This is a genomic window from Sphingomonas hankookensis, assembly GCF_028551275.1.
Taxonomy (GTDB): domain Bacteria; phylum Pseudomonadota; class Alphaproteobacteria; order Sphingomonadales; family Sphingomonadaceae; genus Sphingomonas; species Sphingomonas hankookensis_A.
Genome location: NZ_CP117025.1, coordinates 1,644,212 through 1,870,729 on the forward strand (window position 1 = coordinate 1,644,212; position 226,518 = coordinate 1,870,729).

Annotated in this window: 216 protein-coding genes, 3 tRNA genes, 8 pseudogenes, 2 riboswitches and 1 other annotated feature (2 of these 230 only partly in view); of the genes and pseudogenes, 148 read left to right on the forward strand and 79 right to left on the reverse strand. The window is 65.8% G+C overall.

What is annotated here, in order from left to right; genetic code table 11:
* The 5 genes from PPZ50_RS07740 to PPZ50_RS07760 form a co-directional block, all read right to left on the reverse strand.
* Positions 1–2,096: the 5' portion of a patatin-like protein gene (locus tag PPZ50_RS07740; protein ID WP_066686729.1), read on the reverse strand. The gene continues 202 nt to the left of window position 1, outside the view; 2,096 of the gene's 2,298 nt are visible here — the first part of the coding sequence; it begins with the start codon at positions 2,094–2,096; the stop codon falls past the left edge of the window.
* Positions 2,093–2,788, reverse strand: coding sequence for an endonuclease/exonuclease/phosphatase family protein (locus tag PPZ50_RS07745; RefSeq protein WP_066686731.1), 696 nt, complete (start codon positions 2,786–2,788; stop codon positions 2,093–2,095). Before PPZ50_RS07745 ends, PPZ50_RS07740 begins: the two co-directional genes overlap by 4 nt.
* A 60-nt stretch (positions 2,789–2,848) precedes the next feature.
* Positions 2,849–3,766 carry a serine O-acetyltransferase EpsC gene (gene epsC, locus PPZ50_RS07750; protein ID WP_066686732.1) on the reverse strand — a complete coding sequence of 306 codons (918 nt, stop codon included), beginning with the start codon at positions 3,764–3,766 and terminating at the stop codon, positions 2,849–2,851.
* A 110-nt stretch (positions 3,767–3,876) separates the two neighbouring features.
* The gene (locus PPZ50_RS07755; protein WP_066686734.1) at positions 3,877–4,125 is read right to left on the reverse strand and encodes a hypothetical protein; all 249 of its coding nucleotides are present in this window, start codon (positions 4,123–4,125) and stop codon (positions 3,877–3,879) included.
* A 193-nt stretch (positions 4,126–4,318) separates the two neighbouring features.
* A tRNA-Ala gene (locus PPZ50_RS07760) sits at positions 4,319–4,394 on the reverse strand.
* 220 nt (positions 4,395–4,614) lie between these two features.
* Here PPZ50_RS07760 and PPZ50_RS07765 point away from each other — a divergent pair.
* Positions 4,615–5,859, forward strand: a complete 1,245-nt coding sequence (locus PPZ50_RS07765) for a DUF2171 domain-containing protein (protein ID WP_066686736.1) — start codon at positions 4,615–4,617, stop codon at positions 5,857–5,859.
* 106 nt (positions 5,860–5,965) lie between these two features.
* Positions 5,966–6,955: an NADP-dependent oxidoreductase gene (locus PPZ50_RS07770; protein WP_084401164.1), complete on the forward strand. Its 990-nt coding sequence runs from the start codon at positions 5,966–5,968 to the stop codon at positions 6,953–6,955.
* 145 nt (positions 6,956–7,100) lie between these two features.
* On the opposite strand, the gene PPZ50_RS07775 is transcribed toward PPZ50_RS07770, so the two are convergent.
* From PPZ50_RS07775 to ypfJ, 4 genes are read right to left on the reverse strand one after another with little or no spacing between them, the layout of a single operon-like run.
* Positions 7,101–7,280, reverse strand: coding sequence for a hypothetical protein (locus tag PPZ50_RS07775; protein WP_055763497.1), 180 nt, complete (start codon positions 7,278–7,280; stop codon positions 7,101–7,103).
* A 9-nt stretch (positions 7,281–7,289) separates the two neighbouring features.
* A complete protein-coding gene (locus tag PPZ50_RS07780) occupies positions 7,290–7,742 on the reverse strand; it encodes a YaiI/YqxD family protein (RefSeq protein ID WP_066686753.1) in 453 nt (150 codons plus the stop codon).
* Positions 7,739–8,206 (reverse strand): GreA/GreB family elongation factor, encoded by a 468-nt coding sequence (locus PPZ50_RS07785; protein WP_066686755.1) that lies wholly within the window; start codon positions 8,204–8,206, stop codon positions 7,739–7,741. Before PPZ50_RS07785 ends, PPZ50_RS07780 begins: the two co-directional genes overlap by 4 nt.
* Entirely contained in the window at positions 8,206–9,084 is an 879-nt protein-coding gene (gene ypfJ / locus PPZ50_RS07790) for a KPN_02809 family neutral zinc metallopeptidase (protein WP_066686756.1), read from the reverse strand. The genes PPZ50_RS07785 and ypfJ overlap by 1 nt, the downstream gene beginning before the upstream one ends.
* 128 nt (positions 9,085–9,212) lie before the next feature.
* Between ypfJ and PPZ50_RS07795 the strand changes: the two genes are divergently transcribed.
* From PPZ50_RS07795 to PPZ50_RS07805, 3 genes are read left to right on the forward strand one after another with little or no spacing between them, the layout of a single operon-like run.
* Positions 9,213–10,373 carry a patatin-like phospholipase family protein gene (locus PPZ50_RS07795; RefSeq protein ID WP_066687983.1) on the forward strand — a complete coding sequence of 387 codons (1,161 nt, stop codon included), beginning with the start codon at positions 9,213–9,215 and terminating at the stop codon, positions 10,371–10,373.
* Positions 10,374–10,376: 3 nt separating this feature from the next.
* Complete coding sequence (locus PPZ50_RS07800; protein WP_066686758.1) at positions 10,377–11,162, forward strand: 3-hydroxybutyrate dehydrogenase; 786 nt, start codon at positions 10,377–10,379, stop codon at positions 11,160–11,162.
* A 7-nt stretch (positions 11,163–11,169) separates the two neighbouring features.
* Complete coding sequence (locus tag PPZ50_RS07805; RefSeq protein WP_066687991.1) at positions 11,170–11,823, forward strand: DUF4893 domain-containing protein; 654 nt, start codon at positions 11,170–11,172, stop codon at positions 11,821–11,823.
* A gap of 125 nt (positions 11,824–11,948) precedes the next feature.
* Here the strand turns inward: PPZ50_RS07805 and PPZ50_RS07810 are convergent, their stop codons facing one another.
* On the reverse strand, positions 11,949–12,410 hold the full coding sequence (locus PPZ50_RS07810) for a hypothetical protein (RefSeq protein WP_066686760.1): 462 nt from the start codon (positions 12,408–12,410) through the stop codon (positions 11,949–11,951).
* A 101-nt stretch (positions 12,411–12,511) separates the two neighbouring features.
* Between PPZ50_RS07810 and PPZ50_RS07815 the strand changes: the two genes are divergently transcribed.
* Entirely contained in the window at positions 12,512–14,644 is a 2,133-nt protein-coding gene (locus PPZ50_RS07815) for a M3 family metallopeptidase (protein WP_066686762.1), read from the forward strand.
* Positions 14,645–14,734: 90 nt separating this feature from the next.
* Here the strand turns inward: PPZ50_RS07815 and PPZ50_RS07820 are convergent, their stop codons facing one another.
* Complete coding sequence (locus tag PPZ50_RS07820) at positions 14,735–15,304, reverse strand: photosystem reaction center subunit H (protein WP_066686765.1); 570 nt, start codon at positions 15,302–15,304, stop codon at positions 14,735–14,737.
* Positions 15,305–15,460: 156 nt separating this feature from the next.
* Between PPZ50_RS07820 and PPZ50_RS07825 the strand changes: the two genes are divergently transcribed.
* Genes PPZ50_RS07825 through PPZ50_RS07840 form a run of 4 tightly spaced genes read left to right on the forward strand, consistent with a single transcriptional unit; the run spans position 15,461 to position 19,904 of the window.
* Positions 15,461–16,753, forward strand: a complete 1,293-nt coding sequence (locus PPZ50_RS07825) for a 3-methyl-2-oxobutanoate dehydrogenase (2-methylpropanoyl-transferring) subunit alpha (RefSeq protein WP_066686768.1) — start codon at positions 15,461–15,463, stop codon at positions 16,751–16,753.
* Between the two features lie 10 nt (positions 16,754–16,763).
* Positions 16,764–17,768 (forward strand): alpha-ketoacid dehydrogenase subunit beta, encoded by a 1,005-nt coding sequence (locus tag PPZ50_RS07830; protein WP_272815829.1) that lies wholly within the window; start codon positions 16,764–16,766, stop codon positions 17,766–17,768.
* Positions 17,769–17,773: 5 nt separating this feature from the next.
* Entirely contained in the window at positions 17,774–19,129 is a 1,356-nt protein-coding gene (locus tag PPZ50_RS07835; protein WP_272815790.1) for a dihydrolipoamide acetyltransferase family protein, read from the forward strand.
* Between the two features lie 55 nt (positions 19,130–19,184).
* Positions 19,185–19,904 (forward strand): DUF4163 domain-containing protein, encoded by a 720-nt coding sequence (locus tag PPZ50_RS07840; protein WP_232307813.1) that lies wholly within the window; start codon positions 19,185–19,187, stop codon positions 19,902–19,904.
* Positions 19,905–19,929: 25 nt separating this feature from the next.
* Here the strand turns inward: PPZ50_RS07840 and PPZ50_RS07845 are convergent, their stop codons facing one another.
* The gene (locus tag PPZ50_RS07845; RefSeq protein ID WP_066686774.1) at positions 19,930–21,699 is read right to left on the reverse strand and encodes a DUF885 domain-containing protein; all 1,770 of its coding nucleotides are present in this window, start codon (positions 21,697–21,699) and stop codon (positions 19,930–19,932) included.
* A gap of 61 nt (positions 21,700–21,760) precedes the next feature.
* A complete protein-coding gene (locus tag PPZ50_RS07850; RefSeq protein ID WP_066686777.1) occupies positions 21,761–22,423 on the reverse strand; it encodes a uracil-DNA glycosylase in 663 nt (220 codons plus the stop codon).
* A gap of 22 nt (positions 22,424–22,445) precedes the next feature.
* Between PPZ50_RS07850 and folK the strand changes: the two genes are divergently transcribed.
* Together folK and PPZ50_RS07860 are read left to right on the forward strand one after the other, a co-directional pair.
* Positions 22,446–22,922 carry a 2-amino-4-hydroxy-6-hydroxymethyldihydropteridine diphosphokinase gene (gene folK, locus PPZ50_RS07855; protein ID WP_066686780.1) on the forward strand — a complete coding sequence of 159 codons (477 nt, stop codon included), beginning with the start codon at positions 22,446–22,448 and terminating at the stop codon, positions 22,920–22,922.
* Between the two features lie 15 nt (positions 22,923–22,937).
* Positions 22,938–23,013, forward strand: a tRNA-Lys gene (locus tag PPZ50_RS07860).
* A gap of 121 nt (positions 23,014–23,134) precedes the next feature.
* On the opposite strand, the gene PPZ50_RS07865 is transcribed toward PPZ50_RS07860, so the two are convergent.
* The 7 genes and pseudogenes from PPZ50_RS07865 to PPZ50_RS07895 form a co-directional block, all read right to left on the reverse strand.
* A complete protein-coding gene (locus PPZ50_RS07865; protein ID WP_232307814.1) occupies positions 23,135–23,749 on the reverse strand; it encodes a hypothetical protein in 615 nt (204 codons plus the stop codon).
* A gap of 182 nt (positions 23,750–23,931) precedes the next feature.
* Positions 23,932–24,321, reverse strand: a pseudogene (locus tag PPZ50_RS18880) (DUF6791 domain-containing protein); the annotation flags it as partial.
* Positions 24,296–24,964, reverse strand: coding sequence for a multiubiquitin domain-containing protein (locus tag PPZ50_RS07875; RefSeq protein ID WP_164523810.1), 669 nt, complete (start codon positions 24,962–24,964; stop codon positions 24,296–24,298). The gene PPZ50_RS07875 and the pseudogene PPZ50_RS18880, both read right to left, overlap by 26 nt.
* 14 nt (positions 24,965–24,978) lie before the next feature.
* Complete coding sequence (locus PPZ50_RS07880; RefSeq protein ID WP_066686790.1) at positions 24,979–25,869, reverse strand: ATP-binding protein; 891 nt, start codon at positions 25,867–25,869, stop codon at positions 24,979–24,981.
* A complete protein-coding gene (locus PPZ50_RS07885; RefSeq protein ID WP_066686792.1) occupies positions 25,866–26,558 on the reverse strand; it encodes a hypothetical protein in 693 nt (230 codons plus the stop codon). Before PPZ50_RS07885 ends, PPZ50_RS07880 begins: the two co-directional genes overlap by 4 nt.
* Complete coding sequence (locus PPZ50_RS07890; RefSeq protein ID WP_084401166.1) at positions 26,555–27,436, reverse strand: 3'-5' exonuclease; 882 nt, start codon at positions 27,434–27,436, stop codon at positions 26,555–26,557. Before PPZ50_RS07890 ends, PPZ50_RS07885 begins: the two co-directional genes overlap by 4 nt.
* A gap of 66 nt (positions 27,437–27,502) precedes the next feature.
* Positions 27,503–28,240, reverse strand: a complete 738-nt coding sequence (locus tag PPZ50_RS07895) for a hypothetical protein (RefSeq protein WP_198158464.1) — start codon at positions 28,238–28,240, stop codon at positions 27,503–27,505.
* Positions 28,241–28,456: 216 nt separating this feature from the next.
* On the opposite strand from PPZ50_RS07895, the gene PPZ50_RS07900 reads away from it, so the two are divergent.
* Positions 28,457–28,777: an ArsR/SmtB family transcription factor gene (locus PPZ50_RS07900; RefSeq protein WP_232307842.1), complete on the forward strand. Its 321-nt coding sequence runs from the start codon at positions 28,457–28,459 to the stop codon at positions 28,775–28,777.
* Between the two features lie 265 nt (positions 28,778–29,042).
* On the opposite strand, the gene PPZ50_RS07905 is transcribed toward PPZ50_RS07900, so the two are convergent.
* The 4 genes from PPZ50_RS07905 to PPZ50_RS07920 all read right to left on the reverse strand — a co-directional run bounded on the left by PPZ50_RS07905 (position 29,043) and on the right by PPZ50_RS07920 (position 32,862).
* Entirely contained in the window at positions 29,043–30,878 is a 1,836-nt protein-coding gene (locus tag PPZ50_RS07905) for a hypothetical protein (protein ID WP_066686802.1), read from the reverse strand.
* Positions 30,878–31,384, reverse strand: coding sequence for an ABC-three component system middle component 2 (locus PPZ50_RS07910; RefSeq protein WP_206432935.1), 507 nt, complete (start codon positions 31,382–31,384; stop codon positions 30,878–30,880). The genes PPZ50_RS07905 and PPZ50_RS07910 overlap by 1 nt, the downstream gene beginning before the upstream one ends.
* Positions 31,372–32,367: an ABC-three component system protein gene (locus PPZ50_RS07915; protein WP_126012584.1), complete on the reverse strand. Its 996-nt coding sequence runs from the start codon at positions 32,365–32,367 to the stop codon at positions 31,372–31,374. The genes PPZ50_RS07910 and PPZ50_RS07915 overlap by 13 nt, the downstream gene beginning before the upstream one ends.
* A gap of 75 nt (positions 32,368–32,442) precedes the next feature.
* Positions 32,443–32,862, reverse strand: a complete 420-nt coding sequence (locus PPZ50_RS07920) for a MerR family transcriptional regulator (RefSeq protein WP_425475056.1) — start codon at positions 32,860–32,862, stop codon at positions 32,443–32,445.
* Between the two features lie 69 nt (positions 32,863–32,931).
* Here PPZ50_RS07920 and PPZ50_RS07925 point away from each other — a divergent pair, with 69 nt between their 5' ends.
* From PPZ50_RS07925 to PPZ50_RS07955, 7 genes are read left to right on the forward strand one after another with little or no spacing between them, the layout of a single operon-like run.
* A complete protein-coding gene (locus PPZ50_RS07925; protein ID WP_066686809.1) occupies positions 32,932–33,579 on the forward strand; it encodes a cation transporter in 648 nt (215 codons plus the stop codon).
* Positions 33,576–33,944 (forward strand): DUF3703 domain-containing protein, encoded by a 369-nt coding sequence (locus PPZ50_RS07930; RefSeq protein WP_272815791.1) that lies wholly within the window; start codon positions 33,576–33,578, stop codon positions 33,942–33,944. Before PPZ50_RS07925 ends, PPZ50_RS07930 begins: the two co-directional genes overlap by 4 nt.
* A gap of 56 nt (positions 33,945–34,000) precedes the next feature.
* Entirely contained in the window at positions 34,001–34,327 is a 327-nt protein-coding gene (locus PPZ50_RS07935; RefSeq protein WP_126012581.1) for a hypothetical protein, read from the forward strand.
* Positions 34,328–34,381: 54 nt separating this feature from the next.
* Positions 34,382–35,647 (forward strand): TolC family protein, encoded by a 1,266-nt coding sequence (locus PPZ50_RS07940; RefSeq protein WP_066686815.1) that lies wholly within the window; start codon positions 34,382–34,384, stop codon positions 35,645–35,647.
* On the forward strand, positions 35,644–36,795 hold the full coding sequence (locus tag PPZ50_RS07945) for an efflux RND transporter periplasmic adaptor subunit (protein WP_066686818.1): 1,152 nt from the start codon (positions 35,644–35,646) through the stop codon (positions 36,793–36,795). Before PPZ50_RS07940 ends, PPZ50_RS07945 begins: the two co-directional genes overlap by 4 nt.
* Before the next feature lie 3 nt (positions 36,796–36,798).
* A complete protein-coding gene (locus tag PPZ50_RS07950) occupies positions 36,799–40,029 on the forward strand; it encodes an efflux RND transporter permease subunit (RefSeq protein WP_126012578.1) in 3,231 nt (1,076 codons plus the stop codon).
* Positions 40,019–40,936: a cation diffusion facilitator family transporter gene (locus tag PPZ50_RS07955; protein WP_272815792.1), complete on the forward strand. Its 918-nt coding sequence runs from the start codon at positions 40,019–40,021 to the stop codon at positions 40,934–40,936. The genes PPZ50_RS07950 and PPZ50_RS07955 overlap by 11 nt, the downstream gene beginning before the upstream one ends.
* Before the next feature lie 217 nt (positions 40,937–41,153).
* On the opposite strand, the gene PPZ50_RS07960 is transcribed toward PPZ50_RS07955, so the two are convergent.
* Positions 41,154–41,546 carry a MerR family transcriptional regulator gene (locus tag PPZ50_RS07960; protein ID WP_066686826.1) on the reverse strand — a complete coding sequence of 131 codons (393 nt, stop codon included), beginning with the start codon at positions 41,544–41,546 and terminating at the stop codon, positions 41,154–41,156.
* Between the two features lie 35 nt (positions 41,547–41,581).
* On the opposite strand from PPZ50_RS07960, the gene PPZ50_RS07965 reads away from it, so the two are divergent.
* Positions 41,582–42,370 carry a glutaredoxin family protein gene (locus PPZ50_RS07965; protein WP_126012576.1) on the forward strand — a complete coding sequence of 263 codons (789 nt, stop codon included), beginning with the start codon at positions 41,582–41,584 and terminating at the stop codon, positions 42,368–42,370.
* Positions 42,371–42,407: 37 nt separating this feature from the next.
* On the opposite strand, the gene copD is transcribed toward PPZ50_RS07965, so the two are convergent.
* Positions 42,408–43,334: a copper homeostasis membrane protein CopD gene (gene copD / locus PPZ50_RS07970; protein WP_066686830.1), complete on the reverse strand. Its 927-nt coding sequence runs from the start codon at positions 43,332–43,334 to the stop codon at positions 42,408–42,410.
* A gap of 2 nt (positions 43,335–43,336) precedes the next feature.
* On the reverse strand, positions 43,337–43,741 hold the full coding sequence (gene copC / locus PPZ50_RS07975) for a copper homeostasis periplasmic binding protein CopC (protein WP_420038481.1): 405 nt from the start codon (positions 43,739–43,741) through the stop codon (positions 43,337–43,339).
* A 115-nt stretch (positions 43,742–43,856) separates the two neighbouring features.
* Between copC and PPZ50_RS07980 the strand changes: the two genes are divergently transcribed.
* From PPZ50_RS07980 to PPZ50_RS08000, 5 genes are all read left to right on the forward strand, one after another.
* The gene (locus tag PPZ50_RS07980; RefSeq protein ID WP_066686833.1) at positions 43,857–44,132 is read left to right on the forward strand and encodes a hypothetical protein; all 276 of its coding nucleotides are present in this window, start codon (positions 43,857–43,859) and stop codon (positions 44,130–44,132) included.
* Positions 44,129–44,569, forward strand: coding sequence for a periplasmic heavy metal sensor (locus tag PPZ50_RS07985; RefSeq protein WP_066686836.1), 441 nt, complete (start codon positions 44,129–44,131; stop codon positions 44,567–44,569). Before PPZ50_RS07980 ends, PPZ50_RS07985 begins: the two co-directional genes overlap by 4 nt.
* The gene (locus tag PPZ50_RS07990) at positions 44,566–45,135 is read left to right on the forward strand and encodes an RNA polymerase sigma factor (protein WP_066686839.1); all 570 of its coding nucleotides are present in this window, start codon (positions 44,566–44,568) and stop codon (positions 45,133–45,135) included. The genes PPZ50_RS07985 and PPZ50_RS07990 overlap by 4 nt, the downstream gene beginning before the upstream one ends.
* Before the next feature lie 79 nt (positions 45,136–45,214).
* Positions 45,215–46,396, forward strand: a complete 1,182-nt coding sequence (locus PPZ50_RS07995; RefSeq protein WP_084401167.1) for an acyltransferase family protein — start codon at positions 45,215–45,217, stop codon at positions 46,394–46,396.
* Between the two features lie 459 nt (positions 46,397–46,855).
* On the forward strand, positions 46,856–47,071 hold the full coding sequence (locus PPZ50_RS08000; RefSeq protein ID WP_066686847.1) for a hypothetical protein: 216 nt from the start codon (positions 46,856–46,858) through the stop codon (positions 47,069–47,071).
* A 33-nt stretch (positions 47,072–47,104) separates the two neighbouring features.
* On the opposite strand, the gene dmeF is transcribed toward PPZ50_RS08000, so the two are convergent.
* From dmeF to PPZ50_RS08030, 6 genes are all read right to left on the reverse strand, one after another.
* Complete coding sequence (gene dmeF, locus PPZ50_RS08005) at positions 47,105–48,076, reverse strand: CDF family Co(II)/Ni(II) efflux transporter DmeF (protein WP_066686850.1); 972 nt, start codon at positions 48,074–48,076, stop codon at positions 47,105–47,107.
* Between the two features lie 120 nt (positions 48,077–48,196).
* Positions 48,197–48,574 carry a DUF305 domain-containing protein gene (locus tag PPZ50_RS08010; protein WP_232307816.1) on the reverse strand — a complete coding sequence of 126 codons (378 nt, stop codon included), beginning with the start codon at positions 48,572–48,574 and terminating at the stop codon, positions 48,197–48,199.
* A gap of 48 nt (positions 48,575–48,622) precedes the next feature.
* Entirely contained in the window at positions 48,623–49,324 is a 702-nt protein-coding gene (locus PPZ50_RS08015) for a PepSY domain-containing protein (protein ID WP_126012676.1), read from the reverse strand.
* A 41-nt stretch (positions 49,325–49,365) separates the two neighbouring features.
* The gene (locus tag PPZ50_RS08020) at positions 49,366–49,809 is read right to left on the reverse strand and encodes a DUF305 domain-containing protein (protein WP_066686856.1); all 444 of its coding nucleotides are present in this window, start codon (positions 49,807–49,809) and stop codon (positions 49,366–49,368) included.
* A gap of 37 nt (positions 49,810–49,846) precedes the next feature.
* Entirely contained in the window at positions 49,847–51,055 is a 1,209-nt protein-coding gene (locus tag PPZ50_RS08025; RefSeq protein WP_084401169.1) for a copper resistance protein B, read from the reverse strand.
* Positions 51,052–52,917 carry a copper resistance system multicopper oxidase gene (locus PPZ50_RS08030; protein WP_066686861.1) on the reverse strand — a complete coding sequence of 622 codons (1,866 nt, stop codon included), beginning with the start codon at positions 52,915–52,917 and terminating at the stop codon, positions 51,052–51,054. Before PPZ50_RS08030 ends, PPZ50_RS08025 begins: the two co-directional genes overlap by 4 nt.
* A 318-nt stretch (positions 52,918–53,235) precedes the next feature.
* Here PPZ50_RS08030 and PPZ50_RS08035 point away from each other — a divergent pair, with 318 nt between their 5' ends.
* Positions 53,236–54,180, forward strand: coding sequence for a hypothetical protein (locus tag PPZ50_RS08035; RefSeq protein ID WP_066686863.1), 945 nt, complete (start codon positions 53,236–53,238; stop codon positions 54,178–54,180).
* Here PPZ50_RS08035 and PPZ50_RS08040 read toward each other — a convergent pair.
* Entirely contained in the window at positions 54,177–55,274 is a 1,098-nt protein-coding gene (locus tag PPZ50_RS08040) for a hypothetical protein (RefSeq protein ID WP_066686865.1), read from the reverse strand. The two genes, PPZ50_RS08035 and PPZ50_RS08040, sit on opposite strands and share 4 nt — an antisense overlap.
* A gap of 349 nt (positions 55,275–55,623) precedes the next feature.
* On the opposite strand from PPZ50_RS08040, the gene PPZ50_RS08045 reads away from it, so the two are divergent.
* Genes PPZ50_RS08045 through PPZ50_RS08060 form a run of 4 tightly spaced genes read left to right on the forward strand, consistent with a single transcriptional unit; the run spans position 55,624 to position 61,572 of the window.
* Positions 55,624–56,421: a hypothetical protein gene (locus tag PPZ50_RS08045; protein ID WP_066686868.1), complete on the forward strand. Its 798-nt coding sequence runs from the start codon at positions 55,624–55,626 to the stop codon at positions 56,419–56,421.
* On the forward strand, positions 56,421–58,649 hold the full coding sequence (locus PPZ50_RS08050) for a hypothetical protein (RefSeq protein ID WP_066686869.1): 2,229 nt from the start codon (positions 56,421–56,423) through the stop codon (positions 58,647–58,649). Before PPZ50_RS08045 ends, PPZ50_RS08050 begins: the two co-directional genes overlap by 1 nt.
* A complete protein-coding gene (locus tag PPZ50_RS08055; protein ID WP_066686872.1) occupies positions 58,646–59,647 on the forward strand; it encodes a TniB family NTP-binding protein in 1,002 nt (333 codons plus the stop codon). Before PPZ50_RS08050 ends, PPZ50_RS08055 begins: the two co-directional genes overlap by 4 nt.
* Positions 59,644–61,572: a hypothetical protein gene (locus tag PPZ50_RS08060; RefSeq protein ID WP_272815793.1), complete on the forward strand. Its 1,929-nt coding sequence runs from the start codon at positions 59,644–59,646 to the stop codon at positions 61,570–61,572. Before PPZ50_RS08055 ends, PPZ50_RS08060 begins: the two co-directional genes overlap by 4 nt.
* A 117-nt stretch (positions 61,573–61,689) precedes the next feature.
* Here PPZ50_RS08060 and PPZ50_RS08065 read toward each other — a convergent pair whose 3' ends face one another.
* Positions 61,690–62,223 carry a DUF3617 domain-containing protein gene (locus PPZ50_RS08065; RefSeq protein WP_066686878.1) on the reverse strand — a complete coding sequence of 178 codons (534 nt, stop codon included), beginning with the start codon at positions 62,221–62,223 and terminating at the stop codon, positions 61,690–61,692.
* 63 nt (positions 62,224–62,286) lie between these two features.
* On the opposite strand from PPZ50_RS08065, the gene PPZ50_RS08070 reads away from it, so the two are divergent.
* Entirely contained in the window at positions 62,287–62,970 is a 684-nt protein-coding gene (locus PPZ50_RS08070; RefSeq protein WP_066686881.1) for a phosphatase PAP2 family protein, read from the forward strand.
* Between the two features lie 71 nt (positions 62,971–63,041).
* Entirely contained in the window at positions 63,042–63,488 is a 447-nt protein-coding gene (locus PPZ50_RS08075; RefSeq protein ID WP_126012564.1) for a hypothetical protein, read from the forward strand.
* Between the two features lie 187 nt (positions 63,489–63,675).
* Here PPZ50_RS08075 and PPZ50_RS08080 read toward each other — a convergent pair whose 3' ends face one another.
* The 4 genes from PPZ50_RS08080 to PPZ50_RS08095 all read right to left on the reverse strand — a co-directional run bounded on the left by PPZ50_RS08080 (position 63,676) and on the right by PPZ50_RS08095 (position 66,505).
* Positions 63,676–64,230 (reverse strand): DUF922 domain-containing protein, encoded by a 555-nt coding sequence (locus PPZ50_RS08080; RefSeq protein WP_066686885.1) that lies wholly within the window; start codon positions 64,228–64,230, stop codon positions 63,676–63,678.
* A 319-nt stretch (positions 64,231–64,549) separates the two neighbouring features.
* Positions 64,550–65,278 carry a ribonuclease III gene (gene rnc, locus PPZ50_RS08085; RefSeq protein WP_198158466.1) on the reverse strand — a complete coding sequence of 243 codons (729 nt, stop codon included), beginning with the start codon at positions 65,276–65,278 and terminating at the stop codon, positions 64,550–64,552.
* Positions 65,215–66,054: a signal peptidase I gene (gene lepB / locus PPZ50_RS08090; protein ID WP_126012558.1), complete on the reverse strand. Its 840-nt coding sequence runs from the start codon at positions 66,052–66,054 to the stop codon at positions 65,215–65,217. The genes rnc and lepB overlap by 64 nt, the downstream gene beginning before the upstream one ends.
* A 163-nt stretch (positions 66,055–66,217) precedes the next feature.
* Entirely contained in the window at positions 66,218–66,505 is a 288-nt protein-coding gene (locus tag PPZ50_RS08095; protein WP_066686898.1) for a GIY-YIG nuclease family protein, read from the reverse strand.
* Between the two features lie 115 nt (positions 66,506–66,620).
* On the opposite strand from PPZ50_RS08095, the gene pgi reads away from it, so the two are divergent.
* Together pgi and gorA are read left to right on the forward strand one after the other, a co-directional pair.
* Complete coding sequence (pgi, locus tag PPZ50_RS08100; protein ID WP_420038482.1) at positions 66,621–68,132, forward strand: glucose-6-phosphate isomerase; 1,512 nt, start codon at positions 66,621–66,623, stop codon at positions 68,130–68,132.
* On the forward strand, positions 68,129–69,478 hold the full coding sequence (gene gorA, locus PPZ50_RS08105) for a glutathione-disulfide reductase (RefSeq protein WP_066686911.1): 1,350 nt from the start codon (positions 68,129–68,131) through the stop codon (positions 69,476–69,478). The genes pgi and gorA overlap by 4 nt, the downstream gene beginning before the upstream one ends.
* A gap of 113 nt (positions 69,479–69,591) precedes the next feature.
* On the opposite strand, the gene PPZ50_RS08110 is transcribed toward gorA, so the two are convergent.
* Positions 69,592–70,857 carry a dicarboxylate/amino acid:cation symporter gene (locus PPZ50_RS08110; protein WP_066686913.1) on the reverse strand — a complete coding sequence of 422 codons (1,266 nt, stop codon included), beginning with the start codon at positions 70,855–70,857 and terminating at the stop codon, positions 69,592–69,594.
* A 71-nt stretch (positions 70,858–70,928) separates the two neighbouring features.
* On the opposite strand from PPZ50_RS08110, the gene glmM reads away from it, so the two are divergent.
* From glmM to PPZ50_RS08160, 10 genes are all read left to right on the forward strand, one after another.
* Complete coding sequence (gene glmM / locus PPZ50_RS08115; RefSeq protein ID WP_066686914.1) at positions 70,929–72,269, forward strand: phosphoglucosamine mutase; 1,341 nt, start codon at positions 70,929–70,931, stop codon at positions 72,267–72,269.
* Complete coding sequence (locus PPZ50_RS08120; protein ID WP_084401176.1) at positions 72,269–72,445, forward strand: DUF1272 domain-containing protein; 177 nt, start codon at positions 72,269–72,271, stop codon at positions 72,443–72,445. The genes glmM and PPZ50_RS08120 overlap by 1 nt, the downstream gene beginning before the upstream one ends.
* A gap of 170 nt (positions 72,446–72,615) precedes the next feature.
* Positions 72,616–73,770 (forward strand): bifunctional hydroxymethylpyrimidine kinase/phosphomethylpyrimidine kinase, encoded by a 1,155-nt coding sequence (gene thiD, locus PPZ50_RS08125; protein ID WP_066686915.1) that lies wholly within the window; start codon positions 72,616–72,618, stop codon positions 73,768–73,770.
* Positions 73,763–74,359: a ribonuclease HII gene (locus tag PPZ50_RS08130; RefSeq protein ID WP_066686916.1), complete on the forward strand. Its 597-nt coding sequence runs from the start codon at positions 73,763–73,765 to the stop codon at positions 74,357–74,359. Before thiD ends, PPZ50_RS08130 begins: the two co-directional genes overlap by 8 nt.
* Positions 74,360–74,544: 185 nt before the next feature.
* A complete protein-coding gene (locus tag PPZ50_RS08135; RefSeq protein WP_066686917.1) occupies positions 74,545–75,672 on the forward strand; it encodes a site-specific DNA-methyltransferase in 1,128 nt (375 codons plus the stop codon).
* Positions 75,672–76,748: a dihydropteroate synthase gene (folP, locus tag PPZ50_RS08140; RefSeq protein ID WP_066686924.1), complete on the forward strand. Its 1,077-nt coding sequence runs from the start codon at positions 75,672–75,674 to the stop codon at positions 76,746–76,748. The genes PPZ50_RS08135 and folP overlap by 1 nt, the downstream gene beginning before the upstream one ends.
* A gap of 69 nt (positions 76,749–76,817) precedes the next feature.
* Complete coding sequence (locus PPZ50_RS08145; protein WP_066686927.1) at positions 76,818–79,157, forward strand: hypothetical protein; 2,340 nt, start codon at positions 76,818–76,820, stop codon at positions 79,155–79,157.
* Between the two features lie 48 nt (positions 79,158–79,205).
* Positions 79,206–79,817, forward strand: a complete 612-nt coding sequence (locus PPZ50_RS08150; protein WP_066686930.1) for a TetR/AcrR family transcriptional regulator — start codon at positions 79,206–79,208, stop codon at positions 79,815–79,817.
* Positions 79,818–80,212: 395 nt separating this feature from the next.
* A complete protein-coding gene (locus tag PPZ50_RS08155; protein WP_066686933.1) occupies positions 80,213–80,644 on the forward strand; it encodes a hypothetical protein in 432 nt (143 codons plus the stop codon).
* A 60-nt stretch (positions 80,645–80,704) separates the two neighbouring features.
* Entirely contained in the window at positions 80,705–81,409 is a 705-nt protein-coding gene (locus tag PPZ50_RS08160; protein ID WP_066688027.1) for an NAD-dependent deacylase, read from the forward strand.
* Here PPZ50_RS08160 and PPZ50_RS08165 read toward each other — a convergent pair.
* The 6 genes from PPZ50_RS08165 to PPZ50_RS08190 all read right to left on the reverse strand — a co-directional run bounded on the left by PPZ50_RS08165 (position 81,401) and on the right by PPZ50_RS08190 (position 87,783).
* On the reverse strand, positions 81,401–83,743 hold the full coding sequence (locus tag PPZ50_RS08165) for a xanthine dehydrogenase family protein molybdopterin-binding subunit (RefSeq protein ID WP_066686935.1): 2,343 nt from the start codon (positions 83,741–83,743) through the stop codon (positions 81,401–81,403). The genes PPZ50_RS08160 and PPZ50_RS08165 overlap by 9 nt on opposite strands.
* Entirely contained in the window at positions 83,740–84,729 is a 990-nt protein-coding gene (locus PPZ50_RS08170) for an FAD binding domain-containing protein (protein ID WP_066686937.1), read from the reverse strand. Before PPZ50_RS08170 ends, PPZ50_RS08165 begins: the two co-directional genes overlap by 4 nt.
* Complete coding sequence (locus PPZ50_RS08175; protein ID WP_066686939.1) at positions 84,726–85,232, reverse strand: 2Fe-2S iron-sulfur cluster-binding protein; 507 nt, start codon at positions 85,230–85,232, stop codon at positions 84,726–84,728. The genes PPZ50_RS08170 and PPZ50_RS08175 overlap by 4 nt, the downstream gene beginning before the upstream one ends.
* 144 nt (positions 85,233–85,376) lie before the next feature.
* Entirely contained in the window at positions 85,377–86,243 is an 867-nt protein-coding gene (locus tag PPZ50_RS08180) for an SDR family oxidoreductase (RefSeq protein WP_066686941.1), read from the reverse strand.
* A gap of 27 nt (positions 86,244–86,270) precedes the next feature.
* Positions 86,271–86,732 carry a MarR family winged helix-turn-helix transcriptional regulator gene (locus PPZ50_RS08185; RefSeq protein WP_272815794.1) on the reverse strand — a complete coding sequence of 154 codons (462 nt, stop codon included), beginning with the start codon at positions 86,730–86,732 and terminating at the stop codon, positions 86,271–86,273.
* 124 nt (positions 86,733–86,856) lie between these two features.
* Positions 86,857–87,783: a cation diffusion facilitator family transporter gene (locus PPZ50_RS08190; protein ID WP_066686946.1), complete on the reverse strand. Its 927-nt coding sequence runs from the start codon at positions 87,781–87,783 to the stop codon at positions 86,857–86,859.
* A 615-nt stretch (positions 87,784–88,398) separates the two neighbouring features.
* Between PPZ50_RS08190 and PPZ50_RS08195 the strand changes: the two genes are divergently transcribed.
* Both PPZ50_RS08195 and PPZ50_RS08200 read left to right on the forward strand, forming a co-directional pair.
* Positions 88,399–89,007 (forward strand): hypothetical protein, encoded by a 609-nt coding sequence (locus PPZ50_RS08195; protein WP_272815795.1) that lies wholly within the window; start codon positions 88,399–88,401, stop codon positions 89,005–89,007.
* 70 nt (positions 89,008–89,077) lie between these two features.
* Positions 89,078–89,641, forward strand: a complete 564-nt coding sequence (locus PPZ50_RS08200; RefSeq protein ID WP_272815796.1) for a hypothetical protein — start codon at positions 89,078–89,080, stop codon at positions 89,639–89,641.
* Here PPZ50_RS08200 and PPZ50_RS08205 read toward each other — a convergent pair.
* Positions 89,633–91,018 (reverse strand): hypothetical protein, encoded by a 1,386-nt coding sequence (locus tag PPZ50_RS08205; RefSeq protein WP_272815797.1) that lies wholly within the window; start codon positions 91,016–91,018, stop codon positions 89,633–89,635. The two genes, PPZ50_RS08200 and PPZ50_RS08205, sit on opposite strands and share 9 nt — an antisense overlap.
* 520 nt (positions 91,019–91,538) lie before the next feature.
* Between PPZ50_RS08205 and PPZ50_RS08210 the strand changes: the two genes are divergently transcribed.
* From PPZ50_RS08210 to pcaD, 14 genes are all read left to right on the forward strand, one after another.
* Entirely contained in the window at positions 91,539–92,045 is a 507-nt protein-coding gene (locus PPZ50_RS08210) for a hypothetical protein (protein WP_272815798.1), read from the forward strand.
* Entirely contained in the window at positions 92,042–92,668 is a 627-nt protein-coding gene (locus PPZ50_RS08215) for a hypothetical protein (RefSeq protein WP_272815799.1), read from the forward strand. The genes PPZ50_RS08210 and PPZ50_RS08215 overlap by 4 nt, the downstream gene beginning before the upstream one ends.
* 167 nt (positions 92,669–92,835) lie before the next feature.
* The gene (locus PPZ50_RS08220) at positions 92,836–93,021 is read left to right on the forward strand and encodes a hypothetical protein (RefSeq protein ID WP_272815800.1); all 186 of its coding nucleotides are present in this window, start codon (positions 92,836–92,838) and stop codon (positions 93,019–93,021) included.
* Positions 93,022–93,084: 63 nt separating this feature from the next.
* Positions 93,085–93,603 (forward strand): hypothetical protein, encoded by a 519-nt coding sequence (locus PPZ50_RS08225; RefSeq protein ID WP_272815801.1) that lies wholly within the window; start codon positions 93,085–93,087, stop codon positions 93,601–93,603.
* A gap of 59 nt (positions 93,604–93,662) precedes the next feature.
* Positions 93,663–94,151 (forward strand): hypothetical protein, encoded by a 489-nt coding sequence (locus PPZ50_RS08230; protein WP_272815802.1) that lies wholly within the window; start codon positions 93,663–93,665, stop codon positions 94,149–94,151.
* 183 nt (positions 94,152–94,334) lie between these two features.
* The gene (locus tag PPZ50_RS08235; protein WP_272815803.1) at positions 94,335–95,240 is read left to right on the forward strand and encodes a tyrosine-type recombinase/integrase; all 906 of its coding nucleotides are present in this window, start codon (positions 94,335–94,337) and stop codon (positions 95,238–95,240) included.
* 4 nt (positions 95,241–95,244) lie between these two features.
* Positions 95,245–96,441: an IS91 family transposase gene (locus PPZ50_RS08240; RefSeq protein ID WP_272815804.1), complete on the forward strand. Its 1,197-nt coding sequence runs from the start codon at positions 95,245–95,247 to the stop codon at positions 96,439–96,441.
* 838 nt (positions 96,442–97,279) lie between these two features.
* Entirely contained in the window at positions 97,280–98,443 is a 1,164-nt protein-coding gene (locus PPZ50_RS08245; RefSeq protein ID WP_272815805.1) for a muconate/chloromuconate family cycloisomerase, read from the forward strand.
* Between the two features lie 4 nt (positions 98,444–98,447).
* The gene (gene catC, locus PPZ50_RS08250; protein WP_272815806.1) at positions 98,448–98,738 is read left to right on the forward strand and encodes a muconolactone Delta-isomerase; all 291 of its coding nucleotides are present in this window, start codon (positions 98,448–98,450) and stop codon (positions 98,736–98,738) included.
* Positions 98,739–98,772: 34 nt separating this feature from the next.
* Entirely contained in the window at positions 98,773–99,663 is an 891-nt protein-coding gene (locus tag PPZ50_RS08255; protein ID WP_272815807.1) for a dioxygenase family protein, read from the forward strand.
* Positions 99,664–99,681: 18 nt separating this feature from the next.
* Entirely contained in the window at positions 99,682–100,389 is a 708-nt protein-coding gene (locus tag PPZ50_RS08260) for a CoA transferase subunit A (protein ID WP_272815808.1), read from the forward strand.
* Positions 100,389–101,042, forward strand: a complete 654-nt coding sequence (locus PPZ50_RS08265; protein ID WP_062126707.1) for a 3-oxoacid CoA-transferase subunit B — start codon at positions 100,389–100,391, stop codon at positions 101,040–101,042. The genes PPZ50_RS08260 and PPZ50_RS08265 overlap by 1 nt, the downstream gene beginning before the upstream one ends.
* Entirely contained in the window at positions 101,039–102,241 is a 1,203-nt protein-coding gene (pcaF, locus tag PPZ50_RS08270) for a 3-oxoadipyl-CoA thiolase (RefSeq protein ID WP_066549303.1), read from the forward strand. The genes PPZ50_RS08265 and pcaF overlap by 4 nt, the downstream gene beginning before the upstream one ends.
* An 8-nt stretch (positions 102,242–102,249) precedes the next feature.
* On the forward strand, positions 102,250–103,023 hold the full coding sequence (pcaD, locus tag PPZ50_RS08275) for a 3-oxoadipate enol-lactonase (protein ID WP_272815809.1): 774 nt from the start codon (positions 102,250–102,252) through the stop codon (positions 103,021–103,023).
* Here the strand turns inward: pcaD and PPZ50_RS08280 are convergent, their stop codons facing one another.
* Complete coding sequence (locus PPZ50_RS08280; protein WP_272815810.1) at positions 103,024–103,959, reverse strand: LysR family transcriptional regulator; 936 nt, start codon at positions 103,957–103,959, stop codon at positions 103,024–103,026.
* A 147-nt stretch (positions 103,960–104,106) separates the two neighbouring features.
* Between PPZ50_RS08280 and PPZ50_RS08285 the strand changes: the two genes are divergently transcribed.
* From PPZ50_RS08285 to PPZ50_RS08335, 11 genes and pseudogenes are all read left to right on the forward strand, one after another.
* Positions 104,107–104,385 (forward strand): phenol hydroxylase subunit, encoded by a 279-nt coding sequence (locus PPZ50_RS08285; RefSeq protein ID WP_062126698.1) that lies wholly within the window; start codon positions 104,107–104,109, stop codon positions 104,383–104,385.
* A complete protein-coding gene (locus PPZ50_RS08290; RefSeq protein ID WP_272815811.1) occupies positions 104,382–105,398 on the forward strand; it encodes an aromatic/alkene monooxygenase hydroxylase subunit beta in 1,017 nt (338 codons plus the stop codon). The genes PPZ50_RS08285 and PPZ50_RS08290 overlap by 4 nt, the downstream gene beginning before the upstream one ends.
* Positions 105,395–105,673, forward strand: coding sequence for an MmoB/DmpM family protein (locus PPZ50_RS08295; protein WP_062126692.1), 279 nt, complete (start codon positions 105,395–105,397; stop codon positions 105,671–105,673). Before PPZ50_RS08290 ends, PPZ50_RS08295 begins: the two co-directional genes overlap by 4 nt.
* On the forward strand, positions 105,673–107,205 hold the full coding sequence (locus PPZ50_RS08300; protein WP_272815812.1) for an aromatic/alkene/methane monooxygenase hydroxylase/oxygenase subunit alpha: 1,533 nt from the start codon (positions 105,673–105,675) through the stop codon (positions 107,203–107,205). The genes PPZ50_RS08295 and PPZ50_RS08300 overlap by 1 nt, the downstream gene beginning before the upstream one ends.
* A 14-nt stretch (positions 107,206–107,219) precedes the next feature.
* Positions 107,220–107,567, forward strand: coding sequence for a phenol hydroxylase subunit P4 (locus PPZ50_RS08305; RefSeq protein WP_062126686.1), 348 nt, complete (start codon positions 107,220–107,222; stop codon positions 107,565–107,567).
* Between the two features lie 4 nt (positions 107,568–107,571).
* Complete coding sequence (locus PPZ50_RS08310; protein WP_272815813.1) at positions 107,572–108,630, forward strand: NADH:ubiquinone reductase (Na(+)-transporting) subunit F; 1,059 nt, start codon at positions 107,572–107,574, stop codon at positions 108,628–108,630.
* 80 nt (positions 108,631–108,710) lie between these two features.
* Complete coding sequence (locus PPZ50_RS08315; RefSeq protein WP_272815814.1) at positions 108,711–109,607, forward strand: SphA family protein; 897 nt, start codon at positions 108,711–108,713, stop codon at positions 109,605–109,607.
* 299 nt (positions 109,608–109,906) lie between these two features.
* Positions 109,907–110,400: pseudogene (locus PPZ50_RS08320) on the forward strand (IS3 family transposase); the annotation flags it as partial.
* Positions 110,047–110,163 (forward strand) — a sequence feature (AL1L pseudoknot). (Overlaps the previous pseudogene by 117 nt.)
* Before the next feature lie 88 nt (positions 110,401–110,488).
* Complete coding sequence (gene istA / locus PPZ50_RS08325; RefSeq protein WP_272815363.1) at positions 110,489–112,000, forward strand: IS21 family transposase; 1,512 nt, start codon at positions 110,489–110,491, stop codon at positions 111,998–112,000.
* Positions 111,987–112,715, forward strand: a complete 729-nt coding sequence (gene istB, locus PPZ50_RS08330; protein WP_066691143.1) for an IS21-like element helper ATPase IstB — start codon at positions 111,987–111,989, stop codon at positions 112,713–112,715. The genes istA and istB overlap by 14 nt, the downstream gene beginning before the upstream one ends.
* A gap of 178 nt (positions 112,716–112,893) precedes the next feature.
* Positions 112,894–113,522: pseudogene (locus tag PPZ50_RS08335) on the forward strand (IS3 family transposase); the annotation flags it as partial.
* Positions 113,523–113,649: 127 nt separating this feature from the next.
* Here the strand turns inward: PPZ50_RS08335 and PPZ50_RS08340 are convergent.
* Both PPZ50_RS08340 and PPZ50_RS08345 read right to left on the reverse strand, forming a co-directional pair.
* Positions 113,650–114,036, reverse strand: coding sequence for a type II toxin-antitoxin system VapC family toxin (locus PPZ50_RS08340; RefSeq protein ID WP_272815815.1), 387 nt, complete (start codon positions 114,034–114,036; stop codon positions 113,650–113,652).
* A complete protein-coding gene (locus PPZ50_RS08345; protein WP_272815816.1) occupies positions 114,036–114,326 on the reverse strand; it encodes an AbrB/MazE/SpoVT family DNA-binding domain-containing protein in 291 nt (96 codons plus the stop codon). The genes PPZ50_RS08340 and PPZ50_RS08345 overlap by 1 nt, the downstream gene beginning before the upstream one ends.
* 233 nt (positions 114,327–114,559) lie before the next feature.
* Between PPZ50_RS08345 and PPZ50_RS08350 the strand changes: the two genes are divergently transcribed.
* Complete coding sequence (locus PPZ50_RS08350) at positions 114,560–115,180, forward strand: recombinase family protein (protein ID WP_272815817.1); 621 nt, start codon at positions 114,560–114,562, stop codon at positions 115,178–115,180.
* A gap of 562 nt (positions 115,181–115,742) precedes the next feature.
* Here the strand turns inward: PPZ50_RS08350 and PPZ50_RS08355 are convergent.
* Positions 115,743–116,183, reverse strand: a complete 441-nt coding sequence (locus tag PPZ50_RS08355) for a hypothetical protein (protein ID WP_272815818.1) — start codon at positions 116,181–116,183, stop codon at positions 115,743–115,745.
* Positions 116,184–116,484: 301 nt separating this feature from the next.
* Between PPZ50_RS08355 and PPZ50_RS08360 the strand changes: the two genes are divergently transcribed.
* Positions 116,485–117,456, forward strand: coding sequence for a lactate/malate family dehydrogenase (locus PPZ50_RS08360; RefSeq protein ID WP_272815819.1), 972 nt, complete (start codon positions 116,485–116,487; stop codon positions 117,454–117,456).
* A gap of 507 nt (positions 117,457–117,963) precedes the next feature.
* On the opposite strand, the gene tnpC (PPZ50_RS08365) is transcribed toward PPZ50_RS08360, so the two are convergent.
* From tnpC (PPZ50_RS08365) to PPZ50_RS08380, 4 genes are all read right to left on the reverse strand, one after another.
* Positions 117,964–119,523, reverse strand: a complete 1,560-nt coding sequence (gene tnpC / locus PPZ50_RS08365) for an IS66 family transposase (protein WP_272815669.1) — start codon at positions 119,521–119,523, stop codon at positions 117,964–117,966.
* 55 nt (positions 119,524–119,578) lie between these two features.
* Positions 119,579–119,872, reverse strand: coding sequence for an IS66 family insertion sequence element accessory protein TnpB (gene tnpB / locus PPZ50_RS08370; protein ID WP_119184635.1), 294 nt, complete (start codon positions 119,870–119,872; stop codon positions 119,579–119,581).
* Positions 119,873–119,922: 50 nt separating this feature from the next.
* Positions 119,923–120,279, reverse strand: a complete 357-nt coding sequence (gene tnpA, locus PPZ50_RS08375) for an IS66-like element accessory protein TnpA (RefSeq protein ID WP_272815668.1) — start codon at positions 120,277–120,279, stop codon at positions 119,923–119,925.
* Positions 120,280–120,864: 585 nt separating this feature from the next.
* A complete protein-coding gene (locus PPZ50_RS08380) occupies positions 120,865–121,590 on the reverse strand; it encodes a hypothetical protein (RefSeq protein WP_272815820.1) in 726 nt (241 codons plus the stop codon).
* A 112-nt stretch (positions 121,591–121,702) separates the two neighbouring features.
* On the opposite strand from PPZ50_RS08380, the gene PPZ50_RS08385 reads away from it, so the two are divergent.
* The 6 genes from PPZ50_RS08385 to PPZ50_RS08410 all read left to right on the forward strand — a co-directional run bounded on the left by PPZ50_RS08385 (position 121,703) and on the right by PPZ50_RS08410 (position 129,760).
* A complete protein-coding gene (locus PPZ50_RS08385) occupies positions 121,703–123,214 on the forward strand; it encodes an ATP-binding protein (RefSeq protein ID WP_272815821.1) in 1,512 nt (503 codons plus the stop codon).
* Positions 123,207–124,217, forward strand: coding sequence for a PD-(D/E)XK motif protein (locus PPZ50_RS08390; protein WP_272815822.1), 1,011 nt, complete (start codon positions 123,207–123,209; stop codon positions 124,215–124,217). The genes PPZ50_RS08385 and PPZ50_RS08390 overlap by 8 nt, the downstream gene beginning before the upstream one ends.
* Complete coding sequence (locus PPZ50_RS08395; protein ID WP_272815823.1) at positions 124,217–127,096, forward strand: Z1 domain-containing protein; 2,880 nt, start codon at positions 124,217–124,219, stop codon at positions 127,094–127,096. The genes PPZ50_RS08390 and PPZ50_RS08395 overlap by 1 nt, the downstream gene beginning before the upstream one ends.
* 165 nt (positions 127,097–127,261) lie before the next feature.
* Positions 127,262–128,326 carry a DNA cytosine methyltransferase gene (locus PPZ50_RS08400; RefSeq protein ID WP_272815824.1) on the forward strand — a complete coding sequence of 355 codons (1,065 nt, stop codon included), beginning with the start codon at positions 127,262–127,264 and terminating at the stop codon, positions 128,324–128,326.
* Positions 128,327–128,331: 5 nt separating this feature from the next.
* Positions 128,332–129,324 (forward strand): HNH endonuclease, encoded by a 993-nt coding sequence (locus tag PPZ50_RS08405; RefSeq protein WP_272815825.1) that lies wholly within the window; start codon positions 128,332–128,334, stop codon positions 129,322–129,324.
* 64 nt (positions 129,325–129,388) lie between these two features.
* Positions 129,389–129,760: a very short patch repair endonuclease gene (locus PPZ50_RS08410; protein ID WP_272815830.1), complete on the forward strand. Its 372-nt coding sequence runs from the start codon at positions 129,389–129,391 to the stop codon at positions 129,758–129,760.
* A 120-nt stretch (positions 129,761–129,880) separates the two neighbouring features.
* On the opposite strand, the pseudogene tnpC (PPZ50_RS08415) reads toward PPZ50_RS08410, so the two are convergent.
* The 3 genes and pseudogenes from tnpC (PPZ50_RS08415) to tnpA (PPZ50_RS08425) form a co-directional block, all read right to left on the reverse strand.
* Positions 129,881–131,439: pseudogene (gene tnpC / locus PPZ50_RS08415) on the reverse strand (IS66 family transposase).
* Positions 131,440–131,494: 55 nt separating this feature from the next.
* On the reverse strand, positions 131,495–131,788 hold the full coding sequence (tnpB, locus tag PPZ50_RS08420; RefSeq protein ID WP_119184635.1) for an IS66 family insertion sequence element accessory protein TnpB: 294 nt from the start codon (positions 131,786–131,788) through the stop codon (positions 131,495–131,497).
* 50 nt (positions 131,789–131,838) lie between these two features.
* On the reverse strand, positions 131,839–132,195 hold the full coding sequence (gene tnpA / locus PPZ50_RS08425) for an IS66-like element accessory protein TnpA (protein WP_272815668.1): 357 nt from the start codon (positions 132,193–132,195) through the stop codon (positions 131,839–131,841).
* A gap of 450 nt (positions 132,196–132,645) precedes the next feature.
* On the opposite strand from tnpA (PPZ50_RS08425), the gene PPZ50_RS08430 reads away from it, so the two are divergent.
* The 5 genes from PPZ50_RS08430 (at position 132,646) to PPZ50_RS08450 (ending at position 139,802) form a co-directional block, all read left to right on the forward strand.
* The gene (locus PPZ50_RS08430) at positions 132,646–133,743 is read left to right on the forward strand and encodes an ROK family transcriptional regulator (protein ID WP_272815826.1); all 1,098 of its coding nucleotides are present in this window, start codon (positions 132,646–132,648) and stop codon (positions 133,741–133,743) included.
* A gap of 205 nt (positions 133,744–133,948) precedes the next feature.
* Complete coding sequence (locus PPZ50_RS08435) at positions 133,949–136,642, forward strand: TonB-dependent receptor (RefSeq protein ID WP_196490294.1); 2,694 nt, start codon at positions 133,949–133,951, stop codon at positions 136,640–136,642.
* 14 nt (positions 136,643–136,656) lie between these two features.
* Positions 136,657–137,517, forward strand: a complete 861-nt coding sequence (locus PPZ50_RS08440) for a glycerophosphodiester phosphodiesterase family protein (RefSeq protein WP_073977048.1) — start codon at positions 136,657–136,659, stop codon at positions 137,515–137,517.
* Position 137,518: 1 nt separating this feature from the next.
* A complete protein-coding gene (locus tag PPZ50_RS08445; RefSeq protein ID WP_081096414.1) occupies positions 137,519–138,478 on the forward strand; it encodes a glycerophosphodiester phosphodiesterase family protein in 960 nt (319 codons plus the stop codon).
* 25 nt (positions 138,479–138,503) lie between these two features.
* Entirely contained in the window at positions 138,504–139,802 is a 1,299-nt protein-coding gene (locus PPZ50_RS08450; protein ID WP_081096413.1) for an MFS transporter, read from the forward strand.
* 447 nt (positions 139,803–140,249) lie between these two features.
* On the opposite strand, the gene PPZ50_RS08455 is transcribed toward PPZ50_RS08450, so the two are convergent.
* Positions 140,250–140,882 carry a tyrosine-type recombinase/integrase gene (locus tag PPZ50_RS08455; protein ID WP_150426410.1) on the reverse strand — a complete coding sequence of 211 codons (633 nt, stop codon included), beginning with the start codon at positions 140,880–140,882 and terminating at the stop codon, positions 140,250–140,252.
* 294 nt (positions 140,883–141,176) lie between these two features.
* Positions 141,177–141,412, forward strand: a riboswitch (cobalamin riboswitch).
* Between the two features lie 134 nt (positions 141,413–141,546).
* On the opposite strand from PPZ50_RS08455, the gene PPZ50_RS08460 reads away from it, so the two are divergent.
* From PPZ50_RS08460 to cobJ, 9 genes are all read left to right on the forward strand, one after another.
* On the forward strand, positions 141,547–143,622 hold the full coding sequence (locus PPZ50_RS08460; RefSeq protein ID WP_420794411.1) for a TonB-dependent receptor: 2,076 nt from the start codon (positions 141,547–141,549) through the stop codon (positions 143,620–143,622).
* Between the two features lie 81 nt (positions 143,623–143,703).
* Positions 143,704–144,750 (forward strand): HoxN/HupN/NixA family nickel/cobalt transporter, encoded by a 1,047-nt coding sequence (locus PPZ50_RS08465; RefSeq protein ID WP_073977028.1) that lies wholly within the window; start codon positions 143,704–143,706, stop codon positions 144,748–144,750.
* A complete protein-coding gene (locus tag PPZ50_RS08470) occupies positions 144,743–145,261 on the forward strand; it encodes a hypothetical protein (protein WP_194917572.1) in 519 nt (172 codons plus the stop codon). The genes PPZ50_RS08465 and PPZ50_RS08470 overlap by 8 nt, the downstream gene beginning before the upstream one ends.
* Before the next feature lie 29 nt (positions 145,262–145,290).
* Positions 145,291–145,518: riboswitch (cobalamin riboswitch) on the forward strand.
* A 182-nt stretch (positions 145,519–145,700) separates the two neighbouring features.
* A complete protein-coding gene (gene cobW, locus PPZ50_RS08475; RefSeq protein ID WP_073977035.1) occupies positions 145,701–146,738 on the forward strand; it encodes a cobalamin biosynthesis protein CobW in 1,038 nt (345 codons plus the stop codon).
* Between the two features lie 10 nt (positions 146,739–146,748).
* On the forward strand, positions 146,749–150,033 hold the full coding sequence (gene cobN / locus PPZ50_RS08480; protein WP_073977029.1) for a cobaltochelatase subunit CobN: 3,285 nt from the start codon (positions 146,749–146,751) through the stop codon (positions 150,031–150,033).
* Positions 150,030–151,175, forward strand: coding sequence for a cobalamin biosynthesis protein CobG (locus PPZ50_RS08485; protein WP_073977030.1), 1,146 nt, complete (start codon positions 150,030–150,032; stop codon positions 151,173–151,175). Before cobN ends, PPZ50_RS08485 begins: the two co-directional genes overlap by 4 nt.
* Positions 151,175–151,804 (forward strand): precorrin-8X methylmutase, encoded by a 630-nt coding sequence (locus tag PPZ50_RS08490; RefSeq protein ID WP_066653804.1) that lies wholly within the window; start codon positions 151,175–151,177, stop codon positions 151,802–151,804. The genes PPZ50_RS08485 and PPZ50_RS08490 overlap by 1 nt, the downstream gene beginning before the upstream one ends.
* Positions 151,801–152,538 (forward strand): precorrin-2 C(20)-methyltransferase, encoded by a 738-nt coding sequence (gene cobI / locus PPZ50_RS08495; protein WP_053556447.1) that lies wholly within the window; start codon positions 151,801–151,803, stop codon positions 152,536–152,538. Before PPZ50_RS08490 ends, cobI begins: the two co-directional genes overlap by 4 nt.
* Before the next feature lie 11 nt (positions 152,539–152,549).
* A complete protein-coding gene (gene cobJ, locus PPZ50_RS08500; protein WP_124810533.1) occupies positions 152,550–153,323 on the forward strand; it encodes a precorrin-3B C(17)-methyltransferase in 774 nt (257 codons plus the stop codon).
* Here the strand turns inward: cobJ and PPZ50_RS08505 are convergent.
* Positions 153,287–154,048: a cobalt-precorrin-6A reductase gene (locus PPZ50_RS08505; protein ID WP_066653801.1), complete on the reverse strand. Its 762-nt coding sequence runs from the start codon at positions 154,046–154,048 to the stop codon at positions 153,287–153,289. The two genes, cobJ and PPZ50_RS08505, sit on opposite strands and share 37 nt — an antisense overlap.
* On the opposite strand from PPZ50_RS08505, the gene PPZ50_RS08510 reads away from it, so the two are divergent.
* From PPZ50_RS08510 to cobU, 15 genes are read left to right on the forward strand one after another with little or no spacing between them, the layout of a single operon-like run.
* Positions 154,047–155,255, forward strand: coding sequence for a bifunctional cobalt-precorrin-7 (C(5))-methyltransferase/cobalt-precorrin-6B (C(15))-methyltransferase (locus tag PPZ50_RS08510; RefSeq protein ID WP_066673515.1), 1,209 nt, complete (start codon positions 154,047–154,049; stop codon positions 155,253–155,255). The genes PPZ50_RS08505 and PPZ50_RS08510 overlap by 2 nt on opposite strands.
* The gene (locus tag PPZ50_RS08515) at positions 155,252–155,632 is read left to right on the forward strand and encodes a cobalamin biosynthesis protein (protein ID WP_066653889.1); all 381 of its coding nucleotides are present in this window, start codon (positions 155,252–155,254) and stop codon (positions 155,630–155,632) included. The genes PPZ50_RS08510 and PPZ50_RS08515 overlap by 4 nt, the downstream gene beginning before the upstream one ends.
* Positions 155,629–156,414 (forward strand): precorrin-4 C(11)-methyltransferase, encoded by a 786-nt coding sequence (gene cobM, locus PPZ50_RS08520; protein ID WP_073977031.1) that lies wholly within the window; start codon positions 155,629–155,631, stop codon positions 156,412–156,414. The genes PPZ50_RS08515 and cobM overlap by 4 nt, the downstream gene beginning before the upstream one ends.
* A complete protein-coding gene (locus tag PPZ50_RS08525) occupies positions 156,411–157,745 on the forward strand; it encodes a cobyrinate a,c-diamide synthase (protein ID WP_272815257.1) in 1,335 nt (444 codons plus the stop codon). The genes cobM and PPZ50_RS08525 overlap by 4 nt, the downstream gene beginning before the upstream one ends.
* Positions 157,742–158,521: a precorrin-6A synthase (deacetylating) gene (cobF, locus tag PPZ50_RS08530; RefSeq protein WP_066653792.1), complete on the forward strand. Its 780-nt coding sequence runs from the start codon at positions 157,742–157,744 to the stop codon at positions 158,519–158,521. Before PPZ50_RS08525 ends, cobF begins: the two co-directional genes overlap by 4 nt.
* Positions 158,511–159,137 (forward strand): cob(I)yrinic acid a,c-diamide adenosyltransferase, encoded by a 627-nt coding sequence (gene cobO, locus PPZ50_RS08535; protein WP_066653789.1) that lies wholly within the window; start codon positions 158,511–158,513, stop codon positions 159,135–159,137. The genes cobF and cobO overlap by 11 nt, the downstream gene beginning before the upstream one ends.
* A gap of 50 nt (positions 159,138–159,187) precedes the next feature.
* Positions 159,188–159,781, forward strand: a complete 594-nt coding sequence (gene bluB / locus PPZ50_RS08540) for a 5,6-dimethylbenzimidazole synthase (protein ID WP_230960766.1) — start codon at positions 159,188–159,190, stop codon at positions 159,779–159,781.
* Between the two features lie 25 nt (positions 159,782–159,806).
* Positions 159,807–160,214, forward strand: a complete 408-nt coding sequence (locus PPZ50_RS08545; protein WP_066653785.1) for a DUF1636 domain-containing protein — start codon at positions 159,807–159,809, stop codon at positions 160,212–160,214.
* Positions 160,211–161,227: a nicotinate-nucleotide--dimethylbenzimidazole phosphoribosyltransferase gene (cobT, locus tag PPZ50_RS08550; RefSeq protein ID WP_066653783.1), complete on the forward strand. Its 1,017-nt coding sequence runs from the start codon at positions 160,211–160,213 to the stop codon at positions 161,225–161,227. Before PPZ50_RS08545 ends, cobT begins: the two co-directional genes overlap by 4 nt.
* The gene (locus PPZ50_RS08555) at positions 161,224–161,793 is read left to right on the forward strand and encodes a histidine phosphatase family protein (protein WP_066653780.1); all 570 of its coding nucleotides are present in this window, start codon (positions 161,224–161,226) and stop codon (positions 161,791–161,793) included. The genes cobT and PPZ50_RS08555 overlap by 4 nt, the downstream gene beginning before the upstream one ends.
* Positions 161,790–162,530 (forward strand): adenosylcobinamide-GDP ribazoletransferase, encoded by a 741-nt coding sequence (locus PPZ50_RS08560; protein ID WP_066653778.1) that lies wholly within the window; start codon positions 161,790–161,792, stop codon positions 162,528–162,530. Before PPZ50_RS08555 ends, PPZ50_RS08560 begins: the two co-directional genes overlap by 4 nt.
* Positions 162,527–163,510: a threonine-phosphate decarboxylase CobD gene (gene cobD, locus PPZ50_RS08565; protein WP_073977036.1), complete on the forward strand. Its 984-nt coding sequence runs from the start codon at positions 162,527–162,529 to the stop codon at positions 163,508–163,510. The genes PPZ50_RS08560 and cobD overlap by 4 nt, the downstream gene beginning before the upstream one ends.
* Positions 163,503–164,453: an adenosylcobinamide-phosphate synthase CbiB gene (gene cbiB / locus PPZ50_RS08570; RefSeq protein ID WP_066653886.1), complete on the forward strand. Its 951-nt coding sequence runs from the start codon at positions 163,503–163,505 to the stop codon at positions 164,451–164,453. The genes cobD and cbiB overlap by 8 nt, the downstream gene beginning before the upstream one ends.
* Positions 164,441–165,928, forward strand: coding sequence for a cobyric acid synthase (locus tag PPZ50_RS08575; protein WP_066653776.1), 1,488 nt, complete (start codon positions 164,441–164,443; stop codon positions 165,926–165,928). The genes cbiB and PPZ50_RS08575 overlap by 13 nt, the downstream gene beginning before the upstream one ends.
* Positions 165,925–166,452: a bifunctional adenosylcobinamide kinase/adenosylcobinamide-phosphate guanylyltransferase gene (cobU, locus tag PPZ50_RS08580; protein WP_073977033.1), complete on the forward strand. Its 528-nt coding sequence runs from the start codon at positions 165,925–165,927 to the stop codon at positions 166,450–166,452. The genes PPZ50_RS08575 and cobU overlap by 4 nt, the downstream gene beginning before the upstream one ends.
* Before the next feature lie 506 nt (positions 166,453–166,958).
* Here the strand turns inward: cobU and PPZ50_RS08585 are convergent.
* The 8 genes and pseudogenes from PPZ50_RS08585 to PPZ50_RS08620 all read right to left on the reverse strand — a co-directional run bounded on the left by PPZ50_RS08585 (position 166,959) and on the right by PPZ50_RS08620 (position 178,171).
* Positions 166,959–167,369: a response regulator gene (locus tag PPZ50_RS08585; protein WP_272815258.1), complete on the reverse strand. Its 411-nt coding sequence runs from the start codon at positions 167,367–167,369 to the stop codon at positions 166,959–166,961.
* A 16-nt stretch (positions 167,370–167,385) separates the two neighbouring features.
* The gene (locus PPZ50_RS08590; RefSeq protein ID WP_272815259.1) at positions 167,386–169,728 is read right to left on the reverse strand and encodes a PAS domain-containing protein; all 2,343 of its coding nucleotides are present in this window, start codon (positions 169,726–169,728) and stop codon (positions 167,386–167,388) included.
* A 137-nt stretch (positions 169,729–169,865) separates the two neighbouring features.
* A complete protein-coding gene (locus PPZ50_RS08595) occupies positions 169,866–171,926 on the reverse strand; it encodes a hybrid sensor histidine kinase/response regulator (protein ID WP_272815260.1) in 2,061 nt (686 codons plus the stop codon).
* Positions 171,927–172,240: 314 nt separating this feature from the next.
* Positions 172,241–175,018, reverse strand: coding sequence for a bifunctional diguanylate cyclase/phosphodiesterase (locus PPZ50_RS08600; RefSeq protein ID WP_272815261.1), 2,778 nt, complete (start codon positions 175,016–175,018; stop codon positions 172,241–172,243).
* A gap of 172 nt (positions 175,019–175,190) precedes the next feature.
* Positions 175,191–175,283, reverse strand: a pseudogene (locus PPZ50_RS08605) (IS5/IS1182 family transposase); the annotation flags it as partial.
* Between the two features lie 325 nt (positions 175,284–175,608).
* Positions 175,609–176,400 carry an SDR family NAD(P)-dependent oxidoreductase gene (locus PPZ50_RS08610; protein WP_272815262.1) on the reverse strand — a complete coding sequence of 264 codons (792 nt, stop codon included), beginning with the start codon at positions 176,398–176,400 and terminating at the stop codon, positions 175,609–175,611.
* A 47-nt stretch (positions 176,401–176,447) separates the two neighbouring features.
* The gene (locus PPZ50_RS08615) at positions 176,448–177,302 is read right to left on the reverse strand and encodes an SDR family oxidoreductase (RefSeq protein ID WP_272815263.1); all 855 of its coding nucleotides are present in this window, start codon (positions 177,300–177,302) and stop codon (positions 176,448–176,450) included.
* 29 nt (positions 177,303–177,331) lie between these two features.
* Positions 177,332–178,171, reverse strand: a complete 840-nt coding sequence (locus PPZ50_RS08620; protein ID WP_272815264.1) for a DODA-type extradiol aromatic ring-opening family dioxygenase — start codon at positions 178,169–178,171, stop codon at positions 177,332–177,334.
* Between the two features lie 112 nt (positions 178,172–178,283).
* Here PPZ50_RS08620 and PPZ50_RS08625 point away from each other — a divergent pair, with 112 nt between their 5' ends.
* A complete protein-coding gene (locus tag PPZ50_RS08625) occupies positions 178,284–179,027 on the forward strand; it encodes a LysR family transcriptional regulator (protein WP_272815265.1) in 744 nt (247 codons plus the stop codon).
* Positions 179,028–179,386: 359 nt separating this feature from the next.
* Here PPZ50_RS08625 and PPZ50_RS08630 read toward each other — a convergent pair whose 3' ends face one another.
* Both PPZ50_RS08630 and PPZ50_RS08635 read right to left on the reverse strand, forming a co-directional pair.
* Positions 179,387–180,403: a zinc-binding alcohol dehydrogenase family protein gene (locus tag PPZ50_RS08630; protein ID WP_272815266.1), complete on the reverse strand. Its 1,017-nt coding sequence runs from the start codon at positions 180,401–180,403 to the stop codon at positions 179,387–179,389.
* A gap of 84 nt (positions 180,404–180,487) precedes the next feature.
* Positions 180,488–181,423: a LysR substrate-binding domain-containing protein gene (locus PPZ50_RS08635; protein ID WP_272815267.1), complete on the reverse strand. Its 936-nt coding sequence runs from the start codon at positions 181,421–181,423 to the stop codon at positions 180,488–180,490.
* Positions 181,424–181,536: 113 nt separating this feature from the next.
* Here PPZ50_RS08635 and PPZ50_RS08640 point away from each other — a divergent pair, with 113 nt between their 5' ends.
* From PPZ50_RS08640 to PPZ50_RS08660, 5 genes are all read left to right on the forward strand, one after another.
* Positions 181,537–182,331 (forward strand): type 1 glutamine amidotransferase domain-containing protein, encoded by a 795-nt coding sequence (locus PPZ50_RS08640; RefSeq protein WP_198355636.1) that lies wholly within the window; start codon positions 181,537–181,539, stop codon positions 182,329–182,331.
* Between the two features lie 71 nt (positions 182,332–182,402).
* Complete coding sequence (locus PPZ50_RS08645) at positions 182,403–182,699, forward strand: putative quinol monooxygenase (protein WP_062126405.1); 297 nt, start codon at positions 182,403–182,405, stop codon at positions 182,697–182,699.
* Positions 182,700–182,709: 10 nt separating this feature from the next.
* Positions 182,710–182,886: a hypothetical protein gene (locus PPZ50_RS08650; protein ID WP_272815268.1), complete on the forward strand. Its 177-nt coding sequence runs from the start codon at positions 182,710–182,712 to the stop codon at positions 182,884–182,886.
* An 18-nt stretch (positions 182,887–182,904) separates the two neighbouring features.
* The gene (locus PPZ50_RS08655; protein WP_272815269.1) at positions 182,905–183,645 is read left to right on the forward strand and encodes an SDR family oxidoreductase; all 741 of its coding nucleotides are present in this window, start codon (positions 182,905–182,907) and stop codon (positions 183,643–183,645) included.
* A 111-nt stretch (positions 183,646–183,756) separates the two neighbouring features.
* Positions 183,757–184,050, forward strand: a complete 294-nt coding sequence (locus PPZ50_RS08660) for a putative quinol monooxygenase (protein WP_272815270.1) — start codon at positions 183,757–183,759, stop codon at positions 184,048–184,050.
* Positions 184,051–184,267: 217 nt separating this feature from the next.
* Here PPZ50_RS08660 and PPZ50_RS08665 read toward each other — a convergent pair.
* From PPZ50_RS08665 to PPZ50_RS08675, 3 genes and pseudogenes are all read right to left on the reverse strand, one after another.
* Positions 184,268–184,447: pseudogene (locus tag PPZ50_RS08665) on the reverse strand (hypothetical protein); the annotation flags it as partial.
* A gap of 409 nt (positions 184,448–184,856) precedes the next feature.
* Positions 184,857–185,966: an S-(hydroxymethyl)glutathione dehydrogenase/class III alcohol dehydrogenase gene (locus PPZ50_RS08670; RefSeq protein WP_272815271.1), complete on the reverse strand. Its 1,110-nt coding sequence runs from the start codon at positions 185,964–185,966 to the stop codon at positions 184,857–184,859.
* Positions 185,967–186,066: 100 nt separating this feature from the next.
* Entirely contained in the window at positions 186,067–187,056 is a 990-nt protein-coding gene (locus PPZ50_RS08675) for a zinc-dependent alcohol dehydrogenase family protein (protein ID WP_272815272.1), read from the reverse strand.
* A gap of 138 nt (positions 187,057–187,194) precedes the next feature.
* Between PPZ50_RS08675 and PPZ50_RS08680 the strand changes: the two genes are divergently transcribed.
* Entirely contained in the window at positions 187,195–187,773 is a 579-nt protein-coding gene (locus tag PPZ50_RS08680; protein WP_272815273.1) for a TetR/AcrR family transcriptional regulator, read from the forward strand.
* Between the two features lie 58 nt (positions 187,774–187,831).
* Here PPZ50_RS08680 and PPZ50_RS08685 read toward each other — a convergent pair whose 3' ends face one another.
* The 3 genes from PPZ50_RS08685 to PPZ50_RS18945 all read right to left on the reverse strand — a co-directional run bounded on the left by PPZ50_RS08685 (position 187,832) and on the right by PPZ50_RS18945 (position 189,344).
* Entirely contained in the window at positions 187,832–188,611 is a 780-nt protein-coding gene (locus PPZ50_RS08685; RefSeq protein ID WP_272815274.1) for an ATP-binding protein, read from the reverse strand.
* Positions 188,563–188,895: a PAS domain-containing protein gene (locus PPZ50_RS08690; RefSeq protein ID WP_272815275.1), complete on the reverse strand. Its 333-nt coding sequence runs from the start codon at positions 188,893–188,895 to the stop codon at positions 188,563–188,565. The genes PPZ50_RS08685 and PPZ50_RS08690 overlap by 49 nt, the downstream gene beginning before the upstream one ends.
* A gap of 77 nt (positions 188,896–188,972) precedes the next feature.
* A complete protein-coding gene (locus PPZ50_RS18945; RefSeq protein ID WP_420794426.1) occupies positions 188,973–189,344 on the reverse strand; it encodes a GGDEF domain-containing protein in 372 nt (123 codons plus the stop codon).
* Positions 189,345–189,380: 36 nt separating this feature from the next.
* On the opposite strand from PPZ50_RS18945, the pseudogene PPZ50_RS08695 reads away from it, so the two are divergent.
* Both PPZ50_RS08695 and PPZ50_RS08700 read left to right on the forward strand, forming a co-directional pair.
* A pseudogene (locus PPZ50_RS08695) lies at positions 189,381–189,716 on the forward strand (IS66 family transposase); the annotation flags it as partial.
* 27 nt (positions 189,717–189,743) lie between these two features.
* Positions 189,744–190,304, forward strand: a pseudogene (locus tag PPZ50_RS08700) (integrase core domain-containing protein); the annotation flags it as partial.
* A 31-nt stretch (positions 190,305–190,335) separates the two neighbouring features.
* On the opposite strand, the gene PPZ50_RS08705 reads toward PPZ50_RS08700, so the two are convergent.
* The 3 genes from PPZ50_RS08705 to recJ all read right to left on the reverse strand — a co-directional run bounded on the left by PPZ50_RS08705 (position 190,336) and on the right by recJ (position 194,253).
* Entirely contained in the window at positions 190,336–192,204 is a 1,869-nt protein-coding gene (locus tag PPZ50_RS08705; protein WP_272815277.1) for a site-specific integrase, read from the reverse strand.
* Positions 192,205–192,350: 146 nt separating this feature from the next.
* Positions 192,351–192,425 (reverse strand) — tRNA-Glu (locus PPZ50_RS08710).
* A 64-nt stretch (positions 192,426–192,489) separates the two neighbouring features.
* On the reverse strand, positions 192,490–194,253 hold the full coding sequence (recJ, locus tag PPZ50_RS08715; RefSeq protein WP_066686948.1) for a single-stranded-DNA-specific exonuclease RecJ: 1,764 nt from the start codon (positions 194,251–194,253) through the stop codon (positions 192,490–192,492).
* Positions 194,254–194,342: 89 nt separating this feature from the next.
* On the opposite strand from recJ, the gene PPZ50_RS08720 reads away from it, so the two are divergent.
* The 30 genes from PPZ50_RS08720 to nagZ form a co-directional block, all read left to right on the forward strand.
* The gene (locus tag PPZ50_RS08720; RefSeq protein WP_066686951.1) at positions 194,343–195,551 is read left to right on the forward strand and encodes a trans-sulfuration enzyme family protein; all 1,209 of its coding nucleotides are present in this window, start codon (positions 194,343–194,345) and stop codon (positions 195,549–195,551) included.
* The gene (apaG, locus tag PPZ50_RS08725) at positions 195,548–195,946 is read left to right on the forward strand and encodes a Co2+/Mg2+ efflux protein ApaG (protein WP_066686954.1); all 399 of its coding nucleotides are present in this window, start codon (positions 195,548–195,550) and stop codon (positions 195,944–195,946) included. Before PPZ50_RS08720 ends, apaG begins: the two co-directional genes overlap by 4 nt.
* The gene (locus PPZ50_RS08730; protein ID WP_066686957.1) at positions 195,943–196,734 is read left to right on the forward strand and encodes a LysR family transcriptional regulator; all 792 of its coding nucleotides are present in this window, start codon (positions 195,943–195,945) and stop codon (positions 196,732–196,734) included. Before apaG ends, PPZ50_RS08730 begins: the two co-directional genes overlap by 4 nt.
* A gap of 84 nt (positions 196,735–196,818) precedes the next feature.
* A complete protein-coding gene (locus tag PPZ50_RS08735) occupies positions 196,819–197,811 on the forward strand; it encodes a cysteine synthase A (protein WP_066686960.1) in 993 nt (330 codons plus the stop codon).
* Positions 197,812–197,823: 12 nt separating this feature from the next.
* Positions 197,824–198,105 (forward strand): hypothetical protein, encoded by a 282-nt coding sequence (locus tag PPZ50_RS08740; RefSeq protein ID WP_232307818.1) that lies wholly within the window; start codon positions 197,824–197,826, stop codon positions 198,103–198,105.
* 352 nt (positions 198,106–198,457) lie between these two features.
* The gene (locus tag PPZ50_RS08745) at positions 198,458–198,970 is read left to right on the forward strand and encodes a division/cell wall cluster transcriptional repressor MraZ (protein ID WP_198158467.1); all 513 of its coding nucleotides are present in this window, start codon (positions 198,458–198,460) and stop codon (positions 198,968–198,970) included.
* 26 nt (positions 198,971–198,996) lie between these two features.
* Entirely contained in the window at positions 198,997–199,920 is a 924-nt protein-coding gene (gene rsmH, locus PPZ50_RS08750) for a 16S rRNA (cytosine(1402)-N(4))-methyltransferase RsmH (RefSeq protein WP_420038490.1), read from the forward strand.
* A gap of 20 nt (positions 199,921–199,940) precedes the next feature.
* Entirely contained in the window at positions 199,941–200,489 is a 549-nt protein-coding gene (locus PPZ50_RS08755; RefSeq protein WP_157092654.1) for a hypothetical protein, read from the forward strand.
* Positions 200,486–202,201 (forward strand): peptidoglycan D,D-transpeptidase FtsI family protein, encoded by a 1,716-nt coding sequence (locus tag PPZ50_RS08760; RefSeq protein WP_066686975.1) that lies wholly within the window; start codon positions 200,486–200,488, stop codon positions 202,199–202,201. Before PPZ50_RS08755 ends, PPZ50_RS08760 begins: the two co-directional genes overlap by 4 nt.
* Positions 202,198–203,613 (forward strand): UDP-N-acetylmuramoyl-L-alanyl-D-glutamate--2,6-diaminopimelate ligase, encoded by a 1,416-nt coding sequence (locus PPZ50_RS08765; RefSeq protein ID WP_066686979.1) that lies wholly within the window; start codon positions 202,198–202,200, stop codon positions 203,611–203,613. The genes PPZ50_RS08760 and PPZ50_RS08765 overlap by 4 nt, the downstream gene beginning before the upstream one ends.
* A 1-nt stretch (position 203,614) precedes the next feature.
* Entirely contained in the window at positions 203,615–204,985 is a 1,371-nt protein-coding gene (locus tag PPZ50_RS08770; protein ID WP_420794427.1) for a UDP-N-acetylmuramoyl-tripeptide--D-alanyl-D-alanine ligase, read from the forward strand.
* A complete protein-coding gene (gene mraY, locus PPZ50_RS08775) occupies positions 204,985–206,055 on the forward strand; it encodes a phospho-N-acetylmuramoyl-pentapeptide-transferase (RefSeq protein ID WP_066688029.1) in 1,071 nt (356 codons plus the stop codon). Before PPZ50_RS08770 ends, mraY begins: the two co-directional genes overlap by 1 nt.
* Positions 206,052–207,413, forward strand: coding sequence for a UDP-N-acetylmuramoyl-L-alanine--D-glutamate ligase (gene murD / locus PPZ50_RS08780; protein WP_241215398.1), 1,362 nt, complete (start codon positions 206,052–206,054; stop codon positions 207,411–207,413). Before mraY ends, murD begins: the two co-directional genes overlap by 4 nt.
* A 5-nt stretch (positions 207,414–207,418) precedes the next feature.
* Positions 207,419–208,642 (forward strand): FtsW/RodA/SpoVE family cell cycle protein, encoded by a 1,224-nt coding sequence (locus PPZ50_RS08785; RefSeq protein ID WP_198158476.1) that lies wholly within the window; start codon positions 207,419–207,421, stop codon positions 208,640–208,642.
* Complete coding sequence (murG, locus tag PPZ50_RS08790; RefSeq protein WP_066686988.1) at positions 208,639–209,784, forward strand: undecaprenyldiphospho-muramoylpentapeptide beta-N-acetylglucosaminyltransferase; 1,146 nt, start codon at positions 208,639–208,641, stop codon at positions 209,782–209,784. The genes PPZ50_RS08785 and murG overlap by 4 nt, the downstream gene beginning before the upstream one ends.
* The gene (murC, locus tag PPZ50_RS08795) at positions 209,781–211,187 is read left to right on the forward strand and encodes a UDP-N-acetylmuramate--L-alanine ligase (protein ID WP_066686990.1); all 1,407 of its coding nucleotides are present in this window, start codon (positions 209,781–209,783) and stop codon (positions 211,185–211,187) included. The genes murG and murC overlap by 4 nt, the downstream gene beginning before the upstream one ends.
* On the forward strand, positions 211,184–211,378 hold the full coding sequence (locus PPZ50_RS08800) for a hypothetical protein (RefSeq protein ID WP_066686993.1): 195 nt from the start codon (positions 211,184–211,186) through the stop codon (positions 211,376–211,378). Before murC ends, PPZ50_RS08800 begins: the two co-directional genes overlap by 4 nt.
* A complete protein-coding gene (murB, locus tag PPZ50_RS08805) occupies positions 211,375–212,256 on the forward strand; it encodes a UDP-N-acetylmuramate dehydrogenase (protein ID WP_126012323.1) in 882 nt (293 codons plus the stop codon). The genes PPZ50_RS08800 and murB overlap by 4 nt, the downstream gene beginning before the upstream one ends.
* A gap of 202 nt (positions 212,257–212,458) precedes the next feature.
* A complete protein-coding gene (locus tag PPZ50_RS08810) occupies positions 212,459–213,352 on the forward strand; it encodes a D-alanine--D-alanine ligase (protein ID WP_066688031.1) in 894 nt (297 codons plus the stop codon).
* Positions 213,349–214,281 carry a cell division protein FtsQ/DivIB gene (locus tag PPZ50_RS08815; RefSeq protein WP_066686997.1) on the forward strand — a complete coding sequence of 311 codons (933 nt, stop codon included), beginning with the start codon at positions 213,349–213,351 and terminating at the stop codon, positions 214,279–214,281. Before PPZ50_RS08810 ends, PPZ50_RS08815 begins: the two co-directional genes overlap by 4 nt.
* Positions 214,282–214,295: 14 nt before the next feature.
* Positions 214,296–215,555, forward strand: coding sequence for a cell division protein FtsA (ftsA, locus tag PPZ50_RS08820; protein WP_066686999.1), 1,260 nt, complete (start codon positions 214,296–214,298; stop codon positions 215,553–215,555).
* A gap of 110 nt (positions 215,556–215,665) precedes the next feature.
* Positions 215,666–217,174 (forward strand): cell division protein FtsZ, encoded by a 1,509-nt coding sequence (gene ftsZ, locus PPZ50_RS08825; protein WP_066687005.1) that lies wholly within the window; start codon positions 215,666–215,668, stop codon positions 217,172–217,174.
* Positions 217,175–217,209: 35 nt separating this feature from the next.
* Entirely contained in the window at positions 217,210–217,587 is a 378-nt protein-coding gene (locus tag PPZ50_RS08830; RefSeq protein ID WP_066687007.1) for a hypothetical protein, read from the forward strand.
* 313 nt (positions 217,588–217,900) lie between these two features.
* A complete protein-coding gene (locus PPZ50_RS08835; RefSeq protein ID WP_066687010.1) occupies positions 217,901–219,835 on the forward strand; it encodes an SPOR domain-containing protein in 1,935 nt (644 codons plus the stop codon).
* Positions 219,832–220,992 carry a deoxyguanosinetriphosphate triphosphohydrolase gene (locus PPZ50_RS08840; RefSeq protein ID WP_066687013.1) on the forward strand — a complete coding sequence of 387 codons (1,161 nt, stop codon included), beginning with the start codon at positions 219,832–219,834 and terminating at the stop codon, positions 220,990–220,992. The genes PPZ50_RS08835 and PPZ50_RS08840 overlap by 4 nt, the downstream gene beginning before the upstream one ends.
* A gap of 72 nt (positions 220,993–221,064) precedes the next feature.
* Positions 221,065–222,483 (forward strand): DUF1800 domain-containing protein, encoded by a 1,419-nt coding sequence (locus PPZ50_RS08845; RefSeq protein ID WP_066687016.1) that lies wholly within the window; start codon positions 221,065–221,067, stop codon positions 222,481–222,483.
* Between the two features lie 3 nt (positions 222,484–222,486).
* A complete protein-coding gene (locus PPZ50_RS08850; protein WP_066687018.1) occupies positions 222,487–223,632 on the forward strand; it encodes a DUF1501 domain-containing protein in 1,146 nt (381 codons plus the stop codon).
* Positions 223,633–223,694: 62 nt separating this feature from the next.
* The gene (gene argS / locus PPZ50_RS08855) at positions 223,695–225,422 is read left to right on the forward strand and encodes an arginine--tRNA ligase (RefSeq protein WP_066687020.1); all 1,728 of its coding nucleotides are present in this window, start codon (positions 223,695–223,697) and stop codon (positions 225,420–225,422) included.
* An 8-nt stretch (positions 225,423–225,430) separates the two neighbouring features.
* A complete protein-coding gene (locus PPZ50_RS08860; protein WP_126012353.1) occupies positions 225,431–226,153 on the forward strand; it encodes an SPOR domain-containing protein in 723 nt (240 codons plus the stop codon).
* A 46-nt stretch (positions 226,154–226,199) separates the two neighbouring features.
* Positions 226,200–226,518, forward strand: partial view of a beta-N-acetylhexosaminidase gene (gene nagZ, locus PPZ50_RS08865; protein ID WP_066687023.1) — the 5' portion only. The gene runs 686 nt beyond the window's last position; the window shows 319 of its 1,005 coding nt (coding positions 1–319); the start codon lies at positions 226,200–226,202; the stop codon falls past the right edge of the window.

The window sequence follows — 226,518 nt, forward strand, 5'->3', positions numbered from 1 at the left end:
TTCTCGCGATAGGGCCGGCTGAAGAACGCCCCGAAATTGTTGAAGCGTATGCCCTTCAACGTCGCCTCCGCGCCGCCCGCCCGGATCGACGGCGCATCGTCGGGCGCGATCCGGTCGACCCGCACCGGATCGAACTCGTCCAGCCCTTCGCCGCCCAGGAGCGGCAGCGTCGCGATGTCGAAGAACGGGAAGCCCAGATAGGCGAGCAGCACCGGCCGGCGAATGTCGCGCGGCGCGGCGGAGAGGGCCGCCGACAGCAGTTCCTCCGCCTGCGCGTCGAGCGTGGCAAGGTCCATCGCCGTCGCCATCGCCGCCAGCAGATCGGCCGGATCGACCCGCTTGTCGGCAGCCAGCGGCCGGACGGCGTCGAAATGATCGGCATGTTCGCAGGCGAGGTAGGGCGTCAAACTGGCGAAGATCGCCTCGCGCACCGGCGCCAGCGCCGCCGCATCCTGGTCCGGCTCCATCGCGGAAACCGTCCGCACCAGCAGCCGCAGCCGTCGGATGCGAAAGGCGAGATCATGGGCGCGCAGGAAGTCGATCGTCGCCGCCGACGCGCCATCGCCATCGAACCGGTCCGCCTCCCGCTCCACGACGATGCGGTGAAACGCCTCGCGCAACCGCCGCCGCCGGTCGGGGGAGGGGTCGTCCGCCAGCGTCACGACCCGGTCGGCCAGCCGGTCGAGCACCTGGTCGACCTTCAGCAGCCCATAGGCGGCATGGCCATAGCCGGCGCGCTTCGCCGCCTGCACCTGCGCCCGCTGCCGCCACCCGGCGAGGCGCGAGGGGGTGGGCCAGTCGAGGAACAAGGTATAGCCGAACAGCTGCTCGACCTCCGCCTCCACCCCGGCGCGCAGCTTCTCGACGATCGCCAGCATCCGCTCGATCCGCTCCGACCGGCGCTGGATCGCGTCCAGATTGTCGCGGATCGGCTGCTTGCGCGGCAGTTCGGACAGCGCGCCGAGGATCGTCTGGAAGAAGGTCGGCGGCCCCTTGGATTCGGTGCCGAAGCCGAATTTGTGGTTGGGCGCGGGGTCGAGATAGACGAAGCGCCGGTCGACCTGCCGCCGCGCCGGGCGTTCGCGAAGGGCGTCGATCGCCGGGCGGAACGGGGCGTTGGCGAGCACCGATCCGTCGATCAGCGCCGCCTGTTCGACCATGTTCACCGCCGATTGCCGTGGCAGCACCCGGCGCAGGAACGCCTCGCGCCCCGGCCACGCGGTCCCCCGATCCGCCAGCGCGGCATCCAGTTCGCCCACCCGGAACGGCGGAAACGCGCCCGGGAAGCTCGACGTCGCCCGCGCCGCGAACACCAGTTCGGCCGGATCGGCCAGCGGCCCGTCGCCATGGTCGGAAAAGCCGATGACGATGCGATGCTCGGTCTCCACCACCTCCTTGGGCGAATTGAGCCGCAGCAATTCGGGGTGGCCGGCAAAGTCGGTGACGGTAACGAACAGGTCGAGCGGCTGGCCCGGCGGCAGCAGGCGCGGGCCGACCGGCCCCGCCGCCATCGCCTCGAACGCGTTCAGCAGCATGTCGACCATCGCCCGCCCGCCAAAGGGCGGTTCGAACCACCGGGCGCGGACGAACCGGTCGAGCTTGGCGCGCAGTTCGTCGCGCGCGGCGATGTCTACGCTCGACACGTCCTCGCCCTCGCGGCCCAGCGCCATCCACGCAATCGGCCGGGCCCAGGGGCGCGACAGCGCGCTGGCCGGCGCCTGTGCCGGATCGATCAGCGCTTCGATATCGGCGCCCTCCAGCCACAATTCGGTCAGCGGGTCGAGCGACTGGCCCGTCGCGACCGCATGGGCCAGGAACACCCCGTTGATCCCGCCCGCGCTGGCGCCGGCGACGATATCGACCAGCACCCGCAACCGGATGCCGCTGAGTGTCGCCAATTCGTGCAGCATCGTCTGATAGACGCCGGCGCTGCCGCTGAGCGGCTCGCTCTCGTCCTGCATCGCCCGGCTGGCGCGGGCGATATGCCACACTTCCTTGACCAGCCCGTGCATATACACCGCCAGGCTGATCCCCCCGTAACAGACCAGCGCCAGCCGCAGCTCGCGGTCACGCAGCGGGGGCGGGGCGTCGTTCATGCCGGCTCGATCGTCGCCCAGATCGGCAGATGATCCGACGCCTTGCGCGCCGCCGCACTGTGATGGGTGCCGGACTCCACGACGCGTAACTCGCTCGACACCATGATCCGGTCGAGCCGCCCGACCGGGTGCTTCGCATGGAAGCTCGGACCGGTTTCGGCGAAGCGATGATTGCGCCCGAAATCGCGCAGGCATCCCGATTGCGGCGTCCATTCGTTCAGGTCGCCCATCAACACGCTCGGCAGCGCCGGTTCGCAGCCATCGACCTCGTGCAGGATCGCCGACGCCTGTTTGCGCCGCCACAACCCCGACAGGTCGAGATGCATGCCCACCACCCGCAATGTCATGCCGTTCAGCGTCACATCCGCCCGCACCGCACCGCGCGGCTCCAGCGCCGGTATCTCGATCCGGCGGGGCGCGCTGACCGTCGCGTCCTTGCGCACCAGCAGCGCGTTGCCGTGCCATCCCATCGACTGCGCCCGGATCGCGATCGGCACCGCCTTCCACGGGCTGTGCTCGTCCAGCATGTGCAGCGGGATCACCCCGGCGCGCTCGCCCAGTCGGCGGTCGCATTCCTGCAGCGCGATGATGTCGGCATCGACCTCGCGCAGCACTTCCAGCGTGCGTTCGGGCATGCGGCGGCGATCGGTCCCGATCGCCTTGCGCATGTTATAGCTGGCTACCTTTATCATCGTTCATCGCTCAACGTCGCGATGCCCGGTTTCGTTTCGCTGGCGTGATCGATTGTCCCGTCAGGACGCGACGACCGCCTCCGGCTGCACGATGACGGTGCGCGGCGCGACGTCCTTCAGCAGCCAGACATTGCCGCCGATCACCGCCCGGTCGCCGATCCGCACCCGCCCCAAAATGGTCGCCCCGGCATAGATCACCACATCGTCACCGACGATCGGATGGCGCGGCACCCGTTCGGCAAACGGTCCGGTCGCCTCGCGCAGCTCCGACCGGCGCGGTGTCCGCGCGCCCAGCGTCACATGCTGGTACAGCCGCACCCGCGCGCCGATCACCGCCGTCTCGCCGATGACGACGCCGGTGCCATGGTCGATGAAGAAGCCCGGCCCGATCGTCGCACCGGGATGGATGTCGATCCCGGTGCGTTCGTTAGCGATTTCCGACATGATCCGCGCGACGATCGGCGCGCCCAGCGAATCCAGCTCGTGCGCAAGGCGATGGTGCAGGATCGCGGTCGCGCCCGGATAGCAGATCAGGATTTCGTCGACGCTCCGCGCGGCCGGGTCACCGCGAAAGATCGCCGCGACGTCGGTGTCGAGCAGCGCCCGCACCCGCGACAGCGTCCCCGCGAACAGCCGCACGATCTCTGCGGGCCGCTCCGCCGCCGCCCCGATCCCCGTCGCATCGCGCCAATAAGCGAACTCGGCGACGATCGCCGTATCGAGCAGCGCGAACGCTTCGGTCAGTCGTTCGGCAACGAACGCATCCTCCGCGTCAGCCGCGCCATCAAAGCCGCCGATCCGCGCCGGGAACAGCGCCGCCGCCAGCAGCTCGACCGCGCGTGCCAGCTCGGCACGGCGCGGAAAGGCCGCGGGCTGCCGCCGGTTCGGCTGCGCCTGCCGCCACGCCATGCGCGCGCTCGACAGGGCACGGGTGGCATGGTCGATCGCGCGGCGGCGGTCGTCGTCGGGCTGGGTCATCGCATCTGCTCGCAAAGAAAGGGGCCGGGCGGCGGCTGCCGTCCGGCCCGAGTTGCGCTTAGGGAGCTATCCAAAGCGTTGCGGAGGCGGCGCCCGGAGCGCCGCGAAACTCAAAGGCCGGTGCCGTTGGTTACCGGATCGGCTACGTTCGCCGCGGCGTCGTTCAGCACGACATTGTCGCCGGGCAGGGCGACGTCGTTGCCGAGCGCCACATCGTTCGCCAGCGGTTCGTCGAGTGAGGTCAGGTTCGTCTCGATCACGGCGTTTTCCGCGGCGGCATTGTCGGCGGCGGTCTTGTCGCCGCATGCGGCGAGCCCGAGCAACGCGACGGCCGCGAGCGGTGCGAAATTCTGTTTCAAACCTGATCTCCCCATGTTCAGGACCGCCGCGGATCGGCGGTGTCGAGGGTCGTTGTAACCGCTCGACGGGAGCTGGGAATAATCCCATTGCTTTAGTGGGGTATTGCTCCGCTATCAACGCAAGCAGCCATGCCGCGACCGATCCGGCGGTGGTCGCGCTATCAGATCAGCGATGTGGAGGTAGAAGGCGGGGTGGTGGAGCTGAGGGGAATCGAACCCCTGACCTCTGCAGTGCGATTGCAGCGCTCTCCCATCTGAGCTACAGCCCCGCCCCGTTCCCGGACGTCGCCGGGGCCGTTCCCTTAGCGGCCCGAAAAAGCGGATGCAACGGGTCTTGCACATTTCCCGATCAAAAACGTCCGGCCGCCATCGGTCGCTGCGACGAACCCCTTCGTCGCGCCCGTTTCAGACGGGTCGGAACCATCGGCCTGTTGGGTGCTTCTCTGGCATACGACATGGCAGCGACCATGCTGCTGCGCCGCCAACAACATGAACCATCTGCAGGAGATTTTCATGGGCTATGATCGCTATTCGCGCGACGACGACTGGTCGCGGAACAGCCGCAACGGCGAAGACAACCGCTGGCGGGACCGCGACGATCGTGGACGGGGCGGCTATGGCTATGGTTCGCAAAGCTATGGCAGCGGATCGCAGCGCGACGACCGCGGCAATCGCGACTATTATGGCGGCCGTTCGTCCTACGGCTCCAGCTACGGTGCGGACCGCGACCGCGGCTATGGCAGCCGGGACTATGGCAACCGTGAATATGGCAGCCGCGATTACGGCAGCCGCGATTACGGCAGCCGGGACTTCGATTATTCGGATCGCGGGTCGCGGGGCTACGGTGCGCAGGGCGACCGCTATCGCGGCAGCTATGCCCATGACGGCCACCGTTTCGCCGATCAGGGCGAACGCGACTCGCGCTACGGAAACGACCGCTTCCGGAACGACCGCAGCAACCGGCGCGACGACCTCGAATATGATGCCGACGAGCGCGGTTTCCTGGCGCGCGCCGGCGACGAAGTCCGCTCCTGGTTCGGCGATGAAGAAGCGGAACGCCGCCGCGAACGCGACCAGCGCTACGACGAGCAGATGGCGCGCTATGACGACCGTCACGGCGACCACGCCTACCGGTCATGGCGTGACACGCAGGTCAGCGCGTTCGACCGCGATTACGACGAATATCGCCAGGAAAATTCGCAGCGCTTCCAGAGCGAGTTCAACGCCTTCCGCACCGAGCGGCAGACGCAGCGCGACAGCCTGACCCGCGTGACCGAGCATATGGAAGTCGTCGGGTCCGACGACGAACATGTCGGCACTGTCGACAAGGTGCGCGGCGACCGCATCATCCTGACGAAGAGCGACCCGGACGCCGGTGGTCATCATCACTCGATCCCGTCGCGCTGGGTGTCGTCGGTCGACGGCAAGGTGAAGCTGCGCAAGACCGCCTCGGAAGCCAAGCAGGCATGGCGCGACGAGGAAGAGAAGCAGGCGATGTTCGGCAACCAGTCGCAGCAGCGCTATGGCAGCGATCGCTTCGGCACGCAGAACAATGACGACGACCGGACGCGCGAAGCGAACCGCTATGGCGCGTCGACCACGACCGGCAACACGTCGACCACGACCGGTCAGGCGCTGGGTGCCGGCACCTCGACCACGGCCGGAACCGGCGTGGGCGGGACGACGACCGACAGCAATACGAACCTCAATCGTAGCTCCCCCGGAACCTACTAAACCGTTCGCAGTGGCGACAGGCGGAGGGGCGCGGGAAACCGCGCCCCTTTGCTTTTGCGGGACAGGCGCTTAAGTTGCGGACCGAAACTGATATGGAGCATCCAACATGGCGAAGGCGTGGCATCTGGTAAAGCGACCGCAGGGAATGCCGGTGATGACCGATTTCGACCTGCGCGACCTGCCGCAGCGCGAACTGGCGGACGGGGAAGTCCGCATCGCGAATCGCTGGCTGTCGGTCGACCCCTATATGCGCGGCCGGATGAACGACGTGAAAAGCTATGTCCCGCCGTTCCAGCTCGACGCCCCGATGGATGGCGGCGCGGTCGGCGAAGTGATCGAAAGCAAGGCCGCCGACCTGCCGGTCGGAACCCGCGTGCAGCACATGGCCGGCTGGCGCGACGAAGCGATCGTGCCTGCCAAGGGCGTGAACAAGCTGCCCGATATCGATCTCCCCGAACAGGCGTTCCTAGGTGCGCTGGGCCTGACCGGCATGACCGCGTGGTTCGGCCTGCTTGCCGTCGCCGAGGCGAAGGCCGGCGACACCGTGTTCGTCTCGGCCGCCGCCGGCGCGGTCGGGTCGGTCGTGGTGCAGATCGCCAAGGCGAAGGGCATGACCGTCATCGGATCGGCCGGCGGAGCGGAAAAGGTCGAATGGGTCCGCTCTCTCGGTGCCGACCATGTCATCGACTATAAGGGTGACGTGCCGCTGGTGAAGGCGCTCGGCGCCGCCGCGCTGGACGGGATCGATGTCTATTTCGACAATGTCGGCGGCGACCATCTCGACGCGGCGCTGGCCCATGCGAACCAGGGCGCCCGCTTTGCGATCTGCGGCATGATCGACGGCTATAACGCGTCGCAGCCGACCAGCCTGCGCTACCTGATGCGGGTCATCGCCGCGCGCATCCGCATCCAGGGCTTCATCGTCAGCGACTTCATGGGTCGCATCGCCGAATTCCAGCAGGGCATGGGCGAAATCGTCGCCGGCGGCAACTTCCAGCGCGAGGAAACCGTGGTCGAAGGGCTGGAGAACATGCCCGACGCGTTCCTCGGTCTGTTCAGCGGCCAGAACAAGGGCAAGATGCTGGTGAAGCTGTAACCAAGATCCTCCCCGCTCCGCGGGGAGGGGGACCGTCCGAAGGACGGTGGAGGGGGTTGTCGGCATACGGAACCGCAGCGTCAGCGGCTCGCCCCTTCCACCAACTCTGCTGGTTCCCCTCCCCGTGCTGGGGAGGAGCCTGCGGTTACCGCAACTTCGCGATCTTCAACCCGTCTTCCTTTGCCCGATCCTTGATCGACTCCTCGCTACGCGTCAGCGCCTTGGCCAGCGCCTTCAACGCCATGCCCTTGCCCGCCAACTGGTGCAGCTTCTGGATTTCATCGGGCCGCCACGGCTGGCGGTGACGTTCGAACTTCTCGGCCATGCGCGTCTCCTATCGTTGGCGGGCCGGCCGCACCAGCGCGGCGTCGAGCGATTGCAGGAAGTTCGACCGGTCCGCCTTGCCGAACGGCGGCGGCCCGCCCAACTGCTCGCCGCCCGCGCGCAGGTCGGCCATGATCGCGCGAGTGGCGATCGCGCCGCCGATCGACGCGCCGGTAAACGGCTTGCCGTTGGGCGCCAGCACCACCGCACCGGCCTTCAGGCAACGATCCGCCAGCAGGATATCGGCGGTGACCACCACGCAATCCGCGCCCGCGGCGTCCGCGATCCAGTCGTCTGCGGCATCGAACCCGTCCGACACCACCACCCGCTCGACCCAGGGCAGGAGCGGCACGCGAAAATGGCTGTTGCTGACGATCGATACCCGCGCGCCGTGCCGTTCGGCGACGCGATACACCTCGTCCTTCACCGGACAGGCATCGGCATCGACCAGGATGCGGGTCATGGTTCGATCGGACCGGTCTCGATCACCTCGATCGCGTCGCTGCGCCCGCCGAAATCAGCGGTCTCGCCCGCCATCAGCCCAGTCATCGCCAGCGCCAGCGGCGCGGTGAACGGGATACGTCCTGCCGCCGGATCGGCCTCGTCGCTGCCAACCAGTTCGATCGTCTTGCGCTGGCCGTTCAGCGTATAGGTGACGCGCGATCCGAACGCGACCTCGTCGGTCGGGACAGGGGCGATCTCCGCCGTCGAATGGCGCGTGCGCCAATAGCGCAGGTCGCGCCTGATCGCCGTCGTCCGCTCGGCGTCACCTTCCGCCGCCTCCAGCTCGCCTTCCAGCCGCGCGACCTGCGCCGCCATCGCCGCCAGCCCGCGCTTCGTTACCAGATTGGGGCCGGGCGGCAGCGGCAGTTCGAACCGGGGTTCCTTATGCTCGTCGTCATCCTCTCGCCGAAACGCAACGCTCATCAAATCGTCCCTGAAAACGTATCGCACCGGGCGGGATCGCCCGTGTCATACCCGCGCTTGAGCCAATAGGCCCGCTGCGCCGACGTGCCATGGGTAAAGCTCTCGGGTGCAGCGTTGCTGCCCTGCAACCGGTCGTCCCCGATCGCCTCGGCCGCGCGCAGCCCTTCCTCCAGGTCGCCCGGCTCCATCCGGCCGCTGCGCTTCGCCCACACGCCGGCATAGCAATCGGCCTGCAGTTCCAGCCGCACCGACTGTTCGTTGCCCTGCGCGGTCGGCAGCGTCCGTTGCGCGCGGCTGACCGCTTCGGCCTGTCCGGTCAGGTTCTGGATGTGGTGGCCGACCTCATGCGCCACGACATAGGCCTGCGCGAAGTCGCCGCTGGCGCCGAAACGCTGCGACAATTCGCGGAAGAAGCTGGTGTCGAGATACACGCCACGATCGGTCGGGCAATAGAAGGGCCCCATCGCCGCCTGCGCCGCGCCGCAGCCCGACTGGTTGTTGTCCTGATAGAAGCGCAGCCGGGGCGGCGTGTAGCGCGCGCCCTGTTCGGCGTAGATCTGGCCCCAGACCTGTTCGGTCGATTTGAGTACCCGGCAGGCGAAGAGTTCCTCGGCCGTATCGCACGGCACATTCTCCTGCGCCGAACCCTGTTGCGCGGTCGGAGCCTGCGACCCGCCGCCGATCAGGCCGCCGCCGCCCGAAAACAGCAGGAAGGCGACACCGACGATCGCCAGGATGCCGATGGTGCCACAACCCAGCCCGCGCCCGAGCAACAGCGGCAGCAGGCCCAGCAGGTTGAACCCGCCGCCCCCGAACCCGCCACTTCCGCGACCGAGATCGTCGACATTGCTGGATGGATCGAGATCGTCGAGGCGCATGGGCGGCGGTCCAATCGTTGTAGCTGCGTACTGAAATGCGCGAAACGCCCATGATGTTGCAACCAGCCGCCATGAAATCGGTTGAAGGGGCGTTGTACCCCGTACGCATAATGCGCAAAGTGTCGTCGATGGCAGAAGCTGATCCCCGTTTGCGCCGACAATCCCCCGCCGGTCTGCCCTTGCCCGATTGCGTGGCGCTGGTGCTGCAGGGGGGCGGGGCGCTGGGCAGCTATCAGGCGGGCGTGATCGAACGCCTGGGGGAATCACAGATCGAGATCGACTGGGTCGCCGGTATCTCGATCGGGGCGATCAACGCCGCCATCTTCGCCGGCAACCCGCCGGAGCGCCGGATCGAGCGGTTGCGCCAATTCTGGGAGACGGCGGCCGGCGTGCTCCCCTGGTTCCCGATCCTGCCGGACGACCGCGTGCGCGAATGGGTACATGAATGGTCGGCGGGCGTCGTGCTGGCGACCGGCGTACCCGGCTTCTTCCGCCCGCGCGGGATCGCGCCGCAATTCGCCGCGCCCGGCACGGCGGGGGCTCTCAGCTACTACGATACCGGGCCGCTGCGCGAGACGCTCGATACGCTGGTCGACTGGGACCTCGTCAATGACGGCCCGGTACGGCTGTCGGTCGGGGCGGTCGACATCGCAAGCGGCAACTTCGTGTACTTCGACAGCGCCCGCGAACGGCTGGACGCGCGGCACGTCATGGCGTCGGGCGCGCTGCCGCCGGGCCTCCCCCCGGTCGAGATCGACGGCCGCTGGTACTGGGACGGTGGCCTCGTCAGCAACACGCCGCTGACCCATATCCTCGACCATCAGCGCGATCCGATGCTGGTGTTTCAAGTCGACCTGTTCTCCGCCGAGGCCGAACTCCCGCGCACCATCGGCGACGTGGCGGCGCGGGAAAAGGAAATCCGCTTCTCCAGCCGCACCCGGCAAGTCACCGCCGAACGCCTGCGTCTGCGACAGGAGCGCGAGCTGATCCGCCGGCTGGTCTGCAAATTGCCGGTCGAGCTGCGCGACGATGCCGATGTCCGCGCGCTCGAGGCGATGGCGGACGAACATCCGCTGAGTCTCGTCCACCTGATCTACCGCGCGAACCGCTGGGAAGGCGGCGCGCGCGACTTCGAATTTTCGGCGCGCGCGATGCAGGAGCATTGGGCCGCCGGTCGCGCCGCCATCGCCGAGACGATGGCCAATGCCCGCGTCGTCGCCGAAAACATCCTCGACGGACGCACCGCCGCGTTCGACCTCACCCATTCTCTTCACCAACGCCAAGGATAACGCATGTTCCTGAAGGGCAAGACTGCGATCGTCACCGGTTCGACGTCGGGCATCGGCCTCGCCTATGCCAAGGCATTCGCGGCCGAAGGTGCGACGGTCGTCATCAACGGCTTCGGCGACGAAGCCGCGATCGAACAGGAACGCGCCGCGCTGGCGCAGGCAAGCGGCGCGGAGGCCCGCTACGACGCGGCCGACATGACCAAGCCGGAGCAGATCGCGGCCATGGTCGACAAGGCGGCGGCCGAGTTCGGGTCGGTCGACATCGTCGTCAACAATGCCGGTATCCAGCATGTCGCCAAGATCGAGGAGTTCCCGGTCGACAAATGGGACGCGATCCTAGCGATCAACCTGTCGTCGGCCTTCCACATGATCCGCGCCGCCGTGCCGCACATGAAGAAGGCCGGTTGGGGCCGCATCATCAACACCGCATCGGCGCATAGCCTGGTCGCCAGCCCCAACAAATCGGCCTATGTCACCGCCAAGCACGGTCTGGCCGGCCTGACCAAGACGGTCGCATTGGAAGTCGCGACCTGCGGCATCACCGCCAACTGCATCTCGCCCGGCTATGTCTGGACCCCGCTGGTCGAAAAGCAGATTCCGGACACGATGGCCTCGCGTGGCCTGACGCGCGAGCAGGTGATGAACGACGTGCTGCTGGCCGCACAACCGACCAAGGAATTCGTCACCGCCGAACAGGTCGCCAGCCTGGCACTGTACTTGTGCCGTGACGAGGCGAAGGCGATTACGGGCGCGAACCTGTCGATCGATGGCGGATGGACCGCCGCGTGATCGTGGCATGATCCGCCTCGCATCGCTCGCGACGATCCTGGCCGGCTGCGCGACCACCGCGTGCGGTGGCGGTGGGGCGGCTGTCGCTTCGTCCGGGACCGGCGCGCCTCCGACGGCGCCGTCGGCCGGATCGGACGACTGGCGGCGGGTGGCGACCCCGGCGGATCGCGACCGGCTGCGGCGGTGGCGCGATGCGTGGATGACCGCGCTGCCCCGCGCACGCGCGGCAGATGCGGCGGCGATCGCGGCGCAGGGGGCGCTGTTCAACCCCGATGGTGCGCTGGCCGGCGGATCGGCCCCGGCCGGGCGCTATCGCTGTCGCGTGTTCAAGCTGGGCGGCGCGGGCAGCGCGATGCGCGACTTCACTGCCTATCCCGCGTTCGATTGCCACATCACCGACGAAGGCCGCGTCCGCAGCTTCTACAAGGAAAGCGGGTCGCAGCGCCCGGTCGGCCTGCTGTTCGCAGATGGCGACCGCACCGTCTTTCTCGGCACGCTGCTGCTCGGTGACGAACGGGCGGCGCTGCAATATGGCCAGGACCGCGACCGCGACATGGCCGGGTTGCTGGAGCGGGTAGGGGAGCGTCGCTGGCGGCTGGTCCTGCCCTATCCGCGGTTCGAATCGCTGCTGGACGTGATCGAACTGGTGCCGGCGGAGTAGCGAGCAACCCTATCCAAACCGTCACCCCGGACTTGATCCGGGGTCCCGCTTTCTAACGACATCAGAAGAAGAAGCGGGACCCCGGATCAAGTCCGGGGTGACGATTGGAATAGGTGTTGGGCGTTCTAAGCCAGCGTGCGCCGCACCGTCTCGTAACAATCGTCGATATGCGAATTGCCGACCAGCTTCATCGCCCCGAAGCTGATGCCTGCCGCCGCGATCTGCCCGGCGAACGGCACGAAGCGCAGCAGCGACTTGCTGGCATAGCGCGCGCCGACGCGGCGGATCAGCATGGTGACGATCCGTTTGGTGATCGACCGGCCGATCACGCCATTGCCCAGGTTGGCGGCGATCAGCAGCACCTGCTTGGCCCGGTCCGGCTCCAGCGCCTTGACCTGTTTTTCGTCCAGCCCGAACCGGTTGCTGATTTCGGGCAGCAGCTTGGTCAGGATGTTGGCATCGACGATCAGGTCGGCACCCGGCACCGGCACTGCCGACGCGCCGGCCGATACCAGCGCACGCTTGGTCACCAGCGTGCGCGCTTCGTCGCGCACGTGGTCGAGTTCGGTCAGCGAAGTGATTTGCATGGAGGCCCCGTATCGTTTCGTTGCCGCATCAACGCCGATCTTGCCAAGCGGCTCCCGATCGTTACCCTCGATACGAATTTGCCTGTAAAACGGATAGTTGCATGATCCTGCGTATCGGCGCGCTGCTCGCCACGACCATTTTCATACCCTCGGCCTTTGCCGCTGCCATGCCGCAGGCGCCCGCCGCGACCGTCGACGCGACCCCGCTCACCGCGAAATGGACCGGCCCGTATCAGGGGGTGCCGCCCTGGGACAAGGTGACGCCGGCGATGTTCCCGGTCGCCTTCCCGGTGGCGATGGCGGAGATGCGCCGCGAAATTCACGCAATCCGCGACGACAAGCGACCCGCGACGTTCAAGACGGTTATCGAACCGATGGAACTGGCCGGCGACATGATGGAGCGTGTCGGGTCGATGTGGGGCGTCTATACCAGCAACCTTGCGACCAAGGACGTGCAGGCGATCGACCGCGAATGGTCGCCCAAGCTGTCGGCCTTTTATGACGAACTGTTCCTCGACCCGAAGCTGTTCGCCCGGATCAAGGCGGCGTATGATAGCCGTGCGAGCCAGAAGCTGAACCCGCAGCAGCTGCGCTTGCTGGAGCGGACCTATCGCAGCTTCGTGCGACGCGGCAGCCTGTTGACCGATGCGCAGCGCCAGCAGGTCAGCGGCCTGAACCAGCAATTGTCGGTCGCCTATAACGACTTTAGCCAGAAGGTGCTGGCGGACGAGGAAACCTGGATCGTCGTCGACGACGCGAAGCAACTTGCCGGCTTGCCCGACAGCTTTATCGCCTCGTTGAAGGCGGCAGCGGACGAGCGGGGCCTTGCGGGCAAATGGGCGATCGTCAACACCCGCTCGTCGGTCGCGCCGGTGCTGACCTATGCCACCGACCGTGCCTTGCGCGAAAAGGTCTGGCGCGCCTTCGTCATGCGCGGTGACAACGGCAACGCCAACGATACCAAGGCGACGATCGCGACCATCCTGAAGCTGCGGCAGGAGCGGGCCAAGCTGCTCGGCTTCCGCAACCACGCCTATCTGCGCATGGACGACACGATGGCCGGTACGCCCGCCAATGCCAAGGCGCTGATGATGCGCGTCTGGCCCGCCGCGGTGGCGCGCGTGCGCGAGGAAGTCGCCGACATGCAGGCATTGGCGCGCAAGGACGGCGCGAACATCACCATCGAACCATGGGACTATCGCTTCTACGCCGAAAAGGTGCGCAAGGCGAAATACGACCTCGATGAAAGCGAGGTGAAGCCGTATCTCCAGCTCGACAATATCGTGCAGGCCGCCTTCTACGCCGCCGGTCGCCTCTACGACCTGAAGTTTACCGAGAATACCGGGCAGATTCCGGTGTTCGAAAAGAATGTGCGGACCTTCGTCGTCACCGATGCGAAGACCGGGCGCAATGTCGGCGTCTTCTATCTCGACAACTTCGCCCGCTCGGGCAAACGGTCGGGGGCATGGGCGACGCGCTATCGCGGACAGCAGAAGCTGGGCGGCGAGACCAACGTACTGGCGTCGAACAACAACAATTTCGTCAAGGGCGCCGCCGGGCAGCCGACGCTGATCAGCCTCGACGACGCCACGACGCTGTTCCACGAATTCGGCCACGCGATCCATTCGTTCCTGCAGAACGTGACCTATCCGGGCCTCGCCGGCACGCCGCGCGACTTCGTGGAATATCCCAGCCAGGTGAACGAGAACTGGTTGCTGACGCGCGACGTGCTCGACCGCTATGCCAAGCATTACCAAACCGGGCAGCCGATGCCGCAGGCGCTGGTCGACAAGATCGAGAAGTCGTCGACCTTCAACCAGGGCTTCGACACCGTCGAGTATCTGTCCTCGGCGATCGTCGACATGGAGTTGCACGACCGCGAGACGCCGGTGACCGATGTCGCGGCGTTCGAGCGGGAAACGCTGGGCAGGCTCGGCATGCCCAGGGAGATGGTGATGCGGCACCGCCTGCCGCAGTTCAATCACCTCTTCTCCTCCGACGCCTATTCCGCCGGCTATTATTCCTACCTCTGGTCGGAAACGATGGACGCCGACACCTGGGCGGCGTTCGAGGCGACCGGCAATGTGTGGGACAAGGCGACGGCGGATCGCTTCCGCCAGACGTTGCTGTCGACCGGCAACGAAACCGACCGCAAGGACGCCTATCGCGCGTTCCGCGGTCGCGACCCGGACGTGACCGCATTGTTCAAGCGCCGCGGCTTCCCGGTCCGCTAAAGATCCTCCCCGTTACGCGGGGAGGGGGACCGTCCGCAGGACGGTGGAGGGGGGCGCCCGCATACGGAACTGCCGGAATGCGGCGGCCCCCTACACCGCCTCGGGCCAGTGGTTCGCCTGCACCACCGGCTTCCCGCGAACCGCATCGGCGGTCAGCGTTGTCCGAACCCCATCCTTCCCGAACAGCAACTCCCCCGGCGTCAGCGCATGCAGCGTCTCGCCGACCCCACCGACACCCCCGGTACTGACCACGACATAGGCGATGGCATTGTCGCCGCAGCCGAGCATCGCGTCGACGATCGTCCCGACCGCCTCGCCACGCGGTCCCGTCAGCGTCGCCCCGATCACGCCGCCCGCCGCATATAGCGAGGGCACCGGATGCCGCGCGCTTGCGTCCGCCGCCGCGCTGCTGCCCTTGTCGTAGCTCGCCTGCCGCCCCAGCCAGCGCCATACGCCCACGATGTTCACGAGTGTCAGGAACGCGTTCGACAGCACCAGATTGGTCTGTCCGCTGGTCAGTCCGACCGTCGTCCACGCGACCGATCCGACGCAGAATATGACGAAGCCCCATCCGGTGATCCGCGCGCCCAGATTGGCGGCGGTCATCATCGCGGCGATCATGGTAGCGGTCGGTGCGATCCACCCGGCAAGGTCGCCCATGATTTTCTCCGTTTCGGTTCAATGCGATACGGATAATTGCGCCAACGGTTCCTGTCGGGCGCAACGACCCCCTCGCCAAGTGCGTTGAAATTATATAACAAGCGTTTGTAACGAGTCTGCGCGCCCTGACGGACGACGCAGAGACATGGAGAGTGCATGACCGGCGACAGCCGCACGAACCTGCCGCGCCTCGCGCTGCACGTGCCCGAACCCAAATTCCGTCCCGGCGATGCCGTGGACTTCGCCGATGTCGCCGTGCCGCCCGCCGGCGCGCAACCCCGCCCCGACACCGCCGCCGCGCCCGACAGCTTCCACGACTTGAGCTACACGCTGGTCCGGGTGCTCGACGAACAGGGGCAGGCGGTCGGCCCTTGGAACCCCCGGCTCGACCCCGACATGCTACGGCGGATGCTGCTGAAGATGGCGACGGTGCGCGCGTTCGACGAACGCATGTTCCGCGCGCAGCGGCAGGGCAAGACCAGCTTCTACATGAAATGTACCGGCGAAGAGGCGATCGCGGTTGCCGGAACCATGGCACTCGACCGCGACGACATGACCTTCCCCAGCTATCGCCAGCAGGGCATCCTGATTACGCGCGACTATCCGCTGATCGAAATGATGAACCAGATCTATTCGAATAGCGGCGACAAGTTGCAGGGCAAGCAGTTGCCGATCATGTATTCGTCGAAGGATTTCGGCTTCTTCTCGATTTCTGGCAACCTGACCACGCAATATCCGCAGGCGGTCGGCTGGGCGATGGCGTCGGCGTCGAAGGGCGATACCCGGATCGCGGCGACGTGGTGCGGGGAGGGGAGCACGGCGGAAGGCGACTTCCACTCCGCGCTGACCTTCGCCACCGTCTACCGCGCGCCGGTGATCTTCAACGTCGTCAACAACCAATGGGCGATCAGCAGCTTTTCCGGCTTTGCGGGCGCGGAGGCGACGACCTTCGCCGCGCGGGCGATCGGCTACGGCATCGCCGGCCTGCGGGTCGACGGCAACGACGCGCTGGCGGTCTATGCCGCCACCGCCTGGGCCGCCGAACGCGCACGGACCAATCAGGGACCGACACTGATCGAACATTTCACCTATCGCGCCGAAGGACACTCGACTTCGGACGATCCGTCGCAATATCGCTCCGCCGGTGAGCCGACCGCATGGCCGCTGGGCGATCCGATCGCCCGGTTGAAGGCGCACCTTGTCAACATCGGCGAGTGGGATGACGAACGTCACGCGGCGATGGACCGCGAGGTCGCCGAAGCCGTCCGCACCGCACAGAAGGCGGCAGAGGCCAACGGCATCCTCGGCCACGGCCTGCACCAGCCGCTCGACACGTTGTTCGACGGCGTGTTCGAGCACATGCCGTGGCACCTTCGTGAACAACAGGCGCAGATGATGGCCGAGGAGGAGGCCTCCGGTCGCCCCTGGGCGCGCAAGGAGGGCCACTGACATGGCGCGGATGAACATGATCCAGGCGATCAACTCCGCGATGGACGTGGTAATGGACCGCGACCCGAGCGTGATCGTCATGGGCGAAGATGTCGGCTATTTCGGCGGCGTGTTCCGCGCGACCGCCGGGCTACAGTCGAAATACGGCAAGACCCGCGTGTTCGATACGCCGATCACCGAATGCGGCATCATCGGCGTCGCGGTCGGGATGGGCGCGTACGGCCTGCGTCCGGTGCCCGAAATCCAGTTCGCCGATTACATCTACCCCGCGCTCGACCAGCTGGTCAGCGAGGCGGCGCGGCTGCGCTATCGCTCGGCCGGTGACTTCACCGCGCCGATCACGGTGCGCTCGCCGTTCGGCGGCGGTATCTTCGGTGGGCAGACACACAGCCAGTCGCCCGAGGGCATTTGCACCCACGTATCGGGCATCAAGACGGTAATCCCGTCGACGCCCTATGACGCCAAGGGGCTGCTGATCGCCGCGATCGAGGACAACGACCCGGTCCTCTTCTTCGAACCCAAGCGCATCTATAACGGCCCGTTCGACGGCAATTGGGACAAGCCGGCGCAAAACTGGTCGAAACATCCCGGCGGGGAAGTGCCCGAGGACTATTACCGCATAGAACTAGGCAAGGCGAAGGTCGTGCGCGAAGGCGCCGACCTGACGATCCTCGCCTATGGCACGATGGTCCATGTCGCACAGGCGACCGTGGAAGCGGCCGGTGTCGATGCCGAAATCCTCGACCTGCGCACGCTGGTGCCGCTCGACATCGACGCGATCGAGGCGTCGGTGAAGAAGACCGGTCGTTGCATGATCGTGCACGAAGCGACCCGGACGGGCGGCTTCGGTGCCGAATTGTCGGCGCTGGTGCAGGAACGCTGCTTCCACCATCTCGAAGCGCCGATCGAGCGCGTGACCGGCTTCGACACGCCGTATCCGCACAGCCTCGAATGGGCGTATTTCCCGGGGCCGGTCCGTATCGGACAGGCGCTCAAGAAGATCATGCAGGACTGACCGCCATGGCACGTTTCTCTTTCCGCCTGCCCGACATCGGCGAAGGCATTTCCGAAGCCGAGATCGTCGCATGGCACGTCGCCGTAGGCGACCGCGTCGAGGAAGACGGGCGCCTCGCCGACATGATGACCGACAAGGCGACGGTCGAAATGGAAAGCCCGGTCGCGGGCACGGTGGTCGAACTGGCCGGCGAGCCGGGCGATCAGGTGGCGATCGGCGCAACGCTGGTGGTGATCGAGACCGAAGGCGAGGTCGTGCAGCCGGCCGAACCCGAGCGGGTCGGGGCGGAAAACCCGGGCGTTGAAGAGGTCGCAACCTCCCCAGTAGCCGAACGGCAAGATCCTCCCCGGGGAGGGGAGGGGGACCATGCGCAGCATGGTGAAGGGGGGGCGCCACTGGACGCTACACCCAACCATGTTTCGCAGGAGGCCGCCCCCCTCCACCATCCGGCTGCGCCGGACGGTCCCCCTCCCCGTGCCGGGGAGGATAAGGTGCTCGCCTCGCCTGCGGTGCGCGCTCGTGCCAAGGACCTCGGCATCGACCTGTTCACCGTCCGCCACGACGGCCCGCACATCCGCCACGCCGACCTCGACGCCTTCCTCCGCTACGGCAGCGCGCAGGGCTACCGTGCCCCGAACGCCAGCCGCGCGCGCGCGGACGAAACCGTCAAGGTCATCGGCATGCGCCGCCGCATCGCCGAGAACATGGCGGCCGCGAAGCGCCACATCCCGCACTTCACCTATGTCGAGGAGATCGACGTCACCGCGCTGGAGGCGATGCGTGCCGATCTGAATGCCGCACGGGGCCAGCGACCCAAGCTGACCATGTTGCCGCTGCTGATCGTCGCGATCTGCCTGACGCTGCCCGACTTCCCTATGCTCAACGCGCGCTATGACGACGAAGCGGGTGTCGTTACGCGCTTCGGCAGCGTCCATCTGGGGATGGCGGCGCAGACCGATGCCGGGCTGATGGTGCCGGTGATCCGCGACGCGCAGGACATGAATCCTTGGCAGCTGGCCAGCGAGATTATCCGCCTCGCCGAAGCGGCCCGCACCGGTAAGGCCAAATCCGAGGAATTGTCCGGCGGCACGATCACCGTCACCTCGCTGGGGCCGCTGGGCGGGATCGCGACGACGCCGGTCATCAACCGCCCCGAAGTCGCGATCATCGGCCCGAACCGCATCGTCGAGCGCCCGGTATTCCGCGCACGGCCCGGCGGCGGCGAGGAGATCGTCAAGGCCAAGCTGATAAACCTGTCGATCAGCTGCGACCACCGCGTCGTCGACGGGCATGACGCCGCCAGCTATGTTCAGGCATTGAAGCGGCTGATCGAAACGCCGGTGCTGTTGTTCGCCGACTGACCCGTCGGCCTGCGGCAGCCGCGTTCGGGTAGCGTGGGATGCGGAGGGTTGTGGAATGCGGGCAGGATCGATGATCGGCGTGGCGATGCTGGCGGCGGCGGTGGCACCGTCGGCCATCGCGCAGAAGCCGGCAGCGACGGCGGATTACGAGTTCGATTATAGCTACCCGGTACAGGCTGCCCGCATCGCGCCGCTCAAGGCGTGGCTGGAAGCCGACAAGGCGAAACGGCGCGCATGGGTCGTCCGCGCGTCCGCCGAGGCGCGCCGGGAGGCGAAGGCCGCCCGCGCTCCGTTCCGGGCGTACGAGTTGCAGCAGAGCTGGGACGTCGTCACCGAAACGCCGCGCTTTCTCAGCCTGTCGTCGGCCAGTTACAGCGATACCGGCGGGGCGCATGGCAACGGGTCGTCGGGCGGATTGATCTGGGACAAGCGGGCCGGGCGGCGGATGAACGCCGTGTCGCTGTTCGTCTCTCCCGCGGCGTTTCAGTCGGCGGTGATGACGCCGTGGTGCCGCTGGATGCGCGCCGAACGGACGCGGCGCGTGGGTGCCGATGCGGGCAACGATACGACGTTCGGCCAATGCCCGCCGGCGAAGGACGTGACAGTTCTGCTGGGGTCATCGAACGGGCGCGCGTTGAACCGGATCGGCGTGATCGCCGACCAATATGTCGTCGGCTCCTATGTCGAGGGGCCGTATGAACATACGCTGCCGGTGACGCAGGCGGTGCTGCGCGCCGTAAAACCCGAGTATCGCGCGGCGTTTGCAGTTCGCTAGTTCCTTCCCGCAAGCGGGGAGGATCTTACGCGATCGCCTCGCCGAACATCAGCGCCCGCACGAACCGCACCGGCGGCGATCCGTACGAGATGGCGGCGTCGTTGTAGCGCATCAGGTCGAACTTGCTGCCCGCGCGGCGCTCCGCCTCGCGGCGCATGTCCATATGCTCGCTATAGCCGACGAAATAGCTGAGCAGCTGCGTCGACCCCAGCCGGGCGCGGGTCCATTTGCCGGCAGCCTCGCGCTCCTGCTGGAAGGCACCTTCCATCATTAGCTTCATCGCCTGCGCCTCGGTCAGCCCCTCGGTATGGATGCCGATGTCGAGCAGCGTGTTGGTGATCGAGCGCATCCGCATCTTGAGCACGGTCAGCTTGAACAGGGGATCGCCGTCCAGGTAATCGGCATCCGCCATCATCCGTTCGGCATAGACCGCCCAGCCTTCGACGAACGGTCCCGACGACAGCACCGCGCGCAAAACCGACTTGTTTTCATTGCTGTGCGCAATCTGGAGGTAATGGCCCGGCATCGCCTCATGGATCGACAGGTCGTGGATCATGTAGTCGTTATATTCGCGCAGGAACGAGGTCGTCTGCGCTTCGGTCCAGTCGGCTGGGATCGGCGACACGGCGTAGAAGGTGCCGAGATGCTTTTCGAGCGGACCGGGGCTGTCGCAATAGGCGACGGCGACGCCCTGCTGGAACTTCGGCATCTCGATGATCTGCACCGGGGTGGTCGGCACGCGAACGAGCCTTTTCTCGCGGACGAAAGCGGTCGCCTGTTCGAGCGTCGAGCGCGCCTTCGCCATCACGCCCGACCGGTTGGGACGCCGGGCGTAGCTCATTTCCAGCGCGGCCTCGATCGCCTTTTGCTGTTGCGCCGGGGTCGGGCGGGCGGGCGTCACCGGTGCCTTGGGCCGGCCGCGCAGGACGAGCCGGGCAAGGCCATACATTTCCGCGCGGGTTTCGGCGGCGGCCTTCACCGCGCGCGCCTTGATCTCGGTCCGCGACAGCGGGGAGAGCAGCGCGAACTTTACCTTCTGGTCGTACAGCTCGGGGCTGAGGCGGAACTCTCCTTTGGCGGCGGGGACCAGGACCGTGTCGAGCCAGCGCTGCTGCTCGGCGGTCGCGGTCTTCAGCGTGGCGACGGCGCGGTCGAACCGCGCGCGATCGGCACGGCTGAGCGTTGCGCGGTGCGGGGCCAGCATCGTGTCGACGATCTGGAGCACGCCGGCATTCTGCTTCGCGACGGTGGTCGCATAGATCGCCGGCACGCGCGCCGGCACGATGCTCTCGCGCATCTGGGCGAACATCACCGGCACCTGCTCCATCCGCTTCGTCGCGGAGCGCAGCCGCTGCGGCCATGGGGCGAAGTCGCGGGCTGCCAGCGCGTAGAGCCCGCCGGAAATGGTGCCGGCGGCACCCTGCGGGTCCCACGCGAAGGGTTGCAGCACCTCCAGCGTCCACAACTGATAGCGCAGGTCGTTGTCGAGCAGCGCGGCATCGACCTGGTCGTCACGCGACAGCGACGCGCGGGGAATCGCCGCCAGTTCGGCCAGCGTCGCACGCAGGAAGGCGGCATCGCGCGCGCGACCGACGGCGGACAGATCCTCAACCTGATCGTCATAGTCGTGGTTGCCGAGCGCCGTGGCATAGCCCGGATGCAGCCGCGCCATACCGTCGAGATACCGCTTCGACAGACGCGCGAAGTCGCCCGCCGGCCCGCTTTGCGCCAGTGCCGGAAAACTGCCGGCAAGCGGCGCGAGCGCCATCAGCGCAACGAAATGGCGACGGTACATTTGATATTCCCCCAAGGTCGTTGGCGCAGGCTATCGCGCTTCCGGCACGGTACAAGCGGATTCAGTCGGCACCGCGCAGTTCGATCGCGCGGGCAAAGACCTCAGCGAACATTTCCGGTGTCAGCCGCCCGGTATTCTGGTTGTAGCGCGAGCAGTGATAGCTATCGATCAGCGTGACGCCGCTCGGCATCGTGTGTTCGGCCAGGTGCGCGAACCGTGCCTTTGGCAGGCGGCCGCCCAGTACCTTCACCGCCGACTGGTGAGCGATCGCACCCAACGCGATGACGACGCGGAGTGAGGGCATCGCCGCCAGATCGGCGTCGAGGAACGGCCGGCAGGTGCGGATTTCCTCCGGCGTTGGCTTGTTCTCAGGCGGCAGGCAGCGGACGGCGTTGACGATGGCGATCCCCTTGGGCGCAGGCGTGTCGTCGACCTTGCCGGTATAGCTTCCTTCGGCGAGGCCAGTGGCGATCAGCGTGTCCCAGAACAGCGGCCCGGATCGGTCGCCGGTGAAGGGGCGTCCGGTACGGTTGGCGCCTTGCATGCCGGGCGCAAGGCCGATGATCGCCAGCCATGGGTCGGCATCCGCCAGCGGTGCGACCGGGGCGTTCCACCAAGCCGGATGCTCGATCCGGAGACTTTCGCGCAGTTGGACGAGGCGGGGGCAGAACGGGCAGTCGCGCGAGGGTTCGGTCGCGGCGAGGGCGGGGGTAGCGATTTCCATCGCCAGCCGATAGGCGCAGCCGATGGCGACCTCAACCTATGCGATTGCGATCGGTTCGAACCGGCCGGGGCGGCATGGCGGCCCGGTCGCCGAAGTGCGCGCCGCCGTCGCTGCGCTCGACGGGGTCCGCGCGGTCGCGCCGATCATGGCCAGCGCGCCTATCGGCCCGTCGCTGCGCCGCTATGCCAATACCGTGCTGTTGTTGGATACGTCGCTGTCGCCGCCCGATATGCTCGCGCAGTTGAAGGGGATCGAGCGCAGCTTCGGGCGGCGGCGTGGGCGACGCTGGGGATCGCGGGTCATCGACCTTGACATCGTCCTGTGGTCGGGCGGCCGATGGCATAGCCGGGGCCTGTGCGTGCCGCATATCGCGTTTCGAGAGCGCCTGTTCGTCCTGCGCCCGCTGCGCGACGTGGCGCCGGACTGGCGCGATCCGGTCAGCGGTCGCACGATCCGACAGCTGCACCAACTGGTTGACCGCGCTCGTCCGCGGGACTAGGGGCGGGGGCTTCGTGGGCCCGTAGCTCAGTTGGTAGAGCAACGGACTTTTAATCTGTAGGTCTCGGGTTCGAATCCCGACGGGCTCACCACCTCCGCGCCGCCGGGCGCTGCGGCGCGATAACACTGTCACAACGGCGCTTTTAGTGACACGGCTGGATCAGAGTGAGCGAAACCGTGCTCGAGATCAAGGCGCGGCATTCGGCCGGACGCCTATGCCTGATCGCCGTTCGTGATGTGATTGCCGTCGATGGCGTAGGTCGAGAAGTGCTCGGCCTCGGTGTCGACGTAGAAGCCCGACAGCCGCTTCCACCGAATGATCGCCAGCGCAGCGTTTAGGGCGTTCAACTCGACCACCTGGATGTTGGTGGCATAAGGATCGACTCCGTCGTCGGCAGCCATGGGGATCCTCGACCGGTCCCAGACATGGTCCCGCATGGCCGGCGTGCTGGCCGTCGTCCGAACGATCCCGGTCAGGCCGTGTTCTCCAGCCTGCAGCCCCATGCCGACGTCGATGAAGCTGATCCCGCGATCCTCAAGCCGCTCGACGAGTTGGCGCTTGCCCGTCGGATCGTCCGAGCACAGGAACACGAAGTCGAGATTGTCCAGCAGCCGCATCGTCGCCGGACCCATCCTGACCCGGTGGGGCACGACGCCGCGATGAAGGGCAGAATAGATCCTGTCGAAGTGATCGACCTTCGCGCGCCTTTCCGCGAGGGCCGCAAGCGGGACGGCGCCGGGAGCCCTGAACGCGTTGTGCTGCAGGAACAGGTCGTCGTCGAACAGATGGATGCGGGCGACCGGCGTCTTGCTGAGGAAGTCGAGCACATACCCGCCGGTGCCGCCCAGTCCCACGATGCCGATGACCTGGCCGGCCAGTCGGTCTGAAAGATTGCCGATGCCGCTTCGAGAAGTTGCCGTGTCGACGTAGTGGAAGGGGATTCCGATCCATCCGCGGCGACGATGCGGCCGGTGCGGGCGGTGGCGGACGGATCGAGCGCGACCGCATGGCTCGAGATCTGATGGACGAAGGTCACCATCTTCTCGTAATAGTCGACGAACTCGCGCCCGATCGGCTTGCTGCAGAGCCAGTGATCGACCAGGAGCCCGCCGCCCAGATCGCGCCGCTGCTCGCGGGCATGGACCATGTTGACGAGCGGCCTTCCTTCGCGGTCGCAGGGCAGCGCCCCGGTGAACCAGGCCTGATGGTCGCGGGGCGCAATAGTCCGATCGCCGGCGAGATCCAGCGTCGACACGAGCTGGCCCCGCCGAACCCGCCGATACCGATCCACGTAAGGCACGTCGCGCACGACCAGATACCCGGCGACGATGGCCAGTTCGTAGCCATCGTCGACTAGGCGCTGCAGATCGGGGCTACGACTTGTTCGTGGCGCTGACATTGAAGACCTCACCCCGACGCGCGGTGATCGCCTCCTGCGAGAGCAGCGAGCCCTCCGGCCTGTCGGGCGGGCCGCGGCGATAGGTGACGGTCAACGCCCTGCTCGACGCCGTCGTCAGGTCGGTGCCCGGAAAGGCCAACCCGACGAGGTCCTCGAACGTGACGTCGGGACGATCGAGCAATACGGTCCTGCCGTTGATAACCACGGGCACGGAAGCGCGGTCCGGCAGCGCGTCGCGAGCCTCGACCTGCGGCGGCCACGGTGTCGTCAGGTCGATGACCGAGCCCCGACGCAGCGAGGTTTCGCCGCCGTCGAGGTAGAGTTCGACGTCCTCGCCGATGCCCCCGATCCGCCGAACGTCCGTCTCGGTGATCGCCGGATCGCCCCAGTCCCACCCCAACCCGGCGACGCGCAGGTGACGGAGCGTTCCATCGCGGAAGGTGCGGAAGGCGGGACGCACGTCCGCCTGGATCAGCACCGGCTGATCGGGTGCGACATGGGCGGCGCGCCCACCGTCAACCCTGATCACGATCCCGTCCCCCACGCCAGACAGGGCCAGCAGCTGCGCGGCGGTCACTTCCGCCGAGCTCACCGACTGCGCCCTGCCGTCCACATCGATCTCGAAACCATCATTGTCGTCCATGTCGATCTCCTTCCTCATTGTTGGAATTGGGCATCGAGCCACTGGCATGCGTCGGCGTAGATCCTCGCGACGGACCGCTCGCCGCGAAGGCGCGCGAGGTAAGCCAGTCCGTCCTCGGCGAGCCCGCCGACGCGATCGACAACGCCATGATCGACGGCCGCTTCGGCCAAGATCTCGACGAGGTGAAGCGGGACGTCCTGATCTTCCGGGAAGCGGAGGGGAACCGGCTCAAGCAGGCGCAGCAGCGTCGGCGTTAGCGCCGCCGGTTCCTGCACCTGGATCATCCAGTTCACGTGACGCAGGTCGACGGTCGCACCGCAGGCATAATCCACCCACCGTTCCGCCGTCGCGGGATCGATCATACGCGCCAGATCGGTCTGCCCGGCCGCATCGAGATCGTCGATACCGCAGACGCTGACGATGGGGTTGGCGCAGCGCGACACGGCCATGGCGAGAACAGGCGCCGACGGCAGTATCAGGTCCGGCCCGCATGCGGTCGGCCGCAGCTGCTCGATACCGAACGCTCCGCCGACCGTCACGCCGACATGCGGCAACTCGGCCTGGCTCGCGATCCGGCGCGCGACGTGCGTGCGTCCGACCCCCGCAGGACCGCTCAGCATCAGCGGGGGAAGCGTCAGCCAGTCGGCCCCGGTCGCCTCCTGCCGCAATACCGCGCGGTCGATCACGCCGCGCAGAGACGACTGCCAGCCGAAGCCCAGGTCCGCGGTCAGCCGCCTGCGGATTCTGTCCCCGCCGCCACACAGCGGAAGCGCCGCGTCCAGGCCCAGCAGCATCGCGTCGGGCGTGAAGCCCTGCGCCACGAGGACCGACGCCGGCCCTTCGAAGGGGCGTTGCGCAGGCAGGCCGACGGCCAACGGGCCGCCGTCGGGAGCGGCCGCGTTCATTCGCCCCTCCAGAACCTGAGCGGGCGGCGGCCGCCTGAGCCCAGGCCGCGGCGCTTCACGTCCGCCTCCGTCTGTCGCATGCCGGCGATGACCACGCGTTCGAGCGCGACCGCCCCCTCGGCCGCGACCAGGGTGCGAAACTCGGCGAAGCGCGGCCTCTGCCAGCGCATCCAGTCCAGCACGCGCTCGCGCTCCCACTTCTCGGAAAAGCGCATGACAAAGAACGGCTTGTCCTCGTCCCCGCTTTCCAGCGACAGGCCGGGGCGCTGGTTCTTGGGATCGAGGATGAAGAGCTCGATGCGCTCGTGCAGCCGGCGGCGCTCCTCGGCCTCGAGCCGCGCGGTCTCCTCCTGCACCGCGGCCTCATCCGCATCGCGGCGAGCGCCCTCGACCACGATGGCGGAGACGGCCTGGTCGCCGAACAGGAACGCCAGGCGCGCCCACAACGACCACTGATCGGGTCGCCTCGTCATCCAGTCGAAGACCTCGCGGGCCGACCGGGGATCGAGATGGGCGTCCCAGATGGCGTCGCGCCGCCCGGCATCCGGCGCAACGCGTCGGACGAGCAGCACCGATCCCGCTTCCGCGTCGACGGCGGGCCAGCAGCCCGCGCCGACGTCGGGCGCTTCGACGAGCAGCGCCGTGCGGTCCGCGGCGCGGCGGTCGCGGCGGTGGCCGGCGGCGGTCACAGGAACCTCGTCGTGGCCGAGATCTCCTCGAACGTCGGCCCGAGCGCCCTCGCCGAAGTCGAATAGACGTTGGCCGCCAGCCAGAACTCCTCGCGCCCGCGCTCGTCGTCGGTGACCTCGGTCCACCAGGTCTTGCGGGCGGGGTCCCAACGGTATCCGCGCGACCGGAGCAGATCCTTGACCGAGAAGTCCGCACCCACGGCGCGCACCACCCAGCTCGGGCTTGCGGAACGCTCGAGCAGATCGGCGAGCGCGGTCCGGCCGTCCTCGAACGGGTGACGAAGGAGCTGGATCACCGCATCCACGTCGGCGCCCGCCCGGTGGCCGTCGTGGAACCATCCTGCCTGACAGAGCAGGAAGCCGAGGCTCCGACCATCGAAGCCACGGCTGCGCCAGTCGACCTGCTCCATGGTGCAGGCCCAGGCGAGACCCTGTGCCCCCTCGAGCCGACGCTCGACCCAGCGACGGTCGAACCTACTGTGGTGGGCGATCACGATGGTGGCCGATCGCAGCAGGCGAACCGCAGCCTCGTCGTCGATGATCTGACCGGCGACGTCCTCGTCGCGAAGGCCGGTCAGCATCGCGATCTCCGGCGGGATCGGCTTTCCCGGGTCCTCGGTCCATTCGTAGGCGCGGTCGATGTGGGTGATGACGCCCTGATCGTCATACCTGAACCGGCGCATCGCAAGTTCGATGATGGCGTCGCGTTCGACGTCGAGGCCCGTGGTCTCCACGTCGAGCACCAGTCCGACATGCGGACCCTTGGCGATGCCGTCGCCGGTCGGCCCCTCCTGCACGTCGAGCCTGTGCAGGAGGCGAACGGACGAATCGCCGTCTTCCGCGGGCGCGAGTTCGCGCCCGACGTTCGAGAACGTCATGGTCTGTCTCCATTTCGGTTGGGATAGGTTGCTGAGCGGTCGGCGCTGGGGGCGCCGTGGCGAGGATCAGGAGGGGAGGCGCTGCTCGACCGTGATGTCCAGGCCCTCGAAGCTCGCGCGCCGCCGCCGCCGGCCCACCGCGATCAGGGTGTCGACCACCGCAGGCGGCACCATTCCGATCGTCGCCGGGCATTCCGGATCGAACCCGACGCGGATCTCGGCCTGCGCAGCAGCCGCGGACCCGAACCGCGCGCGGATGCGCTCGCGAACCACGGCGGCCGACGGCGCCAGCGAAGCGTGGAAGGCGTGGAGCAGCTCCCCACCGCGAGCGATCACGACGACCGCGCTATAGAGACGCAGCCGCGGAGCGCCCGGCGCGCCGCCCGAAACGTCGCCGCGGGCGCCGCCGGACCAAGGGCCGCCGAAGTCATCCTCGCCGAGGCCGTCGGCGAGGATGGCGTCGATACGCGCCGGCGCCGCATCGAGGCCGATCGACAGGCCGTGCAGCAGAACGGCGCGCAGGCAGTTGTCCCGGTCGAGGCAAGCCTCCAGCGCTGCCGATCCGCGGAAGAGGCGGCGGGGCGCCAACATCCACGCCATCGGATCGTGGCCGATACCTTCGCGCTGGAACCGCGCGCCCGCCTCGGCGGCGACCAGCGCCACGCGGGTCAGGGCCCGGCGGGAGGTCGTCACCACGGCGTCGGAGCTTTCGTCCGCATCCAGGGGGTCCAGATACTCGACCGAGGTGCCTGCGGTCGATGCGGGGACGGTCTGGTATTTCGCATTCAGAGTCATGGCGTTCATGGCCTTGCTCCCGTCGCCGATGGACCTGACGCAGACCCGCCCGATCACGGCGACCAATGATCGGACCGGATCAATGTAGAACCAATCCCAATCATTTCAATCCTTCTAGGAATGCCGAAATGTATTTTGGTGGTTAACGGCGTGGAAATCACCGCCGGCCGGATCATGAGCGCTTGCAGCGGCTGACGCTTCGACTATTCTAGTGGAGTGGAAAAGATGAAAGCGATCGAGGTGATGAGCGCGCTGGCGCAGCCGACCCGTCTGGAGGTCTTCACCCACCTGTCGCGCGCGATGCCGGACGGTCTCTCCGCCGGCGGGCTTGCGGAGCGGATTGGGACGCCCGCCAGCACCATGTCCGTCCATCTGACCATTCTCTCGCGCGCAGGGCTAGTCTCATCGACCAAGGCCGGCCGCAACGTAATCTACAAAGCGGAGCCAGGACCTGTGCGCGACCTTGCGACGTTCCTCGTGAGCGACTGCTGCGTTCAGCGTGGTGCGCCATCGATCACCTACGACGGCGGCAAGCCCAAGGCCTGAGCCGGCGACTTCACCTACATGCGATCAGTAGAAGCGCGCGGCACAGCGCATCGATGGCACCCGATTCCCAAGCGGCGAACGTGACAAGGCCGGCAGCCACCAAGCCTGCGACCCAGTTGGCGCTCGTCTCGACCCGATCGTAAATCCGGCGCGACTCAGCCAGTGGCGTTCGTGCGAGCGCGTCGAACTCGGCATCGGATAGATAGGCGTAGCCCTTGTGCTGCGCGCAGCTTCTAGGCCTGCATAATGACCTAATCACGCTCTGCTAGAGCAGGCCCGCGCGTCCGCTCGACCCCCCTCGAAACACGATGACCTTAGCGCCTGCTTCTAGGCCAGCGGGCGGGTCCACGTTCTCGACGACGATGAACTGACCCATTTCCTTCAACGATGCGAGATGGCTGAAGAAGTGCTGCTTGAGCGATGAGGCGACCAGAGCACGCTCGTCCTCCGTCAACGCATCGTCACCGATCGGATCGCGGTAGGTGAGCAGCGGCGTATCGAGCACCAGGAAGCCAGGATGCGGCAGCCCGCGCTCCTTGCAGAATACCAGCAGCGCCACCTTGAACGCGGCGTGCGTGATGGCACGCACGCCCTTTCCGTTATGACCTCGCAACTTCCCGTCGATACGCAGATCGTAGCTCGCCTCGTCGAACGACACGTGGCGGTCGCCGGGAAAATTCCAGGCGCTCAGGACCTGGCTGACGACTTGGGCGAACTCGTGCACCGTCGGACCATCGACCCCTATCCGGGGGCGATCCGCCTTGCCTGCAGGCTTGCGCGCCGCAATCTCGGCGCGGCGTTCCAGAAGCGACTTCCGCTGATCGAGCAGCGCCAGGCCACGCCTGACCTGGTCACGCACCTCCATGATCTCGGACATGGCGCGACGAGCCTCGGTGGCGCCCGGCGTCAGGCGCTCCAGCTGTGCCTCAGTATCCTGAAGGCTTTCTCGAACGGTAGGCAGATGGTCGACCAGCCTCAGCCGATCCGTAACCAGCTGAGCCATCGTGCTCGCCAGATCAGCGCGCTGCCTGACGATCTTCGCGGCTTCGGCAGCTGCCGCGGCGCGCACCCGCTCGACGTCACCGACCTCCTCATGATGATGCTGGCTGTCGGGCGCAGCCCCGCAGAGGGGACAGTCCCGCCCGCCGCCAAGCGTCAGCAGGAACCCCGCCTCGTCCAGCGCCTCAAGGCGCTGGATGTCGGACACATAAACCGAATCGAGCTGCGCAAACCGCTCAAGGCTCAGGTCGATGTCGTCGAGGCGGGCCGTGGCCATCGAGACCTCCAACCCCAGTCGCCGCTTGCGTTCGAGCAGGTCCCGGATGGAACCCTGAGCCGCATCGAGATCGGCCTGAGCAGCGACGAACGTCGCCTCGAGGCGGTCGTTCTGCTCCTTCAGCTCGTCCGCATCGGCGAACCCGTTCTCGATCTCCGCGTCGACGGCCGCGAGCATGTCGTCCAGCATCTCGATCTGTGCCGAGGTCGATGACTTGAACGTGCGGCTGTCCACCACTTCGACGATCGCGCTGTCGTCGATCCCGGTCAGCAGCAGCTTGAAGGCGCTGCGCTCCGCCGTCTGGGTGACCGGGCTTCCGGTCTGAATGGGCGAACCCTCGCTCTGGATCGTCGTCTCGTCGACGATGCAAAAGCGCGAGATATCGCGGAAGCTGAGCGACCGCTTCTTCCCGTTCGCGTCGACCGCGATCCGCTTCCCGCGCAGACCGACCTGACCCAACAGGAACTGCGATAGGTTCGCGTCGTCAGTGTGATCGTGCTTGGCGCCGAGGACGCGGACATCGTCCGCACCATCCTGCGGAACGGCCAGGCCTGGGCGGACGGCGAAGTTCCCGCCAGCCAGTGCGCGCGACAGCATCTCGTCGCCGTCTGGTGTCGACAGGCCTAGCCAGACCCGCTCATACGGGCGTCGCTCGCTGATGTCCGGCAGCAGCCGCGAGCCGCCCAGCATGTAGTCAATCGCCTTGGTGGCGAAGGACTTGCCCGTGTTCGAAGCGCCGTAGACGAGGTTGAGCCCATCGGCGAAGTCGAGTTCGGAGACGATGCCCGGACCCGAGAAGGCGATCTTGCGGATCACGATCGTCATCAGGATCCACCGCCAGGTTGGGCGCCGTCCGAGCTGAACTCGACCGACCACCTGTCCAGCCGATGCTCCACCTGCCGCGCCAATTCCTCGGCGGACAGATCGGCGAAGTGGTCGACGAGCCACTTCGCGCAAGTCTTCAAGGCTTGGGCGTATTCGGTGCGCATCAGGCTGACGAACGGCGCCGCCTCGTCGCTCGCGCGGAACGAGACGCCATGTTCGTCTGCGACAGCGTCGACGAGGTGGACGCGCCGCATGAGCGTGAGACTGTCCTCGACAAGCCTTCGGCGGACGAGCAGCTCCCCGGTCCGCTCAGGCAACGGAGGGTGCAGGCTCGGCGGCCCGCCCGCGTCTCCCGTGTGAACGACCAGGTGGTCGAACCAGGTCAGCCGGGCGAGGTCGAGCGTCCGTGGATAGGCCGCATCCAGCACGATGACCGCACGGGTGCCCGTCTCGAGCTTGCTGTTGAAAAGCCCGATCACCTCGGACCGGTCGATCACCTCTTCCACACGAACTTCCCGTCGTTGGCGAAGTGATGGCAGAAGCCCTGCTTCACCGGGACCCGCGCGTGCCGCGCGAGCAGTCCGCCGGGCGTCACGGCGGCCGCCTGCGACATCACGGCGTCGATCCGCCCGAGCGTGTCGCCATGATTGCCGCGATAATGGCCGCTGACGCCGTGATAGACATCGTCGTGAAGGGCCTCGAGATCCTCCTCCAGCGTGTTGTCCCTGTAGAACCGGTTGAAGGCGTCGGCTTCGAAGAACCGCTTGCGCTGATCCTGCAAGTGCTCGCCGAATTCGGGATGATCCCCCACGGCGACGTGATCGTCGAACGGCGATCCGGCGCGCTCGCCATACGCGTCGATGAGCTGGCCGAGATACAGCTGTTCGCGGACGTCCACGTCCAACGGCACGATACCGCGGGGCGCGGGGCCGGGGTCTGCGCCGAACCACTTCGCCAGCACGGGCGCCGCAGTCTCGTCGCCCAGGATGTCGTCGACCGTCAGCCGCTTGACCTGGCCGAAGTCGAACGCGTTGACGAGCGCCAGCAGCGACCCCTCCAGCGCGATGGTCTGCCCGGTCACGATCTTCTTGGCGCAAACCGCGTTCCAGCGGTCGATCAGCGCCGTGCGCAACTCGGATGGATTGAAGACCAGTTTCTCCAGATCCCGGCCCATCCCGCGTGGGGCGACGAAGAAGTAGGCGGTCGGCGGCGTGAATTCGCCGCTATCGCTATGATACAGGATCTTGCCCAGCTCGAGCAGCGCTGACGACGTCGCCAAGGTCCGCCCATACTGCTTGCACTGATAGTTGTGCCATGGCCCCTCGTGACGTCGATCGGTCAGGAAGCCGACGATGTCGCGACCCAGGTCGCCCGCGCCGGAGAATCGCTGGACCTCGACATAGTCCGACGTCTTCCGCGCGATCCAGTCGCGGACGAACCGTTCCAAGTCCTCGTCTTCGAGCGCCAGAATCTCGCGGTGGAATCCCATCGACATGGCATAGCGGCGGCGTCGCGCACCCGGCAAGGATGTCGTGCCGGTGCATCTGATCCGACGAACGATGAGCTAGCTTGCGTTGTCGCGAAGTCTCTCGTCGCCGAACGCCTCCAGGATGCGGCAGTCGCCCACCGTGCCACCCGCGCAGTTCGAGATGATGGCGGAGAGCTCGCGTCGCAGGCCGCGCAGGTCGGCGATCTTGCGATCCACGTCGGCCAGGTGCTTCGACGCGATGGCATCGATTGTGTCGCACGAACGGTCCCGTTGGCGCGCCAGGTCCAGCATCGCCCTGATCTCCTCGAGCGTGAAGCCTAGGTCCCGCGTCTTCCGGATGAAGCGCAGCCTGTCGAGATCGCCCGTTGAGTACGAGCGGTAGTTGCCGCCCGTCCTGGCCGGCGGCGCGATCAGGCCCGCCCGCTCGTAGTAGCGAATCGTCTCCACCTTCACACCGGTCGCGGCGGCCAGTCGTCCGATCGTCAGGTCGGCCACGAAACCCCTTGAGTCTATAGTTGCTACAGGGTCCATATACCCATCCACGTCGAGTCGCACGAGGTGGAAATGGCCTGCAGCAGCTGCGCGTCGGGGAAGCCCGACCCCAACAACAGCCCGTCGTGGCGCCGCGCGCTCTGGATCGCGCTCGCCGTGAACGCGACCATGTTCGTCGCCGAGATGGCGGCGGGCGTCGCGGGCGGCTCGAAGGCGCTGCAGGCGGACGCGCTCGACTTCCTGGGCGACGCCGCGAACTATGCGATCAGCCTCGGGGTCGCGGGCATGGCGCTCGCCTGGCGAGCCCGCGCGGCCCTGCTGAAGGGCGGCACACTGGCGCTGCTCGGCATGTACGTGTTCGCCACGACGGCCTGGGCGGTCGGGCACGGCGGCACGCCCGAGGCCGAGGTGATGGGCGTGGTCGGCGTGGCCGCCCTAGTCGCCAACGCCGCCGTCGCGATGATGCTCTACCGCTACCGGACGGGCGACGCGAACATGCGCTCCGTCTGGATCTGCTCGCGCAACGACGCCATCGGCAACGTCGCCGTCGTCCTCGCCGCCGCCGGCGTGTTCGGCACCGGCACTGCCTGGCCGGACCTGCTCGTCGCCGGGACCATGGCCACGCTCGGCATCTCGGGCGGCGTCCAGATCATCCGGCAGGCGCGCGCCGAGCTGAGCCGCGAGCGTCGCGCCCAGATCCTACAGAGGGGAGCAGCATGATGACGGACCTCGTCAAGTCGAGACTGCGCGAACTCGTCGGGCTTGAACTCGAGCGACACGACGCCTCGGCCGCCATCGGCGACATCGGCGCCGCCTGGTGGGCGCTGGAACGTGCCCACATCCTTTCGCAACCCGATCTTCCGCTGCACCTGCGGGTGCACTGGACCTTGCTCGGCTATGCCGTTCGCCAGCGCGACCTGCGCGAAGTCGCGGGCCAGACGCTGCGGCTGGCCCTGGCGCCGATCGGCTCGCTGACGGGTCGGATACCGGTCGGCAACACGGGCCGCTCCAACGTCAGCGCGTTCCAGCCCATGCCGATCCCCGCAGACCTGCGTGCCACGATCGAAGCGGAGCCGAAACCGTGACCGCTCCGTCGCTGACACGCCGGTCAGACGATGCTATGCGGTCCCTCGTGTCACGCATGCTGCGCTTCCTGATCGGCCTCGCGCTCCTAGCCTCCATGGGGCTGGGCGTGGCCGCGCACGCGAACGAGCAGATGTGCATCCCGGGTGTCGAAGCGGCCGCGGTCGCCGGTCACGTCGATGGCGATGCCGACCAGGTGCCCGCCGATTCCGAGAAGGGCTACCCGCATCACCACGGTGGCTGCCACGGCCACCACGTCGCCGCCCCGCTCGACCGGGTGGCGCACGCCGCCCCGCGAGCGAGCGCGGGCGAGCACATGGCCGGCGACAGCGCCGAACTCGCGATGGTCCAGGCCGACTCCACGCTGAGACCGCCGATCGCCTGACGTGCGCCGCGCCGCCGGAACCCGGCGGCCGTCATCCCACGTCAGGAGCAACACATGCATCGCATCATCGCGGCCGCGCTGGCCGCATCCGTCTGCGCATCGTCCGCGCAGGCGCAGACCAGTCCACCGGCAGCCGCGCAGGATGGGCTCACGCTTGAACAGGCGCTCGACCTCGCAGGCGCCAATGCGCCGGGGATCGGGGCAGCGGACGCCGGGGTCAGGGCCGCCGAGGCCCAGCGCCGCGTCGCCGGGCAGCGGCCCAACCCCTCGGTCAACGTGGAGGTCGAGAACGTCGTCGGCACGGGCGCATACAGCGGCATCCGCGGCGCCGAGACGACCGTCGGCATGTCGCTGCCGCTGGAGCTCGGCGGCAAGCGCTCCGCGCGGATCGCAGTGGCGGACACGCAGACCGCCCGTGCCCGACTGGCGGTGGTGACGGCCCGTGCCGATCTCAGGCTCCGCGTCACCCAGGCCTACAACGAGGCGGTGGCGTCCGAACGCCGGCTGCTGATCGCGCGCGACCAGCGGCGCATCGCCACCGAGGGACTGAGGGCGGCGAACGTGCGCGTCCGCGCCGGCCGGGCCTCCCCACTGGAGGAGCAGCGCGCCGACGTCGCTCGCATCAACGCGGACACCGCGCTCGCCCAGGCCGAGCGGGCGGTGACACTCGCGCGCGCCAACCTGGCACGGCTGATCGTGCGCGACCCCGGCGCCCTCGATCTCGGCTGGTTCGACAGGGTCGCCGCCGGCCTCGGCCCGCGGCTTCCCATCAGTCCGGAAGGGACGCTTGCCCTGGCCGCGGCGGAGGCGGAGGTCGCGACCGCCAATGCGCAGGTGCGGTTGGCGCGCAGCCAGCGGGTCCCGGACCTCACGCTGAGCGCAGGTGCCCGCCGGCTGGAGGCCACCAACGACGTGGCGGCGGTATTCGGCGTCAGCGTGCCGATCCCGTTGTTCAACAACGGCCGCGCCGGCGTCGACGCCGCCCGCGCAGAACGGGACCAGGCCGAGGCGCTGCGGCGGGTCGCGCTGTTCGACGCGCAGCGGGCGATCGCCACGGCGGAGACCGACCTCGCCAACGCGGAGGCGAACGCGCGAGCGGCAAACGGCCCGGCGCTCGCGGCGGCTCAGGAGGCCGCCCGCATCGCCCGCATCGGTTACCGCGAGGGCAAGTTCGGCCAGCTCGACCTGCTCGAGGCGGAGCGCACGCTCGCCCAGACCCGCTCGGCCGCCATCGACGCGCTCGCCGCCTATCACGACGCCGAGGCGCGCCTGGAGCGGCTCACCGCCCGCGCGCCAGCCAACACGGAAGTCCAGCCATGAAGAAGACCATCCTGCGGGCGCTCGTCCCCGCGACCCTAGCACTGACGCTCGCCGGCTGCGGCGGCGGCACCGAAGCGCCGGCGGAGAACGCCGCCGGCGAGCACGCGGCCGAGGAAGGCCACGCCGAGGAGGGCGTGGTCACGCTCACCCAGCAGCAGATCACCGACGCGGGCATCGAGGTCGTCCGGCCGACGGTCGGCGGCGTCGCCGGCGCCATCGAGGTGAGCGCCACGATCGAGGGCGATCCGCAGGGCGTGCAGGTCGCGTCCGCCGCGATCGGCGGGCGGCTCGTATCGCTGACCAGGAACCTTGGGCAATCCGTCGGACGCGGCGACGTGCTCGCCGTGATCGAGAGCCGCGAGGCGGCATCGCTGAAGGGCGAGATCGAGGCGGCGCGCGCCCGGGCGGCACTGGCACAGTCCAACCTCCGGCGCGAGCAGCGTCTGTTCGCCGAGCGCGTCTCGCCCGAGCAGGACCTGATTGCCGCCCGCACGGCGGCGACCGAGGCCAACATCGCGCTCCGCCTCGCGCAGCAGCAGCTCGCCGCAACCGGCGGCGGCGGAGGGGCGCTCAACCGCGTCACCGTGCGCTCGCCCATCTCCGGGCAGGTCATCGCCCGGTCGGCCACCCTCGGCCAGACCGTGGCGGCGGACGCGGAGCTGTTCCGCATCGCCAACCTGTCGAAGGTATCGGTCGCGATGTCGCTGCTGCCGGCGGATGCCGGGCGCGTGCAGCCCGGCGCGCAGGTCGAGGTCACAGGTCCCGGGCGTCGGCAGGCCGCACGGGTCACGTTCGTGTCGCCGGTCCTCGACGAGACCACCCGGCTGGTGCCGGTCATCGCCACGCTCGACAACGGCGGCAACACCTGGCGCGTGGGCGAGACCGTCAACGCGTCCGTCATCGTGCCGGCAGGCGGCGACCGGACCGTCGCCGTGCCGTCGGCCGCCGTCCAGATGATCGAGGACAAGCCGCACGTCTTCGTGCGCACCGCGACCGGCTTCAAGGCGGTGCCGGTGACGCTCGGCCGTCGCAACGGCGGCCAGGTCATAGTCACGGCCGGTCTCAACGGTGACGAACGCATCGCGTCCACCAACTCCTTCACCCTCAAGGCCGAGCTCGGAAAGGGCGAGGCGAGCCATGAGGACTGAGCCATGATCGCCCGCATCGTCACCTTCTCGGTGGAGCGGCGCTGGTTCGTCCTGCTGCTCACCGCCGTCGCCGCCATCGCCGGCATGCTCGCGCTCCAGCGGCTGCCGATCGATGCCGTCCCCGACATCACCAACAACCAGGTCCAGATCAACGTCGTCGCACCAGCGCTCTCACCCGACCAGGTCGAGAAGCAGGTCGCCTTCACGGTAGAGACCGCGCTCGCGGGCATCCCCGGCCTCGAATACACCCGCTCGCTCAGCCGCAACGGGTTCGCCCAGATCACGGCGGTGTTCGACGAGGGCACCGACATCTACTTCGCGCGCCAGCAGGTGTCCGAGCGCCTGCGCACGGCCGAGGAGGACCTGCCAGAGGGCGTGAACCCCGAGATGGGCCCGATCGCCACCGGCCTCGGCGACATCTTCATGTGGACCGTCGAATACCGCGAGCTCGACAAGGTCAACCACAAGAGCGGCGAGCCCGGGCTGCAGCCCGACGGCAGCTACATCAGCCCCGAGGGCGACCATCTCGTCAGCGAGGCTGACAAGGCGACCTACCTCCGCACCGTGCAGGACTGGATCGTCGCGCCGCAGCTGAAGGGCACCGCCGGCCTGGCCGGCATCGACTCACTGGGCGGCTACACCAAGGAATATCTGGTCGTCCCCGACGTGCAGCGCATGGCGGCGATGAAGATCACGCTGCAGGACCTCGCCACCGCACTCGAGCGCAACAACACCAGCGCCGGCGCGGGCGTCGTCAACCGCAACGGCGAGGGCCTGTCGGTGCGCGCCGACGGCCGCGTCCGCACGGCCGACGAACTGGCTCGGACGGTGATCGCCACGCGCGAAGGCGTGGCCATCGTGCTGAGCCAGGTGGCGGAGGTCAGGACCGGTCAGGGCCTGCGCATGGGCTCCGCGTCCGAGAACGGCCGCGAGGTGGTCGTCGGCACCGCCGTCATGCGGATCGGCGAGAACAGCCGCACCGTCTCGACGGGCGTGTCGGAGCGCCTGGAGGAGATCGGGCCGTCGCTGCCCGTCGACGTGGTGGTCAAGCCGGTGCTCAACCGCACCGACCTCGTCAACTCGACCATATCGACCGTGGCGCGCAACCTCGCCGAGGGCGCGCTGCTCGTCATCGTCGTGCTGTTCGCGCTGCTGGGCAACTTCCGCGCGGCGCTCATCGCCGCGATGGTGATCCCCATCACCATGCTGCTGACCAGCATCGGCATGCTGCAGGCGGGCGTGTCCGCCAACCTGATGAGCCTCGGCGCGCTCGACTTCGGCCTGATCGTCGACGGGGCGGTGATCATCGTGGAGAACTCGCTGCGGCGGCTGGGCGAGGCGCAGCATGGACGCGGCGACGCGTTGCCGCTGAAGGAACGGCTCGCCATCGTCGCGGCGTCGGCGCGCGAGATGATCCGCCCGTCCGTCTACGGCCAGGCGATCATCATCCTCGTCTACGCGCCGCTGCTCACCTTCACGGGCGTCGAGGGCAAGATGTTCGAACCCATGGCGCTGACAGTGATCATCGCGCTGGTCTTCGCGTTCGTCCTGTCGCTGACCTTCGTGCCCGCGGCGATCGCGATTTGGCTGAGCAAGCGGGTGGAGGAAAAGGAGGGGCGGATCATATCCGCGCTCCGCCGGCGCTACGAGCCGGGCCTCGACACCGCGCTGCGCCGCCCGAACGCCACGCTCGGCATCGCCCTCGGCGCGCTCGCGCTGTCGGCCGTCGCCTTCACGACGCTCGGACAGGAGTTCCTGCCGCAGCTCGACGAGGGCAACGTGCTGGTCCAGGCGATCCGGATCCCCGGCACGTCGGTCGACCAGAGCCAGGCGATGCAGGCGCAGGTCGAGAAGGCGATCGCCAAGGAGCCCGAGGTCCAGTTCGCGTTTTCGCGGACCGGCACGTCGGAGATCGCCTCCGACCCGATGCCTGCGAACATCACCGACACCTTCGTGATCCTGAAGCCGAGGGAACAATGGCCCGACCCGAACCTCGGCAAGGCCGAGTTCGTCGAGCGGCTGGAAAGGCGACTCTCGACCCTCCCGGGCAACAACTACGAGATCACCCAGCCCATCCAGATGCGCTTCAACGAGCTGATCGCGGGCGTGCGCGGGGACGTCGCGGTGAAGGTGTTCGGCGACGACTTCGCCCAGATGAACGCGACGGCGGAGGCGATCGCCGGCGTGCTGCGCCGGACGCAGGGCGCGACCGACGTGCGGGTCGAGCAGACCGAGGGGCTGCCGATGCTGGACATCCGGCCGAACCGCACCGCGATGTCGCGGGTCGGGGTGACCGCGGGCGACGTGCAGGACACGGTCGCCGCCGCGATCGGCGGGCGCGAGGCCGGCATGATCTTCGAGGGCGACCGGCGGTTCCCGGTCGTGATCCGCCTGCCGGAGTCGGCACGCTCCGATCTCACCGCCATCGCGCAGGTACCCGTGCCAACGGCCGAGGGCGGGTTCGTCCCGCTCTCGACCGTCGCGAACATCGAGATCATCGACGGCCCGAACCAGATCAGCCGCGAGAACGGCAAGCGCCGCGTCGTCGTGCAGGCGAACGTGCGCGGCCGCGATGTCGCGGGCGTCGTGGCGGACGCGCAGGCGGCGATCGGCGCCCGGGTGAAGATGCCGCCAGGCACCTACCTCGAATGGGGCGGCCAGTTCGAGAACCTGGCCTCGGCGCGTGACCGGCTGATGGTCGTGGTGCCGATCTGCTTCGCGGTCATTATGCTGCTGCTCTACGGGGCGCTTGGCTCGGTCCGCGACGCGCTGATCGTCTTCACCGGCGTGCCGCTGGCCCTGGTCGGGGGCATCCTCGCGCTGCTGCTAAGGGGCATGCCATTCTCGATCTCGGCCGCCGTCGGGTTCATCGCGCTGTCCGGGGTCGCGGTGCTCAACGGACTGGTGATGCTGTCCGCGATCCAGGACCTGCTGGCGCGAGGCCTCGACCGCGCGGCAGCCGCCCGCGAGGGCGCGCTGGCAAGGCTGCGGCCGGTCGCGATGACGGCGCTCGTCGCCTCGCTCGGCTTCGTGCCGATGGCGCTCGGGCACGGGGCCGGTGCCGAGGTGCAGAAGCCGCTGGCGACGGTGGTCATCGGCGGACTGATCTCGGCCACGCTGCTGACGCTGTTCGTCCTGCCGACGCTCTACGCCCGCTTCGGCCAGCGGCGGATCGAGGCGAGCGCGACGGACGCAACCACCGACATCGAAGGAGTGCAGACGCATGGCGCATGATCACGGATCAGGCGGTCATTCCCACGACCACACCGCGGGCGCGAACGCGAAGATGCTCGGCTGGGCGCTCGCGCTCACGTCCACCTACCTAGTGGCCGAGGTCGTCGGCGGCTTCGTGTTCAACAGCCTCGCACTGCTGTCGGACGCCGCCCACATGCTCACCGACGTCGCCGCGCTGGTGATCGCGCTGATGGCCATCCGGATCGGGCAGCGCCCGCCGGACGACCGCCGCACCTTCGGCTACCGGCGCTTCGAGATCCTGGCCGCCGCGTTCAACGCGATCCTGCTGTTCGGCATCGCGATCTACGTCTTCGTCGAGGCAATCCAGCGGTTCACCGATCCCGAGCCGGTGCAATCTTGGAGCATGCTGATCGTCGCGGCGATCGGCCTCGTCGTGAACCTGGTCTCGATGCGCCTGCTCACCGCGGGCAAGGAAGGCAGCTTCAACGTCAAGGGCGCCTATCTCGAGGTGTGGGCGGACATGATCGGGTCGGTCAGCGTCATCATCGGCGCGCTCGCCATCAAGTTCACCGGCTGGACCTGGATCGACCCGATCGTCGCCGTGGCGATCGGCCTGTGGGTGCTGCCACGGACCTGGGTCCTGCTGCGCGACACGACGAACGTCCTGCTCGAGGGCGTGCCTTCGGGCCTGCGGCTGGTCGAGGTGCGGGCGGCGGTCTCTGCCGTCCCCGGCGTCGCCGGCCTCCACGACCTCCACGTCTGGTCGATGTCGAACGACGACGTCAGCTGCACCATGCATGTCACCTTGGCGCCGGGCGCCGATGCCGACACCGTCCGCAAGGCCGTCACCGAGCTGATCGACGAGCGGTTCGGCATCGAGCACGCGACGATCCAGACCGAGGGACCGGGCGAGGCGTGCGAGGAGAGCGAGCATCTCCACGACTGATGACGAGAAGCCGCCGGCGGCGCGGCGGGCGCCGCGCCGATGGACGGACGAGGACGACGCCGAACTCCGCGTCCGACTCGAGGCGCGCCAGCAGACGGCGCAGATCGCCCGGGAGATGGGAAGGACGATCGACGGGCTTCGTGGCCGGGCGCAGGTGCTGGGACTGACCCTCACGCCGTCGCAGCGGCCGTGGCGGTCGTTTCCGCGGCGCGGGTGATCAGGGCTCGAAGGCGGTGATGATGGGGCAGGCCCCTGCCGACCCGCTGCCACACGCGTCGGCCAGCCGAACGAGCGCCGACCGCGCGTCCTGCAGCTCTGCGATCCTCGCATCCAGCGCCGCCACGCGCGACCTCGCCAGCTCGCGCGCCCGCACGCGGTCATCGACGGCGTCCAGCTCGAGCAGTTCGCCGATCTCGTCCAGCGTGAACCCAGCACCCTGCGCCGACCGGATGAAGCGCAGACGACGGACGTCGGGCTCGCCGTAGCTGCGGAACCCGCTGCCGCCCGGCCGCTTGGGTTCGCTGAGCAAACCCCGGCGCTGATAGTAACGCACCGTCTCGACGCCCACCCCGCCAGCCTCCGCCAATCGTGCGATCGTCATCCTCGACATGGGCTATTGACTCCGGACCATACTACGGACCCTATATGGGCCGGGTGCAGTTGAACAGCAAACCGGAGCGCCCCGTGTCCCAACGTCCCACCGCCGTCCTTCACCGCATGGTGATGCCGACCCATACCTGCCCCTATGGCCTCAAGGCCCTGGACCTGCTTCGGCGCAGGGGCTTCGAGGTCGAGGACCATCATCTCACGACGCGCGCCGAGACGGACGCGTTCAAGGATAAGCACGGCGTGAAGACGACGCCGCAGGTGTTCATCGATGGTCGGCGCATCGGTGGATACGACGACCTGCGGCGGCACTTCGGCATGCAGGTCGCCGAGCCCGGCGCCACCAGCTACCGCCCGGTGATCGCGCTCTTCGCCATGACCGCGCTGCTCGCGCTGGCGGCAAGCCATGCGGCGTTCGGATCCCCGTTCACGCTCCACGCGCTGCAGTGGTTCGGCGGGTTCAGCATGGCCGTCCTGGCGCTGCTCAAGCTGCAGGACGTCGAGAAGTTCTCGACCATGTTCCTCAACTATGACCTGCTCGCCAAGCGCTGGGTCCGCTACGGCTACGTCTACCCCTTCGCCGAGGGCTTGGCCGGCGTCCTCATGGTGGCCGGCGCGCTGAACTGGCTCTCCATCCCGATCGCGCTGTTCATCGGCACGGTCGGCGCCGTCTCGGTCTTCAAGGCGGTCTACATCGACAAACGCGAGCTCAAGTGCGCGTGCGTCGGCGGCAGCTCGAACGTGCCGCTCGGCTTCGTCAGCCTGACCGAGAATCTCGGCATGATCGCGATGGCGGTCTGGATGCTGACCGGCATGGGCGGAATGTGAGGCCGTGCGGGCAGCCGTCGCGCAGCTGCCCGCACCGTCATCCGGCCGCCGAGACCGGCTCCAGCGTGCCCAGCCACGCGACGAGCGCCAGCACCGCGATACCCAGCGCGGCCTCGAACGCCAGGCTCAGCCGCAACGCGCCGATCTCACGTCGCGCCGCCCCCGATGACGCGACGGATCCAAGGGCCGGGGTCAGCCGAAACCTGTTCAAGGATGCCAGCCCCACCATCGCGGCGAACGCGCCCAGCTTGGCAAGCAGCAGCTGGCCGTAAAGCGTGAAGGGCAGGCTGGGCATACCGTCGGGCCCTATGATCAGCCAGCCGTTCACGACCCCCGTGACGACGATGATCGCCACCGCCGCCGTGCCCGCGCGCGAGAAGCCGTGAAGCGCGCGCCAGGACAGATCGAGATGCCCGGCGTCGATCCTTGCCGCCGGTCTGGCGACGAGCAGGACGAGGCCGAGAAGGGATCCCATCCAGATGGCCGCCCCGAGCAGGTGGAGTATGTCCGCGCCCAGGTGAAGAAGGCCGAGCGCGCCCTCGCTCATCGCGCCGTGTCCGCCCCAGGCAAGCGTGGCGACCGCCAGCCCGAAGGCGATCGCCGACGCCGCGATGCGCGTCGGTGGGGGCTCCGCGCCGCGGATGGTCGATGCCGATCCGACCGCCAGGACGAGCGCGACCATCCGAATCGTCCAGGCGGCGCCATAGGGCGTCTCGTCGACGATCATCGTCAGAGTCTCGCGGTCGACCTGCGCCAGGGTCGTGCCCGCCATCGCCGCCGTCATGACGAGCAGGCCGCCTGCGGAAAGCACGAGACCAAGGCACCCGCACGCGACAAGCACCGCGCGCAGCGGCATGACCCTGGCGGTGCCAGCCGGCGCGGTCAGCGCGAAAGCTGCCAGGCCGCAGGCTAGCATCAGGTCGAGGTAGAGCGCGAACCGGATGGCGATTCCCGCCCAGTCCATCGTCAGGCGACCTTGAAGGCGTAGCTGCCCTTCACCCGGTGGGTATCGGCCGATACGCCGTGCCAGTCGAGGCGGTAGGTGCCCTTGGGCAGCGGCTTCGCCAGCGTGAGGATCATCGTCTTGCGATCAGGGCTGACGGCCATCTTGGCAGGCATCTTCATCGGCGGGTGCGAGTCCATCCCGGGCATGCCCGTCATCACGATGTCCGCGCCCGAGAGCTTGGGCAGCAGCGCCTCGGTGAAGGTCACCTGGACCCGCGCCGTCGGTGCGACCGTGGCGTTCGGCGCCGGATTGGCCGAGACCAGCTTGGGGTGGGCCATGGCAGGTGCCGCGATCACCGCGAGGGCGGCAGCGGCGACGACAGCTTGGAAACGCATCTTCGACTCCATCGTGAGATCAGGGATCATCGAGGAATACGCGCCGCGCCGCTCGGACCCTCGCGGACGTCGGTGCACTTCTCGACTGCGCGCACCGGCGAGGGCTGCTAGCAACTAACCCGTATTAGGGGGAATGGAGAACCACATGGACTTCGATCTCGATGCCGCACTCCGTCGGGTCGCCGACGACGAGCATCCCGGGCTGAGCACGATCGACGCGGCCGTGTTCAATCGCGTGCGGGCCAACCGGACGAGCGCGCGGACCGGCATCGGCGCCGTCGCCTTCGCCGCCGTCGGTGCGATCGTGCTGGGCACGATGACTGCCGGCCCCGCGGCTTCGCCCGCGAGCGCCGCCCCCATCGATCCCTTCGGCGTGGCGGGTCCACTCGCACCGTCGACGCTGCTGCTCACCGAGCGATGACGCGCGGACGCTGGACCGCGCTGGTCGCGGTCGTCGCCTTCCTCGCCGCGATCGGCGGCGTGTTCGTCGGCCGCGTGCTCATCCCGGCGCGGCATGCGCAGACGTCGGAACTGCACGCCCTGCTGCACCATGACCTCAAGCTCGATGCCAGTCAGGAAGCCAGCATCGAGCAGCTCGAGCGCGAGTTCGCGGGCAAGCGCAAGTCGCTGGAGGCGGAGCTGCGCGCCGACAACGCGCGGCTCGCCGCCGCCATCGAGGCCGAGCACGGGAATGGCCCCAAGGTAGCCGCGGCCGTGGACGCGTCGCACCGCGCCATGGGCGAGCTGCAGAAGGCGACGCTCACGCACGTGTTCGCCATGCGCGAAGTGCTGCGCCCCGAGCAGAGGGCGGCATTCGACCGCGCGGTCACCAAGTCGCTGACCACCGGCGACCGGTGAGGGCCGATCTGGCGGCACTCGCCGATGGCGACCTCGCAAGCCGTTCGGCTGCCGGGGACGACGAGGCGTTCGCCGAGATCATGCGAAGGCACCGCCAGCGGGTCTACCGCCTTATCCTCGCCAACGTCGCCGACGCGGACGAGGCGCTGGACCTCGTGCAGGAGACGTTCGTATCGGCCCACGGCGCGCTCCGCCGGTTCGATCCGAACCGGCCCATGTCGGCGTGGCTCGCGCGCATCGCGCTCAACAAGTCGCGCGACTGGGCCCGCCGGCGCGCGGTCAGGCGTATGCTCGGCCTGGCCACGCCCGTCGAGGAGATCGCCGAGCTGCATGCCGACGACCAGCCCCTGCAGGACGTGCAGGCGTCCGACCGAGCCGAGCTCAACCGGCTGGCCCGAGCCGTGGCGCAGCTGCCGTCGTCACAGCGAGAGCCGCTCGTGCTCTGCGCGGTCGATGGGCTCAGCCAGGCCGAGGCGAGCGAGGTGCTCGCGATCAGCGAGAAGGCCGTCGAGACGCGCATCCGGCGGGCCCGGCTGACCCTGGCGCAGCTGCTCGGCCGGAACTGACGCCTGCACGTCCACCCGAACCGGATGGTCGCCAATTCCGGCGGCGAGGGCTGACACCGCACGAGCCGTATGCGCTCCCATGGGGGATGCGCAGCGACCGAAAGACGAAGGACGGGAAGGCCGGCGGGACGGCTGCCTTCACGGTGAAGCCGGTGCCGGTGCCTTCGGTTGGATGGACGCGATGCGATGCGTGCTCGCCACCGCGGTCGCGTTCGCCCACGCGTGGTATCTGCTCATCGAGGACTATCGGCAGCCCGCGTCCCTGCCTGCGAGGGCCGGGTATTTCCTCGCCGGCTATGCGCACGCATGCGTCATCCTCTTCTTCGTCCTGAGCGGCTTCTGGATCACGCGCAGCGTGAGCCGGCGGCTGGATGGCGGCTGGCGCTGGCAACCCTATCTGATCGACCGCCTCTCGCGCCTCGGCATCGTGCTGGTGCCCGCGCTGGCGCTCGGCGGTATGCTCGACTGGATAGGGCTCGACCTTCTCGGCTCGACCACCCACCGCGGCCTAACCGACACATACGTCATGCGGCCGGACCTCGCCGACACGCTGAGCTGGCGGACGCTGCTCGGCAACCTCCTCTTCCTGCAGACCATCCTGGTGGCGCCGTTCGGCAGCAACGGGCCGCTCTGGAGCCTGGCGTTCGAGTTCTGGTTCTACATCTGGTTTCCCGCGCTGGCGGTCAGCCTGCGCTCGCGCCGGCCCTCGCCACTGCTGATCACCGCCGGCCTGATCGCGTTCAACCCACATCTGGCGATCAGCTTCGGCTGCTGGCTCTGCGGCACGCTGCTCCATTGGGCGAACGGTGAGCGCGATGCGAAGGCGCCCCCGCCGCGCGGCTGGCTGGTCCTTTCCGCGCTGATGTTCGCCGTGATGCTCGTCGTCGTGCGGCTACGCGGGCTGGACGGCCTGGAGCTGCCGCTCGCCGCGGCGTTCGCGGTCCTTCTCCACACGCTGATGCGCGTCGATCCGGCCCTGCCTGCATGGGCCCGGCCGTTGGCGTCCTACGGTTCGAAGGCGAGCTTCTCGCTCTACGCGGTCCACTTCCCGCTGCTCGCGCTGATGGCCGGCATCGTCATAAACGAGCAGCGCCTGCCACCAACGACCGTCGGTATGGCCATGGTGGCTGCCGCCGTCTCGATCACCGTCGCGTTCTGCTGGGCGTTCGCCTGGTGCACCGAGCGCCACACCGGCCGTCTCCGCGATGCGCTGTCGCGCATGCCCCGGCAGCCAGCCCATCCCAGATCCGCTAGCGAATGAGCAAGCGCCCGCCTTTGCTGGATCGAGTGTTGTGGCTGCCACGCCGCTGCATTAAAACGGTCGCCATGTCCGGATCACACCCGTTCCGCATGCTTGCCTTGGCGCTCATCGGCGTCATGCTCGTTGTGCGCGCGGGCCCCGCGTGTGCGGGGATGCTCCAGCCAGTCCCGCTAGTCGCGCAAGCACGCGCCGATGCTAACATGGATTGCCATGGCATGGCTGGGTCCCATGAACGCAGCAAGGACGGCGATCGCAAGAACGTCCAGGCGACCTGTGGCGCCGCCTGCGTGGCCGTGCCCCCGATGTCACCTTCACCTCAGGCCTCGGCGCCTAAGCCTCCGGCAGCGTTGGAAACCGGTGGGCTGGTGATGGCCGGCATGAGCCTAGCGCTGATCCCGCCCCCTCCTCGAGCGTGACCCGCCGACTTCGCACACGAACATCGAGTTTGAGGAATATCACATGAACACGTTGAAGATCATGGGCGCAGCGTTGGCGCTGACCATCTCCGGCGCTGCGGCTGCAGCCACCGCCGACTGCTGCAAGGACATGGCCTGCTGCAAGGAAGGCGCGGACTGCTGCAAGGAGAAGGGCGGCAAGAAGTCGGACTGCTGCCATGACATGAAGAAGGGCGGCGATCACGCCGGCCATGACATGTCGGGCACTCCGAAGAAGTGATCGGGGCGGGGGCGGCCATGCCGCCCCCGCAAATCAAGCCGCCCGGAATTGCGGGTGTCCGCCGGTGCAGCGGTGCGGCTCCACCGTGACGTGGACCAGTTCCTCGTGGATCGTCACCCGCGCGGCGTATTCGGCCGGTGACAGTGGCTGGTCGGCGACGAGCGAGACGATCGCTGCGAACTTGCCGGGGCCGACCTGCCAGACATGCAGGTCGGTGATGACCGCATCGCCGTCCTCTATGCCTTCGCGGATCTCCTGCTCGAGCCCTGGATTCGCGCTTGCGTCGACCAGCACCCGGCCGGTGTCGCGCAGCAGGCCCCATGACCAGCGGGCGATGACGATGGCGCCGACGACGCCCATCGCGGCGTCGGCCCAGGCCCACCCGAGATAGCGCCCCGCGAGCAGCGCGACGATGGCCAGGACCGACGTCAGCGCGTCGGCCAGGACGTGGAAGTAGGCGGAACGCAGGTTGTTGTCGTGATGGCCGTGCCCGTGGGCATGGTGATCGTGACCATGGTGGTCATGTCCGTGCGAATGCCCGTGGTGGTGATCGGCACCGAGCAGCCAGGCGCTGACGAGGTTCACGGCGAGGCCGAGAACCGCGATCCAGAGCGCTTCGCCATAGGCGATGGTCGACACCGCGAAGAGGCGCATGATCGACTCCGCCCCGATCCCAAGCGCTATGAGGGCCAGCACGAGCGCGCTTGCAAACCCGGCGAGCTCGCCGACCTTGCCGGTCCCGAAGGTGAAGCGCGCATCGGAAGCGTGGCGGCGGGCATAGCCGTAGGCGAGCGCCGCGACGCCGAGCGCCCCTGCATGGGTCGCCATGTGGAACCCGTCGGCAAGCAGCGCCATCGAGCCGGTGAGCCAGCCGGCGACGATCTCGACGACCATCATGGCGGCGGTGAGGACGACGACGTAGCGCGTGCGCCGGGCGTGATGGTCATGTGCGTCGCCCAGGAACACGTGTTCGTGCACATGCGCGCTGGTCTGAGCGTGGTGCATGGGCTGCCCCGGGTGAAGGTAAATTGACCGGCGCCTATACAGGCTCAGTCCGATCCCGAACAGTCGGGCGCCTCGATTGGGAAGCGGCCGGTGGCCCCCGCCGCAGCGGGGGCCGGGGGGTCACTGGGTGCGCTTGCCGCGCGCGCGCAGCCACGCGTTGAGCTGCCCGACTTCCCGCGTCTGGTCCGCGATGGTCTTCGTCGCCATCTGGCGGACCCGGGCGTCGCGGGTCTCGCGCAGCACGATGCGCGACATCTCGATGCCGCCGCGATGGTGCTCGATCATCTTGCGGACCCAGGTCTCCGTCGCGTCGGCGCCGACGGCGGCCATCATCTTCTCGTGCATCCGCATCTCGGCCGGCGGATATGGATTGGCAGGCGTCGCCTGCATCGTCATTCCGCCCGGTTGGCGGTGACCGGCATGGCCGCTCTGCTGCGCAACGGCGGTGCCGCCCGCGATGGCGGCGAGGGCGATGGCGCTCAGGACTGCTTTTTTCACACGAACTCTCCAGTTGCCCCGCTCATCCACCATACGGGGGAGCGCCGGCTACCCCTCCGCCCTGCGGCGCCTTTTTCTCGGCCAGCGCAGATAGAGCAGGATCGTCCCGGCGATCGCGAGCAGAAGCCCCCCGGCGGCGAAGGCCTTGAGCCATGGCGTGTTGAAGTTCTCGTGCTCGCTCCAGTCCATGATGTGGAGCGCCCAGAAGAAGTCGTAGAAGCGCCAAGTTTCGGTGCGCACGGCGGCGATCCGCCCGGCCTCGTCGACATAGACGCGCGTCGCATCCGGATCGGCGAACGCGACCTGCCAGGCGGGCAGCCGTCCCTTATACTCGGCGGTGTTGGCAGTGACTCGGGTCACCTCGAACAGGGGTTTCGGTCGGCCCGTGTAGGCGGCCGATGCGATCTCGCCCGCGGCCGGGGCACCGACCGCGGGAAGCAGCGCCCCGGTCAAGGCATCGTGAATCCGAAACGTGCCCGGCGCGGTCTCGATCTCGACGATCGGCCGATCGAGAAGCAGGCGATAGCGCGCGCTGCGTATTTGCGATCCCGCCGCGATCCGCTCCAGCGGGGCATAGGACCGCGTCGGAAGCACCCCGGCGGGTTCGCGCTGCACGAGATGCTCGCCACGCACGCGCTCGATCGGCAGCAGGCTCATCACCAGACCACTGGTGAACCAGAGCAGGAGCTGAACCCCCACGACGAGCGCCAGCCAGCGGTGAAGCCGGCTCGCGCCTATGTGCAGCTGCATCCTCGTGCTTCGCATTCGCCCCCCTTGACGTCAGGCGCGCCTCACTGGCGCGCAAGCATGCCCTTCATCTGATCGATTTCCTGCTGCTGCGAGCGGATGATGTCCTGGCACAGCGTCTTCAGCTCGGGGTCACGCAGCGACGCCTCGCGGCACATCAGGATCGCGCCCGAGTGGTGGGGGATCATCGACCGCAGGAACGCCGTGTCGCCGATCGTCGTCTGCGTGCGGATGAGCGCAAAGCTCGCGACGAACACGACGATCGATCCGACCAGCAGCAAGCCGTTGGCGCGCTTCGACGGGAACATGTGCGGCATGGCGACGATCATCAGCACGATCATCGGCGTGACCATCATCAGCGCCATGTAGAACATGTTGAGGTTGTTGTAGAAGCTCGACAGGCGGTCGATCATCACGAACATGACGAAATACATGATGATGCCGCCGACCAGCGACTGCACCGCGAGGTTCACATAGGGGTTCTTCATCCGGCTACTCCCTGCTGCCCGCTCGCCCCCCGGCCAATCAGAACCAGGCGCGAACGCCCGCCACCACGCTGAAGCCGCCGGTGCCCTCGCCCGCGGCGCGGGCATAGCGCGCCGTGTCGCCGAGCCTGCGCTCCCACGACACGCCGACATAGGGCGCGAACTCGCGTTTGATCTCGTAGCGCAGCCGCAGCCCGGCTTCCGCGTCCGTCAGTCCGGACCCCAGGCCGCTGGACGGCACGTCCTGCGCCGACAGGTTCAACTCGACGCGAGGCTGCAGCACGAGCCGCTGGGTGATGCGCTGGTCGTAATAGCCTTCCAGGCGCCCGAACACGTCGCCCTTGTCGGACAGGAACAGCGCGCCTTCGACGTCGAACCAGTAAGGTGCGAGCCCTTCGAAGCCGACCGTGGCGTAGGTGCGGTCCGGGCCGGGCCCGAAGTCCTGGCGGACGCCGGCCTGCAGGTTGAAATAGGGCCCGACGGCCCGGCTGTAGAGCGCCTGCACCTCGCCCTCGGTATTCTCGCGGAACGTCCCTTCGCCCTCGCTCTTGATCGTCAGGCGGTTGATGTCGCCGCCATACCAGAACTCGCCGTCCCACCTGTAGCCGTCACGGCCGTCGCGGAACTGCACCTCGGCAAGGTTCAGCATCAGCTGCGAATACGACATGCCGCCATGCTCGCGGCGCAGTGCCGTCCGCGCGGGTGCCATCGCGTCGCGGCCCCACACGCGATCGGCGTAGTTCGCCTCCGGCGCAGCGGGCGCGGGTGCGTTCCCGGCCGGCAGCGCGGTGCCGCCCTTGCCCATGGGGGCCGAAGAGACGGCAGGCGCGGTCGCCTTGGGGGTGCAGTGACCCTTCGCGGCATGCTCGGGCGGACAATCGGGATCGGTCGCGGCCGCAGGTGCAGGTGCAGCAGCCGCAGCGGGTGCCGACTGTTGCGCCGCCGACGTCTTGGGCGTGCAGTGGCCCATCGCCGCATGCTCGGGCGGGCACGAGGGATCGATCGGTGCCGCACCTGGGGCCGCCGCGGCGGATGATGGCGACGTTGAGGCACGCGGTGCCGGACGCGCAGGCGCCTTGACCGCCGGCTTCGGCTTAGCCTTCGGCTTCGGCCTCGCCTTCGGCGCGGGCTTGGCCGCCGCAGCCTTCGGCTTGGCGGGCACGGGCATCTTGCAATGGCCCATCGCCGCGTGTTCGGGCGTGCACTGGGCGGCCGAAGCCAGCAGCATGGCGCTGAGGACGAGGCTCATTTCGTATCTCCGTCGCGCGGCCGGACGGAGACGACCTGCATCATCCCGGCGTGCATGTGGTAGAGCATGTGGCAGTGGAACGCCCAGTCGCCGACGGCATCGGTGGTGACGTCGAACGTGGCGGTGCCGCCCGGCTGGACCTGGATCGTGTGCTTGCGCGGCGCGAACTCGCCATGACCCGTGACGAGCTCGAAGAAGTGCCCGTGCAGATGGATCGGGTGACCCATCATCGTGTCGTTGACCAGCGTGACGCGCACCCGCTCGTCCTTCAGGAACGGTATCGGCTTCCTGACCTCGCTGAGCTTCTCGCCGTCGAACGCCCACATGTAGCGTTCCATGTTGCCGGTGAGGTGGATGCGCATCGACCGGTCGGGCGCGCGCACGTCCGGGTTGCGGTCGACCGCCATCAGGTCGGTGTAGACCAGAACCTTGTGGCCGACGTCCTCGAGGCCCTGACCCGGCTCGCCCATCCGGTCGACCGGCATCGGCGAAATGGTCTGCACGGTCGGCGTCTTCTTGACCTCCGGCGCGACCGAGAAGTCGCGCATCGAGTGATCCATGCCGCCCGACGCGTGGTCCATCGCGCCCTGCTGACCACCGCCGGTCGCAGCGTCGCCGGTCGGCTTGCAATGGCCCATGGCGGCGTGTTCCGGCGGACATGCCGGTGCCGCCGCGCCTGCCGGCTTGGCGTGGCCCATGGCGGAATGGTCCATGCCCGCCATCGATCCGCCGGAGCCGTGGTCCATGCCGCCCATGCCCATGTCCTTCATGTCGGCGAGCGGTCGGCGGCGCAGCGGCGGGACGGCAGCGGCCATGCCCTCACGCGGCGCGAGGGTGGCGCGCGCCATGCCGGACCGGTCGACGCTTTCGCCGACGATCGTGTAGGCGCGCTCATCGGCGGGCTGGACGATGACGTCGTATGTCTCGGCGACCGCGATCTGCATCTCGTCGACGGCGACGGGGCGGACCGGCAGGCCGTCGGCCTGGACGACCGTCATCTTGAGGCCGGGGATGCGGAAGTTGAAGGTGGTCATAGCCGAAGCGTTGATGATCCGCAGCCGCACCTGCTCGCCGGGGCGGAAGAGGCCGGTCCAGTTGTCGCGCGGGCCGTGGCCGTTGACGAGATAGGTGTAGGTGCTGCCGGTCACGTCGGCGACGTCGGTGGGGTCCATGCGCATGGCGCCCCATTCCAGCCGTTCCTTGGCCGACTGGTCCTTGCCCGCGAGCAGGCCGGCCAGCGTCTGCTTCTGGAAGTTGAAGTAGCCGCCCTGCTGCTTGAGCTTCTTGAAGATGATGTGCGGGTGCATCTGGCTGTGGTCGGACAGCACGATCACGTGCTCGCGGTCCGACTGGATCGGGTCGACGCCCTTGGGGTCGATGACGATCGGGCCGTAGTGGCCGAGCTGCTCCTGCAGGCCCGAATGGCTGTGATACCAGTAGGTGCCCGACTGCACGATCGGGAATTCGTAGGTGAAGGTCGAGCGCGGCTTGATGCCGGGGAAGCTGACGCCGGGCACGCCGTCCATGTGGAACGGCAGGATGAGCCCGTGCCAGTGGATCGAGCTGTCCTCGTCGAGCGCGTTCTCGACGTGCAGCCGCACGTTCTGGCCTTCGCGCAGGCGGATGAGCGGGGCCGGCACCGTGCCGTTGATGCCGATGGCGTGGCTCTCGCGACCGTCGATCATCATCATCTGGTGCGCGATGCGCAGGGTGATGTCCTCGCCCGACACCGTCGGCAGCGGCTTGACGATCCCTGCGGATACCGACTGCGCCCAGGCGGGCATGTAGGCCGCGAGAGCGAGGCCGCCGCCGGTCAGCGTGGCACCGCGCAGAAGCTGGCGGCGATCGATGGTGCGCGTCATGGATGTTCCGGTGTCTGCCATAGGTGGATCTGCCTTCTGATACGCGCCGGACGCCCTTAGCCCTCGATCGTTCCAGCGCCCGTTCGGGCATGCCTCGCCGAAGCGGGGGCGCTCGTCGCACGCCCGGCTGGCGACGGCTGGCGCGGCGCGCTTCAGATCGGTCCGCGACGAGTGGCCGCGCTTCGGCCAGCGCCGCCGCGTCGATGCGAGGCGGATCGGGAGCGCCGTCCCGAGCGCGATCGCGCCGTCAAGCTGACGGCACCTGACTGCCAGTCCGGGGGGAGGGGCGGGGAAGAGCCTTACGAGAAGGAAAAGAGCATGAGCGAACTCGACCTGTCGGGTATCGACCCGCTGCGTCGCGGCGAGGTCAGGCGCCGGATCGGCGTGCTGGACCGCTATCTCGCCATCGAGCGCCCGACGCGCGCCGATGCGGAACGGCATGCCGGCGAGATCGGCATCGGCGTCGCCCAGTTCTACCGGCTGGCCAAGGCCTGGCGCCTCCACCGCAAGCCGCAGATGGTCGGGGCGGGAGAGCGCGGGCGGCCCAGGACGCGGCGCGACGGCGTGCCCGAGAAATCGCGGTCAATCGTGGTCGAGGTCATCGGCGAACTCGGCGCGGATGCGAAGCTGGCCGACCTGCTCCGCGAGGTGGCACGACGATGCGAGGCAGCGGGCACCGTCACGCCCTCGCGCGGCGCCCTGTGGACCTATGTCATGGACGCGCGCGCCACCAGCCCCATCCGGACCAACGAGCCGCGCCGCATCGTGGTTGGACGCGTATGGGCCGAACTGCCCACGTTGCACGGCGACGGCAACATGTTTCCCGAAGTCGCGATCGCGATGCTCCTGCCCGAACGGACGATCATCGGCAGCGACGTCTCACTGGACCCCGGCAAGCGCGGCAGTGCGGCACTGGCGCTCGCCCGAGCGTTCGCGACCATGGGCGACGTCCCCGCCGACCTGCAGGTCGAGGTCTCCGCCGCCGACCGCGAAGAAGTGCTGCCGGTGCACCTCGCGCGTCTCGGCCGCGAACCGCTCCTTGGCGGAAGGTCCACAGGGACGACGATCGCCAGCAACCTGGGCCGCATGGTCGGCGGGCTGCGTATCCTGCACCGGCCGCACACCGCCAACCCGGATCGCCTGCTGGCTGCCCGATCCGTCAAACCGCTGGACGGTGACGCCGCGGCGACCGAGGTGGAACGCGCCATCCGCCGCCACAACGAGGTGATCAGCGGCGATACGGTAGCCGCCGAACCGACCTAGTCGTGCTTGCCGCCCAGCGTCGCCAACGCCTTGTAAAGGTGCGGCGGCGGTTCAGGCGCTCCCGCGCGAGACAGGTCCAGCGCGTCGTTGTGCGCGTCGGCGGCGCGGCGTAGCGCGTCGTATGCGTCAGCCTCGGTCCAGGCGGTCATGTCGCTATTCGCGGCGAGCGCATCGCCCGCCAGGGTGCGCGTGGGCGTGAAGGTCACCTTGCCGAGGCGAGGACCGAGCGTCCTGGCGATCATCCGACCATAGCGTCGCTCGCCGCGCTCAAGGATGAAGTGGGTATCCCTGAACCGGGAATTCAGCTCGTGCATGACGCTCGAGATCCGGTCGATGTCCTCGCCGGCCGTGATGCGCATCACCGAGAACACGTTCGACCAGCGCCACCGCCCGCCCTCGCGTTCGATCGTCCGCAGCGCGTCGTTGGCGGCGCCGTTGTGGCCGCGAATCACCGCCTCGATCGCGCCGACGCCGACGCCCAGCACCGCGCCGGTTCCCGCATCCATGCAGAGGAAGGCGATGTGGGGCCGCCCATCGACACGAGGCAGCGATGTCGCGACGCAATCGGACAGAAGCACCTGACCGAGCGGCATCGAGGAAGCGATCCGCCGCTGCTCCGCCTGCACGATTTCGCGCAGCTTCGTCATGCCGGGGACCTTCGCGCCCTCCGGCAGGCGCGCGAAGCGAACCATCCTGTCGACCAAGGCGCTGGTCGACATGTCGCCGAACAGCAGGACCACCTGGCGAGCGGCATCGCTCAACGCTTCCAGAACGTCGCTGTCGACCTTGGACTTGCGCGCGCCCGCGCGCGCGAAGACGCCGAGCGACGCGAGCGACGGAGTGTCGCGCCATTCGGCGGCGATGCGGTAGAAGCGACTGACGCTCATGTCGCCCGCGAGAGCGGCGGCGGACACGACGTCCAACTCGCCGCGGCCGCCATCCCATTGCCGCAGCGCCGCGAAGCGCGCCAAAGCCCGCGCCCTCTGCGCCGGCGTAAGGCGCCGCCAGACATCCGCCTCGCCGGCCGCACGATCCTGAAAGGCCGCGACCAGCTCCGACGGCAGCGAAACCTCGCGATCGCGGTCCGTTTCCATCCGCGCTCATTAACCATCGAAGGCGCCATTGTCGAATAAAAACGCGAGTTTTTCATTGCCGCATCGTTCAAGTCATATATATGCAACTTCCGAATAAGAATGCGACTGGTTGAGTCGTTGCGGCGTCGGCGACGCTGCCGCTCCGCCACGCAGGTTGTGAAAGGCGTCGCGGATGTTGCGAGACGAACAGCGGAACGGGGATGTAGAAACCGAACAGTCGATGGCTGCCGCGGGTGGCTCGCCAGCCGCGGGTGCACCGAGTGTCCCGACCTCGCGGCTCCCCGTCTTCACCCACGCGCATCCGCTCGCGGGCTGGAGCCCGTCGCGGCGTCCCCCTCGGCATCGGGTGATGCGCGTGCCGCACCGGCACGTCGTCGCCGACCATCTCAACGGGGTGAAGGACCCGGCTCGCTGGGTGCTGATCGGCATCGAGGCCGCGGATGATCTCGGCATGGTGCGCACGGGCATGACCTACGACAAGGACTATGGGACGAGCGCCGGCTTTTTCGAGAAGCCGCAGCGCCTCCAATTCTTTGAGGGGCCGAACGAGCCGGCGGTCGCCGACCATCTGGAAATGTCGCCGCGCTACCTGGACTTCCAGTTCCAGCCGCTCCGGCTGACGTTCCGCCGCGCGGACGGCCGCGTGATCCACAAGTATCCCGACGTCGGGATCGAATACGACGACCACAGCGTCCGGTTCGGCGAGATCAAGTCGGACGACGCGTGGTTCCAAGCGGCAGGCATCCGACGTCCGCTCGAGCGGATCGACATGGCGATGTCGGCCTCGGGCATGGACACGCTGCTCAGAATTAAGGGGACAGTCTTTCGCAGGGACGAGGTGCAGAAGGCGCACGGCATCGCGATGGAGGCCCGCCTGACGACCTTCGATCCGTCGACCGACGGCGGCCGGGCCCGCGCGGCCGTCATGGCCGCCGGCGGCCGGGCCCGCTACGCCGACGTCGTCGCCGCCCTCGGCGGCCACCGCGCGCACGCGGTCGACAAGCTCTACGCGATGCTCATGCGGCGCGTGGTCGACTTCGACCTTTCGTCCGAGCCGACCGCCGACACGCTCGTCACGGCGCCGCGACCCGCGAGCGCGTTCGCGCTCCGCGAGCTGCTCGCGCGCTTCCAGCGGAAGGTCGCCTGATGCCGAGTCCGCTGCGCATCCCCGCCGGCACCGTCTTCGCGCACGACGGCACGCGGATCTCCTTCGTCGAGGAGGTGGACGACTTCGTCCTGCGCTTCGTCATCGAAGGGACCGACGACGAGTTCTTCGTCGAGGCGGCCCCGGGCGTGATGGTGCGACCGACCGTCCAGTGGCTGCTGGACGAGTTCGCGGCGGGGCGTCTGCGCGAGTTCACCGCAAGCGAGGCGACGCTCACCGAATGGCGCGGACGCTATCTCGGCTGGGACCGGACGGCCTGCCTCGCCAAGCAGCCCAAGGCCGTCCGCAAATACGAGCTCGCGCTGGCGGCGCTCGTCCAGGGCAAGCCCAAATCCGCGACGGCGCTCGAGGACTTCGCCAAGGAGATGTATCCGGACGACGAGGTCGCATCGGGCCGCTCGATCATCCGCTGGATGAACAATCTCGAAGCCTTCGGCGAGAAGGTCGGCGTCATGATGAACCGCAGCGGCCGTGAGAAGGGCCGCTCGCCGCTGCCGCGGATCGTCGACCGGCTCGTCCATCAGGCCATGGCGCTGCACTGGTCCGTCGACGCCATCAAGAAGATGGACGCCTATTCGCTGACCGTCGCCGCTTGGCACCGGCTGAAGGACGCGGGTGCCACCGGCATCGGCGACGCTCCGCCGCACAAGAGCACGGTCGTGAACCGCATCAACAAGTGCGAGGACATGGAGGCCTGGACGTCCAAGCACGGGCCGCATGAAGCCAATCGTTATTTCCTCGCCTCGGGCGAGAGCATGCCCATCACCCGTCCGTTCCAGCTCGCCTACATCGACGGCACCGAGTTCGAGCAGGTGTGTCTGTTCTCGGCCGACGCCGAGATCCCCAGCAACAAGATGAAGATCGTGCAGGTCATCGATGCCTGCGCGCTCTTCGCATATCCAACCACGCCCTTCAGCGGACCCTATCGGTCCGAAATGGGGATGTACGCGCTCATGGGTGCGCTCACGCCCCCCGTGCTTACCAAGGAGCAGATGGCGGCCGATCCCATGCGCGTGCTGTTCTTCGGCCGTCAGGGCCTGCTGCGCGGCGACAACGACAAGGCCATCATACCGCCGTCCGCGATCGGAAACCTGGCGAGCGTCATCGGACGCGTCGAACTGGCGAAGAGATACGGGTCGGACGAGAAGTCCAACGTCGAGAACTATTTCGGATGGCTGAAGCACAGGTTGGAAGGCGAACCCGGCACTGTTCTGTCCGCCCGTAGCCGCCGGCGCTCGATCCGCCGCGATCCGATGAAGGAGGCGGCAATGACCCGCGCCAGCTTCGCGCAGAAGCTGGAGGCGCTACGGCTCGAGTGGAACGACACAGCGCACGAGGCCATCGGCTGGCGGAAGCCCAACGACGTCATGCTCGAGTTCATCTCGGCCCAGCGGACCCGCTTCAGCGACCCCAAGGACGTCCGGCGCAACCTCGCGCGAACGGTCCCCGGGGTTCTCACCACCGATGGCGTCGTCCACGACAACATCACCTACAGGTGGAACCGCGAGGGCGTGACGCAGACGCTGTCGAGCAACCTCGCCGCCCAGGCGTTCTCCAAACGGCTGGAAGGCACCGCGCGGTGCGACGTGTGGCTGCGCGTCTTCGACTGGAACCTCGACATCATCGAGATCGTGGACGAGGCCGGCAACGACTTCGTCGAGCTCTGGTCCGACGATCCCGACTACACCCAGTTCCTCACCCGGTTCGAGCACAAGTTCCACCAGTCCTGCGTGATCGCGGGCAGCACCGGCGCGCAGACGGCCGAGCAGAAAGCCCTGCGCCGGGCGGAATCCCTTCAGCAGCAGTGGGAGGATCTGCACAATCTGCCCTATGCCATCGCCAAGAAGGCAGGGGCGGTCCTCGAGCGTGCTGAGGTGCGCGCGAAGGCGCGCAACGTCGCCGACGATCCCGATCTCACCGACTTCTCCGCCTTCATGATCCCGACGGACATAGGCGGCTCGAAGCGAGCGGACGTTCCGCTCGGTCCCACGCAGTCGCGCTCCGCAGACGCACCGGACGACGGCACGGACGCGCGCGCGGACACCAACCGTGGCCCGGCAGGCGACTGGGGCGGACTCGATCCCGCACCCCGATCCAACCTCGACATGCTCGCCGCCGACCAGGAGCAGGAGGACCTGGACGGCGGCATCGACTGGGACGCGGACGATGACCGCCGCTCCGAGAATTCCTCTTCGGGAGATGATGCGTGACCAACGCGAAAAAGGATCCGCTCGGCGTCCAGCCGCCGCCCGTCCGCGGCGATCCCAAGCCGGTGTTCACCGACCCGGCCCGCAACGCGCGGGTCGAGGCGGTCGTGCCGTTCTTCAAGACGAACTACATCGAGCACGAGCCCCAGACCATCGTGGTAGAGCAGCTGCTCAGCTACCTCAAATCCATGCAGTCGCTTCTTGGTGGGCCGATCGACGGCCGCTGCCTGTCCGAGCACAGCAATGCCGGAAAGTCGCGCATGATCGAACATCTCGTTCGCATGGCGGCATTGAGGCGGGCCGAGGCGGGGCTGCCACCCAATCCACACCAGATCCTGTGCATCGAGCTGGACAAGACGACATCGGTCGCCACCTGGCTCCGCCGCATCCTATACGAGATGGGCGACGACCACTGGAACGACCGCAACGCGAAGATCGAGGACCTCGAGGATCGCATCCTCACCATGTCTCGCAGGCTCGGCGTGGAGGGGATCGTCGGTGACGAGGTCCAGCACCTCGATCGCAAGACGACCGACGCCCGACAGGTCACCGACCGCTTCAAGACGTTCCTGAACCGCGGCATCCTGCCGCTCATCCTAGTCGGTGACGAGGACGCGGAGAAGTTCTTCGAGAAGAACGGCAAGTTCGCCTCCCGCCTCGGCACGCCGCTCGAGCTGAGGCCGCTCAATCCCCGTGGCGACGCTCACGACAAGGAACTCTTCCTCACCTTCTGCGAACGCCTCGACCAGTCGATGGTCGAGGGCGGGATCATCGACGAGCTGAGCGGCCTGAACAAGATTGGCTTCCGGACCCAACTCGTGACGGTCAGCAGCGGGCACGTCGGTCGCGTGTGCCGTGTGGTGTGCGAGGCGGCGCAGCACGCGCTGCGTCGCGGATCGCCCGCGATCGAACGGCACGACATGAGCGTCGCGACCCGGGGCTTCGCCATGAAGCTGAAGTGGGTGCTCCACGATCCGTTCTCGAATCGCGGCGGCTCGTGAAGGTCGCCGAGGCCCCGTTCAAGCGCCTGCGGTTCGAATACGATCCCGGGCCCCGCGAAAGCGTGATCGGTGCACTCGCCGCCGCCTGCCGGGAGCACCGACTCCCCAGGATCGCCACCGCGCTCGAAGGCGGCGGCGTCCATGTCGCCAGGATCGGCTTGATACAGTGCGTCCCAACCGACATGCTCGATCGCATCGCGCGCGTCATCCGCACCGAGCCGGCGAACCTTCACACGATCGCCTTCACATGGTCCGACCGACGAGATCGCATCGTTCTGGGCGATCTCGTTGCGCCCAGGTCCGCGTTCGACCTGGAGAGACGCCGCATAAGCCCGGTGTCATTGCGCAAGGGGCCATACCATCGCAGCGACTGGCTCAACCTGCTGCTGCCCTACTGCCCGGAATCCCTCGAACTGCTCGTCGACGCCTGCCCGGATTGCGGACCCCTGGGGTGGCGCTGGACCCGGGGGCTCGACGCCTGCGAAGGCTGCGGCAAGCAGATCGCACCGTCGAAGGCCCCGCCGCTGCCGCTCTATGCGGCCGACGACTACCGCCTCTTCGCCGATCTGATGTCGCGGGATCCGGACGCCGGCGCGAAAGCGGTCGAACAATTGCCCTCGGTCATCCAGTCCTTCTCGCGCACGGCGCTGGTGGGTGTGGCACTGCGCGCGGGGATCGTCGCGACGTCCGGTCGACGAGGAGGGGGCGTCGAGAAGTTGGCGGAGGCAGGGCCGGACGTGGTGGTGAAGGTGGTTGCGACGGGGGCGGCGCTGCTGCGGCGGTGGCCCGCCTCCATGCAGGCGTTCGCCGACAGGCGGCTTGACGCGATCGCCGGCGACGTGGCCGCCTATGAGACCATGCGTCGCGATATCCGATGGATCGCGCAACGTCAGCACATGGAGGAAGGGCGCCTCGTCGCCCTCGCGTTCCCCGACATCGATGGTCGCAAGGTCCAGACCTTCGCGAAGGACACGCGCTACTACACGGCGACGGAGACGAACATCCAACTCTGGACCTCGTCGCAGCAGCTGAAACAGCTTCGCGACGCCAAGGCAGTCCGCTTCGAGGAGTTGCCGGGCGGACAACGCAAGCGCGTGCGGTATGACGCAGACGACGTGGATGCGCTGCGGAACCTGCTTCGCACTTCCACGACCGCGGAATCCGTCGCCGCCCGGTTCGAGATCCCCGTCTACGCCATCAGCCAGATCGCATTCCCCCAGCCGGTCCCGACCGCGAGCGACGGCCCCGACAGCTCGGACACTGCTCTGCTCACGGCCTTGAATCATCCGGGCGTCGTGATCCTCCAGGGTCAGAAGCTGGACGCCACGTCCGTCGAGAATTTCGCTCGCGAACTCGATTCCATCGCCATCCGTCACCAACCGCCCCCGGGGATCATCACGCTGCGGAGCGCGATGATCAGGTATCCGGGTGAAAAGCCCTGGGGTCGCGTGCTGGCGGCATTGCTTGGGAGGCGAATCCCATACTACGTGGCCGGGACCCAGCCGGCGACCGCACGCAGCATTCATGTCGATCCAGCCAGACTGCCCAAGCTCCCGCTCTGCCAGCGCGAGCGGGACGAGGGTTTCCTGAGGTTCACGCACGTGTCCATGCGCGACGCCGGCGAGATCCTCGGCGCCGGCTTCGAGGAAACCGCCGAGGCGATCGCATCGCGCGGCATCGAAATCTCACGCTACGGCAAGGGGAACGGGGTCTCGCGCGAGGCAGTTGACGCGCTGGCCCGCATCATCGCCTTCACCGGCGAGGCCGCCGTCTTCTCCAACCGCAATGCGGTCGGCCTCTACCACGAGCTGAAGCGAGCCGGCGTCGCCCGCCTGCATGGCGGATGGTCTCGCCGTGAACTCGTTGAGCGCGGGCTGGTCAGCCATGCTCGAGCGGGCTGCGGACAGTCGTTGCGAACCAAATGACGAGCTTGCCTCGACGCGCTAGCGCCGGCATTATCTGCAAGGTGCTCGGCGGTTCAGGTCAAGAAACCTGTGACAAAGTTAAAGCGCCGCAGCGCCGGGATTTGTTAGCGTTCGCCGTTACTTAGTTTCGCATTCGCCGATGCGCTTGCCCTCGATGCGGACCTTCTGCGACATCGCCGTCCGGCCGGTCATTTCCATCTGCTGATCGGTCGTGAAGCTTGTCGGGGTGAACGTGCCCGTCGTCTTGCCGGTCATCTGCGTGTCGCCGGGCAATTTGCAGCTGACGTCGCTTTCCATCCTGCCGCCGGCAAAGCTGTTGCTGGCAACGGTGCAGTCCGCGCCCGACTGCTTCAGCATTTCCTCCGGTCCCTTCGCCGCCTGCTCCGGCGTGATGCAGATGGTGTTGGTCTGCGCCGGCGGGTTGGCGGGCATGCCGGCGGGCATGTTCGCCATCTTCAGGTCGCTGACCTGCGTGCGGATCTCCCACTTGCCCGGTTGCAGCTTGGGCGTTTCCGCGCCCGCCCCGGTTTCGGACGACACCACTTGACCGGTCGCCGAATTGCTGGTCAGCGTGGTCGATCCGGTCTTCTGGTCGCCGCAGGCCGTCAGGGCCAGCGCACCCAGCGCTGCCAGGGGGATCAGCTTTTTCATGCAACGCTCTCCTGTTTTCGTTTCGGGGGTAACACTTTAGCCCCCTTCTGCGTTGCGCCCTGCATGAACGAAACCCTTCGTCCCGAACCCCGCCCGTCCCGCCGTACGCCGTGGAGCATCATCGGCATCGCCGCCGCCGGCTTCGTCCTGCTGCTACTGTTCTTCCTCGCCGATCAGGTAGTGCGGGGAAGCAGCTTCGCGTTCGACCGGCAGCTGCTGCTGGCGCTGCGGGGGACCGATGGCGCGCCGGTCGCGTCGGAGAAATTCACGTCGATGGTCCGCGACGTCACCGCGCTCGGCAGTACGACGGTGCTGACCATCGTCGTCGCCTTCGTCGCGCTGCTGCTGGCCAGTACCGGACGGTGGCGGACCGGGCTGCTGATCGCGGCGGCGTGCGCCAGTGGCAGCTGGGCCAATATGCTGTTCAAGCAGGCGGTGTCCCGCGCGCGTCCCGATCTGGTCCCGCACCTGATGGCGGAGACGTCGAACAGTTTCCCCAGCGGCCATGCCGCCAATTCGGCGATCGTGTACCTGACACTGGCGACGCTCGCCTGGCCGCTGTTGCGCCAGCGCGCCGCACGGGCGTTCGCGATGGCGGCCGCGGCATCGCTGGTCGTCGCGATCGGGGTCAGCCGGGTTTATCTGGGCGTGCACTGGCCGAGCGACGTGCTGGCCGGATGGCTGTTCGGGGCGCTGTGGGCGATCGGATGGTGGCGGATCGAACTGCGCGTGCTGGGCGGACGGTAACGACGGAAACCTTTGCGGCGGCGCGAGCGGCGGCGTAACGTTAGCGCAAACAATCAGCGATGGAGGGATGGATGAGCGCGAAATTCCGGGGCGTGGCGGCAACGTTGCTGCTGGTGGCGGGGGCGGCGCAGGCGCAGATCGCGCCGGTCGGCGGGGCGCCGAGCAGCTCGCCCAATTCCGAGGACACGACGCGCAGCGTCACCAGCGACCGCGACCAGCAATTCGCGCTCGACCGTATCCGCGACGAGGCAGGCACGACCGTCGACGCACGCGCGTCGCGGCGCAGCGCCAAGCGGATCGTCGCGGCCAAACCGTCCGACCTGGTCATCGGCGCATCGGTGTTCGACAAGACCGGCGTGCCGCTGGGCACGATCGAGGCGGTGAAGCCGGAGGGCGTGCAGCTGTTGTCGGGCAGCTCGCGGGCGATGGTCCCGGCGGATGTGTTCGGCACGATCCGGGGGCAGCTGGTGCTGAACGTGACCAAGGCCGAGTTCGCGCAGCAGACCGGGGCACGGTAATCGCAGCGGCAGGAGGCGATCGACAAGCGACCGATCATCTCGTCACCCCGGACTTGATCCGGCGTCCTGCTTTTGCGTCGGGCGACTAAGAAGCGGGACCCCGGGTCAAGCCCGGGGTGACGATGAGACGTTATCCTGTGAACCGCGAACCTTGCTTGAGCGGCTGAACGCGGATCTGCTGCGAGCCTCAGTGAAACGGAGTGATGATGTCCGCGCCGTGGCGGGTCGCCTTGTCATAGGCGACGTCGTGCTCGGCGATCGTGCGCACCGCCGCCATGCCGGCGTCCTTGATCCCGTCGCAGCCGGCGGCGTTGATCGCGTCGGCCACCTCGCCGCGATGGTCCCACGCATAGCGGACATGGCCTTCCTCATGCTTCAGCAGCGTGGCGAGGTAGCGGTCGAACTGCGCGCGGACCCTGGCCGGGACGTCGGAGTCGGCGAGGCGGGGAACGGTGACGACCGCTTCGAACCCGATATTGTCGAGCGTCGTGCTGCACGTGCCCGCCGCATCGCGCCGCCAGCGCCAGTTGATGTTCCAGCGGCTGAGCCCGTCGACGCGCTTGCCGTCGTTCGGATCGGTCGGGCGGGCAGCGTCGATCGATCGACGGATCGCGGCCACGCTGCGGCCGGTGACGGCATATTCCTCGACCCGGACATTGGCGATGCCGTCGAACGGGGTGGCGGAGCCTTGCAGCGTCAGCAGCGCGGCGAACAGGGCGGTGGCGGCGGGGGCGGTCGGCATGGGGCGGAGCGTAGCCGGGGCGCGGCGGAAGGCAATGGCGGAGTTAAGGGTGGGCAATGCGCAGTCGGTCCTGGGCATGGCCTCTGCGAACGTCGCTCGCCCAACTGCCACCGCTTCGTACCCCGGCCTTCGCCCGGGTACGGAACAGGCATTTGGGCAGAGGTCTTATCTGAGCCAAGTGAGCTTGGTCATGCCGCGGCAGAGAGCGTGGTCCCATCGGGTAGCCCATTCGGCACGTCGCGGTTCAACAGTTCGGGGCAGCCGTTGCAGTCCACCGCGCTACGGGGCGGGCGGCGAAGGCAAAACCATTGGAGTGGGCTCAGTCGCCCAGTTGCGCGAGCAACGTCTTCGCCGCCAGCGTCTCGGCCTCCTGCTTCGACGTGCCGGTGGCTTCGGCCGCCGCCAGCTTGCCGATGGTTACGCGCACGGTGAAGCGCGGCGCGTGGCCGGGGCCGCTCTTGTCGACGATCGCATATTCGGGCGGACGGCGATTGTTCGCGGCGGCCCATTCCTGCAGCGCCGATTTCGGGTGGCGCGGCACGCGCAGTTGCGCGTCGATCCGCGATCCCCATAGCGTGCGGACCAACGCGCGCGCGGCGTCATGGCCATGGTCGAGATAATAGGCGCCGATCAGCGCCTCCATCACATCGCCCAGCACATTGTCGCTGTCGCCGGCGCCGTCGTCGCGCGCCTGCTTGCCGAGCTTCAGATGCGGGACCACGCCGATGCCGCGCGCGATTTCCGCACAGACGGCACCGGTCACCAACGCGTTGAACCGCTTCGACAGCGCGCCTTCGCTCTCCGAGGGAAAGCGTTCGTAGAGCCATTCGGCGACGGCGAGCCCCAGCACGCGGTCGCCGAGAAATTCGAGCCGCTCATAGGTCGCGCGTGCCGTGCTGCCATGGGTCAGCGCGCGGGCGTAATCGTCGATGCGGGTCGGCGCACGGCCCAGCGCCTGGCCGACCCAGTCGTGCAGGGCGTCGCTCAGAAGCCTTCCCCGATCCGGTGCCACCGCGCGGCCGAGAACCACGTCCACGGCAGCAGCCATTCGGCCGAGCCATCGGTCGAGAAGAAGTTCACGACGGCCTTGCCCTCGATATTCTCCAGCGGGACGATGCCGATGCCGCCGCCTTCGCGTGCCGGGAAGCGGCTGTCGGCGCTGTCGTCGCGATTGTCGCCCATCAGGAACGCATGGCCGGCCGGCACGGTGAACACGCCGGTATCGTCCGCCTCGGTCGTGCCGAGGTCGAGGACGTTGTAGCTCTTGCCGTTCGGCAACGTCTCGCGGAACTGCGGATAGGCGCAGACCGGCTGTTCGGCGACGATCCGCTGGAAGGCATAGTCGCAATTGGTGTTGGGCGATACCGGCGCGACCCAGTCGGCGACGCGCTGCTTCGGGATCGCCTTGCCGTTCAGGAACAGCTGTCCGCCGCGCATCTGTACCGTGTCGCCGGGGATGCCGATCACGCGCTTGATATAGTCCTGCTTCGCGCTCGGCGGCGCCTTGAACACCACCACGTCGCCGCGCGCGGGCGTGCGCGGCAGGATGCGGCCGGGGATCAGCGGGATGCCCCAAGGCAGCGAATAGCGCGAATAGCCGTAGTTCCATTTGGTGATGAACAGATAGTCGCCGATCATCAATCGCGGCTGCATCGATCCCGACGGGATCGAGAAGGGCGAGAACAGGAACGAGCGGATGATGAACACCACGATGGCGAGCTTCAGCAGGAAGACCATCAGGTCCGCCCCTTCCGAACGCTTCGGCTTGGTGGCGGGCGCGGGCGGAGTCGGCGTGGGGGTAGCCGGGGCGGGGTCGAGAGCCATGGACCGTGCCATGCGTGGGGCGGGGCGGGGCGTCAAGTGGGTGGGGGTTTGTCGGGTGATCGGGCAGGAGCCGAGGGAGACCCCAGCTTTCGCTGGGGTGAGGTTTGGGGCAGGGCCGTTTCCCATTTACGTCACCCCAGCGCAGGCTGGGGTCTTTCTCGGCTCAAACGATGTCGTCGAACAAATCCCGCCATTCCGGGTTGGCGTCTGCGATCAACTGGTGCTTCCATTCGGCCCGCCACGCCTTGAGCGCCTTCTCCCGCCGGATAGCGCTTTCGATATCATCATGCTTTTCCGCGAGAACCAGCGTCCTGATACCGTACTTCCGGCAATAGGCAGACCCACTATCCCGCCTGTGCTGCCACACCCGCGCGGCAAGGTCGGCCGTCACCCCGACATAGGTCATGCCGAACCGGCGGTTCGCCATGATGTAGGTCCAGCCCCCGCGCATCGGGCAGGCGTATCGAGATGCTCAGGGAGATGCCAGCCTGCGCCGGCATGACGATAGAAGGGAGTGGACCTGCCCCCTTGGTCCGCTCTAGGGCGACGGCATCCTAACCGACGACATGACGAGGGACGATATGGCGATGCAGGACTGGTCCGCGATCGAGGGGCTTGGCAGCACGAAGCTCACCGAATTGTTCGCAAAGGATCCCGACCGGCTGGCCAAGCTGACCGTCGATGTCGGCGGGCTGCATTTCGATTTCGCCAAGACCCATCTGGACGATGCGGCGATCGACGCGTTCACCGGGCTGGCCGCGACGATGGAGCTGGCGGCGAAGCGCGACGCGCTGTTCGCCGGGCAGGTGGTGAATGTCACCGAAGGGCGCGCTGCGACCCATACCGCCGAGCGCGGCGAGGGTAACCCGGACGATGTCGCACAGGCGCGCGCGTTCCAGTCGCGGATGCGGCAGGTGATCGACGCGATCGAGGCGGATGCGTTCGGGCCGGTACGCCACATCCTGCATGTCGGCATCGGCGGGTCGGCGCTCGGCCCCGACCTGATCTTCGACGCGCTGGGGCGTGACGAGGACAAGTATGACGTGGCGATCGTGTCGAACGTCGACGGCGTGGCGATGGAAGAGGCGGTCAAGGGCTTCGACCCCGCCGCCACGCTGCTGGTCGTCGCGTCCAAGACCTTCACCACGACCGAGACGATGCTGAACGCGGAATCGGCGATGGCGTGGATGCGCGAGGGCGGGGTCGAGGACCCTTATGGCCGCGTGATCGCGCTGACCGCCTCGCCCGACCGCGCGGTGGAATGGGGCGTCGACGAAACCCGCGTGCTGCCGTTCGCCGAGTCGGTCGGCGGGCGCTATTCGCTGTGGTCGACGCTGGGGTTCCCGTTCGCGCTGGCGCTGGGGTTCCAGGCCTATGAGGAACTTCTGGAAGGCGCGGCCGAGATGGATCGGCATTTCCGCTTGAGCGAACCGGCGAAGAATGCGCCGGTGCTGGCGGCCTTTGCCGACCTTTATTATTCGCAGGTGAAGGGTTGCGAGACGCGGGCGACGTTTGCCTATGACGAGCGGTTGCGGTTGCTGCCGTCCTATCTCCAGCAGCTTGAGATGGAATCGAACGGCAAGTCGGTGACGGCGGCCGGCGAGCCGCTGGGGCGCAATTCGGCGGCGATCACCTGGGGCGGGGTCGGCACCGATGCCCAGCATGCGGTGTTCCAGCTGCTGCATCAGGGTACGCGCATCGTGCCGCTGGAATTCGTCGCGGTGGTCGAGGCGGGCGACACCCTCGACCCGGCGCATCACCGGCAGCTGCTGCTTAACGCCTTTGCGCAGGGGGCGGCGCTGATGGCGGGGAAGGCCAATGCCGATCCGGCGCGCGCCTATGCCGGCGACCGGCCGTCGTCGACGATCCTGCTGAAGGATTTGGACCCGCGCACGCTGGGGGCGCTGATCGCGTTCTATGAGGCGCGGACGTTCGTGAATGCCGCGTTGCTGGGCATCAACCCGTTCGACCAGTTCGGTGTCGAGCTGGGCAAGGAAATGGCGAAGGCAGCCGATCAGGGTGGTCAGACGTTCGATGCGTCGACCAACGACCTTCTGGCACGGGCAGGACTTGCATGAGCGATTACGACTACGACCTCTTCGTCATCGGCGCGGGATCGGGCGGCACCCGCGCCGCCCGCGTGTCGGCGGCGCATGGCGCGAAGGTGGCGGTGGCGGAGGAGTATCGCGTCGGCGGCACCTGCGTCATCCGCGGCTGCGTGCCGAAGAAGCTGCTGGTGTACGGCGCTCATTTCGCCGAGGATCTGCGCGATGCGAAGGCGTTCGGCTGGGACGTGCCGCCGCAATGCGACTTTTCCTGGCCGCGGCTGCGCGACAATGTGCTGAGCGAGGTCGACCGGATCAACGGCGCGTACACCAGCACGCTGGAGAATCACGGCGTCGACATCATTCACGAACGCGCGACCGTGACCGGTCCGCATTCGGTCAAGCTGGCGGGCGGGCGCGAGGTGACGGCCGAGCGCATCCTGATCGCGGTCGGGGCCAAGCCGGCGGTGCCGTCCTGTCCGGGGGCGGAGCATGGCATCACTTCGAACGAGGCGTTCCATCTGGATGCGATCCCGAAGCGGGTGCTGATCGCCGGCGCGGGCTATATCGCCAACGAGTTCGCGGGCGTGTTCCACCAGTTCGGCGCGCATGTCATCCTGATCAACCGCACCGACGTCATCCTGCGCGGCTATGACGAATCGATCCGCGACCGGCTGCTGCAGATTTCGATGACCAAGGGCATCGAGTTCCGCTTCCACGCCGAGTTCGAGGGGATCGAGAAGGGCGACGATGGCTGCCTGACCGTCAAGATGTCGGGGCATGAGCCGGTGACGGTCGACATGGTGATGTTCGCGACTGGGCGCGTGCCGAACACCGAGGGGCTGGGGCTGGAGAGCGCGGGCGTCGAGCTGGACGACAAGGGCGCGGTGAAGGTCGATGACAAGGCGCAATCGACCTGCCCGTCCATCTATGCGGTCGGCGACGTCACCAACCGGGTGCAGCTGACCCCGGTCGCGATCCGCGAAGGCCAGGCGTTCGCCGACCGCACCTATGGCGGCAAGGACGTGACGGTCGATTACGACTGTATCCCGAGCGCGGTGTTCAGCCATCCGCCGATGGCGGGCGTCGGCATGACCGAGGGCGAGGCGAAGACCACGCTGGGCTCGGTCAAGGTGTACCTGTCCGACTTCCGCCCGATGAAGAACGTGCTGGCCGGCCGCAACGAACGCGCGCTGTACAAGATGATCTGCGAGGAGACGACCGGGCGGATCGTGGGCCTGCACATGATCGGGCCGGACGCGCCGGAGATTTTGCAGGCGGCAGCGATCGCGGTGAAGGCCGGGCTGACCAAGGATCAGTTCGACCAGACGGTCGCGCTGCATCCGACCATGGCGGAAGAGCTGGTGCTGATGAAGTAGGGTGCTGGCCGCAAACGTCACCCCGGCGCAGGCTGGGTCTCCCGCGACGATACGCGCGCTCCCTTACCGGGAGATCCCAGCCTTCGCTGGGATGACGTTTCCCTTCTGGCCTCTTAGCCTTCCGCGAGAATCACATCCGCCTCGCTGGTCGCCGAACCCCCAACGCGCTCGCCGATGGTCGCGGTCACCGCGACGTTCATCGTCACATTGCCCAGCGTCCGCACGATATCCGGCATCGTCTCCACCGCGACCAGCAGCGCCAGCGGTTCGACCGGCACCCCCATCGCCACCGCGATCGGCGCGATCGAGGACACGAAGCTGATCTGCCCCGGCAGGCTGGCCGCGCCCATCGTCGTGATCGCGCCCGCCGCGATCCCCGCCGCGATCTGCCCCGCCCCCAGCGGCACGCCGAACACATGCGCGACATAGAGCGCGACGCCGAGGTTCATCGCCGGTCCCGTCGCACGGAACAGCGCCACCGCCATCGGCAGCACCACGCCCGACGTCGCCACCGGCACGCCGACATCGCCCGCCCCCTTCAGCATCGCCGGCAGCGAGGCGAGCGAGCTTTGCGTCGAGATCGCGACCGCCTGTGCCGGTGCCGTCGCCTTCAGGAAACGGCCGATCGGCACGCGTCCGCCGATCCGCGCCAGCGGGTAGGCGAGCAGCCAGACGCCCATCCCGACGCTCATCAGTACCAGCACATAATGGACCAGCGCGCCGAACGCCGCCGTGCCCGCCCGCGCGCCGACGACATAGCCTAGGGCGAACACGCCGATCGGCCCCAGCCACAGCACCCAGTTGATGACGATCAGCATCGTGTCGGCAATCGCCTGGAACAGCCGCACCAGCACCGAGCGATTGTCCTGCGGCAGGCGCGTCAGCGCAAAGCCGAAGACGAGCGTGAACAGGATCAGCGGCAGGAACTGGTCGTTCGCCGCCGCCGATACCGGATTGGTCGGCACGATCGCGACGAGGAAGTCGGTGAACGGCGGCACCTTCGCGGCCGGCGCAGCCGTGCCGAAGGTCGAGCGCAACGCTTCGGCGGCGGTTTGCCCCAGCGGGAACAGGTCGAGCAGCGTCAGCGTGAACAGCGCGCCCAGCGCCGACGACGTCCACAGGATGACGATGAACAGCAGCAGCGACCGGGTGGCGATCCGCCCGGCGCGCGCCGCCTCCGCCGTCTGGGCGATGCCGGTGATGAGCAGCGCGACGACCAGCGGCACGATGGTCATGCGCAGCGCGTTCAGCCACGCCGTACCGATCGGTTCGGCGATGGCGATGCCCGACAGGGCGGTGTCCGGCGACTGTCCCGCCAGGAAAACGCCCAGCGCCAGCCCCGCACCCAGTCCCGCCAATATTCGTGTCGCCTGCGACATGCTCGCCCTTTTGCAAAAGTGGCGGTAATACCCCGCCCAACCGAACGCTCAACCTGAAGGCGTATGTGACGATGGCAAGGAAATATTTCGGCACCGACGGGATTCGCGGGCTGACCAACACCAAGCCGATGACCGCCGAGATGGCGATGCGCATCGGCATGGCGGCAGGCGCGCACTTCCGCCGGGGCGATCACCGGCACCGCGTGGTGATCGGCAAGGACACGCGCCTGTCGGGCTATATGCTCGAAAATGCGATGGTCGCGGGGTTCACTTCGGTCGGCATGGACGTGGTGCTGGTCGGCCCGCTGCCGACCCCGGCGGTGGCGATGCTGACCCATTCGATGCGCGCCGATATGGGCGTGATGATCTCCGCCAGCCACAACCCGTATCAGGACAATGGCATCAAGCTGTTCGGCCCGGACGGCTACAAGCTGTCCGATGCCGACGAACTGGCGATCGAGGAACTGATCGACAGCGAGATCGAGCTGTCGGCGCCGGGTGATATCGGACGCGCCAACCGGATCGAGGACGCGCGCGGACGCTATATCCACTTCGCCAAGTCGACCTTTCCCGAAAACCTGCGATTGGACGGCATGAAGCTGGTCGTCGATTGCGCCAATGGCGCGGCGTACAATGTCGCCCCCTCGGCGCTATGGGAACTGGGCGCGGAGGTCATCGCGATCGGCGTGACCCCCAATGGCAAGAACATCAACGACCGCGTCGGATCGACCGCGCCGCAGACGCTGTCGGAAACGGTCGTCGCATCGGGCGCGCAGGTCGGCATCGCGCTGGACGGTGACGCCGACCGGCTGATCGTGGTCGACGAAGCGGGCAAGGTGATCGACGGCGATCAGCTGATGGCGACCATCGCCGCCAGCTGGGCGCGCGCCGGAAGGTTGAAGGGCGGCGGCCTCGTCGCCACCGTCATGTCGAACCTGGGGCTGGAGCGGCATCTGGCGGCGCAGGGGCTGGGACTGGTGCGCACCGCCGTCGGCGATCGCCACGTCCTCGAAAAGATGCGGACGTCGGGCTATAATGTCGGGGGGGAACAGTCGGGGCATATCATCCTGTCCGACTATGCGACGACCGGCGACGGGCTGGTCGCGGCATTGCAGGTGCTGGCGGAAATCCAGCGATCGGGCGCACCGGCCAGCGAAGTGCTGCACCGCTTCGACCCGCTGCCGCAGCTGCTCAAGAATGTGCGCTTCGCCGGGGGCAAGCCGCTCGACGATCCGCGGGTGAAGGATGTCGTTGCCGGCGTCGAGGCGGAACTGGCCGGGCGCGGACGGCTGGTGCTGCGCGCGTCGGGCACCGAACCGGTGATCCGGGTGATGGCGGAGGGCGAGGACGCCGCCCATGTCGAACAGGTGGTCGACCGCATCTGCGACGCGGTGCGGCAGGCGGCGGCCTGATGCTGGCAATGAAGCCGGCATGCGAGCGATGCGACGCGCCGCTGCCGGCGGCAGCGCATGGCGCGTTCATCTGCTCGCACGAATGCACCTTCTGCGCGGATTGTGCGGATGACCTCGATGAGGTGTGTCCGAACTGTCGCGGCGAGTTGGTGGATCGGCCGACGCGGCGCAAATAGATCCTCCCCGCTGCGCGGGGAGGGGGAGCGTCCGAAGGACGGTGGAGGGGGTTGGCCGCGCAACGCAACCGTTCCGTATGCCGACATCCCCCTCCACCAGCTTCGCTGGTCCCCCTCCCCGTACCGGGGAGGAGCTTGTCGCGTCCGCATCGCAAGGCTAACCCCACCCCATGACCACACCCCGTATCCTGATCGTCGCCGGTTCCGATTCCGGCGGGGGCGCCGGTATCCAGGCGGATATCAAGACCGCGACGATGCTGGGCGCGCACGCCATGACCGCGATCACCGCGATCACCGCGCAGAACACGCTGGGCGTCGATGCAGTGCATCCCATCCCGACCGACATGGTGATGGCGCAGATCGATGCGGTAGTGCGCGATATCGGCGTCGATGCGGTGAAGATCGGCATGATCGGATCGGCGCGCACGGCGCACGCGCTGGCCGACCGGCTGCGCGACCTGCCCGGCGTCCCGGTGGTGTTCGACCCGGTGATGATCTCGACCAGCGGTGCGCGGCTCGCCGACGAAGCGACGGTCGCCGCGTTCGAGCGGCTGATGGCGGTCGCGACGGTCGCGACGCCGAACCTGCCCGAACTGGAAGCCCTGGGCGGCGTGGACGACATGCTGTCGCATGGCTGTGCCGTCCTGCAAAAGGGCGGGCACGGCGAGGGCGAGGTACTGGTCGACCGGCTGCATCAACGCGGCAGCGGTGCCGCGCCGTTGGTCGAATGGTCGTCCCCGCGCATCGACGGGATGGCGACGCATGGCACCGGCTGTACCCTGTCGACCGCGATCGCGTGCGAGCTGGCGAAGGAATGGACGCTGGTCGAGGCGATCGGCCGCGCGCGCAGTTTCGTGCGGATCGCGATGCTGGGTGCCGACGAACTGGGGCGCGGCGCGGGACCGATGGCGCAGCAGGGGGTGCGACTCGACCTCAACCAGTCGCGCTGGTCGCCGATGCTGAACCAGGTGACGGTGCCGGCCAGCGACGTGCCGGCGAGCGAGCATTTCTACCGCCTGCTCGGCCTCAAGGCGATCGTGCGGTCCAGCCGCCGCTATGCCCGGTTCGAGACCGAGGGCGGGGCGACCTTCTCGATCGAGATGACCGAGGAGCGCAAGGTGCCGGCGGTGTATTTCGAAGTCGGCGACCTGAACGTCGTGGTCCACTATCTGAAAGGGCAGGGGTTGTCGTTCGCGCAGGAGCCGATCGACCGGCCCTGGGGCTGGCGCGAGGCGCGGCTGTTCGATCCGGCGGGCAACGAGGTTTGCCTGTACCAGGCGGGCGAGATGCGGCGGTTTCCGCCATGGCGCATCGCCGATGCCTGACTGGACGCACGAGGCGCGCCATGTCGGGCCGGTGGCGGGGGTGGACGAAGCGGGGCGCGGGCCGCTGGCCGGGCCGGTGGTCGCCGCCGCCGTCATCCTCGACCGCGATTGCGTGCCGGACGGGCTGAACGATTCCAAACAGTTGAGCGCGAAGCGGCGGGCGGACCTCCACGCCCGGCTGCTGGAATGCGCGACGGTCGGCGTCGGGATCGCCAGCGTCGAGGAGATCGACCGGCTCAACATCCTGTGGGCGACGATGCTGGCGATGGAACGCGCGGTCGACGCATTGGGGATGGCGTGCGGTATGGTGCTGGTCGACGGCAATCGCTGTCCGAACTGGGGCCATCCGAGCATCGCGGTGGTCGGCGGCGACGCGATCAGCCTGTCGATCGCCGCCGCCTCGATCGTCGCGAAACAGACCCGCGACGCGATGATGGTCGAAGCGGATGCCCGGCATCCCGGCTATGGCTGGGCATCGAACAAGGGATACGGCGCGAAGGTGCATCTGGAGGCGCTTCGGACGCTGGGTCCGACGCCGCTGCACCGCAGAAGTTTCGCACCGGTCGCGCAGGCGTGTCTGACGCTTTGACCTGCGCGGTTTTGCGACGAACCGAGTGATACCAGATATGGAGTCTGATCCGCGTCCTCAGCCTCAAGATATGCCCCGCAGCGACTCGATTCGTCGCCGCAACGAATCTCCATCAACGCAAGAGTCAAGCATTACCTCTTGACCGCGACTCGTGGATTCCGCGAGATGGCGGCAATGCAAGGGGAATGACGACGATGGTGGCAGTGAAAACCCGGAAGAAGAAGGTCGCGACGACGGTCGCGCTGCCGCTCGACCGGATCCTGATGGACGATTGCATCGAGGCGATGCGCTCGCTGCCCGCCAAGTCGATCGACTGCATCTTCGCCGATCCGCCCTACAACCTGCAGCTGGGCGGCGACCTCCTGCGCCCCGATGGCAGTCAGGTCGATGCGGTCGATGACGATTGGGACAAGTTCGACAGCTTCGCCGCGTACGACAAGTTCACTCGCGACTGGTTGGCCGAGGCACGCCGCATCCTGAAACCCGACGGCACGATCTGGGTCATCGGCAGCTACCACAATATCTATCGGGTCGGGTCGATCGTGCAGGACCAGGGCTTCTGGATCCTGAACGACATCGTGTGGCGCAAGTCGAACCCGATGCCCAATTTCAAGGGCACGCGCTTCACCAACGCGCACGAGACGATGATCTGGGCATCGATGGGCGAGAAGGCGCGCTACACCTTCAACTATCGCCAGATGAAGACGCTGAACGACGAATTGCAGATGCGTTCGGACTGGGAATTCCCGATCTGCGGCGGGCCGGAGCGGCTGCGCAAGGACGGGACCAAGGTCCATCCGACTCAGAAGCCCGAGGCGCTGCTGTACCGCGTGCTGCTGGCGTCGACCAAGCCGGGCGATGTGGTACTCGACCCGTTCTTCGGCACCGGAACCACCGGCGCGGTCGCCAAGCGGCTGGGGCGGCACTTCATCGGGATCGAACGCGACGCGACCTATGTCGAGGCGGCGACCGCGCGGATCGAGGCGGCGCTGCCGCTCGATGAATCGGCGATCCGCGCGATGCGTGCGCCCTCCAAACCGCCGCGCGTGGCGTTCGGCGTGTTGGTCGAAAACGGCCTGTTGCCGCCAGGGTCGGTGGTGGTCGACAGCAAGCGCCGCTTCCGCGCGACCGTGCTGGCCGACGGGTCGCTGCTGTCCGACTGCGGGGCGGCCGGATCGATCCACAAGCTCGGCTCGACGTTGCAGAACGCGCCGTCGTGCAATGGCTGGACCTTCTGGCACACCGAAGGGTCGAAGGGGCTGGTCGCGGTCGATGCACTGCGCCAGCAATGGCTGCTCGCGACGCAACCCTGATGTATCTGCGCCCGGTCCGCTTCGTCGACACGCCGGTCGGGCTGCCCGATGGCGGCGCGTTGCGGCTGGCCGGGGGGATGCTGTGGTTCGCGGCCTATGAGGTGACCGACCGGGCGGGATTGCGGATGACCGTGCCGGTCGAGCGGTTTGACGATTGGGTCGCGACGTCGCCGCCGGACCGGGCGGATCGTGCGCGCCAGCTGCATCGCCGGATCACCGCGCCGCGTCCGTCGTTGACGGTCGGCGAGCGGGTGCTGCGGTTCGACCAGCCGCAGGTCATGGCGATCCTGAATGTCACGCCGGACAGCTTTTCGGACGGCGGGGCGCATGTCGGCGATCCGGCAGGCGCGGCGGCGGCCGGGGTCGCTATGGCGGCGGCGGGCGCGGCTCTGATCGATCTGGGCGGGGAATCCACGAGGCCGGGTGCCGCGACCGTGTGGGAAGGCGACGAGATCGCCCGCGTCGTGCCGGTCGCCGAGCGGCTGGCGGCGGCGGGGGTCGCGGTCTCGGTCGACACGCGCAAGGCGGCGGTGATGGAGGCGGCGCTGGCGGCGGGGGCGCATGTCGTCAACGATGTGGCTGCGCTGGCCTATGATCCCCGCGCGCTGGGCGTCGTCGCCGCGAGCGGGTGTCCGGTGGTGCTGATGCACTCGCCCGCCCCGGCGCAGGGGCCGCATGCCGGGGACGGCTATGGCGACCCGCTGCTCGATGTGTTCGACTGGCTGGAGGCGCGGGTCGAGACAGTGGTTGCCGGCGGGGTCGACCGGGCGAAGATCGTCGTCGATCCTGGCATCGGGTTTGGGAAGGCGCTGTCGGACAATCTGGCGCTAGTGAACGGGCTGGCGCTGTTCCACGGCTTAGGCTGCCCGGTGTCGCTGGGGGCCAGCCGCAAGCGGATCATCGGCGCGCTGTCGAACGAGGCGCCGGCGGACCAGCGACTGGGCGGGTCGGTCGCGCTGGCGCTGGCCGGCGTCGATCGCGGGGCGCAGATCGTGCGGGTGCATGACGTCGCGGAGACGGTGCAGGCGATCCGGGTGTGGCGCGGCCTGCGCGATGCGGCGCTGGTGGCGCGGTAGCCTTCCCGGTCGTTGCACAACGGCCAAGCCGGTGGATCAACTGTCCCTCCGTCCGCTATAGCCGGCCCCATGGTTCGCGTACTCCTGTTGCTCGCCGCGCTGTCGGCATTGTTTGCCGATCCGGCCCGTGCCCAGCAGAACGGGTTCGACCTCGACGGGCCGGAGGTCGCGGTCAGCGTCACGCGGGGGGCGGTCGAACTGCCGGTCGCGGCGGTGCCGGCGCTCAGGGGCGGGGACAGGCTGACCGCGCGGGCGCTGCTGCCGGCGGACCAGTCGGCACGCTATCTGCTGGTCGTCGCGTTCCTGCGCGGCGCGACCAATCCGCCGCCCAAGGACTGGTTCTTTTCGGTCGAGACGTGGAAACCGAAAAAGGATGTGCTGACCGTCACCGTGCCGGAGGGCGCGGAGCAGGCGATGCTGTTCCTGGCACCCGAAGCAGGCGGCGGGTTTTCAGCGGTGCGCGGCGCGGTGCGGGGGCGGCCCGGCGTCTTCGTGCGCGCGGCGCAGGACCTGTATCAGGCATCGCTCGACCGGCAGCGGCTGGACGCATTCGTCGGTGCCATCGGACGGATCGGCGATGCCGCGCCCGAACGGCTGGCGAGCGCCGCCCCGGTACTGGCCGATGCGCTGCGCATCAAGCTGAACGCCGATTGCCTGCTGAAACAGCGGGCGTTGCAGGCGGCGTGCCTGACTCAGCAGCGCGACGCGCTGGTGTTGCAGGCGCAGCGCGGCGCGACACTGACCGAGACGCTGACCGGAGCACCGGTCGACCTGGCCTATCGCGTGGCCGCGACGCGCGAGGGCGGGGCGGGCTATTACAGCCCCTATATCGGCCTAGCGCGCGATCTGGCCCGGCTGTTCGGGGCGTTTCGCAGCGCGCAATATCAATATCTGCCGGCATTGGCGCTGGGGCAGGGCGATGCGATCCACCTGCAGCTGAACAGCGCCCCGTCGTTCCAGAATCCGCGATCGGTGCTGGTCGCGCCGCTGCCCCCGATCGGCGACGCGCCACCGCCCTTGTGGCGATCGGGAGCGCAAGGGGCGCTGTGCCTTGCCCGGCCGGACCTCGTGCTGCCGCTGGACGATGCCGCGCTGCTGTTCGCGACCGATTACGCCCGCGACCTGACGCTGAAGGTGACGGCGGCGGACGGCAAGGTGTCGCTGCTGAAGCTGACGCCCGATGCCGAGCGCGGCGGGCTGGTGCTGGCGGGCGGGGCGTCGGTCGCCGGGCCGATCACCGATGCGGTGGTACAGGGCAGCTGGGGCTTCGACCGGTTCAGCGGGCCCCGCGTGCCGGCGCAGATCGACGGGCCGGGCGCATGGACGCCGCAACCCGATGCCAATGTGATCGTCGGGCGCGATCATCCGCTGGTGTTGCGCGGCGGTGCCTCGGCCTGCGTGTCCGGGCTGACGCTGCGCGATGCCGGGGGGCTCAGCCGATCGCTGACGTGGAAGGCGGCGGCGCCGGATGCGATCGAGACGACGTTGCCGCTCAGCAAGACCCGGCCGGGGCCGTTGACGCTCACTGTCGTGCGGCACGGGGCGGTCGCGCCGGACCAGATTGCACTGACCGGTCGGGCGGAGCCGAGCCGGCTGGACCGGTTCACCCTCCATCGCGGCGACAAGGAAGGGGTGTTGGAGGGTGCGCGGCTGGATCAGGTGGCAGGCCTGACGCTGGGCGGCGTGTGCTTCACGGCCGGCGCGTTGACCCGGGTCGGTGAGGGGGACCGGTTGGTGCTGGTGGCCGAACAACCGCTGGGCGATGCGACCGATACGAGTGCCAGCGTGCAGCTGCGCGACGGGCGCAGCGCCACGGTCGCCGCGACCGTGGCGCCGTCGCGTCCCGCCGTGCAACTGCTCGACCGGCGAGTGGCGTTCGATTCGCCCGCGGGCGCACGGCCGATCGACTTGCCGGCCGGGCTGGTCCCGACGACCGCGACTCTTACCTTTTCGGCAAGGATCGCTGGAGGTCTGGGCGGACCGGACGACGGCATCGAGATCGCGGCGGGCGACGTGAGCCGGCGGCTGACGATCGCGTCGGGCGCCGTGCAGCGGATCGGCGATGACGTGGTGGTCGCGACCATCGCCCCGCAGGCGGCGTTCGGCCCGGCGGTGTCGGGTCCGATCCGGGTCCGGGTATGGCGCGGCGGTACGGCGGGCGATTGGCAGGCGGTGGCGACACTGGTCCGGCTGCCGGTGGTGACCGGTATCGAGTGCCGCGAGAGCTGCACGGTGAGCGGGCGCGACCTGTTCCTGGTCGCTGCGATCGGGACGACCCCCGACATGGCCGGGGCGGTGACGCTGCCCGGTGGGTTCGTCGGAACGAGCGTTACCGTACCGCGTGGCGGCGATGGTGCTATCTATCTGAAACTCCACGACGCCGCCGACGCGGTGTTGCGGGTGCGCTAGTCCGCCGGGGCTTGTGAAAACGGCCAAAAGCAATATGTACCGGTCGTTATGGAAAATGTGATCACCGCTGCACCCAAGGGGCGGCCACGCGAATTCTGTGTCGATCAGGCATTGGCGGCGGCGCTCGGCGTCTTCTGGTCCAAGGGCTATGAAGGCGCGTCGATGGCCGACCTGACCGAGGCGATGGGAATCACCAAGCCCAGCCTCTATGCCGCGTTCGGCAACAAGGAGGCGTTGTTCCACAAGGCGCTCGACCTCTACGAGGCCGAGAAGTTGGAATATATGCGCAAGGCGCTGGAACAGCCGACCGCGCGCGCGGTGGTCGAGCATCTGCTGCGCGGCGCGATCGATGCGCAGATGAGCAGCTGCGATCCCAAGGGGTGCCTGGGCGTCATCAGCATGAGCGCGTGCGGGGCCGAGGCCGAATCGATCAAGGCCGATGTAATGCAGCGTCGCGCGTCGTCGCAGGCGGCGCTGGTCGAACGGTTCGAACAGGCGAAGCGTGAGGGCGACCTGCCCGAGGATGTCGATATCGCCGGGCTGACCGGGTATCTCTTCGCCATCTTTCAGGGGATGGCGGTGCAGGCCGGTTCGGGCGCGACGCGTGCCGATCTGGAACGGGTCGTGGCGACCAGTCTGATGATGTGGCCGGGGCGTTAGCGTTCGATCCGGCATAGCTGGATCGACGCGGCGCCGTGCCTTTACGCGACCGGATCAGGACCTAAATATTATACTACCGAGCGGTACAGAAAGTCGTTGACGAGTCGGCCGGCCGTTAATATACCAGTCAGTATAGAAGGGGCGGCCGACTCGGCATTGCCCGGCTTTCGCAAGGATGCCGCTATGACCGAACCTGTTTTCCGCGCGCCGTCCCCGTAACCGGACGGCACGCCCAACCGCTTAGCTTCATCGACAGACCGTTTTCCGTCCTGACCATCGTGTCCGGGCGATCGATGGTCGGCGTCATCATCACAGCGCCACGGACCCAACGGGGGCGGGCGGCGGCATCATCGTGCCGCCGGTCGGAGGGCGCTAGCCATTTCGGGAGGATATCCATGGCCTATCTGCATTTTTCCGGCGATCCGGTTCTCGCGCCCTATACCGATGCCACGGTCGTGGCACCGGCGCGGGAGCGCAAGGCGTCGGCGACCGGGCTGACCGCGCTCGAATGGTCGGTCGTGGCGCTGGCGCAGCATGATCGCCTTTCCTCGCTGCGCGAGCCGTCGGCGCTGTCGATCGCGCTGGGCAAGGTGTTCGGGCGGGGCGGGCGGTCGCCGACGCTGGCCGATCCGAAGCTGGAGGCATTGCGGCGCATGGCGGTGCTCAGCTGGCATCGCGGCTTCGCGGTCCCGGCCGAGGAGCTGACGGCGTTCCTGCGCGCAGGGTTCACCACCGATCAGTATGAAACCATGCTCGCCAGCATCGGTGCGGCGCGCAGCCGCGACGAACGCGCCGCGCGCGACAAATGGGCGGTGTCGGGGCTGTAATCGTCAGTGGCGGCGTCCGACACCCTTCCGGACGCCGCTTCGGTCGCCTATGCCACGACCATGCGTGCGATCCGTAATATCGTGGTCCTGACCGGAGCCGGCGTATCGGCGGAATCGGGCATCGCCACCTTTCGCGGCCCCGGCGGGTTGTGGGAAGGGCACCGGGTCGAGGATGTGTGCACGCCACCGGCGCTGCGGGCCGATCCGGCGCTGGTCCATCGCTTCTACGACCTCAGGCGCGCGGCGCTGGCGACGGTGGAGCCCAATGCGGCGCATCATGCGCTGGCGGCGCTCGACCGTGCATGGGCCGACGAGCTGCTGATCGTCACGCAGAATGTCGACGATCTGCACGAACGGGCGGGGACGGAGCGGCTGCTGCACATGCACGGCGCGCTCAGGTCCGCATTGTGCGCGCAGTGCGGCGCGCGCCAGGAATGGAGCGGGCCGCTGCCGCCGGGCAGCCGCTGCGGCACGTGCGATGCACCGGCGCTGCGGCCCGACATCGTGTTCTTCGGCGAAATCCCCTATGCGATGGACCGGATCGTCGAGGCGATCGGCGCGTGCGACCTGTTCGTGTCGATCGGCACGTCGGGCGCGGTCTATCCCGCCGCCGGCTTCGTCGAATGGGCGAACGATCGCGGCGCGGCGACGCTCGAACTCAATCTGGAGCGATCGGCCGGGTCGGACCGGTTCGACGACAGCCGGCTCGGCCCGGCGGGCGAGCTGGTGCCCGCCTGGGTCGCCGAACTGCTATCGTCACAATAGCCGGTCGAGCGTGATCGGCAGGTCGCGGACGCGGGTGCCGGTCGCGTTGTAGACCGCGTTGGCGACCGCCGCCGCGACGCCGGTAATGCCGATCTCGCCGATGCCATGCGCACCCATCGGTGCGTGCGGATCGGGAATGTCGGTCCAGATCACGTCGATCTCCGGCACGTCGAGATGCACGGGGACGTGATATTCGGCCAAGCTGGGGTTCATGATCCGGCCGTTGCGTTCGTCGAAGTGCGTTTCCTCCATCAACGCCATGCCCAGCCCCATGACGATGCCGCCCCTGAACTGGCTGGCGGCGGTGCGGGGGTTGAGGATGCGGCCGCAGTCGAACGAGCCGAGGAAGCGGCGGATACGGATCTCGCCGGTGACGCGGTTGACGCCGACTTCGCAGAACAGGGCGCTGTGCGAATGCATCGACCAGTGCATGAATTCGAACGGCATCGATCCGGCCTTGGTCACGCTGACGCTATCACGCTGCGCTCGGGCGAGGATCGAGGCGTAGCGTTCGCGCCGGGTCGGGTCATCCAGCTTCGCAAGCGCGCCGCCGTCGCTGCCGACCTCGTCCGCCGACAGGCCGGCCAGCGGGGAGTCGTTGCCGGCCAGCTTCAGCAGGGTCGTCACCAGTTCGGCATGCGCCGACATGACCGCCGCGCCGATCGCGGCGGTCTGTTGCGAACCGCCGGCCATGATCGCGCCGGGAATGTCGCTGTCGCCATAGCCAACCTCGACATGATCCAGCGGAAGGCCGAGGCGTTCGGCGGCGACGATCGCGGTTGTGGTCGCGGTGCCCATGCCCATTTCGGCGGCGGCGACCTCTACCTTCGCATAGATCTCATCGCCTGCGCGGCGCAGCGTGATGCGCGCCTTGGCCCCGGGCATGCGGTAATAGGGATAGGTGCCGGTCGCGCAACCCATGCCGATCTGCCATTCGCCCTCGCTCCGGGCGCCGGGGGCGGCGGGGCGGGCGTCCCAGCCGAAGCGCTGCGCCCCGTCACGCCAGGCCTGTACGATATGGCGCGAGGAGAAGGGCAGGCCGCTGGTCGGGTCCTTGTCCGGCTCGTTGCGGATGCGCAGTTCGACCGGATCGATGCCCAGGTCGACCGCCAGCTCGTCGATCGCCGATTCCAGCGCGAACGTGCCGACCGCCTCGCCCGGCGCGCGCATGAAGGTGTTGGCGATCATGTTCATCCGCGCCACGTCGACCTGCAGCAGCAGGTTCGGCACGGCATAGGCGCTGCGGGTGCCGAGGATGAACGGTTCGGGCATGGCGTTGTGCGGCGTCATCACCGACAGGCCGGTATGGACCAGCGCCTCGAACCGGCCGTCCGCGCTCGCGCCGATCGCCACCCGTTGTTCGGTCAGCGTGCGTCCGCCGACGGTGCGGTACATCCCCTCGCGCGACAGGGCGATGCGGACCGGCCGACCGGACAGGCGTGCGGCGGCGGCGGCGATCACCTGATGATCCCACAGCCCCTTGCAGCCGAAACCGCCCCCGACATAGGGCGAGGTCAGGCGGACCTGGTCGGGCTTCAATCCGAAGACGTCGGCCATGGTCTGCGCCTGCTGCGTCACCATCTGGCTGGCGTCGCGAATGATCAGACGGTCGCCGTCCCATTTCAGCGTCGCGGCATGGGGTTCGATCGGGTTGTGGTTGTGGCGCGGCGTGCGATAGCGCTGGTCGACCCGGTGCGCCGCCTTTGCCAGCGCCCCCTCCGCATCGCCGATCGCGTTGCGCAGCGGCTGGCCCATGAACAGCGCCTGTTCGGTGCCGTTCGCCTTTGCCGTGGCAAGGTCGGTGGTCGACGGCGCTGCGGCATAGGTCACGTCGAGCAGCGCGACGGCGTGATCCGCCTGTTGCTGCGTTTCGGCCAGGACGCAGGCGACCGGCTGCCCGTTCCAGTGGATGCGGTCGTCCTGGAAGATGGCGAGGTCGTGGGGACCGACGGCGCTCGGCGAACTGCCGAACATCGGCGCCTTGGCCATGTGCGGGGCGTTGCGATGGGTCATCACCAGCAAGACGCCCGGCGCCGCCTCCGCCGCCTGCGTATCGATCGCCGCGATCCGTCCGCGCGCGATCGTCGAATAGGCAAGCGCGGCATAGACCATGCCATCGAAGCGGTGCTCCGCCGCGAAGGCCGCGCCGCCGGTCACCTTCAGATTGCCGTCGAGGCGCGAGACGGGCTTGCCGATCAAACCGTGCTTGCGCGCGATCAGCGGGTCGGGGGTGCCACCGGGCATCCAGCGGTCGGGGGCGAGCGGCACGACCTTTTGCAGCGTACCCATCACCAGCCCCTGCATCTTCTGCTTGGCGGAATCGACAATGCTCATGCCGCTTCTCCCTTGGTCAGCGCGCCCAGCACGGCGGCCATCGTCCGGCCGGCCAGTGCCGGTTTGAAGCCGTTGTCCCGCAGCGGCTGTGCATCGGCAAATTCGGCGGCGGCGGCGTCGAGGAACGCCTGATGACCGGCCGGGCGCCCGCGCAGCATCGTCTCAGCGGTCGAGGCGCGCCACGGTTTGTGCGCGACGCCGCCGAACGCGATGCGCAGGTCGGCGATGCGGTCGCCGTCCATCTCGACTGCCGCCGCGACCGAGACGAGCGCGAAGGCATAGCTCGAACGGTCGCGGACCTTGCGATAGGTCGAATTCGCACCGAAGCGCAGCGGCGGCAGCTCGATCGCGGTGACGAGGTCGCCGGGCTCCAGCACCGTATCCCGATCCGGCCGGTCGCCGGGCAGGCGGTGCAACTCGGCAAGTGGCAACGTCCGCGATCCCGTCGCGCCGTCGACATGGACGATGGCGTCCAGCGCGGTCAGCGCGACGCACATGTCGGACGGGTGCGTCGCGACACAGGCGTCGGACGCCCCCAGCACGGCATGGATGCGGTTGAACCCGCCCAGCGCGTCGCAACCGGTGCCGGGCGCACGCTTGTTACAGCGCGACCCTTCGGCATCGTAGAAATAGGTGCAGCGCGTCCGCTGGAGCAGGTTGCCGCCGACCGTCGCCATGTTGCGGATCTGCGCCGACGCCCCGGCCAAGATCGCGCGGGTCAGCATCGGGTAGCGGCGGCGCACCAGCCGATGTTCGGCGAGCGCGGTGTTGCGCGTGGCGGCTCCGATCATCAACCCGCCCTCGGCGGTTTCGTCGATCGCGGCGGGCAGGGCGCTGACATCGACCAGCATCGACGGTTCGGCCAGCCGCTCGCGCATCAGGTCGACGAGATTGGTGCCGCCGCCGAGATAGGCGGCACCGTTCGCGCCGCCCATCCGCTGCGCCTCGGCACGATCGGTGGCGCGGGCATAGGTGAACGGGGTCATGCCGCGACCTCCGCCGCGACGGTCGCGCGAATGGCATCGATGATCCCGTTATGCGCGCCGCAGCGGCAGAGATTGCCGCTCATCCGCTCGCGGATCTCCTCGCCGGTAAGCGTGACCGTCGCCGACAGGTCGTCGGTCACCACGCTCGGCACCCCGCGCCGTGCCTCCGCCGCCATGCCGATCGCCGAACAGATCTGCCCCGGCGTGCAATAGCCGCACTGGAAGCCGTCATGGTCGATGAACGCCTGTTGCAGCGGGTGGAGCGCGTCGCCGTCCGCGACCCCTTCGATCGTTGTGATCTGCCGCCCGGCATATTGCACCGCCAGCGCGAGGCACGACAGGATGCGTTCGCCATCGACCAGCACGGTGCAGGCTCCGCATGCGCCCTGGTTGCAGCCCATCTTGGTGCCGGTCAGGTGCAGCCCCTCGCGCAGATGTTCCAGCAGCGAGACGCGGGGATCGGCGGGGAGCGCCACTTCCTTTCCATTGACGATCAACGACATGGCAAGTCTCCGATTCCGAAGCTGACGCGCAGGAGCAGAACAGGTTGCGGGCCTGCCGTCGAGCAGTTTCGGTCGAACGGTACGGACGCTGCGGTAGCCGGCGGGCCTGCGCGAAACTCGCTCGCGCAGACCGGCTGTCCGCAATCAGCTACCCGGTCGCGCAAAGCTATCACGATGATCGCGAACGAAGTCCGCGAAGCTGTGTGGTGCCTGTCCGGTAAGGCGTTCGATCTCGAACGTCGGGTCGATGTCGTGATGCCCGGCGACGACGTCGGCGAACTGCACCACCAGTCCCTTCGCCATCCAGCGCGAATTGCCGGTCAGGCGGAGGAGCGCGCGAAATAGCGGGGTCGGCAGGTCGAGATAACGGACCTTGTGGCCGACCGCCGCCGACAGGCGCTTCGCGGCCTCCTTCATGTCGAGCGTTTCCGGCCCGGTCAGAAAATAGGTCGCGCTGTCATGGCCATCCTGCATCAGGACCGTCGCGGCGACGCGGGCGACGTCGCGCGTATCGATCCAGGAAACCGATCCCGTGCCGGTCACCTGCGGCAGGAAGCCCCGGGCGATCGGGTCCTTGAACCACAGGAAATTCTGCATGAAGGCGGTGGGCTTCAGGATCGTCCAGCCGATGCCTGCCGCGCGCAGATGATGATCAATCAGCGCATGCGTCCGCGCCCACGGCACCGGCGATCGCACATTCCCGTCCGATGCGGAAATCTTGACGATCCGGCCGATCCCCGCGCGTTTGGCCGCGTCGATCGCTGCGGTTTCCTGCGCGAACTGGTTCGGGGTGGGCGGCGTAATCAGGAACATCGTGTCGCAACCCTGCATCGCGCCCGCCAGCGTCTCCGGCCGATCGAAGTCGCCGAGGACGCCGTCGATGCCCTGCCTGGCGAACGCGTCGACCTGTTCCTGCTTGCGCGCCATGGCGCGGAACGGCGTTCCTGCGGCCTTGAGCAGCCGGCACACTTCGCCACCGATGCCGCCGGTGGCTCCGGAGATCAGAATCATGGGGGAGGGTCCTTCGACGTTGAGGAACTAGAGAGCGTCGGACGGGTCGAGCCGCTCCGAAATCACCGCGATCATGGCGTGGAGCGTCGCGATCGCCTCGCGGATGCGCGGCACGCCGATCCGATCGACGATCGCTTCGTCCAGCGGTGCGACGGCCTGCTCGGCGCTGATCAGCGTCGTCGATCCGGCGGGCGTCAGCACGACCAGCTTGGCCCGGCGGTGATGCGGGTTGGGATAGAAGGCGACCAGCCCCCGTTCGGCCAGCAGATCGGCGATGCGCTGCACCGCCTGCCGGGTCAGCCCCATGGCGCGGGCGATCGACGCCACGGTATGCGGGGCGGGCGAATAGTGCAGGGCGGCCAGCACCTGCCACCACGCGCTGGTCAACCCGAGCGCGGCGACCAGATCGTTACCCGCACTGACCAGCCGCCCATTGGCGCCGAAGACCGACAGCGCGAGTTCGCGGACATCGGGGTGAAGATCGGACATAGCCGCTGTACTCAAGTTGACAATATGTTGTCATAATCAGGATGGGCCGGGTTGGTTCCATAGCCAAGTGGCTACCCTGCAGTCCTTTGGGTTCAGAAGGGCGAGGCGACGGTGCCGGCCCCGGTCAATAGGCCCATTCGGGATCGGTGGTGAACACGATCGTCAGCCACCGGTCGGGGCTATCCTTGCCCAACGCATCGCCAATGGCGTCGCGCAGCAGGTCCCATTCCTCCAGCCGGCGGGCCGGCCAATGTTCGGGAACGATGAAGGCAAGCTCGATCTGGATGCCCCGGCCGACCCGGGCGACGAACGCGCGGTGGCCGACGAAACCGTGCTGCTCGACCACCTTGCCGGCAACTTCCTCAACCTGAGTCCACAGGTCGCGGGGCGTCACCAGCAGGATTTCGGACAGCGCCTTGCGCACGGTCGCGAACGGCCCGGGGATGATGACGACGCAGACGAGGATCAACGCGATCGGATCGACATAGGGCGCGATCCAGCCATATGGCCCGCCCTGTACGGCAAAGCCGATGATGAATGACAGGAACAGCGCACCGCTCAGCGCCGATGTCATCGCCCATGCCCGCGCATCGAGCGCGACGAAGGCCGATCCGATCGAACGGTTGGCGCGCCGGACGAGTACGGCCATGCCCATATCGACCAGCAGGCTGGCGCCGGTAAAGGCCATTACCGGCCCGAAGGCGAGCGCATGGCCGCCGGAAAGGATCGCGCCGACGGCGTTGATGATCGCATAGACGCTCGCACCGATCAGCAGGGTGCCGTTGACCCCCAGCACGAGCGGTTCGAGGTGCCAGAACCCCATGGTGAAGCGCCGGCTGTAGATGCCGCCCGCCGCGTCGGCGGTATTGGAGGCGGCGATCAACCGGGCGACGAGCAATGCCATCCCGGTCATCGCCGCGTCGATCAAGCCATAGACCCCGTCGAACACGATAGCCGACGACCCGACCACGATGCCAATACCGGCGCCGGCCATCGCCAACACGATGGTAACGACGACGGACAGGCGCAGTATACCTTGTTCGGTCTTCATGCCGCACCTGTGCCTCATTTCGAGGGCCGCTGTCATCGCCATTCCCGCAAAACCCGGGACTAGCGGTTTCGCTAGTGGAACGCCCGGCGACGAGGCGGAGCAGCAATGGCGTCCGAAGCAGGATCGGCGCCTTTGCGGATCGTTGGAGGCGGTGTCGTCACGCGATGGCCGGAGGTAGCCGGTCGGACGCATTCAAATCCGGGCAAATGTCCTAAAGCAACCCGCTCATGCACCGGGGGTAGCGTTCGCAGCGACGCGCAAATCATAAGGGAAAAGGTTGCCGCACCTTCCGCGAAATATCGCTGGAATGGTGACCCCTACGGGAGGTGCAGGCAACTGCATACACCCAGTGAAATCAGTACTTTAGAAGATGCGCTTTAGCGTAATCGTAGCCGTTTCGTAGCACTTTCACGAATGTTATAAAAGGCCGAACGCGTCTCGTTGGGATCGGGTCCGCAACGAGGGTGAAGGTACGTCGAAACCTGATCGCTTCTTCTTCTTCCATCGACGCCTTGCGTGCTTCAGGCATACCTTTTGGCCTGAACCGGGTAGATCTTATTAAGGTATAGAACGGTATTTGACGGAATAGGGTAAGGTATCGAAGGAAATGAAAAAATGGCTGTCGATCTACTTTTTGAGAAATTAGATAAAATCTCTGACATGCTGCTGCGGCAGGTTTCAAGCCGTTGGGAAGATCTGTCCTTTCCGGAGGCAGCGGGGTTTGCGGTCACAAGGGTGACTCATGACCCGCAAAACGGTTCATCCTACTTTTGTTCGACGCTGGTGGAGTCTACAAGCGGTATAAAAATTCCGCTCGTCCATAGGCTTCATGACAGTGATATTTCGTCCTTGAATGCAGCCGACTTTGTGGAGGCCGCACTTGTGACGATCGCAAATCTCCAGGCGACTCGGGTTGGCGACGTTTATTGTGAATTGCTGAATACGATCGTGGATCTTCTGGGATCGAACTGCTCAGCTGAAGCTCCACTGCGTCTCATATCGCTTGATGCGCTTCCGGTCGGGGTCGGAGGCATTCACGCCGCCCCCGGTTTCGAGGCCAATCTTCAAATGCTAAGTGCCGATCTTGCGGCGAAAATCTATGTGATGAAAATTAAGGACGCTCGAGATTTCCGTGACTGCTTCTTTGCGGAAATCCTGCCTGAACAACGGGCCCGGGCAGCCGGCATGGCGGGGTATGATGTACCCGAGGCGGTCAACGATTAAGGCGTCGGCGCGCCCCGGCCTCTATAATATCAATCGGGCCGCACTGCCTCTTTGAGACGGAACCGCGAAGATGAATCAAACTGGCGATGAACCTGCAGCTCAACCTGATACGCCGATGAGCCTGGTCGGGTTGGTGCAGGCTGAGCTGGTAGAATATACTGAACGACGCGAGCATCTCCTTGCCGCCATCAAAGGGCTGGCTGCTGGTCGTCGGGTTGAAATTTACCGTCGTCACCTTGAAGGCATGACGCTGAAAACTACGTACAATTATCATCGTGTACGGACACTGCGGGCTGAGGCGGCGAAGATTCGTGAAGAGTTGAAGCCTCTTATCGAGCAAGTTTTGGTCAAGGAACTCGCTTTGCATTTCGCGGAGATGGAGCTTAAAGCCTATGAGGCTGCGGAAAGCGACAAGCATCGTGAGCGGGAGGTTAAAAAGGCCACGGGCCTCTATGCCGATGCGGCTGATTTCATCGACAAGCTTTACGATGAGCATGAAATCGGTCGCGATGACCTTGCCGGCCTCACGCAAGAAGATGTGGCGGAAATCGCAGCGGTGATCGGCAAACGCGTGGAGGCAAATGTCGAATCAGGCGTTTATGATCAAGCGATCGACTATGCCCGGTCATTCTGAAAGGTCCATATTGGGCATCGCTTTGAAATTTGTCAGATTGGTCTGACGGTTTAGCCATTCCCAGAGTCGCGCGGCGGCCTTCCTGCCTTGTTCCGACGGCGGCCCAGGGCAGAGACCGGCAAACTCCCAATCATCTCGCGCTGGCCAGTTGTCTTCCATGGACCAGAAACAGGCGCTTGCCTCGAACAGGGTAAGGTGCGCGATCGGAGTGCCGACCGGCGGCAAACCGATATAGCCCACATGATCTTGGATACTCTGGGCAAGGTCGCCCAGCCGTTCGTTGATTCGTGAACTCTCCGTCATAACCAAGGGCCTTGGAAAGCCGATCGATGCCATCGCAGCTCGCCCAATGATCTGCTCCCGCGTGCTCGGGCCGGCGGCGACCGGCATCAAAGCCTGGAGCATCGCGCAAAAGGCAGGGCGATCGTCCGGTTGCATGATGCGCGTGTCGTCGAGGTAGACTTGTGCGCCGTGTCCGTGCGGCCGTTCCTTCAACCAAGAGATGGCGGGATCGTTCGCGAATGCTTCGATTGCGCGATTCATTGTTGCATCATCCGGGTGAGTTTGGCCGGAAAGCAGGGTCGTCCCGAATTCAATGAACGCCTGCGTGCGGCGTTTGTCGATCTCTGTTTCGGCGGCAAAGTGCCGTAGGATTTTCGCTTCAGGCGCTTGCGTATCGACGGCCTTGTTCGTGGGCTTGGGGGGGCACGGATGTCGCATCTCCCAGGCATCGACAGAATGCTTGATGTCTTCTCGAAGTTGATCGCAAAATTTGCGATCATCGCCATGTGCTGCGAGCTTCCTACGAAGCTCGGCGTGAGGCCGACCGGAGACAGCCGCGACAAGAGGCCATGCACTGCCGAGCGCCGCCCGCGCGTTCGTCGCATTGCGCAGTTCTTTCAGCAGCGTTGTAGCAATCAGGATACCGAGCGCGGTCCGCAGATCGGCAATCTCCTTCGAGTTGGGTCTGCGATTGCCCACGGCTTTTTCGTAACGCTGCAACAGCCGTGGCAGATAATTTCCCGGAGTGCCGATCTTCGTCAATTTACCCTGCACCGGCTCTGGGCGCTTGGCGTAGGCCTTGTAGCCGGTGAGGTCGAACGTGCCCACAGCGATGGCCTCGATCCACGCTTGCGGATCAGGATCTGGCCCAACGAGGGCATGAATTAGCTCCGTGACGATCGAGCCTCGCCCAGTGCCCGTCGGTTCATCGGCATGGCGACCACCGCTGGTAACCAGTAGGGCCAGCATTGCCGAGACGGCCTCCTGGGCTGCTTTCGCTTGCTCGCTGGATCCATCCTCGAACGCTCCGCCAGCAAGGTGGCGACGATAGGCCGCGAATTCAGCTGGGGTCAGAAGTGCGTTGAGGTCGATCATTGGCGCTCCGTCAGCGCAGATGACCAGCTCCCGTCCGGCGTCCACGACATGACGCGGGCATAACCTTACAGACCCTCACATCCGGTAAACGCCGCCATAAGGGCGGCGTGCACAGCCTCACAAAAGGTGGAGGAAAGCTCACAGAAAGAAGTGGGCGCCCTCACAGAAGAAGGCAGAGCGGCCCCATGCAGGGCCGCACAGAAACTGCGGCGCAATACCGCTAAAATGCCGCATTTCATTTTTGTGTCATTTTAGCTGCGTCGGCGCATGCGCGCCGGGAGCGCAAGCGCTCCTGGTGGAGGCGTCGCCTCCAGGTCCGCCGGCACCGCGATGACGGTGCCTCCGGAAGGCGGGACCGGTCGCATGGCCAAGGGCATACTCCGCCAAGACCACCCAAGCGCCGCATGGCGGCGAGGTCGGCGATGAAAGGCCGGAAAGCGGATCGGCTGAGCCGAGAGGTGAAATGACCAGGGAGCATCGCCGCGAACAGCCCGCGGCCCCCCATGGATAGAAGTCGAACATGCACATCAAGACACTGGAGGCGGTCGCGATCGCCGCTGCCCTTACCCCTGCGCGTCTCGCCGGGCTGCGCTTTCCCGTCGATCCGGATGCGGGTTCGATGCCCGCCACCCGGCTGCGGCACTATCTCCACGCAGCCGCAGCGCGATTGGTGATCGTCCCTGCAATCGTGCCGCCCGCCCGCCGAGACGTCGCGGAACTCGGCCGGGCATATGACACCGATGTGCTGATCGCGCTCGCATCGCGTGGTGACGTTGACGGCATTACCTTCGCGGTCATGCTCGCCGGCAACGATCCGGTTTACTCATCCGGACTGAACCTCTTCCTCGGTGCCGGGGCATCATGTCATTTCGTGCCCCCGGAGCCGGGAAGCACGTGCTTCGCCCTGCTGCCTGTGGGACTCCGCAGTTGCGAATGCGCGCCATGGGATAGCGAAGTCGACCGGCGAGCGGGACTGGCCGACGGTCGCGTGCTTCTGTCCGGCATCTTCGCGGGAGGGACGAAGTGATCACGCTTCCCGAATGGCTGGCGCCTGGCGCCGTCGCCGACCGGCTTTTCGATGTCCGTGCCGAGGCCGGTCGCGCGATCGGCTTCGGCCTCGTCCGGCCGCGGCGCAGCGGACTGGATAATACGATGAGCCAGATTGCCTTCGCCAAGCTCAATCCCGTCAAGCCTGTCGGGGATACGCCGAGAACGGCGTGCGGCTGGCCGGTGACGGCCCGTGATCACCGGATCATCCCGGCACCCGGCGTGCCAGATGTCGGGTCGTTGGAACGGCTGTTCAGCGAATACGACGCGGCGGTCCAGCCGCATCAGAAGCTTCTGGGCGCGGTCTTTACCTTCCCGTTCGTTTCCGATGTGCCCGTGCATGACGGGTTCGGAGCGGTGCTGTCCTACGCGGCATTGCGGTTCGGTCGGGAACGCCGCCTGACCAGTCTCGTGGTCGCTCACGCGCCGTGCGATCAGCTGGCGGAGGAAGCCCCGCACGCCCACGCCATCGTGCTTGGTCGCACCCACCGGGCGTCGGGTTGGGGGCCGACGCATCCCGATCTTGCCGAAAGCGAGCATGCCATGTGGGCGGAGGATTGGGCGGATTTCTCCGCACGCTGGGCCCTGACGTTGGGGCAATGAACAGTGTGATATTGTGGTGTGGCTCCATGCAGCGTGCCGCATCGATCCATGGCGATGGACGGAGCGATCAGCGCCCCGTCCATCGAATTGACCGCTGGGAGGTACGGCTCGTCAGAACGATGATTTCGCAGCCTTACCTCCGCCTACAGCATGGCTGGGTGCCAGCCATGGCCGAGGTGTATTGCCCGGCTGCCGCGATCCATCGCTCCGGCACCATCTCGGACAGCGCCCGCACGCACGACGACTGGAGATATGCCGTCATCGGCAACGCCGTCTTTTGCGATGGCCGCGACCGCTGCCGCGTGAGGAAGGGAAGATCGGCCGGGGCCGAGCGAAGCCCTGAAGAGAAATGAAAATCGAAGGGGCCTGATCCGGACCAGCCGGTCCGGGGATCATGCTGTTGCGCAGGTACCCCCATGCATTCGACTCTCCATGACACGCTACCGACTACCTCGGTCGCGCTCCTCAATTATGTTCTGACCGCACTGGCTCCCGACGAGCCGTACCCCTACGCGGGCAACACCGGCCTGCCGGGCGGCGTGGAGTCGCTCGAGAACAACCTGATCGTCCTCGCGACCCCGATCGCCGAGCGTCTCTATGACGACGCGGTGATGCGCTGTGCAGCGACCCGCAAACGCGACGTCGTGCTGGTGCGGCATGGATTCCACCCCGAAATCCTCGAGCCGGTGCGGGCTGATGTCGCGCTGCACTCGGTCACCGGACCGATCCTGGTGCCGGATTTGAGTTTCTACCGCGATGCCGATGGCGGCCTGCACCTCGTGCCGGCGCGTCCAGACCTCTTCGTCGGGATTACCCGGCACGGGTTGGAGGTGTCGATGCCCGCTCCCTGGAACAGCGGGTGGGAGCGGGTGACCGGGCTCGAGCGCGCCGCCGCCGAGATCGTCCGCGCCTGCCGGCGGACGGAACAGGGTTGAGATCAGCGAACACGAGAATGTGCCCCCGGGAATGGGGGATAAAACAAGGAGAAATCGAGATGAACACCCCGACCTTCGAAGCCGCTGTCACCCGCGCCGTCGTGAAGCTGCTGCTCGGTACCCGCAAGCTCAAGCCCGGCGTCGCCATCACCGGCGGCGATCCGCTCGAGATCGAGGACCAGATCAAGATGGGCCGTCACGCGGTCGAGACCGACGCCGACGTCCTGCACCTCGAATATCGCACCGGATCAAACTCGGCGCTGACCGGGATCACGATGTTCCTGCCGCGCGATGGCCGCTGCCATATCCAGAGCGGCTGCCGCCTGTGGGTGTCGAAGGCGGGCAACCGTGGGCTGATCCTGCCGCAGGACCATGTGCGCGGGCATTTCCGGCTAGCTCCGCGGGAGATCGTGCACATCGATGGCAAGCCCGCCGAGGATCTGAGCAACGGCATCGAACGTACCAGCGCGTGGCTCACCCGGCAGGTTGTGCGGCCGGACGCCCAGTACTATGATGCGCTATCTATTATCTGGGCAAATGCGGCATAACAAAGACGCTGACCGTTTGCGTCGGATTTGCTTGGTGCGGACAGTCTGCACTGGTGGTGGCACGAACCCGCTGCGCGGGAGGGCGTGCGGGGCACGGTTGAGGTGATGTAACGAGCGTTGCGCACCGGTTGAGCGTTTCGGGAGGCAGGCAGAGCATTGGGTTTCCACGAAAGGACCCCTGCCATGACCACCCTCGTTCCTGTTGCCGTCAGCCCGCTACGCCAGCGTCTCATTGACGAGATGGAGATACGGCGCTTCGGCCGCGAGACGCAACGCAACTACATCCGCGATGTCGGCCGGTTCGCGACGTTCTTGGGGCGCTCACCGGACACCGCAACGGCGGAGGACGTCCGGCGCTTCCAGATCGAGCAAGGCGAGCTGGATGTCCCGGCGCCGACCATGAACGCCATCGTGTCGGCGCTGCGGTTCTTCTTCACGCAGACGCTCGACCGGCCGGACCTGGCGCGCAAGCTGGTCCGGATGCGGCACGAGCGCAAGCTGCCGGTGGTGCTGAGCCGGGACGAGGTGGCGCGGCTGCTCGACTCGACCACGTGCCTCAAGCATCAGGCGGCGCTGTCGGTCGCCTATGGTGCGGGACTGCGCGCGGCCGAGGTCGCCGCCCTCAAGGTCCGTGACATCGACAGCGAGCGCATGCTGCTCCGGGTCGAGCGCGGCAAGGGCGGGCGGTATCGCAACACCATGCTACCGACCGGACTGCTGGCGTTGCTGCGAGAGTGGTGGCGGGTCGGTCGGCGGGAGCGCGTGTTGCACGTCGACGGCTGGTTGTTCCCCGGCCAGCACTACCTCAAGCCGCTCAGCACCCGGCAGCTGCACCGCATCGTCGTGGAGGCAAGTGTGGCGGCGGGTATCGGCAAGTGCGTCGGGCCGCACACGTTGCGGCACTGCTTCGCGACCCACCTCCTCGAGGACGGGATCGACGTTCGCATCATCCAGACGCTGCTGGGGCACGCCAAGCTGGAAACCACCGCTTATTACACCCAGGTCGCCACGCGGGTGCTGCGCAACGTGACCAGCCCGTTCGACCGGCTGGCGACGACCGCGGCGGAAAGGGGGGCACCCAAGGGCTGAGCGGGTGTTGCGCACCTCGATCGAGGTTGCCGACATCTTCCGCGCTGCCGGTCCTGCGTACCGGGCCACTCGCACTGGCCATCTGAGCCTCGACCAGCTCAAGGTCATGTCGGCCATCGAACATTGCCGCACCGCTGTGATGGGCGGACACGTCGAGGCCTGCACCGACTGCGGGCACTGGCGGGTCGCCTATTACTCCTGCCGCAACCGGCATTGCCCGCGATGTCAGGGAGCAGCGGCACGAACGTGGCTCGCCGAGCGTGAGGCCGACCTGTTGCCGGTCGGCTACTTCCACGTGGTGTTCACGTTGCCAGCGGAGATCGCCGACATCGCGCTCCAGAACAAGGCGGCGGTCTACGGCCTGCTGTTCCAGGCAGCGTCCGAGACGATGACGACCATCGCTGCCGACCCGAAGCATCTCGGCGCCCGCATCGGCATCACCGCCGTGCTGCACACGTGGGGCTCGGCCATGACCCACCATCCGCACATCCACATGATCGTGCCGGGTGGTGGCCTTTCGCCGGACGGCAAACGCTGGGTGTCGTCGCGTCCGGCGTTCTTGCTACCGGTCAGGGTACTGGGCAAGCTGTTCCGCCGCTTGTTCCTCACCCGGCTGATGGCGCTGCACGATGCCGGGGGGCTCGCGTTCTACGGCAGCCTCGCCCACCTCGGCGCCCGGCGCGCCTTCCTGCGGCATCTGGCGCCGGTCAGGAAGAAGCGCTGGGTTGTCTACGCCAAGCCGCCGTTCGCCGGGGCGGAGACGGTGCTCGCCTACCTGTCGCGTTACACCCACCGCGTTGCCATCTCGAACAGCCGGCTGCTGCGCTTCGACCAAACCGGCGTCACCTTCCGCTACAAGGACTACCGTCGGGGTGGCGCCGACCGGCAGCAGGTCATGACCCTTGCCGCCGACGAGTTCATCCGCCGCTTCCTGCTCCACGTCCTGCCCAAAGGCTTCCACCGCATCCGCCACTACGGTCTGCTGGCTGGAGCCACCCGCAAGGTCGTGCTCAGCCACGTCCGCCAGCTGCTCGGGGTGGCACCGCCGGCTACGGCTGATGCGCCGGCCGAGCCGGACGACACTCGTCCGGCATCCCCGTGCTGCGGCGGGTGCATGGTCGTCGTCGAAACCTTCGAACGTCAGCGCCAACCCCGCGCGCCGCCATCTCCTGCGCTGTCACCCGAGAGACTGGCGTCGTGACCCGGCACGGCTTGGCAGCACCCCACTCCGCGGCTTCCATGCTTGCGGTGCTGATGCCACCTGCACAGATCGCCATCAGCGGGGTCGCCACCTTGACCCAAGCCGAACTTCCCGCGCTGGTGAGCCCGTCGTGGCGACCTAAATACAGACCGTCCGCATCCAGGATCCTGCCTGCAACCGCCGTGCCGACCAACACCCGAGCAGGCCAAAACCCGAATTCCCCATAGGTCAGCGCTTGTGGCCCGCGGGTTCGGGCTTCCAAGACTTTCTTACGCCTGCCGGCATCCGAAACCCTTCAAGATGGCGGCCTGCCTGCTTTACGGCGTCAACCGCGGTGAGCGGGCGTTCGTTCAGGCGGCGGGGCGGGGCCGAGAGGTGGTCAACTCAGTTCACTCTACCGGATTGTTTACGTCATGGCAGATCCATTCTCCCGTACCAATTCTCATCAGCTTGTCGTGGTGGGTGACAGTGGCAATCGTCGGTGGCGGGGCAACGGGTGTACAGTTCTGCCGTGACGGAAGGCGGCGCACAAGGGTTCGAGCTGCTGTCCAAGCCTTATACGTTGGAGGAGCTGACGATGATGCTGGCGAAAGCATTGCGCGGTGCGGTGTAATCCGATTCTAACGTGAAACGGCCAAGAAAGATGGCTTTGGCGTTCTTCCTGGCATCGTGTCTGCTATAGCTGGCTGCGGGACATAAAACCGGGCCGCCGCAACTCCGTCGACCGCATTCAGCGCCTAAGCCCGATGCCGGAAAGGTATCATGGCCAACCAAATCGGCATTTTTCACGATCAACTTATTTTCCTAGCCTCACATAGCTGAGGAGAGGAACGGGGCGATGACACGCGTTACCATCAACGCCATCGAGACAATCATTCTAGATGTGCCGACGATCCGGCCACACGTGCTGTCTGTCGCAACGATGCAGTCACAGACGATGGTAATCGTCCGACTGCTCTGTTCCGATGGAATCGTTGGCTTTGGCGAGGGAACAACGATTGGCGGCCTCAGCTACGGAGCTGAAAGCCCTGAGAGCATCAAGTTGACGATCGATCGCTACGTCGCGCCGGTGCTGATTGGCAGCGACGCGCGTCCTGCGTCGGCGATGGCGATGCTGCGTCGGCATATCGTGGCGAACCATTTCGCCAAGAACGCGATCGAAACCGCTTTGCTCGATGCGCAGGGAAAGCGCCTCGGCGTGCCCGTCAGTGAACTATTGGGCGGGCGACTGCACGATCGGCTGCCCGTGCTGTGGACGCTGGCAAGCGGCGATACGGATCGTGACATCGCAGAGGCAGAGGATATGCTGGCGCGGGATCGACACCATGCCTTCAAGCTCAAGATCGGCAAACGCCCATTCGAGCAAGATGTCGCGCATGTCGCCGCGATCAAACGGGCGCTGGGCGATCGCGCCAGCGTGCGGGTCGACGTCAACCAGGCATGGAGTGAAGCGACGGCAAAGCGCGCGCTTCCGATGCTTGCTGATGCAGGGGTCGACCTGGTCGAGCAGCCGATCCCCGCGACCCAGAATTTAGGCATGGCCCGGCTGACCCAGATGGGCTGCGTCGCTGTCATGGCGGATGAGGCGCTGCACGGACCGGAAAGCGGCTATTCGCTCGCCTGCGGACATGCCGCAGACGTCTTCGCCATCAAGATTGCACAGGCGGGTGGACTGTCAGCGGCTAAGAAGCTGGCCGGCATCGCGGAGGCTGCTGGAATTGCGCTCTACGGCGGCACCATGTTGGAGGGCGGCATCGGAACAATCGCTTCCGCCCACGTGTTTTCCACCGTTGGCGCGCTTGAATACGGCACCGAGCTGTTCGGCCCGCTGCTCCTGACCGAGGAACTGCTCGCCGAACCTTTACGATACGAAGCGGGCTCGCTCGTGCTGCCGACCGCGTCAGGTCTCGGTATTGAGCCGCGAGCGGAGGCAATCGCCGCGCTGCGTCGTGATCGGCCGTTACGTACCACGGTAGTGATGCCACTTCAGGCGGTGGGTTGAGACGATGTTATTCCACGTAACTATGGACGTGCGCATCCCGCACGATGCCGATGCCGGGATGATCGAGGCTCTCAAAGCCGAGGAGAAGGCGCGCGCACAGGATCTCCAGCGACAAGGCATATGGCGTCATCTTTGGCGCGTCGCTGGGCGCTACAGCAACGTCAGCATCTTCGACGTGCCCGGCAATGCAGAACTTCACGATCTGCTCAGCACGCTACCGCTGTTTCCGTACATGGAAGTGAAGGTCACCGCTTTGTGCAGGCATCCATCGTCGATCCATGACGACGATCGCTGACCAATCATTAAATAAGACGCCAAGGAGAGGAACGATGAACGAGAATTTCGTGCAGACACCGGAGGTACAGAACCTCCTCCATCGCGCCAGCGGCGGAACCGTCGAAGGCGGTGATCCGCGCATCAAGGCGATCACGCGCGATCTCGTCGAGGCGGTGATGATTGCCATCGTCAAGTACGACATCACGGAGAGTGAGTTCTGGTCGGCGATCAAGTTCTTCCAGGACGGCGTGAAGGAATTCGGGCTCATCGTTCCAGGGCTCGGCCTCGAGCACTTCATGGACCTCTACATGGACGCCAAGGATAAGGAGGCCGGCCAGAGCGGTGGCACGCCACGGACCATCGAGGGGCCGCTTTATGTCGAGGGTGCGCCGCTCGTCGAAGGCGACGTGAATCTCAGCGATGACCCGGACGAAACCGGTACCCTCTACATGACCGGTGAAATCAAGGGGCCGAAGGGCGAGACGCCTGATGGCGCAATCCTCCACGTCTGGCACGCCAACTCGCACGGCTTCTACTCGCACTTCGATCCCACCGGAGCTCAGACGCCGTTCAACAATCGCCGTCGGATCAAAATCGGACCGGACGGCCGCTATTCCTTCCACTCGAAGATGCCGAACGGCTATTCGGTTCCGCCCGATGGCACGACGGAGCGGCTACTGAAGTCGATCGGCCGCCACGGCAATCGTCCGGCGCACGTCCACTTCTTCGTCGAAGCACCCGGATACCGTGCACTGACGACGCAGATCAACTTCGGCGACGATCCCTTCGCCAATGATGACTTCGCCTTCGCTACGCGGGAAGGGCTGCTGCCTGTGCCGCAACGCCAGGGAGACAGTGCTTACGTCGCGTTCGATTTCGAGCTTCAGCATTCCGCCTCCCACGAGGACGGCGTTTTCTCCGCCCGCACTCGTGCGGCAGCCTGAGACCGGAGCGGCGGTCAGATGAACAAGGTGTACGACACGCCAGCCGCCGCGCTGGATGGACTACTCTTCAATGGCATGACGATCATGTCGGGCGGGTTTGGGCTCTCGGGTAATCCCGAGAGCCTTATACCGGAGATACGCGCCAGCGGCGTTCGCGATCTCATCGTCGTCTCCAACAACGCCGGCGCCGATGGCTTCGGATTGTGGATGCTGCTGGAGACGCGGCAGATCGGAAAGATGATCTCGAGCTACGTCGGCGAGAACAAGCTGTTCGAGCAGCAGTATCTCTCGGGCGAGCTGGTGCTGGAGCTGACGCCGCAGGGTACGCTTGCCGAGCGGATACGCGCGGGCGGAGCGGGTATCCCGGCTTTTTTCACGAAGACCGGGGTGGGCACCGTCGTTGCAGAAGGTAAACCCGTCGAAAGCTTCGACGGCGAGGAATATGTCCGCGAAACTTGGCTGCGCGCGGATCTGTCGATCGTGAAGGCCTGGCGTGCCGACACGGCCGGAAACCTCATGTTCCGCAAGACGGCGCGCAACTTCAATCCGGTGATGGCCACCGCAGGCAGGGTTACCGTGGCGGAGGTCGAAGAGATCGTGCCGCCGGGCACCTTTGACGCGGACTGTATTCACACACCCGGCATCTACGTGGACCGGATCGTGAAGAGCACCATCAACGAGAAGCGGATCGAGAAGCTGACCATTCGCGAGCGGGAGGCCGTCTGATGCCGTGGAGTCGTGACGAAATGGCCGCGCGGGCCGCGCGTGAATTGCGCGACGGATACTATGTCAATCTCGGTATTGGTATTCCGACACTGGTCGCCAACCATATCCCGCATGGCATCGACGTGACGCTGCAATCGGAGAACGGCATGTTGGGCATGGGACCGTTTCCCTTCGCAGGTGAAGCCGATCCTGACCTCATCAACGCGGGCAAGCAAACGATCACTGCGCTACCGACCTCATCGTTCTTCTCTTCCGCTGACAGTTTCGCGATGATCCGCGGCGGCCACATCGATCTGACGGTACTTGGAGCAATGGAAGTCAGCGAGGGAGGCGACATCGCCAACTGGACCATCCCCGGCAAGATGGTGAAGGGGATGGGCGGTGCGATGGATCTCGTCGCCGGCGTCAAGCGCGTGGTTGTCGTGATGGACCACGCGAACAAGGCCGGCGAGCCGAAGATCTTGCCGACGTGTAGTCTGCCGCTGACTGGCAAGGCGTGCGTCGATCTGATCGTCACCGACCTTGGTGTGATCGCCTGTGACAAGCCTGGACTGCGCCTTGTCGAACTGGCGCCTGGGGTCACAATAGAGGAGATTGGCGCGAAGACCGGTGCTGCGCTTGACGTGTCGGCAGCGCAGGCGCGCGCCGCATGACCGAAGCGTTCGTATGCGACGCCGTGCGCACGCCGATCGGGCGTCTGAACGGCAGCCTTTCGACCATTCGCGCCGACGATCTGGCGGCCGTCCCGCTTGCGGCTTTGGCGGCGCGCAATCCTTCGATCGACTGGGCGCAAGGCGACGATGTTATCCTCGGTTGCGCCAACCAGGCGGGCGAGGATAATCGCAACGTCGCGCGAATGGCGCTGCTGTTGGCCGGACTGCCGGATGCTCTACCCGGAGCGACGGTCAACCGGCTTTGCGGGTCCGGGCTGAACGCAGTCGGCATTGCCGCGCAGGCGATCAGGTCGGGGGACGCCGAACTGATCGTCGCCGGTGGCGTCGAGAGCATGACGCGGGCTCCCTATGTTCTGGGCAAAGCGGCAGAGGCGTTCGATCGCGGGCAGCGTATCGAAGACACCACGATGGGCTGGCGTTTCGTCAATCCGGCGATGCGCGAGGCTTATGGTGTCGACACGATGCCGCAGACCGCCGAAAATGTAGCGGCGCAGTGGCAGGTTACGCGCGAACAGCAGGACGCATTCGCGCTTGCCAGCCAGCACAAGGCGGCAGCAGCCCAGGCCAACGGCCGCTTGGCAGCAGAAATCGTGCCGGTCACGATCCCGCGTCGTGGAACTGAGCCGATCGTTTTCTCCGCCGACGAACATCCGCGCGCGAGTAATCTCGAGGGGTTGGCCAAGCTGAGGCCGGTCGTTCGAGCCGACGGGACGGTGACCGCAGGGAATGCCTCAGGTCTGAATGATGGCGCCGCAGCGATGCTCATCAGTTCGAAGGCCGCCGCAAAGCGACACGGCCTCACGCCGCGCGCGCGCATTCTCGCAATGGCCTCGGCAGGTGTTGCGCCGCGGATCATGGGCGTCGGGCCGATCGAAGCGGCGAACAAGCTGCTCGCGCGCACCGGATTGTCGATGGCCGATCTCGACGTGATCGAACTGAACGAGGCTTTTGCGGCCCAAGCCATCGCCGTGCTTCGCGATCTCGGCGTCGCGTCCGACGATCCGCGCGTAAACCCGAATGGCGGCGCGATCGCTTTGGGTCATCCCCTCGGCATGTCGGGTGCCCGGATCGTGATGACAGCGGTCGAGGAATTGCACCGCACGAGAGGCCGCTATGCTCTGGCCTTCATGTGTATCGGCGTGGGGCAGGGCATCGGCCTTTTGCTGGAACGCGTGTGATGGAGCGCATGAGCCTGGGTGACGGCTGCACGCTCGCCTATCGTCTCGAGGGGGCGGTGGATGCTCCCGTCCTCGTTCTGTCCAACTCACTTGGCACCGACATGGGTATGTGGGCGCCCCAGCTTGATGCCCTCAGGGCAAAGTTTCTCGTGTTGCGCTATGACCAACGCGGGCATGGTGCGTCCGATGCGCCGAAAGGTGGCTACAGCATCGACCGGCTCGGTCGTGACGTGGTGGAACTGACTGAAGCGCTCGGCATCCAGCAGTTCCACTTCTGCGGCCTCTCGCTCGGGGGCATGGTCGGTCAATGGCTCGGCGTGCGTGAGAGCACACGGTTGGACCGATTGATTCTGGCAAATACCACTGCTTACATGGGACCACCCAGCGGGTGGGATGCCCGGATCGAAGCAGTGCTTAGGGATGGCATGGCACCGCTCGCCGATGCCTCGATCATGCGCTGGTTCACCCCTGACTTTGTCGCCTCGTCGCCTGAGGCGATCTCGCCGATTGTTACTATGCTGCGGCAGACAAGTCCTGTCGGCTATGCTGGATGCTGCGCTGCGATCCGCGACATGGATCAGCGGCGGACAGCGGCACTGGTAGAAGTACCGACGCTCGTCATTGGCGGCAGCGCGGATCCGGCAACTCCCCCTGAACATGCGCGCGCGCTGGCTACGACGATTTCGGGCGCAGCCTTGCGCATAGTCGATGCGGCTCATCTCTCGAATGTCGAGCAGCCGAGTGAATTCACAGCCGCGGTGCTCGATCACCTCACAGGCTGATTACCGGGCGCGCCGATCACGGACGAGCGCACAGAAGCCGGCGACCACGGGTGAACGGTTGTCGCGACGATACGCAAGGCTGAGCTGTGTCTGCGGTGCGTCGCCGAGGAATGGCCTATAGGCTACGCCGGTTAGCTGCGCCTCGGAGGCTGACTCGGGCACGATGGACACCCCCGCGCCAACCGATACGAGCGACAGTGCGGTCTGGATCTCAAGTGTCTCCTGCGCGATCGTCGGTGTGAATCCTTCGCGGCGACACAGCTCGAGAATGTGATCGGCAAAACTCGGACGCGGGTGTCGCGGATATATCACGAAAGGGCGCTGGGAGAGATCGCTCAATGCAATGTGGTTCTGCTGCGCGAGCGTATCTTCCTCCGGTAGTGCGACTGCAAGCGGCTCGCGCTGCACGACCTCGCTGACGATTTCCGGATCACCAATCCCAGGTCTCGCGAAGGCAACGTCGATCGAGCGATTAATCAAAGCGATCCTCAGTTCCGCAGTATTCAAAGCGTGCAGCACCAGCTCCACGTCAGGATGTGCGGCGCGATAGCGGTTAAAGACACCCGGCAGGATTGAGTATGTTGCTGAGCTGACGAAACCCACCTGAATAACGCCGACCGTTCCTTCCGACGCACGTTTTGCGACGCGCGCAGCATCAGCGACGCGCGCGAGAATGTCGCGCGCGCGTGGCAGCAACGCGTCGCCGGCGGCAGTCATCTCGATCGCGCTGCGGGTGCGGTCGAACAGCAAGGCACCTATTCCCGCTTCCAGATTCGCTATCTGGCGACTGAGCGCGGGCTGGGCGATGTGGAGACGTTCGGCGGCACGGCCGAAGTGCAACTCCTCCGCCACGGCGAGGAAGTAACGCAAGCGGCGCACGTCGATCCCCGGTGTGGTCGCGGCAAGCGGTTCGGTCGACGTCAGGTTGCGGGCCATACCTTTTATGTGCGTGACTCGTGCGGCGTGGGCAATACCGTTTCGGCATCAGGATGTGCCTATATTATATTTGCGGGTCATCGCTCGGTGGAACACTCTCCTAGGATCAAAGAGCCCCTCTAGGGGCCTGTTCGAGGAAGAGGTGTCATGTTGGAAGTGCAACACGCTCCGTCACAATCCGGTCGTCGCGTCAAATTGCAGGCGGTGGTTACCGGCGTGACCGACCGCGGCATCGTCCAGTTCGATTTCGTCTACGGCGATCCTGACCTAAGCGTCGAGCTGGTGCTACCCGTCGCCGCTTTCCGTGAATTTTGCGGTGAGAACCGCTGCCTTGTCACCGCCGCTGACCCGGCAGAGAGCGCTGCCGTGCTGCGCCTTGTCGCGGGTTCATCGGCTCCCGTCCGTACCGTCGGAGCGCTTGCATGAACATCGATATCCAGGCCGAAGCGATCACGCCGCGCCGGCAAACCTTTTCGCACATCGCGCGTCGTTTCGGGGTCGACAAAGCCGCCTCACGCTATGAGGAAGCGACATTCGACGTTCAGCCAGTGACAAATTTTCATTATCGGCCGACTTGGGATCCCGAACGCGAGCTTTTCGATCCGCGCCGCACCGCAGTCGAAATGGCGGATTGGTATTCCTTCCGCGATCCACGCCAATTCTATTATGCGACCTACAACATCAATCGTGCGGCGATGCAGCAGTCATTCGACGATGCTGTCAGTTTCGTCGATAAGCGCGACTTGATCGGGAACGTCGACGCGGACTGGCTCAAGGTCTTTGCTGGCTATCTCCTGCCGTTGCGCCATGTCGAATGGGCGGCAAACATGAACTGCCAGCTGATCGCCGACTGGGGCTATGGCACGCAGATCACGTCGGCAGCGTCATTTTGCGGCACCGATCGACTCGGGATCGCGCAGATCATCTCGCGTATCGGCCTGGTGGTCGGTGCCGGCACCGACGAGGCGCTCGTCGCAGCCAAGGCGGAGTGGATGGAGGCGCCGGAATGGCAGCCGATGCGTCGGCTCGCTGAAGACCTGCTCGTGGTTCGCGACTGGTTTGAGGTTTTCGTTGCCCAGCTCGTCGTCCTTGATGGTTATGTGTATCCACTGGTGACGCAGGCTTTCGACCGCGCCGGGGCCGCGCATAACGGTGCACCCCTATCGATGATGACCGGCTTTCTTGCCGACTGGTATGCCGACAACAGCCGGTGGACCGATGCCGTCATCAAGACGGCGGCAGCGGAGTCCGGGGGCAATCGAAAGGTACTCAAAGACTGGTTCGACCGCTGGACCCGCCGAGCCGAAGAGGCGGTGCGGCCAATCGCAGACAGGGTGCTCGGCGATCGCGGGTTGCTTGCGGTTGCGGAAGCTGCGGCCGATCTGCGTAAGCGGATGATCGGCCTCGGCGCGCTGGGCGAGAAGGAACTGGCGGCGTGACCCAGCAGCAGCCCGTATCGATCACCTTGCAGAACTCGCAAGAGGGGGCTGCGATCGCTGACGCGATCATGGCCGACAACCCCGGTGCCCAGCGCCGATCCATGCACGCGATGACCAAAATCGACTGTCCGGGTCGGCTCGAGATCCGCGCCAACAGCGTGTCAGAGCGGCTCGGCCGAGACTGGGACCCGCAGGAAATCCATATGTCCGTCATCTCGTTGTCCGGCACGGTCGACGAGGATGATGATTACTTTGCAGTTTATTGGAGGCAGTGATGACAGCCCGCAAACTGAATCTGAAGCAGAAGTACGGTCACTTCACCCGTGGCCTGGACTGGGAACCGAGCTACCAGAACAAGGACGACATCTTCCCCTTCGCGAAATACGAAGGGATCAAGGTGCATGACTGGGACGCTTGGGAAGACCCTTTCAAGCTGACCATGGACGCCTATTGGAAGTTCCAAGCGGAAAAGGAGCGCAAGCTCTACGCCGTGATCGATTCGATGGCGCAGAATAACGGTCAGCTCGGCATCACCGATGCGCGCTACCTCAATGCGGTGAAGCTCTTCATCCAGGCCGTGACGCCGCTGGAGTACCAAGCGCACCGACACTTCGCGCATCTTGCGCGTCATCTACCGGGGGCGGGTCTCCGCGTCGCCGCGCAGATGCAGTCGATCGACGAGCTGCGTCACTGCCAGACGCAGATTCATACGATTAGCCACTACAACAAGTTTTTCGACGGCATGCATGACTTCACCCACATGCACGACCGCCTATGGTATCTGTCGGTGCCGAAATCGTTCTTCGACGATGCGAGCACGGCAGGACCATTCGAGTTCCTGACCTCGATCAGCTTCGCCTTTGAATATGTGCTGACCAATCTCCTGTTCGTGCCGTTCATGTCGGGCGCCGCCTATAATGGCGACATGGCGACGGTCACGTTCGGCTTCTCGGCGCAGTCGGATGAGAGTCGGCACATGACGCTGGGGCTGGAGGCGGTGCGCTTCCTGCTGGAGCAGGACGAGGCCAATGTACCGATCGTTCAGGGCTGGATCGACAAGTGGTTCTGGCGCGGATACCGTCTCCTGACGCTCGTCGGCATGATGATGGATTACATGCTGCCCAAGAAGGTCATGTCCTGGGCAGAGGCTTGGGAAACCTATTACGAGCAGGCAGGTGGCGCACTGTTCGCCGATCTCGCCCGCTACGGTATCCGCGAACCAAAGTATGCGGAAATCGCCAAGAAGGAAAAGGGCCACATCTCGCATCAGGCGTGGACCATCTTCTACAACTATACCCATGCGGCCGCAGTCCATACTTGGGACGTCGACGACCAGCACCTGGCATGGCTGCGTGAGAAGTATCCTGAAACGTTCGAACAGTTCTACGAACAGCGCTATCTCAAGTGGCGTGATCAGGCCAATCAGGGCAAGCGCTTCTACAACAACGGCCTGCCGCAGCTCTGTCAGGTGTGTCAAGTCCCGATGGCATTCACTGAAGTGGATGATCCGACTACGATCAGCTTTCGTGTCTCTGAGTTCGGTGGTGACAAGTATCATACTTGTTCGGACGGCTGTAAGGACATATTCGATCACGAGCCGGAAAAGTTCTCGCAAGCATGGCTCCCGGTGCATCAGATCTTCCAGGGCAATTGCGGCGGCGCGACCGTTCCTGAGGTGTTGGACTGGTACCACGTCAATAAGGGCGCCGATAACATGGATTATGCCGGTTCGCCCGAAGAGGCCCAGTGGGAAAAGTGGATGGAAGGGCGTCGCCCTGCGCCACCTTTTGCAGCCGCAGCAGAATAAGGAAGGGACATCAAATGCCCACAGCCGCTCTCCATTCCGGCTACTCGGGGCCGACCCGTGATCGCGTGGAAAATTTTCACGGTGCGCAGCTCGTATTCGTACATTGGGAAGGCCATAACAATTTCTGTTCGGCCATCACCCTTCCGCTTCCGCGCGACGTACCGTTCGGAGCCCTGACGGCCGAGATCCTCCCGTCACTCTATTCCATCGATCCGGATTGGGCGTCCGTGGATCTCGGCCGGGCACGTTGGATGCTCGACGGGGAGAACTGGTCGCCATCGCCCGAAAAGAGCCTCGGTGAGCTGGGGGTCGGCCATAAGTCGCTGATCCGATTCTGGACTCAAGAGGGCGGCAACGCCTAACGCCATGGCAACGCTGACGATCGAACCCACTGGCGACACTGTAGAGGTGGCGGAGGGCCAGACCTTGCTCGACGCCTGCCTTCGTGCCGGCCTCTATCTGCCGCACGCCTGCGGCCACGGCCTGTGCGGCACCTGCAAGGTGTCCGTATTGGAGGGGGAGGTAGCTCACGGTGCCGCCAGTTCGTTCGCGCTGATGGATTTCGAACGTGACGAGGGCGCAACGCTCGCCTGTGTCGCGACGATACAAGGCGACGTGACGATCGAGGCGGACATCGACGACGATCCCGATGCACGGCGCATTGCGGTCGCGGATCATGTCGGCACGGTCAGCAAGCTCGAAATGCTGACACCCGATATCTTGGGCGTGTGGCTGGATGTTGCGGGCGAGGGCGTGTTCTTTCAAGCCGGCCAGTATGTCAACTTGTCGATCGACGGCATCGAGGGGACAAGGGCTTTCTCGATCGCGAGCAGCCCGGCCGAGGCTAACATCGTCGAGTTGCACGTTCGCCTCGTGCCTGGTGGAAAGGCGACGACGCATCTGCACGAGCACCTGAAGGTCGGCGATCAGATCCGCTTCGCGGGTCCGTTCGGCCGTTTTTTTGTCCGCCGCTCGGCAAACAAGCCGCTGATCTTCCTCGCCGGTGGCTCCGGATTATCCAGTCCCAAGAGCATGATACTTGAGTTGATCGGCCAAGGCTACGATCAGCCGATTACCTTGATACACGGGGCGCGTCGCCCGCACGATCTCCACTATGCCGATTTCTTCCGCAAACTCGCCGAAGGGAATCCCACGTTCCGCTATGTGCCTGTGCTGTCACAAGCAGAGCCTAAGGATGCCTGGGAAGGCGAAACTGGATACGTTCACGAAGCCGCTGAGCGTCTGTTCGCTGGCCGGTTCACTGGCCATCAAGCATATCTTTGCGGTCCACCGCCGATGATTGAGGCGGGGATCGGCGCGTTGATGAAGGGGCGCCTGTTCGAGCGCGACATCTTCGTCGAGAAGTTCGTTACCGCGGCCGATGCCGAGAAATCAGTACGATCTCCGTTCTTCAAGAAGCTCTGAGTAAAACAACAACCGGAACGCGAGCCGGCGGCTGATGCCGCTGATTGGAAACTTGCGTCCCAAGCAAAGGGGGGAATGTCGTGAAAAACCATCTTCTTGGCGCAGCCGCGATCGTGACTGCTACAGCCGCAACGCCGGCGCTGGCGTCTGAAGGCGGCCGCACCGCCTATCCAAACGGCGCTGAGGCGCTCACTATCGCTGCGCTTCCGCCACCCGGAACGTACCTCCTCAATTACGGCTATTACTACACCGCAGATCGCCTGAACGATGACAACGGCAACAGCGCGGGGCCGCCGGACTTCTCGGTCAATATCGTCGGCGACATTCCGCGCTTTGTCCACGTCACCAATTTCAAGGTGCTTGGCGCATCGGTCGCGATGCAGGCGTTCGTGCCGATCATCAACGTCAACGTCCACGCCGGAGGTGCGCGGCAGAGCAAGTTCGGCATCGGCGATATCATCGTCAATCCGCTCGTGCTCGGCTGGCAACGCAAGAATACCTTCTTTGTCGCAACGATGGACACGTTCGTACCCACCGGCAGCTACAAGCGCACCAATCTCGCTAATCTCGGTAACAACTACTGGACATTCCAACCGGTGCTCGCGGTGACCCACTTCAATCCCAGGGGTCCTGGCCCAGAAGTGTCGCTGAAGCTGATGTACGACTTCAACACGAAGAACCGGGATACCAACTACCGCTCCGGCCAAGCCGCACACGTTGACTTCGCTGCGGCGTATAATTTCAATCCCCTTACGGTGGGCATCACCGGTTATTATTTGAAGCAGACGACGGACGACAAGGTGAACGGCGCGCGTGTCGGCGTTAACGGCAACAAGGGGGAGGTTTTTGCGCTTGGACCGCTCGTCCGTTATCAGGCGGGCAAGGTGCCGATCGCCTTTCAGTGGCAGCATGAATTGTCGGCAACCAACCGTACACAAGGTGACAGTTTCTGGTTGAAAGCGGCGTTCCGTTTCTGATTGACGCGGTTCATCGCGCATTGGTTCGTCGGGTTGCGCCTCTACCGTTGCTGGCCGCCGAAGCTGCAGATTTGACATTAGGATAGCGCAGCGTCGCGGGGGGTATGAACCGCCCTGGGTTCGTCGGAGGCTACAACTTCTGAGAAGGTGGAGCCTATATAAGCAAGACGACGAACAAGTGCGCGCCTGAGGTCCGCGAGCGAGCGATACGGATGGTGCGGGATCACGAGCGCGATCACCCATGGCGATGGGCGGCGGTAGATTCCATTGTCGAGAAGATCGGCTGCATTACGTAGACGGTGCATGAGTTGGTAAAGAAGGCGGAGGTGAACAGCGGCAAGCGCGCTGGCGTCCCGACCGAGGTCGCTGACAAGATGAAGGCGCTGGAACGCGACGTCCGCGAGCTGCGACAGGCCAACGAGATCCTGCGCAAGGCGTCGGCATATTTTGCCCAGGCGGAGCTCGACCGCCCATTCCGGCGATGATCGCCTTCATCGACGATCACCGTAAATCCTATGGGGTCGAGCCGATCTGCCGCGTCTTGCCGATCGCCCCATCGACATATTTCGAGCGTGTCGCGCAGCGGCAGGATCCAATGCGCCTGTCGGCGCGGGCACAGCGGGATCAGGTTCTCAAGCCCGAGGTGGCTCGCGTGTTCGCCGAGAACTTCGCGGTCTACGGCGTCCGCAAGGTCTGGCGGCAGATGATGCGCGAGGGCTTCCCGGTCGCCCGCTGCACCATCGAGCGGCTGATGCGCGATATGGGTGTGGATCGGCGTGGAAAAGGGACCCCGGTAGCGGGGTGATCGGCGTCGAAAAGGGACCCCTCATCCCGTTGGTCTAGGCTGTTCGCTTGGCGGTGTGTCAGGCGGCGAGATCGGGATGCTGGTATTGGAGACGGTGTTGAGGATCCGGCGCGAGCACGCGTCGGGGAAGGCCATCAAGGCGATAGCGCGGGACCTGCACCTGTCGCGCAAGGTGGTGCGCAAGGCGATCCGGGCGCCGGAAGCGGACATGGGGTATCGGCGGGAGGTACAGCCGCTGCCGAAGCTGGGGCCATTTCAGGCGCGACTGGATGCGTTGCTGGAGGAAGATGAGGCACGGCCGCGGCGCGAGAAGCTGCGCCTCACGCGCATCCACGACCTGCTGCTGCGCGAGGGGTTCGACGGCTCGTACGACGCGGTGCGGCGTTATGCGGCCCGCTGGCGCCGGGCGCGACGTCGCGATGTGATGAATGCGCCGGCGTTCATCCCGCTGCTGTTCCGGCCGGGCGAGGCTTACCAGTTCGACTGGAGCCACGAGGACGTGGAGATTTCGGGCAAGCCGATGCGGGTAAAGGTCGCGCATGTCCGGCTATGCGCGTCGCGGGCAATGTATGTGCGAGCCTATCCCCGCGAGACACAGGAGATGCTGTTCGACGCGCATGCGCGGGCGTTTGCCTTCTTCGGAGGTGTGCCGACGCGCGGCATCTACGACAACATGAAGACGGCGGTCACGAGCGTGTTCACGGGCAAGGAGCGTGTCTTCAACCGGCGCTTCCTGGTCATGGCCAACCATTACATGGTCGAGCCGACCGCCTGCTCGCCGGCGTCGGGCTGGGAGAAAGGTCAGGTCGAGAACCAGGTGCAAACCGCACGCGGCCGCTTCTTCCAGCCACGCCTGCGATTTACCAGCCTCGAGGAGCTGAACGGTTGGCTGGAGGCCGAGTGTCGGCGCTGGACAGAGTTGCACCAGCATCCCGAGCAGAAGGAACTGACGGTTGCTCAGGCCTGGGCTGCCGAGCGCAGCGTGCTCCAGCCTGTTGTCGCACCCTTCGACGGCTTTCATGAGAGCGAGCATGCGGTAAGCGGCACATGCCTCATCAGCTTCGACCGCAACCGCTACTCCGTTTCTGCCAGGGTGGTGCGACGTGCCGTTCAGGTCCGCGCCTATGCCGACCGCATCGTCGTGCGCTGCGACGGGGAAGTCGTCGCCGACCATCCCCGGTTTTTCGGCCGGGACCGGACCATCTACGACCCGTGGCATTATCTGCCGGTGTTGGCGACCAAGCCGGGCGCCCTGCGGAACGGCGCGCCGTTCCAGGGCTGGGAGCTGCCGCCTGCGCTGGCACGACTGCGGCGCAAGCTTGGCGTCGGTGACGATGCCGACCGGCGGTTCGTGCGGGTGCTGGCCGCGGTGCTCGACGACGGACTCGAGGCGGTGGAAGCGGCCGTGCGCGAAGCATTGCTGGCCGGCGTCGCCAGCGACGACGTCATCGTCAACATCCTGGCCCGCCGGCGCGAACCGCCGCGACCGCTGACTATTGTCACGCCAGAAGATCTGGCGCTGCGCCATCCGCCCCGCGCCGACTGCAACCGCTATGACAGCCTGCGAGGCCTCCATGCAGCGGCATGAGATGATGACGGCCATGACCGAGTTGGGGCTGAAGGGCATGGCTGGCGCTTTCGACGAGGCGGTCACTACCGGTCTCCAGCGCAAGCGCACGACCATGGAGGTCCTGACCGACCTGCTGCGTGCCGAGGCGACGCACCGCCATGCAGCCTCGGTCCGTTACCGGATGTCGGCCGCCAGGTTGCCCGCGGTGAAGGACCTCGACGCCTTCGTCTTCGGCGACACTCCCATCAACGAGGGACTGGTGCGCTCGCTGTACAGCGGCTCGTTTCTTCCGGGCCGACGCAACGTCGTGCTGGTCGGTGGAACGGGTACCGGCAAGACGCATCTCGCCACCGCCATCACCGCCAATGTGGTACGAGCCGGCGCCCGCGGACGCTACTTCAACACAGTGGACCTGGTGAACCGACTCGAGGAGGAAACGCGCCTTGGCAAGGCCGGCACGCTGGCGGCCCAGCTCTCGCGCCTCGACCTCGTGGTGCTCGACGAGCTTGGCTACCTGCCGTTTGCACGCTCGGGCGGTCAAATGCTCTTCCACCTCGTCAGCAAGCTCTACGAGCAGACCTCCGTCATCGTCACCACGAACCTCGCCTTTGGCGAGTGGCCGACCGTCTTTGGCGACCCCAAGATGACCACCGCACTGCTCGACCGTATTACCCACCATTGCGACATCGTCGAAACCGGCAACGACAGCTGGCGCTTCAAACATCGAAGCTGACGCCCAGGACCACCGGCAGAGAACGCTTCGCGCTGGTTGCGCCTCCGGTCGGGCTACGCCCGCCCTACGCCGCAACCAGCGCGAACGGTGCACCCGTCATACCCGTAACGCTGCTCGACGAAGGGGGTCCCTTTTGGACGCCGATAGGGGGTCCTTTTTGGACGCCGATTGACACGATATGGGTCTACAGGGCGTGATCCGGGGCAAGCCGGTTCGCACGACGATGAGTGACAAGGCAGCGCCGTGCCCGCTGGATCACGTCAACCGCAGGTTCTACGCGCCAGCGCCGAACATGCTGTGGGTGTCGGATTTCACCTACGTCGCGAGCCTTAAGCGGGCTTCGTCTACGTCGCCTTCGTCATAGACACCTACGCCAGGCGGATCGTGGGGCGGCGGGCGAGCAGAACGGCGCATGCCAGCTTCGTCCTCGATGCCCTGGAGCAGGCCCTCCACGATCGCCGGCCGGCCCATCGGGGCGGTCTCATCCATCACAGCGACCGGGGGTCGCAATACGTGTCCATCAAGTACACCGAGCGCCTCGCCGAAGCCGGGATCGAGCCATCGGTTGGCAGCGTCGGCGACAGCTACGACAACGCTTTGGCCGAGACGATCAATGGCGTCTACAAAGCCGAGGTGATCCACAGGCGTGGGCCGTGGCGCAGCTTTGAAGCCGTCGAATACGCCACGCTCGAATGGGTCGACTGGTTCAATCATCGCCGGCTGCTGGAGCCCATCGGCAACATCCCGCCTGCCGAAGCCGAAGAGCAATATTATGCTGCCGCGGAGAACCTGGATATGGCAGCGTAACTCACAACCCACGGCCTCCGGCAAACCCGGGGCGGTTCAATCAGTGCTCTTCTCCCATAGCTAAGCGAACCTCCTGTCGTCGAAAGCACGAAGTCCGCGTTAGGCAGTGAGATCGTCGCAGCTTGGCTTACCGGATATGCTCAAGCTTCAGGTTTTTCACCTTCACCTTTTTCCACTCACGATCGGCAGTGAGGGCAGGTACCCCAAGCTGCACAGCGAGCGCGAGACATGATCGGTCACCCAGTCCACGACCATATTGGCGCGTCTGGGCATGGAGAGCCGCGGCGGCATAGGCCGCTTCGGTATCGTGGGCGCGAACGTCTAGTCGAAGCTCTTCGAGCAATTCGCGGGTGGTTGGCTCGTCGAGGCCACTGAGCAGCAGCTCCTTGATCACCTCCTGGAGGTTGACCGCCGATATCGTTGCGCGCCCGATGTGGGGGGCGACCTTGTCGGCACCGGGTTCATCTCGGACCAACGCCAACACTGCGGATGCGTCGAGAACGATGGATGCCATTATGCGTCTCGATCCGATGCAGCGGACGTGTCCTCGCCGTGATCAGAGGCAGCTTCCGCCTTCCGATCTTCCAGGAAGTCGTCGGTCGTGCGGGCATGTTTGGCATGTGCTCGATAGAGTGCCTGCGCGCGTGATACGCCATGACCAATGGGGGACAGCCGCACCTGATCATCCTCGAGAGTCAGAATGATCTTCGTAGCGCCATGCAGACCCATCGCTTTTCGTACCGATGCCGGAAGAACCATGCGGCCATTACCGGCAACGCTGATATCTATGGATTGTGATGCCACCTCTGCACTCCTTCCAGTCGGTATCGATCTAGAACATGCCAGAAGAGAGAATGTGACACAACTAGGCTCTGGGAAGCGGCTTCCGGGGTGTCATCGTGCATATGTCAATGTGGGTATACCCGTATCGGACATCTGGTATGAAGCGATGGCCGCGTCTAATCAGGGTGGGTTGCAGAGATATTGAACAGGCGCGCCGTTGGGTCTAGAAGCTGTTCGAACAAAATGAGGGTTCGATGGCGCTTTTTGGATATGCCCGTGTTTCTACGACGGATCAGGATCTCGGCATCCAGGAAGCCGCTTTACGCGCAGCTGGATGTCAGACGATCCGGTCGGAGAAAAAGTCCGGGTCCGGGCGCGAAGCCCGAACCGAGTTGCAAGTCTTGCTCGATTTCCTGCGCGAAGGTGACACGCTTGTCGTAACGCGGATCGACCGTCTCGCACGGTCGATGAAGGACCTTCAGGACATCGTCCACGAGTTGAAGGGCAGGGGGGTAGCCCTGAAGGCAACAGAACAGCCGATCGATACCCGCACCGCCGCCGGTAAAGCGTTTCTTGATATGCTGGGGGTCTTTGCCGAGTTCGAGACGAACCTGCGTAAGGAACGGCAGGCGGAGGGGATCGCGGCTGCAAAGGCGCGCGGCGTTTATAAAGGTGGCAAACCTCGTATCGACCCGGAGGCGGTGCGTCGCCGCGCAGAGCAGGGGATGCGCCCGGCGCACATCGCCCGCGAACTGGGGATCTCACGAGGGACCGTCTATCGCTTCCTGCCTGCGGCGTCTCTCGCACCAAACGGTACCTTGCCATCGGAATCCACACTACTGCATAGCGCTTCTACCGATGCCGATCCGTCCTGAGCATGTTTTTCTATACCCGATCGATTGGCAGCATATCTCCGACTTCGTTCGGTTTGTCCGTGCCAAAGGCTGCTGCGAGCATTGTGGTCGGGGACATCTGAAGCGCGTCTTCCACATGGGTGACGGACGGTGGTGGGACGCGGAACGCCGGTATTGGCGGAACGGGCAGGGCAGGCGGGTTCGCCGACCGACCAACGATATTCTTCACGTGGGCAAGTGGACATCGGTAGTTCTGGCGTGCGCCCATCTCCATCACGATCCAAGCGACAGTCGCTTTGAAAAGCTGGCTGCGCTTTGCCAACGATGCCACATGATCCATGATGCCCCCGAGCATCGGCGACGCCGGTGGATGAACGCTCATTTCCGACGGGCACTGGGCGACCTGTTCTACGGCCCTTATCCCGAACATGGTGCCGATTGGATTACTCCGACGCCAGCCAGCATGCTCGATGATCCACGGCTACTTTACTTTCAGGTCTGAGCTGAGCAGCGCGCTGCGTTGGAGTTCAGGTGTTATGCCGGCAGGTTCGTGCTATAGAGTAGGTACGCGCTGGGGCCCTGATCATGCCGCTTCAGACTGCTGCCCATTTGTTGGCATGCCAGCAATTTGCAGGTGGCTGGTCGCCTGAACCACGAGATCTGCGTTCGGCAGGTCCCGGTGATCGATCCACCACTTCGCGTCGTAGATGCGCAGGCACAAGTCGCAGTCGGCCCGGGCACCTGTGTGAGGGGTCGCCACCAGCGCGGCCAAGCGACTGATGCGAATAGTTTCAGCCCAGTTGACCTGCCGCTCGCTCCCGGTAAGCGGCGGCAGGTCGAGATGAGCTATCGTCGCGCTGTCACGCTCTGCGGCATCGGTCTGTTCGGCTTTCTTGTCTGCGACGAAACAGGCCCTGCACTTGGTTGTCCGCAGCCAGCGTGCCTTCCGCGCGACCTGAGAGTCGAAGCCATAGATGACATGAGCCTGCTCGTGGCCGCAGGCATGAATAATCTGCTGTTCCATGCTTCCGAGGCTGCCGGACTACCCATCAACTGCCAAATCCTATGAGTCGATACGAATCGTTTCTGCGACGAACGGTTTTGGGCGATAGCTGCCGTGGGTATCAATCGCGAGAATGCGAGTACCGTGCGGCTCGAAGGCCCCGCATTTTCGGGCGTATGGCGGAGGGTTTCTCCGCCGTCCCTCATTCGCTGATGCGTTGCGGTCGAGCGTTGCCGGAGGAGTTAGATTCTTTCGACGCGCTAGGTTATAACCAGGACACTTCCGCACGCGGTCGCAGCTTCGCGGGGGCTGAGAGACGCAGGTGCTCCCGCTTCACGGGAGAGTCGAAATGTTATCGTCGTGTGACAGGATCGCGTTTATCGGGGCTGGCCACGTCGGCGCGACGGCAGCTTATGCCACCATGCTCAGGGCGTTGTTCCGCGAGATCGTCTTGATCGACAGCAACGAAGCACTTGCGCAAGCCGAAGCAGCTGATCTTACCGATGCAAACGCGCTTGCGCGCCCTGCAAAGATTTGGGCCGGCTCATACGCGGATGCCGCAGCCGCCGACATTGCAGTTTTGACGGCCGGCGCGGCGTCGCATGGCAGCGAGAGCAGACTGTCTTTGGCTTCCGCCAGCGCTACCATAGTCATCGACTGCGTACGGCGCTTGGCCGCGGCGGGGTTCGCAGGCGTCCTCGTCATTGCGTCCAACCCAGTCGACCTGATGACGACGCTTGCCATCCGACACGCCGGGCTACCGAAGAGCAAGGTGATTGGGACCGGAACCCTTCTCGACTCAGGGCGGCTCAAGCAGGCGTTGTCGGCGGCCCTTGAGGTTTCGGCTGGGGCGATCGAGGGCTACGTGCTGGGCGAACACGGCGATAGCGAAGTCCCGGTTTTCTCAACCGTCCGCATCGGCGGAACGCCGCTTAGGGATTTCCTCGATCCCGTCGCGCCTCTAGACTTGGCGGCGATCGGCGAGAACGTCCGACAAGCTGGGTATCGTATCGTCTCTGGGAAGGGCTTTACGTCCTTCGGCGTTGCCACAGCCATCGTACGTATCTGCGAAGCGGTCGTCCGGAACGAACGATGCGTGCTACCTGTGAGCACGTCGGTTGATCGGCATTTCGATCAGAGCGAACTCTGCACCAGCGTGCCCTGCATTCTCGGCGCGGGAGGAATCGAACGCGTTCTGTGTCCGCCCCTCTGGGCGCATGAAGAAGACGCGCTGGTCGAGTCGGCCAAGAAACTGACCAAGGCCTTAGACGCGCTGGACCACGAAACCCGCTGACCTGTCTACGTACGGCATGGTTCTAGAACGCTATGGTTAGGGCCCGCCACGTGATACAAGCGAAAATCGCGCTTTCTTTTCCGAGCATCGCGCGACCGAGAGCAAGATGAAAGCTCCCGCTCCAGTTAGGACGCGGATAATGGACATTAATTACATTCTGCGACGGGAACAGGTTTCCCTCCATAATGCACTGATCGCGAGTTCAGTACCCGCCCGCATGGCGCATGAAGCACTTGCCGAGGCATACGGCGCACTACTGGTGAAGTCCGGGTTTCCCCACCGCTCACGCAAGGAGAGGCTTGCCTCGTTTGAGAAGCCAGTCGCTATTACTGATCGGGGAAGCGGGGCGACCACTTCACGAGATGACGATCGTCCAGTTGCCCGTCCGGTGGCCAATGACGGTTAGCATTTAGGAACAACTGCGACGGAAGCGCTGCGCCCTGGGGCAGGCCGGTACCGGGTATCGAGTGCAGGGCGCCAGGGTAAGCGTGGCGTGAGGACCGCAGTTTATGCGGCTTGGGCTGTTGGCTGATCTGTCTGGGGCACCCAGTTCCACGGCATCAGCTCGTCCCAGCGGGTGGCGGGCCAGTCGCCGGCGACCCTGGCGATGACATCGGCGATATAGGCCTGCGGGTCGACGCCGTTGGCCTTGCAGGTCTGGATGACGGTGTAGATGGCGGCGGCTCGCTCGCCGCCTGCGCGCGAACCCGCGAACAGCCAGTTGCGCCTTCCCACGGCGACGCCGCGCAGGGCCCGCTCCGCGATGTTGTTGTCGATCTCCAGACGCCCGTCACCCAGGAAGCGGCACAGCGCCGGCCAGCGTTTGGTGCCATAGGCGATGGCTTTGGCCATGTCGGACTTGGGCGACAGGCGGCGAAGGGCAGCGTCGAGCACCTCGCGCAAGGCGTCGACCAGCGACTGGCTTCGTTCCTGTCGCGCTCGACGGCGTACATCCGGCGGCTGACCACGCACCTCCGCCTCGACGGCATAGAGCGCGCCGATGCGCTCTAGGATATCGGTGGTCAGCGGCGTGGAGAGGCGCTCGTGCAGGTCGAACACCTTGCGCCGGAAGTGTGCCCAGCATGCCACCTCTGTGACGCCACCGCGGTACAGGGCGTCATAGCCCGCATAGGCATCGGCCTGGAGAAAGCCGCGAAAGCCGGCGAGATGCGCCTGCGGGTGCGCCGCGGTGCGGTCGGGCGTGAAGCGATACCATGTTGCGGGCGGTGTCGTGCTGCCGGACGCCTGGTCGTCGGCGGCGTACACCCACAGCCGCCCGGTCGCGGTCTTGCCACGGCCGGGTTCGAGCACCGGCACCGGCGTGTCGTCGGCGTGGATCTTGTCGGCCTTGAGCACCTCGTCACGGATACGGCTGACCACCGGGTCGAGCAGTGCTGCAGCTTGCCCGGCCCAGCCCGCGAGCGTCGAGCGGTCGATCTCGAGCCCCTGCGCGGCCATCATCTCGGCCTGGCGGTACAACGGCAGATGGTGGTCGAACTTGGAGACGACGACGTGCGCCAGCGTCGCGAAGGTCGCCTTGCCCCGCGCCACAGCGCTGACCGGCGCGGGTGCCTGGACGATCTTCTCGCAAGACCGGCAGCTGTATTTGGGGCGGACGTTGCGCACGACCCGCCAGCGCACCGGCACGATGTCGAGCATCTCGTGCGCGTCCACGCCCAGCCGGCGCAGCGCACCACCGCAGTCCGGGCAGGTGCAGATACCGGACGCCGGCTCGTGGACGACCTCCTCGCGCGGCAGATGCTCCGGCAGACTGCGGACCGGTGCCAGGCGCGGCGCTACTCCAGGCGCCGCAGTCTCGACTTCGGAAACATCCCGCTCCGTTTCCAGCTCTTCCAGCGCCAGCTCGAGCTGTTCGATCTCGCGGCCCAACTTCTCGGAGGAGGCACCGAACTGCATCCGCCGCAGTCGGGCGATCTGCCCGCGCAACGTGTCGATGAGCAGATCGCGGGCGGCGAGCGCGGCATTCGCCCGGGCGAGCGATGCCTCCAGCGCGGCGATCCGCGCGGTGGCATCAGCAGGGGAAACAGGCGCTTCCAGCACCCGCATTTCATAACAGATCACGCATCGACGGGCGAGAAAAAGCGTCGCAAAACCGCCGTTTTCACCCCGCCAGCGTCGGCGTGAACGTCCGCTCTGGGCGACGCCAGTCGATGCCCTCCAGCAGCATCGACAATTGTGCCGGCGTCAGCGTCACCGTGCCCGTCGCGGTCACCGGCCAGACGAACCGACCCCGGTCGAGCCGCTTGGAGAACAGGCACAGGCCTTGCCCATCGAACCACAGCAGCTTGACCAGATGACCCCGCTTGCCCCGGAACGCGAACAACGCGCCCGAGTGCGGGTTCTGGGCCAGCACCTGCTGCACCAGTACCGCCAGGCCATCGAACCCTTTGCGCATGTCGGTGACGCCACACGCCAGGAACACCCGCGTCGGCAACGGCGTGGGGCTCAACGCAGCACCGACAACACTCGCGCCAGCGCGCCGGCGTCCACCGACCCGTCCACGCTCACTCGGACGCCACCCGGAAATTCGATGCAGATGAGGCCAGACGCGGATGTCGCCGGCTGCGGCGCAGGTGCGGCGACATCGGCCACGCGCACCTCGGCGAATGCCGGCAGCGCAGGCGCGACCCTGCCCAGCTTGCCCAGCCGCGCCTGCTTGCGCCACGTATAGATCAGGCTGCTCGACACCTCGCGCCGGGCGATGACATCACGGACCCGCACGCCCGGCCGGAACGCCTCGGCCAGGATCTCCAGCTTCTCCGCGTCCGACCAGCTCCGTCGGCCCGATACCCGGCCGACCACCTCCACACGACCAGTTGTACGAGCGCTCGTACGACCAGTCTCAGAACCGAAAACTTCCCGCACCGCCCGCGCCCTCGTCAAAGACGATAAGCATCCCGGCTACGGCCAAACGGGCAAGGCGGCCCTCAGGCCACGCTTACGCGCCAGGTATTATACGTAACGCAGGCCGCAGGCCCGGCGTTCGCGCGCTCGCGGCGAAGGGTTTCTCCGCCTGTCTAATGTCTGGAAGTGGTGGGGAGCGGCCCGTCTGCTTTGGAGCAGACTGAGGGCTTTATGCTCGTTCGTTCATGTTTGGCTCTCGCAGCCGTTGGTGGGAGCGGGCAAGGCAACCACCGCAACCGCATGCAATGGTCAAGGCGAAGACCGCGCCAGCGATCGAAACCGCCAAGCCAAGACCGGGGGGCTCGGTCTCGCAGCGTAGCGAGCGATCGCGCGCCGTCGCGCGATGTGCCTTCGCCTAGCATGTCCCTGCGGGAGCCCGAATTTGACAGTCGCGAAAAGTCCTAGATCGGGCCTGGCATGATTCCGATCTCCCTCGGATCCAAGTGCTTTACACCCAAAGGAGATGGGCTTTCATAGATTGAGTTAGTCGCACTTTGCGGACTTTAAAACGTAGAGACCCCAAGGTAAGTCAGTCGAACCGGCACCCTTTGACGCAATCGCCCAACCTTCCGCGCGGAGCGCACGAACCGCCGCAGGCCATGTACTGCTGTTGCCCGCCACATAACGCAGCTCTTCCGCCGTTACACGCTTACCCAGCGCCCGCTTAAGGTAGGTGAGCACTGCCGACTTCACATCTGGCGACTGATCTCGGATTGCGACGGCTTGCTCCCACCGGCCGATCGCGTCTTGGTCGCACGTATTTTCGATCAGCAGGTACTCCTCAGCCACCATTTTGGTGGCCTGCTCAGCACCGCGGCTGCGCTTCTCCGTCGCGGCGGCATCTGCACGCATGTCGCGAACCGCCAAACCGGAAATGATCGGCCATCCGTGATCGGCGCGAAGCTCTCGAATACGGCGAGGATAGTCGCCAATGCCGGCGACGATCATGAGCTCGTCGGTGTGTACGATATGGCCAACCTGATGGCGTAGATAGGCTAGGAGCCGAGCGCGACCCGATCCTGCTTCTTCCGGTGCCAGAGACGCGCCGATCGAGGCACCCAATGCGCGAAGATGGAGATTGGCTTCGACCAGGCTGGAGACCTGCTCTCCCACCGTACCGGTACGAAGTCGCTCAGGCAGATCTTGGAGAAGTTCAACCAACTTAAGGCGCAGTTCTTCCGGGTTGCCTGTTTGCGAACGACGAGCCACTCAATCCCCATTTGAAAAATTGATCGACCTTGAGAAGCTCGATCGGGTTGTGCCGGATGCGGCAGGGCTATAGCGATTGATCGGTCATCGCAAGTCGGGCGAAGGGGGGAAGATGCTGGAGCCGTTGGCGACGGTAGATCACATGCTGTTGCGACCGGAAGGCAAGGGCACAATCCGTGCGCTGTCGCGCATCGGCTATGAGCTGCCCGCGGCTATCGCGGACATCATCGATAACTCAATCGATGCACAGGCTACCCGCGTTGAAATCACATTCTTTCGCAATGATCACGAGATCACCGCTGTCACCATCGCCGACGACGGTCGCGGCATGGATATGGCAGCACTTCGAACCGGCATGCAGTTCGCCGGCCGGACCGAACATGACTCCGGCGACCTCGGTACCTACGGCATGGGACTCAAATCTGCATCTTTCAGCCAATCCAAAACTATGACCGTGATCAGCCGGCAAAGCGGCAATGTCGTTGCGAGCCGATGGTCGGTCGAGGCCATCGATAATGACTGGCGCTGTGACGTGCTCGATCCGGTGCAGTCGGGCACGGTGTTCGATGATCTGTGCCTCAGGGGCAAATCGCCCGCTTCGGGAACCTTGGTGATTTGGGAGCGGCTCGATCGCCTGGTGGTCGCTCAACACGCCGATGCGCTCGATGAGTTTCTGAGCACCGCGATGCCTCGACTGGAAGCGCATCTGGGCTTGACCTTCCACCGCTTCCTCGAAAGCGGTGCGCTGTCGATTGCCATTGTTGTGCGCCATGAACGCCGGGCCCTTGCGCTGCCGCGCCCGGTAAGACCGCACAGTCCCTTTCGTTATCCTAATCCCGGCGCCTCAGGCTGGCCCAAAACGCTCGACTGCGAGCTCCCGGGCCTCGGCTCGCTGGCGCTTGAGACGCATATCTGGCCGGCGGGCTCGGCTGCGGACGGGTTCTTGCTGGGCAGCCGCAAAGGTGTCGAATTTCAAGGCTTTTACTTCTATCGCAACAACCGCCTGATCCAGACCGGTGGCTGGAACGGGGTGGTCAAGGGAGACCAGGATTCAGAGCTGCTGCTCGCGCGAGTCGCCGTTGAACTTCCGCCTGTGGGCATCGACGTCAATGTCCAGAAATCTGCGCTGCAGGTGACCGCTTCGCAGGCGCAGGCGCTGCTTGCGGCCTCAGACGGTGACATCGTTTTGGAAGATTATCTCGAAGCCGCGCGAGCTGCTTATCGAGCGTCCCGACGATCGGAGCGTGGGCCGGTTACCGCGCCTGCGGTCCCCGGTGCTGGTATCGCCATGCGGGTTCGCCGCGCGGCGCATAAGCGGATCGCGGGCGATGAGGAGGCCGAGGAAGTCGGCTTCGCCTGGGAGAAGCTGGACGATGGGCAGGTCTTTGATATCGACCTCACCGACATGAACATCGTGCTGAATCGTGAGTATCGCCACGAGATTTTAGACGGCGCCTCGGCATCGGCTGCGGATGCTCCGCTCGTAAAGTTGCTGCTGTTCCAGCTCTACAAAGACGATTTTGCGCGGCATCGTTCATCGCGCAAGCTGCGTGAGCATATCAATCTCACCAACGCATTGCTGTTTGAGGTCATCAAAATCCGCCTGAAAGACCGTGATGACTGATACGCCGACCCTGCTGCCGGATTGGGCAGCGTTTGAGCGCGATTATATCGAAACCGGCATTCCTTACCTCTTTGTGGTGCGGCAGATGCCGACGGTCGCACTGTTCATCGACCCGGGTGCCGAGCGAATCGGTGCTCGCTTTGAGCAAGCGGGGTTGCGCCCTAAAGGCCAGGTATTTCCGTTTGCCGAGATTCATGTCGACGAGGTTGTGGGCCCGGATCGCCGTCACACCGAAATCTGGACCGATGCGCGGCACCTGTTTGGGAACTTCTACCGCCTAGTTTCGGAAATCGTCGCGGCCGTGGTCGAGGACGGCTTGGATCCCGACGCAGCGCTGGCCAACGCTGTGGACCGATGGGAAGCGCTCATCAGTCGACCGTCACTCATGTCGGAGGAGACCCAAGCGGGCCTTTTCGGCGAGCTTTGGTTGTTGGAGCGGCTGATCGCGGTCCAAGGCGTCGACGCATTGGATGCATGGGTCGGGCCGCTGCGCCAGCCTCACGACTTTCGCCTCGGCACGATTGAGTTCGAAGTAAAAACGACCTCCGGCGCGAAGCGTGTCCACACGATCAACGGCCTCGGGCAACTCGAGCCGAGTTTGGACTGCGCCTTGTACTTGCTGTCCTTGAAGCTCGCCATTGCAGGCGCGGGCGGTCGTACGCTTTCAGAGGCCGTCGCATCGATCGAAGCGAGGCTTGCATCCTCGCACGCTGCTCTCACCCGTTTTCGAGCCAGTCTCGCGACGCTCGGCTATGACCCTGTTGATGCGCCGCTTTACGTACGCCGCCGCAGGCTTCGGGACGCAGCAGTGCTGATCGCGGTAACCGATGGTGTACCTCGCCTCACGGTCGACGCGCTTGCGCAGATAGATGGACGTTTTGCCACCGGGCGGATCAGCCAAGTCTCGTACGCTATCGACGTCGACGGCTTCGGGGTCGCTGACGGGACCGAGGCCTTTCTGGCGGTCATACCCGCTGTACCTTCCGAGACTGGAGCCCCGTGATGTTCGAAATTCTCAACGCCGCGCTAGCCGGAATGACTGTAGGCCCGAAGAAGCTTGTCCGCGCGCTCGACTATGCGGCCGAGGATGCAGCTGGCGATGAAGCTTTTACGCCTGACGCTTTGCTTGAAGCGCTTCGAGATGCCGGACCGGGCGATGACACGCTGGGCATTCTGCGGCGCAAGCTTGCGAAGTGGGACAACGAAGTGGCCGACTGGGGCGGAAAAACGCAGATTAATTCGGCGGATCGCCGCACGCTCATCTATGACAGGCTTGGGCTCGATGAGGGCTGGATTGCGCTTTGCAACGAACGATTGCCCTTCCAGGCGCTTGCTCGTCCGACGGTGATCGCGACCGACCATGAGCGATGGTACACGCCTGAAATCCGCGCCGGTCGCGACTATTATTGGGAGCGCTATTCCGAGCAGCTGCTTAAGCAGGGCTGGGCGGAAGACAGCGTGCTTCAACTCGAGGACAGCACCAGCAGCGTTGTCGAGCGCCTCGCCGACCCAGCTGCCGAAACCGCGTACCAGTCAAAAGGACTGGTCATCGGCTATGTCCAGAGCGGAAAGACCGCCAACTTCACCGGCGTAATCGCGAAAGCCGCAGACGCCGGCTACCGCCTGATCATCGTGCTCGGCGGCATGTTGGATGTGCTGCGGTCCCAAACCCAGCGTCGAATCGACAAGGAGCTTGTCGGGCGCGAGTTGCTCGACCGTGAATATGTCAACGACCCCGACTGGGATGAGTTTTTGACGCACGGAGCGAAGCCGAGTGAACTCGGTGCGTTTGACTTGGCGAGATTGACCGGACCCGAAGGGGACTATCAGCGGCTTGCTCTCGGCGTGGCTGCGCTCAAATTTGAACCGCAGAATGCGGCGCTGCCATTCAATCATCCGGACAACCTCTATCGCGCGCCCGCCAGGATTGCGGTGCTCAAAAAGAATAGCAAGGTGGTTCAGCGCCTGCTGACCGACCTGACAGCGTTAGGGCGGCAGAAACTCGGTGCACCGCTGGATCAGGTTCCGGTTCTGATCATCGACGACGAGTCCGATCAGGCAAGCATCAACACCAAGAAGCAGACGCCCGGCGCACTTCAAGAAGAGCGCAACGCGACCAATCAGGCGATCGTTGATTTGCTGCGCCTACTACCGAGGTCGCAATATATCGGCTACACCGCAACGCCGTTCGCCAATGTGTTTGTGGACCCGGCGAGCGAAGGCGACATTTTTCCCAAGGACTTCCTGATCGCGCTGCCCCGGCCGATTGGCTATATGGGCGTGTCCGACTTCTACGATTTCGATGAAGGTAACGAGGACGAGAAGCCGAACAAGAGAGATTTTGTTCGCGAAGTGATCGGTGAGGACAGCAGTCCGAAGAATTTGCGTGCGGCGATCGACAGCTTCGTCCTGGCGGGCGCGATCAAACTTTGGCGCTCTGAGCAGAACCCGAAGCTGAAGTTTCGACATCACACGATGCTGGTGCACGTCACCCAGCTTGTAGCGGATCAGAAGGTGCTTGCGGGCGATGTACGCAAGACCTACGCAGCGGCGGGTTATGATGGCGGCAAAGGGCTCGAGCGCTTGGCTGCTTTGTTCGAAGACGACTTCAAGCCGGTCTACGAACGACGCGGCGACGATCAGAAACTCCCCGCATCGTTCGAGGATTTGTTGCCGCATCTCGGTGACTGTCTCCAACGGATCGGCGAGTCCGAGGATGCCGTCCTGGTGGTGAACAACGAGACCAAGGAGCAGACGCCGGACTTCGACAAACAGTCGGTCTGGAAAGTTCTGGTTGGGGGCACCAAGCTTTCGCGCGGCTACACGGTCGAGGGACTGACGGTCAGCTATTACCGTCGCCGCGCAGGTGCAGGCGACACGCTGATGCAGATGGGGCGCTGGTTCGGCTTTCGACGTGGATACAAGGATCTCGTGCGTCTGTTTATTGGGACGAAAGAGAAGAAGTCCGCCAAGGGCTCGGCGACGATCGATCTTTACGAGGCCTTCGGCGGCGTCTGCCGCGACGAGGAGTTGTTCCGTAAGGATCTGGAGCGCTACGCTTCGATGGAGGAGCCGAGGATGACCCCGGCAAAAATCCCACCACTTGTGCCCCAGCACATGTTGCGTCCGACGGCCGCGAACAAGATGCGCAACGCAGTTATCCAATTCCGCAATTTCGGCGGACAATTGGCCGAATCCACCTTTGCGCCTCATGACGAGGATCTGATCAAACGCAACAACGAGTTGTTGGCTGCCCTACTCAAGGGAACGTCGATCGATCTTAGGTCGCTCCAAGCGGAAGCGCGCGGATCACTCCGGACGTTGCGAGCCCATACCGCGACCTTCACAACTAAGAAGCTGGTGGATTTCCTGCACTCCTATCGGTGGTTCGATCCACGCACCCGAGAGGCAAGCAATGGAAACCCGCTCCAGCTGCAACTGGAATTCCTCCAGGGGAAAGCGGGCAATCATGAGATCGAGGACTGGTTGCTCCTCAGCCCGCAGATCAAGAATCCGCGCGGGCTGAATTCAATCATCGGCACGGACTTCGATGTCGTCTACCGGTCTCGTCATGAGGTGCCGCACCGCTTCCACACCTATAACGATCCGGTCCATCGTCAGTTCGCGGAGCACATCTGCTGCCAGAAGGTGTTGCCGCGCGCGAATGATGAGCTCAAGGCGCTGCGCGCGGCGCATCGCGGCGTCATGATTTACTATCCGATCACCGACGAAAAGGCGGCCGCCAAAAATCCAAAGCCAGCCAAACCGCCATTCACTGTCGGTTTTACCCTGCTGTTTCCGGAGAACCACATCCAATCGCCACTCGGCTTCACGGTTCGCATGCCGGACAAGCCTGAGGACGCCGTTATCACAGTGGCTTAATGCTGCCTCCGACTCAACTCGGCTGGCATCCCGCTCACTCGGTCGATCTTGGCCATTGCTTAAGCGAGTCCGGCCGGGCAATGTTGCCAAGAGTAAGGCGGCCGTGACGTTCGACATCGAATTTTTGAGGTTCGGATCCGTTTCAAACCAATTATAGGGTGGCCCATGGGCTGGAAACTGATCGATCTGTTCTGTGGTGCCGGCGGCATGTCGCTCGGCTTCTCGGACAAGCGTTTTTGCGGCGATTTCGAGCCTGTGCTCGCCGTCGACAACGACGCAGCTGCGATTGCTACGCACAAAGCGAATTTTCTCGGTGAGGCAGTTTGCGGCAACATCGAGCAATGGCTTCACGGGGCCCATATCCCCGCGGCAGACGTCGTCATCGGAGGGCCGCCTTGCCAAGGCTTTAGCCTACTGAACAAGAAGCGCGACGGCGATGCGCGGCGTGCGCTGTGGGAGCCCTATCTCGACGTCGTCGTGCGATCGGGCGCGCGCATCTTCATTATGGAGAATGTGACAGAGCTGCTCCGTTCTCCGGAGCTTGTTGAGATTCGTGAGCGCGCGGCGAAGGAGGGCTTCCGCACGAGTGCGGAAATTCTCAATACGGCAGATTACGGTGCGCCCCAGACGCGCAAGCGCACAATTGTTATCGGCTGGAAGCCCGGCGGCTGGGCACCGGAATTTCCCCCGCTGAAAACGCATGCAGAGCCCGGCACCAACAGCAATCTTCCGCGCTGGCGTACAGTTCGGGACGTTATAGCCGATCTGCCTGTCCCGATCGCAACTGAGATCGAAGGGTCCGCGCCGCTCGACCTGCACATCAAGCGCAATCCGACAGCCGTCAGCCTCAAGCGATACAAGACCGTGCCGCCGGGCGGTAATCGCTTCGATCTGCAGCGCAAAGCGCCCGAAATCACGCCCGCATGCTGGATCAGGAAGACATCGGGCGGCACGGATCTATTCGGCAGGCTCTGGTGGGACAGGCCCTCGGTCACGATCCGCACCGAGTTCTACAAACCGGAAAAGGGCCGCTATCTGCACCCTGATCAGCATCGTCCGATAACACACCGTGAAGCGGCGCGGTTGATGGGCTTTCCGGACGACTTCAAGTTTTGCGGCAGCAAGGTCGAGGTTGCTCGCCAGATCGGCAATGCAGTGCCCCCTCCGTTCGCGGGGGCGCTTGGACGCCTAGTTTCGGATATGCTCGCACCAATGGCCAAAAGCGCTTGATCTGAATGCTCGATGCCGACGAGCTCCCGGACCGTACGGGCGCTGAGCGTCTCAAATCGTTGGTCGACGACCTTGTAAGCCGCCCGGAAAGCGCGGATCTTCGTGAGCGGGTTCGGAGCCTGCTACCTGTTCTTCATGAGCTACGTGCCGTCGGCAAAGCCTTGTTGCCGGAGGATGCGGACCTCTCCGGGCGCGACCGGATCCTTAAATATCTCCAGCGCTATCCGCTGACGGTCATCGAAGGCGACGAGCTCCTTTTAATTTCAGGGATCGGAGACTGGGCTCGTCGGGTTCGCGAGCTAAGAGTCCAACGCGGTTGGGCCATCTTCAGCGGAGTGACGTTCAAGGAAATGGCGGCCGATGCTCCCTACGTCGCCAAAGAACTTGCGACCGCGCTGAACGTCGATCCGGCGACGCTTCGGACCGATCACTACGTTCTCATGAGCACCGAGCGCGATCGCGAGGCTGCCGACCGATGGCACCTGCTGAACTCGATCAGAAAACTGAAGCGCGTAAGCGTCAAGGAGCGGATCCTGCGCTATCTGCGCGAGAATGTGGGGCAGCCGGTGACTTCGGAAGAGCTTCGCTACCTTGCCGGAAACGCGAGTGACTGGCCGCGTCGTACGCGCGAGTTGCGGACCGTAGACGGCTGGCCCGTATTTACCAGCATGCAGGGGCGTCCTGATCTCGCGATAGGAACCTATGTCTTAGACGAGGACCGCCAGGCACCGCCTCATGATCGGCGTGTTAAGGACGAGGTGCGCATTCAGGTCTTGGAACGTGACGGATACGCCTGCACGGCGTGCGGGTGGACCCGCAAACAGGCCCGACCCGATGATCCACGGAAAAGACTCGAGCCGCATCACCTGATTGAGCATGCCAAAAAAGGCAGCAACGAAGCGGACAATCTGACTACGCTCTGCAATGTTGATCATGATCGGGTTCATGCCGGTCGACTGGAAAATATTGACGGCAGATGGCGGGCGGTGGAGCATTGATGGGCTGCGCCCTATATCGTTGATCGCCATGGATCATCTCAGCCCCGCAGCGCGAAGCGCCAACATGGCCAAAATAAGGGGTAAGAACACCCGGCCCGAGCTGGTCGTACGACAGACCCTCCATGCCATGGGATACCGATTCAGACTGCACCGCCGCGATTTACCAGGAAGCCCTGACATCGTCCTATCGCGATACCGGACAGTTGTCTTTGTTCACGGATGTTACTGGCACCGGCACGTCGGATGCGCCCGTTCCACGGTGCCTCAGACAAGGCAAGATTTCTGGCAGACCAAGTTCGCTCGTACCGTTGAACGCGATAGGTCGCAAGCCGAACGCCTGGTCGCGGCGGGTTGGAATGTCGCAGTGATTTGGGAATGCGAAACCCGCAACCGGGAGACATTGCAATCACGCCTTCTGAAGGTGTTTGGCGGCTGATATTGCCCCGACCGCCGTGTTTGCGCACCCATGTCGGGAGCGGGCCCTGGATGTTGCGTCGAACATTGTGCGAACCACCCTGTTGCGCGATTATGGTAAGCGTGGCGTGAGGACCGCAGTTTATGCGGCTTGGGCTGTTGGCTGATCTGTCTGGGGCACCCAGTTCCACGGCATCAGCTCGTCCCAGCGGGTGGCGGGCCAGTCGCCGGCGACCCTGGCGATGACATCGGCGATATAGGCCTGCGGGTCGACGCCGTTGGCCTTGCAGGTCTGGATGACGGTGTAGATGGCGGCGGCTCGCTCGCCGCCTGCGCGCGAACCCGCGAACAGCCAGTTGCGCCTTCCCACGGCGACGCCGCGCAGGGCCCGCTCCGCGATGTTGTTGTCGATCTCCAGACGCCCGTCACCCAGGAAGCGGCACAGCGCCGCCAGCGTTTGGTGCCATAGGCGATGGCTTTGGCCATGTCGGACTTGGGCGACAGGCGGCGAAGGGCAGCGTCGAGCACCTCGCGCAAGGCGTCGACCAGCGACTGGCTTCGTTCCTGTCGCGCTCGACGGCGTACATCCGGCGGCTGACCACGCACCTCCGCCTCGACGGCATAGAGCGCGCCGATGCGCTCTAGGATATCGGTGGTCAGCGGCGTGGAGAGGCGCTCGTGCAGGTCGAACACCTTGCGCCGGAAGTGTGCCCAGCATGCCACCTCTGTGACGCCACCGCGGTACAGGGCGTCATAGCCCGCATAGGCATCGGCCTGGAGAAAGCCGCGAAAGCCGGCGAGATGCGCCTGCGGGTGCGCCGCGGTGCGGTCGGGCGTGAAGCGATACCATGTTGCGGGCGGTGTCGTGCTGCCGGACGCCTGGTCGTCGGCGGCGTACACCCACAGCCGCCCGGTCGCGGTCTTGCCACGGCCGGGTTCGAGCACCGGCACCGGCGTGTCGTCGGCGTGGATCTTGTCGGCCTTGAGCACCTCGTCACGGATACGGCTGACCACCGGGTCGAGCAGTGCTGCAGCTTGCCCGGCCCAGCCCGCGAGCGTCGAGCGGTCGATCTCGAGCCCCTGCGCGGCCATCATCTCGGCCTGGCGGTACAACGGCAGATGGTGGTCGAACTTGGAGACGACGACGTGCGCCAGCGTCGCGAAGGTCGCCTTGCCCCGCGCCACAGCGCTGACCGGCGCGGGTGCCTGGACGATCTTCTCGCAAGACCGGCAGCTGTATTTGGGGCGGACGTTGCGCACGACCCGCCAGCGCACCGGCACGATGTCGAGCATCTCGTGCGCGTCCACGCCCAGCCGGCGCAGCGCACCACCGCAGTCCGGGCAGGTGCAGATACCGGACGCCGGCTCGTGGACGACCTCCTCGCGCGGCAGATGCTCCGGCAGACTGCGGACCGGTGCCAGGCGCGGCGCTACTCCAGGCGCCGCAGTCTCGACTTCGGAAACATCCCGCTCCGTTTCCAGCTCTTCCAGCGCCAGCTCGAGCTGTTCGATCTCGCGGCCCAACTTCTCGGAGGAGGCACCGAACTGCATCCGCCGCAGTCGGGCGATCTGCCCGCGCAACGTGTCGATGAGCAGATCGCGGGCGGCGAGCGCGGCATTCGCCCGGGCGAGCGATGCCTCCAGCGCGGCGATCCGCGCGGTGGCATCAGCAGGGGAAACAGGCGCTTCCAGCACCCGCATTTCATAACAGATCACGCATCGACGGGCGAGAAAAAGCGTCGCAAAACCGCCGTTTTCACCCCGCCAGCGTCGGCGTGAACGTCCGCTCTGGGCGACGCCAGTCGATGCCCTCCAGCAGCATCGACAATTGTGCCGGCGTCAGCGTCACCGTGCCCGTCGCGGTCACCGGCCAGACGAACCGACCCCGGTCGAGCCGCTTGGAGAACAGGCACAGGCCTTGCCCATCGAACCACAGCAGCTTGACCAGATGACCCCGCTTGCCCCGGAACGCGAACAACGCGCCCGAGTGCGGGTTCTGGGCCAGCACCTGCTGCACCAGTACCGCCAGGCCATCGAACCCTTTGCGCATGTCGGTGACGCCACACGCCAGGAACACCCGCGTCGGCAACGGCGTGGGGCTCAACGCAGCACCGACAACACTCGCGCCAGCGCGCCGGCGTCCACCGACCCGTCCACGCTCACTCGGACGCCACCCGGAAATTCGATGCAGATGAGGCCAGACGCGGATGTCGCCGGCTGCGGCGCAGGTGCGGCGACATCGGCCACGCGCACCTCGGCGAATGCCGGCAGCGCAGGCGCGACCCTGCCCAGCTTGCCCAGCCGCGCCTGCTTGCGCCACGTATAGATCAGGCTGCTCGACACCTCGCGCCGGGCGATGACATCACGGACCCGCACGCCCGGCCGGAACGCCTCGGCCAGGATCTCCAGCTTCTCCGCGTCCGACCAGCTCCGTCGGCCCGATACCCGGCCGACCACCTCCACACGACCAGTTGTACGAGCGCTCGTACGACCAGTCTCAGAACCGAAAACTTCCCGCACCGCCCGCGCCCTCGTCAAAGACGATAAGCATCCCGGCTACGGCCAAACGGGCAAGGCGGCCCTCAGGCCACGCTTACCGATTATGTCTCTCGGCCGGTGCTTCTGGGGCTGCCGTTGGCGGCGGCTTCTGACAGGCCGGAAGGGGGGCAGGCGCGACAGCTTGCGACCAACTCTTGCCGTTCGGATGCCGATGCAGGAAGGTCAGCTTACGCCGGAACAGGTCATTCCAGTTGGCCCCGACCAGCAGCTCTGGCAATTAGCTCTTCTGAATGATGGTGTTGGTACGAGGGCCGGACGATCGGCCTTTGCAGCGTCCGACAATCATTTGGCATCGATTAACGTAATATGCAAAGGGCACGGGACGGAATGCGGGACGAAACCGGAGATATGATGCAGGGTCTGGAAACATCCGGTGACCGATTGGTAATGAGCCTCATTCAACGTCATATAGGTGCAACACGCGCTGAATTGACGAAAGCATCATCCTTCACGCAACAATCAGTGTCGCGTATCATCGACCGCCTTGCAAAACGCGACCTCATCAGGATCGGCGAGATTGTCCGCAACGGTCGGGGCCAGCCCAGCCCGATCATCAACCTCAATCCGGATGCCGCATTCTCGCTTGGCTTGTCGATCATGGCGGATGGTGTGAAGCTGGTCGCCATAAACCTGTGCGGTGAGGTGATCTGCGAGAGCGCGATCGGCGTTGAGTCTCCAAGTCCTTGCGATGTGCTGGAAATGGCCAGCAGCTTCATTGCCAGTTTGGCTGAACAAGGGCATGCGCTGACTGCGCTGGCCGGGTTGGGAATCGGGATTACGGGCTATTTCGTCGTTGACGGCAGTCAGGTCAATCCGCCCGCCCTGGATGATTGGGCATTCGTCGAAATAGGCCGCGTGTTCAAGGATGCGCTCGGTATCCCTGTGTGGGTGGAAAATGATGGTACGGCCGCCGCAGTGGGAGAATCCTTGCTCGGCTGTGGTCGTGAAGTCGATGACTTTGCCTATTTGCACTTTGCTGCCGGCTTCGGCGGAGGTCTGATCCGCAATGGGGGAGCGGTTCGCGGCGTCAGCGGCAACGCCGGTGAATTCGGTGGCATGCTGCCGCCCGATTATGTCTCCCCATCGCTGGGCAAATTGATGCAGATCGTCAAGGCCGAGGCGGGAATATCCTATCCGACCTTGCAGGCGTTTCTGGACGCTTTCGATCCATCATGGGCTGGGGTCTCGACCTGGCTCCAGGAAGCGGAACGCTCGCTCACCCTGATCGTCAACGGCATCGGGTCTGCGGTGGACCCGGGCATGATTATCCTTGGCGGACGACTACCAGAAGTGTTGGCCAGCGCGTTGATCGAGCGGTTGCACTTCTATCCCGCAGAACGGCGAGGCTTTCGCCGTCCATCTCCATCGCTTCGGTTCGCCGCATCCCCGTGCGATCCAGTCGCTGTCGGGGCAGCGATGCTCCCGTTCCAAGCTGTATTTTTTTGACATCACTGCTTCAATACTGCGGCTTGATTCGGCTCGCAATGCTAAGGAGCGCCCGCGCCAAACAATGGTAGGCCTTCATCTCTATATAAAATATTGTTTGATTTCATTATATTAAAATAGAGTTTTTCTTTATCACACCAAATGTGTGGAAATGTCATATATTCTACACTTTGGGTGTGGATATGCCGCTGCCAACAGGACAAAGATGCAGGGGCTTCTCCAGATGAAACAGGGATCAAACAGGCGAAACTATTGGGCTGCGGGCCTGATCGCCATCGCTACGGCTTCGGCTGCACAGGCTCAGGTCACACCTCAGCCGGGTGAGACCGGATTGCCGGATAATGTGGAGGCGAAGGGGAATGACGGCGATATCGTCGTCACGGGCGAACGCTATGTGAATCGTGCCGCCATTCAGGCCAAACGCGCCAATCCGCGGATCGCGGACGTCGTGTCCGCGTCCGAGGTCGGCTCGCTGCCCGATTTCGGTTTCGGCGAAGCCATGCGGCGCATCCCCGGCATCTCTCTGGTTCAGAACAATCAGCGGGGCGAAGATCAGTTCGTCGGCATTCGAGGGCTTAACTCGGCCTATACGCTCGTCGTCCGTGATGGTATTGCCCTGCCTTCGACCGAGGTGGGACGCCGCAGCGTGTCGCTTGACGTGCTGCCCTCCACCATTGCCAGCCAGATCACGGTTACCAAATCGTTGACACCCGACATGGACGGCAATGCCATCGGTGGCCAGATCAACTATCGCACGCCCAGCGCCTTCGATCATGATCGCCTGTTCGGTTCGATCCGGGTGGATTATGGCGATTATCAAAATGGTCGCCGTTACAGCAACCGCACGCCGTCCGGCAAAATCGATGCATTGCTAACCACCCGCTTCGGCAATGAAGACCAGTTCGGCCTGGTCGTCGGGGGCAGTTATTTCCGCCGAGACTCTTCGTCGACGGATCCGACCGCTGCCTCCTACGGCTATTATGATGCCGCTGGCGCGCGCCTCGCGCTCAATTCGCCCAGCATCGCCAGCGCCAATGCCGGACCGTTGCGGCGCGACTATTATGTCTACGACAATCTGCGCGACCGCCTCGGCTTGTTCGGGAAGCTGGAATTCAACAACCACAACGGCATTGCCGCCACCATCTCGGCAGCTCAGTTCACGCACAAGAATGACGAGGACCGCAACGACAATGTCCTGGCGGCATCGGGCAATCTTACGAATGTGACAGCAACGAGCGGCACGGCCCAGTCCGGCACCGGCACGGTGCAATATGACAGATATTTCCAGCGACGCCAGATCCGCTATGTCACCGGCACGCTCGATCTCCAGCCGACCGAGCGCGACGAGATCAATTTTCGCGCCAGTTATGGCGTGGGAAGGTTCAGCAGCGCCAATGTGGAAAGCATCTACACAGGCGGCAGCGCCTCGAGCCTGTTCGGCTATGACTATAGCTACAACCAATCGGATTTTCCGATATTGGCGCCGCGCAATGCTGCCGCGACCGACCCGTCCCGCTATCGGCAGACGCTTTACGGCTATGGCCTGAATCGCAACATTGAAAAGGCGACGACCGTGGGCCTGGACTACGGACATAATATGTCCGCGCAGGACCAGGGGCTGGGCTTCAAGGCGGGCACCCAATTCCGGCTGCTTGACCGGAATTACGATCACACCGAAAGCTATTATCAGCCGGTCTCCACGGCGCTTGCGCCGCTATTGAGCACGCAGATCCGCGGCAACAGCTTCTCGCCCTTTATCGATCCGGCCTATACGATGATGCTGGTCGATCAGAACGCTGCGGAAGCCTATTTTCAGGCCAACAAGGGGAATTACGCCCTGCTCGCTGCCACGGCGGACAACAATATCAGCGGTAATTACGGCGTGAAGGAGAACGTCTATTCCGGTTATTTCATGACGACATGGCGGGGCGACCGGCTGCGCATGACCGCCGGCTTGCGCTATGAACTGACCGATTTCAAAAGTTCATCCTATACGCGATCGGCTTACACCACACCCGCGCAATATGCTCTGGCCCAGCGCAGCAGCAGCTATGGCAATCTGCTGCCGTCGTTCAACGCCAGCTATGACGTTACCGGCAATGTGAAGCTCAGGGCGGCCTATGCACGCGCCATCGGGCGTCCCAATTATGATGACCTCGCTACGCCCGCTACGATCACCCGCACGCCGATGGGCTTGTCGGTCGCCAGGGGCAATGCCGATCTCAAGGCCCGTCTGGCCGACAATTATGATCTTTCGTTCGAATGGTATTTCGCCAGCGACAGCATCTTCTCGGCCGCGCTGTTTCGAAAGGATATCGCCAATGAAATCTTCCGGTCTGTGTCGGAAGATACGCTCGACATCGGCGGCGTTCCCACCCTTGTTACCGTGAGCCAGGCGCGTAACCTCGACAAGGCGCGTGTGGAAGGACTGGAACTGGGCCTCGTGGTGTCGAGCCTCGGCTCGCTGTCTTCGCCGCTCAGGGGGCTGGGTTTCTCGACCAACGTCACGCTGCTCAAGACCAATCCCACCAGCATTCTCATGAACAACGGCACCTATCGCCAGCTTAATTCCCTGCTGGAGCAGGCCGATACCGTGTTCAACGCCAGCCTGTTCTACAGCATTGGCCGGTTCAGCGCGAAGGCGGCCTATAACTACACCGGCCGTCAGCTTGCGGTGGTCGGCACGGACTTTGCCGCCAACGACCGTTATCTAGGCGCTGCGAACATCGTGGACCTCCAGGCTTCCTATCGCGTGAGGAAGAATCTCACATTCATGGTCACCGCGAAGAATGTCGGAAACGATCGTCCCACACGCTATTTCGGCCCCGGCGGTGCCGTGACCCGCGATGTGATCGACAATGGCCGGTCATTCTTCGCCGGCGCATCCTACAAATTCTGACGAAAGCACAAGATATGCGCAAATCCCTTTTCGCGGTATCCGTCATTGCCGCCGCCCTGTCGATCGGCCAGCCCGCGCTGGCCCATCGCTCGGATGACATCTGGACAGCACTGATGGCTCCGCCCGGCGCCCGATCCTTCGTTGTCGCGCACCGCGGCGCCCATGTAGAGGTGCCGGAAAACTCGGCCGCCGCCATTCGCCGCGCGATTGAACTTGGCGTCGACATTGTCGAGATTGATGTCCGCTTTACCCGGGACAATGTCGCCATTCTGATGCATGATCCGAAGATTGACCGGACGACGAACGGCCACGGCGAAGTGGAAAGCATGACGTTCGCGGAAATCGAACGGTTGCGCCTGCTCGGTCCCGATGGCAAGCCGACGGCCTATCGGGTGCCGACGCTGAAATCCGTGCTGCGGATCGCGCGGGACAAGATCGTGGTCGATCTTCACCTCAAGGTCGATCGCGCTCCTGAGGTGGCGGCGATTCTGCGGCAGGCGGGCATCCGCCATGCCCTTTTCTATGCCGACGATGCGCCGTGGCTTGATAATATGCAGGCGCAATGGCGTGGCGGCGAAACAGTGCGGCTGGCCCAGTCTCGCGAAGAACTGGATTATTATCTGAAGCAGGCCAGCCCGCATTTCGTTCACCTGACACCGGCCTATCTTTCGCGCGAGTTGATTGAAGGGCTGGATCGGCGTGGGGTGAGAGGCATGGTCAACGTCATTGGCGGTCCCGATCGCGCGGCGGCGGCGGATCGCGGTGCAAGCTATGATGCTTTCATCAACAGCGGAGTCAGCATCATCCAGACCGACCGGCCAAAAGACCTTATCGAGCGCATGACCGAACTTGGCCGTCACAGGATGATCCGTTAATATGACTGGACCGATCGCCACCACTTCCCGCCGGCTATGGGCCATTGCCCTTGTCACATCGCTCTGCATCGGGACGGGCGCGGCAGACCGCGCGCTTGCGCAAAGTCCCCGGCAACGGCTGGCGAACGCTGAAAGCGGCGCCATGGTAGTTGCCCATCGCGGCTGCCATCGCTCAGGCGTGAAGCATGGATTGCCGGGCGCGCCGGAAAATTCTCTGCTTGCGCTCGACCATTGCATCGCCATGGGAATCGACGTCATGGAAACCGATGTCCGTCGCACCCGCGACGGCTATCTCGTCATCATGCACGATGCGACGGTCGACCGGACCACGGACGGCACCGGCAAGGTCGCTGACATGACGCTTGCCGAGATCAGGCGATTGCACCTGCGCGACGGCATGGGCGGCGCGGCTGCGGCGGTGACCGCCCAGCAGGTGCCGACCCTTGCCGACATGTTGTCCCATGGACAGGGCCGCATCCTGTTCAACCTGGATATACAGGAAGCGATCTATGGCGAAGCGATCGACGAAGCTTTGCGCCTGGGCGCGGCGAACGATGCCATCCTGAAAACGAGGGCCGGGTCAGGCTCCCCGCCGCTGGCGGCCATCTCCCCTTATGATCGCGTGCCGTTCATGCCCATATTGTCGAAAGTCAGCGGAACTCCGTCCGAGATGGTGGCGCTCGCCCGGCAACAGCTTGCGGGCGGCCGCCGTCCCGTTGCCTTCGGCACGCCCCGGCTCGACGGCGTTTCCCTTGCGGCGCTGCGAAACGAGGCACGCAAGGCGGGCGTAAGGCTCTGGACGAACACGTTGGGCGATGGCGATGCCCAAGCCATGAGCGATCCGGACCGCATCTGGGGCCGCCTGCTCAGCGATGGTTTCTCGATGATCCAGACCGACGCACCGGAAATGCTCAAGGAATTTATCGCGCGCCAGCATTCAGGCGAGGCGTCACATCGCTGACGCATATCGGCGCTAGCGAGCCCGCGTGCGCCGGAATTTGAAAGTTTTGCATCGGGAAGCGCTTACCGAAAGCCAGGCGGCGCTGTGGCCCTATGGCGTGGCGCATTTCGGAAAGAGCCTTTTCTGGTATTCAAGCGAGCTGGTCTTCGCCTTCTTCCTGACCGAGCGCGCAGGGCTGCCCGCCGCATGGATGGGGGGCCTGCTGGCCGGTGGACTGGTGCTGAGCGCGCTGATCGACCTCGCCATCGGCTGGAAATTGCGCGGCGCCTCGTTCACACTTGCCCGCGCCTGCCGGTTGCAGTTCATCGGGGCTTGCGCGAGCGCGGCGGTGATAACGCCTCTCTTCGCCGCGGATCTGCTGCCCGAGGCATGGCGGCTGATCTGGGCGGTGCTGCTCGCGACCCTCTTTCGTATTGCCTATGCGCTCTATGACATTCCACAGAACGCCACGCTGGGTCTCGCCACGCGCAATGCCAGGGAGCGCGCGCGGCTGGCTGCATTGCGGCTGTCCTGTAGTGGTATGGCCTCCATCGCGGTCGCCACCGCGCTCGCCTGGCTGGTCAGCGGCGGGAGTCAGAACGGAAGCGGCCGTTTTGCGCTAGTGACGCTGGGGATGTCCGTGGTCGCCATCGGCTCGGCCTGGTATCTGACGCGACTGCGGCCACGTCCTGGCGCCGACTGCGCGGTTCCCGCCGCATCGTCCGCTTCGGGCACCGGCATCGGCCTGATCCCGCTGCTCCTGCTGATGTTTCTGGTATCGATAGCGACATCGGTGTTCGGCAAGCTCGAACCCTATTATGTCGCCTATCGCTGGCAGGGCCAGGGAGGGACGATCATCATCGCCGTCTCAGTCGGCCTTACCGTGGCGCAGCCATTCTGGCTGATCGCATTGCGTCGGATGGGCCACCTCCGTACGCTCTGCGTGGCGTTCGTCCTTCTGGGCGCCGGGGCGATCGCCTTCACGCTTGCCGAGACCGCCGGCTATTATGCGCAGGCGGCCTTCGCATTCCTGTTCGGCGCGGCCAATGGAGGCATTGCCACGCTTTTGTGGGCGAGCTTCGCGGATCGGGTTTCCGCCGAGCGTCCGACCGCGCCCGCCTCCGCATTTGCGCTGTTGACGGCGATTTCGAAATTCGGGCTGGCGGTCGCCAGCTTGACGGTCGCGGCGTGGCTTTTTCTGGTGGACTATCGCGTTGACGGCACGGGGCTTGTCCTCGCCATGGCGGGCATTCCAGCGGCCGCCGTGGCAATGTGCCTGGCCGTCATGGTCCTGTCGACCCCGATCCGAAGCGGCGGACGGCTCGGCATTATGCCGCGGATCTGATCGGTGACAACGTTCAATGTCTCCGGCCAAACAGGATTGCACCAAGAGGATGCAATCCGTCGCGAGCCGGCGGCGCCTATGGCCATGTCGACACGGGCGGCTCGATCGGTGGCCAAGCCAAATATTGCCTAGTGCCCCATACCGACTTCAATCTGCTCGAATTCCCCGATCGCGACCGCGCCATGGAGCGTATCCGTGATCTTGCTATGTTGTCGGACATCCTTCCGACCGGCTTTCTTGCTTGGGGTATGGCAGCTTCCCAGAGTCGACTGCCGTCAAGCAGCCATTCTGGAATCGGCCAGCCTTGCTCGTTCCCTGCCCGATCTCCTACGGTTCGCGAACGGCCGGTTTATCCGAAACCTGACACCCACGGATGCGCGCTGAAACGGCGGTTTTGTCCCAAAGCGCGGTGAAGTGGCCCCTCGCGGGAGGCGAGGAGCCAACCGGTCAGATTTCGGTATTCTCCGCAAGGGCAAGCGCGTCTTCCACGTCGATCCCGAGATAGCGCACTGTGTTCTCGATCTTGCTATGACCGAGAAGGATCTGGACGGCACGAAGGTTACCGGTCGCCCTGTAGATGATCGATGCCTTCGTTCGGCGAAGGGAGTGCGTGCCATAGTCGCTTCGCATCAGACCAACCCCTGTCACCCATTCATCGACGAGCCGGGCGTACTGGCGGGTGCTGAGATGCCCATTATGATCAACCCGGCTGGGAAAGACATAGTCGTCGACCGTGCCGCCCCGCCGCTCAAGCCAAGCCAGCAGGCTGCCCCGGGTGTCTGAGAGCAGTTCGAACTGAACAGGCCGACCTGTTTTCTGCTGCATCACGATCGCACGCGTTCGGATCTGCCCGCCGCTGACGATGTCGCCGATCTTCATCTGCACGAGGTCGCAGCCCCGAAGCTTGCTGTCGATCGCCAAGTCAAATAGCGCCCGATCTCGCAAGCGGCGGTGCTGATTGAGGTAGAATCGGATCTCCCAAATTTGCTTCGGTTTCAGCGCGCGCTTCGCACCGACGGTTCGTCCGGCATTCCAGACTTGGCGCTTTGTGGCGGTGGGTTCGGTTTCAGGCATCTCCATGATCATTCTCCGATGGCCAGAGTGGCCGTCCGAAGAACGCTCTGGCGCCTGATAAGCATGATTACCTCGAGGCACCAGCCGACCACTTCCGGTCGTACAGGAGTCCGATGGCCAACGATAGGTTCAGTGAAAACCCGCCATTCAAATCGAGTGCGCGCGGTTGGTGCGCTCTGGCCGTGCCAATGGCAATGGTGGCGCGGGATGCAGTAATCGTTGATTCAATCCCTACTCCAAGCGTTATTGGCTTTTCCGATCACTTCAGTTAGACGAGGGATCGAGAACCGGATCATTCCGGCTTTCATTGATCGCGCCGGTGCCCCCCGCAAGGGGCTTAATCGGGAATGCGGTGCGGAAGCTTGCTTCCAAATCCGTGGCTGTCTCTGCAACTGTAAGCGGATAGCGCGATGTACATCGCTCCTCATTTGAAGGGGCAGCCACTGGGCCGGACGCTAAATCATGCGAGGTCTGGGAAGGCGTGCATCAAGCTGTGACCCGTGAGCCAGGAGACCTGCCGGCGTCTGGTCGCTCTTGCCTTGGTCCAGAGGATGGCTGCGGCACGGTGAACTCCGTCTGAGCGACGAACGAGCGGCTGGGGTCGCATCGGAGACGTGCGTCGGCCACCCATGGCGTCCGGTCGCCGCGCGTGTCGCCCGTTCGCGCGGGTATGCCCCGGCCACGTCGCAAGACGCCGGGGGACTATTTCGTGATCAAGACCATTACTACCAGCAGCGCACTTCCGCTGATCTGTATCGGAACACCGGCCTTTGCCGAAACCTCTGAAAAGGGATCGCAAACAAGCGCGGATGCAGTCGTGGCAGGCAACGACATTGTGGTTTTCGGTCGCGGTGAGGCCATGATCGGCACTGCCAAATCAGCGAGCGAAGGAAGCGTCGGAGGGGCCGATCTCCTCGTGCGGCCTCTTCTCCGCGTGGCCGAACTGCTGGAAGCGGTGCCGGGGCTGGTTGCAGCCCAGCATTCGGGGAGCGGCAAAGCCAACCAGTATTTCCTGCGCGGTTTCAACCTCGACCATGGGTCTGACTTCAGTACTTATATCGATGATGTGCAGATGAACTTTCGTACCCACGGACATGGTCATGGCTATCTCGACCTCAACGGGCTCATTCCGGAGATCGTGGGCCGGGAGGATTTTCGTAAAGGGCCCTACCGCGCCGATGGCGGTGATTTCGCTCTGGCGGGAGCAGCCTATATGACGACCATCAAGGGTTATGACCGGCCATGGGCATCGGCCGAGGCTGGATCATATGGTTGGCGCAGCGTCGCTGCGGGCGGAACATTGCACGACCTGGGTGCTGGAGACCTCACGCTTGTCGCCCAGGCCAAGACCTATGACGGACCGTGGCAGGAACCTGAACGTCTGCGCCACTACTCGGGGTTCGCGAAATATAGGATGCCGACCGGTGCGGGCACATTGGAGGCATCTCTCCATGCCTACCGGGCGACATGGCACCCAACCGAGCAAATCCCCGAGCGCATTATCGGCACGGCGTTTTGTGCGGATGTGTTCTGCTCTCCAGATCCTTCCGCGCGGGGTGAGACGACGCGCCTGGTGGCTAACATCGCGGTCAAGCAACCGACATGGCGCGCCAATGTCTATGCCCAGTTTTATGACTGGTCGATGTTCTCGAACCCCACTTACACCGATCCGGATAGCACAAGCGCGCAGATCAAGCAGTTCGACCGGCGTTGGGTCCTCGGGCTGTCCGCACAAAAACATTGGGAAATCGCTGACAGTCTGGCTGTGAGCCTTGGCACCGAAAACAGATACGACGCCGTCGGGAATGTTGGTGTCGATCGAACGGCTGCCCGCGCATTTCTTGCGTCACTCGGGCACTACCGGGTCGGGGAATTGTCTTCCGCGCTCTACGGCGAAGTCGCTTGGAAACCCTTGGCGGGACTGCGTGTGACAGGTGGTCTTCGCGGGGACTATTATCACTATTCCGTGCGTGCACGAGATTCTGTTGCGGCGTCGCTGGGCGAAGGCAGTGGCTCAGCGTCGATTCTCTCTCCCAAGGCGTCAATCGCCTATCAGGTTACGCCGCATCTTGAACTCTACGCCAACTGGGGCCGTGGATTCCATTCCAATGATGTTCGGGGTGCGGTCAACAGGGACACGCCTGTTCCCGTTCTGGTTCGCGGCATTGGCAAGGAACTGGGAGGACGCATTCAATTCTCAGGGGTCACGTTAACCGCGACTTACTGGTGGCTGCATGTCGGCAGCGAACTTCGTTTCATTGGCGATTCCAATGCTGTTGAACCGTCGGGTGCCAGTGGGCGTCATGGCTATGAAATCGTCGCCTTCTGGCGGCCGTTCCCTTGGCTTGCGCTTGATGGAAACTATACCGCCAGCCATGCGCGCTTCGACAATGGCGATCACATCCCCAATGCATTCGAGAACGCGGCTTCAGCAGGTGCCGCCATCATTCTTGATCCCTGGGAAGCCAGCATTCGGGTGCGCCACCTTGGACCTTCTCCGCTTGTCGAGGACAACAGTGTCCGGGATCGGGGCAGCACGGTCATGAATGCCCGGGCCGCGTGGAAGGGCAAGAAGGTCGAGATATTTGGAGAAGTGCTGAACATCTTCGACAGCCGAGACAAGGACATCGCCTATTATTACGAGTCCTACATCCCCGCCTTTGATGCAGGTGCTCCGGTGGAAGGCCGGTTGAGCCGCGTGGTCGAGCCTCGAACTGTGAGGATTGGCGCAAAGGTCAATTTCTAGCGAAATCCCTTGATGGGCGGCGCTGCGGCACGTCTGCGGCACCGTCCTTCGTTTGTTCATTCCTCAATCGCCGAGCCAATCATGCCCCTCACGAAGACACTGCCGTCCCTGTCTCTGCGCCGACGAATTGGTGCCTTGTTTGCCGGATTGATCGCCGCCAACATTGGCGTCTGGGTCTGGGCATTCAGCCTGTTTCATGCACAGCCGTTGATGCTCGGCACCGCCGTGCTTGCCTGGGGGCTGGGCCTGCGTCACGCGGTTGATGCCGATCATATTGCGGCGATCGACAATGTGACCCGCAAGCTGATGCAGGACGGGCAGCGTCCGGTTTCGGTCGGATTCTGGTTCGCGATCGGGCATTCCGGAATCATTGCCATAGCATCGATCATCATTGCGGTGACGGCCAGCGCGCTGTCGCAGTTTGGCGCTTTCAAGGAAATCGGTGGCGTGATTGCAACCGTGATTTCCGCGCTTTTCCTGTTCACGATCGCCGGCATGAACCTGGTCATCCTGCGCTCTGTCTGGCGGACTTTTGCCCATGTTCGTGCAGGCGGCAGCTATGCCGAGGACGATCTTGATCTGCTATTGGGTGGGCGCGGTCTGCTTTCCAGACTGTTCAGGCCGATGTTCCGCCTCGTGAACAAAAGCTGGCATATGGCCCCGCTGGGGTTTCTGTTCGGGCTTGGGTTCGATACAGCAACCGAAGTTGCCATTCTGGGCATGTCGGCCAGCCAGGCCGCCGATGGCCTGTCGATCGGGACAATCCTGGTCCTGCCCGCCCTGTTCGCGGTCGGTATGGCCCTCATCGATACGGCGGACGGCGTGGTGATGCTGGGCGCTTATGAATGGGCCTTCGTGAAGCCGATCCGCAAGCTCTACTACAACATCACCATTACCCTGATCTCGGCCATCGTGGCGATTGTCATTGGTGGAATCGAAACGCTGGCCCTGATTGGCGACAAGCTGGCCCTTACGGGTAGGCCATGGCGGGTCGCCGCTGAACTGGGCGAAAATTTCAATGGTCTGGGCTTCGCCATCATCGGTCTTTTCGTGTTCTGCTGGCTGGCGAGTTACGCGATCTATCGCTGGAAGCGGTTCGATGAAATCGAGGTTTCGGTCGTTGCCTGACCGTCACTGCGTGGATCGTTGCGTCATACTCAGCCACGATGACCAGTCCTGCACCGTCTCAATCGATCTTGATGTCCGAATGCCGCTCGGGCTTCGCGTACATCACGGCGAGCGCGACGCGGCGATCCGGATGCTGATGGCTCGTTCCAACGGAACATTCGTTAAATCCAGAAAAAGTTGTGTCTTTGATCCGAATTCAAGGCAGGCTGCGGAAGATCTCGTCGATGCCATACGGAAACGGCTTTTCCGGATAGCGTGCAAGCCTGTCAGTCAACGGCAGGTCGAGGATATTCTCTGCATCACGTCCCGCGAGCGAACACGGTGGGCCAAGGACGGCCGCTTGGCCCTATCGGGGGCTTCCAGGATCAGAAAAGGCGTAACCGAAATAACGCTCTGGACTTATCCCTGCGATGCGATCGAGCGCCTGGCAGCCAACCCATCCGAGATAAGGCGATGGCGTAAAGAGGATGAAGCAACAACTTCAATTGGCTTGGCTGGCATTTTCGTCTAGAGCGCGCGGCGAAGGACCGGGGCAACCCGCCCTTCAATGATCGCGCCGGTGCCCCGCAAGGGGCTTAATCGGGAATGCGGTGCGGGAGCTTGCTCCCAAATCCGTGGCTGTCCCTGCAACTGTAAGCGGATAGCGCGATGCACATGCTCCTGAACACAGGAGCTGCCACTGGACAGCGCTTTGGCGCAAAGTCTGGGAAGGCGTGCATCAAGCTGTGACCCGCGAGCCAGGAGACCTGCCGGCGCACCGGTCGCTCTTGCCTGATCCAGGGGATGGTCACGGCACGGTAACTCTCCGTCTGAGCGACGAAGCTGTGCGGCTGGGGCTGCACGGCCGCGTGGTAACGGGTGCTTCATCGCGCCTGCCCGTTGCGATGCGCCGACCGGACTTGTCCGGCAAGCCCCGCCGTTTGTCGCTCTGGCGCGCGGAGGAATTGCTTGTGGCCGACCTGTCAAAGGTGCCTGTCACCATCATTACGGGCTTTCTGGGCGCGGGGAAAACCACGCTCATCAGCCATTTGATCCGCAATGCGGGCGGGCGCAGGCTGGCGGTGGTGGTCAACGAATTCGGCTCGCTGGGCGTGGATGGCCAGATTCTGGAATCTTGCGCCATTCCGGATTGCCCGGCGGAAAACATCGTAGAACTGGCCAATGGCTGCATCTGCTGCACCGTGGCGGATGACTTCATCCCCACGGTGGAAAAGCTGCTGGCGCTTGATCCGCGCCCGGATCACATCCTGATCGAGACATCGGGTCTGGCCTTGCCCAAGCCGCTGCTCAAGGCGTTTGACTGGCCCGCGATTCGTAGCCGGATCACCGTGGACGGTGTGCTGGCGCTGGCCGATGCCGAAGCGGTGGCGGCAGGCCGGTTCGCGCCCGATGTGGCCGCGCTTGACGCCCAGCGCGCCGCCGATCCCAGCATCGATCATGAGACGCCGCTTTCGGAAGTGTTCGAGGACCAGCTTGCCTGCGCCGACATGATTCTGCTGACCAAGGTTGATCTGGCAGGTCCGGAAGGTGTCGCCGCAGCGCGCGCGATCATCGCGGCGGAGCTTAGTCGCCCGGTTCCGGTGATCGAACTGACCGAAGGCGTGGTCGATCCGCGCGTGATTCTGGGCCTTGATGCCGCTGCCGAGGACGACATCGCCGCGCGCCCATCGCACCATGATGGAGATGACGACCACGAGCACGACGACTTTGACAGCACCGTCATCGCATGGGGCGAGATCGCCGATCCGGCAGTGCTTGTGGCGCGGATCGAAACGCTGGCGCGCGATCACCATATCCTGCGCGTGAAGGGCTATGCCGCCGTTGCGGGCAAGCCGATGCGGCTGCTGGTGCAGGCGGTAGGCGCGCGGGTGCGCCACCAGTACGACCGCCCGTGGCGGCCTGACGAGCCGCGCCGCACCACGCTGGTCGCCATTGCCGAGCACGATCATGTCGATGCAGACGCCATTCGCGCGGTGCTGCTGGCGTAAGGCGCGGGCCATGCACGTCATTTTCCGCGAAACGCACGGGATGGAGGAAACCGCCGTCCCGCAGGATCTGGGGCAAGAGCCTGCGGATCTGGTGGTCCTGTCCTTTTCGGACAGCGACCTGGGCGCATTCGCGGCGGCATGGCATCAGGCCCGCGCGGGCGATGTGGCGTTCCCTTCGCTGCGGCTCGCCAATCTGGCGGCGCTGATGCATCCGCTGTCGGTCGACACGTATGTCGAGCGGACACTTTCGGGTGCAAAGGCGATCCTGATCCGGCTGATCGGCGGCACGCCCTATTGGAGCTACGGGCTGCAACAGGTCGAGGCGCTGGCCCGGTCGCGCGGCATCGCCCTGGCCGTGCTGCCCGGCGACGGCTGGGAGGACGCGCGGCTGGATGCGGTTTCGACCGTGCCGGTGCCTGCATTGCGCGAACTTGCGCAGTGGTGCGATGCTGGCGGTGCAGGGGCGGCGCAGGCGGCGCTTGCCGCGCTGTCGCAGCTGGCGGGGCTGATTGATGCCCCCGCCCGGACATGCGATCCGCTGCCGATGGCGGGAGGCTGGCATCCCGGCTTTGGCGTGGTCGATCCTGAAGCCTTTGTGCGCGATCCGGCAAGGCCGCTGGTCCTGATCGTGTTCTATCGTTCTTACCTGACCGCCCACGATCTGGACCCGTTTGCCGCCCTGCATACCGCGTTCGAGCAGCGCGGTTTCGATGCATTGTCGATCTTCGTCCCCTCGCTGAAAGCCCCGCAGGTGCGCGAACAGGTGGACCGCTGGGTGCGCGGACTTGGCCCGGTAGCGATCATCAACGCTACCGCTTTTTCCGCGCGGGGCGAGGACGGCGCCACCCCGCTTGATGGCGCGGGCGTTCCCGTGTTTCAGCTGGCGCTGGCCACGTCCGGGCGCGCGGGATGGGCGGCGGCGTCGCGCGGGCTTTCCCCCGCAGACATTGCCATGCATGTGGTGCTGCCCGAAATTGACGGGCGGGTGTTTGCAGGCATCGCCAGCTTCAAGGAGGCGGGGACGCGCGATCCCGCGCTTGGCTTTGCCCGTACCATCCATCGCGCCGATGCCGGCCGGATCGAAGCGATCACCGCGCGGGTAGCGGGCTGGATCGCACTTGCCCAAACGCCGGTTGCCGAGCGGCGGGTTGCGCTGGTCCTGTCGACTTATCCCGGCAAGGCATACCAGATCGCCCACGCCGTGGGGCTGGATGCGCTGGCTTCTGCCGAGGCGATCCTGGCCGATCTGGCCGAGGCGGGATATGCCACTGACGCGCAGGCCGGACTGGCAGCGCTCCTTGAATGCACACATCAGCACTGGCCGCTGGCAGAGTACCGCAAGGCGTTGGCAGCACTGCCCGATACCCTGCGCGCTGAACTTTTCGCCGCATGGGGCGAGCCGGAAGCCGATGCTGCCGCCGCCGATGGCGCGTTCCGTTTTGCCGCGCTGCCCATCGGCAACGCGCTGGTAGCCTTGCAGCCCGAACGCGGCGAGCGCGCCCATCGCGACGGCGACTATCACGACCTGTCCCGCTGCCCGCGCCATGGCTATGTGGCGTTCTACCTGTGGCTGCGCCAGCGAAGCGTGGACGCGCTGGTGCATGTCGGCGCACATGGCACACTGGAATGGCTGCCGGGCAAATCAGTCGCGCTGTCCGATGCTTGCTGGCCCGAGGCGCTGACCGGCGCGATGCCGGTGATCTATCCGTTCATCGTCAACGATCCCGGCGAAGCGGCGCAGGCCAAGCGCCGGATCAGCGCGGTTACGATCGGGCACGTTCCCCCGCCACTGGTGCAAACGCAAAGCGGTGCGGGGCTGGCCCGGATCGAGGCGCTGCTGGATGAATTCTCCAACGCTGGCGGGCTGGACCCGGCCCGCCGCGACCGTCTGCAAGTGAACATCCGCGACGAAGCGCGCGTGCTGGGACTTGAGGCGGAACTGGGCCTTGATGACGCGGCCACGCTGGTCGAGGCGATCACCCGGATCGACCGCTTCGTTTGCGATGTAAAGGACAGCCAGTTCGGTGGCGGGCTGCATGTGTTCGGGCGGGGAGATCAGGGCGCAGCCGAGCGGGCCGGATTGCTGGCGGCACTCGACGGACGCCGCGTTCCGCCCGGTCCCTCCGGCTCCCCCTTTCGCGGGCGCAGCGATGTGCTGCCAACCGGGCGAAACCTTTATGCGATAGACCCGCGCGCCGTGCCTTCACGCGCGGCCCATGCCCAAGGGGTGACACTGGCAGAGGAGCTGATCCGGCGGCATCTGCAGGATCACGGCGATTATCCGCGCGGGCTGGTGCTCGATCTGTGGGGATCGGCCACGATGCGCACGGCGGGCGAGGAATTCGCCATGGCGCTGCACCTGCTGGGCGCAAAGCCGCTGTGGGACACCGCGTCCGAACGGGTAACAGGCATCGAAATCCTGCCGCTGGCGCTGCTGGACCGGCCGCGTATCGATGTGACGTTGCGGATTTCCGGCCTGTTCCGCGATGCCTTTCCTGCGCTGCCGATACTGTTTGGCCAAGCGGTGCGCGCGCTGTGTTTGCGCGATGAACCGGCGGACTGGAACCCGTTTGCAGGGCAGGCTGCGGCACCGCGCGTCTATGGCCCGGCCCCCGGCAGCTATGGACTGGGTCTTGGCGATGCAGCCGAGGTCTATACTGAAGCGGCCCGGCGCGCTGCTGGTGAGGCATGGCTGGCGGCATCGGACCATGCGTTTGACGCAGCCTCCGATGCGATCGGAACCTTTGCCGATCCTGACGGCCTGCGCCAGCGTGTTGAAGGAGCGGACGCCTTTGTCCATCTTCAGGACTTGCCCGAAACCGATCTGCTGCTGGCCGCCGATTATGCCGCGCACGAGGCGGGCTTTGCCGCTGCCAAGGCGCTGATCGGTGGTTCGGCGGCGCTCTACCACCTCGACAATCGCGATCCGGGGCGCACCGTTGCGCGCACCCTGACCGAAGAGATCGCCCGCGTGGTCCGCGCCCGCGCGGCGCACCCAGGCTGGGTGGCGGGCATGATGCGGCACGGCTTTCGCGGGGGGGCAGAACTGGCCGCGACGCTGGACCATATGGGTGCCTTTGCGCACCTTTCAGGCAGCGTACCGCCGCATCTGTTCGACCTTTATCACGACGCGACACTGGGCCAGACCGATGTTCGCGCATTTCTTGAACGCGAGAATCCGGCTGCGCTGGCGGCGATGGAAGCCCGCTTTGCCGCGCTCCATGCCGCCGGGCTGTGGCAGACCCGGCGCAATTCCATCCTCGCCAGCCTGCCAAGGCTTGAGGACAGGGCATGAGCAGTTTTGCGGTGAAGGGCTGGTGCCCCGATGCCTGGCACCCGATGATGGCGGGCGACGGGCTGCTGGTGCGGGTAAAGCCTCGGCTTGGCCGCCTGACGCGGGCGCAAGTGCTGGGCCTGTGCGATGCCGCCGTGGTGCACGGCAATGGCCTGATCGACATGACCGCCCGCGCCAATCTCCAGCTTCGCGGGGTGCCTGAAACTGGCTGGCAGGCGCTGCTCGACCGGTTGCTTGTGCTGGATCTGGTGGACCCTGACCCTGTCATCGAACAGCGGCGCAACATTCTGGTCGCGCCGGATTGGCGCGCCGGTGATGACAGCCACCGCATTGCGGGCGCATTGCTGACCCGGCTGGATGAGTTGCCCGATCTGCCCGGTAAAGTGTGCTTTGCCATCGATGCCGGTCAGACCTGCATTCTGGGTGGCGAGGCGGGCGATTTCCGCATTGAGCGCGGCGGCGATGGCGGTCTGATCCTGCGCGCCGATGGCCGCGCCACCGGTATGGCGGTTGCTGCTGGCAGGGAAGTGGACGCGCTGATCGCGCTCGCCCACTGGTTTGCGGCCAGCGGCGGCGCGAAAGCGGGGCGCATGGCGCGACACCGGCTGGTCCTGCCCGAATGGGCCTGTGGCGACATTCTGCCCGCGCCGTCGGCTGCTTGCATCGTGCCGGGCCTTCATGATCTGGGCCTCCGTGATGGGAGTTGGGCCTATGGCTTGCCGTTTGGCCGGATAGAGGCGCGGATACTGGCCGGGATGGTGGAAGCATCGCCCGCCGCAGCGGTGCGGATCACGCCGTGGCGTGTGCTGCTGGTGGAAGGCGCGCCTGCCGTTTGCGCCGGTGGGCTGATCGATAATCCTGCCGACCCGCTGCTGCATGTCGATGCTTGCCCCGGCGCGCCCTGCTGCCCGCAGGCCTCGGTTGAAACCCGCGATCTTGCCCGCCGCCTTGCACCGCATGTCGCCGGGCGGCTGCATGTTTCGGGCTGTGCCAAGGGCTGCGCCCGCCAGCGCGCCGCCGATGTCACGCTGACCGGCCGCGATGGCCTGTTCGATCTTTCCCTGAACGCACCCGCCGGTGCGTTGCCAGTTCGCTCTGCGCTCAGCCCAGCCGAGCTTCTCGCCCATTTCGGAGCCGCTTGATGCCCCATATCTATGAAACCGATGGCGCGGCCATCTATCGCCAGTCTTTCGCCACGATCCGCGCCGAAGCCGATCTGGCGCCCTTTTCCGCTGATGAGGAACCGGTGGCGGTGCGCATGATCCACGCCGCCGGGATGGTGGACCTTGCCGCGCATATCCGCTTCTCACCCGGCTTTGCCAGTGCGGCGCGGGCGGCGCTGGCCGCTGGCGCGCCGGTGCTGTGCGATGCGCGGATGGTGTCCGAAGGGATCACCCGTGCGCGGCTGCCTGCTGATAATCAGATCATCTGCACCCTGAATGCGCCGCAAGTGCCCGACATGGCGCGGGCAATGGGTAACACCCGCTCTGCCGCCGCACTGGAACTGTGGCGGCCGCATCTGGCAGGCGCGGTGGTGGCCATCGGCAACGCGCCAACCGCGCTGTTCCATCTGCTGAATATGCTGGAAGATCCCGATTGCCCGCGCCCTGCGGCGATCATCGGCTGTCCGGTGGGCTTTGTCGGCGCGGCCGAATCCAAGGCCGCGTTATGGGCCGCGCCGCCGGTGCCGTGCTGCATCGTTGAAGGGCGGCTGGGCGGCAGCGCGATCACGGTTGCTGCGATCAACGCTTTGGCGAGCGGCAACGAATGAGCGCGGCCCTTTCCTGCGGGACGATCCACGGCGTGGGTTTGGGTCCGGGTGCGCCCGATCTGTTGAGCGTTCGCACCGACCGGCTGGTGCGCGGCGCCCGCCACGTGGCCTATTTCCGCAAGGCCGGGCGGCCGGGTCAGGCGCGGCGGATTGTTGAAGGAATGCTCCGCCCCGACGTGATCGAAATCCCGATGGAATATCCGGTGACGACCGAGATTCCGTTATCCGACCCGCGCTACAACGACTGTCTTTCCGCTTTCTATGCCGAATGCACGCAGCGATTGGTCATGCTGGCGCAGGCAGGCGAAGACGTGGTCGTGCTGTGTGAGGGCGATCCGTTTTTCTACGGTTCGTTCATGCATTTGCACACCCGGCTGGCGGGCACGGTTCCGGTGGCAGTGGTGCCGGGTATCACCGGCATGGCCGGGGCGTGGAACGCAACCGGCATCCCGATCACCTGGGGCGACGATGTGCTGACCATCGCGATGGCGACCCTGCCCGAGGATGAACTGGTGCGACGCATCCGCGATACAGATGCGCTGGTGGTGATGAAGATCGGGCGCAACCTGCCCAAACTGCGCCGCGCGGTGGCCGCTGCCGGGCGCGAGGATGCGGCATGGCTGGTCGAACATGCCGCCATGCCAGGTCAGCGGGTCACGCGGCTGATCGAGGCCGAAACGGTCACGCCCTATTTCTCGATCCTGCTGATTCACGGCCAGGGGCGCCGGCCATGAGTGCCGGGGCCATGAGCGGCTGGCTGGCCATCGCCGGTCTAGGGCCGGGCGACGAGGCGCTGATTACGCCCGAAGTCACCGCCGCTCTGGCCGGGGCAAGCGATGTCATCGGCTATATTCCCTATGTCGCCCGGATCGCCCCGCGCGCCGGGCTGACACTGCATCCGTCCGATAACCGGGTGGAGCTGGCCCGGGCCGCCCATGCGCTGGACCTCGCGGCGCAGGGGCGGCGCGTGGTGGTGGTATCATCGGGCGATCCGGGCGTTTTCGCGATGGCCGCCGCCGTGTTCGAGGCGCTGGAGGCAGGCCCGGCCCACTGGCGCGATCTCGACATCCGGGTGCTGCCCGGCATCACCGCGATGCTGGTCGCCAGCGCGCGGGCGGGGGCGCCGCTGGGTCATGATTTTTGCGCGATCAACCTGTCGGACAATCTCAAGCCGTGGAATTTGATCGAAAAACGGTTGCGGCTGGCGGCAGAGGCGGACTTTGCTATGGCCTTCTACAACCCGAGGTCAAAAGCCCGGCCCGAAGGTTTCGAACGTGTACTGGACCTGCTGCGCGAAGTGTGCGGCCCGGATCGCCCGATCCTGTTCGCCCGCGCCGTATCGACGCCGGACGAGCAATTGCGGATCGTACCGCTGGGTCAGGCCCGTGCAGACATGGCCGACATGCGGACCATGGTGATCGTCGGATCAAGCCTGACGCGGATCATCGAACGCCCAAGTGCGCGAAAGCCTAGCCCCATCCTCTATACGCCCCGCTCGGCCTTGGGTTCGGCATCATGACCCAGCCACACCAGCACATCTTCAGGGCGATAGCATTCGGCCCGGTCCGGAACGACGGGGCGATCAATCATCAGGACCGGCAAGCCCAGATACCGCGCCGCGATCAGCTTGGCCTCAGCGCCTTGCCCGCCAGCGTTCTTGCACACCACCAGATCGATGGCGTGCGCCTCCATCAATGCGCTGTCGCCTGTTGCGGTGAACGGCCCGCGATCGACGATCAGGGTGTGATGGGGCAAGCCCGGCGGCTGGTCTGGCGCATCGACAAAGCGCAACAGATAATGATGCTGCGGCTGGGCAGCGAAGGCTGCCACATGCATCCGGCCCAGCGCCAGCATGATGCGGCGGGTCGGGCCTGCCAGCGCTGCCACCGCACCGTCGATGCTGGCAACGCGGGTCCAGCGGTCTCCGGCGACCGATTGCCACGCCCGGCGGGTCAGCGCTACATGAGGCACTCCGGCCAGACGGGCCGCCTCCACGGCATGGCTGCTCATCGTTGCGGCAAAGGGGTGGGTCGCGTCCACCAGATGAGTCACGCGGTGGTGGCGCAGATAATCGGCCAGCCCCGCCACACCGCCGAACCCGCCGACACGCACCGGCACCGGTTGAGCGCGGGGGTTTTCGGTCCGTCCGGCATAGCTGAGCGTCGTCGCAATGCCCCGCGCGCCAAGCAGGCGGGCAAGCGCGCTGGCCTCTGTCGTGCCGCCCAGCAGGAGGACGTTGGGCATGGCTGATATGGCTCCTGAAGCGTGGTTGACGATCATCGGCATTGGCGAGGACGGGCCGGACGGCCTTTCCGCCGCCGCCGGCACGGCGCTGGCGCAGGCCGGACTGGTCATGGGACCGGCACGGCACCTGTCGCTGCTGCCCGCGATTACCTGTACCATGATCGAATGGCCAGTACCCTTTGCCGATGGCATTGCCCTGCTGATGCAACATCGCGGGCAGCGGGTGGTGATGCTGGCATCGGGCGATCCGTTCTGGTTCGGGGCGGGAAGCAGTGTGGCGAGCCTGCTTGATCCGGGCGAATGGGTTGCGATCCCCGCGCCTTCCACCTTCACGCTGGCGGTTGCGCGGCTGGGCTGGCCGGTTCAGGATGTGGCCTGTCTTGGCCTCCATGCCGCGCCGTTAGATCGGCTCAAGCCCCACCTGGCACCAGGGCGGCGCGTCATTGCACTGTTGCGCGATGGCGCGGCGGTGGCCGCGCTGGCGGACTATCTGACCGGCCAAGGCTTTGGCGCGTCAGCGTTGCATGTGATGGAAGCGCTGGGCGGGCCGCGCGAACGGGTTCGCACCGCGCGCGCCGAGGGGCTGTCTTTCACCGACATCGCCCATCCGGTAGCGGCCGGGATCGAGTGTGCCGGGCATGGCCCGTCCTTGCCGCTGACGGCGGGCCGACCGGATCACTGGTTTGCGTCCGACGGGCAGTTGACCAAGCGTCCGGTACGCGCGCTGACGCTATCGGCGCTGGCCCCGTGTGCGGGTGAGCTGCTGTGGGATATTGGCGCGGGATCGGGATCGATCGGGATCGAATGGCTGCTGGCCCACCCGGCCAACCGGGCCTGCGCGATAGAGGCGGATCCGGTGCGCGCGGACCGTGTGCGGGCCAACGCCGCTGCGCTGGGCGTTGACCGGCTGAAGGTGGTCGTCGGGACGGTGCCGGATACCTTGCCACCGGGACCATCGCCCGATGCGGTGTTCATCGGCGGTGGATTGTCCGATGCTTTGCTGGACGCGCTGTGGGCGCGTTTGCCCGCCGGAACGCGGCTGGTAGCCAATGCGGTGACGCTGGAATCAGAAGCGCTGCTTGCCCGGTGGCATGGCCAGACGGGCGGGAGCCTCCTGCGCATCGAACTGGCCGACGCCGCGCCGCTGGGCAGCCGCCACGGCTGGCGCGCGCGCTATCCGGTGGTGCAATGGAGCGCGGTGCTGTGATTGTCGCGGGCTTCGGCTTTCGGTCGGGCGTCAGCCTGTGTTCGCTGCGCGCCGCGTTCGCGCTGGCGGGGCAGGGGCAGCCGCCGGTCACCCATCTGGCTGCGGCGCATGACAAGCTTGCGGCGCTGGTGCCGCTGGCCGAAGTGCTGGACCTGCCGCTGATGGGCGTGGCGTCCGATGCACTGGCCGCCGTTTCCACCCCCACGCGCTCCATCGCCAGCCTGAACGCTCGTCACGTCGGCAGCGTTGCCGAAGCGTCCGCGCTTGCCGCTGCTGGCGCGGGTGCGCGCCTGCTGTCGCCGCGCCACATCTCCCCCGATCGCATGGCGACGTGCGCCATTGCTGCCAGCGTCAACCTTCAGGAAATCCCAACATGACCGTCCATTTCATCGGCGCCGGTCCCGGCGCGCCCGACCTTTTGACCTTGCGTGGACGCGACCTGATCGCAGAGTGCCCGGTGTGCCTTTATGCCGGGTCGCTGATCCCGGTGGCCGTGCTGGATCACTGCCCGCCGGGCGCGCGGATCGTGAACACCGCGCCGCTGGAATTGGACCAGATCATGGCCGAGATCGCCGCCGCCCACGCCGCTGGGCACGATGTGGCGCGGCTGCATTCGGGCGATCTTTCGGTCTGGTCGGCGATGGGCGAGCAATTGCGCCGCCTGCGCGCGCTGGACATTCCCTTTACCGTGACGCCCGGTGTCCCGGCGTTCGCCGCCGCCGCCGCTGCGCTGGAGGCAGAACTGACGCTGCCCGCGCTGTCGCAATCGCTGGTGCTGACCCGCACGCCGGGCCGCGCCAGCACCATGCCGCCCGCCGAAAGCCTGACCAATTTTGCCATGACCGGCGCGACGCTGGCCATTCACCTGTCGGTCCACAATCTGGCGCAAGTGGTGGCGGACCTGACGCCGGCCTATGGCGCAGATTGCCCCGTCACCGTGGTCTGGCGCGCCAGTTGGCCCGATCAGCGGATTGTCCGGGCCACGCTCGACACGATCGAGCAGGCCGTGGCGGGCAGTATGGAGCGCACCGCCTTGATCCTTGTCGGGCGGGTGCTGGCAGCACAGGATTTTGCCGAAAGCAGCCTTTACGCGCCCGGTTATGACCGCCGCTATCGTCCGCAGGATGCCACGTCACGCTTTGCCGGTGCGGTCGAATGAGCGCGCGCCACCAGACTCCGGGATTGATGATCGCCGCCCCCGCATCGGGCACAGGCAAGACCACGGTGATGCTGGGCCTGCTGCGCGCCCTGACCGAAGACGGGCTGGCTGTGCAGCCGTTCAAGAGCGGGCCGGACTATATCGACCCCGCGTTTCACCGCGCGGCCAGTGGCAGGCCGTCGTTCAATCTCGATAGCTGGGCGATGGAGGACGATCTGATCGCTGGCATTGCGGCGCAGGTCGGGGGTGCGGACATGGTGCTGGCCGAAGGGTCGATGGGACTGTTTGACGGCGTGGCCAGCAAGGGTGCGTCGGGCAATGGTGCCAGCGCCGACATGGCGCGCCGGATGGGCTGGCCGATCGTGCTGGTGCTGGATGTGTCGGGGCAGGCGCAGTCCGCCGCCGCCACCGCGCTGGGGTTCAGCAGCCTTGATCCGGGGCTGCCATTTGCCGGGGTGATCCTGAACCGCGTGGCCAGTCCGCGCCATGAACGGCTGGTCCGCAAGGGGATGGAGGCGGTGGGCATCCCCGTGCTGGGCGCCCTGCCAAGGCGCGGCGACCTGACCCTGCCCGAACGCCATCTGGGGCTGGTTCAGGCGGTGGAGCATCCCGATCTTGATCGCGCGATTGCCGAGTTTGCAGCGTTCCTGCGCGCCCATGTCGATCTTGACGCTATTCGCCTTGCCGCTGGTGCCGCACCACAAGCCGACGGCGGCAAGCTGCCCGCCCCTCCGGCCCAGCGGATCGCCATGGCGCGCGATCCCGCCTTTTCGTTCGTCTACCCGCATCTGATCGAAGGCTGGCGGCGCGCCGGGGCGGAGATCCTGCCGTTTTCGCCACTGGCCGATCAGGCGCCCGCCACCCATGCCGATCTGGTGTGGCTGCCTGGCGGCTATCCCGAATTGCACGCCGGGACCATCGCCGCCGCCACGACATTCCTGTCCGGCCTACGCCGCCATGCCGAAACGCGGCCCGTTCACGGCGAATGCGGCGGCTATATGGTGCTGGGGCAGGGGTTGATCGACAAGAGTGGTGAACGGCACCGGATGGCCGGGCTGCTGGGGCTGGTCACCAGCCATGCCCAGCGCAAGATGCACCTTGGCTATCGCCATGCCGAACTGCTGGTGCCGATATCGGGCCTTGCCGCCGGGACCAGACTGCGCGGGCACGAGTTCCACTATTCCACCATCGTTGAACAAAGCGACGCGCCGCTGGCGCTTGTGACCGATGCCGAAGGCGCGGCGGTGGCCGAAAGCGGATCGCATCGCGGCCATGTCACCGGCAGCTATTTCCACATGATCGCGCCCGCTTCGTGCCGAGAAGCCCAATGATCGACCTCCACCTGATCGGCATCGGCACGGGCAACCCCGATCACCTGACAGCGCAGGCCGTGGCGGCGATGAACCAAGCTGACCTGATCCTGTTGCCGCGCAAGGGGCAGGCCAAGTCCGACCTGATCGACCTGCGCCGGGAGATCTGCGCGCAGGTTCTGACGGGGCCAACGCGGATTGTGGAATTTGACCTGCCAGTAAGAGGTGGGCCAGTGCGCGGTAATGGGGCCACTTATCTGGATGACGTCAATGCCTGGCATGATGCCATCGCGGATGCGTGGCAGGCGCAGATCACCCAGCATTTGCCCGGTGGCGGCACACTGGCGCTGCTCGTCTGGGGCGACCCCTCGCTGTATGACAGCACCTTGCGCATTGCCGATCGGCTGAGCAGCGCGGGCGTTGAAATCACCGTGCGGGTGGTGCCGGGCATCACCAGCCTTCAGGCGTTGACCGCCGCCCATGCCATGCCGTTGAACCCGCTGGCCGGCCCGGTGACGATCACCACCGGGCGGCTGCTGCGCGCCCATGGCTGGCCTGCCGGAGCCGACACGATTGTCGTCATGCTCGATAGCGGCGGCGCGTTCGAGGGGCTGCAACCGCAAGGCATCACCATCTGGTGGGGCGCTTATCTGGGCATGGCGCACGAGGCGCTGGAACAGGGCCCCCTGGCGCAAGCCGGTCCCCGGATCGCGTTGCGCCGGGCGGAACTGCGCGCGCGCCATGGCTGGATCATGGATGTCTATCTCATGCGAAGGGAATTGGCCGATGGAACCTGAAAACCAAGTAGAAGTTGCAGGCGGCGATGCCCGCCACGCCGAAAAGATGCGCAAGAAGCAGACCGCGCAGGCCAAGATCATGGCCAGCAAGACCCGCGAACAGGGCCTGCTGATCGTCCACACCGGCAAGGGCAAGGGCAAAACCAGCGCGGCGCTGGGCATGGTGGTTCGCGCCATTGGCCACGGCATGAAAGTGGGGGTGGTCCAGTTCGTCAAAGGGGCGATGAAAACGGGTGAAAAGGCCGTGTTCGATGCCTTTCCGGACAATGTCGAATTCAAGCCGATGGGCGAGGGATTTACCTGGGACACACAGGACCGCACGCGCGATATCGCGGCCGCCCGCGCCGGCTGGGACGAGGTCAAGCGCATGATCGCCGACCCCAGCTATCACATGGTGCTGGCCGACGAACTGAACATCGTGCTGCGGTATGACTATCTGCCGGTCGATGAAGTGGTGGCGGTGCTGACCGCGCGCGATGCCATGAAGCATGTGATCGTTACGGGTCGCAACGCGCCCGACGCGCTGATCGAGGTGGCGGACCTTGTCACCGAGATGACCATGGTGAAGCACCCCTTCCGTTCGGGCGTGAAGGCGCAGGCGGGGATCGAATTCTGAGCGACGCCCCGCCTGTGTTCGACGCGGAATTTGCGGAGCAATTCACGCAATTGCTGCGCTGGCGGCGCGATGTGCGGCAATTCGATCGCCGCGCTGTGGCGGAAGCGGACATGCGCGCGCTGCTGGCCTGCGCCGCGCTGGCGCCATCGGTCGGCAATGCCCAGCCGTGGCGGTTCGTGCGCATACGGACGCCGGACATCTGCAAGGCGCTGGCCGCCCATGTCGACGGGCAAAGCGCCCATGCGGCAGAGCGTTATGCCGGGCAGGAGCGGCACGATCACTACTTGTCGCTCAAGCTGCACGGCCTGCGTGAGGCGCCCGAACTGATCGCGGTGTTCTGTGACGAACAGCCCGAGGCGGGGCACGGCCTTGGCATTGCCACCATGCCCGAAATGTTGCGCTATTCCTGCGTGCTGGCGATCCACAATCTGTGGCTGGCGGCACGGTTGCGCGGACTTGGCCTTGGCTGGGTGTCGATTGTCGATCCCCCGGCGGTCCATGCCCTGCTGGACGTTCCCGCCACCTGGTCGCTGATCGCGCTGCTGTGCATCGGCTACCCAGCCGATATTTCCGACACCCCCGAACTGGAACAGCGCGGCTGGCAGCCGCGTGAACCGTGGGCCGACCGGGTGTTCGAACGATGATTATCAATCAAAGGACCAGAAAACCATGCTGATACCCGTGGAGGACGGCCCCGCTATCGTGGCCTGCAACACCTGCCGCCACAGTGCCGATGCGCGTGAGGACGCCGCCGGAACGCGCGGCGGCGCGCAACTTGTTGCCGCGCTGCGCTCGGTTCAGCAGAGCGACGCGCGCTATGCCGGGGTTGCCGTGCAGGAAATGGCCTGCCTGTTTGCCTGCACCGATTTCTGCACCATCCACCTGCGCGCGCCGGGCAAGGTCGGCTATGTGCTGGGCCGCTTCGCCCCGGACGAGGACGCCGCTACCGCCATTCTGGACTATGCGGTCCACTATGCCGCCAGCGAGCATGGCCGGGTGCCGTTCAAGCAATGGCCGCAAGGCGTGAAGGGCCATTTCATCACGCGCACCCCGCCGCCGGGCTTCGTCGCGGAATGAGCCGGTTTGCCACGCTGGCCGCGTTTGAAGCAGCCCTTGCAGATATGCCAATCGCTGATGCGGACGCCATCGCCGCTGCGCGCGCGCGGCAGACCAGTCTGACCAAGCCAGCCGGATCGCTAGGGCGTCTGGAAGACATCGCCGTGTTTCTGGCCGGATGGCAGGGCACGGCGCAGCCGGTGATCGAACAGGGTCGCGCGGCGATCTTTGCCGGGAATCATGGCTTCGTCGTCCACGGGGTCAGCTCCTTTCCCGCCAGCGTGACCGCCGCGATGGTCGGCAATTTCACTGCTGGCGGCGCGGCGATCAACGCACTGGCCGGGGCGGCCGGACTGGATCTGCGGGTGGTTGCACTCGATCTCGACCGGCCCACGGCGGACTTCACTGTCGCTGCGGCAATGGACGAGACAGAGTGCCTTGCTGCACTTTCTGCCGGAGCGGCGGTGGTGGAGCCGGGGCTGCACCTGCTGGTCGTCGGCGAAATGGGCATTGGCAATTCGACCGCCGCCGCCGCGCTCTGCGCGCGCAGTTATGGCGGCACGCCCGCGCAATGGGTCGGGCCGGGCACCGGGGTTGATGCGGGCGGAATCGCGCGCAAAGTGGCGGTGGTGGAACAGGCACTGGCCTGTCATGCCAATGCGCCGGACACCCCGTTTGAAATCCTGCGCCGGTTGGGCGGGCGCGAAATCGCCGCGATTGCCGGGGCCGTGCTGGAGGCGCGCCGTCTGCGTATTCCGGTGGTGCTGGACGGGTTCATCAGCTGCGCCGCGCTGGCGCCGCTGGCCGCCGCCGTTCCGGCGATCACCGATCATTGCCTGGCGGGCCATTGTTCGGCTGAACCGGGGCATATCCGACTGCTGGGGCATTTGGGCCTTGATCCCCTGCTTTCGCTGGGGATGCGATTGGGCGAAGGCAGCGGCGCCGCACTGGCGGTGTCGGTAATCCGGGCAGCGCTGGCCACGCACAATGGTATGGCGACATTTGCCGAGGCCGGGGTGGCAGACGGCTTGTGAGCAGCTTTCCACTTTACCTCTTGCGCCATGGCGAACCGGAAGGCGCGGGGCGGCTGATCGGCCGCACCGATGCGCCGCCTACGGCCGCCGGTATCGCGGCCTGCGCCGATCAGGCGCGGGATCTGGCGGCGGAAGTGCTGATCGCGTCCGACCTGTCACGGGCGCGTTTGGCGGGCGAGGCCATTGGGCTGGCGACCGATGTGCCGCTGTCAATCGATCCGCGCTGGCGCGAGCTGGACTTTGGCGCATGGGACGGGATGGCGCCGGGCGATGTCGAAGGCGCGGCGCTGGCGCGGTTTTGGGACGATCCCGATGGCCATGCGCCGCCCGGTGGAGAACGCTGGTCGGCGCTGGTGGAGCGTGTGTCCGCTGCCATTGACGATCTGGCCGCGCGGCCAACGCTGATCGTCACGCACGCTGGCGCGATGCGGGCGGCGCTGGCGGTGTTGTGCGGGTTTGACATGCACCAGACGTGGGCCGTTGACCTGCCCTACAATTGCCTGCTGACGTTGCGCGTCTGGCCCGGAGCAACCCCCACGGCACAGATCGCGGGGCTTTATCCGTGAGGGGCTTCATCATCGCCCTGCAATTCCTGACGCGGCTGCCTATGCCAACTCCACTGCGGACAATAGTCGTGGATGATGCCGCGTTTGCCCGGTCGATGCGCTGGTTTCCCGCTGTAGGCCTGGTTATTGGTGCAGCGGTTGCGGGAGCCGCATGGGCAGGCGCGCTGGTCGATCACCGGCTGGGCACATTAGCCGCACTGATCGTCTGGGTGGGCGTGACCGGCGCGCTGCACCTTGATGGCCTGGCCGACCTCGCCGATGCCAGCGGCGCGGCGCATAAAGATCGCGAGCGGCTGCTGGCCGTTCTGGCCGATCCCCATGTCGGCAGCTTCGGCGTTGTCGCGATTGTGCTCCAACTGCTGAGCAAGTTGGTGCTGCTGGATATGCTGGTGGATGCACGGGCGTTTGGCGCGCTGGTACTGGTGCCGTTTGCCGCGCGCATCGGCCCGCTGGTGTGGACATGGTGGCTGATGCCGCTGCATCAGGGGCTGGCGGCTCGATTCCGTTCCGCCATCGGCGCGATCGATCTTGCGGGCTGGGCGGCCGCGCTGGCAGCGGCGGCGTGGTTCACTCCGGCGCTGCTTGTCACACCATTGCTCGTTCTGTGGTGGGGGAGGCACGTGCGCCGCGCGTTGGGCGGGATTTCCGGCGATGGCCATGGTGCAGGCATCGAGTTGATCGAAACCGGCTTGCTGCTGAGCGTGGCAATCACGGGCCTATGGATACACACGACATGAACAGTTTTAGTTTTCACGGCGGCAGGTTGGCCGATGCCATGGCGCAGTTCGGCATGGGCAAGGCGCCGTGGATCGACCTGTCCACCGGCATCAATCCGCATGGCTGGCCCGGCGCGGACAATCTGGCAGTGGACTGGCAGGCGCTGCCCGACACCGGCGCGCTGAACGATCTGGAGGCCGCCGCCGCCGCCTGTTTCGGCGCGGACCCTGCCCATGTCTGCGCTGTTCCGGGCACGGAGATCGGCTTGCGCATGCTTGGCGATATCCTGCCCGGCCCCGCTATCCATGCCCAGCCCAGCTATCGCACCCATGGCGAGATGATTCCCCGCAGCCGTCCCGTAGCCCTGACCGAATTGGCGGGGACAGAGGAAGCGACCCTCATCATCGCCAATCCCAACAACCCCGATGGGCAGATCACCCCGCCCGCGACGCTGCTGGGCTGGCTGGAGGCGCGGCGCGACAGCGCAGCGTGGCTGGTCGTGGACGAAGCCTTTGCCGATGCCGCCCCGCACAGCAGCCTTGCCGCCCATGTGCAGGACGAACAGCGGCTGATCATCTTCCGCTCGTTCGGCAAATTCTTCGGGCTGGCCGGGGTGCGGCTCGGCTTTGTGCTGGGACCGCGCGCGCTGATCGCGCAATATCGGCAGCGGTTGGGCAGTTGGCCGCTATCGGCAGCGGCGCTGGCCATCGGCACGGCGGCATATCAGGATGTGGACTGGACAGCCGCCATGCGGATGGCCTTGCTTGAACAGGCGGATGCGCTGGACGCGGTGCTGGCGCGGCGAGGTTTCAGCGCGATAGGTGCCTGCCCGCTGTTCCGGCTGATCGAAACGGACAATGCCGCCGCGCTGTTCGAACGCCTTGCGCGCCATGCCATCCTGACGCGGCCGTTCGATTACGATCCGCGCTGGCTGCGCCTGGGCCTGCCCGCCGACCGAGAGGCGCTGGATCGCCTTGATGCGGCGCTGGCTGATGATTGATCTGACTGCTTTCCTGGCCTTGGTGCTCGACGCGGCAGTGGGCTGGCCTCAGCCGCTGTATCGCCGGATCGGCCATCCTGTGGGCATCTTTGCGCGGATTATCGCCGCGCTGGAACGGCGCTGGAATGTCCCCTCGCGGTCCGATGGACAGCGGCGCATGGCCGGGGCGGTCACCGTCCTGCTCCTGCTGGGTGTGGCGGGCGGTGCGGGCTGGGTGCTGCAAAGTCTGCTCGTGGCAATCGCCGGGCCTTGGGCCTGGCCCCTGATCGCTGTGCTGGCCTGGCCGGGTCTGGCGCAGCGCAGCCTGTACGACCACGTGCGCCCCGTTGCCGATGCGCTGGAGCGGCAGGATATGCCCAGCGCGCGCGCCGCAGTCGGCATGATCGTTGGCCGTGATACGGCGGCGCTTGATGAAGCGGGTGTTGCCCGAGCGGCGATCGAGAGTCTGGCGGAAAGTTTCTGCGACGGGGTGGTCGCGCCGTTGTTCTGGCTGCTGGTGCTGGGGCTGCCCGGTATCTGGGCCTATAAGGCGATCAACACCGCCGACAGCATGATTGGGCACCGCGAGGAGCGATGGCGCGCCTATGGCTGGGCTGCGGCCCGCACCGACGATGCGATGAATCTCGCGCCAGCGCGTCTCGCGGGATTGCTGATCTGCCTGTGCGGCGGGGGTGGCTGGCGGATAGTATGGCGCGATGCGTCCAGGCACGCCTCGCCCAATGCGGGCTGGCCCGAGGCCGCGATGGCCGGGGCGCTGGGGCTGCGTCTGGCGGGGCCAATCGCTTATGACGGGATTCTTTCGGACAAGCTCTGGATTGGGGAGGGAGACCGCCCGGCCCGGGCAGAGGATATTCAGCGCGGATTGGGCATCTACGCCCGTGCATGTCTGTGCCTGTGGTTGATAGCGGCCGGAATTGCAGGAGGTGCAGCATGGGCGCTATAATGCTTCAGGGCACCGGCTCTGATGTGGGCAAATCCGTGCTGGTGGCGGGGCTGTGTCGCGCCTTGGTGCAGCGGGGTTTGCGGGTCTTGCCGTTCAAGCCGCAGAACATGTCGAACAATGCTGCCGTCACCAGCGATGGCGGCGAGATCGGCCGGGCGCAGGCCTTGCAAGCGATCGCCTGCAAGGTGGAGCCGCATACCGACATGAATCCGGTGCTGCTGAAACCGCAGGCGGATCGCACATCGCAACTGATAGTGCATGGCCGGGTGCGAGGCACATTGGGCGCGGGCAATTTCCGGCAGGCACGGGGCGCTTTGCTGGGCGAAGTTCTGGCCAGCTATGAGCGGCTCCGTCAGGCCTGCGACATCGTCGTGGTCGAAGGCGCAGGATCTCCTGCGGAAATCAACCTGCGCGCAGGCGACATTGCCAACATGGGATTTGCGCGCGCGGCAGGCGTGCCAGTCGTGCTGGTGGGCGATATTGATCGCGGCGGAGTAATTGCCGCCATCGTTGGCACGAAAACGATTATCGACCCGGCCGACGCGGCGATGATCCAGGGCTTCATCATCAATAAGTTCCGGGGCGATCCCGCCTTGTTCGCCGATGGCTATGCCCAGATCGAAAGCTTGTCAGGCTGGCGGGGTTTAGGTGTTGTCCCGTGGCTGGGGGCCACCGCGCGTCTGCCAAGCGAGGATGCCGTGGTACTGGAACGCGGCAAGATGCGCGCAGGGGGGCGCACCATGATCGCCTGTCCGATCCTGCCGCGCATTTCCAATTTCGATGATCTTGATCCGCTGAAGCTCGAACACGAGGTAGAACTGCACATGGTTCCGCCCGGTCAGCCGATTCCGGCAGAAGCCGCGCTCATCATCCTGCCCGGATCAAAGGCGACCATTGCCGATATGGCCGCTTTGCGCGACGAAGGCTGGGACATCGATATTCTGGCGCATCACCGGCGTGGCGGGCTGATCCTTGGGATTTGCGGTGGTTACCAAATGCTCGGCAAAAGTATCGCAGATCCCGATGGGATTGAAGGTCCGGCCAGCGCTGCCAGCGGCCTTGGCCTGCTTGATGTCGAATCAACCTTGCACGCCCACAAGGCGTTGCGCCCGGTCAGCGGGCTGGCGATGGACGCGCCTTTTCAGGGGTATGAAATGCACATGGGGCAAACCAGCGGGCCGGACACGCAGCGGCCCTTCGCCCTGCTTTCCGATGGACGCTGCGATGGCGCGATTAATGCAGGCGGAACGGTGTTTGGTTCCTATGTCCACGGCCTGCTGGCCGATGCGGAGCTGCGCCGGGCACTACTGTCGCGCATGGATGTAGAAGCCGGGGGCGTGGACTATGGCTTCACCGTCGAGGCGGCGCTTGACGAGATCGCAGTCGCGCTGGAGGAGGATCTCGATATCGACGCGCTGGTGGCGCTGGCGATGGCGGAACGCCCCGCCTCCGTCCCAGCGAGAGACAGTGCATGAGCAGTGCCTTGCCCCATTTGCTGGTGCTGGGCGGAGCTCGTTCGGGCAAAAGCCGCTTTGCCCAATGCCGGGCAGAGACCCTGACAGGTAAACTGGTCTATCTGGCGACAGCCCAGGCCTTCGATGATGAGATGCGCGAACGAATCGCGCTGCACCGCGCCGATCGCGGTCCGCGCTGGTCAACTGTCGAGGCACCGCTGGACCTGGCGGTGGCAATCACGGCATATAGCACGCCGGAAACGGTGGTGCTGGTCGATTGCCTGACGTTGTGGGCTTCGAACCTGATGCTAGCGGAACGCGATACTGCTACCGCTACGGAAGGACTGGCGCGCTCGCTTTCAGCCGCACGGGGGCCGGTCATTCTGGTCGCCAACGAAGTGGGTCTGGGCATTGTACCCGACAACGCCCTTGCCAGAAGGTTTCGCGATGTTGCGGGCCGCATCAATCAGGAAATAGCGGCAGTGGTTGAAGAGGCAGTCATAATGTTCGCCGGCCTTCCATTGACGCTGAAACCTAAAGGATGAGCGGCTAGCCATACCACTTGCCACTGTGCAACTCGTGGGGGCAGGTGGTATGGGGCAAAGCCAGATCCAGCGTGTCGGTGACGTCGCCAGCAATGATTGTGGTGCATAGCTTCCACTAGATGATGTAGCGGGAATAACGGTGTCTGCGGCTCGCTGATTAGCGAGTATGCCTTCGGACTCGGGGATCCCCGACCGCAGAGGTAATCACCGAAGTGCGCCAGTGCTCGCTGTCGACCGGTCTTGACAGCCTGGCCCGTTTTTTGTCCCGGTGTTGACACCTGAGCCGGAAACCTTTTGCCCCAGACCCCCATCCGCCCCATCTCACGCTAGCTAAGGCGGGTTGCGGCGAAGTCTGCCGTTTGAGCGGCGCACGTCGAACGGCAGCATTGTCCCAAATTTCGCCGTATAGCATTGGGAGCGGCTTGGGCCTTCGAACCCAATCCAAAACCTGACTGAATGGCAGAAGTCGGGGAACCGGGATGGCGGCCTGAACGACCGGGATTGGGTCAAGCCGGTCGATCGTGGCCTCTACGGTCGGTGTCGGCTGCCATTCGCCGCATGGCAGCAATCACGTCACCATGATGGATGGGCTTGGAATAGAACTCCGCGCGGACCGGCAGGTCGAGATCGGCCTTGGCGAAGGTTGCAGCGGTTAGGATGATCTCGATCGGCGGCCATCGATTGCGAATCGCAGCCGCGATCTCGATCCCCTTAACGCCCCGTGGCATGTCGAGATCGATATAGACGATCCGGATGTCCGTGCGGGTCTCAAGGATGCTGATCGCCTCATCGACGCTGGTTGCCTCGACGGGAATGAAACCCGCCCGTTCGACCATATCGGCGACCTCGATGCGGAGCACCGGCTGATCCTCGACGATGAGAACAGGCAAAGGCCCGATCGGTTGTGACTGACCCATAACGTGGCTGATCGACTTAACCCTGGATGATCTGGTGAAGCGGCGCGCTCATATCTGCTGTCAGCCCCTCGGTATCATAGTGAAGCTTAACGCCTCCCGACCCGGTAAGACCCATGCGGATGATGCGTGATCCGAAACCACGGTGGGATGGTTCAATCGCCGGTGGACCGCCTCGTTCCGCCCAACGCATGTCGAGGATTTCGACGTCGTCGCTGCGAGATATCGTCCAGCTCAGCGTGACGCGGCCGTCGGGCACGCTCAGCGCACCGTGCTTGGCGGCGTTCGTCGACAGCTCATGCAGCAGCAGCGACAGCGACATGGCGGTCCGCGAGCCGATCCTGACTTCCGGTCCCGAGATGGTGATGCGAGCGGTGTCGAAGGACGCCAGTGCTGCCTCGGCGATCTGTCGGAACCCTGCCGCGGACCAGGATCGTGCCAGCAGTACGTCATGCGCCGATGCCAGCGCCTTCATCCGGTTGCCGAACTCGGTAGCCGCGGCATCGCTGGCGGTGCGCGCCAGCGTCGCATTGGCGATCGCCTGCACCACGCTCAGCGTGTTCTTGACCCGGTGCGCCAGTTCGCCGTTGAGCAACGCCTCCTGCGCCCGTGCCCGCCGCTGCTCGATGGCGACATGGACGCGGTAGGCGACGTCGCGGACGAACTGCACCTCGTCACTGGTCCAGTCACGGGGCGAGGCGGTGCTGACATAGAGCATCGCCACGCAGACGCCCTGCTGCATCATGGGAATATTGACGAAGGCGCGCGCGCCGCGCGCCTCCATCGCAGCGGCTTGGTCGCGCGTACGGGCATCGGAGCGACAGTCGCGAACGACAACCGTCTCTCCGGCTTTCAGATCATCGATGAACGAGCCATAGTCGCGAAGGCGTAGCGTTCCGCTGAGGCTGAGGGCAGGTTCCGCTGTCCAATCGCGTTCGACCGTGATCGTTTCGGCCACGGGGTCGATGTCGCCATAACCGACGAGCTCGACGCCCAGCGTCTCCCCAAGCACGGCACTCGCCAACGGGCCCAGATCCTCGGTTGGTTCCTCGTCCAGTAAACGGTCACTGAGGCGGATCAGGGCCGCCTGTCGCCGTTCGCGCAGCACACGGTCGGTGACTTCGGTGAAGATGATCGTGAAATGATCGTCTCCGGCGTGCTGCATCACCCCGTCATACCAGCGGCCGAGCGTCCCGACCTGGCGCGTGAAACGGACGGGTTCGCCCGTTTCGACCGCAGTCACAGGTTCGAAAACCCATGCGTCTTCGATGCCAGGAAAGACCTCCCGGATCGTCCGTCCGACCGCGCAACCCCGCTCGATACCGACAAGGTCGTACCAGGCATTGTTGACCTTATCATATCGCCAGTCGACGACCCGGCCTGTCTCGTCGCGGACAAGCTCGCCGAGGATGAAACCCTCGCGCAGCGTCTCGAAGATGGTGCGCCACTTCGCCTCGTTGCGGGCGACGGCGTCCTCGGTTCGGCGACGCTCGGTCGTGTCGGCGATGAGCATCGCGACACGGCCGTCGGCGACGGGAAACAGGTGGGCGTCGTACCAGCGCCCGAGCGGCTTCGCCTCGCCTTCGAACCGCACCGGCTTACCAGTCTTGGCGACATGTCCATAGGCATCATGCCAATGCTGCTCGATGCCGGGTGCGATCTCATTGGCCCAGCGTCCCACGGCGTCGGTCAGTCCCGTGTGACGCTCGAACGCAGGATTGGCTTCGACGACCCGGTGATCCACCGGTGCGCCGGTCGCATCGAATTTGACCTCGCTGATGCAGAAGCCGGCATCGATGTTCTCGAAGATGGCCCGATACCGTGCTTCGCTGGCCCGCAGGTCAGCGATCGCGGCGTCACGCTGTCGCTCGACCAGCACCCGGCCGGTTGTCTCGAGCGTCACGTTCAGCAGGCCCGCGACACGCCCCTGCTCATCATGGATCGGCGAATAGGAGAACGACCACCACGTGTCCTCCGCATAGCCGTTGCGGGTCATTAGCAGCGGCAGGTCCTCGAACGTGCATGTCTCGCCCGCAAATGTACGATCGACCAAAGGTTCGATCTCGCCCCAGACGTCCGGCCAGACCTCTGCCATGGGCATGCCGATCGCCTGTGGGTGGCGTCCCCCCAGGATCGGCACATAGGCATCGTTGTAGAGCAGGGTTCGGTCCTTGCCCCATGCGATGCACATGGCATGGCCGGACCCAAGCATCATGTCGACCGCCGTGCGCAGGCTCTGCGGCCAATGGTCGACGGGCCCAAGCGGTGTCGAGGCCCAGTCGGTAGCTCGGGTAAGGTCCGGCATCAGAGAAAGCGCATCGACGAGGGACGGGCTTTTGGCGTCTGATCCGTGGGTCGTCACGCTGGCCGTTATCCATGCTCGGCATGGCCCCGTGCCATCCTGTCACCGTAGATTATCGACCATTCCGATCAAAACCAAGGTTTTGGCGTGGCCGAAGCAACACCGTCGTTCGACGACGCTGGCCGACACGCGCCTCGCTACCGCCTGGTCTGCCAGGTAATCGACTTTCGGAACACGCGGGATAGCTGCTCGATGGAGTAGGGCTTGTGCAACAACTCGAAGCCGTGCCTGCCGTTCTGCGCGAGCACATGGCTGTAGCCGCTGGTCAGGATGACGGGCAGCCGCGGATGGCGACGGCGGATCTCCTGCGCCAGTTCAAGGCCCGACATGCCGGGCATCACCACGTCAGAGAAGACGATGTGGAAACGGCTGCTATCCTTCTCCAGTTCGGCCAGCGCCTCATCGGCGTTGAGCGCCAGGATCGTGTCGTAGCCCAGCTCGCGCAGCGCCTGCGTCGCGAACTCGCCGACGCTGCTGTTATCCTCGACGACCAGCACGCATACGCCGTCACCCGTGGCGGCGACAGGTTCGTCCTCTTCTACTGCTGCGCGACTGCCATCGATCGCGACACGCGGCAGGTAGAGGGTGAAGGTGGTGCCGCCGTGCTCGCCGCTTTCGACCCGGATGTCTCCGTCCGACTGCTTGGCAAAACCGATCACCTGGGAAAGACCCAGGCCCGTGCCCTTGCCGACACCCTTGGTTGTGAAGAACGGCTCGAAGATGCGCGCCACGTTCTCGGGCGAGATACCGCTGCCGGTGTCGCTGATCGTCACCGCGACAAAGTCGCCGGCGATCGGCGGATGCAGCCGGATCTCCGGGATACCCGACACGGGACCGACGACGATGGTGAGATCTCCCTCGCCGTCCATCGCATCGCGCGCGTTGATGCTCATGTTGACGATGGCAGTGTCGAACTGCCCCTTGTCGGCCAGGACGTAGCAGGGTTCTTCGGGCACGACCGTATCGATGACGATGCGCGAGCCGGTAAGCGTCCGGATCATTGACACCAGGTCAGCAATACTCTGACCACAATCGAATGTTTCGGGCTTGAGGGACTGCCTTCGCGCGAAGGCGAGCAGCTGCCCCGTCAGTTTGGCCGCGCGGTCCGCGGTGTCGCCGATTGCATCGATATATTTTGCACGGCGATCATCGCTGAGGTCGGGGCGCCGGAGAAGGTCGACCGAGCCACGGATAACGGTCAGCAGGTTGTTGAAGTCGTGTGCGACGCCGCCGGTGAGCTGGCCGACCGCTTCCATTTTTTGAGCCTGGCGTAATGAATCTTCCGCCAGCGCCAGTCTGTCCGTCTGGGCGCGCTCACCGGTAATATCGCGGGCGCTGGAGTATAGCTTCCCCTCGAATGGCACGGCGACCCACGACAGCCAGCGAATTTCACCGTCCTTCGTGCGGTAGCGATTGTCGAACCGCATCACCGGATTGCCGCCGCGCACCTCTTCGAAGGCCGCGGCACTGGCAAGCTCGTCGTCCGGCATCAGAAAGTCGGAGAACGGCGATCCTTCCAGTTCCTGTGCCGTCCAACCGAGGGCGATCGTCCAGGCTGGATTGACGCGGTCGAAGCAGCCCGTGCGCAGATCGATCACCGACAGCAGTTCCGACGTGACCGTCCACGTCGTCGCCCGCTCGCGTGCGCGCGCGACGATCTGTGCTTCGAGGTCGCTGTTGAGCGCCCGCAGCTCGGCCTCGCGCGCCGCCAGTTCGCGCTCGTGCACGATCTTCGCGGTGGTCTCGGTCGCGATGTTGAGGAAGCCGGCGATGTCGCCCTGGTCATCGCGCAGCGGACTGTAGGCAAACGTCCACCACGTTTCTTCCGGATGGCCGTGCCGTGTCATGGTGAGGGGCAGGTCTTCATGCCCGACCGGCGTGCCGGCCATCGCCGACGCGATCGACGGTTCAATGTCGTCCCAGACTTCCGCCCAAACCTCGCTCAAGCGCTTTCCCAGAGCGGAGGGGTGCCGCGAACCGAGGAACGGCACATAGGCGTCATTGTAGAAGAGCGTCAGCTCCGGCCCCCAGCCGACGCACATGGCGAACTGCGACGACAGCATCATGTCGAGGATGGTTTCGAGCGAGCGCGGCCAATTCGCGCGAGCGCCCAAGGACGTCGCCGACCAGTCACAAGCGTCCGTCAGGCTACGGAGATCGCCACCCCTGCCGTCATTGCCCTGATCGTTTACATCCATCTTCGGTCCCTACCTGATCTCAGGACCAGGACGGCCGGTTGCCAAGCAGCCGACATATAAACCACTTTCACTCGATGAAGGCAGCCCTTCTACAGCGGCTGCGTGGAACGAATGTCGAAGGACAGGTCGTGCGCTTTCCCGTTTGACCATCCTATTCGAGACGGCGAGTTTCGAACCAAACACGTTCGTATCAAAGCCGACAGTGGCTTGTCCCGTTGATTGCAGCCATGATGGGTGGTTAGGCGGATCGTTGACATGTCGCTTGGTGACACCGTTAGTGAGCCGGACCTGATCGCTACGGATCTGACGCAGTATCACGCGGCGCTCTCAATAACTGGGGCAATCACCGATTGTGTCCCGGGAAGCCGCGTCGGGCGACCCCACAGATAGCCCTGCGCCTCGTCACATCCCTCGGCACGTAGCAGGCGAAGTTGGTCCTCGGACTCCAAGCCTTCCGCCAGCACCGGCACTTCGAGGCTATGGCCGAGAGCGAGCACAGCTCGAATGATCGCGCGCGCCTGATGGCTCGTCTCGGAGTCCATGAGGAAGGAGCGGTCGATCTTGATTTTGTCGAATGGAAAGGAGTTGAGCGTGTCGAGCGACGAGTAGCCGGTGCCGAAGTCGTCGATGGCGATCGAGACGCCAAGCGCCTTGATCTGCCGAAGGATATGGAGCGCGCGGACCTTGTCCGCCACGAGTGCCGTCTCGGTGATCTCCAGTTCGAGCCGGCTTGCCGGCAAGCCGCTTTCGATCAGTGCGGAGGTAACGATCTGGACGAGATCGACATGCATGAGTTGCACCGGTGACAGGTTCACCGCCACGCGCAACGGTTCGGCCCAGCGTGCCGCTTCGGCGCAAGCATGCCGCAGAGCCCATTCGCCGATCCGAACAATTTCACCGCTTTCCTCGGCGATGGGGATGAACTCGGCCGGCGAGATCCAGCCGTCGCGTGGATGCTGCCAGCGCAGCAACGCCTCGTAGCCAACGATCTCCTCCGTCGGCACCGCCTTTTGCACCTGATAGGCGAGGCTCAGCTCGTCGCGGACAATCGCCTCGCGCAGGTCATTTGCAAGGGTGCGACGAGCGCGCGCCGCCTCATCCATACCCTGCTCATAATAGCATACTTGGCGCCCGACCGTGCTCTTGGCGCGGTACATGGCAAGGTCGGCATTGTTGACGACCTGCTCGCGCGTCGAACCATCGGCGGGGAACATGGCAATGCCGATGCTCGCGCCGAGGTGGACAGAGAAGCCGTCCATCTCTGTCGATGTCGTCAGGCATTGCTCGAGCCGTCCGACGAACTCCGCCACGTCCGCCTGGTCGGTAAACGACTTGAACGCGGCAAACTCATCGCCGCCAAAGCGGGCGATCGTCTCGCCGTCCAAGAGGGCGGCGCTCATCCGCTCTGCAAGCAACCGAAGTACGGCGTCGCCGGCCGAGTGGCCGTGTAGGTCGTTCACCTCCTTGAACCGGTCGAGATCGATGCCGATCACCGCAACCCGACCGCCGCATCGATCCGCCTGCTGCAGTGCCGTGTCGAGACGGTCGATGTAGTTCACGCGGTTCGGCAGACCGGTCAGGCCGTCATGCAGCGCCATGTGTTCGATCCGCTGCTCGCTGCGTCGGCGCTCGCTGATGTCGTCAAAGGTCGTCACCCAGCCGCCGCCTGCCATCGGACGATGTGCGATCGAGATCGTGCTGCCCCCGGTGAATGGGACGACTAGTATCCCGCCTTCGGGCTTCTCGATCTCCGCCCGGTGTCTGGCTAAAACCTCTTGCAGCATTTCGGGTGGCACCGGGCCGCCTGCCCGCTTCTCAAGTCCAATGCGGAACACATCCTCGAAGCTCGTACCTTCAGGACATTCCTCAGCCGTGACGCCGAAAATGGACCCGACCCGGTCGTTGGAGATGATCAGCCGTTCATCCGCGCCGAAAAGGCAGAGCCCTTGGTGCATGTTCGACAGCGCGGCGTCGAGCTTGTCCTGGTGCTCCTTGAATACCGTCATGTCGCGCGTGATTTTCGCAAAACCGTGAAAGATGCCCCGCTCGTCATGAACTGCTTCGATGGTCACATGCGCCCAGAAACGGCTGCCATCCTTGCGATAGCGCCATCCTTCGCTCGAGAACTTACCGGTTGTCCGGGCTCGTTCGATGCCATGTGACGGGAGGCCTGCCGCGCGATCTTCGGCGGAGTAGAAGTCCGCTAGTTCACGGCCGATCGCCTCCTCGCGGATATAGCCTTTGAGCCGCTGCGCGCCGGCATTCCAAGAGGCGACGCGCCCCTCCGCACTGAGCATATAGATCGCGCAGTCGCTGATACCCTGCACCAGCACTTTGAACTCGCGCTCGCTCGCATCGACGGCTTCGCGCAGGCGGCTGCTGGAGGTCACGGCCATGATGCTGAGCGCGAGGATGCCAAGTGCCACGATGGCGACGGCAAGGCCCATCTGCGGCGAGGAGAGAAGGAGGCTGGTCGGATCGTCGATCCGGTGCGGGAGCAGCGACAGCCCCGCCATGCCGGTGAAATGCAGCGAGAGGATCCCGAGCACGATGAGACCGGCAGCACCGACAGCGCTGCGTCTTCCACGCTGGTCGAGCGCGATGGAGATGGCAAACGGAGCAGGAAGGATCGCCAGTAATACAGACGCCACCACGAACACTGTTGACCATCGGAAATCCGCTCCCATTTCGATGGCGGACATGCCGACGTAGTGCATGCCGGCCACGCCCGACCCGCACAGGACGCCAGCAAGCAGCCTGGCGCGCAGCGTTGCGGAATGAAGCGCGACGGCAAAGCCCGCAGTGATGCTCGTCACGGCGATGATCAGCGAGAGAATAGTCGGCACGACGGCGTACCCGATGATGACACCTGGATCGTAGCCCATCATGGCCGTGAAGTGCGTTGCCCAGACGCCGAACCCGCTCACCATGCCCGCCGCTGCCAGCCACCGTCGGCGATCCGCGCGATGGGCGTTACGCGCATGACGAAGGAACAGCACGATCGCCGTGGCTGCAATGATGCAGATCAGTCCCGCGGCCGCTACCAGACGGAGATCATGATTGTTCTGGATGCAAAAATAGACGTCGAACAATCCAGCCTCCGGTACCGACGCTGAGGATACGGTGTAAGGCTAAGGAATATATTAAGAATGCATCTTTGCGCTGACGTGATGGCGTAGACGGCCACGACGGTTGAGCCTTCGCAGCGACACAAGCGAACAGCACCAGCGCAATTCGCGACACGTTAGGGCTGAGACTCGATCCCATCCAGAAAGCGAGCGCGGTATCGATGGCTACGCCCGACAGGAAATTGGCGGCCAGTTTGTCATAGCGGGTCGCAACTCGGCGGAAGTCCTTTGACGTGAGGGGTGGTTAGCGGACCGGCCGCTTTTGGGTAAAGCAAGGCGCATAGCTGACGTTGGCTACCGCGGCCCGCCGTACCGATTGGGATCCCATGCGAGACGGGATCCCGAAACCTTGGGGTGTCACTCGCCCTCAACCGGACCGGCCACCAGCGGCGCATTTTTCAACAGCCCCGGTCGATTTTCCGGCGGTCTGGCTTTCCGTTTCGCCACGCTCGACAAGCAGTTCGGGAAACGGCACCCGCCTTGCCGTCTGTCGTGCAACTCGCGCATTGGTAGTGCTGGCCGCCCTTCCCAATCGGGATAGAACAAACTGAAAGTCAGGCGATCGTATTCACCACACCGCCGTCAACGCGTAGCGCCGCACCGGTGGTCGCTGACGCCTGTGGAGAGGCGATGTAGACGCAAAGGTTGGCGACTTCCTCGACCGTGGCAGCACGCTGGATGATTGAGGATGGACGATGCGCCTTGACGAAATCGACGCCGGCCTCTTCCAACGATTTGCCCGAGGCGACCGCATCCGCCAGCATCTCGGCTACACCCTCCGACAACGTTGGACCGGGAAGAATCGCGTTCACCGTCACCCCCGTACCCGCCATGCGCTTGGCCAAGCCACGCGACAGGGCAAGGTCGGCGGTCTTGGTCACGCCGTAGTGGATCATGTCCGCCGGGATGTTCAGGCCGGATTCCGAGGACAGGAACAGCACGCGACCCCAGCCCTTGTCGCGCATCCCCGGCAGATAGGCCCGGGACAGGCGTACGCCCGACAACACATTGACCCGGAAGAAGCGTTCCCACTCCGCGTCCGGCGTCTCGAAAAAGTCCTGCGGGCCGAAGATGCCGGCATTGTTCACCAAGATGTCGACCGCTGGAAGCGCGGATACGATGGCATCGCATCCGGCTTCCGTTCCGACGTCTCCGGCCACACCGCGCACATCGGCATCCCCGAACTCACGCTTCAGCTTGGCAACAGCCTCCTGGGTGCGGCTCTCGTCGCGCCCGTTCAGGACGACGATCGCCCCGGCCGCCGTCAACCCCTTCGCAATCGCAAAGCCAATGCCGGCCGTCGAACCTGTCACGAGCGCCGTCTTGCCGGAAAGGTCGATGTTCATGCGCTATCTCCAGGGATGATCTTTATCGGTCGGGGTTGTCCGTAACGTCAGCCCTGCGCGGCGAGTTGCGCCCGCACGGCGTCGGCCAGCGGTGTCGTCGGACGTCCGATCAGCTTCGAGAGTTGGTGGCCGTCATCGAACAGCGCACCGTTCGAGGCATCGACGTCCCATGCCGCAACTCCCTCGGCGAAGCCCTCGGGCAGGCCCACCTGCTTCAGGATCGCAGCGTAATCGGCCTGCGGCAGGTCGCGGTACGGGATGTCGCGGCCGGTCTGGCGCGATATCTCGGCGGCAAGGTCGGCGAGCGTCACCGCGTCGTCGCCGGCCAGCTCATAGGTCTTGCCCTGATGGCCGTCGCTGGTCAGCACGATGGCTGCGGCTTGGGCATAATCGGCGCGGGTCGCGAGCGACAGGCGTCCCTCGCCAGCGCTGCCGACGAGCGCGCCATTCTCCAGGGCTGCGGGAATCGAGCCGGTGTAGTTCTCGGTGTACCAGCCATTGCGCAGGAGGGTCGTCGGGATACCGGAAGACGCCAGCAGCGCTTCGGTCGCACGGTGCTCCTCGCCTAGGCTGATCGGCGATCGGTCGGCGTGCAGCAGGCTGGTGTAGACGATACGCTTGATGCCCGCCGTCTTGGCGGCCTCGATGACGTTACGGTGCTGTGCCTCGCGCTGCCCGACCTCGCTCGACGAGATCAAGAGCAACGTGTCGATCCCGGCCAGTGCCGGAGTGAGTGTCTCAGGCTGCGCGTAATCGAACGCGCGTGCCTCGACACCCAGGTCGCTGGCCTTTTCGGGCGAGCGCACCAGCGCCACGATCGGCTCGCCGGTCGACTTGCGCTTCAAGCTTTCGATGACGAGGCGGCCAAGCTGGCCAGTCGCGCCGGTGACGCCGATGGTCATGACAATTCTCCTTCAGTGACGCGGTGAGATCAGTTGAAACGGAAACCCGAGATGGCGGTCGACAGCACTTCCTCAGCATAGACCCGGGCGCCTTCGCCTTCGGCCGCTCCGGCCGCGACCATCAGGGGCAGCAGATGCTCCTCCTTGGCGGGCGGATGGGCGAACCGCGCCGATGGCGCATCGGCCCAATGCGCCAGACGCTCGGCTCGCTGCGCACCATCCAGTTCCATGCTCTCGGCCAGCCACTGGTCGAACGCCTGCGAGCCGGGCGTCGAGCGCGGGTCGCCATAGGCGCGCATGTTGTGGAAGCTCATGCCCGAACCCAGGATCAGCACACCTTCCTCACGCAGCGGCGCGAGGGCGCGCCCGGCAGCGAGATGGAGGGCCGGGTTCAGCCCCCGCTCGACGGACATCTCGATCAGCGGAATGTCGGCATCCGGAAAGGCGACCTTGAGGGGCACGAACACGCCGTGATCCAAGCCCCGTTTCGCGTCGACAGACGAGGGGATGCCCGCATCCTTGAGCAGGGCCGCGGCACGGGCGGCGAGCGCGGGCGAGCCTGGTACGTCGTAGCGCAGCTGATAGGTATGGGGCGGGAAGTTGTAATAGTCGTAGATCAGCTCGGGCCGTTCGGCGCCGGTCAAGGCAAAGCCGTCCGTCTCCCAATGTCCCGAGACGACGAGGATAGCCTTGGGCTTCTCGGCAAGCGAGTTCGGCAGGCTGCGCAGGAACGCTTCCATACCGCCCCACACGCCGCGCGGATCGTCCATGAAGAAGCAGGGGCCGCCGCCATGCGGGATGAAGTAGGTAGGCTGGACGCTCATGGTCATACACTCCGGTGCAGGCGCCACGGAAGCCGCCTGGATCATTGTTCGATCTGTTGACCGGGATATGCGCCCACTATCGCACAATGATAATCTGCTACGTAGAAGAGTCAGCTTCAACCACGGGTAGGAAATCATGGCGGATCGGTTGACGGGTATGGACGTGTTCGTAAAGGCGATCAGGCTCGGTGGCATCTCTGCTGCCGCACGCGATCTGCACATGTCGCCGGCGATGGCGGCCAAGCACCTAGACGCCCTCGAAGCGCGGCTCGGCACCACGCTGGTCCAGCGCTCGACGCGTCGGCTGTCGCTGACCGAGGCAGGCACCGACTATTTCGAAAAGGCCGAACGTATCCTGATGGAGATCGGAGAAGCCGAGGCGGAGGCATCGTCGCGCTCGATCACCGCCCAGGGACTGCTGCGCGTCAGTGCGCCCGCCACCTTCGGCGTTCTGCACCTTGCCTCACTCATCCCTGCTTTCTCCGCACGTCATCCCGAGGTGACGATCGAACTGGGCTTCAACGATCGTTACGTCGACCTGCTGGAAGAGCGTTGGGATGTCGCCGTACGGATCGGGCGCCTCGCCAACAGTGCGCTTGTTGCCCGCAAACTCGTGGCGATGCGCGTCGTGCTGTGTGCCGCCCCCTCTTATTTGGCGAGGCGGGGAACGCCAACCCGCCTGGCCGATCTCGGCGATCACGATTGTCTGGGCCGCACCAACGCGTCGCTTGCAGGAACGACATCGTGGGCGTTCGGCAAAGACGGGACGATCAAGGTGCCGATCTCAGGATCGATGTGTTCCGACAATGGCGAGGCCTTGGTTCGCGCTGCCATCGCGGGCCAAGGCTGGTCTATGGGCCACGCTTTATTGCGGCAGAGGCGCTTCGCGCCGGCCAGTTGAGCGAGCTTGAGCTGGACGAGCCGCCTATGATGCTGGGAGCGGCATATGCCATCACACACCCGACGCGGCGCCCCGCCGCCAAGACGCGGGCGTGGATTGACTTCTTGGCCGAAGCACTCCCCGCTCTTGGCACCGATTGGTGAGATGCCGAGCTGGCAGACGTCCCGAGTTTTCACCCGAGGACCGCGTCTGCTATCTCGAAACATCACGGTCTTTTACGATTGTAGATATCAGTGACCCAGCGAAAGCGACGCCCACAACCGCACATGGCTGGCATCGATAACGCCGAGGCTTGGTCCTTTTCAGTCGGTGCAGCGGGGGCCGCGGGCGCGGCGGACGTGGAGTGAGCGTGAGCCGCATCACTGCCAACCCTCGATGACGATCTTGCCGCGTGCGGTAGTGCTCTCAAGCGCCTGGTGCGCGCGCTTAAGGTTCGCGGCGTTGATGGGGGAGAACCGTTCGGTGAGGGTGGTGCGCACCTCGCCGGCGTCCACGAGGCTGGCGATGGCCGACAGGATCTGACCCTGCGTTTCCATATCAGCAGTCTCGAACATGGACCGGGTGAACATGAACTCCCAGTGGGTCGACACTGATTTTCGTTTGAACGGGACGACATCGAGTGTCTTGGGGTCGTCGATCAGTGCAAAACGTCCCTGCGGGGCGATCAACTCGGCGATCTGCTCGATATGCTCGTCGGTGTGCGTGGCCGAGAAGATGAAAGCCGGCGCGCCAATGCCGAGATCCGCTACCTGCTGCGCCAACGGCTGACGATGATCGATGACATGGTGGGCGCCGAGCTCATGCACCCAGGCTTGCGTCTCGGGGCGTGATGCCGTTGCGATGACGGTGAGATCGGGAACCTGACGGGCAAGCTGGATCGCCATCGATCCGACCCCGCCGGCACCGCCGATGATCAACAGCGCAGGTGCTGCACCAGCTACAGGAGTCCGCACGGACAATCGCTCGAAGAGGGCCTCCCACGCGGTAATCGCCGTCAGCGGCAACGCCGCTGCCTCTGCCCAATCGAGGCTGGCCGGCTTCCTTCCGACAATGCGTTCGTCGACCAGGTGCAGCTCGGCGTTGGTCCCATCGCGGCCGATGCTGCCCGCGTAGAACACCTCGTCGCCCGGTTCGAAGCCGCGCACTTCAGGGCCAACAGCGCGAACGACACCGGCGGCATCCCAACCCAGGACACGCCAATCACCGTGGATCGAACCCGAGCCAGCGCGCACCTTCGTGTCAACAGGGTTTACCGAGACAGCCTTGACCTCGACGAGGAGATCACGGCCGGTAGCGTTGGGATCGGGAAGTTCGATATCGACGAGAGCTTCCGTGCGATCGATCGTTCCGGGCTGCTGGTAGCCGATTGCGCGCATGATAAATCCTATTGTCAGGGGCTGTATAGCGAACTTTGTCGCGTACGAGATACGCACAAGCGACATCGCGGTTCGACATCGTCCTCAGGCTTGCGACGGCGTGATTGCCGCTGCCGTCTTCCCCGTGAGGTCGGTGATGATCGCGCCGATCAGCGTCCGTAACCAGCGGTGGGCGGGATCATGCCGATAGCGGACGTGCCAAGCCATTTCCACGGGAAAGCTGCCAAGGTCGACCGGAGCCGGCAGGATCTTCAGCCGGGGGTCGTGCATCAGCCGCCTGCAGATGAGCGAGGGCAAGGTGGCGCAATAGTCGGTCACCGCCACCATCTCGGCTACCGCGAAGAAGTTTGTCACGGAGATTGCGACGTCGCGCTTCAGCTGCTGCTGCGCCAGCGCCTGGAACAGCCCGGCGCGCATCCGTCCGGGCGGCACGATATTGACATGCTTCATCGTCTCGAACTGCTCGCGCGTCATGACATCGCCGACGCCCGGATGGTCGGCACGGACGGCGCAGGCGAACCCTTCGTCCATCAGGTGCTGGACGACGAGGTTGTCGGGCGGATCGACGATGCGGCCCAGCACGAGCGCCGTCGTGCCCGACACGACGCCTGTTTCCACAAGATCGTTCCCGTAGGGCGTCAGACGAAGCTTTATGCCGGGGGCGACCTTCTCCAGGCGCGCCACGATAGCGGGGACGAGGACGAACTCGACATAGCCGTTTGGCGCGATCGTGAAGAGCCGTTCGGCATGTAAGGGGTCGAAGGCCTGCTGACCGAGGACCGCGTCGTCGAGCTGGGCGAGTGCCTCGGCGATCAGCGGTGAGAGTTCAAGCGCGATCGGGGTCGGCTGGATGCCGTAGCGCTCGCGGACGAACAGCTGGTCCTGAAGCATCAGTCGTAGACGCGATAGGGCGTTAGACAGGGCGGGCTGCGTCATGCCCATGCGCTCGGCAGCCCGCGTGACGCTGCGCTCCTCCATCAACGCGACGAAGATCGGCAGCAGGTTCAGATCGTAGCGCATGCAGTCATCCTGTCAGACGTATATCTGACATCAAAAAGATAAACTTCTAGAATATATCAACGAGGCCCATTTCCCATCCATCGGCGACGGGCGCCGCGAACATGGAGGTTCAGATGAGCAAGGGTCAGGTTCTCGTTCTTGGATCGAACGCGACACAGCTCGGTCTGCGTAGCGGCAGTACCGCAACGGTCGGTCAGTATCTCAACGAGACGGCAGTCCCCGCGCTGGCACTGCTCGACGCCGGCTATGATATTGTTCTCGCTACGCCCAACGGGACCAAGCCGCACATCGACGCCGGCTCCGACACGAAGGACCACTTTGGCGGTGATGAGGCGGCATACCAGCGCGCCAAGGACTTCTTCGCCAGCCACCCGGCCATGAACGACGTCCGCACGCTGAAATCGGTTATCGACGAGGGTCTGGACGGCTTCGTTGGCGTGTTCGTGCCGGGAGGTCACGCGCCCATCGTCGATCTGATGCAGGACCGCGATGCGGGCACGATCCTCCGTCACTTCCACGCGGCGGCCAAGCCGACCGCGCTCCTCTGCCACGGACCGGTGGTCGTTGTTTCTACGCTCGACGATGCTCCGGCCTTCCGCAAGGCGCTGGAGGAAGGCGATGACGCCGGGGCGGCCGATCTGGCGCGAGACTGGATCTACTCAGGCTACCGCATGACCGTCTTCTCGGCGAGCGAGGAGAAGATCGCTGAGGAGCAAGTGCTGAAGGGCGAGCTCTTCTTCGACATGGAAAAGGCGCTGCGGTCGGCCGGTGGCGACGTCTCTGTCACCGACAAGAACTTCGCTTCGAATGTCGTCGTGGACCGGGAGCTGATCACGGGTCAGAATCCGGCGTCGGACCAAGCCATGGCCGACGCTTTGATCGAAGCCCTCGATCGCGCCGCTGCGTGAGTACCAGGATGACGGGCGGGGCGCTCAGGATGCGCCCCGCTTCGGATATAACCAGGACAGGATATGGTGCCATGACCGCCAACGTGAAGATCGTCGCCGTCCTAACCGCCCGTGCGGATACCGTCGACCGCCTGCGCGCTCTGCTCGACGCCATGCTAAAGCCAAGCCGTGCCGAACCGGGCAATTTGCGCTACGATCTCTGGCAGGACCAGAGCGATCCGAACCGCTTCGTCCTCGACGAGCTGTACGCGGACGCGGATGCGGTTACCGCCCACCGCGCGACGCCCCACTTCCAAAACTACCTCTCTCAGATCGGCGATCTGGCCGAGCGCGCCGCGTTTGTCCTCAACCCCGTCTCCGCGACCTAAGGGTGCTGCCATGGGCAAGCTTAAAGAATGGGTGGGGTCGGCGCTGCTGGCACAACCGTTCTACGTAGAGGAACTGCGGATGATCGGCCTGTTGGCACCTGCGCTTCGCGCGGGCCTTATGGGCTTCGTTCATCCACGCGGCTACCGCTGGCGCGGGGCCGCGACCCAGCGAAAAATCAACATCTGAAGTGAAGGAAACACAGTCATGACCAAAGGTATCGAAGGCAAGGTTGTTCTCATCACCGGCGGGAGCACCGGCATCGGCGCCGAGACCGCGCGTCTTCTCGCCGAACGCGGTGCGAAGGTCGCCATCGCCGCACGGCGCAAGGACAAGCTCGACGAGGTCGTCGCGCAGATCGCCGAGAACGGCGGAACGGCACGCGCCTATGCGCTCGACGTCACTGACAAGTCGGCGGTCCAGTCCGTCGTCGCCGCGATCGTCGCCGACTTCGGCCGTCTCGACGTACTGATCAACAACGCCGGTCTGATGCCGATCCGTCCGATGGCCGAGGTCAACACCGACGAGTGGGACCAGATGATCGACGTCAATTTGAAGGGCACGCTCTACGGCATCGCCGCGACTCTTCCCGGCTTCCTGGAGCAGGGCAGCGGCCACATCATCAACCTGAGTTCGGTCGCCGGCATCAAGGTCTTCGCCCCGGGCGGCACGGTCTATTCCGGCACCAAGTTCGCCGTCAGCGCGATCAGCGAAGGTCTTCGCCAGGAGGTGGGCGAGAAGGTCCGCGTCACGTCGATCGAGCCCGGAGCCGTCGAGAGCGACCTGAAGTTCACGACGTCGGGTACGGCTACTGAGACGGTGCTGGACTTCTACAAGCAGGCCATCCCGGCGGCATCGGTGGCGCGTGCTATCGCGTTCGCTGTCGAACAACCTGATGACGTCGACGTCAACGCGATCGTCATCCGGCCGACCGCACAGCAGTTCTGATTTCGACGAGGAGGCGGGGCCGCGTGTGCTCCGCCTCATGGGGAACGTACCGGCCCGCTCTTCCGTTACTCTGCCGAATAATGACTGTCGGTTTCGCTTGAGGAGTCATTTATGCCCAAACTTGCCCTGTATGTACCACTGAAGGCCAAGCCCGGAAAAGAGCGTGATGTCGCCAATTTCCTGACCTCGGCATTGCCGCTCGTTCAAGCTGAGGCGGGCACTCTGACCTGGTATGCGATCGAGGAAGGTCCCGGTGCGTACGCGATCTTCGATACGTTCGACACAGAGGAGGATCGGCAGGCCCATCTCGACGGCAAGGTTGCCGCCGCACTGATCGACAAGGCAGAAGAACTGTTTTCTGAACCGCCGCAAATTCATAAGTTCACCCTGCTGGCCGCGAAATAGCCGAGCGGTCGGCACCCTAAGGTGCTGTTTGACTGCAGGGTAAGGTTCGTGTTTCTATCCGGAATGGGTGGCCCGGCCGTATCGGGAAATGAATAGATGAATATGGCAGGTCATCCGCAATAGTGGATGACCTTGTCTTCTGCACTTATCATATCTCTGAATTTAACGATAAGGCGCCGTTGATGTGTCGCGACGTGACGGCACCATTCGTTCGCGGGAGGGTGCCGAACGCGAGCGATGACTTGCCCGAGCCCGATATGCCGGTGAACACCACGAAGGCGTCGCGCGGTACATCGACGTCAATATTTTTGAGGTTATTCTGGCGCGCGCCGCGAACCTGCACGCAAGCGGGCGGCCCCGTATGCCCATGATCGGTGGCCGGCGTCGTCGCGTGAATAACCTTGCTCTTCAATTCAGTCTTCCTGCCCTATCCGCCCGTGCAGCCCAAGGTTTATCACAGTCGGGTAACAGATGAATGCTTTTCCGACTCAATACATCCAAAGGTCAGGCTGGCCCGATATTTGGCACCTTTAAAATATTTTTTGCAGCATTGGACAAGGGTTACGACAAAACCATTTTCCCGTTGGGTCGCGCGACGAGGCCACACACACTCCGCTGGTAAGCGCCTGGGCTGGGCGGCCCTGGTCCGTGCCGCTATCGGCATGTAACGACCGTACTTCGGCGCTTGTTACCGCATCGCGACGCGTTGCCCATTTGCCAGAGCGCGCTTCATCATGGCCGGGGTCGGGCCATGATGACGGCCGAGTTGTCCATCCGAGCGCCTCGCGCCGCTTCGGATCGGCGGGTCAGTAGTGAATGACCGTGCGGATCGACTTGCCTTCGTGCATCAGTTCGAAGGCCTCGTTGATCTCCTCCAAACCCATCGTGTGGGTTACGAATGGGGCCAGATCGATATCGCCTCTCATCGCATCCTCGACCATGCCGGGGAGCTGTGTCCGTCCCTTGACGCCACCGAAAGCGGACCCCTTCCATACGCGGCCCGTGACGAGCTGAAATGGGCGGGTGGAGATTTCCTCGCCCGCGCCGGCAACGCCAATCACGATCGACTGACCCCAGCCACGGTGCGCTGATTCAAGCGCGGCGCGCATGACGTGGACGTTACCGATGCACTCGAAGGTATGATCGATGCCCCAGCCCGTCATCTCGATCAGCACTTGCTGGATAGGCTTGTCATGGTCCTTGGGGTTGATGCACTCGGTCGCACCGAACTGGCGTGCCAGCTCGAACTTGGATGGATTGGTGTCAATGGCGATGATGCGACCCGCCTTCGCCTGGCGTGCACCCTGAATCGCCGCGAGGCCGATGCCGCCGAGGCCGAACACGGCGACCGAGTCTCCGGGCTGGACCTTGGCGGTATTGTGGACTGCGCCGATGCCGGTCGTGACGCCGCAGCCGAGCAGGCAGGCATGTTCGGGGTTTGCCTCGGGATTGATCTTGGCGAGCGAGACTTCGGCGACGACAGTAAATTCACTGAAGGTTGAACAGCCCATGTAATGATAGAGGGGCTGACCATTGTACGAAAAGCGGGTGGTCCCATCGGGCATCAAGCCCTTGCCTTGCGTTTCGCGGACAGCGACGCACAGGTTGGTCTTGCCCGACAGGCAGAAGTCGCACTTGCCGCATTCGGCGGTGTAGAGCGGAATCACGTGATCGCCCGGTCCGACGCTGGTGACGCCTTCACCGACCTCGACAACGATGCCCGCGCCCTCGTGGCCCAGAACCACCGGGAAAACACCCTCCGGATCACTCCCCGCCAGCGTGTACGCGTCGGTATGGCACACACCGGTGTGCGTCACCCGTATGAGGACTTCGCCTTTCCGGGGTGGGGCGACATCGATCTCGACGATTTCGAGTGGCCTGCCCGCCTCGAAGGCTACAGCGGCGCGAGATTTCATGTTGGCATACCCTCGTTGAGTTAAAACTGATTGCTGTGCGAGGCCGTTGCGTCAGCGCAAATTCGTGGGGGAGCGATCACTCACTCCCCCGGTGTGCCGGTCAGACCGTAACGACGACCTTGCCGATCTGGTCGTTCGATTCGAGGAAGCGGTGAGCGTCCTGGATGGCGTCGAGCGGGAAAGTGCGCGCGATCCGCGGCTTGAGCGCGCCCGATTCCAGACCCGCCACGATGAACGCCTTGGCGCGATCGAGGGCGGCATCGTCCGAGACGATCTCGCTGTAGAGATACCCCTTGAGCGTGAGGCTCTTGCCCAGCACGGAGAACAACGGGAACGGCGTCGGTTCGCCGCTGAGCGCGCCATATTCGAGCAGGATGCCTCCGCGTGCCATGCTCTCGGTCAGCGGCTCGAACGACGGGCCTCCGACCGGATCGAGCACTACGCGCGCACCCTGACCATCGGTTATCTCCATCACCCTCGCTACCAGATCCTCTTCCCCGGTTGCGACGACATGATGTGCACCGGCATCGATCAGGGCCTGGCGCTTGGCGCCGGTACGCGTCGTCGCGATTACCGTCGCGCCGACCATCCGGGCAATCTGGAAGGCAGCAAGGCCGACGCTGCTGGAGGCAGCAGTGACGATGACGAAATCGCCCTCGCCGAGTTTCGCCTGCTCCACCAGCGCACCCCAGGCGGTGACATACTGCATCCACACGGCCGCCGCTTCCTCGAACGACAGCGCTGCCGGATGCTTGACGACGAGGCGGGCGGGCACGTTGGCGATCTCGCCATAAGTGCCCCAGCGCGCGATATCGAGCGGGGGGATGACGCTGACGGCTTCGCCTTCCGCAAACCCGGTCACGTCCGCGCCAACCGTAACGACAGTGCCGGCAGCCTCATAGCCAAGCCGGCTCGGGAACTCGGCTTCCTGAAGGTAGGCATGGTTGCGGAACATCACCTCGGCGCGGTTTATGCCTATTGCCTTCACCGCGATCTGCACTTCGTCGGCCGCGGGCGCGGGGACTGCCACATCTTCAATCCTGAGGACGCTGGCGTCGCCATATTCGTGGATACGGACGATGCGGCTCATTGGAGATTCCTTGATTATTGAATGATCGTTCTGTAAGGGAGAAGACCACCCGTTTCAAGCTATTATTTATCGATCGTTCCATATCGTGCATCAGAGATGACAGAGACGAAAGCCCGTCGCCGCGCAGGTCGCCCTCGTGTGTTCGACACTGACGCTGCGCTCGACAAGGCGGTGCGGCTGTTCTGGCAGCGCGGCTACGAGGCGACATCGATGGCCGATCTGGTGGCGGAGACTGGCGTCGCCGCCGCCAGTCTCTATGCAGCGTTTGACAACAAGGCGGGGCTGTTTGCGGCGGTGATCGAGCGCTACGCCGCGACGTTCAGCGTCCACATCTATGCACCCATCAACGATCCGGCGTTGTCCACCTACGAGGCCGTCAAAGGCCTGCTGGAACGAGCGGCGTCATCATTCTCGGAACCTGGAACGCCGGCCGGCTGCTTCATGTATTCGGCAGCGGCAGCCGTTTCGCCGGCGTCCGCCGCCATCGAATGCCTGCTGCGCGACAAGCGCATCGCGGCGGAGGCCCTCCTGATCGAGCGTCTGCAACGCGGTGCCGCGCAGGGCGAGCTTGCGGCCAACACCGATCCGGCCGTGCTAGGCAAATTCATCAATACGGTCATGGAAGGCATGTCCGTTCAGGCGCGCGACGGCGCTACGATCAACGAACTGCTCTCCATCGCCAAAATGGCACTCGATCGATGGCCGGCCGCGATATGATCGTTACATGGCGGTCATCTGCCAATCCGCCTCTCGCGACCGAACAGTCGAACTCATCTCATTGGACGAAAGCACATGAAACACGTGACATTGCTCGGCGGGGAAGTGGTTCCTTCAATGGGTCAAGGCACCTGGAAGATGGGTGAACGTTCTGAGCGGCGACGCGGGACAACACTTCCGGCGACATGCCGGTGCCTTCATCGGTAACCGTCACCATGACGTAATTGCCAGGCTCCAGCTCGCCGAAGCCGTGCTCGCCCTTCTCGACCGAACGGTTCCTGACCTCGATCGTCACCTTGCCGCCGTCCGGCATGGCGTCGAGGGCATTGAGCAGGATGTTGATAATCGCCAGCTCGGCTTGGGTCGGGTCGATCCGCGCGTTGCAGGTAGTTTCCTGATGCGTGATTCTGACGGACACGAGGCCGCCGGCAGTGCGCTCGATCAGCGGGCGGATTTCATCCACCAGATCGGCAAGGTTGACCACGCGGCCTTGCAGCTTCTGCTTGCGCGAGAAGGCGAGAAGCTGCTGGGTCAGTGTCGCGCCCCGCTCGGACGCCTGAAGGATCGCGCGCATCGACCGTGCGCCCTTCTGAAAGTCGAAGTTACCGCCGCGCTCCATGTTGTTGAGGACGACATCTGCGAAGCCCTGGATCACGGTAAGCAGGTTGTTGAAGTCGTGCGCCACGCCGCCCGTGAGCTGACCCACTGCCTCCATCTTTTGCGCCTGGCGCAGGCCCTCCTCGGCGTCGCGACGACGCGTCACGTCGAGCTGCGAGCCGAAATAGTAGATCAGCTTGCCTTCGCTATCGAAACCGGCGATATGAAGAGCGCATTCCAAAACGCCGCGCCGTTCTTCTTATAGTTCAGGATTTCGACAGCGGTTTCGCGTTGCTGTTCGATCAAGCGGCGTAGCTCGGAAATCGTGTCCGGATCCGTGTCCAGACCCTGCAGCAACCGGCAGTTCGTGCCGATCAGCTCCTCCCAGCCATAACCGGTCATGTTCATGAAAGCCGGATCGGCGAAGACGATCGGATTATCCGGCAGGTTCGGATCGGTGACGATCATCGGCATCCGCGTCGTCTTCACAGCGGCGAAGAAGATGCTGTTGCTGTCATCCGTCATGTCGTGATTGGCGGCACCTGCCAGATGCGGAGGCAGTGCGCCTTCGGCGTTTCGGGCGTCGGTTCAGCCATCAAGTCTCAGGCGCTAGAGGAAGGCATGCCCCGAAGCGCCGGCCGATTGGCCGTTAACTCCCCGCGCCCGGGAAAAGTTTCGGGTGAAGCAAACTTAGATTTAGATCCGCGATCAAGCAGCGAGCCGAAGCACGTTGCGGCCTCGCGCTTGGCTACGTAGAGCGCCTGATCGGCGCGTCTGAGCAACGTGTTGCACGCTTCGCCGATCGCCAGCTCGGCAACCCCGATGCTGATCGTCACGCAAGGATTGTCGCCCCCCGCTTGAATAGCGACACGGACCCGTTCCGCGACCATCATCGCGACGCTCGCCGTCGCATCCAGCAGGACAATGACGAACTCTTCCCCGCCGAACCGTCCGATCGTATCGGCGCTGCGCAGCTCGCGACCTGCATCGGCCGCGACGCGACCGGACCGAAGCTGTCCCGGCGCTCAGACCTTGCGGTCGCCATCCGCTATGCGCTCACCCGCTGGCAGGTGCTGACCCGCTATGCCGACGACGGTCGCCTCGAGATCGACAACAATGCCGCCGAGCGCTCGCTGCGCGGCATCACCTTGGGTCGCAAGAACTGGCTGTTCGCCGGCTCCGACCAGGGTGGTCATCGCGCCGCCAACATCTACAGTCTTGTGGAAACCGCCAGGCTCAACGGCGTCGACCCCGAGGCTTGGCTCGCCGACACCGTCAGCCGCATCGCCGACCATCCGGCACGCCGGGTCACCGAACTCCTGCCGTGGAACTACCGTCCCACCTGATGTGACGCCTTCACCGGACGCTTACGCTTCTTCCACATCGACATTGCTGAAGTGCAGACCGCCGAAGGCAAGCTCTACCTGTTCGTCGGCATTGACCGCACCAGCAAGTTCGCGGTCACCCAACTGGTCGACAAGGCCGATCGCCGGACAGCTTGGGAGTTCCTCGAACACCTGCTGAAGGCCGTGCCGTACCGGATACACACGATCCTGACCGATAATGGCATTCAGTTCGCCGAGCAGCCGCGCAACCGGAACACCGCCTGGTCGCGCCAGATGCGCTTCGACATGATCTGCGAGGCAAACGACATCGAACACCGGCTTACCAAACCGAACCATCCGTGGACCAACGGACAAGTCGAACGGATGAACCGCACCATCAAGGAGGCAACCGTCAAACGCTTCCACTACGAGAGCCACGACCAGCTTCGGACGCACCTCGCCGACTTCATGGCAGCCTACAACTTTGCCCGCCGGCTCAAGACGCTCAGCGGCCTCACCCCCTACGAATACATCGCCAAGATCTGGACGTCAGAGCCAGACCGGTTCATCGTCGACCCGATCCACAAGATGCCGGGACTGAACACCTAGTCAGCTCGACCAACACGCGCACGCGGTGGCGTCATGAAGCGCTGCCCCTGATTATACCAAGGCGAATGAGGCGCTTCTGCGCACAGGCGACAACATCGTCCCACGGCACACTTCGAAACTCCAGGCGATCGAGGTCGGCCTTCAGAGTTTCAGTGGATGACCCTTGCCCGTAGCGCCCCCCCACCGACACCGGAGCATGGCCAGCAAGCTGGTCGAGACTCTGATGATCGATCCTGAGCCGCCGTCCCTCACGCTTCATGGTGTGGCGGGTTGAATAGAAGGACTTGTCCGGTTCATGGATGCCGAGCTTGCGCAAGGCGTCGTTGATCCGGCGCGAGAGGTATTTGTACCGGTCGCCATACTTGTCGGCCTCAAGATCGTCGAACAGCCACTCCGCGCCACGGTCCCGCTGCTGTTGGGCGAAGTCGACAAAGCCCGCTTCCAGCAGGATCCAGTGGATCGGCACATCGCGGACTGAGCTGCGCGTCTTCTGTCGCCGCGGGCGTGTTTCATTGTTCGTGGCAGTGGTGGGGCGAATGCGGCGGTCGCGGCGGAACCGCATGACCCATTCGCCATCATCCTGCACGATCTCGTTCGGCTTGAGCTTGCAATGCTCGCCCGGGCGCGATCCGTGGAACGGTGCCAGGAACAGAACCCAGAACATCGTGTCGTCGCAGGAATCGGGATCGGTCATCAGCGGCGAGGCATAGATGCGCCGCATGTCTTCATCCGAAAAGTGGTCGCGTTCGTCGCCCTCCCAGGCGGCCCCTTCGACGGAGATGCCCTGCGCCGGATTGCTGGCAATCCACTCCGCATCCTTGGCCACGCTCAGGATCGCGCGAAGTGCGGTCAGCTGCTTGCCGACCGTCGGCGGCGACAGCGTCGGCAACGCTTTCTCATGCGCAAGCGCGATCTGCTCGGTCAGCGGCAGAGCACTGACGGCTTTCTTCGGGCGGAACGGCAGTTGCTCGACCAGCGAGATGAACATACGCACCATCGCGGGTGAGATCGCTTCGACCATGCTGGTGCCGGTGAGTTCCTCGAAGCGTGCGATCGCCTTGGCGAATTCATCGGCGGTCTTGTCCTTGCCGGTGATCCGCTTGCGCTTGCGCCAGAGATCGAAGGCTTCGGACAGCATGTGATGATGGGCCGGTGCAGGGCAGGGTGGTACTGCCGAAAATGTCGGTGGCACCGCTGCTATCGCTGGCGCGGCAACGCTATTCGTCGTCGACGTGACAACGGGGCGCAGTGCTTCACGGATGCCGACTGGCCAGGAGCCGAACGCATGCTCGGCCAGTCGCGTCAGATACGCATGCGCGACGCGGTCATACGCAGCCTTGGTGGAGAGATCGATGGCCGGGACCAAATATGGCAGGTAGCTGACGGCGAAGTGCAACGGTTCATATACGCCGCGCGACAGCAGCTCGCGAGCCAGTTCCTGATAGACGATGCCGCTGGTCGCAGCGTTGCTCTCGAGAATTTCAGCGCGGAGCTGGAATCGACGGCGCTCCTCAACGTCGTCGATCGACGGGATAGACGCTGGCTCCGGGTCGAGCAGGCTTGTCCAGGCCTCGCCAAGATGCTGCCGTTCCACGGCTTGGGCATGGGCGTTGCTCCAGGACGACCGGACGATAGACGCAACCTTCTGCAACTCGCCGGCGATCGCCAGATCCATCGAACAGGAGAATCGAGCTAGCTTGTCGAAAGCCTGATCGACGAGCGCGTCGGTAGATTGCTGTGCTGCCTGCGCCGCGAGCATCCGCAGCCGGATCACCTCACCCTTGTAGTGCGCGCTCCAGGCCGCACGGCGCTGTGCGGCGAGGTTGGGCTCTGCGGTATTTAGCGAATGCTGCCACGACGTCTTGCCAGCGAGGTGGCGAATGTCCTTCGGGACATCCATTCTAAACCATGCATTTCGCGAGGTTGCGCGCTTATGCGAGTGACTCATTCGACGCCCCATTCGTAGCACCCTTTCGTAGCATCGGGCACCTAATGAAGCGTTGATTTCGACCGTTTTCCGTCAAACTCCGCGACTTATCGCTGGAGTGGTGACCCCTACGGGAATCGAACCCGTGTTTCAGCCGTGAAAGGGCCGCGTCCTAACCGCTAGACGAAGGGGCCGTGAAGGCGTGAGCGGGCTGTTAGGGGAGGGATTTGGATTGGTCAACAGACTTTTGCATTTTTCTCAATCCGCCCAGGCCATGTCGTCGATGTGCAGTTCGGCGGCGGGGCGGCTGCCCCAGTCGTCGAGCTTTGCCCGGCCCGCCAGCCATAGCTTGCGGTGCGGTGGGGCGCCCAATAGTGCCATGCCGAGCTCGGTTTCGGCCTGGCGGAACGCCACGCCCTTGAACCGGCGGCCGTCGTCGCCGGTCAGGATCGCGCGGACATGGCCGTTGCCGACGACATCGGCCTTCACGATCCGCACGGGTCCTGCCGCCACGCGCGGCGCGGGCCAGCCCATGCCGTAGGGGCCACCGGCCTCCAACGCTTCGATCAGCAGCGGGCTGACCCCGCCGGGGGCAAGCACCGCGTCGACCAGCAGCGCGCGGTCCTCGCGGGCGCGCTCGACCGGTTCGGCCATGCGGGTGTGGAGGAAGTCGGCGAGCGCGGGGATCGCATACTCGGCAACGGTCACGCCCGCCGCCGCGGCATGGCCGCCGCCCGCGCTGACCAGCCCCAGCTCCTTGGCGGCCAGGATCGTCGCCCCCATGTCGACGCCGGGGATCGACCGGCCCGATCCCTTGCCGACGCCATGGTCGTCGATCGCGATCACCAGGACGGGACGGCCGAGTTTTTCCTTCAGCCGCCCGGCCACGATGCCGATGACGCCGGGATGCCAGCCGCGCCCGCTGACCACCACGCAGCCGCGCGAGTCCTGCGCGCGCGCCGACAGGTCGGCCTGCGCCTGCACATCGCCTTCGATCACGCGGCGTTCCTCGTTCAGCCGATCCAGTTCGACCGCCAGCGCACGCGCTTCCTCCGGGTCCTGCGTCGTCAGCAGCCGGACGCCCAGGTCCGATTTGCCGACGCGCCCGCCGGCATTGATCCGCGGCCCGAGCGCGAAGCCGAGATCGGTGCAGGTCGGCGCGCGGGTCAGGCGCGATGCCTCGATCAGTGCGGCGAGGCCGATATTCTGCCGCCGGGCCATGACCTTCAGCCCCTGCGCCACGAACGCCCGGTTCAGTCCGCGCAGTTGCGCCACATCGGCCACGGTGCCAAGCGCGACCAGATCGAGCAAGTCGAGCAGCTTCGGTTCGGCGCGCCCTGCGAAGAAGCCGCGCGCGCGCAACGTCCGCACGAGTGCCGCCGCCAGCAGGAACGCGACACCGACCGCCGCCAGATGGCCATGCGCCGCACCTTCGCCCTCGTCCAGACGGTTGGGGTTCACCACCGCCAGCGCAGGCGGAAGCTGCGTCGTGCACTGGTGATGGTCGACCACCAGCACATCGACCCCGGCATCGCGGGTAGCGGCGAGCGCATCGAACGCCTGTGCGCCGCAATCGACGGTGACGATCAGCGTCGCTCCTTCCCCGGCCAGCCGCAGCATCGCCGGGGCGTTGGGGCCATATCCCTCCAGCTGCCGGTCGGGAATATAGGGGCGGGCGGCAAGGCCCAGGTCGCGTAGCAGCCGGACCAGCAATGCTGAAGACGTCGCGCCGTCGACATCGTAATCGCCGAAGATCGCGACCGATTCCTTCGCCATCACCGCATCGGCCAGTCGTTCGGCGGCACGATCCATGTCGCGGAAGATCGACGGGTCGGGCATGAATTCGCGGATGCTGGGCGCCTTGTGCGCCGCCAGCCCTTCGCGCGGACAGCCGCGAGCCAGCAGGATACGGGTGACGAGATCGTCGGCGACGAACCCGTCGTCGCACACATCGCCCTCCAACCCGCGCCAGCGCCACGGCTGTCCCAGGATCGAGCGATGCACATTGAGTACGGAACGCATCGCCGCGCTGTACCCGTTGGGCAGGGAGCGGTCCAGCGGGGCGCATCTCCTCTGGAAATTCTTGCCCCAAGCGCGCAAAGACCCTGCCCATGAAGCGCAAGACCGGACAAGACCGCAGCATCACCGCCAACTGGCGCCCCGCAACGCAGGCCGTGCGCGGCGGCACCGCGCGCAGCGAATATGGCGAGACGTCGGAGGCGTTGTTCCTCACTTCGGGCTATGCCTATGACTGCGCGGGCGATGCCGCCGCGCGGTTCGCGGGCGAGCAGGTCGGCATGACCTATTCACGGTTGCAGAACCCGACGGTCGAGATGCTCGAAGAACGCATCGCGCTGCTCGAAGGGGCGGAGGCATGCCGGACGATGGCGACCGGCATGGCGGCAATGACGGCGGCATTGCTCAGCCAGTTGTCGGCGGGCGACCATCTGGTCGGCGGGCGCGCCGCGTTCGGCTCGTGCCGCTGGCTGACCGATACGCTGCTGCCCAAATTCGGGATCGAAACCGACGTGGTCGACGCGCGCGATACGCAGGCGTTCATCGATGCCAGCCGGCCGAATACGAAGGTCTGGTTCTTCGAGACGCCGGCCAATCCGACGATGGACGTCGCCGACCTGACCGCGATCTGCGCGGCGGCGCGCGAGCGGGGCATCGTCACCGTCGTCGACAACGCCTTTGCCAGCCCCGCGCTGCAACGGCCGATGGATTTCGGCGCCGACGTCGTCGCCTATAGCGCCACCAAGCTGATGGAAGGGCAGGGCCGCGTCCTCGCCGGCGCGGTGTGCGGGACGAAGGCGTTCATCGACGACGTGCTGCTGCCCTTCACGCGCAATACCGGGCCGACGCTCAGCGCGTTCAATGCGTGGGTGGTGCTGAAGGGTCTGGAAACGCTCGACCTGCGTGTGATGCGCCAGTCGGAAAACGCGCTGAAGGTCGCGAGCTTCCTCGAACAGCGCGTGCCCAAGATCAACGCGCCGGGCCTGCCCAGCCATCCGCAGCATGAACTGTGCATGCGGCAGATGAAGATGGCCGGGCCGATCTTCTCGTTCGAACTCGATGGCGGGCGTGCCCAGGCGCACGGGCTGCTCGACGCGCTGCAACTGATCGACATCTCGAACAATATCGGCGATTCGCGCTCGCTGATGACGCATCCGGCCTCCACCACCCATTCGGGCGTGGCCGAGGAAAAGCGGATCGAGATGGGCATTTCCGAAGGCATGATCCGCATCAATGTCGGCCTCGAAGACGCCGAGGACCTGATCGCCGATCTGGACCAGGCATTGCGGGCGGTCGCCCTATGAAAGCGCTGTTCCCGCACGAGGCGACGACCGGCGGTATCGTGGTGCGGGTATCGGCGACCTATCTGCCCGAACAGTCGCAGCCTGCGCAGGGCCGCTGGTTCTGGGCCTATCATATCCGCATCGAAAACGGGTCGGAGCGTACCGTCCAGCTGCTGACCCGCCACTGGATCATCACCGACGGACGCGGTGAACGGCATAGCGTGGAGGGCGAAGGCGTGATCGGCGAACTGCCCGTGATCGAACCCGGCGGCAGCTTCGACTATGTATCGGGCTGTCCCTTGTCGACCTCCAGCGGGGCGATGCAGGGCAGCTATCACATGCTGGCCGATGATGGAGAGACGTTCGACGTGACGATCCCGCGCTTTGCCCTGCTGGCCCCGGCGGTCGGCGCATGAAGCGGACGCATCTTCCGCTCAACGGCCTGCGCGTGCTCGATGCCGCCGCGCGCCATCTGTCGTTCACCCGTGCCGCCGACGAACTGGCGGTGACCCCGGCGGCGGTCGGGCAGCAGGTCCGCGCGCTGGAGGATACGCTGGGCGTCGTGCTGTTCCGGCGCACCACGCGCGGTCTGGAACTGACGCCGGAGGGCGAGGCCGGGCTGGCGGCGCTGCGCGGCGGGTTCCTGCAGTTCGAGGAAGCGGTCCGCGCGATGCAGGCCGGGCAGTCGTCCAAGTCGCTGACCATCGCCGCGCCGCGCGACCTGACGCAGAAATGGCTGTTGCCGCGCCTGTCGCGCATCGCCGCCGCCGACCCCGAACTGCGCTTTGCGCTGGTCGCGGCCGACGACGCGCTCGACTTCACCGAAGCCAATCTCGACCTCGCCATCCGCTGGGGCGAAGGACCCGGCGCGCATGAGGGCGAGGCGCTGGAATCGGACGGAATGGTAACCGTCGAGCGCGCAGGCGGCGGTGCCGATACGCGGATCGGCTGGCCCGGCTGCAACCCCGAGGATGCTTCGGCGCTGGTACGGGTCGCCGATGCCGGGCTGGCGATCGACGCGGCGGCAGCGGGGCTGGGCCGGGCGACCGTTCCCGAACTGCTCGCACGCGATGATGTGGCGGCCGGACGGGTCGTGGTGGTCGGGGAGCCGAAGTCGGGGCGGCTCGGCTATTGGCTGGTGGCGCCGTTGCCGCAGTGGCGACAGGCGAAGGTAAAGGCGCTGGTCGACGCGCTGGCGGGGTAGGGCATAGCCCGCATTGCCTGCCCTCAACCCATTCTACCACGCCGCGCGCTTGCCCCGGCGGGCGTCCCGCGCCATCTGGAAGCCATGCACACCGCCACTGATACGCTCGCCCTGATCGGCCATACCCCGCTCGTCCGGTTGAAGGGGCCGAGCGAGGCGGCGGGGGCGGAGATTTTCGCCAAATGCGAATTCGCCAATCCCGGCGCCAGCGTGAAGGACCGTGCCGCGCTGTCGATCGTCGAGGATGCGGAGGCGCGCGGCCTGATCCAGCCCGGCGGCACCATCGTCGAAGGGACGGCGGGCAATACCGGTATCGGGCTGGCGCTGGTCGCCAATGCCAAGGGCTATCGCTCGATCATCGTCATGCCCGAGACGCAGAGCCGCGAGAAGATGGACACGCTCCGCGCGCTGGGCGCCGAGCTGGTGCTGGTGCCCGCCGCACCCTATTCCAACCCCGGCCATTTCGTGCACACCAGCCGCCGGATCGCCGAGGAGACGCCGAACGCGATCTGGGCGAACCAGTTCGACAACATCGCCAACCGCCGCGCGCACATCACCGGCACGGCGGCCGAAATCTGGGAGCAGATGGGCGGGCGGATCGACGGCTTTACCTGTGCGGCGGGAACCGGCGGCACGCTGGCCGGCGTCGGGCTGGGGCTGAAGGAGAAGGACGAATCGGTCACCATCGCGCTGACCGATCCGCATGGCGCGGCGCTGTACGACTATTATGCCCATGGCGAGTTGCGGTCCGAAGGAACGTCGGTCGCCGAAGGGATCGGCCAGGGGCGGATCACCGCCAACCTCGACGGCGCGCCGATCGATACCCAGTTTCGCGTGTCGGACGAGGAGGGCATGGTCTGGGTTCGCCGGCTGCTGGCGGAGGAGGGGCTGTGCCTTGGCCTGTCGTCGGGCATCAACGTCGCGGGCGCGGTGCTGCTGGCGCGGCAACTGGGGCCGGGCAGCCGGGTGGCGACGATCCTGTGCGACACCGGGTTCCGCTATCTCTCCACGCTGTACAATCCCGAATGGCTGGCGGCGAAGGGGTTGGCGGTCGACAGCGGGGCGACTTCGGCGTAACACCGCGCCCAGATGACGCCGCGATCGGATCAATCCCAGTTATTGCAACGCCTGCGCGTCGGCGCGACCGGATTGGTGCTGGTCGTGCTGCTGATCGTGCTCGCCAGCGCCTTGTTCCGCTCGGCGATCGACGAACCGCCGATCGGCGAGGATGTGACGGCGGTCGATGAACAGGCCAATGTCGCTGTCGCGAACCTGACGCCCACCGGCAATCCGGACGAGCCGCTGGCCGAACTCGGCATCTCGCCCGGCGCCGCGCCAAGCAACAGCACGGGCTTGCCCGAGGTTCGCTGAACCCCCTTCGTACCTGATCGTACAGGTCACCCCGGCGAAAGCTGGGATCTTCCGGTGATTGCGCACAGCACGAGCCGCACGAGACCCCAGCCGTCGCTGGGGTGACGTAGCGCTCTGCCGTTTTCCCATCCTCGCCCAGTGTCGCCCAACCACCGGTGGGGCGTCATCCAATCGGCACGTCCGCAAAAGATGGGCGAACAAACAACGTACATCCCAAAACTGCCCGTCCAGTGGTGCTTTTTCCCATTCTCACCCAACTTCGCCCATTGTTACCCAGGTTGCATTTTGGTACGTCTCGGACGTCACAGGGGGCAGGTCCTGGGATCGTCGATTCAAACCGCGCGGCGCGTATTTGCCGGGCGCGACGCACGTCCTGCGTGACCGAAATGGGGCTGTGTTGGAGAGGGAACTCTACCTGAGCTACGGGCTACAGGCGGTCGACGCGAAGGGTCGCGTCGCAGTGCCTGCCAAGCTGCGCTCGGTGCTGGAGAAGAACGCCGACGCCCGCGAACTCCTGCTCAAGCGGCACGGCAAGCATGTCTGCCTCAGCGCGTTCGATGCCGCCTGGCCGAAGATCCTCTACTCCCGCAAACCCCAGGGCAGCGACGAGGATGTCGACACCGATTACAACGTCGCGGGCAAGGCGTTCGGCAATCTTGAGACCGCGCCGTTCGACAGCGCCGGGCGCTTCGTCCTGCCGACCTTTTACCGCCGCCGCGCGAAGATCGACAAATGGGCGTTCTTCCACGGGCGCGGCGACACGTTCAACATCTGGGACCCGCACACGTTGATCGCCGACACGGAAATCGACGCCGACACGCGCGAGCTGTGCGAGTTCCTGATGGAAGAAAAGGGGCTGGTGTGAGCGACGCGCCGCATATCCCCGTCCTGATGACCGAAGCGGTCGCGGCGCTCGCGATCCAGCCGGGCGAGACGCATGTCGACGCGACCTTCGGTGCGGGCGGCTATACCCGCGCGATGCTGGCCGCCGGTGCGCGGGTCATCGCGTTCGACCGCGATCCGACCGCGCATGACGCCGCCGCGCCGCTGCTCGCCGAAGCAGGCGACCGGCTGACGCTGATCCGTGCGCCGTTTTCGGCGATGGCCAGCGAACTGGCGGCGCGCGGCATTGACGCGGTCGACGGCGTCGTCATGGATATCGGCGTGTCGTCGATGCAGCTCGACCAGGCCGATCGCGGCTTCTCGTTTCAACAGGACGGTCCGCTCGACATGCGGATGAGCCGGGAAGGCATCACTGCGGCCGAATGGCTGAACACCGCCGCCGAGGCAGAGATTTCGGACGTGCTCGACCGCTATGGCGAGGAACCGCGCCATCGCCGCGTCGCGAACTTCATCGTCGGGGCGCGGCCGCTGGCGCGGACCGGTGAGCTCGCCGCGGTCGTCCGCCGGGCGCTGGGCCATCGTCCGCATGAGAAGAAGGACCCGGCGACCCGCGCGTTCCAGGCGATCCGCATCCACCTGAACGACGAACTGGGCGAGCTGACCGCCGGGCTCGACGCGGCGGAGCGGGTGTTGCGGCCGGGCGGGCGGCTGTCGGTGGTCAGCTTCCACAGCCTCGAGGATCGCATCGTAAAGCGGTTCCTGCGGGAGCGCGGCGGCGCGATGCCGGCCGGGTCGCGCCACCGTCCGGTGGTGGCGCAGGGTCCGGCTCCGAGTTTCACCGACATCGCGAAGGCGGTGCGGCCGAGTGACGAAGAAGTATCGGTCAACCCCCGCGCGCGGTCGGCGACTCTGCGGGTCGGGGTTCGCACGGCGTCCGCGCCGTGGAGTTCGAACGGGAGTGCGATGGGATGAGTGCGTTCGGGTTCGGGACTTTGGGTAAATTGGTCGCGGTCGGCGTGATGGCGCCGGCCTTCTACCTCGTCATTTCGCAAGGGGCGGCGGAACGCAGCCGGGTCGAGGCGGTCGAACGCTCGATCGTGCAGGCGCGCAAGGACATCCGCGCGCTGGAAACCGAATTCGACACCCGCGCGAACATGGCGCAGCTCGAACGCTGGAACGGCGACGTCCTGGCGCTCGCCGCGCCGCGCGCCGAACAGTTCGTCGGCGGCGAGCATCAGCTGGCGTCGCTGCCGGGCCGGACCGAGGGCGGCAATGTCGCGCTGGCCTATGTCGTGCCGAGCGCACCGATGGAAATCGCCGCCGTGCCCGAACCGACCCTTGCCGAAGCGACCGCGCCTGCCGCGACCCCGGTCAAGGCGGACAAGGCCAAGGCGGCGGCCAAGCCGGTCGGCGCGGTCCGCACGGCGGCGGTGATCCCCGCCAAGGCGCGGGCGGTGGCGATGCTCGACCGCACGCTGCTCAGCGACGCGACGATGGCCGACCTCGCCCGTTCCGCCCGCAAGGAGGCGGCCCGTCCGTGATCGTCGTCGTGGCGCCCCCTCTTCATCAGCAACGGGCCGACGGTGCGCGGCACACCCTGGTCAACATCGCCCATTACCGGCTGATGGTGCTGATGCTGCTGTTCGCGGCGGGCGTCACGGTCATCCTCGCGCGGCTGATGCTGCTGGCGGTCGCCGCCGAACCGCGTTCGGCCATCGCGGCGGAGGCGGCCTTGGTGCCGTTGCGCGGCGATCTGGTCGACCGCAACGGCGCGCCGCTCGCCCGCACCATCGACGCCTGGTCGATCGCGGTGCGCCCGGACAAGGTGATCGGCGACAAGAAGCAGCTGGCGGGGCAACTCGCCGCGCTGATGCCGGAACAGGATGCCGGCTATTATTATGCGCAGCTGAACCTCGATCGCAATTTCGTCTATCTGCGCCGTCGCGCTTTGCCCGAACTGGTGCAGGCGGTGAACGCGCTGGGCGAGCCGGGCATCGCGCTCGGCCGCGAACCCGAACGCCTCTATCCACAAAGCGCCATGGCGGCGCATGCGCTCGGCTATCTCGACATGGACGGTCGCGGCGTGCGCGGCATGGAGAAGTTCCTGAACGCGCGGCTGGTCGACCCGGCCGAGCGCGGGCGGCCGGTCGCGCTCAGCCTCGACCTGCGGGTGCAGGCTGCGCTGGAAAGCGAACTCGCCAATGCGATGGCGGTGTTCCAGGCGCGCGGCGCCGGCGGCATCGTGCTCGACAGCGACACGGGGGAGGTGATCGCGATGACCTCGCTCCCGACCTTCAATCCCAATGCCGTGACCGCCAATACCGGGCAGATGAACACGGTGACGCAGGGCGTGTACGAACTGGGATCGGCGTTCAAGCCGCTGACCATGGCTGCCGCGCTCGACAGCGGCGTCGCGCCGTCGCTGTCGAAGCGCTATGACGCGACGCAGCCGCTTGCGGTCGGGGGTTTTCGCATCCGCGACGACCATGCGCAGAAGCGCTGGCTCAACATCCCGGAGACGCTGGTCCATTCGTCGAACATCGCGACGGCACGCATCGCCGACGAAATGGGGCAGGCGCGCATGGAAAAGCTGTTCCGTGCGCTCCATTTCGATACCGCACCTGACATCGAACTCGAAAAGTCGCGCACCATCTGGCCGCATTACTGGGGCCGGACCACGACGATGACGACCGCCTATGGCCATGGCATCGCCGTCACGCCGCTGCACCTCGCCAGCGCCTATGCCGCGCTGGTCAATGGCGGCATCTGGCGTCCGGCGACCATGCTGAAGCTGAAGCCGGGCGAGGCGCCGGCCGGCAGCCGGGTGTTTACCGAGGCGACCAGCGCGAAGATGCGCGCGCTGCTGCGGCTGATCGTCACCGACGGCACCGGGCGCAAGGCGGAGGCACCGGGTTTCCGTGTCGGTGGCAAGACCGGCACCGCCGAAACGGTGGGCGCGGGCGGCGGCTATTCTAAGAAGGTCAACGTTTCGACCTTCGCCGCCGTCTTCCCGATGGATCGCCCGCGCTATGTCGTGATCGCGATGCTCGACAGCCCGAAGGGAACGAAGGAAACCTTCGGCTTCACCACCGCCGCCTGGACCGCTGCGCCGGTCGTCAGCCGAGTGATTTCGCGCACCGGCCCGTTGCTGGGGGTGATTCCCGACGCCAATGCCGATATTGACCTCGCCGGATTGCGCTCGCTGCTGTGGCGGGCGCCGGGTGATGCGAAGAAGCTGGCGAACGTCGAATGAAATTAGGAACCATCACGGGCGGCGATGAACCGCAGACGGTGACCGGCTTCGCGATCGATCATCGCAAGGTCGCACCGGGCACGATCTTCGGCGCGTTCGACGGGGCGCGGGTCAATGGCGAGGACTTCATCCCCGCCGCCATCGCCGCTGGCGCGATCGCTGTCGTCGCCCGGCCAGAAGCGGTGGTCGAGGGCGCGGTCCACATCGCGGCACGCGACCCGCGCGAGGCGTTTGCCCGCGCCGCCGCGCAGTTCTTCGCGCCGTTCCCGCCGACCTGCGTCGCGGTGACCGGCACCAACGGCAAGACCAGCACCGTCGAAATGGTGCGCCAGCTGTGGCGGATGCAGGGGCACCACGCCGCGTCGATCGGGACGCTGGGGGTGACCACCGCCGACGAACGCGTCGTCACCGGCCTGACCACCCCCGACATCGTCACCTTCCTGTCGAACGTCGCAGGGCTGGCGCGCGAAGGCGTGACCCATGTCGCGTTCGAGGCGTCGAGCCACGGCCTGTCGCAATACCGCACCGAAGGGCTGCCGGTCCGTGCGGCGGCGTTCACCAATCTCAGCCGCGATCACCTCGACTATCATGGCGACATGGCGAGCTATCTGACCGCCAAGCTGCGTTTGTTTTCCGAAGTGCTGGCCGATGACGGCGTAGCGGTCGTGTGGATCGACGATCCCCATGCCGACCGCGTGATGGACCTTGCCCGCGTCCGCGGCAACCGCCTGATCACCGTCGGCGAACATGGCGAGACGCTGCGGCTGGTCGGCCGCGAACCGAGCCTGCTCGGACAAGCGCTGACGATCGAGGCGGAGGGCGCGACCCACAAGGTGCAGTTGCCGCTGATCGGCGCCTATCAGGCGGCAAACGCGCTGACCGCCGCCGGCCTCGTACTGGCGACCGGCGGCACGCTGGCGGCGACGCTGGCGGGCCTCGCCCGGTTGCAGCCGGTGCGCGGGCGGCTGGAGCGTGCGGTGATCCTGCCCAATGGCGCGCCGGTCTATGTCGATTACGCACATACCCCCGACGCGCTCGAAGCGGCCATCGCCGCGTTGCGTCCCCATGCCGAGGGGCGGCTGATCGTCGTGTTCGGCGCGGGCGGCGACCGCGACAACGGCAAGCGGGCGCCGATGGGCGAGGTCGTGGCGGCGCAGGCCGACGTCGCGATCGTCACCGACGACAATCCCCGGACCGAGGATGCGGCGCAGATTCGTGCGCAGGTGCTGGCAGGCGCTCCCAGCGCGACCGAGATCGGCGACCGTCGTGCCGCCATTCGTGCGGCATGCGACATGGCGCAGCCGGGTGATATCGTGCTGATCGCGGGCAAGGGCCATGAACAGGGCCAGATCGTCGGCGACATGATCCTGCCGTTCGACGACGTACAGGTGGCGCGTGACTGTGCGGGCTGACGTGCCGCTCTGGACCGCCGCCGCCATCGCCGCCGCGACCGGGGGCACCGCTTCCGCCGATTTCACCGTGAACGGTGTTGCTTTCGACAGCCGAGAGGTCGGGCCGGGCGACCTGTTCGTCGCGCTTTCCGGCGAGGCGACCGACGGCCACCGCTTCGTGGGGCAGGCGTTCGCGCAAGGGGCTGCAGGCGCGATCGTGTCGCGGCCGGTCGACGGGCCGCACGTGCTGGTCAACGACACCACCGTCGCGCTGAACCAGCTCGCTACCGCGTCGCGCGCCCGTACGTCGTCGCGGATCATCGGCGTGACGGGATCGGTCGGCAAGACCGGGACCAAGGAAGCGCTGTTCGCCGCGCTCGACCGCATTACCCACGGCAACGCCCATCGTTCGGTCAAGAGCTACAACAACCATACCGGCGTGCCGCTGAGCCTCGCGCGGATGCCGGCCGCTACCCAAGCGGCGGTGTTCGAAATGGGCATGAACCATGCCGGCGAGCTGTCGCAGCTGACCCGCCTCGTTCGCCCCGAAGTCGCCATCGTCACCACCATCGCCCCCGCGCACACCGAATTCTTCACCGGTGAAGACGCCATCGCTCGCGCCAAGGGTGAAATCTTCGAAGGGCTGGTCGAGGGCGGCATTGCCATCGTGCCGTTCGACAGCCCGCATCGCGACACGCTGATCGCCGCAGCCCGGCCCCATGCCGGCAGGATCGTCACCTTCGGCCTGCGCGAAGGGGCCGGTGTCCGCGCGATCGAGCATGTCCGCATGTCGGGCGGCGATAGCTTCGTCACCGCGCGGCTGGGATCGCGTGAGGTCAGCTACACCCTCGCCCCGCCCGGCGAACATTGGGTCGCCAATTCGCTGGCGGTGATGGCGGCGGTCGATGCGATCGGCGGTGACCTTGGCGTCGCTGGCCTTGCACTGGCCGACCTAGAGGGGCTTGCCGGACGCGGTGCCCGCCGCAAGCTGAAGCTGGCGGGCGGCGACGCGTTGCTGATCGACGAAAGCTACAACGCCAACCCGGCATCGATGCGTGCGACGCTGAAGGTACTCGCCGCCGAGCGCGCCGACCGGCGCATCGCGGTGTTGGGCGAAATGCGCGAGCTGGGCGAGTCGTCCGACGCCTATCACGCCGCGCTGGCGGTCCCCATCGACGAAGCGGGCGTTTCGCGCGCCGTGTTGGTGGGGGAGGGCATGCTTCCCCTCGCCAAGGCGCTTGAGGGCCGCATCGAAACCGTCCATGTGCCCGACGCCGCCGCCGCCGCACGGGTCCTGTCCGACCTGATCGCGCCGGGCGATGCGGTGCTCGTAAAGGGATCGAACGGGGTGGGGCTGGCGCGGGTCGTCGCCGACCTGTGGGGCCAGGACTGATGTTGTACGAAATCGCCGAATATCTCGGCTTTCCCGGGGTGCTGAACCTGTTCCGCTATCTGTCGTTCCGCACCGGCGCGGCGACGGCGACGGCGCTGCTGATCGGCCTCGTCATCGGGCCGCGCTTCATCGGCTGGCTGCGCGTGCGACAGGGCAAGGGGCAGCCGATCCGTCTCGACGGGCCGCAAAGCCACCTCGCCAAGCGCGGCACGCCGACCATGGGCGGGCTGATGATCCTGACCGCGCTCGCGACGTCGGTGCTGTTGTGGATGGACCTCGCCAACCCCTTCGTCTGGGCGTGCCTGTTCGTGACGTTGGGCTTTGCGGCGATCGGGTTCCTCGACGATTATGACAAGGTGCGAAAGGCCAGCACGGCGGGCGTTTCGGGCCGCACGCGCCTGCTGCTCGAATTTCTGATCGCCGGCATCGCCAGCTGGATCATCATCCGCCAGACCGGCACGATGCTCTACGTGCCGTTCTTTTCGAACGTCGCGATCGATCTCGGGCCGTTCTACATCGTCTTCGCCGCCTTCACGATCGTCGCGTTCGGCAACGCCGTGAACCTGACCGACGGGCTGGACGGCCTCGCGACGATGCCGGTCATCATCGCCTCGGTCGCGCTGATGCTGATCGTGTACATGGTCGGCAACGCCAAGTTCGCCGCCTATCTCGGCATCCCGCACGTGTTGGGAGCGGGCGACCTGTCGCTGTTCTGCGGCGCGATCGTGGGCGCGGGGCTGGCGTTCCTGTGGTACAATGCCCCTCCGGCGGCGGTATTCATGGGCGATACCGGCAGCTTGGCGCTGGGCGGTGCGCTGGGGGCGATCGCGGTGTCGTCGCACCATGAAATCGTGCTGGCGATCATCGGCGGCCTGTTCGTGGTCGAGGCGCTGAGCGTCATCATCCAGGTGTTCTGGTACAAGCGCACCGGCAAGCGCATCTTCCGCATGGCGCCGATCCACCATCATTTCGAACAGCTCGGCTGGGCTGAGGCCACGGTCGTGATCCGCTTCTGGATCATCGCCTTCGTGCTGGCGCTCGCCGGCCTCTCGACGCTGAAGCTGCGGTGATCACCGCTGCCGCCTGGGCGGGGAAGAAGTTCGCGGTGCTGGGGCTGGCTCGCTCTGGCGCCGCGACGGTGCGCGCGTTGCTGGCGGGTGGCGCGGAAGTCATTGCGTGGGATGGAGATGGGGCGAAGCGCGACGCCCTTTCTCCCTCTCCCCGCTCGCGGGGAGAGGGGACTTCTCCTTCTTCTCCGACGACAGCACTCGCGACACCCCCTCTCCCAACCCTCTCCCCCATGGGGGAGAGGGCTTTGGTCATCGCCGATCCGTTGTCGATCGACCTCACCGGCTTCGATGGCGTCGTCGTGTCTCCCGGCGTACCGCTCAACCGCCACCCGATCGCCGCCCACGCCGGCGACACCCCCATCATCGGCGACATCGAACTCTTCGCCCAGGCCCGCGCCGACCTGCCGCCGCACAAGGTCGTCGGCATCACCGGCACCAACGGCAAGTCGACCACCACCGCGCTGATCCACCACATCCTCGAACAGGCCGGCATCCCCACACGCATGGGCGGCAATATCGGCCTGCCGATCCTCGCGCAGGACCCGCTGCCCGCCGGCGGCGTCTATGTCCTCGAACTGTCGAGCTACCAGATCGACCTGACCCGCAGCCTCGACTGCGACGTCGCGGTGCTGCTCAACATCACCCCCGACCATCTCGACCGCTATGCCGGTTTCGGAGCCTATGCCGCGTCCAAGGCCCGTCTGTTCGCGATGCAGTCGTCCGGTCGTGTTGCGGTGATCGGCACAGGCGATGCGGCGTCTGCCGCGATTGCGGACACCGTTCCGCACGCCGTCCGCATCGCCGTCCCGGCCGAAGCGCCGGCTTTCGGTCCCGCGCTCGCCGGCCCGCACAACGCCCAGAACGCGCTGACCGCCATCGCCGTCTGCGAGGCATTGGGCCTCGACACCGACACCATCCGCGCCGGCCTCCAAAGCTACCGGGCCTTGCCACACCGCATGGCGCACGTCGCCGACGTGAACGGCGTCGCTTATGTCGACGACAGCAAGGCGACGAACCCCGATTCCACCGCGCCCGCGCTCAACGCGTTCGCACGCATCCACTGGATCGTCGGCGGGCTTGCCAAGTCGGACGACCTCGATGCCTGCCGCCCCGGTTTCGGCAATGTCGTCCACGCCTATACCATCGGCACCGCCGCGCAGCGCTTTGCCGAACTTCTGCAACCCGACATGGCCGTAACCATCGCCAACACATTGGACGAGGCGGTGAAATTGGCCGCGACAGCCGCGCGACCCGGCGATACCGTATTGCTGTCGCCGGCGTGCGCGTCGTTCGACCAGTTCAGCGATTTCGAAGCGCGGGGCCGCGCCTTCGCGGCGGCAGTGGGGGCATTGCAATGACGGATATGGGTCGCGGGCGCGATGTCCGGGCGCTGCGCCAGCGGGTGGAGACGCTGCAGGGCCGTAGCGCGCGCTCGCCGATCGGCGCGTGGTTCCGCGAAGTCGACCGGGTGCTGCTGCTGATCGCGATGGTACTGATCGCCATCGGCCTCGTCGCGGTCGCCGCCGCGTCGCCCGCATCCGCCGTGCGCTATTCGGGTGGTGACGTCACCGTCCCGCCGATGATGTATTTCTGGCGACAGGCCGGGTGGATCGCACTCTCCTTCCCGGTGATGATCGTCGTGTCGATGCTGCCGGTCACGCTGGCGCGGCGGCTGTGCCTGCTCGGCGCGGGCGTCCTGGTTCTTGCGCTGATGGTCACCCCGTTCGTCGGCGTGGAGGCAAACGGCGCGCGGCGCTGGATCAACCTCGGGGTCGGGCAGTTCCAGCCGTCCGAGTTCCTGAAACCCATGTTCATCGTGACGACCGCATGGCTGTTGTCGCTACGCGCGAAGGACCCGCAGCTGCCGATGCTGTGGGTCACCGGCGCGCTGACCGCGGTCATTGCCGGCTGCCTGATGCTCCAGCCCGATTTCGGGCAGACGGTGATCTTCTGCGGCGTGTGGGCGGCGTTGCTCATCATCTCCGGCATTCCGGTCCGCACCATGGCGATGCTCGGCGCCGCCGGCATTGGCATGGTCGCGGCCGCCTACACCTTCTACGGCACCGCCCGCGTCCGCATCGACGGCTTCCTGTTCCCCGATCCCGAAAGCGCGGCGACCGACAGCTATCAGGTCGACATGGCGCATGCCGTGCTGACCGCGGGTGGGGTAATCGGCACCGGCCCGGGCGGCGGGCGCGTGAAGTTCAAGCTACCCGAGGCACATACCGACTATATCTTTGCGGTGGTCGGCGAAGAGTTCGGCCTGATCGCCTGCGCGATCATCGCGATCATCTTCCTCGCGATTGTCGTGCGCGTCTTCGTCCGCCTGCTCGACGAAGAGGATGCGTTCAAGCTGCTCGCCGCCGCCGGCCTTGCGGTCCAGTTCGGGGCGCAGGCGCTCATCAACATGGCGGTCAATGTCGGCATCGCCCCGTCCAAGGGGATGACGCTGCCGTTCATCTCGTACGGCGGGTCGTCGATGATCGCCTTGTCGATCGGCATGGGACTGCTGCTCGCTTTCACACGCCGGAACCCGTATCTGAGCCGCTCACCTTACGGCCCACAGCGCTGGAGCGGAGCGAAATGAGCAAGCATTATGTCCTGGCCGCCGGGGGCACCGGGGGACATATGGTCCCGGCCGCGGCGCTGGCGACCGAACTGACCCGGCGCGGCCACCGCGTCGCGCTGGTCAGCGACGAACGCGGCGTGCGCTTTCCCGACCTGTTCGATGGCATCCAGACCCATGTCCTGCCGGCCGGACGCCTGTCGGGCGGTCCGATCGGCTGGGCGAAGGCCGCGCGGCAGATGCTGGCCGGCCGGTCGATGGCGATCGAGCTGTACAAGACTTTCCGCCCCTCCGCCGTGATCGGCTTCGGCGGCTATCCAGCGCTCCCTGCACTGCTGGCGGCCTTCGCGCAGAAGGTGCCGACGATCATCCATGAACAAAATGCCGTGCTGGGCCGGGTCAACCGGCTGGTCGCGGGCAGCGTGCATGGCATCGCCACCAGCTACGAACGGGTCGACCGTCTTAAGGACAGCCACGTCCCCAAGACCCATCTGGTCGGCAATCCGGTGCGAGAGAGCGTCCTCGCCCTGCGCGAACGTCCCTATCCGGCGCTGGATGAGGACGGCATCTTCCGCGTGCTGGTCACCGGCGGCAGCCAGGGGGCGAGCATTTTGAGCCAGGTCGTCCCCGACGGCCTCGCGCTGCTGCCCGTTGCGTTCCGCCGCCGGATGCAGGTGACGCATCAGGCGCGGATCGAGGATATCGACGCCGTGCGCGCCAAATACGCCGAACACGGCATCCCCGCCGAAATCGCGACCTATCTCCCCGATCTGCCCGACCGGCTGGCATGGAGCCATGTCGTGATCGCCCGGGCGGGGGCGTCGACCATCGCAGAACTGACAGCCGCCGGCCGTCCCGCGATCCTCGTGCCGCTGCCCGGTGCGACCGACGATCACCAGACCGCCAATTGCCGCGAAATCGTGGGCGCCGGCGGCGCGCGGTCGATCCAGCAGACGCAATTCACTGCGACCGAACTCGCCAAGCAGATTCAGAAGCTCGGCCTCGACCCCGCAGCGCTCGCCAATGCGGCGGCGCGCGCGCGCAGCTGCGGCCGGCCGTTCGCCGTCCGCGACCTCGCCGACCTGGTCGAGAGCGTCGACGCACCCAAGGCGAAAGTGGGCAAGATCACCCCCGCCAAACGACAGAAGGAAGCATTTGCGTGAAGGGCGTCGCGACCGACATCGGCACGATCCATTTCGTCGGCATCGGCGGCATCGGCATGTCGGGCATTGCCGAGGTGATGCATAATCTCGGCTATAAGGTGCAGGGATCGGACGTGGCCGAGGGCTATGTCGTCGACGGCCTGCGCGCGCGCGGCATCGACGTGCATATCGGCCACAAGGCGGAGAATGTGGAGGGCGTGGCGGTCGTTGTCACCTCGACCGCGATCAAGCCCGGCAATCCCGAACGTGACCATGCGCTGGCCAAGCGCATCCCGGTGGTCCGCCGCGCCGAAATGCTGGCCGAACTGATGCGGCTGAAATCGACCGTCGCGGTCGCGGGGACGCATGGTAAGACCACCACGACCTCGCTGATCGCCGCGCTGCTCGATGCCGGCGGCGTCGACCCCACCGTCATCAACGGCGGCATCATCAACAGCTACGGCTCGAACGCCCGGCTGGGCGCGTCCGACTGGATGGTGGTCGAGGCGGACGAGAGCGACGGCAGCTTCCTGCGCCTCGACGGCACGATCGCGGTCGTCACCAACATCGACCCCGAACATCTCGACCATTATGGCAGCTTCGACCGGGCGAAGGACGCCTATGTCGAATTCATCGAGAACGTACCCTTCTACGGCGCGGCGGTGCTGTGCCTCGACCATCCCGAAGTGCAGGCGCTGATCCCACGCATCCGCGACCGCCGCATCGTCACCTATGGCTTTGCTGCGCAGGCCGACGTGCGCGGGGTCGAGGTGACGGCGGGCCGCGACGGCAACCGCTTCGACTGCGTGGTCCGCGACCGTGACGGCCAGACCCGGACGATCGAGGGCATCCAGCTGCCGATGGCCGGTCGCCACAATGTCCAGAACGCGCTGGCAGCGATCGCGGTCGCGGTCGAGCTGGGCCTCGACGACGCGACCATCGCGCAGGGCTTTGCCAAGTTCGGGGGCGTGAAGCGCCGCTTCACCCGCGTCGGCGAAGTCGCCGGCATGACCGTCATCGACGATTACGGCCACCATCCGGTCGAAATCCGCGCCGTCCTGTCCGCCGCACGCGAAGCGACCGGCGGCCGGGTGATCGCCGTGGTCCAGCCGCATCGCTACTCGCGGCTCGGCGCGCTGATGGACGAGTTCGCACAGGCGTTCAACGATGCCGACGCGGTCCATGTCCTTCCCGTCTATGCCGCCGGCGAAGCGCCGGTCGAGGGCGTCAGTGCCGAGGCGCTGGTCGACGGCATCCGCCTGCGCGGCCACCGCTCGGCACAGGTCGCTGCGGACAAGGATGCTCTTGCCGCCGCGCTGGCCGCTGAGGGCCAAAACGGCGACCTGATCGTCTGCCTCGGCGCCGGTGACATTACCAAGATCGCTGCCGGCCTGCCCGCTGCGATTCAGGAGCGGCTCGCATGAGCGACTGGTTCTCGACCGCGATCGAGATGCAGCGCGAAATCCTGCGCGCGCAACAGGCGCAGCTCGACGCCGCCAAGAAGCTGCTCGACACTGCCGAGACGCGCGACATGGCGGAGGTCGGCAAGCAGATCGCCGATGCACAGGCCGAAGCCTGGACCGCATGGGCGCGCTTCTGGGGCAGCGGAAAATGACCCTTCCGCCGGTCCGTGGCAAGCTGACCGCGAACGCCCCGCTCGCGCCCCTCGTCTGGTTCAAGGCGGGCGGCGCGGCTGAGTGGCTGTTCGAACCGGCCGACACGGACGATCTCTGCAATTTCCTCCGGGCGCTCGACCCGTCGGTGCCGGTGATGGGGCTGGGCCTCGGTTCCAACCTGATCGTCCGCGATGGCGGCGTGCCCGGTGTCGTCGTCCGCCTCGGCAAACCGTTCGCCAAGGTTGCGGCGGACGGGCTGACGCTGACCTGCGGTGGCGGGGCGAGCGGCATTCTCGTCTCCTCGACCGCGCGCGATGCCGGGATCGCCGGGGTCGAGTTCCTGCGTTCGATCCCCGGAACGGTCGGTGGTTTCGTGCGGATGAACGGCGGCGCCTATGGCCGCGAGGTAGCCGACGTGCTGGTCGAGGCGCAGGTCGTTACCCGCGACGGCACGCTGACGACGTTTTCGAACGCCGACGTCAACTACCGCTACCGCCATAGCGACCTGCCCGAAGGCGCGATCGTCGTGTCCGCGACCTTTCGCGGCGAGACGGGCGATCCGGCCTCGATCCAGGCCGAAATGGACCGCATCGCGGCGGCCCGCGAAGCCTCGCAACCGCTCCGCAGCAAGACCGGCGGTTCCACCTTCAAGAACCCGGACGGGCGCAAGGCGTGGGCGCTCGTCGACGCCGCTGGCTGTCGGGGCTTGCGCAAGGGCGACGCGCAGGTATCGGAAAAACACTGCAATTTCCTGCTCAACACCGGCAACGCCACCAGCGCCGATATCGAGGCATTGGGCGAGGAAGTCCGCGGGAAGGTGCTGGCGCAATCGGGCGTAACGCTGGAATGGGAAATCCAGCGGGTAGGGCGGGCGTGATGGCCCCGCACTCAACCTCCCCGTTCGGTTCGAGCAGCTTCGAGCGCAGTCGAGAAGCGTCCGTCGAGAACGCCCGTGCCACAACCACCGCCTTCTCGACTTCGGGTCTCGACAGGCTCGACCCTGCGCTCGAAGCAAACGGAACTTGCAACATAACGAAGGAACCGACCGCGTGACCGACCCCCTCAACATCGTCGTCCTCATGGGCGGCTGGTCGTCGGAACGCGAAGTCTCGCTCATGTCCGGCGCCGGCGTCGCGACTGCGCTGGAGTCGCTCGGCCATAAGGTCACCCGCATCGACATGGACCGGAACATCGCTGCCCGCCTGACCGAAGCGAAGCCCGACCTCGTCTTCAACGCGCTCCATGGCTCACCCGGCGAGGACGGCACGGTGCAGGGCATGATGGACCTGATGGGGCTGCGCTACACTCATAGCGGCCTAGCGACCTCGGTCATCGCAATCGACAAGGTGCTGACCAAGCACGCGCTCGTGCCCGCGGGCGTCCCGATGCCCGGCGGGCGCATCGTCAGGACCGAGGAACTGTTCGAACGCGACCCGCTCCCACGCCCCTATGTCCTGAAGCCGGTGAGCGAAGGCTCCTCGGTCGGCGTCGCCATCGTCACCGACGACAGCAATTACGGCAATCCGATCGCGCAAGCCTCGAAGGGTCCGTGGCAGGAATTCGACGAACTCCTTGCCGAACCCTTCATCCGTGGCCGCGAACTGACCACCGCCGTGCTCGGCGACCGCGCGCTGGGCGTGACCGAACTGAAGCCCAAGAGCGGTTTCTACGATTACGACAGCAAGTACACCGACGGCCTGACCGAACATGTCTGCCCCGCCGACATTCCCGACGACATCGCGCAGGCGTGCATGGCCTATGCCGTCACTGCCCACCGCGTGCTGGGCTGCAAGGGCGCCTCGCGCACCGATTTCCGCTGGGACGACGAACGCGGCATCGACGGCCTCTTCGTGCTCGAAACCAATACCCAGCCGGGCATGACCCCGCTAAGCCTCGTCCCCGAACAGGCGCGCCATGTCGGCATGAGCTACGAAGCCCTTGTAGGCTGGATCGTGGAAGAGGCGATGCGATGACCCAGACCGGCAAGCGCGTCGTCCAGACCCGCACCGTCAAGCCCAAGCGCCGCGTGCAGGCCAAGCGCCCGGTGCGCGCCTCGGTCCTCGATCAGGCGGTCGCCGCGCTTCCCGGCGGGGCGGCGACGGCGCGTCGCATCGTCGGCTGGAGCCTCACCGCCGGCGCCGGCGCGATTGCCCTCGCGCTTGCCAACTGGTTCGGCCTGTTCGGCGCGATCGGCGTTGCCGCGGCAGAAGCGGTCGGTGCGGCGGGCTTTCGCGTCGAACAGATCGAGGTGACCGGCCTCAAGCGGATGGACGCGACCTCGGTTTATGCTGTCGCGCTCGACCAGCGCTCGCGGGCAATGCCGCTGGTCGATCTCGACGCCACGCGGCAGAAATTGCTCGATTATGGCTGGATCGCCGATGCCCGCGTCTCGCGCCGGCTGCCCGATACGCTGGTCGTCGATGTGGTCGAACGCGACCCCGCCGCCGTGTGGCAGAACAAGGGCCAACTGATGCTGATCGATGAGGGCGGCGTGCTCCTCGACGGCGTACAGCCCAACAAGATGCCGCGCCTGCCGCTGGTCATCGGCGACGGCGCCAATGCGCAGGAACCGGCCTATCGCAAGCTGATGGCCGCAGCACCCGCCCTCAAGCCCGTCGTGAAGGCGGCGGTGTGGGTCGGCAATCGCCGCTGGGACATTCTTTTCCAGACCGGCGAGCGGCTGGTCCTGCCCGAAGGCGACAAGGAATCGGCCCGCGCGCTGGTGAAGTTCGCGCAACTCGACGGGACGCTCGGCCTGCTGGGCAAGGGCTATGACCGGTTCGACCTGCGCGACCCGACCAAGCTGGTCGTGCGGATGAAGCATGCGACACCGGATAACGGTGACGACGGCACTGAACAGGGCAATGCCGCGTCGATCGCGAAACCGGTCGAAGGCGACTGACAGGGGGCAGGACCATGGCGAAGGTAGCACCGGAAGGGATCATCACCGCGCTCGACATCGGCACGTCGAAGGTGTCCGCGCTGATCGCGAAGCCGGGTGAGGGCGGCGAACTGACCGTGCTCGGCACCGGCCAGCGCGAAAGCCGTGGCGTCAAGCGCGGCTATATCGCCGATATGAAGGCGACCGAGACGGCGGTCCGCGAAGCGGTCGAACAGGCCGAACGTATCGCCGGCTTCAATATCGAGGATGTGTGGGTCAGCTTCTCGGCCGGCGGCCTCGTGTCCGATATCGTCAAATTGGAAGTGGACCTCGGTGGCCACCGCGTCGAACAGTCGGATATCGACGCGCTGTTGAAGGCCGGTCGCAACGCGATCGATCCGGGCCAGCGCATGGTGCTGCATGCCCAGCCGATGCGCTATACGCTCGATGGCCTTGGCGGGGTGAAGGAGCCGAAGGGGCTGCACGCCGACCGGCTGGGCGTCGAGATCCATGTCGTCGCCACCGAAGGATCGCCGGTCCGCAACCTCGACCTGTGCGTCCGCTCGGCGCATCTCGAAACCAAGTCGATCGTCGCGGCGCCGGTCGCAACCGGGCTGGCCTGCCTGTCCGAAGAGGAGCGTGAACTGGGCGTCGCGCTGGTCGAAATCGGCGCGGGCATCACCAACGTCTCGGTGTTCGCCAACGGCGTCCTGACCGGCCTCGCCTCGATCGCGATGGGCGCCAGCGACATCACCGACGACGTCGCCTCCGCCTTCGGCACCAACCGGGCGCAGGCCGAACGGCTGAAATGCTTCTACGGTTCGGCCAACATGTCCCCGCGCGACAATCACGACATGATCGACGTCGCACCCGTGCGCGCCGACGAGGATGCGGAGGGCACGCGCATCACCCGCGCACAGCTCATCACCACGATCCGCCAGCGGCTGGAACGGCTGGTCGCCGAAATCTCGAAGGAACTGCGCCGCCTGAACTTCGACGATCCGGTCGGGCGACAGGTCGTACTGACCGGCGGCGGGGCGGAGCTGAAGGGCATCGCCGATTATGCGCAACAGGCGCTGGGTCGCCCGGTCCGGGTCGGCCGTGCGCGGGGCCTCGCCGCGCTGCCCGATGCGCATTCGGGCCCCGGATTCGCGACGCTCGCCGGCCTCGCCATGTTCGCCGCGTCGAACCCGGTCGACCTGCGCGCGTTGCAGCCGACCCAGCAAATGGTGTCGCGCCCCAGTACGGGGGCGCTGTTCCAGCGTCTGTTGACCGCATTCCGCGCCAACTATTGACGATTTATTACCATCAGGCCGGGTGGAGGGGCTAGGATCGTCCTTCGGCTTGATGCACAACCGCCTATCGAATTACGCGCCCGGTGCCGGCCGGGACAGGGAGACCGAGTATGAGCATCGAATTTCTGGCACCCGACGTCGACGAACTGACCCCGCGCATCACCGTGATCGGCGTCGGCGGGGCCGGCGGCAACGCGATCGCGAACATGATCCGTGCCGAGGTGCAGGGGGTCGAGTTCCTCGTCGCCAACACCGACGCGCAGGCGCTGAAGCAGTCGGAAGCGCCGCAGCGTATTCAGCTGGGTGCGAAGATCACGCAAGGGCTGGGCGCCGGCAGCCGTCCCGAAATCGGACGTGCGGCGGCCGAGGAAACGATCGAGCAGGTGCAGAAGTCGCTTGAGGGCGCGCACATGTGCTTCATCGCCGCCGGCATGGGCGGCGGCACCGGCACCGGCGCCGCTCCCGTGATCGCCAAGGCCGCGCGCGAGATGGGCATCCTGACCGTCGGCGTCGTGACCCGTCCCTTCGCATTCGAGGGCAAGCGCCGCGCGAAGTCGGCCGAGGCCGGCATCGAGGAACTTCAGAAGTACGTCGACACGCTGATCGTCATCCCGAACCAGAACCTGTTCTTGATCGCGAACGCCAACACGACCTTCAAGCAAGCCTTTGAAATGGCGGACGAAGTGTTGCAGCAGGGCGTGCGCGGCATCACCGACCTGATGGTCATGCCCGGCCTGATCAACCTCGACTTCGCCGACGTGCGGTCGGTGATGCAGGAAATGGGCAAGGCGATGATGGGCACCGGCGAGGCCGAAGGTGACAACCGCGCGATCGAGGCGGCGCAGCAGGCGATCGCCAACCCGCTGCTCGACGGCGTGTCGCTGAACGGTGCCAAGGGCGTGATCGTGTCGATCACCGGCGGCGACGACATGCGCCTGCTCGAAGTCGACGAAGCCGCGAACCACATCCGCGAACTGGTCGACGACGACGCCAACATCATCTGGGGTTCGGCGTTCAACACCGAACTGGAAGGCAAGATCCGCGTCTCGGTCGTCGCGACCGGCATCGAGGACGAAGCCCCGTCACAGGCCCAGCCGGCTCCGGCCCAGGCCGAACCGACCCGCGCCTTCTCGTTCAACGCGCCGCGCCGGCCGGCCGCGCCGACCGCTCACGCCGCCGCCCCGGTCGCGCCGAGCGGTGCCGCCGCCGAACATCTGGAAGAAGCGCCGGCGCCTGCGCCGATGGATCGTTTCCCGCAGGGCATCAGCCAGCCGTCGGTGTCGGAACGCGTCGTGCCGCACTCGGCCTATGACACGCCCGCCACGGCGGCGCAGGACGAGGACGAACTGGTGCTGGGCGCCGAACAGGCCGCAGCCCCGATGCCCGCGCCGACCCCGGCGAGCGACTTCGGTACCTCGTCGAACGACGGCCGCCGCCGCTGGCTGACCCCGGACGCTCCGGCCGAAGCCCCACGCGAGGAAGCGGCCCCGGCGCGCAAGCCCGGCGGCACGCTGTTCGAACGCATGGCCAATGCCGGCCGCGCACCCGCCCGCGGCACCGACGATGCCAAGGAACCGCTGGACATCCCGCGCTTCCTGCACCGCCAGAACAACCAGTAACACTTTCGGCGATGCCGCCACGTGCAACGTTCCACGTGGCGGCTCGCTTCGCGCTGGCCGTTCAGATAGTCGGCTTCTCGGCTGGAGCCTTCAACCACGCTCGCGATTTCCTGACCCGCGGTTGGCGTCCGTATCGCTGGGCGCCGATGCCGGCGTTCGAAATTTACTGGTCGGCGCTGCTGTTCCTCGACCTTGCCGTGGTCGTGCTATTGTCCACCGGACGCATACGCCCGGGCCTGCTCCTCGCCGTCGCGATCATGGTCAGCGACGTGGCCATCAATATCGCCGCGACCCGGATGGCGGGTGCTGCCGGCTTCGGTTCAGCGCTGCTCTGGCAGTCGGTATTCCTTGGGTTCGTCGTCGGATCGGTCGGGCTTCTCTGGATCGCAGCGCGACCTGTCGTCGATCACTGACGGCGTCACCGGTCGTTCGCTGAGCGAACCATTTCCTACAGTGCCTGACCGTGCCATAGTGCGGCTCGACGCTTCTTGACTTCGCTGCCGCCTGTATTGGCCTGACCCTGCCGCGCATTCGGTCGCTCGAGCGAATGTAACAAATGATGCCGTAACGCCCCGGCATGGACGACGCGCAAAACGCGCACGAGTGTGAACTTAGTGAACTTTGGACCCGGCCGGCTCGCTTCATCGTCACCACCACTCACTTCGTCGCCGCGACGACACCTGAACATTCCCCGTTCAGCCGCTACATGGTTAAGCGGACCGGCCCATGACCCAGTTCAACCCGCTCCGCGTCGCGCTTCTGCTCGCCACCGCCGCGCCTCTGCCCGTGCTGGCGCAGCCCGGTGCGATCGTCCAGCCGCTGACCCCCAATGCCGACCGGCTGTCGGAACAGATGCGCATCCTCGGTCGCAGCCCGAACGACGTCTCGGCGCTGATCGAGGCGGGGCGGCTATCGGGCAAACTGGGCGATACCGACGCGGCGATGCAGTTCCTTGCGCGTGCCGAAAAGGTCGCGCCCAACGACCCCCGCATCCGCGCCGCGCGCGGCATTTCGCTGGTGGCGATGGAGCGTCCGGGCGAGGCGCTGGCGATGTTCGCCTCCGCCGAGCGGGCCGGAGTGTCGATGACGCCCTACCTCGCCGAGCGCGGTCTGGCCTATGACCTGCTCGGTCGCGGTTCGCTCGCGCAGGCCGACTATCGACAGGCGTTGCGGGCCGGCGAGGACGATGAACTCACCCGCCGCCTTGCCCTGTCGCTCGGCATCGACGGCAACCTCGCCGAATCGACCGCGGTGCTGAACCCGCTGCTGCAAAAGGGCGACCGTGCCGCCTGGCGGGTGCGGGCCTTCGTCCTCGCCATGTCGGGCGATGCGGCCGGCGCGGACAAGATCACCGCCAGCATGCTGCCGGGCTTCTCGGCCAGCCTCTCGCCCTTCTTCCGCCGCCTGCCACAGCTGGCCGGCGCGGACCGGGCGTTCGCCGTCCATTACGGTCGTCTCGCGCCCAGCCCGGAACGGCTGGCCGACGCCCGGCTAGCCCCGCCGCTGCCCGCGCCGGTCCGAACCGCGCCGGTCGCGCTCGCGTCCGCTACCCCCGCAGCGCCGGTCGCCACGACGGCGCGCACCGTCACGCGCGCGCCTACCATGGCCGAACGCCGGGCCGAGCGGCAGCGGCAGGCACAGGCGGCGCAACAGGCCCAGGCCGATGCCGCCCGCCGCGCCGCCGACGTCCAGGCGCAACAGCTCGCCCAGGCCCGTGCCGACGAAGCCGCCCGCCGCGCTGCGCTGGCCCAGCGGCAGCAGGTCGCCGCGCAACAGGCCGAACAGGCGCGCATCGCCGAAGCGACCCGGGTCGAGGCACAGCGCGTCGCCGCACGTCAGGCTGAGGAACGCCGCCTCGCTGCCGAAGCGCTCGCTGCCCGCGACCGCGCCGAACAGGCTGCCCGTCCGCCGGTCCAGGTCGCATCCGCCCCGGTTCCGGTGACCATCGTCGATCGCCCGGCGGAACCCGCCCCGACACCGCCCGCCGCCGCTCCGGTGGAAGTCGCCAGCGTTGCCCCGCCGGCCGCAGCCCCCGCCGTCTCCAGCGCCGCCGCTACGGTCGCGGCTCGCACGCCGTCGAACGACGACGTGCTCGCCCGCATCATCCGCAACCTCGATATCCCGGCGTCCGAACTGGGCGTCGGCCCGCCGCCGGCGCCGGTCGCGGCTCCGGCCAGCAGCGCCGCCCTAGCCGCCGACGCGGAGACCGCGCGCCGTGCCGCCGAGGCGCGTGAAGCCACCGCCCGCGCCGCCGAAGCCGCCGAGGCGAAGAAGCTCGCCGCCGCGCGTGCCGCCACCGCCAAGAAGGCAGCCGAAGCCAAGCGGATCGCCGATGAGAAGAAGGCCGCCGCCGCCGAAGCCGCGCGCGAGGCGCAGGCCAAGCGCGCCGATCCCGAACGCCACTGGGTACAGGTCGCCGGTGGCGCCAATGTCGCCGGCCTGCCCGCCGCATGGGGCATCATGGCCGGCAAGGCGCCGGCGCTGAAGGGTCGGCAGGCATGGACCACGCCGCTGCGCGCCACCAACCGCCTTCTGACCGGGCCGTTCAAGAGCGATGCGGAGGCGCAGGACTTCGTCAACACGCTGCGCAAATCGGGGGTGCAGGCCTTCACCTTCACCAGCGAGGCGGGGCAGAAGGTCGCGCGGGTCCCGGTCAAGTGAGGGCATCCTATGCCGCCGACCCGCAGGCGCATGGCGGGCGGCTCCACCCCGAACCGGGCGATGCGACTCGCGGCCCGCGCGACGCGTTCCAGCGCGACCGCGACCGGATTATCCATTCGATCAGCTTCCGGCGTCTCCGCCACAAGACGCAGGTGTTCATGGCGCCCGATGGCGACCATTTCCGCGTCCGGCTGACCCACAGCCTTGAGGTCGCGCAGATCGGCCGTGCCGTCGCCCGCACGCTCGGCCTGAACGAGGATCTGACCGAGGCCTTGTGCCTCGCCCACGATATCGGCCACCCACCGTTCGGCCATGCCGGGGAGGACGCGCTGGAGGCGGCGATGGCGACCCATGGCGGTTTCGACCATAATGGTCAGACGTTGCGCACGCTGACCTGGCTCGACAGCCCCTATCCGCGCTGGCGGGGGCTGAACCTGACCTGGGACACGCTGGAGGGGCTGGCGAAGCATAACGGCCCGATCCCGACCCCCGGCTGGGCGTTGGCCGAAGCCGACGCGGCACACGGCCTGCGCCTGAACGAATGGCCGTCGCTGGAGGCGCAGATCGCGGCGATCGCCGACGATATCGCCTATGACAATCACGACATCGACGATGGTCTCCGCGCCGGGCTGCTGACGCTCGACCAGTTGTTGGAGGTGCCGTTCGTCGCCGCCGGATGGGATGCCGTCCGCGCCCGCTTTCCGGACGTGCCAGCGGCGCGGCTGGTCGGTGAACTCACCCGCTCGCAGATCGGATCGATGGTCAACGACCTTATCGCCGAGACGAAGCGTCGCGTGGGCGTCGCGGGCGTCGAAACCGTCGCCGACGTCCGCGCGGCGGGCCAGTGCCTCGCCCATTTCTCGCCCGAGATGGCGGAAGCCGAGCGGACGCTGAAGCGCTTCATGTACGCCAATCTCTACCACCACCCGCGTCAGCTGGCGGCGGCGGCGATGGCGGAAACGGTCGTTGCCGGCCTGTTCGCGGCCTATCATGCCGATCCGTCGGCGATGCACGATGGCTGGCGCGAGACGCTGCCGGAGGCGGAGCCGGAGCGCAGTCGCCACATCGCCGACTATATCGCCGGCATGACCGACCGGTTCGCGGTGCGCAGCTATCGGCAGGTCGTCGGCCCGATCGACCTGCCCGACGGATTCTGACGCCGCTGGCATAACTCTGCGACAAGTCGGGCGCTGACTGGTGCCTCGAGATGGGCAGCGGAGTCGTGGGCGATGGCGCTTGCGGAGATTGCATGGAACCGGTTCGGGCTGGGCGCGCGCGGCGATGCGGTGCCGCCGGCCGATCCGAGACGCTGGCTGGTCGACCAGTTCGATCGCTGGAACCCGCGCCCGCCCGCGCTGGGCGGCATCGCGACGAGCGGCGTGGCGGGGCAGGCGGTCGCGCAGGCCCGCAGCGAACTGCGCATGGTCCGGCAGGAACGCCGGGCGGCCATGACCGACGCCGCCGCCATGCCGATGGCGGCCGACCCGCCCGACATTTGCGCGGCGCAGATCCGGCGCGGCGTCCGCCAATTCTACCTCGATGGCGTTGCCGCCCGGACCGCGGCTGCGGTGGCCAGCGACACGCCCTTCGTCGAACGCCTCACCCATTTCTGGTCGAACCATTTCGCGGTATCGGCGGACAAGCTGGAGGTGACCGGCCTTGCCGCCGCCTTCGAATTCGACGCGATCCGCCCGCATGTCCTGGGGCGTTTCCACGACCTGCTGCTGGCGGTCGAGCATCATCCGGCGATGCTGCTATACCTTGATCAGGCGCAGTCGGTCGGTCCCGACAGCCCGTTCGGCCAGCGGCGGATGGGCGGCCGCGCCGGGCTGAACGAAAATCTGGCGCGCGAGATACTGGAGCTGCACACGCTGGGCGTCCGGACCGGCTATGCGCAGGCCGACGTCACCGAACTGGCGCGTGCGCTCACCGGCTGGACCGTGGCCGGGCTGGGACGGGGCGGGCCGCGGATCGTGCCGCGCCAGCCGGGCGAGGCGGTGTTCGCCCCGGCGCTGCACCAGCCGGGCGGGCGTCAGATTCTCGGCAAGCGCTATGCCGAAGGCGGGGCAGGGCAGTCGGCCGCGGTGCTCGCCGATTTGGCGGTCCATCCCGCGACCGCGAAGCACATCGCGACGAAACTGGTCCGCCACTTCATTGCCGACGATCCGCCGCCTGCCGCCGTCGCGCGGGTCGAACAGGCATTCCTGTCGTCGCGTGGTGACCTGCCGACCGTCTACCGCGCGCTGGTCGCCGCCCCTGAAGGTTGGACGACGGCCCCGGCCAAGTTCCGTACCCCATGGGAATGGACCGTCGCCACCCTCCGCGCCATCGATGCGCCCGCTACGGAAGGACGGGGGCTGGTCAATCTCTTCGCGCAACTCGGCCAGCCGATCTGGCGGCCGGGGCAGCCGATCGGGTTCGACGACATCGCCGCCAGCTGGGCCGGACCGGACGCGCTGATGCGCCGGGTCGAGGCGGCGGAACGTCTCGTCGGCCGCTTGCGCGAACCGCCCGATCCGCGCGCACTGGCGACGCGGCTGTTTCCCGACAGTCTCGCATCCGCAACTGCCGCCGCCATCGCTCGCGCCGAAAGCCCGGCACAGGGCCTCGCGCTGTTGTTCGTCGCGCCCCAGTTCCTGCGGAGATAAGCCATGACCGACCGGCGAACCTTCCTGATCGGCGGCGTGGGCGTCCTGTCCACCGCCTTCGCCCCGCGCCTCGCCTATGCCCGCGCCGCCACCGACCGGCGCTTCGTGTTCATCATCCAGCGCGGCGCTGCGGATGGCCTCGCGATGCTGATGCCGACCGGCGATCCCGGCTTCGCACCGTTGCGCGGCGCCTGGGCGGAGGACGCGACGGCGGCGCGCAAGCTGGACGCGATGTTCGCGCTGCATCCGGCGCTGTCGGGCATGGCCGGACTGTACGATGGCGGGGAGGCGCTGTTCGCCCATGCCGTCGCCTCACCCTATCGCGACCGGTCGCATTTCGACGGGCAGAACGTGCTGGAGACCGGCGGCGCGGAGGCCTATGCGGTGCGCGACGGGTGGCTCAATCGGCTGCTGACGCTGCTGCCCCGCGACACCGCACGCGCGATCGCCGTCGCCGCCACGGTGCCGTTGGCGCTGCGGGGCACGCAGGAAGTCGCATCTTACGCCCCGTCGGCACTCCCGGACGCGTCGGGCGACCTGCTGGGGCGGGTGACGCAACTCTATGCCGAAGATCCGCAGCTCCACGGCCTATGGGCGCAAGCCATGCAGACCCGGCAACTGGCGCAGGAGGCGGGCGGCGAGGCCGGTCGCAATGCCGCCGCGACCGGAGCGCTGGCGGCCCGACTGCTCGCCCCGGCGGATGGCGCGCGGATCGCGATGATCGAGACCGGCGGCTGGGATACCCATGCCGGGCAGCGCGGCCGGCTGAACACGCAACTGAAGGCGCTGGATGCGATGGTGGGCGCACTCAAGACCGGTCTAGGCTCCGCCTGGAACCAGACGCTGGTGCTGGTCGCGACCGAATTCGGCCGTACCGCGCGGATCAACGGCACCGGCGGCACCGATCACGGCACTGCCACCGCGACGATGCTGCTGGGCGGCACGGTGATCGGCAAGCGTGTCGTCGCCGATTGGCCGGGTCTGACCAAGCTGTACGAGGATCGCGACCTGACCCCGACCACCGATCTCGACGCGCTGATCGCCGGCGCGGTCGCCGGGCATTTCGGTATCGATCCGGCGCGGACCATGGCCACCCTGTTTCCCGGCAGCACGGGCCGGCGTCCGGTTGCGGGACTGATCCGGGCGTGATCCTTTGCAGGGGCGGCGGTATCGGCTAAGCGGCGCGTTTGGATCAATCGACCGGAACCGCCATGACGCTGTACCCCCGTTTCTTCGCCCATCTCGACCGCGCGCTCGACACGCTCGTCGCCCGTGGCGACCTGCCGGCGGGGTTGGAGCGACGCGCGATCACGGTCGAACCGCCGCGTGACACGACCCATGGCGACCTGTCGACCAACGCCGCGATGGTGCTGGCCAAGCCGGCCAGGACCAATCCGCGCGCGCTGGCCGAGCTGCTGGTCGCCGAGCTTGCCGGCCTTCCCGAAGTCGCTAGCGCCTCGGTCGCCGGCCCCGGCTTTATTAACCTGACGCTCACCGACGACACGTGGCGCGGTGAACTGACCGCGATCGCCGACGCCGGCGACGCCTATGGCCGGTCGCAGGTCGGCGCGGGGCAGGTGGTGAACATCGAATATGTCTCGGCCAACCCGACCGGCCCGATGCACATGGGCCATTGCCGCGGCGCGGTGGTGGGCGATGCGCTCGCAAGCCTGCTGGAATGGAACGGCGCGCGCGTCATCCGCGAATATTATGTCAACGATGCCGGCGGGCAGGTCGCCGTCCTCGCCCGCTCGGCGCACCTGCGCTACCGCGAGGCGCTGGGGGAGACGATCACCATCCCGGAAGGGCTGTACCCCGGGGACTATCTGGTCCCGGTCGGGCAGATGCTCGCGGCCGAATTTGGCGACCGTTACGTCGATGCGCCCGAAGAGGAATGGTTGGCGCTGTTCCGCACCAAGACGGTGGCAGCGATGCTGGAAATGATCCGCGCCGACCTGCAACTGCTCGGCATCCACCACGACGTCTTTTCGTCGGAAGCGGACCTGCAGGCGGCCGGCAAGCCCGAAGCGGCGGAGGCATGGCTGCGCGAACGTGACCTGATCTATGACGGCGTGCTCGAGGCGCCGAAGGGCGAATTGCCCGACGACTGGGAACCGGTCGAACTGCCGCTGTTCCGCTCGACGAAGTTCGGCGACGACCAGGACCGCCCGATCAGGAAGTCGGACGGCAGCTGGACCTATTTCGGCGCCGACCTCGCCTATCATTTCCAGAAGGCGCAGGGCGCCGATCAGCTGATCGACATCTGGGGCGCGGACCATGCCGGCACGGTCAAGCGGATCGTCGCGGCGGTGCAGGCACTGACGGAAGGCAAGACCCGCTTCGACGTGAAGCTGGTGCAGATGGTACGCCTGCTGCGCGGCGGCGAACCGGTCAAGATGTCGAAGCGCGCCGGCAATTTCGTGACACTGGCCGATGTCGTCAACGAAGTCGGCAAGGACGTCGTCCGCTTCACCATGCTGACGCGCAAGGCCGATGCGCAGATGGACTTCGACTTCGCCAAGGTGGTCGAGGCGTCGAAGGACAACCCGGTCTTCTACGTGCAATACGCCCATGCCCGCGTCCATTCGCTCGTCCGCCGCGCGGCGGAGGCGGGCATTGCCGAGGACGCGAACGCCGACCTGTCCCGTCTCGATACGGTCGAGCTGGCGCTGGTGAAGCGCGCGGCGCAGTTCCCGCGTGTCGTCGAAAGCGCGGCGGCGGCGCGCGAACCGCACCGGATCGCCTTCTATCTCTATGATCTGGCGGCGGAGTTCCATGCGGCATGGAATCTGGGCAATGACGATCCGTCCCGTCGGTACCTTCAGGTCGACGACCCTGCGCTGACGCAGGCGCGGCTTTTCCTCGCCCGCGCGATCGGGCAGATTATCCGCAACGGCCTGGCCATCATGGGTGTCGAGGCGGTCGAGGAGATGAAGTGATGGCGGACATGATCGCATCCGGCGATCCCGACCACGAACGCCTGCCCTGGCTGGAAAGCGCGGAGCCGGAGCCGGAACCCGCGCGTCCGATCTGGCGCACGGTGCTGATCGTGCTGATCGGCCTGCTGATGGTCGGCACGATCGCCTTTGCCTTGCTGCGCCATCGAGGCGCGCCGACCGCCAGCGGCACCGGCGACCTGATCGCCGCGCCGGAGGGTCCGTACAAGACCCGCCCGCAGGAAGCCGACGGCATGCGCGTGACCGGCGACAGCGACACCGCGATCGCGACCAGCGAGGGGGCGACTGGGGGCAACGCGTCGGTCAACCTGAACGCCGTTCCCGAAGCACCGATCCAGGGCAAGGCCGCCGCGCCTGCCGCCGGTCCGACCAGCAGCGGCACCGGGCGGGTGGCGACGGCCGTGCCGACCACCACTACGCGGTTGGAAGCGCGTGCGCCAGCGGCGGCCGCGCCGGTCGAAACCGCGCCGGGTGCCGGCGGTTCGGTCGTGCAGCTCGGCTCCTTCCCGAGCGAGGGCGTGGCGAACACCGCGTGGAACCAGCTGTCGCGCCGCTTCGCCTATCTGGCTCCCCTGGGCAAGTCGGTGCAGACGGCGGAGGTGAAGGGCAAGACCGTCTATCGCCTGCGCGTGAATGCGGGCAGCGCGAACCAGGCGTCGGACCTCTGTGGCAAGCTCAAGCTGGCTGGAGAGAATTGCTTCATAGCCCGATGACATACCCCGGTTGTCGCGGTCGGGGACCTGCGGTAGCCGTCACCCTATGAAGCCCGTAATCTTTGGCCTGTCCGGCCCGACGCTGACCGCCGACGAAGCCGCGCTGTTCCGCGCGGCCGATCCGCTCGGCTATATCCTGTTCGGTCGCAACTGCGTCGATCGGGATCAGATGCGCGCCCTGACCGATTCATTGCGCGATCTGTCGGGGCGGGCGGACCTGCCGATCCTGATCGATCAGGAAGGGGGTCGCGTTGCGCGGATGCAGCCGCCGGTGTGGCCCGCCTTTCCCGCCCCCTCGGCCTTCGCCGCGCTGTACGATCGTGCGCCGTCCTCCGCCATCGCGGCGGCGAAGGCCAATGGGCAGG

Excerpts from the sequence above, each read along its gene's own strand:
- PPZ50_RS07745 (WP_066686731.1), bottom strand. The coding sequence starts at position 2,788 with ATGATAAAGGTAGCCAGCTATAACATGCGCAAGGCGATCGGGACCGAT.
- epsC (WP_066686732.1), bottom strand. The coding sequence starts at position 3,766 with ATGACCCAGCCCGACGACGACCGCCGCCGCGCGATCGACCATGCCACC.
- PPZ50_RS07765 (WP_066686736.1), top strand. The coding sequence starts at position 4,615 with ATGAACCATCTGCAGGAGATTTTCATGGGCTATGATCGCTATTCGCGC.
- PPZ50_RS07770 (WP_084401164.1), top strand. The coding sequence starts at position 5,966 with ATGGCGAAGGCGTGGCATCTGGTAAAGCGACCGCAGGGAATGCCGGTG.
- PPZ50_RS07775 (WP_055763497.1), bottom strand. The coding sequence starts at position 7,280 with ATGGCCGAGAAGTTCGAACGTCACCGCCAGCCGTGGCGGCCCGATGAA.
- PPZ50_RS07780 (WP_066686753.1), bottom strand. The coding sequence starts at position 7,742 with ATGACCCGCATCCTGGTCGATGCCGATGCCTGTCCGGTGAAGGACGAG.
- PPZ50_RS07785 (WP_066686755.1), bottom strand. The coding sequence starts at position 8,206 with ATGAGCGTTGCGTTTCGGCGAGAGGATGACGACGAGCATAAGGAACCC.
- ypfJ (WP_066686756.1), bottom strand. The coding sequence starts at position 9,084 with ATGCGCCTCGACGATCTCGATCCATCCAGCAATGTCGACGATCTCGGT.
- PPZ50_RS07795 (WP_066687983.1), top strand. The coding sequence starts at position 9,213 with ATGGCAGAAGCTGATCCCCGTTTGCGCCGACAATCCCCCGCCGGTCTG.
- PPZ50_RS07800 (WP_066686758.1), top strand. The coding sequence starts at position 10,377 with ATGTTCCTGAAGGGCAAGACTGCGATCGTCACCGGTTCGACGTCGGGC.
- PPZ50_RS07805 (WP_066687991.1), top strand. The coding sequence starts at position 11,170 with ATGATCCGCCTCGCATCGCTCGCGACGATCCTGGCCGGCTGCGCGACC.
- PPZ50_RS07810 (WP_066686760.1), bottom strand. The coding sequence starts at position 12,410 with ATGCAAATCACTTCGCTGACCGAACTCGACCACGTGCGCGACGAAGCG.
- PPZ50_RS07815 (WP_066686762.1), top strand. The coding sequence starts at position 12,512 with ATGATCCTGCGTATCGGCGCGCTGCTCGCCACGACCATTTTCATACCC.
- PPZ50_RS07820 (WP_066686765.1), bottom strand. The coding sequence starts at position 15,304 with ATGGGCGACCTTGCCGGGTGGATCGCACCGACCGCTACCATGATCGCC.
- PPZ50_RS07825 (WP_066686768.1), top strand. The coding sequence starts at position 15,461 with ATGACCGGCGACAGCCGCACGAACCTGCCGCGCCTCGCGCTGCACGTG.
- PPZ50_RS07830 (WP_272815829.1), top strand. The coding sequence starts at position 16,764 with ATGAACATGATCCAGGCGATCAACTCCGCGATGGACGTGGTAATGGAC.
- PPZ50_RS07835 (WP_272815790.1), top strand. The coding sequence starts at position 17,774 with ATGGCACGTTTCTCTTTCCGCCTGCCCGACATCGGCGAAGGCATTTCC.
- PPZ50_RS07840 (WP_232307813.1), top strand. The coding sequence starts at position 19,185 with ATGCGGGCAGGATCGATGATCGGCGTGGCGATGCTGGCGGCGGCGGTG.
- PPZ50_RS07845 (WP_066686774.1), bottom strand. The coding sequence starts at position 21,699 with ATGTACCGTCGCCATTTCGTTGCGCTGATGGCGCTCGCGCCGCTTGCC.
- PPZ50_RS07850 (WP_066686777.1), bottom strand. The coding sequence starts at position 22,423 with ATGGAAATCGCTACCCCCGCCCTCGCCGCGACCGAACCCTCGCGCGAC.
- folK (WP_066686780.1), top strand. The coding sequence starts at position 22,446 with ATGGCGACCTCAACCTATGCGATTGCGATCGGTTCGAACCGGCCGGGG.
- PPZ50_RS07875 (WP_164523810.1), bottom strand. The coding sequence starts at position 24,964 with ATGGACGACAATGATGGTTTCGAGATCGATGTGGACGGCAGGGCGCAG.
- PPZ50_RS07880 (WP_066686790.1), bottom strand. The coding sequence starts at position 25,869 with ATGAACGCGGCCGCTCCCGACGGCGGCCCGTTGGCCGTCGGCCTGCCT.
- PPZ50_RS07890 (WP_084401166.1), bottom strand. The coding sequence starts at position 27,436 with ATGACGTTCTCGAACGTCGGGCGCGAACTCGCGCCCGCGGAAGACGGC.
- PPZ50_RS07895 (WP_198158464.1), bottom strand. The coding sequence starts at position 28,240 with ATGAACGCCATGACTCTGAATGCGAAATACCAGACCGTCCCCGCATCG.
- PPZ50_RS07900 (WP_232307842.1), top strand. The coding sequence starts at position 28,457 with ATGAAAGCGATCGAGGTGATGAGCGCGCTGGCGCAGCCGACCCGTCTG.
- PPZ50_RS07905 (WP_066686802.1), bottom strand. The coding sequence starts at position 30,878 with ATGACGATCGTGATCCGCAAGATCGCCTTCTCGGGTCCGGGCATCGTC.
- PPZ50_RS07915 (WP_126012584.1), bottom strand. The coding sequence starts at position 32,367 with ATGGGATTCCACCGCGAGATTCTGGCGCTCGAAGACGAGGACTTGGAA.
- PPZ50_RS07925 (WP_066686809.1), top strand. The coding sequence starts at position 32,932 with ATGGCCTGCAGCAGCTGCGCGTCGGGGAAGCCCGACCCCAACAACAGC.
- PPZ50_RS07930 (WP_272815791.1), top strand. The coding sequence starts at position 33,576 with ATGATGACGGACCTCGTCAAGTCGAGACTGCGCGAACTCGTCGGGCTT.
- PPZ50_RS07935 (WP_126012581.1), top strand. The coding sequence starts at position 34,001 with ATGCTGCGCTTCCTGATCGGCCTCGCGCTCCTAGCCTCCATGGGGCTG.
- PPZ50_RS07940 (WP_066686815.1), top strand. The coding sequence starts at position 34,382 with ATGCATCGCATCATCGCGGCCGCGCTGGCCGCATCCGTCTGCGCATCG.
- PPZ50_RS07945 (WP_066686818.1), top strand. The coding sequence starts at position 35,644 with ATGAAGAAGACCATCCTGCGGGCGCTCGTCCCCGCGACCCTAGCACTG.
- PPZ50_RS07950 (WP_126012578.1), top strand. The coding sequence starts at position 36,799 with ATGATCGCCCGCATCGTCACCTTCTCGGTGGAGCGGCGCTGGTTCGTC.
- PPZ50_RS07955 (WP_272815792.1), top strand. The coding sequence starts at position 40,019 with ATGGCGCATGATCACGGATCAGGCGGTCATTCCCACGACCACACCGCG.
- PPZ50_RS07960 (WP_066686826.1), bottom strand. The coding sequence starts at position 41,546 with ATGTCGAGGATGACGATCGCACGATTGGCGGAGGCTGGCGGGGTGGGC.
- PPZ50_RS07965 (WP_126012576.1), top strand. The coding sequence starts at position 41,582 with ATGGGCCGGGTGCAGTTGAACAGCAAACCGGAGCGCCCCGTGTCCCAA.
- copD (WP_066686830.1), bottom strand. The coding sequence starts at position 43,334 with ATGGACTGGGCGGGAATCGCCATCCGGTTCGCGCTCTACCTCGACCTG.
- copC (WP_420038481.1), bottom strand. The coding sequence starts at position 43,741 with ATGATCCCTGATCTCACGATGGAGTCGAAGATGCGTTTCCAAGCTGTC.
- PPZ50_RS07980 (WP_066686833.1), top strand. The coding sequence starts at position 43,857 with ATGGACTTCGATCTCGATGCCGCACTCCGTCGGGTCGCCGACGACGAG.
- PPZ50_RS07985 (WP_066686836.1), top strand. The coding sequence starts at position 44,129 with ATGACGCGCGGACGCTGGACCGCGCTGGTCGCGGTCGTCGCCTTCCTC.
- PPZ50_RS07995 (WP_084401167.1), top strand. The coding sequence starts at position 45,215 with ATGGGGGATGCGCAGCGACCGAAAGACGAAGGACGGGAAGGCCGGCGG.
- PPZ50_RS08000 (WP_066686847.1), top strand. The coding sequence starts at position 46,856 with ATGAACACGTTGAAGATCATGGGCGCAGCGTTGGCGCTGACCATCTCC.
- dmeF (WP_066686850.1), bottom strand. The coding sequence starts at position 48,076 with ATGCACCACGCTCAGACCAGCGCGCATGTGCACGAACACGTGTTCCTG.
- PPZ50_RS08015 (WP_126012676.1), bottom strand. The coding sequence starts at position 49,324 with ATGCAGCTGCACATAGGCGCGAGCCGGCTTCACCGCTGGCTGGCGCTC.
- PPZ50_RS08020 (WP_066686856.1), bottom strand. The coding sequence starts at position 49,809 with ATGAAGAACCCCTATGTGAACCTCGCGGTGCAGTCGCTGGTCGGCGGC.
- PPZ50_RS08025 (WP_084401169.1), bottom strand. The coding sequence starts at position 51,055 with ATGAGCCTCGTCCTCAGCGCCATGCTGCTGGCTTCGGCCGCCCAGTGC.
- PPZ50_RS08030 (WP_066686861.1), bottom strand. The coding sequence starts at position 52,917 with ATGACGCGCACCATCGATCGCCGCCAGCTTCTGCGCGGTGCCACGCTG.
- PPZ50_RS08035 (WP_066686863.1), top strand. The coding sequence starts at position 53,236 with ATGAGCGAACTCGACCTGTCGGGTATCGACCCGCTGCGTCGCGGCGAG.
- PPZ50_RS08040 (WP_066686865.1), bottom strand. The coding sequence starts at position 55,274 with ATGGAAACGGACCGCGATCGCGAGGTTTCGCTGCCGTCGGAGCTGGTC.
- PPZ50_RS08045 (WP_066686868.1), top strand. The coding sequence starts at position 55,624 with ATGCGCGTGCCGCACCGGCACGTCGTCGCCGACCATCTCAACGGGGTG.
- PPZ50_RS08050 (WP_066686869.1), top strand. The coding sequence starts at position 56,421 with ATGCCGAGTCCGCTGCGCATCCCCGCCGGCACCGTCTTCGCGCACGAC.
- PPZ50_RS08065 (WP_066686878.1), bottom strand. The coding sequence starts at position 62,223 with ATGAAAAAGCTGATCCCCCTGGCAGCGCTGGGTGCGCTGGCCCTGACG.
- PPZ50_RS08070 (WP_066686881.1), top strand. The coding sequence starts at position 62,287 with ATGAACGAAACCCTTCGTCCCGAACCCCGCCCGTCCCGCCGTACGCCG.
- PPZ50_RS08075 (WP_126012564.1), top strand. The coding sequence starts at position 63,042 with ATGAGCGCGAAATTCCGGGGCGTGGCGGCAACGTTGCTGCTGGTGGCG.
- PPZ50_RS08080 (WP_066686885.1), bottom strand. The coding sequence starts at position 64,230 with ATGCCGACCGCCCCCGCCGCCACCGCCCTGTTCGCCGCGCTGCTGACG.
- rnc (WP_198158466.1), bottom strand. The coding sequence starts at position 65,278 with ATGGCTGCTGCCGTGGACGTGGTTCTCGGCCGCGCGGTGGCACCGGAT.
- lepB (WP_126012558.1), bottom strand. The coding sequence starts at position 66,054 with ATGGCTCTCGACCCCGCCCCGGCTACCCCCACGCCGACTCCGCCCGCG.
- PPZ50_RS08095 (WP_066686898.1), bottom strand. The coding sequence starts at position 66,505 with ATGCGCGGGGGCTGGACCTACATCATGGCGAACCGCCGGTTCGGCATG.
- pgi (WP_420038482.1), top strand. The coding sequence starts at position 66,621 with ATGACGAGGGACGATATGGCGATGCAGGACTGGTCCGCGATCGAGGGG.
- gorA (WP_066686911.1), top strand. The coding sequence starts at position 68,129 with ATGAGCGATTACGACTACGACCTCTTCGTCATCGGCGCGGGATCGGGC.
- PPZ50_RS08110 (WP_066686913.1), bottom strand. The coding sequence starts at position 70,857 with ATGTCGCAGGCGACACGAATATTGGCGGGACTGGGTGCGGGGCTGGCG.
- glmM (WP_066686914.1), top strand. The coding sequence starts at position 70,929 with ATGGCAAGGAAATATTTCGGCACCGACGGGATTCGCGGGCTGACCAAC.
- PPZ50_RS08120 (WP_084401176.1), top strand. The coding sequence starts at position 72,269 with ATGCTGGCAATGAAGCCGGCATGCGAGCGATGCGACGCGCCGCTGCCG.
- thiD (WP_066686915.1), top strand. The coding sequence starts at position 72,616 with ATGACCACACCCCGTATCCTGATCGTCGCCGGTTCCGATTCCGGCGGG.
- PPZ50_RS08130 (WP_066686916.1), top strand. The coding sequence starts at position 73,763 with ATGCCTGACTGGACGCACGAGGCGCGCCATGTCGGGCCGGTGGCGGGG.
- PPZ50_RS08135 (WP_066686917.1), top strand. The coding sequence starts at position 74,545 with ATGACGACGATGGTGGCAGTGAAAACCCGGAAGAAGAAGGTCGCGACG.
- folP (WP_066686924.1), top strand. The coding sequence starts at position 75,672 with ATGTATCTGCGCCCGGTCCGCTTCGTCGACACGCCGGTCGGGCTGCCC.
- PPZ50_RS08145 (WP_066686927.1), top strand. The coding sequence starts at position 76,818 with ATGGTTCGCGTACTCCTGTTGCTCGCCGCGCTGTCGGCATTGTTTGCC.
- PPZ50_RS08150 (WP_066686930.1), top strand. The coding sequence starts at position 79,206 with ATGGAAAATGTGATCACCGCTGCACCCAAGGGGCGGCCACGCGAATTC.
- PPZ50_RS08155 (WP_066686933.1), top strand. The coding sequence starts at position 80,213 with ATGGCCTATCTGCATTTTTCCGGCGATCCGGTTCTCGCGCCCTATACC.
- PPZ50_RS08160 (WP_066688027.1), top strand. The coding sequence starts at position 80,705 with ATGCGTGCGATCCGTAATATCGTGGTCCTGACCGGAGCCGGCGTATCG.
- PPZ50_RS08165 (WP_066686935.1), bottom strand. The coding sequence starts at position 83,743 with ATGAGCATTGTCGATTCCGCCAAGCAGAAGATGCAGGGGCTGGTGATG.
- PPZ50_RS08170 (WP_066686937.1), bottom strand. The coding sequence starts at position 84,729 with ATGACCCCGTTCACCTATGCCCGCGCCACCGATCGTGCCGAGGCGCAG.
- PPZ50_RS08175 (WP_066686939.1), bottom strand. The coding sequence starts at position 85,232 with ATGTCGTTGATCGTCAATGGAAAGGAAGTGGCGCTCCCCGCCGATCCC.
- PPZ50_RS08180 (WP_066686941.1), bottom strand. The coding sequence starts at position 86,243 with ATGATTCTGATCTCCGGAGCCACCGGCGGCATCGGTGGCGAAGTGTGC.
- PPZ50_RS08185 (WP_272815794.1), bottom strand. The coding sequence starts at position 86,732 with ATGTCCGATCTTCACCCCGATGTCCGCGAACTCGCGCTGTCGGTCTTC.
- PPZ50_RS08190 (WP_066686946.1), bottom strand. The coding sequence starts at position 87,783 with ATGAAGACCGAACAAGGTATACTGCGCCTGTCCGTCGTCGTTACCATC.
- PPZ50_RS08195 (WP_272815795.1), top strand. The coding sequence starts at position 88,399 with ATGGCTGTCGATCTACTTTTTGAGAAATTAGATAAAATCTCTGACATG.
- PPZ50_RS08200 (WP_272815796.1), top strand. The coding sequence starts at position 89,078 with ATGAATCAAACTGGCGATGAACCTGCAGCTCAACCTGATACGCCGATG.
- PPZ50_RS08205 (WP_272815797.1), bottom strand. The coding sequence starts at position 91,018 with ATGATCGACCTCAACGCACTTCTGACCCCAGCTGAATTCGCGGCCTAT.
- PPZ50_RS08210 (WP_272815798.1), top strand. The coding sequence starts at position 91,539 with ATGCACATCAAGACACTGGAGGCGGTCGCGATCGCCGCTGCCCTTACC.
- PPZ50_RS08220 (WP_272815800.1), top strand. The coding sequence starts at position 92,836 with ATGGCCGAGGTGTATTGCCCGGCTGCCGCGATCCATCGCTCCGGCACC.
- PPZ50_RS08225 (WP_272815801.1), top strand. The coding sequence starts at position 93,085 with ATGCATTCGACTCTCCATGACACGCTACCGACTACCTCGGTCGCGCTC.
- PPZ50_RS08230 (WP_272815802.1), top strand. The coding sequence starts at position 93,663 with ATGAACACCCCGACCTTCGAAGCCGCTGTCACCCGCGCCGTCGTGAAG.
- PPZ50_RS08235 (WP_272815803.1), top strand. The coding sequence starts at position 94,335 with ATGACCACCCTCGTTCCTGTTGCCGTCAGCCCGCTACGCCAGCGTCTC.
- PPZ50_RS08245 (WP_272815805.1), top strand. The coding sequence starts at position 97,280 with ATGACACGCGTTACCATCAACGCCATCGAGACAATCATTCTAGATGTG.
- catC (WP_272815806.1), top strand. The coding sequence starts at position 98,448 with ATGTTATTCCACGTAACTATGGACGTGCGCATCCCGCACGATGCCGAT.
- PPZ50_RS08255 (WP_272815807.1), top strand. The coding sequence starts at position 98,773 with ATGAACGAGAATTTCGTGCAGACACCGGAGGTACAGAACCTCCTCCAT.
- PPZ50_RS08260 (WP_272815808.1), top strand. The coding sequence starts at position 99,682 with ATGAACAAGGTGTACGACACGCCAGCCGCCGCGCTGGATGGACTACTC.
- PPZ50_RS08265 (WP_062126707.1), top strand. The coding sequence starts at position 100,389 with ATGCCGTGGAGTCGTGACGAAATGGCCGCGCGGGCCGCGCGTGAATTG.
- pcaF (WP_066549303.1), top strand. The coding sequence starts at position 101,039 with ATGACCGAAGCGTTCGTATGCGACGCCGTGCGCACGCCGATCGGGCGT.
- pcaD (WP_272815809.1), top strand. The coding sequence starts at position 102,250 with ATGAGCCTGGGTGACGGCTGCACGCTCGCCTATCGTCTCGAGGGGGCG.
- PPZ50_RS08280 (WP_272815810.1), bottom strand. The coding sequence starts at position 103,959 with ATGGCCCGCAACCTGACGTCGACCGAACCGCTTGCCGCGACCACACCG.
- PPZ50_RS08285 (WP_062126698.1), top strand. The coding sequence starts at position 104,107 with ATGTTGGAAGTGCAACACGCTCCGTCACAATCCGGTCGTCGCGTCAAA.
- PPZ50_RS08290 (WP_272815811.1), top strand. The coding sequence starts at position 104,382 with ATGAACATCGATATCCAGGCCGAAGCGATCACGCCGCGCCGGCAAACC.
- PPZ50_RS08300 (WP_272815812.1), top strand. The coding sequence starts at position 105,673 with ATGACAGCCCGCAAACTGAATCTGAAGCAGAAGTACGGTCACTTCACC.
- PPZ50_RS08305 (WP_062126686.1), top strand. The coding sequence starts at position 107,220 with ATGCCCACAGCCGCTCTCCATTCCGGCTACTCGGGGCCGACCCGTGAT.
- PPZ50_RS08310 (WP_272815813.1), top strand. The coding sequence starts at position 107,572 with ATGGCAACGCTGACGATCGAACCCACTGGCGACACTGTAGAGGTGGCG.
- istA (WP_272815363.1), top strand. The coding sequence starts at position 110,489 with ATGCTGGTATTGGAGACGGTGTTGAGGATCCGGCGCGAGCACGCGTCG.
- istB (WP_066691143.1), top strand. The coding sequence starts at position 111,987 with ATGCAGCGGCATGAGATGATGACGGCCATGACCGAGTTGGGGCTGAAG.
- PPZ50_RS08340 (WP_272815815.1), bottom strand. The coding sequence starts at position 114,036 with ATGGCATCCATCGTTCTCGACGCATCCGCAGTGTTGGCGTTGGTCCGA.
- PPZ50_RS08350 (WP_272815817.1), top strand. The coding sequence starts at position 114,560 with ATGGCGCTTTTTGGATATGCCCGTGTTTCTACGACGGATCAGGATCTC.
- PPZ50_RS08355 (WP_272815818.1), bottom strand. The coding sequence starts at position 116,183 with ATGGAACAGCAGATTATTCATGCCTGCGGCCACGAGCAGGCTCATGTC.
- tnpC (WP_272815669.1), bottom strand. The coding sequence starts at position 119,523 with ATGCGGGTGCTGGAAGCGCCTGTTTCCCCTGCTGATGCCACCGCGCGG.
- tnpB (WP_119184635.1), bottom strand. The coding sequence starts at position 119,872 with ATGCGCAAAGGGTTCGATGGCCTGGCGGTACTGGTGCAGCAGGTGCTG.
- PPZ50_RS08385 (WP_272815821.1), top strand. The coding sequence starts at position 121,703 with ATGCTGGAGCCGTTGGCGACGGTAGATCACATGCTGTTGCGACCGGAA.
- PPZ50_RS08390 (WP_272815822.1), top strand. The coding sequence starts at position 123,207 with ATGACTGATACGCCGACCCTGCTGCCGGATTGGGCAGCGTTTGAGCGC.
- PPZ50_RS08395 (WP_272815823.1), top strand. The coding sequence starts at position 124,217 with ATGTTCGAAATTCTCAACGCCGCGCTAGCCGGAATGACTGTAGGCCCG.
- PPZ50_RS08400 (WP_272815824.1), top strand. The coding sequence starts at position 127,262 with ATGGGCTGGAAACTGATCGATCTGTTCTGTGGTGCCGGCGGCATGTCG.
- PPZ50_RS08405 (WP_272815825.1), top strand. The coding sequence starts at position 128,332 with ATGCTCGATGCCGACGAGCTCCCGGACCGTACGGGCGCTGAGCGTCTC.
- PPZ50_RS08410 (WP_272815830.1), top strand. The coding sequence starts at position 129,389 with ATGGCCAAAATAAGGGGTAAGAACACCCGGCCCGAGCTGGTCGTACGA.
- tnpB (WP_119184635.1), bottom strand. The coding sequence starts at position 131,788 with ATGCGCAAAGGGTTCGATGGCCTGGCGGTACTGGTGCAGCAGGTGCTG.
- PPZ50_RS08430 (WP_272815826.1), top strand. The coding sequence starts at position 132,646 with ATGATGCAGGGTCTGGAAACATCCGGTGACCGATTGGTAATGAGCCTC.
- PPZ50_RS08435 (WP_196490294.1), top strand. The coding sequence starts at position 133,949 with ATGCAGGGGCTTCTCCAGATGAAACAGGGATCAAACAGGCGAAACTAT.
- PPZ50_RS08440 (WP_073977048.1), top strand. The coding sequence starts at position 136,657 with ATGCGCAAATCCCTTTTCGCGGTATCCGTCATTGCCGCCGCCCTGTCG.
- PPZ50_RS08445 (WP_081096414.1), top strand. The coding sequence starts at position 137,519 with ATGACTGGACCGATCGCCACCACTTCCCGCCGGCTATGGGCCATTGCC.
- PPZ50_RS08455 (WP_150426410.1), bottom strand. The coding sequence starts at position 140,882 with ATGGAGATGCCTGAAACCGAACCCACCGCCACAAAGCGCCAAGTCTGG.
- PPZ50_RS08460 (WP_420794411.1), top strand. The coding sequence starts at position 141,547 with ATGCCCCGGCCACGTCGCAAGACGCCGGGGGACTATTTCGTGATCAAG.
- PPZ50_RS08465 (WP_073977028.1), top strand. The coding sequence starts at position 143,704 with ATGCCCCTCACGAAGACACTGCCGTCCCTGTCTCTGCGCCGACGAATT.
- cobN (WP_073977029.1), top strand. The coding sequence starts at position 146,749 with ATGCACGTCATTTTCCGCGAAACGCACGGGATGGAGGAAACCGCCGTC.
- PPZ50_RS08485 (WP_073977030.1), top strand. The coding sequence starts at position 150,030 with ATGAGCAGTTTTGCGGTGAAGGGCTGGTGCCCCGATGCCTGGCACCCG.
- PPZ50_RS08490 (WP_066653804.1), top strand. The coding sequence starts at position 151,175 with ATGCCCCATATCTATGAAACCGATGGCGCGGCCATCTATCGCCAGTCT.
- cobI (WP_053556447.1), top strand. The coding sequence starts at position 151,801 with ATGAGCGCGGCCCTTTCCTGCGGGACGATCCACGGCGTGGGTTTGGGT.
- cobJ (WP_124810533.1), top strand. The coding sequence starts at position 152,550 with ATGAGCGGCTGGCTGGCCATCGCCGGTCTAGGGCCGGGCGACGAGGCG.
- PPZ50_RS08510 (WP_066673515.1), top strand. The coding sequence starts at position 154,047 with ATGGCTGATATGGCTCCTGAAGCGTGGTTGACGATCATCGGCATTGGC.
- PPZ50_RS08505 (WP_066653801.1), bottom strand. The coding sequence starts at position 154,048 with ATGCCCAACGTCCTCCTGCTGGGCGGCACGACAGAGGCCAGCGCGCTT.
- cobM (WP_073977031.1), top strand. The coding sequence starts at position 155,629 with ATGACCGTCCATTTCATCGGCGCCGGTCCCGGCGCGCCCGACCTTTTG.
- PPZ50_RS08525 (WP_272815257.1), top strand. The coding sequence starts at position 156,411 with ATGAGCGCGCGCCACCAGACTCCGGGATTGATGATCGCCGCCCCCGCA.
- cobF (WP_066653792.1), top strand. The coding sequence starts at position 157,742 with ATGATCGACCTCCACCTGATCGGCATCGGCACGGGCAACCCCGATCAC.
- cobO (WP_066653789.1), top strand. The coding sequence starts at position 158,511 with ATGGAACCTGAAAACCAAGTAGAAGTTGCAGGCGGCGATGCCCGCCAC.
- PPZ50_RS08545 (WP_066653785.1), top strand. The coding sequence starts at position 159,807 with ATGCTGATACCCGTGGAGGACGGCCCCGCTATCGTGGCCTGCAACACC.
- cobT (WP_066653783.1), top strand. The coding sequence starts at position 160,211 with ATGAGCCGGTTTGCCACGCTGGCCGCGTTTGAAGCAGCCCTTGCAGAT.
- cobD (WP_073977036.1), top strand. The coding sequence starts at position 162,527 with ATGAACAGTTTTAGTTTTCACGGCGGCAGGTTGGCCGATGCCATGGCG.
- cbiB (WP_066653886.1), top strand. The coding sequence starts at position 163,503 with ATGATTGATCTGACTGCTTTCCTGGCCTTGGTGCTCGACGCGGCAGTG.
- PPZ50_RS08575 (WP_066653776.1), top strand. The coding sequence starts at position 164,441 with ATGGGCGCTATAATGCTTCAGGGCACCGGCTCTGATGTGGGCAAATCC.
- cobU (WP_073977033.1), top strand. The coding sequence starts at position 165,925 with ATGAGCAGTGCCTTGCCCCATTTGCTGGTGCTGGGCGGAGCTCGTTCG.
- PPZ50_RS08585 (WP_272815258.1), bottom strand. The coding sequence starts at position 167,369 with ATGGGTCAGTCACAACCGATCGGGCCTTTGCCTGTTCTCATCGTCGAG.
- PPZ50_RS08595 (WP_272815260.1), bottom strand. The coding sequence starts at position 171,926 with ATGGATGTAAACGATCAGGGCAATGACGGCAGGGGTGGCGATCTCCGT.
- PPZ50_RS08610 (WP_272815262.1), bottom strand. The coding sequence starts at position 176,400 with ATGAACATCGACCTTTCCGGCAAGACGGCGCTCGTGACAGGTTCGACG.
- PPZ50_RS08615 (WP_272815263.1), bottom strand. The coding sequence starts at position 177,302 with ATGACCATCGGCGTCACCGGCGCGACTGGCCAGCTTGGCCGCCTCGTC.
- PPZ50_RS08620 (WP_272815264.1), bottom strand. The coding sequence starts at position 178,171 with ATGATCCAGGCGGCTTCCGTGGCGCCTGCACCGGAGTGTATGACCATG.
- PPZ50_RS08625 (WP_272815265.1), top strand. The coding sequence starts at position 178,284 with ATGGACGTGTTCGTAAAGGCGATCAGGCTCGGTGGCATCTCTGCTGCC.
- PPZ50_RS08630 (WP_272815266.1), bottom strand. The coding sequence starts at position 180,403 with ATGCGCGCAATCGGCTACCAGCAGCCCGGAACGATCGATCGCACGGAA.
- PPZ50_RS08635 (WP_272815267.1), bottom strand. The coding sequence starts at position 181,423 with ATGCGCTACGATCTGAACCTGCTGCCGATCTTCGTCGCGTTGATGGAG.
- PPZ50_RS08640 (WP_198355636.1), top strand. The coding sequence starts at position 181,537 with ATGAGCAAGGGTCAGGTTCTCGTTCTTGGATCGAACGCGACACAGCTC.
- PPZ50_RS08645 (WP_062126405.1), top strand. The coding sequence starts at position 182,403 with ATGACCGCCAACGTGAAGATCGTCGCCGTCCTAACCGCCCGTGCGGAT.
- PPZ50_RS08650 (WP_272815268.1), top strand. The coding sequence starts at position 182,710 with ATGGGCAAGCTTAAAGAATGGGTGGGGTCGGCGCTGCTGGCACAACCG.
- PPZ50_RS08655 (WP_272815269.1), top strand. The coding sequence starts at position 182,905 with ATGACCAAAGGTATCGAAGGCAAGGTTGTTCTCATCACCGGCGGGAGC.
- PPZ50_RS08660 (WP_272815270.1), top strand. The coding sequence starts at position 183,757 with ATGCCCAAACTTGCCCTGTATGTACCACTGAAGGCCAAGCCCGGAAAA.
- PPZ50_RS08670 (WP_272815271.1), bottom strand. The coding sequence starts at position 185,966 with ATGAAATCTCGCGCCGCTGTAGCCTTCGAGGCGGGCAGGCCACTCGAA.
- PPZ50_RS08675 (WP_272815272.1), bottom strand. The coding sequence starts at position 187,056 with ATGAGCCGCATCGTCCGTATCCACGAATATGGCGACGCCAGCGTCCTC.
- PPZ50_RS08690 (WP_272815275.1), bottom strand. The coding sequence starts at position 188,895 with ATGACGGATGACAGCAACAGCATCTTCTTCGCCGCTGTGAAGACGACG.
- PPZ50_RS08705 (WP_272815277.1), bottom strand. The coding sequence starts at position 192,204 with ATGGATGTCCCGAAGGACATTCGCCACCTCGCTGGCAAGACGTCGTGG.
- recJ (WP_066686948.1), bottom strand. The coding sequence starts at position 194,253 with ATGCGTTCCGTACTCAATGTGCATCGCTCGATCCTGGGACAGCCGTGG.
- PPZ50_RS08720 (WP_066686951.1), top strand. The coding sequence starts at position 194,343 with ATGAAGCGCAAGACCGGACAAGACCGCAGCATCACCGCCAACTGGCGC.
- apaG (WP_066686954.1), top strand. The coding sequence starts at position 195,548 with ATGAAAGCGCTGTTCCCGCACGAGGCGACGACCGGCGGTATCGTGGTG.
- PPZ50_RS08730 (WP_066686957.1), top strand. The coding sequence starts at position 195,943 with ATGAAGCGGACGCATCTTCCGCTCAACGGCCTGCGCGTGCTCGATGCC.
- PPZ50_RS08735 (WP_066686960.1), top strand. The coding sequence starts at position 196,819 with ATGCACACCGCCACTGATACGCTCGCCCTGATCGGCCATACCCCGCTC.
- PPZ50_RS08740 (WP_232307818.1), top strand. The coding sequence starts at position 197,824 with ATGACGCCGCGATCGGATCAATCCCAGTTATTGCAACGCCTGCGCGTC.
- rsmH (WP_420038490.1), top strand. The coding sequence starts at position 198,997 with ATGACCGAAGCGGTCGCGGCGCTCGCGATCCAGCCGGGCGAGACGCAT.
- PPZ50_RS08765 (WP_066686979.1), top strand. The coding sequence starts at position 202,198 with ATGAAATTAGGAACCATCACGGGCGGCGATGAACCGCAGACGGTGACC.
- mraY (WP_066688029.1), top strand. The coding sequence starts at position 204,985 with ATGTTGTACGAAATCGCCGAATATCTCGGCTTTCCCGGGGTGCTGAAC.
- PPZ50_RS08785 (WP_198158476.1), top strand. The coding sequence starts at position 207,419 with ATGGGTCGCGGGCGCGATGTCCGGGCGCTGCGCCAGCGGGTGGAGACG.
- murG (WP_066686988.1), top strand. The coding sequence starts at position 208,639 with ATGAGCAAGCATTATGTCCTGGCCGCCGGGGGCACCGGGGGACATATG.
- PPZ50_RS08800 (WP_066686993.1), top strand. The coding sequence starts at position 211,184 with ATGAGCGACTGGTTCTCGACCGCGATCGAGATGCAGCGCGAAATCCTG.
- murB (WP_126012323.1), top strand. The coding sequence starts at position 211,375 with ATGACCCTTCCGCCGGTCCGTGGCAAGCTGACCGCGAACGCCCCGCTC.
- PPZ50_RS08810 (WP_066688031.1), top strand. The coding sequence starts at position 212,459 with ATGGGCGGCTGGTCGTCGGAACGCGAAGTCTCGCTCATGTCCGGCGCC.
- PPZ50_RS08815 (WP_066686997.1), top strand. The coding sequence starts at position 213,349 with ATGACCCAGACCGGCAAGCGCGTCGTCCAGACCCGCACCGTCAAGCCC.
- ftsA (WP_066686999.1), top strand. The coding sequence starts at position 214,296 with ATGGCGAAGGTAGCACCGGAAGGGATCATCACCGCGCTCGACATCGGC.
- ftsZ (WP_066687005.1), top strand. The coding sequence starts at position 215,666 with ATGAGCATCGAATTTCTGGCACCCGACGTCGACGAACTGACCCCGCGC.
- PPZ50_RS08835 (WP_066687010.1), top strand. The coding sequence starts at position 217,901 with ATGACCCAGTTCAACCCGCTCCGCGTCGCGCTTCTGCTCGCCACCGCC.
- PPZ50_RS08845 (WP_066687016.1), top strand. The coding sequence starts at position 221,065 with ATGGCGCTTGCGGAGATTGCATGGAACCGGTTCGGGCTGGGCGCGCGC.
- PPZ50_RS08850 (WP_066687018.1), top strand. The coding sequence starts at position 222,487 with ATGACCGACCGGCGAACCTTCCTGATCGGCGGCGTGGGCGTCCTGTCC.
- argS (WP_066687020.1), top strand. The coding sequence starts at position 223,695 with ATGACGCTGTACCCCCGTTTCTTCGCCCATCTCGACCGCGCGCTCGAC.
- PPZ50_RS08860 (WP_126012353.1), top strand. The coding sequence starts at position 225,431 with ATGATCGCATCCGGCGATCCCGACCACGAACGCCTGCCCTGGCTGGAA.